This is a genomic window from Amycolatopsis sp. PS_44_ISF1 (assembly GCF_032335455.1).
Classification (GTDB): Bacteria; Actinomycetota; Actinomycetes; order Mycobacteriales; family Pseudonocardiaceae; genus Amycolatopsis.
This window is the reverse complement of the sequence record NZ_JANUXO010000002.1, coordinates 1,832,140-2,062,825: the sequence shown is the minus strand read 5'-3', so window position 1 is coordinate 2,062,825 and position 230,686 is coordinate 1,832,140. Positions and strand designations below refer to the sequence as shown.

Sequence of the window (230,686 nt, the reverse complement as noted above, 5' to 3'; positions counted from 1 at the left end):
GTTCGCCGGCGAGGAGACCCACGGCACGGTGCCCGGGGCGGTGGCCGACGCCTGCCGTGAGCACGGCGTGCTGCTGGCCCGCGTTCCCGCGCACACCGATTTCCGGGCCATCACCGATGCGGTCTACCTGCGCCAGTGGGATGCGGTCGGCCGCGGCGGGCGGGCGCTGCCCGAGAGCACGCACCGGGAGCTGGACCGGCTGCTGGCCGGGCGCGCGCCGCTGGCGGAGCTGCTGGAGCACGCGCTGGCCTCGCTCGGCGTGGCGGGCCAGGTGGTCACCGCGACCGGCCGGGTGCTGGCCGGGGCCGCGGAGCTGGAGAATCCCCGCGAGCTGCCGGTCGAGGGCGGCTCGTCGCGGTACGACGCGTGGCGCCTGCGCACCCCGGCCGAGGCGCCGGTGCCGCCGCGGGCACTGCACGAGGTCGCGGCGGTCCTGGGCCGGTACCGGCTCCGCGAGCCGGGCCACCGGGCGGCCGGGGACCGTCTGGTGTCCGATGTGGACGCGCGGCGGACCGGTTCGGAGGCGTGGCGGGTCTGGGGGCGGCCGGGTCCGTATCGGGTGGTGTCCCTGGTGGCCGAGGGGGCGGCGGACGCGCTGGAGGAGGGATTGGCCTGGCTGGGCGGGAATCCGCCGGTGGTCGGGACGCTGCCCGGGGGCGAGGCGGTGGGGGTGGTGTCCGGTGTGGACTGTCCGGACGAGCTGGTGCGGGTGTGGCCCCGGCTGCACGCGTGCGCCCCGGAAGTGCCGCTCGCCGGGGGCTTGAGCGCGCCGGCGGCGGAGATCGCCGACCTGCCCGGCGCCTTGGACCAGGCCCGGCACGCGGCGGCGGTGGCGGCCCAGGGCACTTCCCGGATCGTCGCGGCCGAGGAGGTGACCGGGCTGGCCGGGCTGCTGGCGGGGCTGCCCGGTCCGGTCCGCGTGCTCTACCGCGAGCAGGTGCTGGGGCCGCTGCTGCGCCACGACGCGTCCTCCCCGGCGCTCCTGCTGGACACCCTGGAGAACTTCCTGGCGGCCAACGGTTCCTGGACCCGCACGGCCGAGCTGATGCACGTCCACGTGAACACCGTGCACTACCGGATCGAGCGGGTGCAGCAGCTCACCGGCCGTGACCTGTCGCGTCTCGACCACCGCCTCGACCTGCGGGCCGCCCTGCTGTGCCGGTGACCGATCCCGTTTACTATGCGGGTAAGCGCCCGCTTAGGCCGTGGCCGGCAGAGGAACAGGAGACCAGTGTGGTGAACTCGTTCGAAGAGCGCGTGGCGATCGTCACCGGGGCCAGCCGGGGGATCGGGCTCGGGATCGCCAAGGAGCTCGTCGCCCGCGGGGCGAAGGTGTGCATCACCGCGCGCAAGCCGGAGCCGCTGGCCGAGGCCGTGGCGGAGCTCGGGGGCGGGGACTTCGCGATCGGCGTGCCCGGCAAGGCCGACGACGTCGAGCACCAGGCCGACGCGGTGGCCCGGACCGTCGAGCGGTTCGGCCGGGCCGACCTGCTGGTCAACAACACCGGGATCAACCCCGTGCTCGGCTCCACCCTGGACATCGACCCGGCGGCCGCGGCCAAGATCCTCGGGGTCAACGTGCTCGCGCCGCTGTCCTGGATCAAGCACGCCCGCGACGCGTGGATGGGCGAGCACGGCGGCGCGGTGGTCAACATCGCGTCCATCGCCGGTATCCGGGCCTCACCCGGCATCGGCCTGTACGGCGTCAGCAAGGCCGCGCTGATCCGGCTCACCCAGGAGCTCGGGGTGGAGCTGGGGCCGAAGATCCGGGTCAACGCCGTGGCGCCCGCGGTGGTCAAGACCAAATTCGCGACGGCGCTCTACGAGGATCGCGAGGAGGAAGTCGCCGCGGCCTACCCGATGAAACGGCTCGGCGTGCCGGCCGACATCGCCGGCGCGGTGGCGTTCCTGCTGTCGGAGGAGGCGGGCTGGATCACCGGCCAGACCATCGTGCTCGACGGTGGCGTGACCCTGGCCGGTGGCCTGTGAACGCCGGGTTCGTGAGCGCCGGGGTCGTGGTCACCGGCGGTGGCGGCGGGATCGGGGCGGCGCTGGCCCGCCGGTTCGCCGCCGAGGGCGCCCGGGTGGTGGTCGCGGACCTCGACGGGGCCGCCGCCGCCGAGGTGGCCGCCGAGGTCGGCGGGACCGCGTTCGCCGGTGACGTCGCGAGCGAGGACGGCGTCGCCGCACTGGTCACCGCCGCGCGCGAGGCGCTGGGCGAGATCGACGTCTTCTGCGCCAACGCCGGCATCGCCCCGTTCGGCGGCGAGCAGTCCAGTGAAGCGGATTGGGCGCGCACCTGGGACGTCAACGTCATGTCCCACGTCCGCGCGTCCCGGCTGCTGCTGCCGGACTGGCTGGAGCGCGGCCGCGGCCACTTCATCGCCACCGTGTCCGCCGCGGGCCTGCTGACCAGCCTCGGCTCCGCGCCGTACTCGGTGACCAAGCACGGCGCATTGGCCTACGCCGAATGGCTTTCCGCGACCTACCGCCACCGCGGGCTGACCGTGCAGGCGATCTGCCCGCAGGGGGTGCGCACGGCGATGCTGGAGAGCACCGGCGAGCGCGGCAAGTTGCTGATGGAGGCCTCGGCGATCGAGCCGGCCCAGGTGGCCGACGCGCTGTTCGCCGCCATCGAGCAGCGGCGGTTCCTGGTGCTGCCGCACGAGGAGGTCGCGCAGTACTACGCCGCGCGCGCCACCCAGACCGACCGCTGGCTCGGCGGGATGAACAAGCTGCAGCGCAAGATGGAGGAGCTGCCCGAACAGCCCTGATCCCGGCGGCCGGCGGACGCCGTTAGCGGCGTTCGCCGGCCGGTGGGCGGGAATTCCCGCCTCGGCTTCGGCCGGGCAGCGCAGGCGGGTTGATCCTCGGCTGTCCGGAACACGACAGGAAACCGGGCCGATCTTGACACCGCCCGCGCCGCCCGAGGACCGTTTCGTTCGCACTTCGGCGAAACAACTCGTGCTCCGGAGCGAAGGACAAGACACCATGGTCATGCGTCGATTACTGATGAGATTGTCCGGCGCGGGCCTGCTGGCCGCCGCGCTCGCGATTCCCGTTTCCGCCCCGGCCGGGGCCGCCACGCTGGTCTCCGACCCGGCTTCGCTGGTCAACCCGTTCATCGGGACTTCCAACCAGGCCGACGACTTCCCGGGTGCGGACGTGCCCTTCGGCATGGTCCAGTGGAGCCCGGACACCCCCAGCCGGCCCAGCGGCGGCGGGTACGAATACAACGATTCTTCGATCACCGGATTCAGTTTGACGCATTTGTCCGGTCCGGGCTGTGGCGCGGACGGTGACGTCCCCATTCTGCCCACCGTCGGCGCGGTGAACACCGGCGCCAGTGATTCGTTTTCCCACGCCCACGAGTCCGCGAACGCCGGGTATTACTCGGTCGGTCTCGACAATGGCGTGAAAACCGAGCTGACCGCCGCCCTGCGCTCCGGGATGGCCAGGTTCACCTTCCCGTCGAGCACCCAGTCCAACCTCGTGTTCAAGCTCAACGGCAGCCAGAACGGCACCTCCGCCCAGACCTGGAACGTGGTCAGCCCGACCGAGGTCTCCGGCTCGGTGACCTCCGGGCACTTCTGCGGCGCCGGGTTCACCTACACGCTCTACTTCGACCTGGTCTTCGACCGCCCGTTCGCGACCAGCGGCACCGCCGCGGCGGCCGCGGTGACCCCGAAGGCCGCGCCGGGCAAGCTGCACGGCCGGAGCACCCCGGCCGCGCCCGCCGCCAAGGCCGCCCCCGCCGCCGGTCCCACCGGCTCCTACGTGCGGTTCGACACCACCTCCAACCCGACCGTGCAGGCGAAGGTCGGCGTCTCCTACGTCTCGGTGGCCAACGCGGTGGCGAACCGGGCGGCGGACCTCCCGTCGTTCGACTTCGCCGGCACGCGCAACGCCGCGCACGCCTCGTGGAACTCGATGCTCGGCCGCATCCAGGTGGGCGGGGGCACGGCGGCGCAGCAGCACGTCTTCTACACCGCGCTGTACCACTCCCTGTTGCACCCCAACGTGTTCTCCGACTCCAACGGCCAGTACATCGGGTTCGACAACCAGGTGCACACCGTCGCGAGTGGACACTCCGCGCAGTACGCGAACTTCTCCGGCTGGGACATCTACCGCACCCAGGCCCAGCTTTCGGCCCTGGTCGCGCCCGCCCAGACCAGCGACATCGCCCAGTCGATGCTCGCCGACTACACCCAGGGCGGCGCGCTGCCCAAGTGGGCGCAGAACAACGGTGAGACCTACGTGATGGTCGGGGACCCGGCCGCGCCGATCCTGGCGAACTACTACGCGTTCGGTGCCCGCGGGTTCGACACCTCCGCGGCGCTGGCCGCGATGGAGCACGAGGCCAGCGAGCCGAACAACGACCGGCCGTGGCTCGCCGACCTCAACGCCCCGGGCTACATCCCCGGCAACGTCGACAGCGCCTACGAATGCTGCAACGCCTACGGCCCGGTCTCCACGCAGCTGGAGTACGACTCCGCGGACTTCGCGGTGTCGGCCTTCGCCGGCGCGCTGGGGGACAAGGCGAACCAGGCGTTCTACGCCGGCCGCGCGCAGAACTGGAAGAACACCTTCAACCCGGCCAGCGGTTTCATGCAGCCGAAGGATTCGAACGGCGCCTGGAGCGGCGGGTTCGACCCGAAGAGCCAGTCGGGCTTCGTGGAGGGCACGTCCTGGCAGTACACCGGCATGGTGCCGTTCGACGTGGCCGGGCTGGCGAAGGCCCGGGGCGGCAACGCCTCGCTGGTGAGCTACCTCGACAGCGTGCTGTCCGGCTTCCACTACGGCGACGGCAGCAAGTCCGACCTCGGCAACGAGCCGAGCCTGGAGCTGCCGTGGGAGTACGACTACGTCGGGCAGCCGTACAAGACGCAGAAGGTCGTGCGGCAGGCCCAGGACCAGATCTGGACCGACGCCCCCGGCGGGCTGGCCGGCAACGACGACCTCGGCGCGATGAGCGCGTGGTACGTCTTCTCCGCGCTCGGCTTCTACCCGATGGTCCCGGGCACGGCCGACCTCGCGCTCGGCAGCCCGCTGTTCACCCAAGCCGTGGTCTCGCTGCCCAGCGGCAAGACGCTGACGGTCAACGCCCCGGCCGCCGCGGACAACGCGCCGTACGTGCAGAGCGCCACCTGGAACGGCGGCGCCTGGAACAACGCCTACGCCCCGACCTCGGCGATCACCGCCGGAGGCACGCTCGCCTTCACCCTCGGCACCACGGCCAACACCGGCTGGGCGGCCTCGAACCCGCCGCCGTCCTACGAGGGCGGGAGCCTGCCGCACCTGGGCCCGCTCACCTCGGGCATCGCCGGCAAGTGCGCCGACGTCAGCAACAGCGGCACGGCCAGCCCGACGCGGGTCCAGATCTACACCTGCAACCCGACCGGCGCCCAGCAGTGGTACGCCGCCCCGAACGGCTCGCTGCAGGCCCAGGGCGGCTGTCTCGACGTGAGCAACAGCGGCACCGCCGAGGACACCCCGGTCCAGCGGTGGCACTGCAACGGCAGCGCCGCGCAGGTCTGGCAGCCCGGCGCCAACGGCTCCCTGGTGAACCCGAACTCCGGCCGCTGCCTCGACGATCCGCAGTCCAGCACGGCCGACGGGACCCAGTTGCAGATCCACACCTGCAACGGCACCGCGGCCCAGCGCTGGACGCACGGCTGAACCGGCCGCACGGCTGAACCGGGCCGTGCGTCCGGGCCGGAAGTCCCCACCACCCCCGGGTCGCCCCGGGGGTGGTGGGGACTTCTGCGTCACCCGTTCCGGTGTTCGCCCGGGCCGGCGCGGTGGTCGTCGGCGTGGTGGCCGGCCCGTCGAGCGTCCGCCGACCGCGCAGGCCCGAAGAACGAATTTCCCGACAAAAACTCCTTAAACCGACAAAAAGGTCAGACGAGTCCGGCAGGGTCGGTGCGGTACCGGCAAGATCACACTGCGAGGTCGCCGCCGGACGGTGTGACCGCGGCAGACGGTGGGTAATCACCGTCGAATCGATTCAACCCCCGGCTGGTCCGGCCGGCGGGGCAGGGGAAAGGCAGAACTCGATGTCCGAGGTGGGAGACCCCGCAGGCCGGCTGAAGGTGGAAGACGTCCACGTCACCGATCCGTCGGTGATCAGGAGAGCGGTCGGCGCGGCCGCGGTCGGCAACATCACCGAGTGGTACGACTTCGGGGTCTACGGGTACCTGGCGACGACCATCCAGAAGGTCTTCTTCACCGACCTCCCGCCCGCGACCGGGCAGATCGCCACCTTCGGGGTGTTCGCGGTCTCGTTCCTGATCCGGCCGTTCGGCGGGCTGATCTTCGGGCCGCTGGGGGACCGGATCGGCCGCAAGAAGGTGCTCTCGCTCACGGTCATCCTGATGGCGCTGGGCACGCTGCTGCTCGGCGTGATCCCGAGCTACGGCGCGATCGGCATCGCCGCCCCCATGCTGGTGCTGCTGGCCCGGCTGCTGCAGGGCATCTCCACCGGCGGCGAGTACGGCAACGCGATGACGTTCATCGCCGAGTACGCCCCGGACCGCCGTCGCGGCTTCTTCGGGAGCTGGCTGGAGTTCGGCACGCTCACCGGGTACGCCTTCGGCGCGACGATCGCGACCGTGCTGAGTGCGGTGCTCACCGACCAGCAGCTGCTCTCCTGGGGCTGGCGGATCCCGTTCCTGATCGCGCTGCCGCTCGGCGCGGTCGGGCTGTACCTGCGGCAGCGGCTCGAGGAGTCGCCGGCCTACGCCCAGCTCCAGGGCTCGGCCGAGGAGAAGCCGGTGCAGTCGCTCGGCAGCGAGCTGCGCTCGGTGTTCACCAAGTACTGGCCCGCGATGGCGATGTGCGCCGGACTGGTGCTCACCTGGAACGTGACGAACTACATGCTGACCAGCTACATGCCGACGTACCTGACCGAGGCGCTGCCCGCGCACGGGGCCGGCGTCGGCACCACGGCTTCGGAGATCCTGCAGATCCTCGTGCTGGTCGTGCTGATGGTCGTGATCACCTTCGTCGGACGGCTCTCGGACAAGGTGGGGCGCCGTCCGGTGATCATGGCCGGCTGCGCGGGCCTGGTGGTGCTCTCCCTGCCCGCGGTGCTGCTGGTGCGCGCGGGCGGCGACCTCACCACGTTCTTCGGCCTGCTGCTGATGGGGCTGGTGCTGGTGCTGTTCTCCGCGGTCCTGCCCTCCACCCTGCCCGCGCTGTTCCCCACGCACGTCCGGGCGGGCGGGCTGTCCATCGCGTTCAACATCTCGGTCTCGGTGTTCGGCGGCACCACGGCGACGGTGATGAGCGCGCTGGTCTCCGGCACCGGCGACCTGAACTGGCCGGCCTACTACCTGATCGCCGCCGGGGTGATCGGCGCCGTCTGCACGTTCTTCATGCGGGAGACCGCCCGCCGCTCGCTTTCGGGCTCGGGCCCGACGGTGGAGACCGAAGCGGAAGCCCGCGAGCTGGTCGCGGCGAGCGCGAACGGCACCTGGCCGGAAAAGGACTGATCCCATGGGCCACCACGGCGGCGGGTTCGGCGGCGGTCACCACCACAGCGGCGGGGTCGGCGGCCACCACCACACCCCGGCCGACGGCGGCGGCTACCTCCCGGCGGGCCGCCGCCGCGGGGGCGGTCCGCCCGCCTCGCGCGCCGCGATCGTGGCGATGCTGACCGGGCTCGCCGTCATGGTCGTCCTGCTCGTGCTCACCCACTGACCTGCACGCTCGGCCCGGCCACCACCTCCGGTACAGGAGGTGTGGCGCAGACGCTGCACGGTCGCTCATTGCGCGAAAGCCTCGCCGCCGTGGCTTCCGAGGTAATCGTCGGCAGCATCGAAAATCCGGATGGCGCCCTCCTCTTCCGGCAGTCCGTGCAGCAGACCGTTCACGGTGCGGGCGGCGGGCGACCACTTCGCGGGTCTGCTGCGGCCGATGCGGCAACGCTGCGCTCCGGGCGGAGCTGCCGACCCGGGCCACCCGGCCGCCGAAGTGTCCATTGTGGATCGCGTCGGCGGTCACCGGAACTGCCGTCACTCCCGTCCCGGAAGAACGGTTTCCGCGCTCGTCGGCGACGGATCCGGCCCGGCGAGAAAACGCTATCCCGACGCCTGGGTCATGCGCTCGATGTTCAGCAGCCCCGCACTCAGCACCCCGGCCGCCGCGGCCGTGTCGCCCCGGGTGGCCAGTACCTCGGCCAGGTCGAGCAGGGCCCCGGCCAGCTCGTGACCGGGGCCGGTCCGCTCCAGGATCGTCACGGCGGTGCGCAGCGACCGCTCGGCGGCCGGGTCCGGCCCGGCCGGCCGGGGCAGCAGCCCGAGCTGGCGGTGCGCCCGGGCGGCGGTGCGGGTGCCCGGCTCCGCCGCGGCCAGGATGTTCTCCAGCAGGGCGCGGGCCCCGGTCACGTTGCCCAGCTCGCGGTGCACGCCGGCCAGCTCGGTGCCGACGTCGGCGGCGGACTGGTGCCGCCCGTCGGCGGTGAGCATCGCGCGCGACTGCCCGAGGTCGGCGACGGCGCCCGAGAGGTCGCCGTCGCTGTGGCGGGCGCGGGCCCGGGCCTGGTGGCACAGCGCCAGCTCGGCCCGCAGGCCCAGCTGGCGGTGCGCGGCGCGGGCCTGCGCCACGGCCGCGCGCGCGTCGTCCGCCCGTCCGGCCGCCACCAGCGTGCGGGCGAGCCGCAGGTGCAGGTCGCGGCTCAGCCCCGGGCTCGGCAAAGCCAGCGCGAGCGCCTCCGCGGCGGCCGGCGAGCCGTCCTCCCCGACCTGGACGTCGCACGCGGCCAGGTGCGCGTCGACGAACAGCAGCGCGGCCGGGTCGGGGTGGCCGGAGTCGTGCAGCTCCTCGCGGATCGTGCGCAGCAGGTGCCGGGCGTAGCGGACCTCGCCCGACTGCCGCAGCCGCACGGCCCGGCCCGCGTTCGCCTCGACCCGCAGGTGGGGCGGCTCGTCGGCGAGCAGGGCGGTGGCCTCTTCGTACCACGCGGCCGCCTCGTCCCGCTCGGGGGCCGCGGCAGCGAGGTCGGTGAGCGCCCGGGCCCGCAGCGGACCGGTCGCGAGCGCGGAGATCCGCGGCCGGTCACCCGCCACCACGGCCTCCAGCAGGGCCAGCTCCCGGGCGGCGACCGGGTCCTCGGTCCGGCCGGTGGCCAGCTCGCCGGTGTCCAGCCCGAGCCGGCGCGCGAAGTGCCGCATCGCCTCGGCCGAGGGCGAGCGGCGGTCGCTCTCGACCGCCGAAACGTACCCGGGGGTGTAGCTGGGCTCCGCGAGCTCACGCTGGGTCAGGCCGAGCCCGGTGCGCAGCCGGTGGATCCGGCGCCCCACCGTCTCCGCGTCCCGCTGTGCCATCAACCGCCCCGTCCCGGTTAGCCTGGTGGTTTCCGACCGCGGCCAGGATAACGGTGGTGACCATGGAGGGCGTGGGGCAGCGGCTCCAGCGGCTGCGGGTCGGGCTCGGCCTGACCCAGCAGCAGCTCGCCGCGCCCCAGTACACCCGCGGCTTCCTCGCGACGGTCGAGGCGGGCGGGCGGGAGCCGTCGGCCGAGGCGCTGGGCTACTTCGCCACCCGGCTCGGGGTCGATCCCGACGACCTGCGCCACGGCCGGCCCGCAGGCGCGGCCGAGGAGCTGACGGCCGAACTGGAGCGGGGCCGCCGGTCGCTCTCGCGGGGCGAGGTCGAGGCGGCGGCCGAGGTGTTCGCCACGGTCGAGCGCGCGGGGCGGCGCTACCGGCTGCCGGTCGTCGAGTGCCGGGCCCGGATCTGCCTCGGCGAGGTCGAGCTGCACCTGGGCCGGATGCGCGCGGCCCTGATCGAGTTCGACCGCGCGGAAGGACTGGCCACCGGCGCGCCCGCGGCGGTGCGAGCGGCGATCGTCCGCCGCCGCGCCCAGTGCCTGCTCAACGTCGAGTCCGCGGCCACCGCGATCACCCTGCTCGAAGAGGGCTTGGCCGAGGTCCGCGCCGAAACGCCGCCCGACCCCGACGCCGAGCTGTGGCTGCTGGCCGGCCTGATCACGCCGTACCACGAGCTGGGCGCGCTCGGCCGGATGCACGAGACCATCGAGGAGGGCCTCGTGGTGGCGGGCCGGGCCCGCTCGCGCGAGTGGATCGCGACCTTCTACGACCTCGCCGGGCAGCGGGTGCTGGAGGCCAAGGGGTTCGCCGAGGTCGACCGCTGGTGGACGATCGCGCGGCGCACCTTCGCCGAGCTCGGCCTCGACAGCGAATCGGGCAGCGTGCACTGGTCCCGCGGGTACGCGCTGAGCCAGGCCGAGCGACTGGAAGAGGCCAGCTCCGAACTGGGGGCGGCGCTGGAGACGTTCGACGCGGTGGGCCGGCTCCACGACGCGGCGGGCGTCGCGCTCGAACTGGCCGACGTCTGCCGCCGGCTGGGCCAGGCCGGCCGGGCCACGGAGCTGGCCACGCGCGCGAGCGAGGCGTACACCGGCTTCGACCTGCCCGCCGGGATGGCCGAGGCCGACCGGATCCTGGGGCTGCTGGCCGGGGCGGACGGCGACCTGGCCGAGGCTTCGCGCCGGCTGGAGCGCGCGCTCGACCGCTACGCCCGGGCCGGGATCGTCTACGACCTCGGCCGGACCTGCCGCTTGTACGGCGATCTCCTGCTGCGCAACGGAAAGATCGCTGAGGCGCTGGACGTGCTGCGCCGCGGCGCCCGCAGCGTCGCATCACAGACCCGCGCCTGAGGGAACCCTCCGAAGGTCTGTTGACGGCTTCCCGCGACATGACCTTTACTGCGTATGCATCAAGCTGGTTAACAGAAGTCAACTCGAATGATGCGTTACTCCCCGAACACCCCGTTTCCGCGACTGACCAGGTCGGCGGAAAAAGCGTTGTGCCCGTACAACCCCATCGGGAGATACCACCATGAATAAGAGACTCCGTGCACTCGGGCTCGGAATCGCACCATTACCGATGCTGGCCGCCGCGTTCACCGGCACGGCCCACGCCGCGGACGCGCAGGTCGCGCTGCCCGGCAACGTCAGCCCCGCGCTGGCGCACAGCCAGCGCGTCGGCGACCTGCCCGCCGGCCAGCAGGTCGGGGTCGCGGTGGCCCTGAAGCTGCACGACTCGGCGGGACTGGACAAGTTCCTGGCCGACGTCGCCAACCCGGCGTCGCCGGTGTACGGCCACTACCTGACTCCGCAGCAGTTCGGCGCGGCCTACGGCCCGAGCAAGGCCGACCAGGACCGGATCACCACGTACCTGCAGGCCAAGGGGCTGCGGGTGACCGGGGTGTCCGGCCAGGTGGTCGACGCGACCGGCACCGAGGCCCAGGTGGCCGGGGCCTTCTCGACCTCGATGGGGGTCTACGACGACCCGGCGCAGCACCGCCACTTCTTCGCGAACGACACCTCGCCCAAGCTGCCCGCCTCGGTCGCCGGGGTGGTCCAGGGTGTTTCCGGGCTGGACAACTACGCCGTGCGGCAGCACAGCGAGATTTCCGCGCCGAAGGCGAATCCGAACATTTCGGGCCTCGTTCCGAACGCGCTGCGCTCGATCTACAACACCAACCCGATCGGCGCCGACGGAACCGGCCAGACGGTCGCGCTGTACGAATTCGACGGATACAAGAAGTCCGATATCGCCGCTTATGACCAGAATTTCAACCTGGGTTCTTCGGCTCCGGTGACCGTGCCGGTCAACGGCCAGAACTACGACTCGAACCCGGGCGGCGGCGAGGCCGAGGTCGACCTCGACATCGAGCTGGTGCAGGCGATGGCGCCGAAGGCGTCCACCCTGGTCTACGAGGCCGCCAATGACGACAACGGCGAGCTGAACATGGTCAACCAGATCGTGCAGGAGAACAAGGCGCCGGTCGTCTCGATCTCCTGGGGCATCTGCGAAAAGGACATCTCCAGCTCGCAGATGACCAACGTCGACAACGGCTACAAGCAGGGCGCGGCGCAGGGCCAGAGCTTCTTCGTGGCCACCGGCGACGACGGTTCGCGCGGCTGCACCCGCAGCCAGTCGGGCTCGAGCGTCGTCTCCGCGGGCTGGCCCGGCACTTCGCCGAACGTCACCGGCGTCGGCGGCACCACGCTCACCGTGGGCAGCAACAACACCTACGGCTCCGAGACCGGCTGGAGCGGCTCCGGTGGCGGCACTTCGATCCAGTTCCCGGCCCCGAGCTGGCAGACCGGCGTCGGCGGCAAGCGCACCGAGCCGGACGTCGCCCTCGACGCCGACCCGAACACCGGCTACGCCGTCTACACCAACGGTGGCTGGGCGCAGTACGGCGGCACCAGCTGCGCCGCGCCGATGTGGGCCGGCTGGGCCGCGCTGTACAACCAGAAGGCCAAGGCCAAGCTGGGCAACCCCGACGCCGCGATCTACGGCATCGGCAAGGGCAGCAGCTACGCCTCGGCGTTCCACGACATCACCTCGGGCAGCAACCGCGACTTCTCCGCGAAGACCGGCTACGACCAGGTGACCGGCTGGGGCTCCTACAACGGCAGCGGCCTGTTCAACGCGCTGAACGGCACCACCCCGCCCACCGGCAACACCGTGACGGTGACCAACCCGGGTGACCAGACCAGCCAGCCGGGTGACTCGGTCAACCTGCCGATCAAGGCCACCGACTCGTCCGCCTCGGCGAAGCTCAGCTACGCCGCTTCGGGCCTGCCCGCCGGGCTTTCCATCAACGCCTCCACCGGCGTGATCAGCGGCAAGCCGACCACGCAGGCGGTCTCGAACGTGACCGTGACGGTCACCGACGACACCAAGGCCTCCGGCAACACCGCGTTCAAGTGGACGGTCGGCACCCCGCCGACCGGCACGGTCACGGTGACCAACCCGGGCGCCCAGTGGGGCTTCCGCAACTTCCAGCTGTTCCAGCCGATCCAGCTCAGCGCCACCACCAGTGACAACGGCCCGGTCACCTTCTCGGCCACCGGCCTCCCGCCGGGCCTGTCGATCAGCGCCTCGGGCAGCATCACCGGCACCCCGACCACGGCGGGCACCTACTCGGTGACCGCCACGGCGACGGAGGCCAACGGAGCCCACGGGTCCACGACCTTCGGGTTCCAGATCTACGGCTGATCTCCAGCACCACCGAACTCCAGCACTACGGCCGGGATGTTTCGGCCGGGGGGTGCCGCACGGGAGCAGATCCCGTGCGGCACCCCCGTTTCCGGCTTCGGACCGCGCTCCCGGAGACGGCCGCTTCAGCTCCCGGGGCGCCGCTTTTCCGGTGACCCGGCCAAAAAGCGCCGCCCACGCGGTGAGCAGCCGCGCGACCTGCGCGCGCAGGGCCTCAGACCGCGCCGGCCACGGGGGATCGGGCGGGTGGATTTCGGGCTTTTCCCGGGCCCGGTCCGGAGTCTCCGTCACCCCGCGCACGCTACCGGCGGCCACCGACAAAACCACCGCCGTGCCCACGCCCGCACCGGATTGCGGCGGGTACGGCTCAGTGCCGTTCCAGGTGCTCCAGGACCAGCGGCAGGATCGTCTCCGCCGATTCCTGCGGCAGCCAGTGACTCGCGCCCTTGATTACCGCGAACCGGTATTCCCCGTCCACGAAGCTCGAAGTCAGCTCCGCGGCGGCCCGGCCGAACCGCGGGTCCTCGCTGCCCCACAGGAACAGGGTCGGCACGGCGATGCGGCCGACCGGGAGGTCGAACTCGGAGTCCGGGCCGCGGTACCAGTTCAGCGTCGCGGTGAGGGCGCCCGGTTCGCTCAGGCGCGCCAGGTTCCGCTCGATCTGTGCGGCGGGCAGGCTTCGGCCGTAGAGGGCCCGCAGCCGGGCGCAGCCGTCGGCGAGCAGGTAGGACTCGGCGCGGCCGTCGGCGCGGCGGAAGAACCTGATGTAGGACAAGGCTTGCTGCTGCTGCTCGTCGGTCTCCGCAGCCTTCCGGAGCGCGGCCGGGTGCGGGGAGGTCAGCGCGGTCAGCGAACGCAGGCGGTCGGGGTGCGCGGTGGCCAGCGCCCAGCCGACCACGGCGCCCCAGTCGTGGGCGATCAGGTGGAACCGGTCGGAGCCGAGTGCGGCGGCGAAGGCGATCACATCGGTCACCAGGTGCCGGACCGAGTACAGCTCGACGTCCGGCGGCCGCGCGGCCGGGGCGTACCCCCGCTGGTCCACCGCGACGGCCCGGTAGCCCGCCTCGCCGAGCGCGGTCAGCACTTCGGTCCACGAATCGGCGAATTCCGCCCAGCCGTGCAGGAGCAGGACCAGCTCGCCGGTCTCCGGGCCGGCCGCGAGCGCGCTGTGCCGGTGAGTGCCGACGGTGAGCTGGAGCCCGGTGACCATGATCGCCAGGCTACGAACCCGGGGGGCCTTGCCACCACAGGAAAAAGTGCACTCTTCCCGCCTGTTCAGCCCGGGGCGCGGCGAACTGTCCACAATGGCCGCCGGGGGACACCGGACCGGCGGCCCCCGGCGGAGCTCAGGCGGGCAGGCCGACCAGCCCGGCCAGCCGCGCGCGGTGCCGTCCGGGGGTGCCGAACGCCAGCTCGTCGCTCTTGGCGCGCTTGAGGTAGAGGTGCGCCGGGTGCTCCCAGGTCATGCCGATCCCGCCGTGCAGCTGGATCGCCTCCTCCACCGCGTGCACCGCGATCGGCGCGGCACTGGCCTGCGCCACGGCGACCGCGATCGGCTCGTCGAACCCCCCGGCCAGCGCTTCGGCGGCGTAGCGGGCCGTCGCGCGGGCGTTGACCAGCTCCGTGTACAGGTCGGCCAGCCGGTGCTTGAGCGACTGGAACCCGCCGACCGGGCGGCCGAACTGGTACCGGCCCTTCAGATAGCTCACCGTGGTCGACAGCGCCCATTCGGTCAGCCCGGTCTGCTCCGAGGCCAGCAGCCCCGCGGCCGTGGTCAGCGCGTGGTCCAGGGCCGCGACCGCCTGGTCGCCGGAGGCGAACCGGCGGGCCGGCGCGCGCTCCAGCCCGAGGTCGGACACCCGCCGGGTCAGGTCCAGGGAAACCAGCTCGGTGACCGTGGCCGCCGAAGCCTCCACCGCGTACAGCCCGGGCCCGTCCGGACCGGTGGCGGGCACCACGAGCAGTCCGGCCACGGAAGCGTCGGCCACGGTGCCCACGCGCCCGCTCAGCGTGCCGTCGGCGTGCACCGTGACCGTGGCCGGGAACCCGGCCCCGGGCGCGGTGGTCAGCGGCACGGCCAGCGCTCCGGTCAGCTCGCCGCCGGCCAGCCGGGGGAGCAGTTCGGCGACCACCGGATCGGCCGCATCGGCGCCCAGCAGCGCCGTCGTGGCCAGCACCGCGCTGCCCAGGAACGGCACCGGCGCGACGCAGCGCCCCAGCTCCTCCAGCACCACGGCGGTCTCCCGGGCCGTGGCGCCGTACCCGCCCAGCTCCTCGGGCACCATCAGCCCGGCGGTGCCGAGGTCGGCCGCGAGGGTCTTCCACAGCCCCAGGTCGTACGGCTCGGCCGTCTCCGCCCGCGCCAGCAGTGCCGCGGGCCCGGCCCGGTCGGCGAGCAGGTCGCGCACGGACGAGCGCAGGTCCTCCTCGACTTCGGAGTACAGCAGGTCCGGCGAAGGAAGGGCCGGCGCTGGGTCCGATGCATGGCGCGGAAGCGCTCGCGCTGGGTCTGATGATTCGCTTGCAAGCGCTCGCGCTGTGTTTGATGATTCACTCGTAAGCGCTCGCGCTGTATCTGATGATTCACTCGCAAGCTCGCTCATCGGGGCAGGTCCTTCCAGGCGACGTCCTTGTCGACCCGCGGCTCGGACGGCAGCCCCAGCACGCGCTCGGCGATGATGTTGCGCAGCACCTCCGAAGTGCCGCCCTCGATGGAATTGCCCTTCGCACGCAGGTAGCGGTACCCGGGCTCACGGCTGGTGAAGTCGACCAGGTCCGAACGCCGGAAGGTCCAGTCGTCGTAGCGCAGGCCCTCTTCGGCGAGCAGTTCGAGCTCCAGCCCGGTGAGCCGCTGGTTCAGCTCGGAGAACGCCACCTTCATGGCCGAGCCCTCCGGCCCGGGCGCGCCCACGGCGAGCTGCTGGCGCAGGCGCGTGCCGGCCAGCCGCAGCGCCTCGGCCTCGACCCAGTGCCGCACCAGCCGGTCCTGCAGCTCCGGGGTGCGCAGCTCGGGCCGCTCCCGCCAGGTCCTGGCCACCAGCCCGATCAGGCCGCCCTCCCGGGGCACGGCAGTGCCGCCGATGGCCACGCGCTCGTTCATCAGCGTGGTCTGCGCGACCCTCCAGCCCTCGCCGACGCCGCCGATCCGCAGCCGGTCCGGGATCCGGACCTCGGTCAGGAAGACCTCGTTGAACTCGGCCTCGCCGGTGATCTGGCGCAGCGGCCGCACCTGCACCCCGGGCGCGGTCATGTCGCACAGGAAGTAGGTCATGCCCTGGTGCTTGGGCACGTCCGGGTCGGTGCGGGTGACCAGGATGGCCCACTGCGCGTGGTGCGCGCCCGAGGTCCACACCTTCTGCCCGGTGACGATCCAGTCGTCCCCGTCGCGCACCGCGCGGGTGGCCAGCGCGGCCAGGTCGGAGCCCGCGCCCGGCTCGCTGAACAGCTGGCACCACACCTCCTCGCCGGTCCACAGTGGACGGAGGTAGCGCTGCTTCTGCTCCGGCGTGCCGAAGGCCAGGATGGTCGGCGCGGCCATGCCGAGGCCGATCACGTTGCGGCGCGGGTCGTTGTCCGGGGCCCCGGCCCCGGCGAACGCGGCGTCGACCCCGGGCTGCAGCGCGCGGGGCGCGCCCTGCCCGCCCAGCCCCTCGGGGAAGTGCACCCAGGCCAGCCCCGCGTCGAACCGGGCGCGCAGGAAGTCCCGCCGGTCGGTGGCCGCCGGGTCGTGCGCGGCCAGGAACCGGCCGACCTGCCCGAGCAGGTCCTCGGCGGTGACGGTCATCGGCCCGCCTCCGCGCGGTACTTCTTCAGCTCACGGCGGGCCAGCGAGCGCTTGTGCACCTCGTCCGGGCCGTCGGCCAGGCGCAGCGTGCGCACGCCCGCCCACAGCTCGGCCAGCGGGAAGTCCTGGCTGACGCCCCCGGCGCCGTGGGCCTGGATGGCCTTGTCCAGGATCCACTCGACCTGGATCGGGGTGGAGATCTTGATCGACTGGATCTCGGTGTGCGCGCCCTGGTTGCCGGCGGTGTCCATCAGCCACGCGGTCTTGAGCACCAGCAGCCGCTGCTGCTCGATGCGCACGCGCGACTCGGCGATCCAGTCCTGCACCACGCCCTGCTCGGCGATGGGCCGGCCGAACGCCTCACGCGAAAGGGTGCGGCGGCACATCAGCTCCAGCGCGCGCTCGGCCATGCCGATGGCGCGCATGCAGTGGTGGATGCGGCCGGGCCCGAGGCGGGCCTGCGCGATGGCGAACCCGGCCCCCTCCCCGGAGATCAGGTTCTCGGCCGGCACGCGCACGTCGTCGAACCGCACCTCGGCGTGCCCGCCGTGGTCGCCGTCGGTGTAGCCGAACACCCGCATCCCGCGCTCGACGGTGAGCCCGGGGGTGCCGCGCGGGACCAGGATCATGCTCTGCTGCTGGTGCGGGGCGGCCGCGGGGTCGGTCTTGCCCATCACGATGAAGATCTTGCAGTTCGGGTTCATCGCCCCGGAGATGTACCACTTGCGGCCGGTGATCACGTATTCGTCGCCGTCGCGCCGGATGCTGGTGGCGATGTTGCGCGCGTCGGAGGAGGCCACCTCGGGCTCGGTCATCGCGAACGCGGAGCGGATCTCACCGTCCAGCAACGGCCGCAGCCACTGCTTCTTCTGCTGCTCGCTGCCGAACATGTGCAGCACTTCCATGTTGCCGGTGTCCGGCGCCGCGCAGTTGACCGCGGTCGGCGCGAGCCGCGGGCTGCGGCCGGTGATCTCGGCCAGCGGCGCGTACTGCAGGTTGGTCAGCCCCGCGCCCTGATCGCCGGGCAGGAAGAAGTTCCACAGCCCGCGCTTGCGGGCCTCGGCCTTCAGCTCCTCGACGACCGGCGCGGTCGTCCACGGGTCGTCGCTCGCGGCGAGCTGCTCTTCGAACACGGCTTCGGCGGGGTAGATGTGCGAATCCATGAACTCCAGGAGCTTCCCCCGCAGCTCCTCGGTGGTGGCGTCGTAGGCGAACTCCATTACTTCTCCTCCATGAGCAGTTCGTTGCCGTGCGCGATGAGGGGGAGGACGCCGGAGCCGATGTCCTCGAAGCCCGCCCCGACCGTCTGGCCCTTGCTGTAGCGGAAGTAGATGCCTTCCAGGATCACCGCGAGCTTGAAGAACGCGAAGCCGACGTACCAGTTCAGCGCGGAGACGTCACGTCCCGAGCGTTCGGCGTACCGGGCCACGACCTCGCCGGGGCCCGGGTAGCCGGGCGCCGAGCTGGCGTTCGACACCATCTGCAGCGAAACCTTGTCCCGCTCGGCGTAGGCGACCAGCAGCGCGAGGTCGGTGAGGGGGTCGCCGAGGGTGGACATCTCCCAGTCCAGCACCGCGGTGATCCGGTCTTCGCCGTCCACGAGCACGTTGTCCAGCCGGTAGTCGCCGTGCACGATCGACGGCGGGCCGGAGACCGGAAGCCGCGCCGCCAGCCGCTCGTGCAGGGCTTCGGCGCCGGGCAGGTCGCGGCTGCGGGAGCCGTCGAGCTGCTTCTTCCAGCGCCGCAACTGCCGCTCCAGGAACCCGTCCGGGCGGCCGAAATCGCCGAGACCGGCCGCGACCGGGTCGACGGCGTGCAGGTCGACCAGGGTGTCCACCAGCGCGTCGGCGATCACGCGGGTGCGGGCCGGGCCGAGCGCGGCCAGCTCGCCGGCACTGCGGTAGGGCGTGCCCGGCACGAACTCCATCACGTAGAACGGCGCGCCGAGCACCTCGGGGTCCTGGCCCAGCACGATGGTGCCCGGCACCGGGACCGCGGTGGCGCGCAGGCCCGAGAGCACCCGGAACTCGCGGGCCATGTCGTGCGCGGTCGGCAGCACGTGGCCCAGCGGCGGGCGGCGCACCACCCACCGGCGGGAGCCGTCGCCCACCAGGTAGGTGAGGTTCGACCGGCCGCCCGGCACGACCTCGGCCGTCAGCTCGCCGGAGAGGAGGCCGGGCCGCTGCCGGTCCAGGTAGGCGCGCAGCCGGCCCAGGTCGAGGCCGGGCGGGTCGGTCGGGGTCATCGAGCCTCCTGGTGGGGCGGACCTGGGCGCCGCGCGGGCCCGGGGTCTTGCTCGCGGGGGTGCCGGCCGGGGCGTGGTCACCCCCGCGCCGGCCCGCACCGGGTGGCTCAGGCGATCAGCCGGACCACCATCTCGGCCACGCAGGCGGGCTTGTCCTCGCCGTCGATCTCCACGGTCCAGCGCACCACGGCCTGCACCCCGCCGGGCACCTCGGCGACCTCGGCCAGGTCCGCCCGGCCGCGCACCCGCGAGCCGACCTTCACCGGCAGCGGGAAGCGCACCTTGTTGAGCCCGTAGTTGATGCCCATCTTCAGCCCGTCGACCCGGTAGATCTCCGGGCCGAACATCGGGATGAGCGACAGCGTGAGGAACCCGTGCGCGATGGTGGCGCCGAACGGGCCCCGCGCCGCCTTCTCCGCGTCGAGGTGGATCCACTGGTGGTCGCCGGTGGCGTCGGCGAACTGCTGCACCCGGTCCTGGCCGATGGTGTGCCATTCGCTCACGCCGAGGTGCTCGCCGACCGCGCCGGCGAATTCGGGGATGCCGGGGAACACGCGCATCGTCATCAGTCCTTCGGTCCGCCGGCGACGTAGATGACCTGGCCGGAGATGAACCCGGCCCCGTCGCTGACGAGGAACGAGGCCAGGTTCGCGATGTCCTCGGGCGTGCCCACGCGCTGCACCGGGATCTGCGCGGCGGCCGCGGCCTTGAACTCCTCGAAGCCCATGCCGATCCGCTCGGCGGTCGCGGCGGTCATGTCGGTGGCGATGAAGCCCGGCGCGATCGCGTTCGCGGTGACCCCGAACTTGCCCAGCTCGATGGCCAGGGTCTTGGTGAAGCCCTGCATACCGGCCTTGGCGGCGGAGTAGTTGACCTGCCCGCGGTTGCCCAGCGCGGAGGTGCTGGACAGGTTGACGATCCGGCCCCACTTCTGCTCGGTCTGGTACTTCTGCACCGCGCGCGACATCAGGAACGAGCCCTTGAGGTGCACGCCGAGCACCGAGTCCCAGTCCTGCTCGGTCATCTTGAACAGCAGGTTGTCGCGGGTGATGCCGGCGTTGTTGACCAGCACCGTCGGCGCGCCCAGCTCCTCGGCGACCCGGGTGACGGCCGTGTCCACCTGCCCGGCGTCGCTCACGTCGAGCGGCACCCCGACGGCCTTCCCGCCGTCGGCGGCGATCGCCTCCGCGCCCTGCTTCACCCCCGCCTCGTCCAGGTCCAGCAGCCCGACGGCGAACCCGTCGGAGGCGAGCCGGCGCGCGACCGCGGCGCCGATGCCGCGGCCCGCCCCGGTCACGATGGCCACGCGGGAGGGGGAATCGGTCACGGGAGAACTCCTCGTCGTCGAGAAAGAACGGTTCGGCTGCCGGGCTCGGCCGCCCGCCGGGCGGACGGGGCCGGTGACCGCGGAGGCCTTCGGCCGGATCGTAGCCAACGGGCGTCACCGCCGCCCGGGGCCGCGGCGGTGAGCGTACGCTTATTATGTGAATCGCGCGAGGGGCTCGGCGGGCCGGCCGGAGGTCCTCCGGGGCGGTGTCGCGCCGGGTCGGCGACGCCGTGGGGGCAGGGCGCGAAACCGGCGAAACCACCGCGGCAGCGCCCACCACCCCGCACCCGCGGTTGTTACGAATCCCTGACCGCCCAGCGGTGACCCACCGTCCGTCCCCGGAGGCCGCTTAAGCTCCGGCGCAGTGGTGGTTCGAGGAGGTCGCGCTGATTACGTTCACGCTGATCGGGTTGGTGGGCGGCCTGATCACCGGCATCTCCCCGTGCGTGCTGCCGGTGCTGCCGGTCCTGTTCATGACCGGCGGCGCGGGCGTGGAGCCCGGCCGGCGGCGGCCGTTCCTGATCGTCGCCGGGCTGGCGCTGAGCTTCGCGCTCGTCACGCTGCTCGGCACACTGGTGCTCGCCGCGCTGGGGCTGCCCGGCGACGTGCTGCGGTGGGCCGGGCTCGCGGTGCTGGTGGTGCTCGGCGTCGCGATGATGTTCCCCCGGGTGCAGGACCGGCTGGAGCGGCCGTTCGCGCGGCTGGGCCGGAAGTCGGTGCCGGGCCGGCGGGGCGCGTTCGTGCTCGGGATCGCCCTGGGCACGGTGTACGTGCCCTGCGCCGGTCCCGTGCTGGCCGCGATCACCGTGGCCGGGGCGACGCGCAAGATCGGCGCCGACACCGTCGCGCTCACCGTCGCCTTCGCCGTGGGCACGGCGATTCCGCTGCTGTTGTTCGCGCTGGCCGGGCACCGGGTGGCCGAACGGGTCAAAGCGTTCCGCGACCGCCAGCGCCAGGTCCGGTTCTTCGCGGGCCTGGTGGTGATCGGGCTGGCCGTGGCGCTCACCTTCAACGTCACCGACGTGCTGCAACGCGCCGTGCCCGACTACACCGCGAGCCTCGGCCAGGCGCTCGGCGCCGACCGGATCGGGGGCGGCCGGCTCCAGCAGTGCCCACCCTCGGACTACCTGCAGGAGTGCGGGCCGGCCCCGCAGCCGGCCGGGATCAGCCGATGGCTCAACACCGAGGACGGGAAACCCCCGGCGCGGCAAGGGAAAGTCGTGCTCTACGACTTCTGGGCCTACTCCTGCATCAACTGCCAGCGCGCCATCCCGCACGTCGAGGCGTGGTACCGGCGCTACCACGACGCGGGCCTCGAGATCGTCGGCGTGCACACCCCGGAGTACGCGTTCGAACGCGTCCCGGCCAACGTCGCCGACGGCGTCCGGCGTCAGCACATCACTTATCCCGTGGCGATCGACGACGACTACGCCACCTGGAACGCCTTCGGCAACCAGTCCTGGCCCGCGGAGTACCTGTCCGACGCCACCGGCCAGGTCCGGCACGTCTCCGTCGGCGAGGGCGACTACGACGGCACCGAATCGCTCATCCGCGACCTGCTCGCCGCGGCCGATCCGTCGCAGACCCTCCCGCCGCGCACGGACACTCCGGACCGCACCCCGGCGAACCCGTCGCAGACCCAGGAGATCTACCTGGGCTCCAGCCGCGGCGGCAGCGAAGACGTGAAGCGCCAAGGGCAGTGGTCCTCCACCGAGGAGTACCTCGCCGCCGGCCGGGGCGCGTCGCTCACCCTGGACTACGACGCGGCCACCGTGTACCTCGACGTCGGCGGCACGGGCACCGTCACCGCCACCACGGGCGGGGTCACCCGCAGCATCCCGGTGTCCGGCCCCCCGGACATCCACCCGGTGGTCCAGACACCCACCCCGGCGCGGGGCACCGTGACGCTGACGCTGAGCCCCGGGCTGCAGGCCTACTCGTTCACCTTCGGCTGACCGGCCGACTTCCCGCTGGCCCCACCGGTTACTGGCTGGCCTCACCGGTTCCGACCTCACCGGTCGTGGCTGGCTCCACGGGTTCCCGTCTGACCTCACCGGTTCCTGGCTGGACCCACGGGCACCCGTCCCTGCTGCCCCGACCCGGTCCTGGCTGGCCCCACGGGCGCCCGCCTGACCCCACCGGTCGTCGCGGGCCCGGCCTCTGGCTACCGGCGGCCGGGGTCAGCCGGCCTGCTCCTGCTCGCGCCGCGTGAGCACGAGCGGCCCGTCCTCGGTGATCGCGACGGTGTGCTCGGAGTGGGCGGTGCGGGAGCCGTCGGCCGAGCGGATGGTCCAGCCGTCCTCGTCGAAGACGATCCGGTCGGTGGTCCGGGCGAACCACGGCTCCAGCGCCAGGGTCAGCCCGGGCCGCAGCTTCAGCCCGCGCCCGGGGCGGCCCTGGTTGGAGATGTGCAGGTCCTCGTGCATGGTGCGGCCGATGCCGTGGCCGCCGAACTCGGTGTTGACCGGGTAGCCGTAGGCCTGGGCCACCGCGCCGATGGCGGCCGAGATGTCGCCGATGCGGTTGCCCGGGCGGGCCGCCTCGATCGCCGCCTCCAGCGCCTCCTCGGTGGCGGTGATGATCCGCCGGTCCTCCTCGGCCTCGGTGCCGACGATCACCGTGCGCGCCGAGTCGGCCGCCCAGCCGTCGATCATCACGGCGAGGTCCGCACTCAGCACGTCGCCGTCGCGCAGCGTGTAGTCGTGGGGCAGCCCGTGCAGCACGGCGTCGTTGACCGAAAGGCAGATGACGTTGCGGAACGGGCCCTCGCCGAAGGACGGCGAGTAGTCCCAGTAGCACGACTCCGCCCCGCGCCGCTTGATCATGGCGCGGGCGTGGTGCTCCAGGTCCATCAGGTTCACGCCCACCGCGGCGATCCGGCCGATCTCGGAGAGCACTTCGGCGACGAACCGCCCGGTCACGTGCATGCGCTCGATCTCCGCGGGCGTCTTCAGCTCGATCACGAAATACCTCACGTACAAGGGATGGTCGGTATAGTTATACCAGGACGGTAGCAGTGTCCGGTATAACTATACCGATCCGGGTCAGAGCCAGCCGTTGGTCTCCGCGACCCGGGCCGCCTCCGCGCGGGTGCGGGTCTGGGTCTTGCCGATGGCCGAGGACAGGTGGTTGCGGACGGTGCCCTCGGACAGGCCCACGATCCGGGCGATGTCCGCGGCGGTGCCGCCCTCGGCCGCGGCCCGCAGCACGTCGGCCTCCCGGTCGGTGAGCGGGCTGGCGCCCTCGGCCAGTGACGCGGCGGCCAGCGCCGGGTCGACGAAGCGCAGCCCGGCGTGCACCCGGCGGATCGCGTTGACCAGCTGCTCCGGGGGCGAGTCCTTGACCACGTAGCCGGCCGCGCCCGCGGACATCGCCCGGGAGAGGTAGCCGGGGCGGCTGAAGGTGGTGCAGATGATCGCCCGGCAGTTCGGCGCCGCGTGGCGGAGCTCGGCGGTGACCGCGAGCCCGTCGCGCCCGGGCATCTGCACGTCGAGCAGCGCGATGTCGGGGGCGGTCCGCTGCACCGCGGCCAGCACCCCGGTGCCGTCGCCGACCTGGGCGACTACTTCGATGTCGGACTCGAGCCGCAGCATCGCGGCCAGCGCGCCGCGCACGAGCGCCTGGTCGTCGGCCAGCAGTACGCGGATCACGCCAGACCTGCCTCGGTGGAAGGAACCCCGGTGGTGACCGGCGCCGCCGCCGGGCCCCGGGCCAGCACCCGGAAGCCGCCGCCGGGGGCCCGGCCGTGCTCCAGGGTGCCCGATACCGCGGCCAGCCGCTCGGCCAGCCCGGTCAGGCCGTGCCCGGGCGTCGCCCCGCCCGGGGCGGTGCCGTCGTCGGTGACCTCCACCCAGTCCGGGCCGAGCCGGACCCGGCAGCTCCCGGCGTCGGAGTGGCGCAGCACGTTGGTCACCGCTTCCCGCACCACGTAACCGAAGACGCCCTGCAACTCGGGCCGGACGTCGTCGGTCGCACTGGGCAGCCCGGCTCGCACGCCCGCGGCCCGCAGGGCCAGCCGCGCCCCGGCCAGCTCACCGGCCAGCGACACCGTGCGGTAGTTGGAGACGGTGGCGCGGACGTCGGAAAGCGCCTGCCGGCACAGGGTCTCCAGCTCCCGGACCTCGTCGACGGCGGGGGCGGTGTCCCCGGCCGACTCCAGGATGCGCCGGGTCAGACCCAGCTTCACCGTCATCGTCGAGAGGCTGTGCCCGAGGATGTCGTGCAGGTCCCGGGCCACCCGCTCCCGCTCGTGCGTCACGGCCATCCGCTTGACCTGCTCGCGCGCGGCCCGCAGGTGGCCGATGGTGAAGTTCAGCGCGAACACGGTGCCGAGCGCGGCGGTCACGCCGACCAGGGTCACCACCTGCCCCCAGTCCACCCCCGCCCGGGTCGACTGCATCCAGGCGATCTGGCCGGCCGCGGTGGCCAGTCCGAGCAGCACCGAGGCGCGCAACGGCAGCAGCATCAGCCCGATCGCGATGGCGTAGGTCAGGTCGGTCAGGTAGGCCGGGTTGCCCAGGATCAGCGCCGGCGCGGCCCCGCAGGCGAACATCGCGGCCACGATGGCGATCCGCGTCCGCGGCGGTGCGGGCGGGCCGTACCAGGGGGCCAGCAGGCAGCCGAGGCAGTACGCGGCCAGCAGCGCGATCGCGATCCCGCCGCCGGCGCCGTGCGGGCCGTGCGCGATCTCGGTCATCCGCTTGATCAGCACCAGCGAGGAGAGGGCGGTCATGCCGACGACGATCAGCCGGCTCCGGTACGCCGGACGGCGGCCCGGCCGGTCCCTCCTCCAGAAGCTCCAGTCCGGCCACTGCCGGGCGGAGAACTCGCCGGGATCGCGTCTGCCCACATCGGACATGGTACGGCCCGGCGGGCCAGGGGAAGGGCCAGGCCGGTTCCCCGGGCTGCGGTCCTGGGCGCCGGGCCCCCTCGCGCCGAAGCGGCACCGCGAACGGGGCGGACCCGCACGGCCGGTGCGGATTACCAGCGCCTCCGGTGATCGCGGGGTTCGGGCCCGCTGGTGCGGCTGTGGATTGGGGGGTGGGGTCCGCTGGTGCCGCCGCAGACTGTGGGATGGGGTCCGCCAGTGCCGTCGGTGATCGCGGGGTTCGGGTCCGCTGGTGCCGCTGCGGATTGCTGGGTGGTCCGCCAGTGCTGCCGGTGATCGCAGGGGTCGGGGCCGCCAGTGCCGTGGTGGATTGCGGGGTGAGGGCCTGCTGGTGCCGCCGGTGATCGCAGTGTTCGGGGCCGCCTGTACCGCTGTGGATTGCGGGGTAAGGGCCTGCTGGTGCCGCCGGTGATCGCAGTGTTCGGGGCCGTCTATACCGCCGTGGATTGCGGGGTGGGGGTCTGCCAGTGCCGCTGGTGATCTGGGGTGGGGGCCCGCCAGTGCCGCCGCGGCTCGCCGGGTGAGGGCTCGCCGGTGCCGCCGGTGATCGGGGGGTGGGGTCCGCTGGCGCCGACGGTGGTCAGGGCCCTCCGGGCCGCGCCAGCGGGTCATGGCCGGTCCGGTCCCCGCGCTCGCCGGGGGCAGACCTTGCGTTCCGGAGGTCCACGCCCGGCCGGGTGGCGCCGTAGCCCCCGCCGGTCCGGGTCCGGCCGTTACCGCCGGATCCCGACCCGATCGGCCGGCTCGCCCGGCGGCCGGCCCGCGCCCCGGGCCGAGCCCGCTCCCCTGTGGACGGACGCCGGGCGCGGTCCCGCCGGGCGGGCCCCGGCCCGGGGGCGGGCCGGGGCCCGGCGCGGCAGCTCGGGGGCGGGCAGGCGCAGCAGCCCGCCGAGCTTGCCCGGTCCCAGGGTGCGCAGCGCCGCCGCGGCCTCGGGCTCGTGGCGGGCGGCGTTGGCGAGGATGCCGAACAGCAGGGTGGTGACGACCAGGGAGGTGCCGCCGTAGGAGACCAGCGGCAGGGTGACGCCGGTGACCGGCAGCAGGCCCACCACGTAGCCGATGTTGATCGCCGCCTGGGTGGTCAGCAGGACGGTGAGGGTGCCGGCCACGATCCGGATCCACGGGTCGCGGTTGCGCAGCGCGATCCGCAGCCCGACCACCGCGACCGCGGCGAACAGGGCCAGCACGACGGCGCAGCCGACGAAGCCCAGCTCCTCGCCGATCAGCGCGAAGATGAAGTCGTTCTGCACGTTCGGCAGGTAGTTCCACTTGGACTGGCCCTGGCCGAGGCCGATGCCGAACAGCCCGCCGTCGGCGAGCGCGTACTGCGCCTGGCGCGCCTGGTAGGCCGCGCCGCTGTAGTCCTGGTCCGGGGAGAGGAACGACAGCACCCGCGCCAGCCGGTACTGCGCCACCAGCGCGAGGACCAGGATGCCGGCCAGCCCGCCGGCCAGCAGGACCGCGAACAGCCGTTTCGGCGCACCGGCGAACCACAGCAGCGCGAGCACCACCACGGCCAGGGTGATCGTGCCGCTCAGGTTGGGCTGCGCCATCACCAGCGCCACGGTCAGCAGCGCCGCGGGCACGAGCGGCACCAGCAGGTGCCGCCACTGGTGCAGCACCCCGGCCTTGGTGACCAGGATGTGCGCGCCCCACAGGGTGAGCGCGACCTTCGCGATCTCCACCGGCTGCAGGGAGAACGGCCCGAGGACGAACCAGCGCTGGGCGCCGTCCGCGCTGGCGCCCAGCGGCGTGAGCACCAGCAGCAGGCCCGCGAGCCCGGCCACCATCGCGCTCGAAGCGGCCCGCCGCAGCCTTCGCAGGGGCAGGCGCAGGCCGATCCAGAAGGTCACCGCGCCGAAGCCGACGAACATCAGCTGCTTCAGGAACTGCCCGTAGACCCCGCCGCCGGTCGCCGGGTCACCGGAGGACACCGACGAGGCCGAAAGCACCATGATCACGCCGATCAGCACCAGGATCCCGCCCAGCGCGACGATCAGGTGGAAGGAGGCCAGCGGCCGCGAAAGCCAGGAGGTGAGTGCCGCGGCGAGGGCGCGGGGCCCGGTTTCGGTGCCTTTTTCCCGGCCCTCCGCCGGTGTGCCGGGAGCCGCAGAACGGCGGTGCTCGCGGCGAATAACGGCCGGGCGTGGAATGGGCACGAGATGAGGTTAGCCGAATGTTCCTGTGGGAACGCTGAGTGAAGTCCGGGTGTGCCTCCACCGCCCGGTGAAACGGGCAAAGTCGCGTAACGGCAGTGGTGTGCGTCGCATCACGCAACCGGAACCAGTGCGGCGCGTCTCCCGAACGTTCTCATCCCTGTAGCCCTTTTTCGCCGGTCCCAAGGACTATCGGCGTTCCGCTCAGGGGAGCTCGGGTCAAGGGAAGGTAATCCGTGTCGGTCGAAGAGCGCGAAATAATGCTGGACACCGCATCCGCGGATTTTGTGGCGGGAATCGGTTCCGCGGTTTATTCCGGCGGGGCGGCGGCGCCGGCCCGGACCTTGATGAGCGTGCTGGGCGAATCCGTTTCGCGGTATCCCGAAGCACCCGCGCTGGACGATGGTGAACAACTGTTGTCCTATACGGAACTCGACCGTGAAGTCCGCCGGCGGGCGGCGGTGCTGCGGGAGGCCGGGGTGCGGGCGGGGGACCGCGTCGGGGTTCGCGTCCCGTCCGGCACCGCCGAGCTGTACGTCGCCATCCTCGCGGTGCTGGCCGCCGGAGCGGCGTACGTGCCGGTCGACGCCGACGACCCCGACGAGCGGGCCGAGCTGGTGTGGCGCGAGGCGCGGGTGTACGCGGTGATCGGCGCGGGCGAGGAGCTCGTGGTGCGCCCCGGGAAGCAGCCCGGCGGCAGCGGGGCCGAACCGGCTCCGGAGGACGATGCGTGGATCATCTTCACCTCCGGGTCCACCGGGCGCCCGAAGGGGGTCGCGGTGACCCACCGGGCGGCGGCCGCGTTCGTCGACGCCGAGGCCCGGCTGTTCCTGCCGTCCGCGCCGATCGGCCCCGGCGACCGGGTGCTCGCCGGGCTGTCGGTCGCCTTCGACGCCTCGTGCGAGGAGATGTGGCTGGCCTGGCGCAGCGGCGCCTGCCTGGTCCCGGCGCCGCGCGCGCTGGTGCGCACCGGCACCGACCTCGGCCCGTGGCTGCGGCGGCGCGGGATCACCGTGGTCTCGACCGTGCCGACGCTGGCCGCGATGTGGCCGGTGGACGACCTGGCCGCGGTCCGGCTGGTCGTCCTCGGCGGCGAGGCCTGCCCGCCCGAGGTGGTGCGCCGGTTCGACGACGGTGTGCGCGAGGTGTGGAACACCTACGGGCCCACCGAGGCCACCGTCGTCTCCTGCGCCGCCCGGCTGCGCGCGGGCGAACCGGTCGGTATCGGGCTGCCGCTGGAGGGCTGGCGGCTGGCCGTGGTCGACGCGGCCGGGCGGCCCGTGCGCTGGGGCGAGACCGGCGAGCTGGTGATCGGCGGCGCCGGGCTCGGCCGCTACCTCGACGCGGTCAAGGACGCCGAGAAGTTCGTGCCGCTGCCCGCGCTCGGCTGGGACCGCGGCTACCGCAGCGGCGACCTGGTCCGGGCGCAGCCCGACGGGCTGGTGTTCCTCGGCCGCGCCGACGACCAGGTCAAGCTCGGCGGACGCCGGATCGAGCTGGGCGAGGTCGAGGCGGCGCTGCAGGAGCTGCCCTCGATCGCCGCGGCGGCCGCGGCCGTGCGGCGCACGGCCGGGGGGATCGACGTGCTGGTCGGTTACGTCGTGCCGGCCGGCGCGGGCTTCGACCCGGCCGGGGCCACCCGCCTGCTGCGGGACCGGTTGCCGGCCGCGCTGGTGCCGCGGCTGGCCGTGCTGGCGGACCTGCCCACCCGGTCCTCGGGCAAGGTGGACCGGGACGCGCTGCCGTGGCCGCTGCCCCGGTCGCGGGATGCGGCCGTCCGCACCGGCCTCGACCCCGGGACGGACCGGCTGGTCACCGTCTGGGGTGAGCTGCTGGGCGTGGAGGCCGGTCCGGACGACGACTTCTTCGACCTCGGCGGGACCAGCCTCGCCGCCGCCCGGCTGGTTTCCGTGCTGCGCGAGCACCACCCCGGGGTCTCGGTGGCCGATCTCTACCGCCACCCGACCCCGGCCCGGCTGGCCTCGGTGCTCGGACCAGTAGCGCGGCCTCGGCCGCAGCGGGTGTTCGACCGGACGCCGCGGTACTCCGGCTGGGTGCAGGGCGCGATCCAGCTCGTCCTGCTGGGCGTCACCGGGGTGCGGTGGCTGCTGATGATCGCCCTGATCGGCAACCTGCTGCCGCTGCTGGTCCAGGAGTCGTGGCTGCCGGAGATGTCGTGGTGGGTGCTGGCGCCGTCGTGGCTGGTGCTGTTCAGCCCGGCCGGGCGGATGCTGGTCTCGGCGTTCGGCGCCCGCGCGCTGCGGGGCCGGATCCGGCCGGGGGAGTACCGCCGCGGCGGGCGGACCCACCTGCGGCTCTGGGCGGCCGAACGGTTCGCCGCCTCCTTCGGCCCGAGCACGATCACCGGCACCCCGCTGGCCGCCCGGTACGCGCGGCTGCTCGGCTGCACCGTGGGCTCGGGCACCGATCTGCACGCGCCGCCGCCGGTGACCGGGCTGGCCAGCTTCGGCGACGGCTGCGCGGTCGAGCCGGAAGCCGACCTGGCCGGCTGGTGGCTCGACGGCGATGTGCTGCACGTCGGGGAGGTCCGCGTCGGGGAGCGGGCCCGTGTCGGCGCCCGTTCCACGCTGCTGCCCGGTGCCGTGGTCGGCGCGGACGCCGTGCTGCTGCCCGGAAGCTGCCTCGGCGGCGTCGTGGCCGACGGCGCCACCTGGGGCGGCTCGCCCGCCGCCCCGCACCAGCGCGCGGCCGACGACCGGTGGCCGGCTTCCCGGCCCGCGCGTTCACTCGGGTGGGCCGCGCTGTACCTGGCCGGCGGCGCGCTGCGGGGATTGCTGCTCGGCGCCGCCGCCGTGCCGCCCGCGGTGCTCGCGGTGCTGGTCCTGCCGTCGGGCGCGACGCTGGGCACCGCCGTGGCCGCCCTGCTGGCGTGGGTGCCGCTGATGGTGCTCGCCGGGCTGCTCGGTTACGCGCTGCTCGTCCTGGCGCTGACCCGGCTGGCCGGCGCCGCGGTCGAGCCGGGGACGCACCCGGTGCACAGCCGGGCCGGCTGGGCCGCCTGGCTCGTGCACGATCTGATGGACCTGGCCCGCAAGAGCCTCTTTCCCTTCTACGCCAGCCTGTTCACCCCGGTCTGGCTTCGCTGGCTCGGTGCGCGCGTCGGCCGTTCGGTCGAGGCGTCGACGGTGCTGGCGCTGCCGGGGATGCTGCGGGTGGAGGACTCGGCCTTCCTCGCCGATGACGTGCTGGCCGCGCCGTACGAGCTGCGCGGCGGCTGGGTGCGGATCGGACCGGCCGAGGTGGGCGCCCGCGCGTTCGTCGGGAACTCGGGCATCGTGGGACCCGGCCGCAGGGTCGGCCGGGGCGCGCTGATCGGCGTGCTGTCGGACACCCCGGAGACGGTCCCGGACGGCAGCTCGTGGCTGGGCCGGCCGCCGATGCGGCTGCGGCGCGAGGCCGAGACTCCGGACCCGGCGCGGACCTTCGCCCCGCGCAAGGCCCTGCGCGTGGCCCGGGCCCTGGTCGAACTCGGCCGGATCACCCCGCTGGTCGTGGCCGGGCTGCTGGGCACCGCGACCTTCGCCGCGTTCGCCGCCCTCTACCGGAGCTTCGGCTTCTGGCCCGCCGCCGGGGCGGGCGGGTTCGTGCTGGTCCTCGCGGGCGGGCTGGCCGGACTGGTCACCACCGCGGCGAAGTGGTTGCTGATCGGGCGCTTCCGCGCCGGGCGGCATCCGCTGTGGAGCTCGTTCGTGTGGCGCAACGAGCTGTTCGACACGTTCGTGGAGATGCTCGCGGTGCCCTGGCTGACCCAGCCGTTCTCCGGCACGCCGGTGCTGAACTGGTGGCTGCGCAGCCTCGGCGCCCGGATCGGCCGCGGCGTCTGGTGTGAGAGCCACTGGCTCCCGGAACCGGACCTGGTCACGATCGGGGCCGGGACCAGCGTGAACCGCGGCTGCGTGCTCCAGACCCACCTGTTCCACGACCGCGTCATGCGGCTGGAGCCGGTGACCCTGGACGCCGATGCCACCCTCGGCCCGCGCACGATCGTCCTGCCGGGCAGCCGCGTCGGCCCCGCGGCGACGATCGGCGCGGGATCGCTGGTGATGGCCGCGGAGTCCGTCCCCGGGCACAGCCGGTGGCAGGGGGCGCCGATCGCCGCGCAGGTGACCTGACGTCCCCCGAAGGCCCCGGCCGTGAGCGGTGGGACCCGCCGATCGGCAGGTCCCACCGCAGTTCGGCGCACGCCGGCCTCACGTCGTACCGGCGCGGCTTGGTGGTACGGCTTGGCGGTGCGGCTTGGCGGTGTGACCGCGGGTCAGCCCGAGGTCTCCTCGGCGGCCTCGGCACCTCCCTCGGCCGGCCCCCGGCGGTCGGGCAGCGCCTCCTGGGCCGCGTCCTTGGCCTCGCTGATGTCGTGGCCGATCTGGTCCAGCTCGGTCTCCGCTTCGCGGATCCGCCGGTCCTGGTCCCCGGACATGGGCACGCCCCCTTGACGTCGGTGCTCGTTTCCCCGCCGGGGTAACCGGGTGGGGGCCGGGGCAAACCGCCGGTCCGCCGGCTCGTCCGGTTAAGCTGGCGCCATGGGCGACGGGGCAGAGGCGGCGACGGCGGAGCGCTGGGCCGAAGTGGTCAGTTACGTGCGGCTGCGGTACGAAATCCTGGAGGAGGTCGGCGGCTGGGTGCGCTTCCGGCTCGACACCACCGGCGGGCGGGACCAGCAGGTCACCGTGCACCTGGTGCCGGAGCACGACGGGGCGGCGTGGGCCGAGATCTCCTCGCCCGTCGGCTGGGCCGACCGGGTCGACCTGCGCCGGCTGCTGGAGCTGGTGGGCTCCTCGCCGGTCGGCGGGGCCGCGGTGGTGGACGGGATCGCCCTGGTCCGGCACACGGTGCCGCTCGGCTCGCTCGACCTGCGGCTGGAGTTCGAACGGCCGCTGCTGTCGGTGGTGCGCCACGCGGACGAGCTGGAGCGTCAGCTCGCCCGGACCGACGAGTTCTGAGCCCTCCGCACGGGCGCGACGAGGGCGGCCAGCGCGACGAGCTCGGTCAGCGCCATCGCGCGTTCGACCAGTCCGAGCGGGATGAGCTGCCACCACCGCTCGTCCGCGACGGCGGCGACGGCGACCGCGCCGAGGATGACCGCGAACCACCCGAGCGAAAGCCCGGCGAGCAGCCGGGCGGCGAGCCGCCGGCGCGGGGAGCGGGGGAACGTCACCCGCGCCGCGGACAACACGGCCAGCGGCAGGCAGGCGAACGCGACGACACTGGCCGCGCGATGCAGCGCCCCACCCCCGCCCGAACCGGTCGCCGAGGCCCAGTCGGTTTTGGGGAACGCGACGACGACCAGCAGCCCCACCGTCCACAGTGCACCGAGGACCGCGGCCGCCACGGGCAGCCGCCGCTGCCGCCGCAACCCGGACAGCCCGGCCGCCGAACCGGCCGCCACCAGCACGACGGCGAGGTCGAAGACCTGCTTGCCGGGACCGAGCCCGTATTCGCTGATCGTGCGGGTGGTGACGCTGATCCGATTCGTCGGCGGCACCAGCCCGAGCAGCAGCACCAGGAGGGCCCCCACGGCGAGCGCGACGATCCCGGCCACCGCGAGCCCGGTGGCCCGGCGGTCCTGGTTGCGATTTCGGTCGGGGACGGCCACAAGCCGAGGTTAACCGAACCGGGTTCGTCCCCGGGCAAACCGGGGACGGAGAACGGCCGCGGTGGAGCGTCTCGGCTGACGGCCCGTCCGGCCGGTCTCCCATCGGCACTCAAGCCGCCCGGCCGCTTCCCGCCACCCGGCCGAGCACCGCGCGCAGCGCGTGGTGATCCACAGTGGACGGTTCGGCGGACAGCCAGCCGCCGATCTCCCGCAGGAACTGTTCCGGCGTCATCGGCGGGCCGGGCTCGCCGTCCGGGTCGGCGGTGGTGACCTCGCCTTCGCGGCTGGGGTAGACGATCATGGCGCCGCGGAGGGCGACGCCGGGCAGCAGTTCGCGGTAGGCGTCCAGGCTCTCGGGCAGGTGGCTGCCCCCGCCGCGGAACGCGCGGCCGTTGCGCAAAAGACGGCCGTCTTCGGCGGTCTCATAGTGGCCGGGCAGCCAGAGCTTCGATTCGATGAGCACCAGGCGCTTGCCGCACAGCACGGCGTGGTCGACGTCGGCGAACACCGAGCCCGGCCAGGACAGGCCGTGGAAGATGCGGGCGCCGGGCAGCCGGGTGAGGTAGCGCTCGAGCAGGTCGGCGGTGAGCCGTTCCGCCAGCTCGTCCGCCTCCACGCCCGGACGGCCGAACACCGGGGTGCCGCCGAACTCCTCGGCGAACTCGGCTCGGGCCCGGCGCGCCGCGAGGTAGCCCCGGGCGAGCCGCTGCACGAGCAGCGCGGTGCCCGCGGTGAGCAGCAGCCAGACGATCAGCACCGGCGGCGTGAAGCCCACCCCGGTCAGCAGCGGCAGCAGCACGAGCACCAGGCCGGCCGTCGCCGCGATCACGGGGGCGTGCCCCGGCTCGCGGCTCCGGCCGTGCCGCACGCGCCCGTCCGCCCCCGCGAACGCCCACCAGTCGAGGTCCTCGGGCGCCAGGTCCAGCGGTTCCGGCACGAACCCGGGCTCCTCGCTGAACCGCCGCCGCCTCGGCCGCGCCACCGGGCGGGTGGGCACGGCGGGGATGCCCGCGTCGTACCCGGCCCGGCGCCCGGGGTCACTCAGCGTGTCGTAGGCCTCGCGGAGCAGCTGGAAGGTGCCGTCGGTGCCCCCGGCGTCGGGGTGCAGCGTCTTGGCGAGCCGGCGGTAGGCCGCCTTGACCGCCGCGGGCGAGGCCGTCTTCCCCACGCCGAGAACCGCGTAGTAGTCGACTTCGGGCACGTCGCGTTCCACCTCCGGATGGCTGGCGCGGCCACACTATGGGGTCGCCGATCGGCGCCGCCCACCGCCTCCGCGGCGCGGCGGGGTGAATCGGTCCAGGTCCGGCACCGGGCCGTCCCGGCCCGGAGTACGCGCCGGTACGCCGAGTACGCGGTGACCACAATGGACAGTGGTGGATGAGCCCGTTCCGGGGCCCGTCGCGCGGCTACCCGATCACTGTCGGTGGTCTTCATCGCTCGATCGGGTCTGGTTCGTCCACCGGGGCCGGGGGAGCTGCTGCCCGGTCGGGACGGCAGGCTTCTCACCCGGCGTCGCGGGCGGTAGATTGATGTGGAGATAACCTCCATTTGCCCCACGAGGTAACGCATGACCGCCGACAAGCCGCTGCGGGCCGATGCCCGGCGCAACCGCGAGGTCCTGATCGCCAAGGCGCGAGAGGTGTTCGACGCCGGGGAGTTCTTCGAGCTGCGCTTCGACGACTTCGCCCGCCTGGCCGGGGTGGGCACCGGCACGCTGTACCGCCATTTCCCCACCCGGGAGGCGCTGGCCGAGGCGGTCTACCACGGGGAAGTCGCCGCGCTGGTCGACCGCGCCCGGCGGCTGCGGGCCACCCGGCCCCCGGCCGAGGCTCTGGCGACCTTCCTGCGTGGCGTGGTGGACCACATCGACGCCCACGAGGGCCTGGCCCGGACGCTGGCCACGCTCATGGCCGGCCGGTCGAGCGGAGTGGCCGAGGGCAGCCAGGCCCTGGAGCAGGCGGTCACCGAACTGGTGGCCGCCGCCGTGCGGGAGGGTGCCGTGCCCGTCGGTACCGGTGCCGACGTGGATGCCGCCGCCGGCGCCGTGATGATGGCCCTGCACGGCATCGGTGCGGCCCACGACCGCCCGGGCTGGCGGATCGAGGCCGACCAGCTCATCACCCTCGTACTGGACGGATTGCGCCGCCCACGCTGACCGCGTGCTGTGCGAGACCCCCACCGCCGGCGCCGGACCCGGCCGGCCGCCGCCGGGGTTCCGGCCGAACCCCCCGGGGGTCCGCCGCCTCACGACCGCGGCCCGCCGCTACGCCCCACCCGCCCGTGCCCCCATGCCCCCGCGCCCGCGTTTCCACAACTTTACGAACGGATCCCTTCCCGCCCCGGAAAACTTATGTTAAGAACCTTTACTAATTATCGGATGGAGGTACGACGTGAGCTCACCCACCCGTTCGGGGGGTCCCGGGGCGGCGGACCTTTCGCCCGGCCTCGAACGCAAGATCGGGCCGCTGCAGGCGACGGCGATCAACATGACGCAGATGTGCGGGATCGGACCGTTCGTCACCATCCCCGCGATGGTCGCGACGATGGGCGGCCCGCAGGCGATGTTCGGCTGGATCATCGGCGCCGTCATCGCGCTGGCCGACGGGCTGGTGTGGGCCGAGCTCGGTGCCGCGCTGCCCGGCGCGGGTGGCACCTACGTCTACCTGCGCGAGGCGTTCCAGTACCGCACCGGGCGGATGATGCCGTTCCTGTTCGCCTGGAGCGCGGTGCTGTTCATCCCGCTGATCATGTCCACCGGCATCATCGGGCTGGTCCAGTACCTCGGCTACCTGGTCCCCGGGGTGACCGGCGCCGGCGGCACCACCCCGCTCGGCAAGGTCATCGGCATCGCGATCGTACTGGTCATCGTGCTCGCGCTGTTCCGGCGCATCGGGCAGATCGGCAAGCTCACCACCGGGCTGTTCGTGATCATGCTGTTCGCCGTGCTGACCGTGATCATCGCGGCGTTCTCGCACTTCAGCGGGGCGCAGGCGTTCGACTTCACCCCCGGTGCGTTCGGCTCCGGCGGCGCGTTCTGGGGCGGGCTCGGCGCCGGGCTGGTCATCGCGATCTACGACTACCTCGGGTACAACACCTCGGCCTACCTCGGCGGCGAGGTGCGCGACCCGGGCCGCACGCTGCCCCGCTCGATCATCTTCTCCATCCTCGGCATCATGTCGCTGTACTTCCTGCTGCAGGTGGGTGTGCTCGGCTCGATCCCGCTGGACGAGCTGAAGAACGCCACCTCGGTCGCCTCCAGCGTGCTGGAGCAGGCGTGGGGCACGGCCGCCGCGAAGGTGATCACCGTGTTCATCGTCATCGCGGCCGTCGGCTCGGTGTTCGCCGGCCTGCTCGGCGGCTCGCGCGTGCCGTTCGAAGCCGCCCGGGACAAGGTCTTCCTGCCGGTCTTCGCCCACCTGCACCCGCGGCTGAACCTGCCCACCGCGGGGGTGCTCACCATGGGCGTGATCACCGCGATCGGCTCGCTGTTCACGCTGACCGACGTCATCAACGCCGCCGTGACGGTGCTGGTGCTGATCCAGTCGCTCGCGCAGGTCGCGGCCATCTGGGTGCTGCGCCGCCGGCGGCCGGGGCTGAAGCGGCCGTACCGCCAGTGGCTCTACCCGGTCCCGACGGTCATCGCGCTCGTCGGCTGGGTGTACATCTTCATCTCGGCCACCTGGCTGTCGATCATCCTCTGCGTGGTTTGGATCGCGCTCGGCCTCGTCGCTTTCGGGATCTACGCCGCGGCCGAGAAGACCTGGCCGTTCGGGCCGAAGGACATCCGCGAAGCGCCCGCTTCGGCGGACCCCGTCACCACCGAAGGGGCTTGAGTCATGAGGAAATCGCCCATGGCCAGGATCGCCGGGGCCGCCGCGCTGATCCTGGTGCCCGGGGTGCTGAGCGTGGCCCCGCCGGCCACCGCGCAGGTGCCGGACCCGCTGGCCACCGCGCAGGTGCCGGCCCCGCCGGCCGTGGCCCGGCCGCACGGGTCGTCCACCCTCGGGCTGGCCGGCTGGCAGGTGCTCACCACCGCGAAGGTCAAGGACGGCGGGGCCGAGGTGTCCGCCCCCGGTTACCCGACCGCGGGCTGGCTGCCGGTGAAGCCGGACGACGCCGGCGCGCCCGGCACCGAGATCAACGCGCTGGTGCAGAACGGCCGGTGCCCGGACGTCTTCTACTCCGACAACCTGCGCAAGTGCTTCGGCTACGTCGGCAAGGTCGGCCCCGTGGTGACGAAGCCGTTCTCCGACCCGTGGTGGTTCCGCACGGACTTCGACCCGTCGTTCACCGCGGGCAAGACCGCGAAGCTGACCATCCCGGGCGTCGTCGGCGAGGGCGACGTCTGGGTCGACGGCACCCTGGTCGCGGGCCGGGACGTGGTCAGCGGCGCGTTCGCCGGCCACACCTTCGACGTGACCAAGGTGCTGAAGCCGGGCCGGAACAGCCTGGCGATCAAGGTCTACCCCAACGACCCGCTCACCATGTACACCCTCGACCAGGTCGACTGGGGCCAGATCCCGCCGGACAACAACACCGGCCTCCAGTACCCGCCGACGCTCCAGCTGTCCGACGCGCTCACCGGCGGCAACGCCCACGTGGTGCAGGACAACGCGGCCGATTTGTCGACGTCCTCGCTCACCGTGAAGGTGGACGTCACGAACAACGCGGCCACCGCGCAGACCGGTGACGTCACGGCCACGGTGACCCCGCCCGCGGGCGGCGGCGCGCCGATCGTGGTGCGGCAGCGGGTCACGGTCGCCGCACACGCCGAGCAGACCGTGTCCTTCACCCCGGACCGGTTCGGCCGGCTGACCATCCGGCGGCCGCAGGTGTGGTGGCCCTACTCGATGGGCGCACAGCCGCTGTACACGCTCGGCACGGCGGTCTCCCAGGGCGGTGCGCTGTCCACGTCCTCCTCGGAGACCTTCGGCATCCGCACGGTCACCTCGAAGCTGGCCGGCAAATCGGCCGGGCTGCCCGACGGCGCGCGCAAGTTCTCCGTCAACGGCAAGGACTTCGTCTTCCGCGGCGGCGGCTTCGCGCCGGACCTGTTCCTGCGCTACGACCGGGCCGACACCGCGCACCAGCTCGCGCTGGTCAAGAACCTGGGCCTGTCCGGCGTCCGGCTCGAGGGCCACGACATGCCGCAGGACTTCTACGACCAGGCCGATCGTGCCGGGCTGCTGGTGATCGGCGGCTTCCTGTGCTGTGACGCCTGGCAGCCCGAGGACGCCTCGAAGCTGACCGAGCGCGATTACACGATCATGCACGACTCGGCCTATTCGATCGGGCAGCGCGAGCGCAGCCACCCCAGCGTGGTCAACTACGGCTGGAGCGACAACGAGCCGGTCCCGCGCCAGGAGAGCGAGACCCTCGAAGCGTTCGCGGAAGCCGACTTCCGGGTCCCGGTGATCGCCTCGGCCGAGTACAAGAGCACGCCGGCACTGGGCAGCTCGGGGGAGAAGGAGGGACCGTACGACTGGGTCCCGCCGGCCTACTGGTACGACACCTCGCACTTCGACCCCGGCGACCCCAGCCGGACCAACGCGGGCGGCTCCTGGGGCTTCGCCAGTGAGCAGAGCGCCGGGCACACCGTGCCCACGCTGGACTCGATCAAGCGGTTCCTCTCGCCGGCCGAGCAGGCCAAGCTGTGGCAGGACCCGGCCTACAACCAGTACCACGCCAACTTCGAGCCCGGCCACGGCGGCTACGCGTTCGGCACGCTGTACACGCTCGACGATGCGATCAGCCACCGCTACGGCCGGTGGGACTCGCTGAAGTCCTATGTGGAGTCCGCGCAGATCGCGAACTACGAGAACACCCGCTCGCAGTTCGAGTCCTTCCTGGCCCACTCCACCGACCCGCGGAACCCGGCCACCGGCGTGGTCTACTGGCAGCTGAACAAGGGCTGGCCGACGCTGCTCTGGTCGCTGTACAACGACGACGGCGATCAGCCGGGCGCGTTCTACGGCGCGAAGAAGGCCAACAAGCCGCTGCACGCGCTGTACGGCTACGACACCGGCCAGGTGACCGTGGACAACCTCGGCGCCACCACGCAGTCCGGGCTTTCGGTGCGGGCCAAGGTCTACGACACCGCGGGCCGGGTGCTCGACGACCAGAGCGCGAGGAACCTCTCGCTCGGCAGCCAGGGTGTGAAGACCGGCGTGCTGAAGCCGAAGGTGCCGGCCGAGACCAAGGCTCCGGCCAAGGCGCAGGTGTACTTCGTGGAACTGCAGGTCACCCGCGGCGACCAGGTGCTCGACCGCAACGTCTACTGGATGTCCACGCAGAAGGACGTGGTCAACTGGGGCAAGACCCTGGGGCAGCCGCAGGCGGCGCTGAGCCAGTACAGCGACCTCACGGCGCTGCGGGACCTGCCGAAGTCGCAGGTCGGCGTGACGGCTTCGACGAAGGCCGTGCGCGGCCCGGACGGGGACGACACCGCCACCACGGTGACGGTGACCAACACGTCCCGGACCCCGGCCGTCGGGTTCTTCCTGCGGGCCGACGTCCGCCGGGGCACGCCCGACGGGCACGTGGCCGCCGGGGACAGCCAGCTGGCCGCGGCGACCTGGGACGACAACGACATCACGCTGTGGCCCGGGCAGTCGCAGACGCTGACCGTCGGCTACCGGGCGGCGGACCTGCACGGCGCCGCCGCGGTGATCAGCGTCGACGGGTTCAACACCGGCGAAGTGGTGGTGCCGGCCGGCCGGCGCCACGGTGGCCACGGGGCGGTCGCGCCGCAGGTGGAGGGGACCCGCGAGTGAGCTCCGGAGAACTGGTGCTCGGCATCGATTTCGGCGGCACGAAGGTGGCGCTGGGCCTCGCCGACCGGGAGGGCACCCTGCGGGCCACGCGGCGGCTGGACACCGACGCGGCGGCGGGGGCCGAGCAGGTGGTGACGCGCGCGCTGGCCGGGGCCCGGTCCCTGATCGCCGAAGAGGGCGCGGCCGTCGGCTCGGTGGGCGTGGTCAGCCCCGGGATCGTGCTGCCGGACCGCATCCTGCTGGCCCCGAACGTGCCGGGCTGGGAGCGGCTGCACCTGGCGGAGCTGGTGGCCGCCGAGTTCCCGGACCGGCCGATCGCGGTCGGCACGGACGCGAAGGCGGCGGCGCTGGCGGAGTGGAGGTGGGGCGCGCTCGCCGGGGCCGACCCGGCGGTGTTCCTCTCGTTGGGCACCGGCATCGCGGCCGCGGTGCTGGTCGGCGGCCGGCTGCTCAGCGGCGCCAACGGAGCCGCGGGCGAGATCGGGTACAACCTGCTCGCCCCGCAGGCCACCGACGGGTTCGCCAGTGGCGCGGCGCCGCTGGAGGAAGCCGTCGGCGGACGCGGGCTGGGCCGCCGGGCGAGCGCGCTGCTCGGCCGCCCGGTCACCGCCGGCGAGCTGTTCGCGCTGGCCCGGGAGCACACCCAGGCCAAGGAGCTGGTCACCGCGGCGCTCGACGAGCTGTCCCTGCACGTGGCCAATCTGGCCATCGCGTTCGACCCGCGGCGGATCGCGGTGGGCGGCGGGCTGGTCCGCTCGGCCGACGTGCTGCTGCCCGCCCTGCGCGACCGCCTGTCCGCCGCCGTGCCGTTCCCGCCGGAACTGGTCCCGGCGCGGTTCGACCAGGACGCCTCCCTGCTCGGCGCAGTCGCGCTCGCGCTGGGGGAGGACCGGAGACCCCGGGCGGTGGGCCGGTGACCCCGAACCCCGGCGCACCACCCGGGCCCCATCCCAGGCTCCCTCCGCCCGGGTTCCCGCCGTTCGTCGGACCCGTTCGCGGTTAGGCTGGCGGTGGTGTGCTCGTTCGGGGAGGAGCCCGGGTGCGGATTCTGGTTTTCCTGTCGACCGTCGTGCTGGCCTGGTTCCTCACCGGGGCGGTGGCCTCGGCCGGTCCGGTGCTCGAGGGCGACACCGACGACCCGGTCTCGCCCGCGCCCGCGGTCAGCCGCCCGGACAGCCCGCACTGCTCGGTCACGCTGGCCGAGCGGTTCCCGTCCAACGCCGCCGACGGGAGCCCGCAGACGTTCTCCGGCACGCTCACGCCGCCGGAGAGCTGCCCCGGGCCGTGGGCGAAGGTGGTGCTGGACGAGACCGTGACCGTCAGCGGGCGCCAGTACGACCGGATCGGTGACCTGCTGATCGGCGGCACCGAGGTCTGGTGGGGCACCACCGCGGAGCCCAGCGGCGAGGGCCGCCGCGCGATCACCTACCACTTCGACAAGGACCTGACCCCCTACACCGCGCTGCTGCGCACCCCGCAGCCGTTCACCGGCGGCATCGGCAACTACACCTCCGACGTCTACACCGGCGTGTACGCGCAGACCGTCACCCTCACCTACTACCGAGCCGACCACGCGCACCCGGCGCCCGCGACGGCCGACCGCGTCGTCGGGTTCCGGCACGCCGACGCGGCGCCCGGGGCCGCCACCGTCCACTTCACCGCGAAAGACCTGCCGCGCAACATCATCCGCGCACGGCTCGAGGTGACGCTGGAGGGCGGCGCCTGCGACGAGCAGTGGTTCGACGACGTGCCCGACGAGGTCGCGGCCCGGTACCCGGCCGCGAACCTGTGCGGGCACGGGCCGTTCCGCGAAGCGGCCGTAGCGCTCGACGGCGCCCCGGCCGGCGGGGTGCCGACGTTCCCGCACATCTACTCCGGCGGCATCGTGCCGACCCTGTGGCGGCCGGTGGTCGCGATCGACACCTTCAGCCTGCACGCCGAAACGCTGGACCTCACCCCGTTCGCCGGCCGGCTCGTCGACGGCGGCCCCCACGACCTGGCCTTCACTGTGCCGGACATCGGCGGTTCCTGGAGCGTGGTGGCGACGCTGCTGCTCGACACCGACCACCATGCCGCGCGGACTTCCGGTGCGCTGACGCAGGACGACGCCGCCCCGGTGGCGGCGAAGCGGACGAAGGTGAAGGACATCGCGGGCGGGGTGAACGCCACCGTGACCGCGCACCGCGACGACGTGACCGCGGGCTACGTCGACACCTCCGCGGGCCGCGTGCGCACCCGCGTCGAACGCACGCGGGACTACCGCAACAGCGACGACGTAACGGTCGCGGGCCTGACCCAGCACGTGGTGCAGTCCGACGCCGGGTGGCAGAGTTCGGTGTCCACAGTGGATGGAAAGGCGCGCTCGGCCGTGCGGCACGACTGGTCGTACCCGCTGGCGGTGGACGCCTCGGCCGCGAACTACGTCGACGACCAGAACTTCCGGCTCACCGGCGCGGTGGACATGACCATGCGGCTGTCCGACCTGAGCGGTGACGGCCGGTCCTGGTGGCCGGTCTCGGCTTCGCGCGAGTGGCTGGGCACATCCGGCGTGCTGGCGCGCGAGAACGGCGTCACCTCGGAGTCCGACGGCAGCTCGCGCACCACGTACGCGGGCACCGACGACCGAGGCCGGCCGTACTGGCACGCCATCACCACGGATCACGGTCTGGTCACGGCGGAGTCAGGGGGCTCCCGGCGCAGGTGACGGCGGTCTCCGCCGCCCTCCCCCGTCCGATACCGTGCGGTAGTCTCGCCGCCATGGGGAGTCTCCGTTCGCGCGTCCTCGCCTGGGCCGGCCGCCGATACCTCGCCCGGCAGCAGAAGCGGGGCTTCGACCTCGAAAAGATGACCTTCCTGCCGGACGCCGCGCTGATGCCGCTGCGCCGTGACGGCCTCGACCCGGTCGCCGAGCTGGCCGCCGCGCGGGCCGAGGCGCCGATCCGCAAGCTGGACCTGCCGTTCGGCATGAACGCCTGGCTCGTCACCGGGTACGAGGAGGCCAAGGCCATCCTGGGCAAGGTGTCGGAGTTCAGCAACGACTTCACCAACCTGGTCGGCAACGCCGGCGTCACCGAGGACCAGAACCCGGGCGGCCTCGGGTTCGCCGATCCGCCGGTGCACACGCGGCTGCGCAAGCTGCTGACCCCGGAGTTCACCATGCGCCGGCTCGGCCGGCTGACCCCGCGGATCGACGAGATCGTGCACGGGCAGCTCGACGCGATGGCCGCCGCCGAGGGCCCGGTCGACCTGTGGGAGCAGTTCGCGCTGCCGATCCCGTCGCTGGTGATCTGCGAGCTGCTCGGCGTGTCCTATGAGGACCGGGAGGACGTCCAGCGGCTGAGCACCGCGCGGTTCGACCTGTTCGGCGGGGCGGGCGCTTCGCTGGGCGCGATGTCGGAGTCGCTGGAGTACCTGCTGGAGATCGTCCGCAAGCAGCGCCGGGAACCGGGCGACGGCCTGCTCGGCATGCTGATCAAGGAGCACGGCGACGAGATCAGCGACCAGGAGCTGGCCGGACTCGCCGACGGCGTCCTGACCGGCGGCCTGGAGACCACGGCGAGCATGCTGGCCCTCGGCGCCCTGGTCGTCCTGCGCGACCCGGCGGCCTTCGAAGCCGCCAACGGCGACGACGACGCGGTGCACCGTTTCGTCGAGGAGCTGCTGCGCTACCTGACCGTGGTGCAGATGGCGTTCCCGCGCTTCGCCAAGCAGGACCTGGACGTCCACGGCGTCCACATCAGCGAGGGCGACATCGTGCTGGTCTCGCTGTCCGGCAGCAACCGCGACGAGATCCTGGGCGCGGACCTGGAAAGCTTCGACCCGACCCGCGAGCCGACCTCCCACCTGGCTTTCGGCTACGGCGCCCACCGCTGCATCGGCGCGGAACTGGCCCGGATGGAACTGCGCACGGCCTACCCGGCCCTGGTCCGCCGATTCCCGGACCTGCGCCTGGCGGTGGCACCGGAGGAGCTGAAGTTCCGCAAGGTGTCGATCGTCTACGGAATGGATTCGCTGCCAGTCCTGGTGAAGTGACCCCGGCTGCGGGGCCATGCTCAGATCCGGGAACCATTCCGATCCCGGCAGCAGTTCGCTGACCGGCCACTCCGGCGGCAGGAGACAGGCGGCTCCGGCCCGGCCATCCGTCCCCAGCCGGAACCAGCCCAGCGACCGCCCGGCCCGGTACCAGTCCGCCCGTCAACCCGTCCGCCCATCGGCTGGCTTGTCCTTCAGCCAGCCTGCTCATCAGCCAGCCTGCTCATCGTCTCGTCCGCCCATCGGCTGGCTTGCCCGTCAGCCAGCCAGTTCATCAACCAGCCAGCCCATCGACCGGCCAGCCCATCGACCGGCTTGCTCATCAACCGTCCAGCTCGTCGACCGGCTTACTCGTTCACCGGCCCCATCGACCGGCCTGCCCATCGACCGGACTGCCCATCGACGAGCCCGCCAGGGGCCGACCGCCAAGGGCGCCGCTCGCCGAGTCGGTTCGGCTCGGCGGGCCGGTTCAGCTCGCCGAGACGGTTCGGTTCGGCTCCGCGGGCCGGTTCCCCCGGGCGTGGCCGGAACCAGCCGGCGCCCCGGTTCCAGCACCCCACCCCACCCGACCTCACTGCGGCAGGCTCACCGGACGCCCCGGGGGCGGAACTGGATGCTGATCCGCGGCCCCACCCCCTTGGCCGTCTTCGGGATCGCGTGTTCCCACGTGCGCTGGCAGGAACCGCCCATGACGATCAGGTCGCCGTGGCCCAGGGGGTAGCGGTGGGATTCGCCGCCGCCGCGGGGGCGCAGGGCCAGTACCCGGGGTGAGCCGACCGAGAGGATCGCGACCATGGTGTCCTCGCGGCGGCCCCGGCCCTGGTTGTCGCCGTGCCAGGCGACGCTGTCCCGGCCGTCTCGGTAGTAGCACAGGCCCGCGGTGCGGAACGGCTCGCGCAGTTCGGCGCCGTAGTGCGCGCTCAGCGCCTCCCGGGCCGAGGTCAGCGCCGGGTCCGGCAGCACCCGTCCCTCACCGTAGAAGCACTGCAGCCGCGGAACGGCGACCACGCGGTCGTACATCGGCCGGCGCTCCGCCTGCCACGGGACCTGCGCGGCCAGCCGGGCGAACAGCTCGCCGGAACCGGACAGCCAGCCGGGCAGCACGTCGATCCACGCGCCGTGCCCCAGCTCCGTGCGCCGGGCGGCTTCGAGCGGGCTCAGCTCGGCCGGCCCGGAGTCGCCGAACAGCGAGCCCTGCAGTGCCAGGGTCATGACCCCGACTATAGCAAATATTCGAACACCTGTTCGCATCCGCTTCGATCACGGCCTGGCGACGGGTTCGCCCGCCCCATCGGCCACCAGGGGCCGGCGGTGGTCACCCGGCCGCGGGCGGTTTCGGGTGCGCGGCCACGATCAGCCGATGCGTGCGCGCACCCGGGGCGGACTCGTCGTGGTAGCGCGAAACGAGGCCGGCCACGAGCGCGGTCAGCTCCTCGGTGAACGCCGCGGGCCGAGCCGAACGCGAGCTCGGTGTCCAGGTCAGGGTGGGCGGCGGTGGCCCGGCCGGCGCGGTGCGGCGGGCCGGCCCCGCGACCTCGCCGGTCGTCCGGCCGGCGACGGCGAGCTGGTAGGCGGTCGAGAGCCGGTCCGGTTCCAGCTCGCTGTGCCCGGGGCTTCGCCGAGGGCGACGGGGGAGACCGGGTAAGACGCGGCGGTGGCGGTGAAAAGCCGTTTCGTCAGCCCGCCCCACTGCCGTGAGCCCGCGGGCTCGACCAGTCCGTGGAATTCCTCCTGCCGGGTGAGCCCGAGGCGCGCGGCGGCCGGGCCTTCGATCACCTCGACGTCGCGCACGACCCGAGCCCATCAGCGGCGAACGCAGTGGTCAAGGCTTCCCGGGTGCGAGCGGCCCGCGCATCAGCGTGAACCGGGGCCGGATCCCGCCCACTCCTCGGGCGCGTCCCATGAGGACAGTTGCCGCCCGCTGGTGAACCGCCGTGGCGCGCCGGTCAGCGGATCGGTGAATTCGAGAGTTTTCGCCAGTAGCTGCAACGGTTTCGAGAAGTCGTCGAGCGGGGTTTCGGTGAGCACGGGGTAGAAGCCGTCGCCCAGGATCGGGATGCCGAGCCGGCTCAGGTGCACGCGCAGCTGGTGCGTGCGGCCGGTGGCCGGCACCAGCCGGTAGCGGCCCAGGCCGTCGCGATGGTCCAGAAGCTCGACGTAGGTCTCGGCGTTCACCTCGCCCGGTACCTCCTGCGCGGCCAGCACCCCGCGCTCCTTGACGATCCGGCTCCGGACCGTGCGCGGCAGCCGCAGCTCCGGGTCGTACGGCGCGATCGCCTCGTACTCCTTGTGCACGCGGCGGTCGCGGAACATCGTCTGGTACGCCCCGCGCGCGGCCGGGGTGATCACGAACATCACCAGACCGGCCGTGACCCGGTCGAGGCGGTGCGCCGGGGACAGCGCCGGCAGGCCGAGGTCGCGGCGCAGCCGGACCAGTGCCGTCTCCAGGATGTGCCGGCCGCGCGGGATGGTCGCGAGGAAGTGCGGTTTGTCGACCACGAGCAGGTGCTCGTCGCGGTGCACGACGGTGACGTCGAAGGGCACCGGAACCTCTTCGGGCAGGTCGCGGTGGAACCAGACGAACGTGCCGGGCGCGAACGCCGTGCCGACGCCGAGTGGGCCGTCGGGGCCGAAGATCCGCTCCTCGCGCAGCATCTGCTCGATCCGCTCGGGGGTGACGCGGGGCAGCCGTTCGACGAGGTGCTCCAGCAGGGTGCCCCACGGGCCTTCGTCGGGCAGCCGCAGCCGGGCCGGGTCGAGCCCGTGGCGCGGCGGCAGCGGGGCCGGGAGCTTGCGTCTCATCGGACGCCGAGTCTAGCCCTCGGGGTGCTGCCGGTAGGTGGCGATGTAGCGGGCCTTGGCCTCGGCGTCGGCGGCGTCGAAGCGCTGCTTGCGGATGCGCTTGCCGGTGCCGGGCGGGAAACCGTTGCGCGATAGCCGGTGCTCGATGCTCTCCTCCATGTACGCGCAGGAGTAGAAGTACGCCACCAGCGCGGCCATCAGCACGATCGCCAGGCGCAGGGGGAGCGGACCCGGTAGCAGCAGCCAGACCAGGCAGAGCGGCGCGATGCCGACCGAGCTGCGCAGCACGTGCCGCGCCTTCCAGTGCTTCGACGTGGTGTCGTGCAGCACCCAGTCGTGGTAGCGCTCCGGCAGGCGGCCACCCACGGCGTACCAGCACCAGCGGAGCACTCCGGGGCGGGTCATCTCGGCCTCCTTCTCGGCTGGGTCCAACGTACACTAATGATTAGTGTACTAATAATCAGCCCGGCCAGGCCACTTCGCTAGGGTGGCGCGGAGCGAGGAGGAGGAAGAGTGGCCGAGATCGACCTGGGCGAAGACCCGCTGAAGCTCGACCGGCAGGTGTGCTTCGCGCTGTCCGTGGCTTCGCGCAGCGTGATCGCGATCTACCGCCCGCTGTTGGAGCCACACGGGCTGACGCACCCGCAGTACCTGGTGATGCTCGCGCTGTGGGAGAAGTCCCCGAGGTCGGTCAAGGACCTCGGCGCGGCCCTGCGCCACGAACCGGCGACGCTGTCCCCGTTGCTCAAACGGCTGGAGGCGGTGGGGTACGTGACCCGCGATCGCAGCCGGTCCGACGAGCGGCAGCTGATCGTGGACCTGACGGGGAAGGGGCGGGCGCTGCGGGCGGAGGCGGAGAAGATCCCGTACCGCGTGGTCGAGACGCTCGGGCTGGAGCTGTCCGAGCTGGAGGCCCTGCACACCGCGCTGGGGCGGGTGATCGCGGCGACCGCCGGGGAACCTAGTCCAGGAACTCCAGTTGCACGGTCTTGCGCGGCATCAGCGCCAGGGCGAGCAGGCTGAGCCCGGCCACGCCGACGAGGGCGAGGAAGACGTGGTGCGTGGCGTCCGCGAGAGCGCCGCGCACGAACGCCGCGGCGGCCGAGTGGTCGGTGTGGCCGCCGAGGACCAGGCTGGTGGCGTCCACGCTGTCCGGCAGCTTCCCGGCCACGTTCGCGGGCGGGTGGGCGAACCGGTCGGCGAGGGTGGCGTTGGCGATCGCGCCGAACAGCGCCGCGCCGATCGCGCTGCCGAGGGAGCGGCTGAACATGTTCGTCGCCGTCACCACGCCGCGGCGCTCCCATCCGACGGTGGACTGCACGGCCACCACGGTCGGGCTCGCGGCCAGGCCCAGCCCGACGCCGAGCACGAACGAGGCGCCGGCCGCCGCCCAGATCGACGAGTCCGGGCCGAGCGTGGTGGTCAGCAGGCCGCCGGCGACGATGAACGCGGCGCCGATCAGCGCCGTGTCGCGGAAGCCGATGCGCAGGTAGATCCGGCCGGACAGCGAAGCGGCCAGCGGCCAGCCGACGGTCAGCGCGGCGAGGGCGAACCCGGCGGTGAGCGCGCCGGTGCCGAGCACGCCCTGGGCGTAGGTCGGCAGGTAGGAGCTCAGCCCCATCATCACCGCGCCGACCACCAGCGCGACCAGGTTGCCGCCGACCAGCGTGCGCCGGGTGAACACCCACAGCGGCAGCACCGGCTCCTTCGCGCGCCGCTCCGCCAGCACGAACGCGATCAGCGCCAGCGCGGCGGCACCGAAGACGAGCAGGCTCGGCGCCGAGGCCCAGCCCCACGCGACCCCGCCCTCCAGCAGGGCCAGGATCAACGCCGTGCAGCCGAAGGTGAGCAGCCCGGCGCCGGCGTAGTCGATGCGGTGGCGGCTGCGCTCCACCCGTTCGGTGAACTTGCGGTGCAGCATCCACGCGGCGATCGCGCCCAGCGGCAGGTTGACGAAGAAGATCCAGCGCCAGCTCAGGTATTCGGAGAACACCCCGCCGAGCGTCGGCCCGACCACCGACGCGATGGCCCACACCCCGGCCAGGTAGCCCTGGACCCGGGCGCGCTCCTCGACCGTGTAGAGGTCGCCGACCATGGTCATGCTGATCGGCTGCACCGCCCCGGCGCCGATGCCCTGCACGGCGCGCGCGGCGATCAGCACCGGCATGCTCCAGGCCGCGCCGCACAGCACCGAGCCGACGAGGAAGGCCGCGATGCCGAAGAACATCACCGGCCGGCGGCCGAGCACGTCCGCGAACTTGCCGTAGAGCGGCACGGTGACGGCCTGGGTCAGCAGGTACACCGAGAACAGCCAGGGGAACTGGGAGAACCCGCCGAGGTCGCGCACGACCGAGGGCACGGCGGTGGCGATGATCGTGCTGTCCAGCGCCACCAGCCCGGTGCTCAGCATGACCGCCGCGAGCACGGGGCCGCGCTCGGAGCGGAAGCCGACGCCGGTCCTGGTGGCGGTTCGGCCGGTCGGCGCGGTGCTCATCGGGGGGTGCTCCTCGGGGTGCCCATGGCTGGGATCAACTGTTTCGCCTCGGTCAGCATTCCACGGACGAGTGATCCGGTCCCGGGCGGCACCGGACCGCCATGATGGGGGCATGGATACGTGGGTGCGGCCGATCAGCCGCGGGTGGGTGGTGCGCGGCGAAGTGCCGGGACCCGATGTCGACGAGTTCGCGGAGCCGGACGCCGTGGTCGCGGCGCTGGCTTCCCCGGGGGCGGCGGGCGACACGCTGCTGGCGGTGCAGCATCCGGCGCGCACGCCGGCCGCGCTCGCGAGCGGGCTGGACCTGAACGCGGCGCTGCCCTCGGCGCGCGCCGCGCTGGCCCGCATCCGGGCGCGGCACTACCGCTCGCTGAGCGGCTTCGTCGCGGCGTACCGCATCTCCGGACCGGACGGGGTGGCGGCCGGGCTGCTGTGCCTGGTCGACCTGGGCGGGCTCGGTTCCGGCCGTACCCACGTCCGGCACACCGAGGAGGTGTACCCGCAGGTGGTCGCCGAGCGCGCCGCCGTGCTGTCCGGCCTCGGCTGTGCCACGAGCGCGGCGCTGCTGGTCCCGTCTTCGGGGGGCGAGCGGCTGACCGAGGCGGTGACCGCGGCGGGCGCGAGGCTCGGCGCGCCGGATGTGTCCACTGTGGATCCCGGAGGCCGTCGGCACGAGCTGTGGGTGGTGCCCTCGGGGACCGTGCAGACCCGGCTGCTCGCCGCGGTGTCCCGCGCGGACCTGCTGGTCGCCGACGGCAACCACCGGGTCGCGGCCGCCGCGGCCACCGGCCAGGGCGCGCTGCTCGCGCTGGTCACGGCGGGCCCGCGGCTGGAGATCGGCGCGATCCACCGCGTGCTCGACGGGTTCTCCGCGGCCCGGCTGACGGCCGCCTGGCGCGCCGCGGGCCTGGAGGTCCGGCCGACCGCGGACCGGACCCCGCCGTCCCGTCCCGGCACGGCGGTGGTGCTGGCCGGCGCCGAGGCCCTGCGCGTCACGCTGCCGGTCTTCGACCCGCTGGTGATCGACCACGAGGTGGTCGAGCGGGTGCTGTTCGCGCAGGCGCTGGGCGTGGACCCGGACGGCCCCGCGGTCCGGCCGCTGCCGGCGGGGCGCCCGGTGCCGCCGGGCCCGGGCGCGGTGGTGCAGCTCGCCCCGGTGCCGTTCGAGATCGTGCTGAAGGTCCATGACGCGGGCCGGCGGATGCCGCGCAAGGCCACCTACTTCACGCCGAAGCCGCGGGGCGGGCTGGTGCTGGCGCAGATCTGAGCCGGTCGGGCCGAATCCCCTTGACAGCGGTCCGGCCCGGGTTAGAGTTAACGACGTTAGGAATTCTAACAACGTTAGGAGATGGCCGTGGGGCGCCGCGAGGAGGTGCGCCGCCGGACGTTCGACGAGATCCTGTCGGCCGCGGTCCGGGTGGCGGAGGACGAAGGGTGGCCGTCGGTGACGATCCGCCGGATCGCCGGTGAGATCGGCTACAGCGCGCCCGTGATCTACCAGCACTTCGAGAACAAGGACGCGGTGCTGCACGCCGTGCTGGAGCGCGGCAACGCGGCGCTGCTGGCGCGGATGCGGGACGCGGTGGCCGCCGGCCCGGCGTCCGGCGGGGTGTGCCGGGCGGCGATCGCCTACCTGGAGTTCGCCCGGTCCGAGCCCGGCCTCTACCCGGTGCTGGCCGGTTCGCCCGGCGCGGCGGTCGACGCCGTCGCCCGCCACCGCGCCGCCGCCGAGGTGATCGAGTACACCGGGCAGGTCATCCGGGCGTGGGCCGAGACCGAGTCGGTGCGGCTGCCCAGCGTCGAGGACGCGTGCGACCTCCTGTGGGCCACCACCCACGGCCTGGCCGGCGTCGGCTCGCTCGCGGACTTCGGCTTCGACCGCGCGCTGCGGCTGGCCGATCAGGCGGTGGCCGCCCTGCTCGCCCACTGGTCCGGCTCCGGGGAACACCGATCGGAAGGGGAAGAACGATGATCTACCACCACAACCGGATGGTCTTCAAGACGACCACGACCGAGGCGCAGCGGGCCGAAGCGCTGGCGAGCCTGCGCAACCAGGGCGAGAAGATCGACGCGGTGATCCGGTACGTCGTCGGCCGGGACATCGGCGGCGAGTTCGGCTACAGCGCCGTGTTCGTGCTCGAAGACCTGAAGGGGTACTGGGAGTACCTGATGGCCCCGGCTCACGCGCACACCGACGAAATCGGCCTGCCGCTGCTGGAGCGGTTCGTCTCCTACGACACCACCGACAGCGACGACCCGAAGATCGCCGGGAAGATCGCCGAACTGCACGCGCGCCGCTACGCCGGGAACCCGGCCCTCGCCGCGCTCGTGGCCGGGCTGCCCTCGTACTCCGGCAGCAGCGCGCCGGCCCCCGCCTGACCCTCAGGGGATGATGCCGCGCGATTCGAGGGCGTCGCCCAGGCGTTCGCGCAATTCCTGGGCGGTGGCCCGCGGATTGATCCCGGCGGGTGGGGAAAGGACCTTGGAGATCACCGTCGACAGGTTCTGGTACGCCGGGGTGAGCGGGCGGACGGCGGCTTCGCCCAGTGCCGTGCGGATGTCGTCCTTCATCGGGAACCGCTGCGCCATCGTGGGGTTCGCGGACGCGTCGGCGGGCCGGGCCGGGTCGAGCGGGGTGGTGTCCTGGTAGAGCGAGGCCAGGCTGGGCGGTTCGCCGTCGAGAAGGGCCTGGTACTTCTGGCTTTCGGCGTTCCGGAGGCAGAGCGCGGCCTCGAACGCCTCGCGCTTGTGCGGTGAGTAGGCGCTGATGGCGAGGTTGTAGCCGCCGATGGTCGTGCGCGGCGGGGTTCCGGGCCCGGCCGCCGGGTAGGGCGCCCACTTGAGGTGGGCGAGCTCCTGCGGCTTCTCCTGCGCGTAGGCGGCGTAGACGAACGGCCAGTTGAGCTGGAACGCCGCTTGCCCGCGCTGGAACGCCAGGCGCACTTCGTCCTCTTTCTGGCTGGTCAGCGAGGGGTCGGTGATTCCGGTACCGGCCAGGGTCTTCAGCAGCCCCAACGCCTTCACTGCGCCCTCGTCCATCACCACGGTCTTGCCGTCGGCGGAGAGGATGTGGCCGCCCTCGGACGCGACGAGGGTGTTGTAGAAGACGACGAGCCCTTCGTACTGGGCGCCGGTGAAGACCACTTCGTAGGGCTTTCCGGCCGCTTTGAGCCGCTGGGACTGGGCCATCATCTCGTCGAAGGTCCGCGGCGGGGCGGGGGTGAGGCGGTCGTCGTACCAGAGGAGCTGGATGTTGGTGTTCTTGGTGGCGCCGTAGAGCTTCCCGTTCCACCGGGCGGTCGCGAGCGGGCCGGGCAGCACGCCGTCGGTGGCGGCGGCCCGGTCCGCCCCGGTCCACGGCTCGATCCACCCGGCCTCGGCGAATTCGGGGACCCAGGTGACGTCCAGCCCGAGCACGTCCATCGAGTCGTCCCCCGCGGCCAGCCGCCGCACCAGCTGCTCCCGCTGCCCGTCCGCCGCCCGCGGCAGCTTGTCGTAGACGATCCGGTACCGCCCGCCCGCCTCGCGCGTGCACCGGTCGATGAGGGCGGGCAGGTGGTCTTCGGGGGAGAGGTAGAGGCTGATCGTGGTGCCACCAGCGGCCGAGCACCCGGCCACCAGCGCCCCCGCCACGACCGCCGCCCCGGCGAGGGCCTGGCCGCGCCTGATCCCCTGCCGCATGAGGCCTCCTCGCACCGATCACCCGTCGTAGCCGAGAAGCCTCACATCGTGGCCGGGACGACCCGTTCGAGTCAAGCTCCGGGCGGTAAAAGCTGCAGGTCAACGCCCCCGCGGCCTAGGATCGGCCCGTGGACCTGCCTGTGATGCCGCCCGTGCGGCCGATGTTGGCCAAGGCCGTGCACGAGGTGCCGCGGACCGGGGGACTGTGGTTCGAGCCCAAGTGGGACGGGTTCCGCTGCGTGGTGTTCCGCGACGGCGACGAGGTGGAGCTGGGCTCGCGCAACGACCGGCCGCTGACGCGGTACTTCCCCGAGCTGGTGCAGCTGCTCAAGGACGCCCTGCCGCCGCGGTGCGTGGTGGACGGGGAGATCGTGCTGGTGACGCCGCGGGGGCTGGACTTCGGGGCGCTTCAGCTGCGGCTGCACCCCGCGGCGTCACGGGTGGCGAAGCTGGCCGAACAGACGCCGGCCAGCTTCATCGCGTTCGACCTCCTCGCGCTCGGGGACCGCGACCTGACCGAGGAGCCGTTCAGCGAGCGGCGGCGGTGGCTCGAAGAGGCGCTGGGCGGCGATCCGACCGGCGCGTTGCAGCGCGTCCACCTCACCCCGCTGTCCACCGACCCGGACACCGCGCAGGACTGGTTCACCCGGTTCGAGGGCGCGGGCTTCGACGGGGTGATGGCCAAGCCCGCCGACCAGCCCTACCGGCAGGACAGGCGCGTGATGTGGAAGGTCAAGCACGAGCGCACGGCCGACTGCGTCGTCGCCGGGTTCCGGTGGCACAAGGACGGGGCCGGGGTCGGCTCGCTGCTGCTCGGGCTGTTCGACGAGCACGGCGAGCTCCACCACGTCGGGGTGGCCAGCAGTTTCACCGCGCAGCGGCGGCGGGAGCTGGTGGAGGAACTCGCGCCCCTGACCGAAAACGCCCTCGACGGGCATCCCTGGCGGTCCTGGGCCGAGCGCCGGGCCCCGGCCGGGGAGACCGGGCGGCGGCCGGGCGCGAACAGCCGCTGGGCGCCGGACAAGGACCTGAGCTGGGAGCCGCTGCGGCCGGAGTGGGTGGCCGAGGTCCGCTACGAGCACCTGGAGGGCGGGCGGTTGCGCCACGGCGGGCGGCTGGTGCGGTTCCGGCCCGACCGCGAGCCCGCGTCCTGCACCTACGCCCAGCTCGAACCGGCCCCGCCGGCCGAGCTGACCGCGCTGTTCCGGGAAGCGGGATGATCCTCGAGGCCGACGGGATCGAGCTGACCGGGCCCGCCCGGACGAGGTCTGCTTCCCCGAGCGCGGCGAGACGAAGCTCGGCCTGATCCGCTACGGCCCGGCCGTCGCCGGCCCGCTGCCGCTGGAGCGCCACCCGGACGGCGCGGGCGGCAGATCGTGGTTCCAGAAGCGGGGGCCCGGGCACGCACCGGACTGGCTCACCACCCCTAACGGCGCCAGCGAAGCGCTGGTGGCCGCCGACCTCGCGCACGTGCTGTGGGCGGTGAACCAGGGCTGCCTCGGCTTCCACGTCCGGCCCCACCGCGCGTTTCCGTCGACTTCAACCAGAACGCCCCGAGCAAGACGGTGTTCGGCGCCGTGGGTCGACCCCAGCCGGGCCAAGAAGGACTGAGGGGAGCTTTCGTGACCTGGGGGTCCGGAACCGCGGATCCCTCACCTCGGGAGGTCCGGCGGTCAGGGCAACGGCAGGTCGAACGCCAGCTGCTCGGTCCCGTCCACCGCGGCGGGGGCGCCGGACCGGGTGGCGGCGCAGGCCGGGCAGGGGTCGGCTTCGCCGGGGCCGACCGGGGTCCAGGTGCGGGATTCGCGTTCGCCGCAGGCCGAGGTCCGGTAGCGCAGGTCGCCGGAGCGGGTCATCAGGTGGGCCACCGGGGCGTCCTCGGGCAGCGCGCCGACCAGGTACCAGCGCGTCGCGCCGAGGAGCGTGGACGCCTTCGCCATGCAACTCCTCCTCCGGAGGGAGGCAGCTTTCCCTGCACCACGGCCAGTGTCCGCCGGCGGCGGCCGGAATCCGCGCGTTCGCGCGGGTTCGGCGTGGCGCGGTCAGTCCTCCGGCTCGTCGAGGTAGCGCAGGATCCGCAGCATGCCGCGCTCGTCGGGAGCGGAGTCGCCGGCCACGCAGGCTTCGAGACGCCGGATGAGGTCACCGGCGTCGAAACCCGCGCCGATCAGCACGAGTTCGGTGCGGCGCGGCGCCCCGGAGGGCCAGGCCGACCGGCCGAACTCGACGAACCCGCCGACCGTGTGCAGCCCGAACCGCGACCGGGCTCCGTTCGGGCCCAGGTCGAGGTGGCCCTTCACGCGGTACAGCCCGGCCGGGCGCTGCTCCAGGAAGTCCAGGAACCGGCGCGGCGAAAGCTGCCGCTCCGCGGTGAACGTGACGCTCTCGTATGCCGCGTGCAGGTGCTGGGCGTGGTCTCCGGGCTCACGCAGGTCTTCGAACGAGAGCTGGCCGTAGCGCGCACGCGGGGGCGGGTCGAAGAACAGCTCCGGGTCGACGCGGCCGTGCTCGGTGACCAGCAGCGGGATGCCCGGTGCCAGCTCCTCCACGGTGGCGCGCACCTTGACCAGCTCGTCCGCCGGCACGCGGTCGGCCTTGTTGAGCACCACCAGGTCGGCCACCCGCAGGTGCTCGGCCAGCCCGGGGTGGCGCTCGCGGGTGGCCGCGAACTCGGCGGCGTCGACCACCTCGGCCAGGCCGCCGTAGCGGATGCCGGGGTTCTCGCTGGCGATCATCAGCCGCACCAGGTCCCGCGGCTCGGCGATGCCGCTGGCCTCGACCACGATCACGTCGATGCCCGCCTCGGCTTCGGCCAGCTTGCCCAGCATGGCGTCGAGGCCGCCGGCGTCCACGGCGCAGCAGAGGCAGCCGTTGCCGAGCGAGACCATGGTGTCGACCTGTCCGGAGACGGCGAGCGCGTCGATGTTGACCCGGCCGAAGTCGTTGACCACCACGCCGACCCGCGCGCCCTGGCGGTTGGCCAGCAGGTGGTTGAGCATCGTGGTCTTGCCCGAGCCCAGGAAGCCCGCGACCAGCACCACCGGGATCCGCTCGGCCACCCGCACCCCTCTCGTCCGTCGTCCGCGACCCTACCTGCCGGGCCTTCGCCGATCGGGCCAGGGCCCGGCGCGTGAAGGCGTGCTGATCTGGCCGCTCTGATCGGAAACCGGTGAAGCTCAAGGGTTTCCGCTCAGCACGGGTTTTCGGGAACGGTGGCGGTGGCGGCCCCGGCGGCCGGCCGAGCGGGAACGCCCGTTCGGCGGATCGGGTGACACCGGGGGCGCCGACCGCCCGCCGGGGGCGGAGAATGGGGTGATGACCGCAGTCCTCGTCGCCTTCGCGGGCAAGAGCGGCGGCACCCGGGAGATCGCCGAGGTGATCGCCGGTGAACTGCGCGCGCAGGGGCTGCGGGTGGACGTGCGGGACGCGGCCGACGTCGCCGGAGTCGCGGAGTACGCGGCGGTGGTCGTGGGCAGTGCGCTGTACTACTCGCGGTGGCGGCCCGACGCGGTGCGGCTGCTGGAGCGGCACGTCGCGGCGCTGCGGGAGCGGCCGGTCTGGCTGTTCCACAGCGGGCCGTGCGGACCGGGCGCGGCGCTGGTCCAGGTCAGCCTGCCGGCCAAGGTCGCGCTGCTGGCCGCGCGGATCGACGCGGAGCGGACCGCGACCTTCGGCGGCCGGCTGGATCCCGGCCGCGCGCCGGGCCTGATCGCGCGGCTGATGGCGTCCGGTCACCGCGCCGGGGACTTCCGCGACTGGGACCGGATCCGGGCCTGGGCCCGCGACATCGGCCGCCGCGTCCGCACCCGCGTCCCGTTGTGACCGATCTGTCGTTTTTCGCTGGGTGTGGCGGATTTCCGGTTCCGGGTGTGGGTGTTGCCGCCTCGTCGCGGCCGGTGTAGACCAAGCGGAGGCCTATTCCGAAAAAGAACGACGGGGGCTCGCGTGGCGGACGGTGTGACGGCGGACGGCGTGGTGGCGGAACCGGGGAAGCGGAAGCTGACCCCGGACCAGCGGAACTCCTTCATCGCCGCATCGCTCGGCTGGAGCATGGACGCGTTCGACTACTTCCTGGTCGTGTTCGTGATCGCCGACATCGCCAAGGACAAGTCCTTCGGCGCGACCGCGACCCAGCTGGCGTTCATCACCACGGCGACGCTGGTGATGCGGCCGGTGGGCGCGCTGGTCTTCGGGCTGTGGGCGGACCGGGTCGGGCGGCGGGTCCCGCTGATGGTCGACGTGCTGCTGTATTCGGTGGCCGGTGTGCTGTGCGCGGTGGCGCCGAACTTCACCGTGCTGCTCATCCTGCGGTTCGTCTACGGCATCGGCATGGGCGGTGAGTGGGGCCTCGGCGCGGCGCTGGCCATGGAGAAGATCCCGGTGGAGCGGCGCGGGTTCTTCTCCGGGCTGCTGCAGGCCGGGTACTCGGCCGGCTACCTGGTCGCGGCGCTGGCGTACCTGCTGTTCCACTCCGCGCTGGGGCTGGACTGGCGGTGGATCTTCGCCCTGAGCATCTTCCCGGCGCTGATCAGCCTGCTGATCCGCTCGCGGGTCCGGGAATCGGAGGTCTGGGAGGCCGCGCAGGAGAAGATGCGCGTCACCCGGACCTCGGTCAAGGACGTGCTGTTCGACCGCAAGGTGATCCGCCGGTTCGGTTACCTGATCCTGCTGATGACCGCGTTCAACTGGCTCAGCCACGGCACCCAGGACGTCTACCCGAGCTTCCTCAAGGCCACCGAGCACGGCGGGGCCGCGCTGAGCGCGGTGACCAGCACGTGGATCGCGGTGATCTACAACATCGGCGCGATCATCGGCGGACTGGTGTTCGGCTCGCTCTCGGAACGCTTCGGGCGCCGCGTCACGATCGTCGGCGCGGCCGTGCTGGGGCTGCCGATCATCCCGATCTTCGCCTTCGACCACGGCGCGGGCCTGCTCGCGCTGGGCTCGTTCCTGATGCAGATCATGGTGCAGGGGGCGTGGGGCGTGATCCCGGCGCACCTGACCGAGATGTCGCCCGACGCCATCCGCGGGTTCTACCCCGGGGTGACCTACCAGCTCGGCAATCTGCTGGCCGCGCTCAACCTGCCCATCCAGCAGAGCATCGCCGAATCGCAGGGCTACAGCGCCGCTCTGCTGTGGACGGTCATCCCGGCCCTGGTCCTGGTCGCGGTCTTGACCGCCTTCGGCAAGGAGGCCAAGTCGATCCGCTTCGGCGGGGAGGCGGCGACCACGGCGCCGGTGAGCGGCTAGAGCTCGAGGCGGACCGGATCCCCGGCACCGGCGCGAGGGCGCTGGTGCCGGGGATCTCTGCTGGGGACTTCAGGGCCGAGCTGTGGGGTTGCGCGTCGACAGGTAGGCGATATATCGTCGAAGTATCGACGATAGAGCAACGAAGTTCGGGAGGACATCATGAGCAGCACAGCAGGCAGCGACCACCTCTTCGGCGGGTTCGGTCCGGAGGACCGCCACGGCCCGGACGACCGGGGTCACCGGCACCACGGCGGTCACGGGCACCACGGCGAGCGGCCGGACTCCGGGCACCGGCGCGGATTCGGCCACCCGCACGGATTCGGGTTCACCGCGGGCCCTCCGGGCGGATCGTGCGGCCCCCGGCCCGGCCACGGTGGTCACGGCTTCCCCTCCGGCGGCCACCACGGGCCCCCGCCCGGTCACCACGGCGGCGAGTTCCCGTTCGGGCCCGGGGGCCGGTTCCCGGGGCGGGGCTTCCCGTTCGAAGACGGGGAAGACGAGGAGCCCGAAGGCTTCCGGCCCGGGTACGACGCGGCTCGTGGCCCGGGTGGGTTCCCGCCGCCTCCGGGCGCGCCGGGGTTCCCGGGATTCCCGGGCGGTCCCGGTGGCCCGGGCGGGTTCGGCGGCCCCGGAGGTCCGCCCTGGATGGTCGGCGGTGGCGGTCCCCCCTGGGCGCGCGGCGGCCGTGGCCCCGCCCGTCCGGTGCGGCCGGCGGTGCTCGCGCTGCTGGCCGAGGAACCCCGGCACGGGTACCAGATCATGCAGGAGATCCGCCGCCGCACCCACGAGGAGTGGCGGCCCAGCCCCGGTTCGATCTACCCGATCCTGCAGCAACTGGAGGACGAGGGCCTGGTCCGCACCGACGAGTCGGGTGGCCGGCGCGTCGCGCGGCTGACCGAGGCCGGGCGGGAGCACGTGGCCGGGCGGGAGGAGGAGTTCGCGGGGCTGTGGGAGTCGCACGCGGCCGGGGAGGATCCCGGCGCCGACCGGGTGCACACCCTCTACAAGCAGCTCGGCGACCTCTCGGGTGCGGCCGGGCAGGTCGCCCACGCCGGGACGGACACCCAGTTCGCCGAGGTCGGCAAGATCCTCGCCGAAGCCCGCCGCCGGATCTACGGCGTGCTGGCCGAGGACACCGAAGACTGACCGGACCGGGGCGGCAGGTCCACAGTGGACCTGCCGCCCCGGCGGCCTGCGCCGGTACCGCGCCCGCGGCGAACCCTTCGGCCGGGGGACAGCGCCGGGCCGAGGGTGGAAGTGCTGCGCAGGCCGCCGTCGAGGACCGCGGCGAAGTGGGCCGGCGCCGAAGCTCCATACCGGCGGTGCCGCCCCGTCGATGACCGTTCGGTGGACGCGGCCCGGGGGACCGGCCGACGATGGAAGCCGGCCGCGAACATCGACGAAGGAGCAGGCAGATGCGACTGATCGCGCTGGAGGAAGCCTTTTCCATCCCCGAGCTCACCGCCCGGCACCCGGGCCTGACCGACCTCGGCCCCATCCCGATCAGCCGCGAGTTCGGCCGGCACGTCGCCGAGCGGCTGCCGGACTTCACCGGGCTGCGGCTGCCCGAAATGGACCGTCACGGCGTGGACGTGCAGGTCCTTTCGCTCACCGCGCCGGGCCTCCAGGCCGGCCTCGGGGCCGGGGAGGCGCTCGCCGCGGCGAGGCTCGCCAACGACTACCTGGCCGGCGTGATCGCCGGGCACCCGGACCGGTTCGCCGGTTTCGCGGCCCTGCCGATGCAGGACCCGGAAGCCGCGACGGCCGAGCTGCGCCGCGCCGTGGAGGAACTCGGCCTCCGCGGGGCGCTGGTCAACGACCACACCGACGGCCGCTACCTCGACCACCCGGCCTACGAGCGGTTCTGGACCACGCTGGAGGAGCTGGACGTGCCGCTCTACCTGCACCCGGGCGCCCCGGCGGCCGAGCCGTGGAAGCTGGTGGACGGCGCCGCCGAGCTAATCGGGCCGACCTTCACCTGGGGCGCGGAGACCGGCGGGCACGCCCTGCGCCTGCTCTACTCCGGCGTCTTCGACCGGCACCCCCGCGCGCACCTGATCCTCGGGCACATGGGCGAGTACCTGCCGTTCATGCTTTCCCGCCTCGACTCGCGCTACGCGACCCTCGACCCCGGCCGCACCCTGGACCGCGCCCCGTCGGAGTACGTCGGCTCGAACATCCTGATCACCATCAGCGGCGTCGCGTCCCCGGCCGCGCTGGCCGGCGCGGTGCTGGCCATCGGCGCCGACGCGATCATGTTCGCCGTCGATTACCCGTACGAGCCCACGGGACCGGCCACCGCCGCGTTCGCCGCCGCGCCGCTGAGCGCCGCCGACCGGCACAAGATCGCGCACGGGAACGCCGAGCGGCTGCTCAAACTCCGGCCCTGACCACCCCGGGGCCGATGCGGGCCCCGCACCGGCTTCGGGCCGGCGGAGCGGACGACGGCGCGAACCGGACCCGCGGCGGCCGGGGGTCACCGGCCGCCGCGAGACCGGGTCAGCTCTTCAGGCCGTGCTCGATCGCCTCGATGATCCGCGGCCGCAGTTCGGCCGCGGAGATGATCGCGTCCACCGAGCCGACCTCGACCGCGCGTTGGATGTTGTGCACCCGGTCGAAATCCGAAGCCACCTGGCCCAGCTTCTCGGCGCGGACGCCGGACTGGACCTCGGCCAGCTCGGCGGTAAGCGCCGCCCGCTCCGCGCCGCTGACCTCGGCCAGCCGGGCCTGCAGCGAGGCCACTCGCGGGTCGTTCGCCGTGCGGGTGTTGACCTCGCCCGCGAACACCACCGCGGCGGCGGGCGCGCCGCCGAGCACGGAGGCGAACGAGCCCTCCAGAGCCAGCACGGTCATCCTCGGGTTCAGCGCCTTGGAGAACACCACGAACGCGCCGCCGTGGTAGCGGGAGATCACGGTGAACACGATCGGGCCGTCGAAGTTGACGATGGCCCGGCCGATCTCGGCGCCGTACTCCAGCTGCAGCTTGCCCATCGACTCCGGGGAGCCGTCGAAGCCGGACAGGTTGGCCAGCACCACCAGCGGCCGGTTGCCGCTGGCCGAGTTGATCGCGCGCGCCGCCTTCTTCGACGAACGCGGGAACAGCGTGCCGGCGGTGAACGCGTCCGGGCCGTCGGTGGGCGGGAAGCCGCGGCGGGGCACCGAGCGCGACTCGATGCCGAGCAGGCACACCGGCCGGCCGCCGATGTGCACGTCTTGCACCGCGGCGGTGTCCGCGTCGGCCATGCCGGCCCACCGCTCCAGCACCGGGTGGTCCTGGTCGGACAGGGCGCGCATCACCGTGCGGATGTCGAACGGCTTCTTGCGGTCCGGGTTGTGCTCGGCCGAGAAGATCTGGCCCACCGTGGTGAAGTCGCTGCCGACGATCGCGTGCGGGTAGTCCGAGACGTCGCGCCCGGCCGGGTCGGTGGTCACGGCCTGGCGCGGCGAGGACTCGCCCGGCACCACGTAGGTGTGGTCGTAGTGCGCCATCAGCACGTCACGCGCCCCGGCCAGGTTCGGCGCCCAGTACTGCGCCTGCCCGTTCGGGCCCATCACCCGGTCGTAGCCGCCGATGCCGAAGTTGTCCTCGGCCGAGACGCCGCCGGAGAAGTCCAGCGCGTCCTTGCCGGTGAGCACCATCGCCGAGTCCGGCGTCATCACCAGGATCCCCTTGGTGTGCATGAGCATCGTGGCTTCGGCGTTCCAGTACGGCTGCGCGCCCACGTTGATCCCGGCGACCACGATGTTGATCTCGCCGCCGCCCTGGGTGAACTCGACGATCCGCTTGAGCGCGGCCGCGACCCAGTCCATGTTCTCGGTGCCGGAGCCCATCGAGATCCGCGCGCCGGAGGAGATCGAGAACCACTCCAGCGGCACCTGCCGGCGCTCGGCCAGGTCCAGCGCGGCGATCACCCGGGCGCACTCGGGCTCGGACAGCGCGCCCAGCGCCTTCGTCGGGTCGCCCAGCAGCACCACCCGCTCGACGCCCTCGGGCACCAGCTTGGACGGCGTGCGCACGACCCCGGCGACGATCGCGGCCTGGTTCCCGCCGCGCGGCCGGTCCACCGGCACCAGCGCGCCGTGGTCGTCGAGGTCGTACTCCACGAAGCTGCCCGCACCGGCCAGCATTCCGGTCAGCTCGTACGGGTACACGGTGTCTCGCCGCGCCGCGCGCAGCACCTTCTGCCGGTAGCCGTCCAGCGGCTGCACCGGCTCGTTCGACGGGGCGCCGACCGCCAGCCGGGCGCCGGAGCCGACGTCGTTGCGGATGGTCACGGCCAGCTCGGTCAGCTCGCCGGTCTCCCGGTCGCGCCGCCGGGCCAGGAAGAGGATCTCCTCCAGGCCCGCGCCCGCCGTGCTCGGCAGCACGCGCTGGGCGAGCAGGTTCAGCTCGTCCATGGTCAGCCCGCTCGGCGGCCAGACGTACAGCACGACGCGGTTGGTGTCGAAGCGCTTCTTGGCCGGCCGCTGCGCCTGGACGTTGCGGATGGCGTCGAGGCAGCCGGCGAGGGTGTCCTCGGCGGCGGGCAGCGAGACGAGCCGCCCGTCGGCCTCGCGCAGCGGGGTGAGATCGCGGACCTGGGCCATCGCGACCAGCCGCTCGTCGGCCGGGTTGGCCTTGGCGACGCACTTGAACAGGTACACCTCCTCGTCCGAGGAGGGCAGCCGGGTCAGGTCGAACTCCTGGAGCCGCTGCAACTGCATGCGTTCGGCCACCCGCGGGTGCAGCCCGCGGATCAGCCGGTCCTCGGCGAAGCCGGCCCCTTGGCGGCGGAAGGTGAAGTGGTGGTGGAACACCGCCCCGTCCCCCCCGGCGACCGTGGTGGTGATCCGGTCGACGCGCTCGGGCAGCGGGTGCGCGGTGATCGCCTCGCCCAGGCGCGCGGCCATCTCGTCCGCGTCCGGCTGACCGGCCCAGTGCAGGTAGAGGTCGGCGACCACGTGCGCGCGGGTGGCGGCGTCCCCGGCCAGCTCGCCCACGGCGCGCACGGCCTCGGGGAGCTGGGCGAAGTCGACGGCGGTGGTGACCACCCGCGCCGGCTCCGCGTGCTCGGCGGTGACGAAGGTGCAGCCCGAGACGGTGCGCGTGCGGATCCCGGACAGGCTCTTGTTGCCGTAGTAGCGGCGGGTCAGCACCTCCAGCAGCGGTGCCGGATCGGTGCCCGCCCGCCCGATGCGCTGGCCCATCAGCCGCACCAGCGGCTCGGAGCCGGCCACCATGGCGGCGATGCGCTCGCCGCGGTCCGGCGCGTCCGGGTGCCGGTCGAGGTGGTGCAGGCTCTGACGCACCCCGGCGTAGACCTCCGCGCGGGCCCGGCGCAGCAGCGGCTGCGCGAACCAGCGGAACACCACGCCGCGGGCCAGGTCGCTGACCACCGGGTAGCGCACCTGCGTGGCGGCCACGAGGTGTTCCAGCGCCAGGCCGGTCTCCTCGCGCAGCTCCTCGGTGGGCGGCGCCTCGGTCAGCCACTGGCGCAGCAGCGCCGAGACGACCTCCACGTCGGAGGAGGCCCGCTGCTGGGCCAGGAAGATGCGGAAGACCGCTTCCTCCAGCTCCGGTGTGCGTTCGAGGTCGGTCACGCCGTAGTGGCCCAGCACCCGCCGCAGCCGGTCCTGGAAGGTCTCCGGCAGCCCGGCGCGCTCCACGTCGAGGCTGCGCAGGTAGGTGTGGAAGTACTCGCGGGCGCTGTGCACCGGCCGTTCGGCGCTGATGTCCTCGCCGGCCGGCTTGTTGCGGGTCAGCTCGGACAGGTCGGCGAACGCGTCCAGCAGCCCGACTTCGGCGGTCAGCGGACGGGCGGCCTCGTCCAGCTCCGCGCGCGCGGCGAGGTAGCCGGTCAGCACGCGGCGCTGGTCGTACGGGTCCACGTCGAATCCGAGCAGCAGGCTGCGCAGGTCCTCCTGCCCCCGCTCGGCGCGGTCCGCCGCCGTGGCGCCGGCGGGCTCGGCGGGCAGCTCGATCTCGACGGCCGCCTCGGCGGTGTCCGCGGCCACGTCCTCGTCGCTTTCGGCCAGCGGCTCCAGGCGCAGCAGCGCCGCGCCCGTCTCCACCTGGCTGCCGATCGACACCGGCAGCTCGCGCACGCGGGCCCGGAACGGCGCGCGCAGCACCGTCTCCATCTTCATGCTCTCCAGCACGAGGATCGGCGCGCCGCCGTCCACCTCGTCGCCGACTGAGACCGGCGTCGCGACCACCAGGGCGGGGGCGGGGGAGCGGACGACGCCGCCCTCGTCGCGGCTGACCCGGTGCGTCACGCCGTCGACCTCGACCAGGTGGACCGGGCCGTGAGTGCCGGTGACCAGGCGGAACCGCCGGCCGTTGACCGTGATCTGGCCGCTGTGGGCGTCGAAGCGGTCGATCTCGACGTCGGCCGGGTGCACCTCGCCGCCGCCGCTGAGGCCGACGCGGAAGCGCTTCGGCCCGACCCGGGCCACGGAGACCCGGTAGGCGGCGCCGCGGAGCTTGAGGTCCAGCGGGCGGCCGCTCTCGTGCTGCACCTGCGGACGCCCGCCGTGCGCGGTGACCAGCAGGCGCGTGCGCGCGATCTCTTCCTCGTCCTCGTAGGCCTCGATGGCCGCCGCGGCGAGCGCGATCGCGGAGTGGCGGGTGGTGACGAGCCGGCCCTCGCCGCGGACGCGGTCGATCCAGCCGGTGTCGGCGCTGGCGTCGATCACCTCGGGCTGGTCGAGCAGGTCGAGCACGAAGCTCTTGTTGGTGGCGCCGCCCTCGATGATCACGGTGGTCTCGCCGAGCGCGCGGCGCAGCCGGGCCAGCGCCTGGGCGCGGTCGCGGCCGTAGGCGATGATCTTGGCGATCATCGAGTCGAAGTCGGCCGGGATCGTGTCGCCCTCGCTCACCCCGGTGTCGACGCGGATGCCCGGGCCCGCGGGCAGCAGCAGCCGCGCGATGTGGCCGGGGGACGGGGCGAAGTCGCGGTCCGGGTCCTCGGCGTTCAGCCGCGCCTCGACCGCGTGCCCGGACTCGGCCGGCTGCGGGCCCTCCAGCTTCCCGCCGCCGGCCACGTGCAGTTGCAGCCGCACCAGGTCGGTGCCGGTGGTGATCTCGGTGATCGGGTGCTCGACCTGCAGCCGGGTGTTCACCTCGAGGAAGGCGAACAGCTTCTCCCCGGGGTGGTAGAGGAATTCGACGGTGCAGGCGCCGCGGTAGTCCACGGCGACGGCGAGCCGCTCGGCCGAAGCCTTCAGCTCGGCGGTCTGCCCGGGCGAGAGCACCGGCGAGGAGGACTCCTCGATGATCTTCTGGTTGCGCCGCTGCACCGAGCAGTCGCGCACGCCGAGGGCCCACGCGGTCTCCCCGTCGGAGATCACCTGGACCTCGACGTGCCGCGCCCCGGTGACCAGGCGCTCCAGGAAGACGACGCCGCTGCCGAACGCGCGCAGGGCCTCCTGGCTGGTGCGCTCGTAGGCCTCGGTGAGGTCTTCGGCCGAGGCGACCATGCGGATGCCGCGCCCGCCGCCGCCCGCGGTGGCCTTGAGCATCAGCGGGTAGCCGATCTCGTCGCCGGCGCGCAGGGCGGCGTCCAGGCTGGCGACCTCGCCACGGCTCCACGGCGCGACCGGGACCCCGACCTCCTCGGCGATCAGCTTCGCGCCGATCTTGTCCCCGAGCTTGCGCATCGCTTCGGCGCTGGGCCCGACGAAGGTGACGCCCACCTTCTCGCACAGTTCGGCGAACGCCGGGTCCTCGGCCACGAAGCCCCAGCCGACCCACGCGGCGTCGGCCCCGGTCTCGACCAGTGCCTTCTCCAGCCCGGCGAGGTCGAGGTAGGGCCGGGCCGAGGCCGGTCCCAGCGGGTAGGCCAGATCGGCCTCACGGACGAACGTCGAGGACCGGTCCGCATCGGTGTAGAGCGCGACCGTCTCGATCTTCGCCCCGGTTTCCGCGGAAAGGTCCCGCACGGCGTGGATCAGCCGCATCGCGGCCTCCCCGCGGTTCACGATGGCGACACGACTGAACACCGGCTGAGCCTCCCATGTACCCACGTGCAGCAGGCGACGTCCGGCCCCCGGATCGTCGCCTGCCCTTGCTTACACCCTGCTCCCCTACCGGCTGGTACACCAATGTCGTGCATGGCGCATGCCGGAGCACCTGGATTGTGGGAACCAGCCAAAAAGCGGCCTGGACCACACCGGTCCGGCCGCTCCCGGCGCGAGGTTCGCCACAAAGCACACCGGACAAGCTAGCGCGCTCCGGCCGGTGCGACGACGGGGGTAAGGGGCGGACAGGGGGTCTTCGCCGCCACGCTGCGTCGTGGCCACCCGCCGTTCACCGCGGGTGGCCGGTCGATCCCGGTCCGCTTCCGGGTTTCGGCGCGGCGGATTTCGGCGCGGCGGCGACCCCCTCGCCCGGGACGCGGACCGGACGGCGCCTTCGAGCCCCGGGCCGGGTTCCCCCGTCCGGCCCGGTCCCGGACGGCACTGCGGTTTTCGCGCCGCACCAGCGTTCGGACCGCGGTTTCCCACGGTCTCGGGCCGTTCGGGAAGGGAGCCTTGACACGCCCTTCCGGCTGCCCCTACCTTCACCGGTAATCGATTTCTCGACGAGGGCGGCCCGGGCCCGGCCAGGGTTTCGGGCGGCCGAGGGGCGAGGGCGGGAATGGGCGACGAGGGCGTCGCGCTGGTCGAGCTGGCCGGCGTCAGCAAGGCCTACGGCGGGGTGCGGGCAGTCCGCTCGGTGGATTTCACCGTGCGGGCGGGGGAGGTGCACGCGCTGCTCGGGGAGAACGGGGCGGGCAAGTCCACCCTGATGAAGGTGCTCTCCGGTGAAGTGGCCGCCGACGGGGGGACGATCCGGATCGCGGGGGAGGCGGTCCGGATCGCCCGTCCCTCCGACGCGCGGCGGGCCGGCGTCGCGATGATCCACCAGGAGCTGGACCTGGTGCCCGCGCTCTCGGTGGCGGAGAACGTGTTCCTCGGCCGCGAGCCGCACACCCGGGGACTGCTGGACCGCCGCCGGATGGTGGCCGAAACCCGCGAACTGCTGGCGCGCACCGGGGTCGGGCTCGACCCGAGCGCACCGGTGGAGCGGCTGCGCACCGGCGAACGGCAGCTGGTCACCATCGCCAAGGCGCTCTCGCTCGACGCGCGGATCCTGATCATGGACGAGCCGACCTCGGCGTTGTCCCCGCACGAGGTGACCCGGCTGTTCACGGTGATCGGCCAGCTCCGCCGGGACGGGGTGGCCCTGGTCTACATCTCGCACCGGATGGAGGAGATCGGCCGCGTCGCCGACCGGGCGACGGTGCTGCGCAACGGGCAGGTGGTCGCCGAGTTCGACGCGCGCGAGCTGACCGCGGCGCAGGCCGCCGAGGCGATGGTCGGCCGCCCGGTGCACCTGATGTTCCGCGCCGGGGCCCGCGCCGAGGTGGCCGGGCCGGTGCTGGAGGTGGCCGACCTCGTGGTCCGGCCCCGGGCCGGGCGCCGCGAGCCGGCCGGGATCAGCCTGCGGGTCGGGGCGGGTGAGATCGTCGGCGTCGCCGGCCTGCTCGGCTCCGGCCGCACGGAGTTGCTGGAGACGCTCTACGGCGCCGGTCGCCACCGTGCACACAGTGTCCACAGCGGCACGATCAGGTTGCGGGGCAAGGACTTCCACCCACGTTCCCCGCGCGAAGCGCTGCGGGCCGGCGTCGCGTTCGTGCCGGAGGACCGGCGCGTCTGCGGGCTGGCGCTGGAGCACTCCGTGCTGGCCAACACCGTCTTGTCCATTGTGGACTCGCTGGCGCGGTTCGGCCTGGTGCGCGCCGGCCGCGAGCGTCGCCGGGCCCGGGAGACGGCCGAGCGGCTCGGGGTGAAGCTGACTTCGCTGGCCGATCCGGTCGGGGCGCTTTCCGGCGGCAACCAGCAAAAAGTGGTGCTCGGCCGGGCGTTGCTCACCGAGCCGGTCCTGCTGCTGCTCGACGAGCCGACGCGCGGGGTCGACATCGGCGCGAAGGCCGAGATCTACCGGATCCTCGGCGAGATCGCGCGGGCCGGCGTCGGCGTGCTGCTGGCCTCGTCGGAGCCCGCGGAGCTGGTCGGGGTGTGCGATCGCGTGGTGGTGCTCCGCGGCGGTCGCAGCGTCGACGAGCTGGACACCGCGCTGGCCGGCGAAGCGGAGCTGCTGGCGGCGTCGATGGGAGGTGCCCGGTGAAGGCCGTGGCCGTGCTGTTCCGGTTCCAGAGCCTGTTCGGGCTGGTCGTCGTGTTCGCCGCCGCCGTCGCGTTCTCCCCGTCCGACCACGGGAGCCTGGTCTTCCTGGGCGCGGGCAACCTGTTCAGCGTGGTGCGCGCGATCTCCGAGATCGGCGTGCTCGCGGTCGGCATGACGCTGGTGATCCTGGTCGGCGGGATCGACCTGTCGGTCGGCTCGGTGGTCGGGCTGGCCAGCGTCGGCATCGCGGAACTGCTCACCGCCCGGGACTGGGGGCTGGGGCCGGCGGTGCTGCTGATCCTGGCGCTGGGCCTGGTCTTCGGTCTGCTGCAGGGGATCGCGAGCGCGCGGTTCCGGATCCCGGCGTTCATCGTCACGCTGGCCGGCATGCAGATCGCACGCGGGCTGGCCCGGATGTGGTCCGGCGGCGAGGGCGTGACCATCACCTACGGGGACGGCCCGCACCAGGCGCCGCTGACCTTCTCGCTGCTGGGCGAGCGGACGTTCGGCGGCGTGGTGCCGATCCCGGCGCTGATCTTCGCGGGGGTGGCCGTGCTGGCCGTGGTGGGGCTGCGGGTCAGCGCGTTCTCCCGGCACGTCTACGCGATCGGCGGCAACGAGCGGGCCGCGCTCCTGTCCGGCGTGCCGGTGACCCGGGTGAAGGTGCTGGTGTTCGGCCTCTGCGGGCTGCTCGCGGCGCTGGCCGGGATCGTCCACGCGGGACAGCTGAACTTCGGCGGCCCCAACGACGGGATCGGCTACGAGCTGAACGCCATCGCCGCCGTGGTGATCGGCGGGACCAGCCTGTCGGGCGGGCGCGGCTCGGTCCTCGGCACCGTGGCGGGCACCCTGCTGGTCGGGGTGCTGAACAACATCCTGCAGCTCAACGACGTCGACTCGAACGTGCAGCTGATCGTGGTCGGGGTGGTGATCGTGTTCGCGGCCGGGCTGCAGCGGCTGCGCCCGGCCTCGCTCGGCGCGGCCGGGGCGCGGGCCGCACCCGCGCCGGCCGAGAACCAGGCAAGGAAGGGGAACTGATGTCCGAGAACACCCGCCGGACGGCGGTGCTGGTGGCGGCGGGGCTGGCGCTGGCGGCCTGCGGCACCACCCACGAGAACGCGCCCGGCGCGGCTTCCGGCGCCGCGCCCGCGGCCCGGGCCTGCCAGGGTCCGGGCGGCAAGTACACCATCGGCATGAGCCAGGCGAACCTGGCCGAGCCGTACCGCGTGCGGATGGACGACGACGTCCGCAAGGCCGCGGCGGGGGTGCCGCAGTTCACCGTCCGCTACGCCGATGCCGCGCAGGACAACTCGAAGCAGGTGGAGCAGGTCACCACGTTCCTCACGCAGAACATCGACCTGCTGATCATCAGCCCGAACGAGGCCACCCCGCTGACCGGGGTGGTCAAGCAGGCCTACGACCGGGGCATCCCGGTGCTGGTGCTGGACCGCAAGGTCGACGGGGACGCGTACACCTCGTTCATCGGCGCCGACAACGTGGACATCGGGCGCCAGGCGGGCCGGTTCTTCGCCGGGAAGCTGCTGCCGCGGGGCGGGAAGGTGGTGGAGCTGAAGGGACTGGCCGGCTCGACGCCCGCCAAGGAGCGCAGCGACGGTTTCGACCAGGGCATCGCGGGCACGAACGTGACCGTGATCGCCACCGCGGACGGGGACTGGCTGCGGGACAAGGGCCAGCAGCAGGCCGAAGCCCTGCTCAAGGCGCACCCGGACGCGCAGGCGATCTTCTCCGAGAACGACCCGATGGCCGAGGGCGCCCGCCTGGCCGCGCAGAACGCCGGCCGGCCGGACCTGCCGATCGTCGGCATCGACGGGCTGCCCGTGCCCGACGGCGGCATCAAGGCGGTGGAGGCCGGCCGCCAGTCGGCCACGTTCGTCTACCCGACCGGCGGGGCGCAGGCCGTGGCCGCGGCGAAGACGCTGCTGGTGGACTGCCGGCCGGTGGGCAAGACGCAGACCCTCGGCACCCGGCTGGTGACCGAGGACAACGCGGCCGCGGTGTACGAGGAGCTCAACCGCGGGTGACCGAGCCGCCCGCCCGCGGGTGGGCCACGACAACGGTGCGGCGTCGGCCGCGGCTGAGCGAAGGGGCAAGCATGGCTCGAATCGGCGTCCTGGCCATCTCCGACGGGCGCGACCACGTGCACCGCCGCAACACCGGGTTCATCCAGTCCAAACGGGACAGTTTCGTCGCGGCGCTGGCGGCGGCGGGGCACGAGGTGGTGACCGGGGACCCGGTGGCCTCGAACACCGTGGCCACGGCGGCGGCGCGGGAGGTCGCAGCCGCGGGCGTGGACGTCACGGTGTTCTACTACCCGGTGTGGAGCTTCCCGCACTTCACGATGCTCGCGGCGGACGCGACCACGAGCCCGCTGCTGCTGGTCGCCAGCACCGACCCGGCCGAGCCGGGACTGGTCGGGATGCTGGCCGCGGGCGGGGCGCTGGACCAGGTGGGCCGGGCGCACACGCGGCTGTGGGGCGCGCCGGACGACGCGTCGCTGATCGCGGAGATCGGCGTGCGGGCGCGGGCCGCGGCGGCGGTGGCGTCGCTGCGGGGTTCGACGTTCGGGCGGTTCGGCGGGCGGCCGATGGGGATGAACACGGCCGTCGCCAACACCGACCAGTGGATGCGGCAGTTCGGCGTGGACGTCGAGGAGATCGACCAGTACGAGCTGGTGCTGCGCGCGCAACGGGCCGATGCCGCCGATGCCGCCGAGGCGGCCGGCGCGCGCGAGTGGCTGGAGCGGCTGGCCACCGTGCACTACGACGGCGACAAGCTCACGCCCGAGCTGCTGGAGCGGCAGATCCGTTCCTACCTGGCGGTGCGCGACATCGTGGCGGAGCGCGGCATCGACTTCTCCGGGATCAAGGGCCAGCCCGAGCTGACGGAGAACTTCGCAACCATGGACGTCACCGAAGCGTTCCTGAACGACCCGTACGACTGGAACGGCCCCAAGCCCGTGCACGTGACCGCCACCGAGGCGGACATGGACGGGGCGCTGACCATGCAGCTCATGCACCGGATCACCGGCACGCCGGTGCTGTTCGCGGACGTGCGCCACCACCACGCCGACCGCGACATCTGGGACCTGTGCAACTCCGGCCAGCACGCGACCTGGTTCGCCGCGCGCAGCCCGGACCCGGCGGTGAACCTGGCGAAGGTGCACCTGTACCCGGAGGTGTTCTTCTTCCCGGCGGGCGGCGCCTCGGTGCAGCACATCGCCGCCCCGGGCGCGATGACCCTGGCCCGCCTGACCCGGCTTTCGGGCGAGTACCGCCTGCAGCTCTTCGCCGGCGCCTTCGAGTCCTACGACGCCGCGACGAACGCAGCCCTGGCCGCCTCCTCGACCCCGGAGTGGCCCCACGCTTTCGCCCGCCTGGACGTACCCGCCGCGACCTTCCTGTCGGGTTTCGGCGCCAACCACGTGCACGCGGTCCCCGGCGACATCCGCCCCGAACTCCGGGCGGCCGCGGAACTGGCGGGGATACGGGTGCAGGAGTGGAGCCGGGGAAGCGAGTGACGGCCGGGGCCGCTGGGGTTCGTGTGGTGGTTGAGGACTTCCGATGGCGACGGTGCCGACGGTGCCGATGGTGACCATGGTGTCGATGGGATGCGGCCGGGGGCGAGCCGAACCTCGGGACACCTGACTTTCGGCCAGGTCAGACCCCTGTGGCCTGGCCTCCGGGAGGAGTGAACCCAGGGGGTCCGAACCCCGGGGCCGCCGGGTCTGGAGCTGGCCGGGACCTGGGTGCCCCTGGGCCCGGGATGCGGTCGGACCTGGGTGTCGAAGCCCCCGTGGTCGTAGTGGCTGCCGGTCGGATGGGCGGAAACGGCCCGGCAGTCGGCGCGAAGTAGCGGCACGGCAGCCGCGCGAGTGATCAGGGCCGCATAACCCCACTCAAGCTGGTCACGAGCGGCGGCGCGCGCGGGAAAGCAGGGTATTTCCGGGCACACATCCTGTGGTTCCGGTCGCGATCGCTTTGCCTGGCCGCGAGCGGGGCGCACCATGGCTGAAGTGGGCGTGGCCCGGAGCGGCCGCCGCCAGCACTCCCTTTCGAGTGACAACTCATGCCGATGAGTGAGTATTTGAGACCTAGGTCTCCACCAAAGGGGTGAAAGATCGACTGTAGGGCAGCTCGCGGTTTTACGTCGCGTTACTCATAGAGGAACATTCACGTTAGACCCCGAGCACGAATCACGGAGGTACCGCCATGGGCACCGAGAGCCCCGCCGTCCGCGCGACGGTCGTCTTCGGACTGCGCACGTTCGGGGCCGTCCCGCTGCCGGTCCGCGCCGACCTGGAATACGACCCTTCGGACCCGTACGCCATCGCTGTGGGCTACCACGCCGGTCCGGGCGTCGTGCGCTGGCTGTTCGGCCGGGACCTGCTCGCGGACGGCCTGCTCGCCCCCGCCGGCGACGGCGACGTCCGCGTCCGCCCGGCCGCCGACGACTCGCGCGTGATCGTCGAGCTCAACGCGCCCGACGGCTCCGCCGTGCTGGAGGCCCCGGCCAGTGAACTTGCCGACTTCCTCGACCGCACCTACGACGAGGTCCCGGCCGGCGAAGAGGCCCACTGGTTCGACTTCGACCACGAGCTGAGCAAGCTCGCCATGCACGACTGAGCTGCCCGGACGAGCCGTGCCGGCCGGCGAAGGTGGCCGGTGGGTGAAGAAAAGGCGACGGATCGGTTCCGGGTGAAGCCGGGTGGGAGAACGCCACGCCGGTCGTGGTTGACGATTCCCGAACAGTGACCGGGTGTGGTCTCCGGAATTCGGTGCGAGACCCCGATTTCGCCACCCATCCGTCGTGAAAGGGTTTCTCGCTCCTTCGGGTGGCGGTGCGGGACCCGGCCGCGAAAACCGTTGCCGTCGAACGGAAGTCCCCGGGACCGGACCCGGACGCCGGAGACGATCACCGCGCACCGTCCGAAGCGGGTTTTCGCCCCGGCGGGTGGCGCGGGTTGACCTGTGATCTCAGCGGCGTACCGTCAGTGTCAGTTGGCTGTTGTTCAAACTATGTGCTCCGGTCAGCGCCCCGGCAGATACCTGCAGAAGGAGCGCTCCATGACTGCCCGTTTCTCCGTTTTCTCCGCACCCACCGAGCTGACGGTGACCATCACCGCCCGCCGGGATGTGCTGGTTCTCACCCCGGTCGGCGAAATCGACGCCGCCAGCGCCCCCGTCCTCGACGAGGCGCTGCTCACCGTGCTGTCCCGGGGCCTGCGGGTGGTGGTCGACCTTTCCCGGGTCGAATTCCTCGGGTGCGCCGGGATCCGGGTGCTGTGCGAGGCCGCCGGGCGCGCGCCTTCGCTCACGGTGGTGTCCGGGGCCGGGCACGGGGTGCGGCGGTGCCTGGAGGTCACGGACGCCGGGCTGCACCTGACCATCCTGGAAACGCTGGCCGAGGCCGTGCCGCCGGTGCTGGACGGGGAATCGGCCACCTGATCGGGTCGCGGCGTTTCACCGCCGGGGGGCTCGGGTAGGCCGGAGGCATGACCGCTCAAACCCAGAACGTCCCGGAAATCGAGCTGAACAACGGTGTCGCCATCCCGCAGTTCGGGTTCGGGGTCTTCCAGATCCCGCCGGAGGACACCGCCGAGGCGGTGCGCACGGCGCTCGAAGCGGGCTACCGGCACCTCGACACCGCGCAGCTCTACGACAACGAGCAGGGCGTCGGCCAGGGCATCCGGCAGTCCGGTCTCCCGCGCGAGGAAATCTTCGTCACCACCAAGCTCGCCAACGACGCGCAGGGTCACGACAACGCGATCACCGCGCTGGAGGGGAGCCTCCAGCGGCTCGGGCTCGAGCAGGTGGACCTCTACCTGATCCACTGGCCCCTGCCGCACCAGGACAAGTACGTGCGCACCTGGCAGGGCTTCGAGGAACTGCTGCACGCGGGCAAGACCCGCGCGATCGGCGTGTCGAACTTCCAGATCGCGCACCTCGAACGGCTCGCCGAGGAGTCCGGCACCGTGCCCGCGGTGAACCAGATCGAGCTGCACCCCGCGCTGCAACAGGCGGAGCTGCGGGAATACCACCGCGCGCACGGCATCGTCACCGAAGCGTGGAGCCCGCTGGCCCAGGGCGAGGTGCTGGAGGAGCAGGTGCTGACCGAACTGGCCGGCAAGTTCGGCAAGACCGCCGCCCAGGTGGTGCTGCGCTGGCACCTGCAGATCGGGAACGTCGTGTTCCCCAAGTCCAAGACGCCCGACCGCATCCGCGAGAACATCGACGTGTTCGACTTCGAGCTGTCCGATGAGGACATCGACGCGATCGGCCGGCTCGACGCCGGTCACCGCACCGGTTTCGACCCGGACACCTTCCGCGGCTAGCCCCGGGGCACCGTCGCGACCGGAAGAGAAGAAGAGCCGGACCCCTCGGTAAGGGGTCCGGCTCTTCTTCTCTCACCCAGCCGGGGTTACGGCTCAGCCGGGGTCCACCGCGGAGCGGACCCGGTCCACGAAACCGGGGCCGGACATCAGCACCTGGCTGCCGGGCGGGCGGTCCGAGGTGGCCGGGTGGGGTGAGGTCGGTGCGTCGCGGCGGTCCCGCACCACCTGTTCGCCCAGTTCTCGCAGCTCGTCGGCGCTGTGGTCCGCGCGCAGCCGGTCGACGACGCCGCGCTCGTCCTCCTTGGTGTGCCGCCGGATCGCGCGGACCAGCGCGCCGAGCAGCGATTCGAACTGCGGCTCCTGCGGTCCGGCCGCTTCCAGCCGGTGCATGAGGTCCTCGGCCTCGGCGAGCTGCCTGCTGCCCGCCGCGCCGGGCAGGTGGCGCTGCTCGGCGACGGTGTGCCGGGTGAGCGTGGCCAGCAGGTGGTCGGCCAGGTCCTTGCGGTGCTCCGGGCTGCCTTGTCCGAGGCCCAGTTCGGTGCAGAGCCGGTCCAGGATCCGGTGGTCTTCGACGAGGAGGTCGGTCAGGTCGGTGCTGCTCATGCGATCGGGGTACCCGGTCACGGAGAGGTGAATCCTCGGGTGCGGCTCACCTGGTGGTGGGTACCCCTGGGGAGGGATGCAGAGCGAGCAGAGGAGTCAATCGCATGAAGGGTCCGGCCACCGCTGTCGAACGCGAACGCAAGTACGAGCTCAGCGAGACGACCGGCATCCCGAGGCTGGTCGGGGCCGGACCGGTCCGGGGCCAGGCGGCGCCGGTCGAGCACGTGCTGGACGCCACCTACTTCGACACCCCCGGCTACGCCCTCGCCCGGGCCGGGCTCACCCTGCGGCGCCGCACCGGCGGCGAGGACGCGGGCTGGCACCTCAAGCTCCCGATCGACGCGGACACGCGTGAGGAGTTGCACATCCCCCTTGCCGCTGAAGAGTTGAAGGTGCCGAAAGCGCTGTCGCGGCTCGTACGCGCGTACACATTGGGCGCCAAGATTGGGCCGGTCGCGCACCTGAGAACCGACCGGTTCGCCCATCAGCTCACCGACGGCGACGGGCACGCCGTGGCCACGCTCACCGACGACCACGTGACCGGTGAAGCCGCCGGTGACACCGCACGGCTGGAACGGTGGCGTGAAGTGGAAATCGAGCTGGCCCCCGAAGTCGCGCCCGGGGTGCTCGACGAGCTGGAACGGGCGCTGACCGGCGCCGGCGCCCAGGTTTCGCCGTGGCCGTCGAAGCTGCGCCGGCTGATCGGGGATCGGGTGCCCACCGGCCGGAAGCCGCCGAAACGTCCCGATGCGGGCACTGTGGTCGTCGGCTATCTGCGCGAGCAGGCCGACCGGTTGCGTCAGGCGGATGTGGGCGTGCGCCGCGATTTCGACGACTCCGTGCACCAGCTTCGCGTGTGCGTGCGGAAGCTGCGGAGCGCGCTGCGCAGCTTCGAGTCCATTGTGGATGGTGATGGCACCGCTGGCCTGGTGGCCGAGCTGAAGTGGCTGGGGCAGCGCCTGGGCCCGGCTCGCGATCTCGAAGTGGCCGAGGCGCTGGTGGCGGCCGGGGTGGACCGGTTGCCGCCGGAGCTGGTGGTGGGCCCGGTGCGGCAACAGGCAACGCGATACTTCGCGCGGGAGAAGGCCGTGGCCCGGGAACGAGTCCTGGACACGCTCGACGGCGGGCGTTACCTGCGGCTGCTGCGTTCGCTCGAGGCGGTACTGACCGAGCCGCCGCTGACCGCCGCGGCGCGAAAGCCCGCGCGCAAGCGTTTGCGAAAGCCGGTGCGCCGGGCCGTGCGGAAGATGGAGCGGGCCGAGAAGGCGGCCCGCGGGCTTTCCGGCTCGGACCGGGAGAGGGCGCTGCACGAGGTGCGGAAGCGGGCCAAGCGGGTCCGGTACGCACTCGACGTGCTCCGCCCGGTGGCCGAGGTCGGGCCCTGGCGCAAGCGGGTGAAGGCCGTGCTGGCCGAGCTGGGACAGCACCAGGACGTGGTGGTCAGCCGGGAAGTGCTGTACCGGCTGGGCATCACCGGGTCCGGCGACGGCGGGAACACCTTCACCTTCGGGCTGCTGTACGGCCAGGGCAGCGGCGAGACCGCGGAACGCCGCGGAGGCTTCACGCGGGCTTGGACAGGGCTGCGCGGGAAGGAACGGCCCGGCTGGCTCTCCTGATCGTGCCCACCGGCCCGAGGCTTCGCGGGCCCGGCCGGTCGCCGGGGAAGGCCACCGCATCCGCATCCCCGGCGCCCGGCCGGTTATCCGGCTCCGGGACGCTACTTGCCCAGAGCTTCCTTCAACTCCTGCTTCGACATCTTCGAGCGGCCGTCGATGTTGCGCTGCCGGGCCTCGTTGTAGAGCTGGTCCCTGGTCGGGCCGCCCGGCCCCAGGCGGTTTCCGGCGCGCCGGCCGCCGCGGTGCTGGGGGCTGACGTCGTCGGTGGAGGTGCGGCTGGCTTCGCGGGATTCGCCGGACTGGGCCCGGTTCTTGTTCACCGTGCGGGCGGCGATCTCCTCGGCTCGATCGGTGCTCGACCCACGCTCGAGCTGGGACTCCTTGATGTGCTCGTACTGGCGCTCGCGTTTGGCGCTCCACTTCGGCTGCGGCATGAGCGGCTCCTTTCACCGAAACCCCTGGGTACCCGTTCGGTTTCGGAGGTCAAACGCGCTGGTCACGGTGGTGGTGAGCGGGCCGGATCGCCCAGCCGGCCGGGGCGGGCCGGCGGGAGGTGGCGCGGTGTCCCGCCCGGGCGACGACCGGCTGTCCCGCGGAGTGAACGCGGCTGACCCGGACCGGTGCCTTCCGGTACTCTGGACCACCAGGTCGAGAGGCGCTGCAACGGACCACCGGGTCCGCCACGCTCGGCCGGCTCGGTTCGGGAAGGGCGCCTCCGTGATCGAAACGGAGGTGTTCGATATGCCGCAGAGCCTGCGGGACCTGCTCGACGAGCGGATCGTCGTCCTCGACGGCGCTTGGGGCACGATGCTGCAGGGAGCCGGGCTCACCCCGGCCGATTACCGCGACGAATGGCTCGAAGGCCACGAGAAGGACGTCACCGGCGACCCGGACCTGCTCAACCTCACCCGGCCCGACGTGATCCTCGACGTGCACCGCCAGTACCTGGCCGCGGGCGCGGACGTGACCACCACCAACACCTTCACCGCCACCGGCATCGGCCAGGCCGACTACGGTCTGCAGGACCACGTGCGCGAGATGAACCTGCGGGCCGCGGCCCTGGCCCGTCAGGCGGCCGACGAGTTCGGCGGACGCTTCGTGGCCGGCTCCATCGGGCCGCTGAACGTCACGCTCTCGCTCTCGCCGCGGGTGGAGGACCCGGCCTACCGCGCGGTCACCTACGAGCAGGTCAAGGCCTCCTACGCCGAGCAGATCCAGGCGCTCGCCGACGGCGGGGTCGACCTGCTGCTGATCGAGACCATCTTCGACACCCTCAACGCCAAAGCCGCGATCACCGCCGCCCGCGAGGTGGCGCCGCACCTGCCGCTGTGGATCTCCGTGACGATCGTCGACCTGAGCGGCCGCACGCTCTCGGGCCAGACCGTGGAAGCGTTCTGGAGCTCCATCGCCCACGCCCAGCCGCTGGTGGTCGGCGTGAACTGTTCGCTGGGCGCGCAGGAGATGCGCCCGCACGTCGAAGAGCTGGCCAAGATCGCTGGCACCTACACCGCCTGCCACCCGAACGCGGGACTGCCCAACGCGTTCGGCGGCTACGACCAGACGCCCGAGGAGACCGGCGGCATGCTCGGCGAGTTCGCCGGCGCCGGCCTGGTCAACATCGTCGGCGGCTGCTGCGGCACCTCGCCCGGGCACATCGCGAAGATCGCCGAGGCGGTCAAGGGCCTGGCCCCGCGCGAGGTCCCCGACACCGGGCACCAGACCCGCTTCAGCGGCCTCGAGCCGTTCCAGATCGGCGCCGACACCGGGTTCGTGATGATCGGCGAGCGCACCAACGTGACCGGCTCGGCGAAGTTCCGCCGGCTGATCGAGGGGGGCGACCACCAGGCCGCCGTCGACGTCGCGCTGGAGCAGGTGCGCGGCGGGGCGAACCTGCTGGACGTGAACATGGACGCCGACCTGCTCGAGTCCGAGGAGGCGATGACCACCTTCCTCAACCTGATCGCCACCGAGCCCGAGGTCGCGCGCATCCCGGTGATGGTCGACAGCTCCCGCTGGAGCGTGCTCGAAGCCGGGCTGCGCTGCGTGCAGGGCAAGGGCGTGGTCAACTCGATCAGCCTCAAGGAGGGCGAGGGCCCGTTCCTCGAGCAGGCCCGCCGCATCCGCGACTACGGCGCGGGCGTGGTGGTGATGGCGTTCGACGAACAGGGCCAGGCCGACACCGCCGACCGCAAGGTGAGCATCTGCGGCCGCGCCTACGACCTGCTCACCCAGCAGGCCGGCTTCGACGGCGAAGACATCATCTTCGACCCCAACGTGCTGGCCGTGGCCACCGGCATCAGCGAGCACAACGGGTACGCGAAAGCGTTCATCGAGGCGCTGCCGCGGATCAAGGAGCGCTGTCCGGGCGCGCACACTTCGGGCGGCATCTCGAACCTGTCGTTCTCCTTCCGCGGCAACAACGTGGTGCGCGAGGCGATGCACTCGGCGTTCCTGCTGTACGCGGTGCGCGCGGGCCTCGACATGGGCATCGTCAACGCCGGCCAGCTCGCGGTCTACGAAGACATCCCGAAGGACCTGCTGGAGCTGGTCGAAGACGTGCTCTTCGACCGCCGCGAGGACGCGACCGACCGGCTGGTCGAATTCGCCGAGACGGTCAAGGGCAGCGGCACCAAGCGCGTGGTCGACCTGTCCTGGCGCGAGGCGCCGGTGCAGGAGCGGCTCTCGCACGCGCTCGTGCACGGCATCGTCGACTTCATCGAGGACGACACCGAGGAGGCGCGGCAGTCCTTCGAACGGCCCCTGCAGGTGATCGAGGGCCCGCTGATGGACGGCATGAAGGTGGTCGGCGACCTGTTCGGCGCCGGGAAGATGTTCCTGCCGCAGGTGGTCAAGAGCGCGCGCGTGATGAAGCGCTCGGTGGCCTACCTGGAGCCGTACATGGAGGCGGAGAAGGAGAAGATGCGGCTCGAAGGGCGCATCGACACCTCCCGCGGCCAGGGCAAGGTGGTGCTGGCCACGGTCAAGGGCGACGTGCACGACATCGGCAAGAACATCGTCGGCGTGGTGCTGGGCTGCAACAACTACGAGGTGCTCGACCTCGGCGTGATGGTGCCCGCGGCGAAGATCCTGGACACCGCGGTGGCCGAGAACGCCGACGCGGTCGGGCTGTCCGGGCTGATCACCCCGTCGCTGGACGAGATGGTCTCGGTCGCGACCGAGATGCAGCGCCGCGGCCTGAAGCTGCCGTTGCTGATCGGCGGTGCGACCACGTCCAAGCAGCACACGGCGGTGAAGATCGCCCCGGCCTACGACCACACCACGGTGCACGTGCTCGACGCCTCGCGGGTGGTCGGCGTGGTCTCCGACCTGCTCGACACCGACCGCGCCGACGTGCTCGACGCGGCGAACCGCACCGAGCAGCAACGGCTGCGCGAGCAGCACGAGAACCGGCACAGCACCCCGTTGCTGACGCTCGAGCAGGCCCGGGCCAACCGGGAGGAAGTCGCGTTCGACGAGGTGCCGGTGCCCGGCTTCACCGGCGTGCGGGTGGCCGAGCCCTCGATCGCCGAGCTGCGCGAGATGATCGACTGGCAGTTCCTGTTCCTGGCCTGGGAGCTCAAGGGCAAGTACCCGGCGATCCTCGACCAGCCCGTGGCGCGCGAGCTGTTCGACGACGCGAACACGATGCTGGACGAGATCATCGCGGACGGCTCGTTCACCGCGCGCGGCTCGTACGGCTTCTGGCCCGCGCACTCCGAGGGCGACGACATCGTGCTCGAAGGCGAGTACGCGGAGTTCGGCTTCCCCATGCTGCGTCAGCAGACGCAGAAGCCCGAAGGCCGCGCGAACCGCTGCCTGGCCGACTACATCGCGCCCGAGGGCGACCACCTCGGCGGCTTCGCGGTCGCCATCCACGGCGCCGACGAACTGGCCGCGCGGTACGAGGCCGAGCACGACGACTACCGCGCGATCATGGTCAAGGCGCTGGCCGACCGGCTGGCCGAGGCGTTCGCCGAGCACATCCACCTGGAGGCCCGGCGGCGCTGGTTCGAGCCGGACGCCCAGCCCGACCTGGCCGACCTGCACGCCGAGCGCTTCCGCGGCATCCGCCCGGCGCTCGGCTACCCGGCCAGCCCGGACCACAGCGAGAAGCGGGACCTGTTCACGCTGCTGGGCGCCGAGGAACTCGGCATCCGGCTCACCGAGTCGTACGCGATGATGCCGGCCGCGGCGGTGAGCGGGCTGATCTTCGCCCACCCCGCCTCGCGGTACTTCACCGTCGGACGGCTCGGCCGTGACCAGGTCGAGGACTACACCCGGCGGCGCGGGCTGGAGCTGGAGGAGATCGAGCGCTGGCTGCGGCCGAACCTGGCCTACTGACCCCGGTACGGCTGTTGCGGCGCGGCCTGCTGCTGCGGCACCTGCGGCTGCGAGTGGGCCTGCGGCGGCTGCGGGTGGCCCTGCTGCTGGGCCACGACCTGGTCGGCCTGCTCGCGGGTGATGCGGTTCTGCGCGCCGCAGTGCGTGCACTGGGTGAGGTACTTGACGCTGATCGGGAACAGCGGGAGGAAGAACAGCGTGAACTTCGTGACCCGCTTCAGCACGGCGTGCGCGGCCGGCCGGCCGCAGCGGCCGCAGAGGAAGGTGGCCAGCACGAGCTGGAACAGCTTCGTGCGGTAACCCCAGACGATCATTTTGCGCTCCTGTGATCGGACGATCGGGCGACAGCGTCACACAGACGCCGGGCGGCCGGGCGTGGTTCCGCTAAATCCGGGGCCGTGTGCGCCGTGGTCCGGGCCGGCCGGCGATCCGGGCTTGGGCCGGCCGCGGTGGTGCAGGCTAGGGTGTGCGGAGGTTGAGACCACAGCCTCGAGCCCCGGCCAGTACCGCGCTGGGGCTCATCTCGTTCCGCCTCGTCGCCGCGCCGCGCGCGGTGGCCGGACCGGGACACGGCCGGGGAAGGGCTGATGGTGCTGTCGAACGTGGTTCAGTCGGACACAGCTGTTCAGTCGGACAGCGCAGTTCAGTCGGACAGCGCAGTTCAGTCGGACACAGCCGTCCAGTTGGACACAGCGGAGCGAAACCCCACCCCGGTGGGCCCCGGTGGCCGGCTGGGCAGCCCGGGCTTCCGGCTGCGGCTGCTGCTGATCGAGGACGACGACGGCGACGCGCTGCTGGTCGAGGAGATGCTCGCCGACGCGATGGTCCCGGCCACGCTGTCCCGCGCGCGCACCCTGGCCGAGGCGCTGGCCGGCCCGGTCGACGCCGACTGCGTGCTGCTCGACCTCCAGTTGCCGGACGCGATGGGGCTGACCGGGCTGAACCAGCTGCGCCGCCACACCCCCGGTACCGCCGTGGTGGTGCTGACCGGGCAGAACGACGCGACGACCGGGGTCGCCGCGGTCGCCGCCGGGGCCCAGGACTACCTGGGCAAGGACCAGGTCGACGGGCTGCTGCTGGGCAAGGCGCTGCGTTACGCCTGGGAGCGCAAGCGCGCCGAGCAGGTGGAACAGCAGCTGTTGCAGCAACAGCTGCTGGCCAGCGAGAACTCGCGCCTGGAGCGCGGGCTGCTGCCGACCCCGCTGCTCGCCGACCCGCACCTGCGGCTGGCCACGAAGTACCGGCCCGGCCGCAACGGCTCGCTGCTCGGCGGCGACTTCTACGACGCCATCGAGCTGTCCGACGGCACGGTGAAGCTGGTCATCGGCGACGTCTGCGGCCACGGCCCGGACGAGGCCGCGCTGGGCGTGGCGCTGCGCATCGCCTGGCGCGCGCTGGTGCTGGCCGGGCTGCCGACGGCCGAGGTGCTGGCCACGGTGGAGCGGGTGCTGGTCCACGAGCGGATCCGGCCGCTGTTCGCCACGCTGTGCATGGTCGAGGTCGCGCCCGGCCGGGACTCGCTGCGGATGAGCCTGGCCGGGCACCCGCCGCCGCTGCTCGCGACCGCGGACGGCAGCGGGCACCTGCTGCCGGCGGACAAGCTGGGCGTGCCGCTCGGCGTGGTCCCGGACGCGCGGTGGGCCCCGCGCGACGTGGCGCTGGAGCCGGGCTGGTCGTTGCTGCTCTACACCGACGGGGTGTTCGAGGGCCGGGTCGGCGCCGGCTCCGAGCGCCTCGGCCACGAGCAGATGTCGGGGCTGGTCCTGGGGCTGCTGCGCGAGGCCGGCCCGGACGCCGACCACGGTGAGGTGCTGGACCGGCTGGTCTACCGCGTCGAGAAGCTGAACGCGGGCGCCCTCGACGACGACGTCGCCCTGGCCATGCTCAGCCACCGGTCCGCGACGCCGGCATGAGCGAAGCCAACGGGAGCGCCACCGCCGGCCGTCCGCGGATCGCGGAATCGCGCTGGCCCATCCGCCGCTGGGTCACGCTGCTGGCCGTGCTCGAAGCCACGCTGCTGCTCGCGGCCCTGGCCGGCGGCGGGATCGCGCTGGCCAACCTCACCGGCGCGCGCAGCCGGCTGCTGGACCAGACCGGGCCGCAACTGCTGCAGGCCAACGCCTTGGCCCAGTCGCTGCTCGACCAGGAGACCGGTCTGCGCGGGTATCTGCTGACCGGGCGGCGCGACTTCCTCCAGCCCTACCTCGACGGCCGCCGGGCCGAGGCCGCCTCGGTGGCCGAGCTGCGACGGCTCGGCGCCACGCCGGGCACGGAGACCGGCGACGACCTCGAAGGCACGATGCGGACGGTGACGGCCTGGCAGGAGGTGGCCGCCGCGGCGGCCCAGGACGGGGCCGCGCCGCCGACCCCGGCGGTGATCGAGAACGGCAAGACGCGGTTCGACGAGGTGCGCGCGAGCCTTTCGACGCTGAACGCGCACCTCTCGGCCGCCCGCGACGCCGGCCGGGACGCGCTCGACCGGGCGTCCCGGGTGCTCACCGCGCTGCTGATCGTGGTCGCGGCGCTCGTGCTGATCCTGTTCGGGCTGCTCTACCTGTGGCTGCGCCGCGCCATCACGCGGCCGATCGTGCGGCTGGCCCGGGAGGTGCGCCTGGTGTCGAGCGAGGACCTCGGCCACCCGGTGCGCGGCACCGGTCCGCGGGAGCTGGTGGAGCTGGGCGCGGACGTCGACGCGATGCGGCAGCGGATCGTCGACGAGGTCAGCGCGGCCGAGCAGGCGCACGCCCTGCTCGACGTCCGGACCCAGGCGCTGGAGCGGTCCAATTCCGATCTGGAGCAGTTCGCGTACGTCGCGTCGCACGATCTGCAGGAGCCGCTGCGCAAGGTGGCGAGCTTCTGCCAGCTGCTGGAACGGCGGTACAAGGGACAGCTCGACGAGCGCGGCGACCAGTACATCGCCTTCGCCGTGGACGGCGCGAAGCGGATGCAGAGCCTGATCAACGACCTGCTCTCGTTCTCGCGGGTCGGCCGGCGCACCGCCGAGCGCGAGGTGGTCGACTCCGGGCACCTGCTCGACCAGGCGCTCGCCAACCTCGAGCCGGTGATCGAGGAGACCGGCGCCCGGGTCGAGCGGGGTGAGCTGCCCGAGGTGCGCGGCGAGGCGTCCCTGCTCACCGCGGTGCTGCAGAACCTGGTGAACAACGCGCTGAAGTTCCACACCGAGCAAGCCCCGGTGGTCCGGGTCGAGGCCGAGCGGAACGGCGACCAGTGGCTGTTCTCCGTGACCGACAACGGGATCGGCATCGAAGAGCAGTACGCCGACCGCATCTTCGTGATCTTCCAGCGGCTGCACAGCAAGGCCGCCTACGGCGGGACCGGCATCGGGCTGGCCATGTCCCGCCGGATCGTCGAGCACCACGGCGGGCGGATCTGGCTGGACACCGGGTACACCGGGGGCAGCCGCTTCCGCTTCACCCTGCCCGTGGTCGACGCCGCAGCGTCCACAGTATCCACAGTGGACTCCGAAACCGCTCTTGCCACCGATCGCCGGAACGAGGAAGCATGACCGAAAGCCTTGCCCCCATCGACATCCTGCTCGTCGAGGACGACCCCGGCGACGTGCTGATGACGCAGGAGGCGTTCGAGCACCACAAGATCCGCAACTCGCTCTACGTGGTGGCCGACGGCGTCGAGGCGTTGCAGTTCCTGCGCCGCGAAGGGCCGTACGAGGACGCGCCGCGGCCCGGGCTGATCCTGCTGGACCTCAACCTGCCCCGCAAGGACGGTCGCGAAGTGCTGGCCGAGGTGAAGGCCACGCCCGAGCTGCGGAGCATCCCGGTGGTGGTGCTGACCACTTCGGAGGCCGAGGAGGACATCCTGCGCAGCTACGACCTGCACGCCAACGCCTACGTGACCAAGCCGGTGGACTTCGACCGGTTCGTCGAGGTCGTCCGCCAGATCGACGACTTCTTCGTCACCGTGGTGAAACTGCCCCGCTGAGCCGGTGGCGAGCGTGCCCGGGTTGCTGCACGATAGGGGCTTGTGACGTCTTCTTCGCGGGATGTTCCCGGCGCGCGGCTGGACAGTGGTGACCTGCAGGTCACCGTGCGCTGGCGCGGCGACGCGGTGGTGGTGGCCGTGGCCGGGGAGATCGACTTGGTCACCGCGCCGGAGTTCGACGAGGTGGTGGCCGGGGTGGTCGACCAGGGCCCGGCCGTGCTGGTGGTCGACCTGACCGGGGTGTCCTTCCTGAGCTCGGCCGGCCTGCAGGTGCTGGCCGGGGCGCACCGGCGGCTGGGGGAGCGGGGCCTGCGGGCGGTCACCCCGTCGAACGTGACCGCGCGGCCGTTCACCAGCACCGGGCTGGACACCTGGATCGGCCTGTTCCCCTCCGTCGACGCCGCGCTGGCGGCGACGCCCGGGGCGGGGGAGTGAGCGTGGCGGTCACCGACGAAGGCGCGTTCGCCCCTCTGCGCTGCGAAGGCGTCCCGGCCGAGCCCCGCGCCCTGCGCACCCTCCGGCACCGGCTCGCGGCGTGGGCACTGGCCGCCGGCATCGAGCCGGAGCTGGCCCAGGACATCGCGCTGGCCGGGTACGAGGCCCTGGCCAACGTCGCCGACCACGCGTACCGGAACGACCACGGCGGGCTGGTGGATCTCCGGGCCTCCCGTCAGCACGACCGGGTCGAGGTGGTGATCACCGACCACGGCCGCTGGCGCCCGCCGGTGACCGACTCGGCGCCGGTTTCGTTGCGCGGCCGGGGATTGATGCTGCTGCGGGCGAGCGCGGACGCGGCGGAGATCACCCCCGGCGCGGAAGGGACCGTGGTGACACTGGGCTGGAACCTGCCGGGGCCTTCGTCACGGTGACGGATTCGCCTCCGCCCGCCGGCGGAGCAGGAAGCGCTGCACCTTGCCGCTCGGGTTGCGGGGTAGGGCCGTGACGAACTCCAGCCGCCGGGGGTACTTGTACGGCGCGGCAAGGGATTTGGCGAAGTCCTGGAGCTCCGCGGCCTTGTCCGCGGACGCCGGGACCCCGTCGGCCAGCACCACGTAGGCCGCCACCACCGAGCCGCGGGCCTCGTCCGGGGCGGCGACCACCGCGCACTCCAGGACGTCCGGGTGGCGTAGCAGCACCTCTTCGACCTCCGGGCCGGCGATGTTGTACCCCGAGGACACGATCATGTCGTCGCTGCGGGCGCGGTAGTGGAAGTAGCCCTCGCTGTCGCGGACGTAGGTGTCGCCGGTGAGGTTCCAGCCGTCGTGCACGAACGCGGTCTGGCGGTCGTCGGCGAGGTAGCGGCAGCCGGTGGGGCCCTGCACCGCGAGGCGGCCCGCGGTGCCGTCCGGGACCGGGCGGCCGTCCTCGTCGAGGATGCGGGCGCGGTAACCCGGCACGACCCGGCCGGTGGAGCCCGGGCGCGCGTCGCCGTCCGCGGCGGAGATGAACACGTGCAGCATCTCGGTGCTGCCGATGCCGTCGATGAGCCGGCGCCCGGTCGCGTCGTGGAAGTCGACGGCCACCGCGGCGGGCAGCGCCTCGCCCGCCGACACCGCGCGCCGCAGTCCGCGCAGCAGCGGCCGCCGGTCGGAGGCGAGGATCGCGCGGTACGCGGTGGGCGCGGTGAACAGCACCGTGACCCCGTGCGCGGCGGCCAGCTCGGCCAGCTCCAGCGGCGTGGCCCGCTCGATCAGCAGCGTGGCCGCGCCCGCGTGCAGCGGGAACACCAGCAGGCCGCCGAGCCCGAAGGTGAACGCCAGCGGCGGCGTGCCGGTGAACAGGTCCTCCGGCTCCGGTTTGAGCACGTGGCGCGAGAAGGTGTCGGCGATGGCGAGCAGGTCGCGGTGGAAGTGCTGGGTCGCCTTCGGCCGGCCCGTGGTGCCCGAGGTGAAGGCCAGGATGGCCACGTCGTCCGCGGCCGTGGCCACGTCGTCGAAGACCGGTGGCTGCCCGGCGCAGCGGACGGCGAGGTCTTCGGGCGAGTCGCCGCCGTAGGCGAGCACGGGCAGCTCGAACGCCCCCAGTTCGCCGGTGTAGCGGTGGTCGGCCAGCGCGAGCGCCGGGGAGGCGGCGTCGATGATCTTGGCCAGCTCGTGCGCGCGCAGCATCGGCATGGTCGTCACGGCCACCGCACCGGCTTTGAGCACCCCCAGCCAGCACGCGGCCAGCCACGGCGTGTTCGGCCCGCGCAGCAGCACGCGGTTGCCGGGCACCACTCCCAGCCCGGCCAGCGTGCCGGCCACCTGGTTCGCGCGGGCCAGCAGTTCGCCGTAGCTCCAGGTGAGGTCCGCGGACACCAGGGCCCGGCGCTCGGCCCCCCACCGCCCGACGGCGCCGTCGAGCAGCCGGGTCGCCGCGTTGAGCCGGTCCGGGTAGACCAGCTCGGGCCGGTCGAAGACCAGCTCCGGCCACTGCCCGGCGGGCGGCAGGCGGTCCCGGCAGAAGGTGTCCACGTGGGCACTGGGCGAGAGCGGCACAGGTGACCTCGCTTCCGGTGACGGCCGTCACCAGAACGCCACTGTAATGCTTTTTACGATCGCAAGGAAGACGCGACAGCGACTCCGGCCGTCCGCCCGGGACCGGGCTCGTGTCGGCCGGGAATCCCGGCCGACACGAGCCCGGTTTTCGTTGCGGGATAACGAATCGGTGCCCGACGGGGCGGTGGCTCAGGAGCGCGCGTCGAGGTACTGCGGGTCCGGCGGCGGGATCGGGGTGTCCGGCTGGCCGTCGAGCAGGGTGGACATCGCGTGGAAGTACGGCGGGGCGGCGACGGTGCCACCGAACGCGCCGTGCCCGCAGTTGCCCAGGTGCACCGGGTTGCCCGGGCAGATCTCCTCGGGGTGCGGGCCGTCGGCGAACACCATCGACGAGACCGCGTAGTCGTTCACCCCGCCGACGAACGCGACGGACTCGCTCTCCTGGGTGGTCCCGGTCTTGCCGATGTCGGGGCGGGTCCACCCGGCGTTGCGCGCCGCCGAGGCCGAGGTGCCGATGGTGGTGTCCTGGCTCAGCCCGCTCATCAGCGTGTCGGCCACGCCCTTCGGGATCACCTGTTCGCAGGCCGGCTGCTTGAGCGCCACCGGCTTCCCGTTCCGGTCGGTGACCGACAGGATCGGGTCCGGGGCGCACCAGGTGCCGCCGCTCATCAGCGTGGCCGAGACGTTCGCCATCTCCAGCGGGCTGACCGGGCTGTTGCCCAGGGTGAACGAGAGCAGGTTCTGGAAGTACTGCGACTGCGGCTGGTCGTACTGCGGGTTCTTCGACAGTGCGTTGCCCGGGTCGGTGATCGGCGGGTTGCCCGCGTCGTTGGTGGCCATCGTGGCGCGCAGCCCCAGCTTCCGGGCCATGTCCAGCACCGCGGGCATGCCGACCTGGGTCTCCAGGTTGACGAAGGCGACGTTCGGCGAGGTGGCCAGCCCGTTCGCGACCGTGATCGGGTCCGGGTAGCTGGTGCCGTCGTTGCTCACCGGGTAGCAGTGGGTGAACTGGTTCGAGTTCGGCGGGGTGAAGCAGTTGCTCATCGGGTTCGGCACCGGGGTGTTCAGCCCGGCCTTGCCCGCCACCATCGCCGCGGCCGTGGTGAAGATCTTGAACGAGGACCCGGCGCCGAACTTGTTGCTCGCGTCGGCCACGATGTTCGTGGACGTCTCGCCCTGCGCCGGGTCGGTGCCGTAGTTGCGGTTCGCCACCATCGCGAGCACCTGGTGCCCGGTGGTGCCCGGCTGGACCACGGCGAAGGTGTTGGCGACCCCGTCCTGGGTGGTCGGCACGTTCGCGTCGACCGCGTCCTTGGTCACCTGGCTCACGTGCGGGTCGAGCGTGGTCTTCACGACGTAGCCGCCGGTGTCGACCTGGTCGGGGGTCAGCCCGGACTTCTCCAGGTAGCTCACCGCGTAGGCGCAGAAGAACCCGGCGTCCGGCCCGGCGCCCATGCAGGTGCTCGCCGGGGTCTGCGGGTGGGTGCCGCTCACCCCGAGCGGGGTCGCCTTGGCCGCGGCGGCGTAGCCGGCGGGCAGGGAGCGGGCCGAGACCATGGCGTCGATGACCACGTTGCGGCGTTTGAGCGCCTGGTCCGGGTGCGTGTACGGGTTGTAGACACTGGGGTTGTTCACCATGCCGGCCAGCAGCGCGGCCTGCGGTACGGTCAGTTTGTCCGCGGTGGTCCCGAAGTACGCTTGCGCGGCGGCGCCGATGCCGTAGACGGTGCCGCTGTACTCGACCACGTTCAGGTAGTCGGCGAGCACGTCGTCCTTCGACACGGTCTGGCTCACCTGCACGGCCATCTTGGCCTCGCGCAGCTTGCGCGCCAGCGAATCCTCGCGGTCCTGCGCCTGCGCGTTCCGGTTCCCCCGGTCCACCACGTTGATCAGGTAGTTCTTCACGTACTGCTGGGTGATCGTCGAGGCGCCCTGGATGTTGCCGCCCGAGCTGTTGTTGACCGCCGCGCGCAGCATGCCCTGCGGGTCGACGCCGCCCTCGGTGTAGAAGCGGCGGTCTTCGATGTCGACGATCGCGGCCTTCATCGTGGCGGCGATCTGGGCCGAGGTGACCGGAACGCGGTATTGCGAGTACAAAGTCGCGATCGTCCCGCCGTTGCGGTCGGTCACGGTGGTCACCAGGGGCGGATCCGCGTGGGCCAGATCGGCGGAGATCTCGTCGACCGAGTCACTGACCTGATTGGACAGGACCCCGGCGCCGATCGCCACCGGGGCCATGGTGCCGGCGACCAGGATCCCGGCCAGCACGCACAGTCCGACGAACGGGGCCATCCCCTTGCTGCGAGCCACGGACGCCACGTTAGGACCACCGGGGTGAGACGGGGGTGGGGTGAGACGTTTCTTTCATCGGGTCAACCTTCCCAGCGGAGCAGAGGCTGCGCCGAGCGCGATCGCCGACGCACCCGGTAGGACGCCGAAGCCCGGCCCGAGGTTGGCCGGCGGCCGATCCGCGGCCCGCCCGGGGGTGCCCACCGGCCCGCCTGGGCCGGGCCCCTCGCGCCGCGGATTCACCGGATCGTGGAGGCCGGAACGGACCGGCCGGCGATCACCGCGTTCCAGGAGCGCCGGGGCTCGCGCGCGGGGCCGCCACCGGGCGGGGACCGTCTCAGCGCCGGGGGGCCGGGTGCGGCTTGATCCAGCGGGTGGCCCACTGGGCGACCGCGACCAGCAGCAGGGCCCAGTAGCCGTACTTCGGCTCGATCGCGCCCACGGCGAAGGCGATGGCGAACGCCGCGCTGGTCAGTGCGGCGTTGAGCACCGCGTCGTCCCGCAGGGGCCCGGTCTCGCCGCGGATCTCGGCGCTGCGGTCGATGATCAGCACCATCGCGAGGTAGCACAGGCTGTTCGCCAGGATGGTGCCGATGTAGAACAGCACGACGAAGCGATGGGGCGCGAAGCCGCCGACGATCTCGGTGGGGAAGGGCAGCAGGACGATGGTGAAGATCCAGCCGAAGTTCAGGTACACCAGCGCGTCGGTGTAGCTCTCGACGTGCTCGAAGACCTGGTGGTGGGCCTGCCACAGGCGCGCGATGACCACGAAGCTCAGCACGAAGGTGTAGACCTTCACCTGGTTCTGGGTGAAGACCTCGGACGCCGGCACGCCCTCTCTGGCCAGCTCCGGCACCATCTCCGAGAGCGGCAGCACCAGCAGGGTCAGGGCGATGGCGGTCACGGCGTCGGTGAAGAACACCAGCCGCTCCGGTGACTTCGGCTTCGGCACGGCGCGATCCAACCACCCCGCGCCCCGGCCCCGATCCCGGGGTCGGTCGAGGAGGCCGGTTCGGCCCACCGGCGCCCGGTCGGGCCGTGGTGGGTGCGAACCGGAGGTGAGCGGGGCTCAGGGGTGCGGGGCCACCGGCCACATCTCGTCGTTCAGCAGGCGCTTGAGGATCTTCCCCGTGGCGTTGCGCGGCAGCTCCTTGACGAAGTACACGTCCCGGGGCACCGCGAAGCGCGCGAGCTTCTGGTGGATGTAGTGCCGCACGTCCTCCGCGTGCATCCGCGCACCCCGGCGAAGCACCACGTACGCGGCCAGCCGCTGCCCGTACTCGTCGTCGGGCACGCCCACCACGGCGGCGTCCGACACCCCCGGAAGGGCGACGAGCGCTTCTTCGACCGGGCGCGGGAACACGTTCTCCCCGCCCGAGACGATCATCTCGTCGGCGCGGCCGGTGATGAACAGGCGGCCGCCGGCGTCCTGGTAGCCCACGTCGCCGGTGGCCATCAGATCGCGGGCGCGCGGCACGCTGGCGCCGTTGGTGTAGCCGTCGAACAGCATGTCGTTGCCGACGAAGATCTGGCCCTCGTCGCCGGGCGGGACGAGCCTGCGGTCCTCGTCCAGCACGGCGATGCGGGTGCCCGGCGGGCAGCGGCCGGCGGTGGTCGGGGCGGCGCGCAGGTCGGCCGGGTCGGCGATGCTCGCCCAGGAGACCTCGGTGGAGCCGTAGAAGTTGTAGAGGATGTCGCCGAAGGTGTCCATGAACGTGGTCACGAACGCGCCCGGCAGGGCCGAGCCGCTGCTGGCCACGATCCGCAGCGAAGACAGGTCGTACCGGCTGCGCACGCGTTCGGGCAGGTCCTGGATGCGCTGGAGCATGATCGGCACGGCGAACAGCGCATCGCACCGGTGCTCGGCGATCATCTGCAGCGTGCGCTCGGCGTCGAACCGGCGGATCAGCGAGAGCTCCGCGCGCAGGGCCATGCCGACCTGCATCGCGGCCAGCCCCCAGCTGTGGAACAGCGGGGCCGCCACGGCGATCTTGTCCCGGGCGCGCAGCGGGATCCGGGACAGGATGGTGGCCGCGGTGCCCAGCCCCTTGGGCGTCGGGCGGCGCGCGCCCTTCGGCGCCCCGGTGGTGCCCGAGGTGAGCACGACGATCCGCCCGGGCCGCTCGCACGGCTTCGGCCGGTCCGAAGACGCTTCGCCGATCAGCTCCTCGACCGTGCGGTAGCCCTGGTCCGCGTCGTCCCAGGTGCTGATCCGCGGGAAGTCGCCGCGCACGTCGGCGATGGTGCGCGCGAACTCGTCGTCGGCCAGCACCGCGGCGGGACGGTGGCCGGCCAGCACGTCCTCGACGGCGCCGGGGGACAGTCCGGTGTTGAGCAGCAGGACGTCCGCGCCGAGCTTGCTGCAGCCGACGAAGGCCTCGACCATCGCCGCGTGGTTGCGGCACATCAGCGCCACCCGCCGGCCGGGCTCGACCCCGAGCTGGGCCAGCGCGTTGGCCAGCCGGTTGCTGCGCTCGTCGATCTCGCCGAAGGTGCGGGTGGTGCGCTCGTCGCGCACCGCGGCGTCGCCGGCCCCGCGCGCGGTGGCGGCCAGGTAGCCGCCGGCCACCGTCGCGCCCCACTGCGAGAACGAGCTGAGCTGCTTGACCATCCGGTCCGGCCGCCCGGCGGTGAGCACCCCGGCGCGCACCAGCACGTTCGCCGTGCGCAGCGCGGTGGTGCGGTCCGGCGGCGGCGGGTCGGCGGCTTCGCCGGAGAGCTGCTGGTCGATCCGCCGGGTCAGGTCGTTGAGCAGGGCTTTGACCGCGGAGCGGGAGAAGAGCTCCCGCCGTTCCGGTGGCAGCGAGGGCAGCATCAGGCGCAGCACGATCTCGGTGCGCCCGCCCTCGATCGGGCGCAGCTCGAAGGAGACCCAGGTGCGCTCGTCGGGCAGCCCGCACCAGACCACGTGCTCGTTCGGCCGGTACACCGCCGGGTGGATGGTGCCTTCGACGAGCGTCTCGCGGTCGGGCGCCAGCCGGATCAGGCAGCGCGGGCCCCGGCCGCGCGCGGCGGCCTCGGTCACCTCGCACCAGCTGATCGCCGGGACGAACCTCGGGTACAGCTCGGGCGAGCCGACGATCTGCCACACCTGGCCGGGCGGGTGCCCGGCCACCGCGCTCGCCTCGACTACATCGTCTCGCATGCGATCCGCCTCTAGTCGCCGCGCGCGTGGCTCCCCGGTTACCCACCGGACACGCGTTCAGGTCCGGGCGACGCTACCAGCAACCCGGCCGGCCCCGGTACTCCGGACGACGGCGGACTCCGGCTGGTGGGGATTTTCCGTCCACGCGTGAGCATTCCCTCCCGCCGGGTGTGCGTGCGCGCCCCGGGCCCCGGGCCGCGGGCGCCGGGGGGACCCATAATGTCCGGGTGGAGCAACTGGTCGAGGAGTACGGCCCCCGCTGGGCGCCCGGTCCCTACGAGCGCGGAACCGACGGCCCGCGGGTGATCGTGGTCGGGGTGGACACCTCGCCGACCGGCCTGCGCGCGGCGTCCTACGGGGCCGGGCTGGCGCGCCGGCAGAAGGCGCGGCTGGTGCTCGTGTACGTGGCGGCGCCGTCGATGTGGGTCGGGCTGGCCGCGGCCGCCGCGACCGACCTGCAGCAGCAGACCTTCGAAGAGGAGATCGAACAGCTGCGCTCGGAACTGCGCTACCGGGCCGACGAGCTGGGCGTGCCGATCACCTTCATGGTGCGCCGGGGCGAGGCCTTCCCCGAACTGCAGGCGGCGGCGACCGGGCTGAGCGCGGACATGGTCGTGGTGGGTGCTTCCGAGCAGGCCGGCCACCGGCTGGTCGGCTCGGTGGCCGCCCGGCTGGTCCGCGCCGCGACCTGGCCGGTGGTCGTCGTCCCCTGACCGCGGACCCCCCGGCCCTGGCGTTGACAGCCGTCCCACCAGCGGTGAGAGTGCTGAACCGGGGAAGATCCTGCAACCGGTTCGGAGGCGTCGGGTGGGCTCACAGGACGAGTTGGCGGCCGCGGCGGGGAAGCTGGGCGCGCTGGCCCGTGAGCACGCCGCGGAGACCGAGCGGCGGCGGGCGCTGGCCCCGGCCGTGCTCGCCGGGGCCCGCGCCTCGGGTCTGTTCCGCGCCGGCCTGCCCGCGGCGCTCGGGGGCACCGAGCCGTCCGCGGCGGCGATCCTGCGGGCGGCGGAGAAGGTGGCCGAGGGCGACGCCTCGGCCGGCTGGTGCGTGTCGATCGCCGCCACCAGCAGCCTGCTCGGCGCGTACCTGCCCGAGGCGGGCGGGCGCGAGGTGTTCGGCGACCCCGGTTCGGCCGCCGGTGGCGTCTGGGCCCCGCGCGGGAAGGCGGTGCCGGTCGAGGGCGGGGTCACGGTTTCCGGGCGCTGGTCGTTCTGCAGCGGGGTGCCGCACGCGGAGTGGGTCTTCCTGGGCTGCCTGCGCCGGGACCCGGACGGGCCGGTCGTCGCCGCGATCCCGACCGCCGAGCTGACCGTGCACGACACCTGGCACACCTCCGGGCTGCGCGGCACCGGCAGCCACGACACCAGCGCCGACGGGGTTTTCGTGCCCGCGCACCGGTTGATGTCCGTTGTGGACGGACCGCCGGCCGATTCCGGGGCGCTACACCGGTTTCCGCTGTTCGGCTTCTTCGCCGCCTCGATCGCCGCGGCCGCGCTCGGCAACGCCCGCGGCGCGATCACCGACCTCGCCGAGCTGGCCGGGGTGAAGAACCCGAGCGGCTCCCGTCGCACGCTGGCCGGGCGCTCGGCCACGCAGATCGCCGTCGCCGAGGCCGAGGCTTCGCTGCGCGCGGCCCGGGAGTTCTTCTACCGCGCCATCGACGACGCCTGGCAAGCGGCCGAGGCGTCCATTGTGACCGGTGAGGAGCTGCGGCTCGCGTTGCGGCTGGCCAGCACGCACGCCGTGCGCACCTCGGCCGACGTCGCGCGGGTGATGCACGACCTCGGCGGCGGCACGGCGATCTACGAGAGCTCGCCGTTGCAGCGCCGGTTCCGCGACGCGCACACGGCCACCGCGCACTTCCAGGTCAACCCCGCCACCTACGAGCTGGCCGGCCGCCTGCTGCTCGGGGTCCCGGTGGACACGTCGCAGCTGTGAACGGGACCGCACCGCCCGTTCGGACTGCCGCCAGGCAAGGAAGTCGGTTCCGCGCCTGAGAGCCTGCTTCGGGTGACGGCCCGACACGGCCCGAAGGGCGGCTCGATCGGAAACGCCGCCGGATCGCGGGACGCTTCACGGTCGACGCCATCGTCCCCGGCCGCGATCGAGCCTTCACCGGACGGCGACCTCCAACCCGGCCAGCCGGGCGGGGTCGGTGAAGATCTCGATCCCGGTGATCCGGCCCCCGTCGATCGCGAAGGTCATCGCGCCCGCCAGCCGCCCGAGCGGGGCGACCACGAGCCCCGGCCGGCCGTCGACCGTGGCCGCGCGGGCGAACTCGGCCCGTTCGGAGAATCGCCGCGCGCCGTTGGCCACCGATTCGGCGCCGCGGACCACGGCGCCGTCCGCGTGGAGCACGACGTCGGGGTCGAGCACGGCGATCAAGCCCGCGAAGTCGCCTTCGCGCGCGGCGGCGAGGAAGGCGTCGACCACCTGGTGACGGCGGATGAGTCCGGCGTCCGGCTTCGCCGCACCACCGCGGACACGGCGTCGCGCGCGGCTCGCGAGCTGGCGGGTGGCGGCCGGGGCCCGGTCCACGATCGGCGCGATCTCCTCGAACGGCAGCGCGAAGACGTCGTGCAGCACGAAGGCCAGCCGCTCGGCCGGTGAGAGGGTGTCGAGCACGACCAGCAACGCCAGCCCCACCGAATCGGCCAGCACGGCCTCGTCTTCGGGGCTGGGACCGGGAACGGGACCGCCCGCCGGGTCCGGCCAGGCCCCGCCCGCCGGCTCCTCGCGCCTCGACGCGCGCGAGCGCAGCACGTCCAGGCACACCCGGCTGACCACGGTGGTCAGCCAGCCGCCCAGGTTGTCCACGTCCGCGCCGGCGCGGCTGAACCGCAGCCAGGTCTCCTGGACGGCGTCGTCCGCCTCGGCCAGCGAGCCCAGCATCCGGTAGGCCACCGCCCGGAGGTGGGCGCGATGGGTTTCGAACCGCCGCGCCTCGTCCCGCAGGTCCACTGTGCTCCTCCGCTTCCCCGACGCTTCCCGAGTCGTCCCCACTCTGACGTTCGCGGGCCCGCGAACGTGACGCCCGCGCGCCCGTGGGACGGTGGGGGCCCCGCTGCCCGAAAGGCCCCCGTGCTGAATCCCGAGTCCGTCGTCGCGCGCCTGCGCGCGGCCGGCTGCGTCTTCGCCGAGGACGAGGCCCGGCTGCTCGGCGAAGCCGCGGTCACGGCCGGTGAGCTGGAGGCCATGGTCGAGCGGCGGGTGGCCGGCCTGCCGCTGGAGCACGTGCTCGGCTGGGCCGAGTTCGCCGGACGCCGGTTCGCGGTCGAGCCGGGGGTGTTCGTCCCGCGCCACCGCACCGAGCTGCTCGCCCGGCTGGCCACCGGCTTGGCCCGCCCCGGCGCCGTGGTCGTCGACCTGTGCTGCGGGTCCGGGGCGCTCGGCGCCGTCGTCGCCGCGGCCGTGCCGGTCGAGCTGCACGCCACCGACATCGAGCCCGCGGCGGTCCGCTGCGCCCGCCGGAACGTCCCCGGCCGGGTCTACGAGGGCGACCTCTACGCCCCGCTGCCGGACGCCCTGCGCGGGCGCGTCGACGTGCTGATCTCCAACGTCCCGTATGTACCGAGCGGTGAGGTCGCCCTGCTCCCGCCCGAGGCGCGCGAGCACGAGCCGCTGGTCGCGCTCGACGGCGGCGCCGACGGGCTCGACGTGCTGCGCCGCGTGGTCGCCGCGGCGCCCGGCTGGCTCGCCCCCGGCGGCCACGTGCTGTTCGAGACGAGCGAACGGCAGGCGGACCGCGCGGTGGCCGAGGCCGAACGCGCCGGGCTGCGCGCGCGGGTCGAGGGATCTGAGGGGTCCGAGGGGCTGGGCGCGACCGTGATCGTCGGCCGGCACCGCTGATCGGCGGCAAGTCGTTGCTGCACCAGGAGCAATCCCGGCTCCGGCGGTTCGGTGGACGACCGGGCGGGTATGTCGGCGTGGCTCGCGAGAGAAGGGACCTCGATGAAGGTTTACGCCGACCGCCCGGCCCGCCGCGCCGCCCAGCTCGTCGCCGACCTCTTCGCCCTCGGCCTCACCGCGTCCGCGATCTGGCTCGCCGTGCGGGTGCACACCGAGGTGATGCGGATGCGCGCCCCCGGCGACGGGCTGGTCGACGCGGGCTCCGGACTGCGTGGCACGTTCGACTCGGCCGCCGGGAAGGCCGGTGACCTCCCGCTGGTCGGCGGGGCGCTGGCCGGGGCGCTGCACACCGGCTCCGCCGCCGGCGCCGAGCTCGTCGACGCCGGGCAGTGGCAGATCAGCGCCGTGACCGACCTCGCGTGGTGGATGGCGGCGCTGGTGGTGGCGCTGCCCGTGGTGTTCCTGCTGGTCTCGTGGCTGCCGCTGCGCTGGCGGTTCGCGCGGGGCGCGACCGCGGCCGCCCGCCTGCGCCGCGAGGGCGAGGCCGGGCTGGACCTGCTCGCGTTGCGCGCCCTGGTCACCCGGCCGCTGCCGCGGGTGGCGAAGGCGGGGGAGCTGACCACCGGCTGGCGCGAGCACGATCCGGAGGTGATCCACCGGCTCGCGGGCTGGGAGCTGCGCCGGCACGGGCTGCGCTGAGAAGTCGATCACGACACGGATTCGTCCCGGCCTCGCACTGCACTCCCCGCGCCGCGCCCTCTAGGGTCGGGTCATGTTGGTCGGCCTGCTCACCCGCGAGTACCCACCGGACGTCTATGGGGGAGCGGGGGTGCACGTCGAGTTCCTCGCCCGCGAGCTGCGGTCGCTGGTCGAGCTCGACGTCCACTGCTGGGGCCCCGACCGCCCCGACGGCGCCCACGGGCACCGCGACGCGCACGGCTACGGCCAGCCCGCGTTCGCGACCCTCGACATCGCCGTCTCGATGGCCGACGCGCTGGAGGGCCACGACCTCGCGCACAGCCACACCTGGTACGCCAACCTCGGCGGCCACCTGGCGAAGCTCACCCACGGCATCCCGCACGTGATCACCGCGCACTCGCTGGAGCCGTTGCGGCCGTGGAAGGCCGAGCAGCTCGGCGGCGGCTACCGCGTCTCCTCCTGGATCGAACGCGACGCCTACGAGGCCGCCGACGCGATCATCGCGGTCAGCGGCGGGATGCGCGAGGACGTGCTGCGGGCGTACCCGGCGGTGGACCCGGGGCGGGTCCACGTGGTGCACAACGGCATCGACACCACGCTTTACCAGCCCGACCCGGACCAGGACGTGCTGCGCAAGCACGGCCTCGACCCGGACCGGCCCTACGCGCTGTTCGTCGGCCGGATCACCCGGCAGAAGGGCGTGCCGCACCTGGTCCGCGCCGGGTTCGAGCTGGACCCGGAGGTGCAGCTGGTGCTGTGCGCCGGCGGTGCCGACACCCCCGAACTGGACGCCGAGTTCCGCGGGCTGGTCGCCGAGCTGCAGGCCGAGCGGACCGGCGTGCACTGGATCCCGGAGATGCTGCCGCGCCCGGAGGTGGTCCAGCTGCTCACGCACGCGACGGTGTTCGTCTGCCCCTCGGTCTACGAACCGCTCGGCATCGTGAACCTCGAGGCCATGGCCTGTGGCACGGCCGTGGTGGCGAGCGACGTCGGGGGCATCCCCGAGGTGGTCCAGGACGGCGGCACCGGGCTGCTCGTGCACTACGACGAGGCCGAGCCCGCGGTCTTCGAGGCCGAGCTGGCCCGCCGCGTGAACGAGCTGGTCGCCGATCCGGACCGAGCCGCCGGGATGGGCGCGGCCGGGCGGGCGAGAACCGTGGAAGAGTTCGGCTGGGCCGCGATCGCCGCTCGGACGGTCGCGATCTACGAGGCGTGCGGGAGGGTTTCGTGATCGACGGATCCGATGTGCTGGGCATCGTCCTGGCGGGTGGCGAGGGCAAGCGGCTGATGCCGCTCACCGCCGACCGGGCCAAGCCCGCGGTGCCCTTCGGCGGGGTGCACCGGCTGATCGACTTCGTGCTCTCCAGCCTGGTGCACGGCGGCATCCGGCGGATCTGCGTGCTCACCCAGTACAAGTCGCACTCGCTCGACCGCCACATCAGCACCACCTGGCGGCTCTCGTCGCTGACCGGGGAGTACGTGACGCCGGTGCCCGCGCAGCAGCGGCTGGGCCCGCGCTGGTTCCAGGGCAGCGCCGACGCCATCCACCAGAGCCTGAACCTGGTCTACGACGAGCAGCCGGCCTACATCGCGGTGTTCGGCGCCGACAACATCTACCGGATGGACCCGCGGCAGATGATGGACGCGCACACCGCTTCGGGCGCGGGCGTCACCGTGGCCGGCATCCGGGTGCCGCGGGCCGAGGCCAGTGCGTTCGGCGTGATCCACACCGAGGACGGCACGCACATCGACGCGTTCCTGGAGAAGCCGGCGGACCCGCCGGGGCTGCCCGGCTCGCCCGACGAGTCCTACGTGTCGATGGGCAACTACGTGTTCACCACGCAGGTGCTGATCGACGCGCTGAAGGAGGACTCGAACAACGCCGGCTCGCAGCACGACATGGGCCGCGACATCATCCCGGCGCTGGTGGAAAAGGGCGAAGCGGCGGTCTACGACTTCAACGGCAACCAGGTGCCCGGCGAGACCGAGCGCGACCACGGCTACTGGCGCGACGTCGGCACCATCGACAGCTACTACGACGCCCACACCGATCTGATCTCCACGTACCCGATCTTCAACCTGTACAACCGGAAGTGGCCCATCCTGGCCCACCCGGGCCAGCGCGCGGCGGCGAAGTTCGTCGAAGGCGGCACGGCCAACCAGTCGATCATCAGCAACGGCTGCATCATCTCCGGCGCCCAGGTCGTCGACTCGGTGCTGTCCCCGGACGCCCTGGTGGAGAACGGCGCGGTGGTCCAGGGCTCGGTGCTGCTCGACGGCGCCCGCGTGGGCCGCGGCGCCGTGGTCCGCCGCGCCATCCTGGACAAGAACGTCGTGGTCCCGCCGGGCGCGCACATCGGCGTGGACCTGACCCGCGACCGCGAGCACTACCACGTCAGCCCGGGCGGGATCGTGGTGCTGGGCAAGGGAGAACGCGCGCTGTAGCACGGCTGCCGTCCTCCGTCGGGGCAGTGGGTCGCCAACTCGACGGCCCGGCCGTGAAGACGGCGGTGGGGCCGTGTCCCGTCCACTTCGGACGGGACACGGCCCCTAGGGCCGGCTTCGAGGGTCAGGACTTGCGGTGGCGCTTGGAGCTGTCGTCCTGGATGTCGAACTGCTCCTTGCGCACCTCGCCGGAGACGGTCTGGTCCTCGGTGACCGTCTCGGTGTTCAGCCGCACCCGCTCGACCGGGACGGTCTCCTTGTTCACCACGGCCCGTTCGGCGTGCAGGGTGATGTCCTGCTCCTGCTCGCCGAGCTTGCCGTCGGTGCGGGCGCGGCCGTCGGTGATCGGCTCGCGCTCGATCCGCACCTCCTCGTGGCTCACCGGAACCGTGACCTGCTGCTCCTCGGTGACCACGTACTTGCGCAGGCGCACGTGGCCCGCTTCGACCTGCTCGGTGCCGACCTTGAGCCGCTCCTCGGAGCGGATCATGCCCTCGTCACCGGTGCCCCGGGCGGCCTGCTCCCGCTCGCCGGCGCGGCCCGCCCGGTCACGGTCGCCGGTCATCCCGCGGGTCTCGGCCGTGCGCTCGCCCCGGCCCGGCGTCGGGCCGGAGGTGCCCCGGCCGCCGCTGGTGTCGGGAGCGGTGCGCGGCATCGGCAGTCCGTAGTGCCGGTACAGCTCGGCGCTCTCGCTGGAGGAGAGGTGACCGTCGGCGTCGATGCGCGGCGCGTCGGACACGAGGTCCTTCGCGACGTTCACGTGGACACCCTTGTCGTCCATGCTCGCGCCCGAAAGGGGGACGAAGCTCTCCTTGGTGCCGAACAGCCCGGTCTTGACCGTGATCCACTCGGGCTCACGCGTCGAGTCGGCGAGGTAGACGTTGCCCACCTTGCCGATCTTGTGACCCTCGGGGTCGACAACTTCGCTGTCCATCAGCTGCTGGGGTTGCAGGGTGCCGGCCATGGCTCTGACGTCCTTTCTCCATCGGTGGTGCGGATGCCCCTGGGGAGCAGGACCACAGTCGGACGCTCGGTTGATCACGGCAACTTTCCGGTGTACGCGAGGGTGACACTCGAAAGTGGAGGTTTGAGTCCGTCCATTCGGGTAACGCGCGCGCTCTGTGCCCCGCAGGGGCGGCCGAGGCCGAAATCGAGACTCACCCCCTTGGGTAGGCCTTGCGGGGAGCGGAGCCCGATGCCCGGGCTGGGCCGCCCGCGGCGGGAGGTTTGTGCAGGTCAGCGTGGTGGCGCCATTCCAGTGCGACCGAAAAGGGCGTGATGTCCGGTGCCAGTGGACGGAGCGGGGGAGCCCGGGCGCCACGGCCGAGCGGGCCTGGCCGGTGGCCGATGCGATCCGATACCAGGATACCTCGGGTGCTTTCGGATCCGGGCCGCTGCCGGACGAGCGGTCGGTCCGGGGCCGCGCGACCCGGGTCGTCCGGCGAACTCCGGTTCGCCCCCCGAATACTCCGATGGGCTGGCCCGGTACGGCTATTGCGTCCATTGAGGACACTTGCGGAAGGTCCACACGTGACGGAGCGCGGAACCGCCCGCCACCGCGTTCCGCCCGGCCGGTCCGCGGACCCCCCTGACGTAGGATGTCCGGGGCGTTGGCGGCGAACCGGGAACCAGCGGGGAGGGAAGTCTTGGCGCGGGCTCGAAACGGGGAAGAGATCACCCGGCGGAGCATCGAACGGGACCTGCCGCCGGATCCGCTGAGGCCCACCGGGCCGAGCCTGGTGGACGACCTCGGGGTGAGCCGCGATTCGGTGTGCGAGGCAGTCAAGCCGCCGCCGGGCTTCGTCGAGGTCCGCCAGGGGTACGGCCCGGCCGGTGACCCGCGATCCGGTGGTCCGCCCTCCTGCGAAGCGCCGATCCGAAGCGGGCGGGTCCGCGGTGCCAGGGCCACGGGCGGTCCCGGCCGGGTTCGCAATGCGCTGAAGCGGCGCGAGCCGATCGGCCGGGCCGGGGCGGTCAGGGCCCCGGCCGCCGCGAAGCACCACCAGGCGCTCGTCCATGCACCGGCTGACGACGCTCCACGAGCCGGGCATCGGCACTTCGGCGGGGTCGGTCACCAGGTCGGCGGCGGACCGTACGGCGGCTTCGGCGAGGCTCGTCCCGCCGCCGCGGAACCGGTGCCCGCGTGACCCCGGAGATCACCCTGCTGCCGCCTTCGGCCGCGGCGGACGAGGAGCTGGTCGGTGCCGTCACCGCACTGGTGAACCAGGTCTACGCGACGGCCGAGGCGGGTCTGTGGGCCGGTCCGGCCGACCGGACCTCGGCCGCGGAGATCGCCGGGCTGGTGCGGGCCGGGGAGATCGCCGTGACCCGCCTCGGCGGCCGGCTCGCCGGCAGCGTGCGGGTGCGCCGCCTGGCCGACGGTGCGGGGGAGTTCGGCCTGCTGGCCGCCGCCCCCGACGTGCGTGGCGCGGGAATCGGACGGGCGCTGGTGCGGTTCGCCGAAGGGCGGTGCCGGTCCGGCGGATGTGCCGAGATGCAGCTCGAACTGCTGGTGCCGCGCGGCTGGAAGCACCCGTCGAAGGAGTTCCTGGCCGGCTGGTACGGCCGCCTCGGCTATCGCGTGGTGCGGACCGCGAGCATCGGCCAGGCGTACCCGCACCTGGCTCCGCTGCTGGCCACGCCGTGCGATTTCCTGGTCTACCGCAAGGATCTCACCGCCGGATGAGCGGCGGCCCCCGCCGCTGCGGGATCGGGCGACGAGACCACCACCGCCGTCGGCTGACGCCGCTGCTTCGAGGGCACGTGCTCGCCGCCCGACCGTCCCTGCCCGCGAATGGGGCCCGGTCCTGTCGCCGTTGAAGGCGGCGGCCGCTCGGCCGAACGTGCGGTTCCGCCGGTCCGCTCCCGCCGGTGTCTGGTGCGAATTTTGACCAGGTGGTAGAAATCTGTCGCCGCCCCCTCGGCGGCCCATCGAGCAAGGGAGCGGGAATGGGCGAGGTCTCCGTGCAGCTGTATTCGGTCCGCGACGAGTTCGCGGCCGATCCGGCCGGCACCCTGCAGCGGCTGGCCGCCATCGGATTCACCCGGGTCGAGCCGTACGGCGTGGTCCAGAACGTCGAGGCGCTCACCGCCGGGCTGCCGGCCTGCGGGCTCACCGCGCCGACCGCGCACGCGCAGCTGATCGGGGTCGACCAGGCGGCCGTGTTCGGCGCGGCGAAGCAGCTCGGCATCGGCGTGGTGATCGATCCGCTGGTCAAGCCGGAGCAGTGGTCGGACCCGGCCGACATCGCCGCCACCGCCGCCGCGCTGAACGCGGCCGCGAAGCTCGCCGCGGAGCACGGGGTCACCGTCGGCTACCACAACCACTGGTGGGAGCTGGAGTCCCGGATCGGCGGGCGCAGCGCGTTCGAGGTGTTCGCCGAGCAGCTCGATCCGCAGGTCGTGCTCGAAGTCGACACCTACTGGGCCACCGCGGGCGGGGAGAACGCGGCGGAACTGCTGGGCCGGCTCGGCGATCGGGTGCGGGCCATCCACGTCAAGGACGGCGCGCTGGCCACCGACGCCTCCGGCCAGGTCCCGGCCGGCCAGGGCCGCGTGCCGCTCCCGGACGTGCTCGCCGCGGCGCCGGACGCCTTGCGCGTGGTGGAATTCGACCGCTACGACGGCGACATCTTCGAGGCCATCGCCGCCAGCTTCGCCTACCTCGCCGACACCGCGAAGTGAGCACCGGGCCGGTCGGTGTCGGCGTGATCGGCGCCGGCGTCATCAGTGACACCTACCTGGAGAACCTCACTGCGTTCCCCGACCTGCGGGTGCTCGCCGTGGCCGACCTCGACCTCGCGCGGGCGGCGGAGCAGGCGGAGAAACACGGTGTGCCGCAAGGGGGAACGGTCGGGGAGCTGCTCGCCGACCCGGAGATCGAGCTGGTGGTCAACCTGACCGTCCCGGCCGCGCACGTCGAGGTCGGCCTGGCTGCGCTCGGCTCGGGCAAGAGCGTGTGGGCGGAGAAGCCGCTCGCCCTCGACCGGGAGAGCGCGCGCAAGCTGCTCGATCGCGCGCGGGAGAAGGGATTGCGGGTCGCGAGCGCGCCGGACACCGTGCTCGGCGCCGGTCTGCAGACGGCCCGGCGCGCGGTCGACGCCGGGCGGATCGGCGAGCCGCGCACGGCGCTGGCGCTGTTCCAGACCCCCGGGCCGGAGAGCTGGCACCCGGCGCCGGAGTTCCTGTTCCGGGCCGGCGGCGGGCCGCTGCTGGACATGGGCCCGTACTACCTGACCACGCTGATCCAGTTGCTCGGCCCGATCGCCCGGGTGACCGGCGCCGGGGGGCGGGGGCGCGCGACCCGCGTGATCGGCTCCGGCCCCCGCGCGGGCACCGAGTTCCCGGTGAGCGTGCCGACCACGGTCACCGCACTGGTCGAGTTCACCCGCGGCGGCAGCGCGCAGGTAGTGCTGAGCTTCGACTCGGCCCTGACCCGCACCGGTTTCGTCGAAGTCTCGGGCTCGCTGGGCACGGCCGTGCTGCCGGACCCGAACCGGTTCGACGGGGGCACCCGGCTGCACGCGTTCGGCGCGCCGGAGCCGGAGGAGCTGGCCGCGTCCGGACCGGCGGCGGCCCGGGGCACCGGCGCGCTGGAGCTGGCGCGCGCGATCCGGGCCGGCGTGCCCGAGCGGGCTTCCGGCGAACTGGCCTACCACGTGCTGGACGCGATGCTGGCCGTCGACGAGTCGATCACCTGGGGCCGGACGGTGGAGGTGGAGAGCACGGTGGAGGTCCCGCCCGCGCTGCCCGAAGCCTGGGACCCGTATACGGCCACGCTCTGAACCGGGGTGCCCGGCGCGGCTCACGGGCCGCGCCGGGGCGCTCAGCCCAGCGGAACGGTGAGCAGGGTTTGCAGGTAGAAGCGCAGGGAGCCGACGAGGTCGACGCGGGCGGGGTCGGTGAGCCACTGCACCTGGAGCCCGTCCATCAGCGCGATGAACGTCAGCGCCGCGTACTCCGGGTCGGTGCCCTCACGCAGTTCGCCGCTCGCCGACAGCACCCGGAACGACTCGACCACGCTTTCGCGGGCCTGCTCGTAGTGGCGCTCGAAGTAGTCGTGGGCCGGGTGGCCGGGCGCGACCGCCTCGGCCGCCAGGCGCGAGTACAGCTCGACGATGCCGGGATGGCGCACGTTGTGCCCGGCCAGCGCGACGAAGTGGCGGAGCACTTCGAGACCCGGCGGCCCGGTGAGCTGCTCACGCTCGGAGTCCTCGGCGTCGCGGCGCACCAGCACGGCGGCGAGCAGCGCCTCCTTGGTGGGGAAGTGGTACAGCAGCCCGGCGTGGCTGATGCCGGCCCGCTTGGCGATCTCGCGCAGCGACGAACCGTGGTAGCCGGCCTCACCGTATACGGTGGCCGCCGCCGAAATGATGTCCTCACGGCGGATGCGCCCCTTGAGGTAGCCCCCGGTCACGGGGCGGCGGTCGGTTCGGCAGCGTGCACCCGGCCATCATGCCGCACTGGGAAAACGAACATCAATAGTGATTGTTCGAACAATCCAGTTGTCGGAAACCTCGGGTTCCGTGGCATCATCGAAGGACCCCACCCCGGAGGAACCACCCATCATGGACACTCGCCCCCCACCTGCCGTCCGGCCGCGCGCCGCCCGCGTCGCGACCTGGGCCTTCTTCGCCCTCAACGGGTTCGCGGTCGGGATGTGGGTGGTGCACATCCCGGTGGTGGAGCGGTCCACCGGCATCTCGCACAGCACCCTGGGCGCGCTGCTGCTGGTGCTGGGCGCGGCGGCGTTCGCCGGGATGCAGGTGACCGGCCGGCTCGTGGACCGGTTCGGCCACCGGCGGGTGCTGCCGGCGGCCGGGGTGCTGCTCGGGCTCGCGGTGACCGGGCCCGGGCTGGCGGGCACCTGGTGGTCGCTCGGGCTGACGCTGGTGGTGTTCGGCTTCGGCAACGGCTCGATCGACGTCGCGATGAACTCCCACGCGGTGGTCGTCGAGCGCGCGTACCCGCGGCCGATCATGGCCTCGTTCCACGCCATGTGGTCGATCGGCGGGGCGATCGCGGCGTTCGCGGGCGCGGCGGTGCTGCGCGCGGGCATCCCGACCGCGGCCGCGCTGGGCGGCACCGGGGCGTTCTGCGTGGTCTCCTCCCTGGTGGCCGGGCGGTTCCTGATGGACCCGGCCCCGGAGCCGGATTCCGGCGCCCCGGCGGACCCGGCCGGGCGGACCCGCCCGCCGATGCGCCTGGTCTGGCTGCTCGGCGGGCTGGCCTTCGCGCTGATGCTGGCCGAGGGGGTCGCGAACGACTGGGCGGCGCTGCACCTGCAGGACGTGCTGGGCACCTCCGCGGCCACCGCCGCGCTGGGCTACGGCTCGTTCGCCGTCGCGATGACGGTGGGCCGCTTCGCGACCGACCGGGTGGCCGCGCTGGCCGGCCCGGCCGCGGTCGTCCGGTACGGCTCGGCCCTGGCGGCGCTGGGCCTCGCCACGGCTTCGCTCTCGCCGTGGGTGCCGCTCGCCCTGGTGGGCTGGGCGCTGTTCGGACTGGGCCTCTCCGGTGGCGTGCCCCAGCTGTTCACCGCGGCGGGCAACCTGGACCCCCGCGCGTCCGGTGCCCTGATGGCCAAGGTGGTCGGCCTGGGGTACGTCGGCCTGCTGGCCGGGCCCGCGCTGATCGGCGGGCTGACCCGGTGGATGCCGCTGAACGTCGCTTTCGCGGTGCCGTTCGTGCTCTGCGGGCTGGCGGTGGTGTTCGCCCCGGTGCTCTCCCCGCGGCGCGAGCCGGTCGAGGCGGCCTGAACCGGCCGCTCAGTCCCGATCCGCTCGGTGGTGATCTTCCCGAGGATCACCCCACTGGGCCGTCACCCACCAGCGCGGCCCTGGCTGCCCGCACACCATTCCTCCCCGGGGCTTTTCCCGGCGTGCCGCCCTTTTCCCGGTCCCAAGCCGGGATGACCGCCGTCGCCGGACGGCTGAGCCTTCCCTCCCGTGTGGACAGTGGCCGGAGAAACGAAGGAGGGGACCGGGGTTCGCGGGCGGACCGGGCCGGTGAGTCCGGGCGGAGGAAATCCCCGCGGCCGGGAAGAGCCGGCAGTAGAGTGCGGGCATGAGCGCGTTCGGGGTCTGTCTGTGGGTGTTCGCGGGAACCTGCGCCGGCTGCTGGCTGCTCTCGGTGATCACGCGGGAGTACTCGTGGGTGGACCGGATCTGGTCGCTGGTGCCGGTGGCCTACGTCGCGATCTTCGCCGGCGCCGCCGGGTTCGCCGACGCGCGGCTGAACGTGATGCTTGCGCTCGTGGCGCTGTGGGGCGCGCGGCTGACGTTCAACTTCGCCCGCAAGGGCGGCTACGCCCGCGGCGGCGAGGACTACCGCTGGGCGGTACTGCGGGCGAAGATGCGGCCCGGGCTGTTCCAGTTGTTCAACCTGTTCTTCATCACGATCTACCAGAACGTGATCCTGCTGCTGATCGCCCTGCCCGCCTGGACCGCGCTGGAGCACCGCACCCCGCTCGGCGCCGGGGACGTCGCCGCCGCGGTGCTCGGGCTGGCTTTCCTGGCCGGGGAGACCGTGGCGGACCAGCAGCAGTGGAACTTCCACCGGTGGAAGGCGCGCGAGCAGCAGGCCGGCCGCACCCCCGAGCCGCGCTTCCTGCAGCGCGGACTGTTCCGCTTCTCCCGGCACCCGAACTTCTTCTTCGAACAGGCGCAGTGGTGGATGGTGTTCCTGCTGGGCGCCTTCGCCGCGGCCGCGGTCACCTGGACCATCGCCGGCGCGGTGCTGCTGACGCTGCTGTTCATCGGCTCGACGGTGTTCACCGAAAGCATCACGCGTGGTCGTTACCCGGAATACGCGCAGTACCAGCGGCGGACCTCGCCGATCGTGCCCTGGTGGCCGCGGCGGGCCGCCGGGCGGGCCTGAGCCGGACGGCCCGCGGCCCGGGCCCGCGCGGTACTCGCGCCGGGCCCGGGCCGGGGACCGGAAGCCTCAGGCGTGACGCGGCTTGAGCTCCGCCATCTCGCCGAACTCCTCGCCCGGCACCTGGACGTTGATGATCCGCGGCGTGGCCGAGATGTGGTCCGGCAGCGTGGCCATCGCGGTCTTGAAGTGCTCCGAGTTCACGTGCGCCACGGCGGCGTCCTGGTCGCGGAAGGCCTCCAGCACGACCCATTCGTTCGGGTCGTCGGCGCTGCGCGACCAGTCGAAGAACAGGTTGCCCGGCTCCCCGCGGGTCCCGGCCGTGAAGTCCGCGACGATCGAGAGCCAGTCATCGCTCTCGTCCGGCAGCACGGGGAACTTGACGACGATGAAGATCACGGTTGCGAGTCCTTTCGCGGGGCGGGGTTCGGCCACCCCCATCCTCCACCGGAGGCCGGGGCCCCGCGATCGGGCCCGCTCAGCGGTCGTAGTAGGACGACGGCGGATCGTTCCACTGCCGGGTCGGCGCGTCGGCGGCCGGGCGCTCGCGGCGCTTGCGCTGGTGCAGCGTGCGGGCGCTGGCGGCCATGCTGCTCACCACCATGGCGATGACCAGCCCGATCACCAGGTTGATCACGGCGGTGGCGATCTTGGCGCTGGGCTCGACCGTGAGGGTCAGCGGCAGCACGACGGCGATCGCCGTCACCAGCACCATGATCCAGCCGAAGAACTGCGCCGGTGCGGGGGTCGCGACGCTGAGCAGGTGCATCAGCCCGGTGGCCAGCAGCGCGACCACGGCGGCGACGATCGCGTACGTGGTGGTGCTCGCGTTGCCCCAGATGCCCGCCCCCTTCGGCGCGAGCACCGGCACCCCGAAGATGCCGCGGGCGATCAGCAGGCCGACGATCGCGACCAGCGCGGCCACCACCGCCGTCGCGACACCACCGGCCCACAAGCGGGCGGCGTCCACCCCGGGGCGGACTTCGCGGTCGTAACCGCCGTTCTGCGGGTACTGGGCCATCAGAAGTCCCTCCGTCGCGCGAGTCTCACCCGCCGATTGTCCCGCTATCCGGCCTCGGGCGCTCGTTCCGCGGCCACCGGGGCCGCCAGCCGTCGCAGCCGCAGTCCCAGCACGATCAGCATGACCCCGTACAGCAGCGCGTAAACCCCGATCAGCACGGCAATTCCGAACGCGCCGGCGATCGGGTGCACCAGCACCAGCACCCCGGCCACCACGCTCAGCACCCCGGCGACGATCAGGAACGCCTCACCGGTGATCTGCCGGCGCAGCCGCACCGCCGCGACGATCTCCGCGACGCCGGTGACCACCGCCCACGCCCCCACCAGCGTGGTCAGCACGACCACGGTCGCGCCCGGCCACACCAGCGCGAGCACCCCGGCCAGCACCCCGAGCACCCCGAGCAGCGCGTACGCGGCTCGCTGCGCGCCGTCGCCCGGCCGGAACGCCTGCACGATCGCGCTGACGCCGTCGAACAGCGCGTACACGCCGAAGACGATGGCCAGCGCCAGCACGGTGACCCCGGGCCAGACCAGGGTGAGGATGCCGAAGAGCACCGCGAAGACCCCGCGGGCGACGACCAACGGCCAGACCCGGCGGGGGTCGGCGACGACTGAGGCGGCGACGAACGAGGACATGCGTGGCTCCCGGGAAGACGACTAAGACCTGCGGAAACGCTAGCAGCGCCGGGTGGGCGAAGCACGGCTCCGGCGTTCACCCGATCGGTCTCCGCCGGATCCGCGCGATGGGGGAGGGAACCGCGGCCGGCGCCGGGAACCTGGGCGCGGCCGGCCCGGTCTCCGGAAGACCCTCCGGCCGGAAGACCGGTGGACCGGCGAAAAAAAGCCGGGCCGCCGGTCCACAAGGGACCGACGGCCCGGCCGTCCGGAACGGGGCTCAGCCGATCTGGTAGCTGTACGGCAGGGTCGCGAGGACCTCGCCGGTGCCTTCCTGCGGCAGGCCGGTCGCGCCGGTCGGCAGGCTGGGCACGGTCACCAGGTTCAGGTGACCGGTCACCGTCGCGCCGGGCCGGGCGGAGGGCTTGATGGTCACCGAGACGGTGGCCGTCTGGCCCGGCTTCACGATCTGCGGGGTGCCGCCGGTGCCGTTCGGGTCCACCGACTGGTCGTAGGGGTCACCGGTGGACGAGGTCACGGCCGCGTCGAAGCCCGCGGTCTGGATCGAGGCGGTGTAGGAGGAGTGCCCGGCCGGGGCGCCCGACGGGCCGAACGGCCCGATCTCCTGCACGTCGGCGAACCAGATGCCCTTCGTGACGTAGCCCTGCTTTTCACCGATCGTCGCGACGGAGACCGTGCTGCCCGACTGGGCCGCCTTCAGGTCGCCGAGCACGTCGATACCGGCCGCCGAGCCTTGGATCTCCACCTGGGCCGGGACGGTCGAGGAGGTGGCTACGGTGAACTTGCTGGTGTCCGGCGGGATCGAGTACACCGGGGCGTTGACGTTCAGCTCCGGCAGGTCCACCTCGGTCGAGCCGCCGACCGGCTGCGGCTGCAGCGTCCGGCGGCCGTTGGTGCGGGCGTCCACGCCGATGGCGATCGGCTCGATCCCGTTGTTGCGCACCGTCACCGGAACGGTCACGGCCTGGCCGGCGGCCAGCTTCTTCGCCGCCGAGTTCGGCAGCGCCGGGGCGCTGACCGACACCTGGTCGAAGCCGACCGTGCCGGTGAACGGCTGCTCGATCTGCTTGCCGGTCACCGGGTTCTGCACCACGACCACGAAGTGCCAGCGGCCCGGCAGCGGGTTCGCGTCGGTGAGCTGGAGGCCGGTGCCCTGCGCCACGGTGGTCGGCGAGTTCAGCGAAGCGTTGCTGTTCACGTCGGCCAGTTCGCCGTTCGGGTCGACCAGCACGCCGTCGACCAGCGTGCCCGCGTCCTGCAGCTTGACCGCGACGTCCAGGTCCTTCTTGCCCTTCGGCACGTCGAACTCGTAGCTGAAGGTCTGCGCCGGCGACTGGGCCCGCGCGTTGCCGCCGGTGATCGTGCCGCCGAAGGTGCCCGGGCCGTTCTTGGTCGGGATCAGCGAGCGCAGCACCGCGGACAGCGTGGTCTGGTGCCCGTCGGAGCTGCCGAAGGTCACCGAGTAGTCCGCGTCGCCGCCGGTGGCCGGGGTGGTCAGCGAGACCTTGACCGGCTTGGTCTGGCCCGGGTTCAGGCTCAGGATCTGCGGCGAGGCCTGGCCGTAGGGCACGGCCCGCTGCGTGTCGGTGCGCAACTGGACGTCACCGGTGTAGCCGGCGGCGCCGGAGACGGAGTAGAGCACCGCGGTCCAGGTGCCGGCGGCCGGGTGGGTGACGTCCACGTTGGCGTAGTTCGCCGTGGCCGCGCCGCCCTGCGGGCGGCTGTTGGCCACGTAGGTGCCGTCCGGCGCGATCAGGGTCAGCCGCACCACCGGGGTGACCGACTGGCCGTTGACCTTCTTCGGGCTGCCCTGCCAGGCCATCCGCGCCAGCAGCCGCTGCGCGCCCGAGGCCACGGGGAACGTGACCTTCTTGTACGCCCAGTTCGCGCCGTTGAAGTACGGGAAGGTCGGCAGCGTGGCCGAGTCGAACGCGGTGGTCTGCGTCTGCGAGGACTGCGGCACGAAGGTGCGGGTGCCGGTGCTCACCGTCAGCGGCTTGCTGCCGACGTTGCTCACCTTCACCGTGGCGTTCTGCGTGCTGCCCGGGGCGCCGTCCAGGGTGAGCTGGTCGGTCGAGAGCGCGATGTTCGAAGCCACGCCGGCCGGGGCGCCGGTGGTGCCGGGCGAGGTCAGGGCCGCCTCGACGGCCGCGCGGGCGTCGAGCAGGCCGGAGCCCTGCTCGTCGGCGGGCAGGCCGAGGTCGCGGGTCGTGCCGGTGATGAACTGCTTGACCTGCGCGGGCGACGGGGAGGCGCCGTGGTGCGTGCCGCGGTAGCCCTGGATGACCAGCGCGGCCACGCCGGCGGTCAGCGGGGCGGCTTCACTGGTGCCGCCGAAGGACTCGAGGTCGGTCGGCTGCGGCACGGTCTTGAAGTTCCGGCATTCGGAGTAGGCCGGCGCGCAGTCGGCCCAGTTGCCCTCACCGGGCGCGACCAGGTCGATCGTGCGGCCGTTCTGCGTGATGCCCGAGGAGGACAGCGCGGAGATGTTGTCGCTGATCCACTTGCCGTTCGAGAACGGGAAGGCGCCGTAGGTGGTCTGCGCGTACAGCCGGTTGTCGGTGGTCGCGCCGGCCGAGATCACCAGCGGGTCGGTGGCCGGGCTGCCGATGGTCGAGGTGATGCCCGCGTCGCCGCTGGAGGCGGTGACGGTGACGCCCGCGGCGACGGCCTGGTCGTTGAACACCTGGAACAGGTTGCGGGAGCTGGCGTCCGGGTACTGGTTGAGGCCCAGCGACTCGTTGATCACGTCGACGTGGTCGACGGTCACCGCGTAGTCGATCGCCTGCAGCACCGCGGAGTTCGTGGCGGTGGAGCCGAACACGTTGAGCCCGACCAGGCTCGCGCCGGGCGAGACGCCCTTGACCACGATGTTGCAGCCCGCGGGCAGCGGGTGGTTCTCGTTCACGAACTTCGACAGGTCGTGCACGACCACGCCCTGCGCGGCGATCGACGAGGCGTCGCCGAAGGCCTCCGCGCCGGACTCGGTGGTGTTCGGGCCGTCCCCGGAGAAGTCCTGGAAGTCGGAGAACACGTGGGAACCGTCGGGGCGGATGAAGTCCGCGTAGTTCGGGTCCATGTTGTCGGCGAGGAACGCGACCTTGACCCCCGAGCCGTCCGCCAGCTGCGAAGCGCTCTTGGAGCCGTCGGTGCTGTAGGCGTGGATCGAGGTCAGCGCTTCGGGCTCCAGCAGCGGCTTGGCCGGGTCGGACGGGCAGATCGTGCCGGGCGCCGGGGTGCCCGGCTGGCCCTGGGACTGGGGGGCCTTGGGCTCGGCGCCGGGCGCGGGGACGGCGTCGGGCAGCGTCACCTTGCTGTCCGGCAGCACCTGGGCCACGGCCGGGTCCTGGGCCAGCTGGGCGGCCTGGGCCGCGGTGACCGTGGCGGAGAACGCGTTGCCGAGCGCGAAGTGCTTCACCTTGCTGGGGGCCGCGCCGCCGAGCTTGGCGAGCACGGACTCCTGCTGCTGGGTGGCCTCGGTGCGCCGGGTGCCGGCCGTCGCCTTGGTGGGCGGTGCGTCGGGGAGCTGGTTGTTGAGGACCACGATCACCGACTGCGGTGCGGCATCGGCCGCGGTGGCACCGGGCGCGGCGGCGGCGGCCTGACCGGTGGCCAGCTGCAAGCTGGCCAGGGCCAAACCGCCCGTCGCGGCTATGACGAGGGCGCGAACGGATCGCGAGGAACGCCGCATGTGCAGCTCCCACTTCCTTCTCGGAGGGTTTGAAAGTTTCTGTCCCCGACGAAATCGGGCGCGGTTGTACGCGTCTGATTTCCCTGTGGGAGAACTATTTCCAAAGCCTCGTCGATCCACAAGAGACATTAGTGGTAAAGAATTCCGACAAAAACGACCGAATTCGGCTTCGACCGGCCGGGGGAGTCCTGTTTGGTTTTTATGGGCGTTTTTCCGAAAATGCAGTCAGGTCACGGGAAGGTGACTGCGGGAGTGGCGGGCGATGAAAAGCGTGCCCGCGAGCGCCACCACGGCGAGACCGGCGAGCAGAACCGGGTAACCCGCGACGCCGCTGAGGCCGGCGAGCAGTGAGGGTAAAAGGAAACCGATATAGGCCAGCGCGTAGTAAATTCCGGTCAGCTCGGCGATCTCGTCCGGTTTCGCCAGGCGCTGCAGTTCGAGCAGCCCGGACACCACGGCCAGCCCGTACGCCGCGCCCAGCACCAGCGCGGTCGCCAAGGCCAGCCAGGGCGATCCGGCGGCGGCGGCGACCGCGCTCAGCGCGAGCCCGGCGCACAGCACGGTCATGCCGGTGAGCACCGCGCGGGCGCTGGTGGCGCGGTCCACCCGTTTCGCGATCGGCTGGATCCCGACCCCCGCGCCGACCGCGCACACGGTCAGCAGCGTGGAGTAGGCGAGCGACCAGGAGCCGAGCTTCCCGCCGACCAGCTGCGGCATGATCGCGTAGGCCACGCCGCAGGAGCCGAAGATCCACGGCGCCATCGGGAGGATCACCCGGCGGAAGCGGGGGTGGCGGGTGGTGGTGAGCCGGGTCCGCGGGGGACGGGCCGGCGCCGGGTGACCGGGGTGGTGCGGTGCCGCGCTGCTGGGTGCTGCACCGTCCGGTGCGGTGCTGTCCAATGCCGTGCTGTCCGGTGCGGTGCTGCCTGGTGCCACGCCGATTGGTGCTGTGCTGCCCGGTGCCGCGCCTTCCGGCGTGGTGCGGGCCGAGGCGGCGTGGGCGGCCCTCGTCCGGCCCGGCCCGTCGCGGACCAGCGTCTCCCGGCCGCGCCGGGCGAAAGCCAGCGCCACCACGGTGAGTCCGATGTGGACGGTGAAGGGCAGGACCATCGGCCACGGTGCCCACTGCGCGAGCACCCCGGCCACCCCGGGCCCGAGGCCGAGGCCGAGGGTGAGGCACAGCGCGGCGCGGCGGGTGCCGAGGTCGGGGGCGCCGCCCGGGGCGGCGTCGGACAGTTCCCGGACCCAGGTCGAGCCGACGGCCATCGCGATCGCCACGGCGACCCCGGTGGTGAACCGCCCGGCGGCGATCCACCCGGCGCCGAGCGGGCCGAGCGCGATCAGCGCGCTGGCGGCCAGCGACAGCACCGTGCCGGCCAGCACCACCGGCCGGCGCCCGCACCGGCCGGACAGCCGGCCCGACAGCAGCAGCCCGGGGACCAGGCCGATCACGTACGCGCCGAGCAGCGCGTCGACCGTGAAGGTGGAGTAGCCCGCGTCCTCGTACATCACCAGGAGCGGGGTGAACTGGTTGCCGCCCCAGCCGCAGGCGAACACCGCGGCGGCGGCCGGGAACCAGGCCGGGGCGGTGGTGGGGGTGAGGGCGGGCGCGGTCACCGGCGGTGGACCCGGTCGAGGTGGGCGCGCAACGCCGGGGCGAACGCGCCGAAGTCGCCGGATTCGATGATCGCCACCAGCGCGGCGTGCTCCTCGGCGATCTCGGGCAGCCGGGCGGGGATCGGGCTGAGCGCGTGCAGGTTCATCCGGCGCTGGCGGTCGGCCAGCGTGGCGTAGAAGTCGAGCAGCACCGCGTTGCCCCCGGTGGCGACGATGGTGCGGTGGAACCGTCCGTCGGACTCGACGAACGCCGCCAGGTCGCCGGCCTCGGCGTGCGCGCGCTGCGCTTCGAGCACGGCGCGCAGCCGCTCCAGCGCCCCGGGCACCAGGTCGGGCCGGCGCCCCAGCCGCTGGACCGCGGCGGCTTCCACGGCCTCCCGCGCGTCGAGCACGTCCTCGGCCTCGCCCGGCAGCACCGGCACCACGACGGCGCCGCGCTTCGGGATCAGGTTCAGCAGGCCCTCGACTTGAAGGCGCAGGAACGCTTCCCGCACCGGCGTGCGGCTGACCCCGAGCCGTCCGGCGATCTCGCCCTCGCTGAACAGGTGCCCGCCCGGCAGTTCGCCGGTGAGCACCAGTTCCTTGGTCAACCGGTAGGCGCGGTCGGCGGCACCGAGCTGGATGGGGGTCACGGTCTTGGACGCTAGCATGCGTCTTTACTTGTATCTAAGCAGGTGTGACCGGCTACTCGTCCGCATTCGGGGCGGGGTCAGCCGAGTTCCGCGACGAGGGCGCCGAGCTGCCGGAAGGCTTGGTCCACCTGAGCCGCCAGCCCGCCGGCCGGATCGGCCATCCAGTGCCGGGTCGCCTGGGAAAGAGTCGTCCACGCGGTCTGCGCGGCGAGGAGGGCCAGATCGCGGTCGACGCCGCGTTCGCCCAGTGCCTCCGCGAGCAGTTCGACCAGGCGCGCGCCCTTCGCCGCCTGCCGCTCCTGCAACGCCGGAGTGGTGGCGAAGACCCGGGCCAGCGGCTCGGTGACCGGGCGGTTCTGCTCCACGATGGGCACGGCCGCGTGGCAGGCCCGGACCAGCACCGGCAGGGGCGGCTCGCCCTCGGGGGCGCCGGCGACGGCCGCGGTCATCGCCTCGGCCAGGGTCGTCTCCCCTTCGAACAGCACCTCCCGCTTGTCCGGGAAGTGCCGGAAGAAGGTGCGCTCGGTGAGCCCGGCCCGTTCGGCGATCTCGGCCGTGGTCACCGCGTCGAAACCGTGCTCCAGGAACAGCTCCGTCGCGGCCCGGTGCAGACGTCGACGGGCTTCTTCCCCGCTTCTCGGCATGGTGCGAGCCTAGCAGCCGATGTGACAGCGACTGACAAAACGGGCGGAGGTCGTGACCGGAAGATGTGCAATGTGACATGCTACTGCGGTGAAGACGGGAGAGCGGCCGGACGTGCTGATCATCGGGGCCGGGGTGGTCGGCGCGGCGTGCGCGTACTTCTGCGCGCGGGCGGGCCTGCGGGTCATGGTGCTGGAGCGCGGGGGCGTCGCCGGGGGGACGACCAGTGGTGGCGAGGGCAACATCCTCGTGTCCGACAAGGAGCCGGGCCCCGAGCTGGACCTGGCGCTGTTGTCGGTGCGGCTCTGGGGTGAGCTGGGGGAGCGCTTCGGGCCCGGCGCGTTCGAGCTGGAGCGCAAGGGCGGGGTCGTCGTCGCGCAGTCGGCCGAGGCGGCCGAGGGGCTGGCGAAGCTGACCGCGCGGCAGCGGGCCCGGGGCGTCGAGGCGGTCGACGTGTCCGCGGCGGAGCTGGCCGAACTGGAGCCGAACCTGACCCGCGACGTCCGCACCGGCGCGTACTACCCGCAGGACTCGCAGGTCCAGCCGATGCTGGCGGCCGCGGGGCTGCTGCGCGCGGCCCGGGAACTCGGTGCCACCGTGCACCTCGGTACCGAGGTGCTGGCGTTCCGGGAGCACGGCGTGGCCACCAGCCGCGGCGAGGTCGCCGCGCCCTGGGTCGTCAACGCGGCCGGTACCTGGGGCGGCGCGGTCGCGGCGCTGGCCGGCGCCCCGGTGCCGATCCGGCCGCGGCGCGGGTTCGTGCTGGTCACCGAGCCGTTGCCGAGGGTGATCCGGCACAAGGTCTACACCGCCGACTACGTGGCGAACGTGGCCAGCGGTGACGCCGGGCTGGAGACCTCCGTGGTGGTCGAGGGCACGCAGGCGGGCCCGGTGCTGATCGGCGCCAGTCGCGAGCGCGTCGGCTTCGACCGGCAGTTCTCCCTTCCGGTGGTGCGGAAACTGGCCGCGCGGGCCCTCGGGGTGTTCCCGTTCCTGGCCGAGGTCAGCCTGCTGCGCAGCTATCTGGGCTTCCGGCCGTACTGCCCGGACCACCTGCCGGTGCTCGGCGCCGATCCGCGCCGCCCGGGACTGGTGCACGCCTGCGGGCACGAGGGCGCGGGCATCGGCCTCGCCGCGGCGACGGGACACCTGATCGCACAGCAGCTGACCGGCGTGGCGCCGGACCTGGACCTGACGCCGTTCCGCGCGGACCGGTTCGCCGATCTCCGCACCGGGGACCCGGCATGAGCTTCTCCTTCGACGGCCGGGAGATCCCGGCCGAGCCGGGCCAGAGCATCGGCGCGGCCCTGATCGCCGCCGGCCACCGCTCCTGGCGCACCACCCGCCACGGCGGCGCCCCGCGCGGACTGTTCTGCGGCATCGGCGTGTGCTTCGACTGCCTGCTGACGGTGAACGGCCGGCCGAACGTCCGCGCCTGCCTCGAGCAGTCGCGCCCGGGCGATGACGTGCGAACCCAGGAAGGAGCGGGCCGTGACGACTTCGCCCGGTGACTACGACCTGGCCGTGCTGGGCGCGGGACCGGCCGGGCTGGCCGCCGCCGGCAGCGCCGCCCAGTCCGGGGCCCGGGTCGCGCTGCTCGACGCCGGTGACCGGGTCGGCGGCCAGTACTGGCGCCACCGCGAGGACGACGACGGGTCCGGCCACCACGGCTGGACGATGCTGCTGCGATGGCGGAACATCCTGCCCCGGCTGGACTTCCTCGCCCGGCACGCGGTCTGGCACGTCGAGCGGATCGGCCCTGGATTCACCGTCCACACCGGACGCGGACCGGTCCGGGCGCGTGCCCTGGTCATCGCGACCGGGGCCTACGACCGGCAGGTGCCGTTCCCCGGCTGGACGCTGCCGGGGGTCTTCACCGCCGGCGGGGTGCAGTCGCTGCTCAAGGGGCAGGGGGTGCGGGCCGGCCGCCGGATCGTGGTGGCCGGGAGCGGGCCGTTCCTGCTGCCGGTCGCGACCGGGCTGGCGCGGGCCGGGGCCGAGGTGGCGGGGGTGTTCGAGGCCGGTTCGCCGGCCGGGTTCGCCCGGTCGCCGCGGGCGGTGCTCGGGCGCCCGGGCAAGCTGGTGGAGGGGGCCGGGTACCTGAAGACCCTGGCCCGTCACCGGATCCCGTACCGGACGCGGACGGCGGTCGTGGCCGCGCACGGCGAGGGTGGCGTCGATTCGGTCACCGTCGCTTCGCTGGACCGGCAGTGGCGGATCGTGGCGGGCACCGAGCGCGGGATCGCGTGCGACACCGTCGCCGTGGGGTACGGGTTCACACCGCAGCTCGAGATCCCGCTCCAGCTGGGCTGTGCGACCCGGCTCGGTCTCGACGGCAGCCTGATCGCGGTGGCCGACGGGCAGCAGCGCGCCACCGTGCCCGGCGTCTACCTGGCCGGTGAGGTGTGCGGGATCGGCGGGGCCGAACTGTCCCTGGTGGAGGGTGAGCTGGCCGGCCGGCACGCCGCCTTCGCCACGATCGGCGCGCTGCCGGACCGGAAGGTGGTGGCCCGGCTGCTGCGCCGCCGGAGGTCCGCTCGGGCCTTCGCTGCCGCGATGCACGCCGTGTACCCGATCCGGCCCGGGTGGCAGGACTGGCTCGAACCGTCGACGCTGGTCTGCCGGTGCGAGGAGGTGAGTGCCGGGACCGTGCGCGCGGCCGTCACCGATCTCGGCGCGACCGACGCCCGCACCGTGAAACTGCTGGCGCGCACCGGAATGGGGTGGTGCCAGGGCCGGGTCTGCGGGTACGCCACGGCCTGCCTCGCCGCGGCCGGTCCGGGGGGCGAGCCCGCCGCGGCCGACCTGGCCGGGCTGGCCGCCCGGCCGATCGCGCAACCGGTGCGGCTCGGGGACCTCGCCCAAGCCCCTCCGGAACCCTGACGGCTTGGCCGTCCAGACCGCGCTCGAAGCTTGTACAATGTCACATATCACATGGCACACGTCTTGATCAGGTCCAAGCTCACCAACCTGGAGGTCGCATGACTGCGCGCGAAAAGCCGTGGCACGGGGTGCTGGTCGCAACGGCCCTTCCCCTGCGGGGCCCGGAAGCCGACTTCGACACCTTCGCCGAGCACATCGCCTGGCTGGCGGCGAGCGGCTGTGACGGGGTGACGCCCAACGGTTCGCTGGGGGAGTACCAGACGCTCAGCGCCGAGGAGCGCGCCCGCGTGGTGCGGACCGCGGTCGAGGCGGCGCCCGAGGGGTTCACCGTGATGCCCGGCGTCGCCGCGTACGGCGCGGACGAGGCGCGGCGCTGGGCCGAGCAGGCGGCCGAGGCCGGCTGCCCCGCGGTGATGCTGCTGCCGCCCAACTCCTACCGCGCCGACGCGCGCGCGGTGCTCGCGCACTACCGCGAGGTGGCCAAGGCCGGGCTGCCGATCGTGGCCTACAACAACCCGTTCGACACCAAGGTGGACCTGGTCCCCGAACTGCTGGCCGAGCTGTACGCCGAGGGGCTGATCTCGGCGGTCAAGGAGTTCTCCGGCGACGTGCGCCGGCCGTACCGGATCGCCGAGCTGGCCCCGGGCCTCGAAGTGCTCTGCGGCGCCGACGACGTGGTGCTGGAGCTGGCCGTGGCCGGGGCGCCGGGCTGGGTCGCGGGCTACCCCAACGCGTTCCCGAAGGCCACCACCGAGCTGTGGGCCGCCGCCTCGGCCGGCGACCTGGAGAAGGCGGTGCCGCTGTACCGGCTGCTGCACCCGTTGCTGCGCTGGGATTCGCGGACCGAGTTCGTCCAGGCGATCAAGCTGAGCATGGACCTCGCCGGGCGGTACGGCGGTCCGTGCCGCCAGCCCCGGACACCGCTGGCGCCCGAGCACGAGAAGGCCGTCCGCGAAGCCACCGAGCGGGCCCTCGAGCAGGGTCTTTCCTAGGCGTGCGCGCGAAAAGGCTGTTCCACGCCGTCGATTCCCACACCGAGGGCATGCCGACCCGGGTGATCACCGGCGGGGTCGGCGTGGTGCCCGGAGCCACGATGGCCGAGCGGCGCCGGTACTTCGTCGAGCACCTCGACCACCTCCGGCGGCTGCTGATGTACGAGCCGCGCGGCCACTCGGCCATGAGCGGCGCCGTCCTGCAGCCGCCGACCCGGCCGGACGCCGACTGGGGCGTCCTGTTCATCGAGGTCTCCGGGTGCCTGCCGATGTGCGGGCACGGCACCATCGGCGTGGCCACGGTGCTGGTCGAGACCGGCATGGTGGAGGTGCGCGAACCGGTCACCACGATCCGCCTCGACACCCCGGCCGGGCTGGTGGTGGCCGAGGTCGCGGTGACCGAAGGGGCCGCGCGGTCGGTGACGATCCGGAACGTGCCGTCGTTCTCGGCCGGGCTGGACCGCGAGGTGCAGGTGCCGGGGCTCGGCCGCGTCCGGTACGACCTGGCCTTCGGCGGCAACTTCTACGCGATCGTGCGGCTGGAGGAGCTGGGCCTGGAGCTGGACCTCACCCGCAAGCAGCGGCTGCTCGAGGCCGGACTGTCCATCATGGACGCCGTCACCGAGCAGGACCGCCCGGTGCACCCGGTGGACGCGGAGATCTCCGGCTGTCACCACGTCTACCTCGCCGCTCCCGGCTCGACCGCCCGGCACTCGCGGCACGCGATGGCCATCCACCCCGGCTGGTTCGACCGCTCGCCCTGTGGCACCGGCACCAGCGCGCGGATGGCGCAGCTGCACGCGCGCGGGGAACTGCCGCTGGACACCGAGTTCCGCAACGAGTCGTTCATCGGCACGCACTTCCTCGGCCGGCTGGTCGAGGAGACCTCCGTCGGCGGAATCCCGGCGGTGGTCCCGGAGATCACCGGCCGGGCCTGGCTGACCGGCACGGCGCAGTACTGGCTCGACCCGGCCGACCCGTTCCCCGCGGGTTTCCTGCTGTGAGGCAGTACGGCGTTGCACCCGGCGACCCGGCGCTCGGACTGCCGCGGATCCAGGGCGGCTACCCGCTGCTCGACGGACCGAAGCTCCGCTCGCTCGCGCTGCTGCCTGGGCACGCGACGGTGGTGGCGGCCGGCTCGCCCGCACGGGAGTTCCGCGAGGTCGACGACGTCACCCTGCGGCGGTGCGCCGGGGTGGTGGAAGCGTGGGCTGTGGCCCTGCGCGAGTCCGGTGACGTGGTACCGGCCGTGCGGTCGGGCGCGGTGCGGCCGGACGCGCTGGTCGGCCTGGCGGACCGGGTGCGGGGCCGGGCCGAGGTTCCCACGAGGCGGCCCCGGCTGTGCAAGAGCGGGGGAATGGCGTGGGAGGATCTGGTGGTCGCCGCCGAGCGGCGCGAGACCGCCAGGGGGGACCGAGGATGACCACGGACGGCCACCGGGGACCGGCGCTGACCGCGTTCGGCGTCCAGCGGAACCTGCGCGAGCAGATCACGCAGACCCTGCGCGCGGCGGTGATCTCCGGGGAGCTCAAGCCCGGTGAGGTGCACTCCGCGCCGAGCCTGGCCGCGCAGTTCGGGGTCTCGGCCACCCCGGTCCGCGAGGCCATGCTGGACCTGGTGAAGGAGGGCTTGATCGACACGGTGCGCAACAAGGGGTTCCGGGTCACCGAACCGTCCGAAAAGGACCTGGACGACCTGTCCGAGCTCCGCGCGCTGATCGAGGTCCCCACGGTCCGCCGCCTGGCCGGCACCGGCGTCGACCCGGCGGTGATCGCCGAACTGCGCCCACTGGCCCTGGGCATCGAGCGCGCGGCCGCGGAGCACGACCTCATCGCGCACGTCGCCACGGACATGCAGTTCCACCTCCGGCTGCTGGAGCAGGCGGGCAACCCGCAGCTGGTGGAGACCGTCCGCGCTCTGCGCTCCCGGTCCCGCATCTACGGACTGGCCCGCCTCGCCGCGCGCGACGAGCTGATCCCCTCCTCGGCCGAGCACGCCGAACTGCTGGACCTGATCGAGGCCCGCGACGCGGACGGCGCGGAGGCCCTGATGGACCGGCACATCCGGCACGTGCGCGGGATCTGGGCGCACTGACCGGTTCCCGGCGAAGCCGGTCGCGGTGGACGGCGGCTGGACACGATTCGAGGAAGAGGACGGCGATGACCGATCGCGAGACCGTGACCGCGGCACAGTTGTTCGACGAGATCGGGGCCGGTTACGAGGCGGCGTTCGGCCGCCCGCCGGTGGTCGACGCGGCGGTGCGCGAGCTGCTGGCGGCGCTGCCGGAGCACGCCCGGGTGCTCGACATCGGCAGTGGCACCGGCCGCCCGGCCGCGGCCGGCCTCACCGCCGCGGGCCACCGCGTGACCGGGCTGGACGTGTCGGCCGAGATGGTCCGGATCGCCCGCGAACAGGTGCCCGGCGCCCAGTTCCACCAGGTCGACGTGCGCTCGTTCACGTCGCCGGAAGCCTCGTGGGACGCGGTGTGCGCGTTCTTCCCGTTCCTGCAGATGCCGCGTCGGGACACCGAAAGCGTGCTGGCCGCGATCGCCCGCTGGCTGGTCCCGGGCGGCCGGTTCTCGCTGATCACGGTGCCGCACGACCTCGAGGACGCGCTGGTCGAGTTCCTCGGCCGCTCGCTCCGTCTCACCAGCTTCGCTCCGGACGACCTGATCGCCCGGGTCCGCGACGCCGGGTTCGAGGTGCTGGCGACCCGGTCCGAAGTGTTCGCGCCGGACCAGCCGGGGGCGGAGCCGGAGGAGCATCTGCTGATCAGCGCGCGAAAGCCCGTTGCGGACCTTCGCCGAGGCTGAGCCCCCGGGGGCTTACGGCGCCGCGGGGGGTCGCTCGGGCCGAGGGGCGAAAGTGCCGGGAAACCCAGCCGGTGCTGGCGAATCCGGCGCCGAGCCGGAGAGGCGCTCGCCGGTCATCGCGTGGCAAGCTGAGCCGCGCACGCCGAAGGCCTCCGCGCCACTCGGGTGTGGTGCGGAGGCCTTCGGCGGAAGTCGGAGTGGCTCTACTGCTGGCCGCCGCCGTTGAAGCGCTCCTTGAGCTTGTCGGCGCCCTGGTTGATCTGGTCGCCGTGCTTGCCCCCGGTCTTCTCGTCGGCGAACTGCGCGGCCTTGTCGACGCCCTGGTCGACCTTGTCGGGGTTCTTGCCCGCCAGGTCCTGGATCTTTTCCTTGGCCTTGTCGAACATGCCGTCCATGTCCGCTCCTCTCGTCGTGCCGCGATCCTGCGTGGACACCAGCCGAGTACCCAGCCGAACCGGAAACACCCCAGATATCCCCGGATCGGGTGATATTTGCGGCGGGCTCCCCTGGTGGATCGCGGTTTTCGGAATCGGCGCCGGGGCCCGCGACCTCCCGGGCGGGACCGGTATCGTCGGGCGCCGGAGCCGAGGAGGGCAACGTGGCGGGACCGTTGAGCGGGCTGAAGGTGGTCGAGCTGGCCGGGATCGGACCCGGTCCGCACGCGGGCATGGTGCTGGCCGATCTGGGTGCGGACGTGGTGCGGGTCGAGCGGCCGTCCGGATCGCTGGACCTCACGGCGGGGCGGCCGGACCCGTTGCTGCGCGGGCGGCGGTCGGTGGCCGCGGACCTGAAGACCGACGAAGGCCGCGAGCGGGTGCTGAGCCTGGCGGCGAAGGCCGACGTGCTGGTGGAAGGGCTGCGCCCGGGGGTGACCGAGCGCCTCGGCGTCGGGCCCGCCGACTGCCACGCCCGCAACCCGCGGCTGGTCTACGGCCGGATGACCGGCTGGGGCCAGGACGGCCCGCTCGCCACCCGCGCCGGGCACGACATCAACTACATCGGCCTGACCGGCGCGCTGCACGCGATCGGGCGCGCGGGCGAGCGCCCGGTGCCGCCGCTCAACCTGGTCGGCGACTTCGGCGGCGGCTCGATGTTCCTGCTCGTCGGCGTGCTTTCCGCGCTGTGGGAGCGCGAGCGCACGGGGCAGGGCCAGATCGTCGACGCCGCCATGGTCGACGGCGTCGGGGTGCTCACGCAGATGGTGTGGGCGCTGCGCGGGCTCGGCTCGTGGTCCGACGAGCGTGGCACCAACCTGCTCGACGGCGGCGCGCCGTTCTACGACACCTACGTGTGCGCGGACGGCCGGTACGTCGCGGTCGGCTCGCTGGAGCCGCAGTTCTACGCCGCGCTGCTGACCGGCCTGGAGCTGGATCCGGCTTCGCTGCCACCGCAGCTGGACCGCGCCGGCTGGCCGGTCCTGCGCGCCACCTTCACCCGGGCGTTCCTCTCGCGCACCCGGGACGAGTGGACCGGGGTGTTCGGCGAGGTCGACTCCTGCGTCACTCCGGTGCTGGCCCCGGACGAGGTCGCCGCGCACCCGCACATCGCCGCCCGCAGCGGCCTGATCGAGCTCGACGGCGTCCTCCAGCCCGCCCCGGCGCCGCGGTTTTCCCGCACGGCCACGGATCGGCCGTCCCCGCCGCCGAAGCCGGGCGCCGACACCGAAGCGGTCCTGGCCGACTGGGGCGTCTGAGCCGGGCCCGCGGTGGGGCTAGCGTAGGGCGCATGGACCTCCCCGACGGCCTCCGCGCACTGCTGGAGCAGCCCAGCCCGTGCTTCCTCGCCACCACCATGCCCGACGGCTCGCCCCAGCTCACCCAGACCTGGGTCGACACCGACGGGACCCACGTGCTGGTCAACACCGTCCGCGGCTACCAGAAGGTGCGCAACCTCGAGCGCGACCCGCGAGTGGCGCTGAACATCACCGACCCGGCCAACCCGTTCCGCTACTGGACCGTCCGCGGCCGCGTCCTGGACATCACCGCCGACGGCGCGGCCGAGCACATCGAGAAGCTCGCCCAGCGCTACACCGGCCAGCCCTACGCCTGGTACGGCGGCCGCGACCAGGTCCGGCTGCTGCTGCGGATCGAGGCGGAGAAGATCACCTCGATGGGCTGAGCAGGCCGGCGGGCCCCGCGCCCCGGCCCGCTCAGCCGTAGAGCCGCACCGGCAGCGAGCGGTGCCCGTTGGCGATGAACGAGGCCACCGGCCGCAGCTGTTCCGGCGGCACCGCCAAGGCCAGCCGCGGGAAGCGGGAGAACAGGGCGGGCAAGGCGATCTCCGCCTCCAGCCGCGCCAGCGGGGCGCCCAGGCAGTAGTGGACGCCGTGGCCGAAGGTCAGGGCGGTCTTGTCCGCGCGGGTGATGTCGAACCGGCCGGCGTCCGGGCCGTGCCGGCGCTCGTCGCGGCCGGCCGGGCCGAAGGAGGGCAGGATCGCGTCGCCCTCGCGGATGGTCGTGCCGGCCAGCTCCAGGTCGGCGACCGCGAACCGCAGCGGGAGGTGGGAGACCGGGGACTGCCAGCGCAGCGTCTCGTCCACCACGTCGCTCCACGGCCGCTCGCCGTCGAGCACCATCCGCAGCTGCTCGGGGTGGCCGAGCAGCGCGGCCACGGAGTGGTCGAGCAGGTTGACGGTGGTCTCGTGCCCGGCCGTGATCAGCATGATCACGGTGTCGGCCAGCTCGGCTTCGGTCAGCCGGGCGCCGTCCTCGGTGCGCGCGCCGATCAGCGTGGTGGCCAGGTCGTCGCCCGGGCGGGCGCGCCAGCCGTCGATCAACGACGCCAGCAGCGCGTACATGCTCTCGACGTTCGCGGTGGCTTCCGCCGCCGTCGCCGTGGTGTCGAACATGCCCCGCACGGCCGCGCGCAACCCGGGCCGCGCGGCGTCCGGCACCCCGACGAGCTGGCAGATCACCTCGATCGGCAGCGGGTAGCAGTACGCCTCGCGCAGGTCGGCCGAGGACGGGCCGGCCGCCAGCCCGTCCAGCAGCCCGGTGGTGATGCCGGTGATCCACGGGCGCAGCCGCTGGATCCGAGCCGGGGTGAACCCCCCGGCCACCAGCGAGCGCAGCCGCCGGTGCTCGGCACCGTAGGCGGTGAACATGTTCCGCACCGAGACCCAGATGCTCAGCGGCCAGTCTTCGGCGACCTCGCCCGCGCGGTAGGCCGGCCAGTGCTGCCGCGCGTCCTTCGACACGCGCGGGTCGCCGAGCAGCTGCTTGAGCGCCTGCGGGTCGGTGACCGCCCAGGCGAGCACCCCGCCGGGCAGCTCGACCCGGACGACCGGTCCGCGTTCGCGCAGGCGGGCCCCTTCGCCGTGGACGTCGCGCGCGGTCGCGTCGAGGACGAAGGGCGCCGCGGTGTGGTGCATCGGTGGCTCTCCTGACCGGCCACCGGTGCATCCACAATGGACTGAAGAGGGGGAGGAAGTGGTGCGACAGCCGGTGAAACCCGATCGGCACTGTATCCCGCGTCCTCGGCCGCCGGCCCCGGTGGCAGGGGGTGAAGATCGATCCGGGGGAGAGGGGTTGACGCCCGGTTCAGCCGTCCGCGCGGCGCCGGTGCAGGGAGAACCGCTCGAACACCGAAAGCTCGCCGCGGGGCTTCGTCACGTTGTAGTAGGTGACGTGCATGGTCGTGGTGTCCCCGCGGTGGCGGCCCGGGTCGACGGTGAAGGAGGCGAAGCCGTACGGGTTCTCCAGGTCCCGCACGCCGCTCCACACCGCCTGCTCGCGGACGTAGGTCGGCACCCGCTTCCCGGTGCCCGGATCGGCCTTGGCGGAGACGGCGGTGAGGACCTTTCCCGTGCCGTCCTTGAAGAAGCTGCCGTTGGTGGTGCCCGAGACACCGCCACCGCCGAGGATCATGTGCACGGTGCCGTGCGTCGCGTCGATGTGGTCGGTGGCGGACGAGACCGGGTTCGGCGTGAGCGTCTCGCTGCCGGAAACCACGCCGTGCACGGCCAGGGAGCGCTCGTAGTCGTGCTCGTGCCCGCACAGCACCAGGTCCACGCCGTAGGCGTCGAACAGCGGCCCGTACTTCTCGCGCAGGCCGAGGTCGGCGCCGTTGGCGTCGGAGCTGCTCACCATCACCTGGTGCATCGCGACCACGATCCAGTCGATGTCGCGCGACGCGCGGGCCGCCGCCAGCTCCTGGCGCAGCCAGGCCAGCTGACGGCCGCCGGAGTAGCCGTGGATGTAGACGTCACCGCCGTCCTGCAGGCAGTTGTCGTCGTTCTGCAGCACGATCACCCGCACCGCGCCGACGGTGAACCCGTACCAGAGCCCGGACAGCTCGGCGTCGGTCTCGGTGCCCGGCAGCCGGAAGTAGGTCTGGTAGGCGCCGAGGCCGAGAACGCCGTTGCGCTTTTCGATCTCGTGGTTGCCCGCGGCGGGCATCCACGGGCGGAAGCGGGCCGAGCGGGTGTTGTTGGTGAAGAAGTTGTTCCAGGTGCGCACGCGGTCGAGATCGAGGTTGGCGTAGCAGAGGTCGCCGTTGAGCAGGTGGAACAGCGGCGCCACGGTCTCGATGCCGGTGACGATGTCCTTCGTCGCCGGGGTCGAGTTCGCGTCCAGGCCGACGTGGCCCTTGGCGTCCCAGGTGACCTGCGGCGCGGACTGGTCGCCGAAACTGGTGAAGGTGAAGGCCGAGCGGCCGGACGGCGCGGTGCGGAAGGTACCCGCGTCCGGGGTCGCGCCGTCGTGCTGGGCGGCGTAGACGTACCCGGTGCCGGGGCACAGCCGGTCCAGCTCGGCGTGGTGCACCCACACCGTGCGCCCGGAGGTGCCGTCGACGTAGGTGCGGGTGTCCGCCGGGGCGACGGCGCCGAAGCCGCCTTCGAGCGTGCCGTAGAGCACCCGCGGCCGGCGGACCGAGCCGTCGGTGATCCACGAGACCACCATCTGCCGCGCCGGGTCCCGGCCGAAGGTCAGGTGCAGGCCCTGCACCGGCGTAACCCCGCCGCCGGCCGGCGCCGCGATGACCGCACCCGGCGATGCGGCGGCGGTACCGGTGCCGATGCCCAGCAGCGGAGCGGCCGCGCCGGCACCCAGCAACCCGAGCGCGCCACGGCGGTTGACGGTGTGCTCGCGGCTGTGTTCGCTGGTCTCGGACACGGCGGCCTCCTCGGCTTCGGCTTCCGCGCGAACGTAAGCGCAGTGCCCAACGCACCGGTGAACGAGGACTTTCGCGCGCGTGAAGTGATCGGTCCTCCCGCGAGACCCCGCTTCGCGGGCGCCGCCCTCCCGTCTTCCGGCCGGAACTCGGGATCGATTCAGTCGATCTCTGCTAGCCTCGCCGTGATTCGCGGCTCACCGTGGTGCCGCCTGTTGCCGCAGTGCCCACGGTCGTGTCGAAGGCGCTCCGGCGCCGACTTCCGAGGAGCGAAATGACTGCCATCGTCCGGGTCAAGGGCCGTGAGGTGCTCGACAGCCGCGGGAACCCGACCGTCGAGGTGGACGTGGTGCTGGCCGACGGGTCCGCCGGCCGGGCGGCGGTGCCTTCCGGCGCCTCCACCGGTACCCGGGAGGCCGTCGAACTGCGCGACGGCGACCAGCGGCGGTTCCACGGCAAGGGCGTGCGCAAGGCCGTCGACGCGGTGAACACCGAGATCGCCGAGGCCGTGGTCGGGCTGGAGGCCGAGGCGCAGGCCGACGTCGACCGGGCCCTGATCGCGCTCGACGGCACGCCGAACAAGGCCCGCCTCGGCGCGAACGCCACCCTCGGCGTCTCGCTCGCCGTGGTGAAGGCCGCCGCGGCCGCCAGCGCCCTGCCGCTGTACCGCTACGTCGGCGGGGTGTTCGCGCACCTGCTGCCGATGCCGATGATGAACATCAACTGCGGGCGTGAAGACCTGACCAGCCGCTGACTGACGGTGTACAGGCTTTGACCTGCAGTTTCGATCTAGTCGCGTCCGGTCAGGTCCGGTTCGATCCGGACGTACCACGGCCTGTGGACGGCCTGAGATCGGTCGGGGCAGCGATATTAGCGCCAGCGCGCGGAATATGACTATTTCTATCGAAATTTCTCGAGTTAGTCGTATGGGACAGAGCGAATTGGAGATCTTTGCCGTTGCTTATTGGCCTATCCAGTGCTGGCGATCCTGGTTCTTCTCATGCCCGCGTGCTTGATCGTTTCCTCGTCAAGCGCGGTTTCCGGCACGTTCCTGGTGAACAGCTTCAGCAACCCGGCCGGGCCCGGTCAGTGCCGGCCCGCGGGCCTTCGCCTCCAGCATCATCGCCGCCGCGGCGGCCTGCTCCGCCGACCGCTTCCGCGGCGGCTTGGACTCGCTCCTGCGTGGACTCCCAAGCTCCGGAACGGTCCCTGCGCATAATCCGGCCCGCGGGGGCTCCCGAGAGGGACTAGTAGCGCATACTGACGGCATGTCAACGATCTGCCCAGTTCCAGATCGCAACGCTTTCAGCTGTGGCGGAAGGGTCTGGGTGCGGCGGCCGAGGGGCATGCAACGTGAGGATGCTTTTGGCTGATGGTCCATTCGGGTGTCTATTTGATTGTTCGTCTGAGGGCTGGTCGTCGGCTGTGGTGCCATGCTTGGGAGGTGTTAAGGTCGCGCATGGGACTGGTGTTCATCTCTTTCGGTCCAGGAATCGCCAGGGGGTGTGGTGGGGGCGGAAGTGTGGGCATCTCTTCGCGTCTGGGCGCTGTATGCCATGCAGGGCTGGTTGCTGTCTCTACGGCCGAAGTCCGTGGGAATTGATCGGCCCAGGGTGTGTCTGAGTTGTGCTTGGGCTGGGTCAGCCGGGAGGGGTATCGGTGGCAGGGGGATTCGCGGTCGATCTCGGCGCGTTGGAAAAGGCGGCGGAGGGGGTCAACAACACCCTGGACGAGCTGGCAGCCAAGAAGGTCAAGGACATCAACACGAACGAGGGTGCCCTCGGGCACAATGACCTCGCCGGCACCGTCGCCGACTTCTGCGACCGGTGGGAGATCGGCGTCGAGCACCTGGCAAAGGACGGACAGGAGGTCGCGGCGAGGCTCACGCAGAGCGTCGCCGAGTACGTGAAGATGGACAAGTCGCTGAAGGGGCATCTCGACGGTGTCCTCCGGCGGTCTAGCGGCGATGATCCAGGGGCTCACTGATGGCCGAGGAGCTGGGAGATACGTCCGACCCCCAGGAACTGGTTCCCGGTGATCCTGGCTCGGTTACCAGCACGCTCAACGCGATGCGTGCGTATGGCGACGCGTTGCACGAGGCCGGCGAGGGCCTCCAGAAGATCGACACCACCCAGGGGTGGACAGGCCCGGCGGGTGATGCTTTCCGTAAGGTGTTCGAAGGCCAGCCCGGCAAATGGCTGGAGGCGGGCGACTGTTTCCACAACGCTGCCACCGCGCTGGAAACGTACACCTCCACGTTGACCTGGGCGCAGGGGCAGGCGGCCGAGGCGATCCGGCTGTGGAACGACGGTGAGACCGTGACCCGCCAGGCCAAAGCCAAGCACCAACAGGACGAGCAGAAGGCCGGCAGCAGCCTCCCGTTCGACGATTCCGTGGGCGAGGGTAAGCGGGGTGCCGCGCGCGACATCCTCACCAGTGCGCGCGGCCAGCTCAAGAGCGCGGGCGATGGCGCCAACAAGGCAGTCGGCGCCGCGCGGGACAAGGCCCCGCAGAAGCCCGGGTTTTGGTCGAGGCTACGGGACGACGTCACCGATATTGCCTCGGACGTCGGCGCCGTCTTGGAGAACGTCGCCGGCACAGTGGTCAATACTGCGGCGTCGATCGGTACCGCGATGATCAACCACCCTGGGGACGTCGCCACAGCGGCCCTGGGCGCGTTGACGATAGTGGCCGGAGCGGGTGGAGAGGGTCTTGGTGGCCTGCTGGACGCGACGGTCGTGCTGGCACCCGCAGGCGTAGCGGTCAATGTGGGCTCAGCCGCGCTCATCGGGCTGGGTGCTACCACCGTCGCGGCCGCCGGCGGGGACCTCATGCTGCACGCCGTGAGTGACGACAGTGTGTCGCCGATGCGGACTGACCACACCGGGTCGTCCGGAGGCGACGGCCTTGAACCACGGGACGTCAGTCGGCCGGACAACGTTCCCGAGGTGAAGGTCGACAGCAAGCAGTTCGGCACCAAAGTTGGCAAGCATGCCCAGGACTATGGTCTGAACCCGGCCGATGCCGAGTCCCGGGCGTGGGTCCGGCAACACGTCGATGACATCTCCCGCACGCCCAATGAAGTCCGCCAGGGCCCCTGGAACCCACAGGGCGGTGGGGGTGGTGACTATTATTTCCTTCGGAAGGGCGAAGACGTGGTGGTCACGAAGAGCGATGGAGAGTTCGTCACCATTCTTAAGGGTGGCCAGGGTAACGGCTGGTTCAACGGCGCCACTCCGGTGAAATGAGGACACGATGACCATCGATTTCCGCGCCTACCTCGGCGACACGCTGGCCGGCGTGCGCCGGATCCATCACGCACTGAGCGAGACCGTGGAACGATCGGTCGGCGCGGTGGAGTTCCGGTTCGAGTCCGGACGGGTGCTGTTCATGGACTCCGGCCCGGACGGCGAGTCCATCCGGATGTCAGCCGAGGCGTGGGTGGATCCGTTCGAGGGCGCCATGACCCCGGAGAACGTCGAGTTCGTCAAGGAGTCCGGCAAGCTCACCGCGTTCGACACGTCCCATCAGGAGCCGTTCGTGTCGCTGATCGGCACGAAAGTGGTCGACCTCGCCCCGATGATGGCCCTGTCGAATAAGGTCATCGGCTGCGTCGTCAACATCGACGGAGTCTTCGTTGCCGTCTACACCAGCTTCGACGATTGCTACGTCGCCCGGCTCCCGTAGCCCGGTAGACAGTACGGTACGGACGGGCAGCGACGACAACTGCGGCGACCTAGCAAGTTCTAGTACTCCGGCCGCACTTCGTTATTAGTAGGTGTAGCCTGCCGGTCTTGTGATCGTGGACGGCCGGCTTGGATGACCTGTTTGTGTTGTTAGCTGGCCGGTTCTTACGGGCTGAACCGCGTCGGCGTGCGCGGGTTTATATACGAGGGCTGTTGGCGCCGGTGGCGCTCAACAACGGGTGGACGCTGGCCGAGGTGGCCGGTGACGCGACGCCGGATGGGATGCAGCGGCTGTTGAACGCGGCCAGCGGGGACGCCGACGGTGTCCGCGATGATGTCCGGGCGTACGCGGCGCGGCACCTGGGCGAGCGGCGGGCTGATGTGCTGATGTATAGCGCGGACCCGTTCACCAGGACGGTTGCCACGGCATAGCGGGCCAGTGCCTCGCACAGCACACCGAAGGCGTCGACGTCCCACGCGGCCAGATCTTACGGGTGATCATGCTCGGCCCGAGTCGATCCCAGATCGTCCGGCCCGTCCCCGACACCCACTCCGGCGGCACGATCTCCACGGCCGGGCACCGGCTCGGCATCGCTGATCCTGTCCTTCCGGTCACCATGCAAGATCTGCAGCGACGTCGGCTTGCCTGCGGGACCACGCATGCCCATGCTCCATCACCGGACCGAGGGTTGAAAACCTGAAGGTTGGAATTCAACTTAAGTCGAGTTGAGTATGCGTTGCACGCCAATGCATTTGCATCAGAACGATGGGCATACCCGGGCGTTCCCGCGCGCATTCGCTCGGCTACTCTCGTCCGCGGTGCCAGTCGTCATGTGATCTCGTCGCTTCCCGATCGCTCGGGGTCCGCGATCAGGAGGCTGTCGGCCTCCCCGATAGAAAGGGAGCACACGAATGATTGATCACCATGAGGATGAAGGTGAGTCCGGCGGTCCGCCCCCGGAGCGCCGCCCGAGCCGAGAAAAACCCTGCCCGGGCGACACCATCATCCGAGTGATCCAGCTCCTGACGGCGCTGGCTGCTACGACCCAGGAAGTTTGCCGCCTGCTGGGCCGCTAGGCAGGGGGCGGTGTCCGTCTCAGACGGATGCCGCCCCATCTTGACTGCTTTGCCGCTTTACCGTTTTAGCAGCAAGGCGGCTACTTGATACTAACGCGGCCCTATAGCTGTCACTAGCGCTGCCCACGCCTGGGACAGCGCCGCAGGTAGAGCGACTGATGCTGCCCGACGGTGGGCTCACGCTCTAGCCTCAGCTAGAGCCACTGGACGCCTTGGTCTTGCTCTTGGCCTTGGGCGCGGTGGTGGCCTTCTTGTGGGCCGTGCCACGTCGCTTGGCTGCAGCGGCGGTCTGTCGCTCACGGGGAGGCATTCAGTGCACCTGAGGCGCGGACTAAGTAGTAGATGATCCGCCGGTCGAACAGGTCCATCACCGGTGAGGGGTAGACCTTGCGGGCGCAGACGTGGAACTCGGTGATGCCGGGGACCCACTTCTGGTTCGGTGCTGTTGCGGTGACCTTCTATTTCAGCGCGTTGTCGGGACTATGCCCTGGTAGAAGACGTGACGATGCCGACGGTGGGTCACGCAGCTCAGGCGCAGCTCCCGAATGAGCGTGCGCGCGGTCCTCCTCATTACCAGCCGGCCGGCTTTGCGGAGCTCATGATGTACGTTTTGATGCCTTAGCGTTGGTTCCCCGCGCAGGGGACGGTGATCGCGACCTTCTGCTCGGCTCGGGGATCGGGCCGCACCAGGCGGGCCTGGTGGTAGAGGAACGTCGCCCGGGCCAGTCCAGCAGCGGCGAGCAGATGCTGAAGGGGGTTCTGAGTCTTGAAAGAGTGACAGCACGGACCTTCGCCGCGGTCATCGCTCCCTCAAGACACGTCCTTCTCTCAGGTAGGCGACCTCTGTTTGGAGTCGGGCGTTCTCCCGCCGCAACCGGTTCGGCTCGCTGTCCTGTTCAGGCTCGTTCTTGAGGCGCCTGGTAACCGGCTTGAACACGTTCTCCGGTTGCGGCCCGCTGCTCCCCATCCACTCGTTGATCCTCTGCGTATGCCCAGTGGCGCAACCTGGCCAAAGTGCTGCTGAACTGCAGAAACTAGTGCGCCACCAGGGTTCGAACCCTGGACCCGAGGATTAAAAGCCCGCGGGTTTGATTGCGGTGATCTTGAAACGGCCTGCGTTTGCGGGGCTTCTACCTGCGGTTTCGCTGATTCCAAGATCATGTTTGCTGTTGTGAACGGCCAGTCTGGGCTCCGTTATGTCTCCGTTCTTCCTGCTGTGCTCAAGCGGTCCTGCGACACGGGTTGACCAGGTTGTTTACCTCGTTCGCGTGCGGGTTCGACAGCTGACATGACGGTCGGGCTGAACGGATGAAGACATGCATGTGAAGGTTGGTGGGTGGGTGAGTGCGAATGTTGTGCCGCTGGGCGTGCGCATTCTGTGGTCGGTTCTGGATCATGTAGTTGCGAATGGTGATGCGGCGGAGACGAGCTATCTCGAAGCCAAGAGCACCGCGCACATCGCGGTGAAGCAGGGGCTGGTGCAGGTGGTTGAGTTTCTCCTGGCCTGCGCGAACCGGCTGCCCGAGGATGCGGCGCGGCACTTCGAGGGGTACGCCGTGCTGGTGATCGGCGTGTAGCAGGGCAGGGCGGGTGGTGCCGAGCCGCGCGAGTTCGCGGATCGGCTTCGTCCGTATCTGGGTGCGACGTTGCCCGGTTCGAGTTCGGCCGGCTCGGCGTGGACGGCGAACGGGAGGTGCTGGCCGTCGTCAGGCTTCCCCGAAGGACGGGTAACCGATCTAGCTCTGTTACGAGGCGTACGGCGTGCGGGGGGAGGACCAGTTGGCCGATGGTGCGACCTACGTTCGCGGTCACAGCAACACCAGGTCCGCGAACGTTGGCGAGATTCTGGCGCTGGTGGAGCGGGCCCGTGGTGCCCCGCGGTTCCCGATCACCCTCGGCATCGGCCTTCTCGCCTGTATCCGTCGGGTGGACCGGGTCGCCGAGATCCTTGACCGGCGATCTGGCCACGAGGAGCAGCGGTACCTCGAGCCGCCGCTGAAGGAGAAGGCGTCGTCGCTGCCTAACTATGTCCCGCTCGTACTGTTTGGCGACAGGGTAATGCCGACGGCGGAGGATCGGGCCGCGCGGGCGGCGGTCCTCGGGGCCACCCTCGCTCGCGCGAGGAAGTCCTGCAGCGCGAGATCACCGAAACGGTGTTCGGTGGACCACCCTCGCTCGCGCGGGGAAGACCGGAGCATCAGCTCTTCACCGCCGACTTCGAGCGGACCACCTCCTTGAGTTGTTCGTGCCCACTATCCTTCGGCAAGTCCCCGGTTCGAGATCTCGGCAGGATGGCATCCACGTCCGGTCACGGCGCTGTCACATGACGATCGCCAGGACGGTCGATGCTGGCAGTGTTGGTGTCCGGAGCGACGCGCCCCACTTGCTCGAAGACGTCGCATCAACATGGACCGGGCAGCTAGCGCGCGTTGGCGGCCATGTCGGTGTAGGACTCGGCGACCGCATCGTCCTCGGTGACGCCGAGTTCGTCCAAGACCGCGCGGACCGATACCAGTGCGGCCTTCAGGCCGTCCGGCTCTGCCATGGCCTCCAGCTCGATGAGCGTCTGACCGTCCAGCTCCGGAATCGTCACGACGGTGGCGAGCGAGCCGCGGCCGTCAGCGGTGAACCGTAGTTGTCACAGTACTTCTCCAGCGAGATCAGCTCGACCAGGCCCCGGCCGACGAAGACTGTGCCCATCACGTCCGGGTCGGCCACCGTGGTCTCGTGCTCCGGCTTAGACCGCGACTCCTCGTCCGCCGGCGGTACCTTGTATGCGAGCACGACGCGCCGGTCGTCGCCAGGCCGGTCGTGGTAGTTGTCCGCGTAGACGCTGTGCACCGCCTCGGCCCGTTCGGCGAGCTTGACCAGCACGGGCTCGGGCTCGCGAACGACGGCGGTCAACTCGGCCTCGACGGACACGGCGGGCTCCTCTCAGACGATGCGTCGCGCGGTGCGCTGCTATTCCTCTGTGAACCTACGGAACCCGCGGTGCAGTGCGCCATGCGGCGGCCCGGTGAGCTTGTACAACGGCGAAGTGTGCCTCTCGCCGCAGGCGGACAGGAACAGGGTGGCGTCGAGCCCGATCAGCCGCCAGGTGGGCAGGATCTTGTAGACGTGGGTCTCGATGTCGGCGCCCTCGGGTCGCGAGGTCGCGCAGCCGCTCGATCGACAGGCGGATGCCGACGGCGAAGCTGCCGTAGGTCTCGCCGATTTTCGTCGGCCCGTCGGTGGGCGGCCCGCAGGCACTAGCAGCGGCCCACAGTTGCGCAAGGTAGCTACTCAGCCGGATTCACGATCTACACTACGTGGTGATGGATACACGAGGCGTTGAAGGCGCCTATCAGGGCGCGCTCCGGGCGTTTCAGAACCCAATGCTGGCCTTGCTCCACCAGACGCACGCGCCGTTCGTGGTGACGGTGCTGGCGATGGTGTTCACTGCGGAGCGGCCGATGGTGGCGCTGGCGGACTCGCATGCGGAGATCAACGACGCCCTCGACCAGCTGCGGGCCACGGGCTACGGCGACGAGGACAACCAGCCGCTGCCCGCTGGGAACGCGCGGGACCTGTGCCGGCAGTGGGTGCAGGCGGGGTGGCTGGTGCGTCAGGTGTCCGACGATGACGTCGAGGTGTACCGGCTGTCCGCGTACGGTGTCGGTGCGCTCGAGGTGGCCGGACGGGTCGGCGGAGCGCGGACCAGGGTGTCGGAGTCCCGGGTCAGGACGCTGCTGGAGGCGATCGAGCGGCTCGCGCAGGACGCCGATCCGGACGTCACGGTCCGGATAGCGCGCCTCCACGAGGAGATCCGGCAGCGTCAGAAGGAGCTCACCCGGCTCGAAGCAGGTGGTGCCGTCGAGACCGTCGAAGACGAACAACTGCTCGAGGCGGCGGAGAACGTGCTGCACCTGGCGCGGGAGCTGCCTGCGGACTTCGCCCGTGTGGCGGAGTCGATCAAAGCCATTCAGCGCGACGTCGTCGCCGAGTTGCGGCACGATGTGCGGCCGACTGGTGAGGTGCTCCGCGAGTATCTGGCCCGCGGCCAGCGAATCCTGGACGCGACGCCGGAAGGCCGCGCGTTCGCGGGGGCGTTGCGTCTGATCGGTGACCCGGTGCAGATCGATGACCTGTGGAGCCGGCTGCGCACGGTGCTGCGGCACCGGTTCGCCGATCTGCTGCCGGACCTGCAGCGGCGGGAACTCACCGAGATCTCGCGCCGGATCGAACAGGGTGTCAAGGAGGTGCTGACCGCGCAGCGGCAGGCATCCCATGTGATCACCACTCAGGTCCGCAACCACGATCCGATGCGCGACCGCGAGGTGGACGAACTGCTTAGAGACGTCATGTCCGGTTTCCACAAGTGGGTTCCCGGCTCACGCCGAGGCGAGGCCATTGAACCGCTCCGTCGCCTGCCGGTGGCCGACGTCGGACACCTGCGGCAACGGATGAGTGACCTGCGGCCACCACAGCCGCCCGCGCCTCTGCGGGAATGGGATGAAGCTGAGGACGTGCCGTCGGGGGACACCCGGGCATGGGGTGGCCCCCGGTACGCCGAGCTGCGCGCGCACTTGGCGGCGTTCGCAGGTGATGCGGAGAGTGTGGATGTCGCGGCGGCGTTCCGCGCGGCGGTCGAGGACATTCAGCGGCCGGTCGACCTGCTCGGCTTGCTGGAGATCGCCCACGACGCGGGAATCACCGAGACGGCCGAGGTCGCGGTGGTCGACACAGTCCGCCCCGACCAGACCCGGCGCCGGTTCGCACTCGGCGGCGTAGTGGCGGCGAATCCGGCGATCGCAGACAGGAACACCGAGGATGAGTGACCCGGACGACGGCTGGCCGGCAGGCGCGGAGACTGGGTTTATCGACCCGGTCTCGATGGAGGACGATCCAACCGAGTTGTTCGCCGGCGACGCTGGCACCCTGGACGCGGACGTGCGGCGGGTCCTGGTCCAGCTATTGCGGCGGAAGTTCCTGTTGGCCGAGAAGAATCGGGCGCAGTGGCGCACGCTGCTGGAGAATCAGCAGATCCTTGAGTCGCGGCTGCACGATCTGTTTGTGCGGCTCGTGGTCGACCACGACCGGGGCGTCGCCTACAAGCAGCAGGTGCGCTCGGCGGAGCTGGACGTGCCGATCCTGCTCAAGGACGACTCCTACAGCCGGGCTGAGACCTTGGTGCTGGTGCACCTGCGGACCGTGTTCCAGCGGGAACGCGGCACGGGCGAGACGTCTGCGCGGGTGGATGTCGAGGAGCTGGAGCAGACCGTGCTGACCTACTTCGATCCCCACGATCACAACATGGCCCGCGGCCAGCAGGAGGTCCGCAAAGCGGTGGAGCGGCTGGTCACCGAAGGTCTGCTCACGGAGGAGTCCGCAGGCCGGTATCGGATCACCCCCATGGTGGAGGTCGTGCTGAGCACCGCGAAGCTCTCCGAGTTGGAGCAGTGGCTGCGCGGACGGAACGAGGCCACGGCGTGAGCATGATCGACACACTGTTCGGGTTGATCCCGGCGGCGTCGCGGGGCGAGCAGTGGGTGGCGCGAGACGTGCAACTGGTCAACTGGGGTGGCTACGACGGGTACCACCACCTGCGACTTGCATCCGGCGCGACCCTGCTCAGCGGAGGTTCCGGGTCGGGCAAGTCGACGCTGATGGATTCCTATATCGCGTTGCTCATGCCGCACACGACGCCCTTCAACGGGGCGTCCAACGGCGGCGTGGTTGGCAGACCCCGAGGCAAGGACCAGCGCAACATCCTGTCCTATGCGCGCGGCAAGCTCGACGAGTCCCGGACCGACGGCGAGACGACGTTGCGGGTGCTGCGCGGGGACGGCCTCGACACCTGGTCCGCCATCTCGATGACGTGGACCAACCACACCGGTGCCGCGTTCACCGCGCTCCGGGCCTGGTACGTGCCATCGTCCGCCCGCAGCCTCGACGATATTGTCGCGGTGCGTGCCGTCTGTGATCACGGATATCAACTGCGGGATCTGGAAGGCCCGGCACGCGCGAAGCTCGCCCGTGCCGAAGTCACGGCGACTGGCTTGAACTGCTTCGAGAAGGAACGGGAGTTCACCGCGCGGCTGCACACCACGCTCGGCATCGGCGCCGCCGGCGACGGGCACAAGGCGGTCGCGCTGCTGGGCCGGATCCAGGCCGGCCAGCAGATCACCACCGTCGATTCCCTGTACAAGACGATGGTCCTCGAAGAGCCGTCCACACTGGCCACCGCGGACGCGGTGGTGCAGCAGTTCGACGAGCTGTCCGGAACACGGGCCAGGATGATCGTCGCCCGCCAGCAGGTGAAGGCGTTGACTCCGATCCGCGAACACCGGCACACCATCGACGACGCGGTGGACCGATTGCGCCTGATCGACGAGGTCGGATCGTTCACCGGCACGTCAACTCCTGCCGCATTGTGGCGTCATGAACGTCGCCTTGACCTGCTGCGCGCCGCCGAAACTGACCTGTCTCAGCGGCACCGCCGAGCCAAAGAAGAACTGTCGGAGACCATCGCGCTGGTCAAGGCGGCCGAATCGCAGCGCGAAGGGGTGGCCGCCACGCTGCACGCCTCCGGTGGTGACCGCCTGGCCACCGCACTCCGGGAAATCCGCAGCGTAGAGCTGCGACTGGACGGCGTCGAGCGCTCACGGGAACGACTGGACCGGGCGCTGGCCACCATCGACGCCACCGTGTCGACCGGGAAGGATTTCGCCGTACTCGTCGAGGCGGCGCATCAGTTCGTTGCCGACACCGACGCCAGGCAAACCGCTCAGAACCAGTTCGCCGAGGCAAGGTCGGAGAAAAAGGAAGCGGAACGCGAGCTGAACGAGTGGCGCGCCGAGCACAAAGCGGTCAAGACTCGCAGGGGCAACATCCCAACCGAGCTGCACACGGCGCGCGCGGTTTTGGCCGAGGCCGCCGGGCTCACCTCGGACGACCTGCCGTTCGTCGGCGAGCTGATCGAGGTGCGGACGGAGTTCGAACCGTGGCGCGACGCATTCAACCTGGCGCTCGGCGGATTCGCCACACGGATGCTGATCGACATCGGCGGACTCAACTCGTTCCGCGAGGCCATCAACGCCATCCCGACCGCCCGACGGATTCAGTTCGAGGGAGTGCGTACCGGCCTGCGCGACGAGGTCGGGCTGGACGGCAGGACGCTCCCGGGCCGGCTCGACTACCGGCCATCGCCGTTCACCGCCTGGCTCAAGAGCGAACTCGCCCGCCGGTTCGACTTCGTCTGCGTCGAGACACCCACGCTCCTGGCGCAGCACTCCAAGGCACTCACGATCACCGGCCAGACAGCGGAAGGCGGCCGGGGCGCACACGGCGGACACGGCCGGCCCAACCTGCTCGGTTTCACCAACAGCAGGCTGCTTGCCGACCTTCAGAACCGAATCGACTCTGCGCGTCAACGCCTCGACAAAGCTGTCACCTCGGCGTCGCGGGCGGTGAAAAATCTCGACTTGTTCGAAGCCAGACGCGCGGCCTACCAAATCCTGACCGAGTTGTCCTGGGACCAGGTGGACGTCGAGTCGGTCGAGTCGGAGCGGGACCGTTTGACCCACGTCGTTGAGGAGGTCCGTCTCGACAATCCGAAGATCGATCAGCTGCAGCGCCAGGTGGACGATCTCAAGGAGCGGGTCAGGGAACTGACCGAGCGCGTCGGCCGACAGAAGGACACCGTGAAAATACTCGGCGAGTCCTGGGAGTCGACTGCCGATGAAGTGGACCGCGCCCAACTAGCGCTCGACACGGCCGCAGAGACAGGCAGCGATCCCAGCCAGGACCACCAAGCGTACCTGGAGGGTCTATTCGACAGCGACCCGGACGGCGCCGACCCGGCGGGGGCCCTCGCGGAGTTCGACGCAGCGGTGAACCGGGCCACCGAACGGCTCAGCACCGACCGGAAGTCCGCGGCGGAGACCATCGGCCGATCGAAGAAAGCGTTGATCGACACGTTCTCGACGTTCCTCGAGCGCTGGCCGAACCCGAATCTCGGCATCGACGCGGAGGCCTCCTACCGCGACTTCGACCGTCTGCTCACCGACCTGGAGACCAGCGGCCTGCACGAGCTGGAAACCGAGTGGCGGGACAGCCTGCTCAAACTGTCCGGCAACGACCTGACCGGCCTGGACAGCGAACTCGCTGCGGCTGTCCGCGAGATCCGCGACCGGATCGACCCGGTCAACCGCATCCTCGCCGCATTGCCGTTCGCCGACGACAACCACCGGCTGCGCATCGACCCGCAGGAAAGCCACTCCACGGTGCGTGCCCGATTCCGCAAGGAGCTGCGCGAGGTACGTGCTTTTATTGACCAGGCGGCAACGGACGAAGACCGGGAACGTGCCTATCACCGGATGGCCAAGGTCATCGACCGCATCCGACGCACCGCGCCGGACTTCGCCGACCTCGTCGACGTGCGCAACCACGTCCGGATCAGTGCTGAGAAACGCGATCTCGACGGTGTGCACGTCGCCGTGTACGACCACATCGGCGAGAAGTCCGGCGGCGAGTCGCAAGAGCTGGTCGCGTTTATCGTCGGCGCCGCGCTCCGGTACCAGCTGGGCGACGCCGGCGCCGCTCGCCCCCGCTACGCCCCCGTGTTCCTCGACGAAGCACTGATCAAGGCGGACGCACACTTCACCGGCCGGGCCATCGGCGCGTGGCGCGGCCTCGGTTTCCAGCTCATCATCGGCGCACCCAACGACAAACACAGCGCGATCGAACCTCACGTCGACGCGGAATACCTGATCCTCAAGAACTCCCAGGGCCGATCCTGGGCGAAGCCCCTGGTCGGTGTTCCGGAGGCATGAGCGCACTCCTCACCCCGCAGGACGCCGTCGCGGCTCTGCGCCGCAAAATCGATCAGAAGTGGGCGGAAGCCGTGTGTGCGGACTTCGGTGTCGGCGACCACGTCGTGTTCTCCGTTCCACTCCGCCCCGGCGTGTCGACCGGCAAGGCCGTCGAGCAACTCGGGCACGCCGCCTGGCACGAGTGGCACATGCAATGGCGCGAGTTTTCCGACCATCTCCCCGCCGGTGTGGAACTCGCTCGCAAAGCCGTGACCATCCGAGGAGTCGCCGGCGATTTCCCCGCCACGCTCGTCGCGGACCTGGACGGCGCCGTCTCGCTGATAGCCGACACCCGTCACTCCACAGAGCCTCTGATGATGGACTTAGGCCGCATCTGTGCGCTCGCGTCGGCGCTGCGATCCGCCGACGCGATCCTCACCCCGGGAACTCTCCGGGCAGTCTCCCGTCTTCTGGCCATCGACGTGCAGGTGCTGGTCAGCGCCGTGACCTGGCTACGCCAGCACCCCGATGCCAGCATGTGGACCCTGCGGCAACTTGCGGTCCCCGGCATGCACACCAAATGGCTTAATATCCATGGTGCACTGCTGCGCGACGTCACCGGACGCGACGTTCGGGACGAAGTCCGGCCACGACTGACCGTCATACACCTTACCTATGTCGACCCTGACCACGCTGCGTCGGGCCGCCGCCGACACGACGCCTGGACCACCGGTGACGTGCACGACATTGCCTACCAGCCACGCGTCGTCCTCGTTGTGGAGAACCGCGACTCCCGCCTGTGGTTCCCGCCGATAAAGAACACGATCGTGGTCGAGGGCGGCGGCAAGGCAGCAGCCGCTCTGCTTGCGAACGTGCCCTGGGTCCGTGCTGCCGACCACGTCGTCTACTGGGGCGACATCGACGCGGACGGGTACGCGATCCTCGACCAGTTCCGCGCGGCGCTGGCTCAGTCCGCCCCGGACGGAGCATCGGCGAAGCCCGTCACCTCCATCCTCATGGAGGCCACCGACCTGCACCACTACGCCCAAAACGGTGTCAACCACGACAAGGCCGGCCGCGCCATCAAGCCGTCATCGGCGCCCCTGCCCCACCTGACCGAAGACGAGACCACCGCGTACAACATCATTGCAACCGCGGGCCTCACCCCATTCCGCAGGATCGAGCAGGAAACCATCCCTCTCAATCACGCCGCATCCCGACTGCTGCGCATCTTGAAGTCCCAGGCCTGAGTCTTGCCGACCGGGCTGATGCACGCAGGTGCGCTCGGTGAAGGTCTCCTTCAGACCACTGGAAACAGCGTGGCCATGGCCCGTGCAGCACCAACGTACCGCGAGCGTCGGCGTCAGTTCCCTAACGCGTCTTCCGCGCGAAAGCATTGTGATGATGTCCTCTCGCCTGCGCCAGGCCGGATTCGTCCAGTCAACATCCGGCATCCGCGGGCATTGAGCAGCGGCCGGAGACGAGTCACTGCAACCGAGCGAGTGGGGGCGACTCAACTTGATCGAGTTGGGTCTTGGGCGAGTCGTCGGGTTCGTCGTCGTGAGGGAGTCCGTATTGGGAGGTGAGTTCGGCGACGTGCTGGATCAGTGGAAGGGCGAGCGCGTCACGGTAGTCCTCGGCGAATCGCTGTTGGTGCAGGAACATGGCCCAGTCTTCAGCTTCGACAGCGTCCGAAAACCCGATCATGGTAATTTCCAAGAGCTCGGGGTTCCAGGCGTTCTTGTCCGGACGAATTTCTTCATTACCTTTCGCGTTGATGCGATGGGTGAGTTTCGTTGCTTCCACGGAGAGCGTGTGGGTGCCACTCTTGTCGCTCGTGCTGTAGAAGACGTGGCTGTTCTTGTCGATATTTGTGAGCTTCCACAGGCCCTTGCTGATGCCGCCGGATTCGTCGTTCTTCGGGGCCCACCATTGAGGGGTCTCGTCGCGGTCGTTGGTGGCGATGCGTGCGATGTAGAGGTTGGAGCCAAAGAGTCGGATGCGCTGGGCCGGGCCGTTGCCGAGCTTGATGCGGTCGGCGATGAGGCCGCTGTTGGTCAGCCACGGCCACCGGTTGCGGGTGTTCTGGGCGTGAGTGACGACTAGGGTGGGGGTGCCGCGCATGGTGTAGATCGTGTTCTGGACGAAGGCGGCGACGGCCTTGGTCTGCTGATCGGCGGTGGAGAGGTCTTGGGGGCGTACCTGGCCGGTGAGGGCGATGAGCAGCTGCGGGTAAGGCACCCACTCGGTCATCTCAGGTGTCCGGCCGAGGATGCACTTCCGCCCGGGCCGGATCAGGACAGCGACAGGGGTGAATTGTGGCCGATTCGTCTCGCCGGTGGCTTGTCGTTTGACAATCCAGAACGCCAGCTGGTTGAGGCCCTCGGGGATCTTGGCGCCGACGGTGTGTTCGGGTACGAGACGCATGCCGAGCTGGCGCAGCCCATCGGCCCACGCCGCCGCGACACGGAACTCCGAATCGTCATCAGGGTCGTTCGGGTTGCCGGGGGTGAAGAATTGGCTGACCATGCCGGCGTCGGCGCAGCCGAGCCGGACGGCGAATTTCGGGTCGGTGGTTCGCGGCTTGAACTTGTCGCGCCCATCGAGCTCGACGAAAGTGATGACGGTTGCCTCACCGAGTTCGGCGGCGAGGTCGCGGAGGTAAGCAGAGACGGCGGAGCGGCGGTGGCCGATCGCGTCGATGTGTTCTTGGCCTTTCCGGGGTGCCTGTGCGCTGTTGCCTAACGGCGCTCCCAACGCCCCGAGTTCGCGGGCGTGGATGCGCACGCGGAGGTCGGGGGCGTTCCAGCTCCACACGTCCGGACCGACTGCTTCGCGGTAGTCGGCGAGTCCGAGGCTGGCTTCTGCGGCGCGGATGAGCTGGTTCCGCATGTGGCTAGACTGGTACAGCAGGACGGCGGTCAGGTCCCGGCTATCGAGGGCGAGCGCCGCGTACTCGCGGCGGCGGACGGAGTTGTCGAGGTCGATGAGCCGGTTCGTGGCGACGGCTTGTTCGATCTCTTCGTCCGTCGCGTCCTTCTTCGGAACCGACACTTTCGGCGTAAGAAGCTTCGTTGGGTTCTGTTTGACTTTGCTGCGGGCCAGCACCGGTGCCGGGATCAGCTGGGGCTCGAGCGCGGCGGCGGCCCATTCGGTTAGGCGGCGCCGTTCGGCGGGCATGAGCCCGGCGCCGACACCATGCCAGCCCATCATCGTGTGGTAGCTGGCGGCCCCTTGGATGCCGTCTCGTTCGTCGATCCAGGTATCGGGTTCCTTGGCGAAGACGTCCGCGGCGGGGAGATTGTCGATGGCGCCGACGCGAGCGAGCATGCCCTCCGGCCCACCTTGAACCCATTCGATCTGGCGGGTGCGGGGATTCCAGGCGAACTGGGCAACAGCGAACCGGCCGGGCTGCTGACCGTCTTCGATGAATGGTTCCTTTGTGAGCAGGTAGGCAGACACCCGTTGCGTCCCGGACATCGACACCTGACCGGCGACCCATCGGCGGATCCGGGTGCTCAGGTAGATCCGGGGGATCGGCGAGAACGGCACAGTGCGCAGCGAAATGCTGATCACGGCGGAGTACCGCCAGTCTCGATGACTGCCGTAGCGGTTGCGGGCGTCCTTGTCGGTGACCTTGGTGGTGTGTTTCAACGGCGGCCAGGACATCAGTTCGGCGCCGTTCGCGCGGGCGTCGACGGCGACGCGGTGGAACCGAACATGTTCGCCGCAGAATTCGTAAGCTGGCTGGGCGGTGATGCGGTCGGCCAAGATCTCCGGCAGGACCCGGTAGAGCCGCGAGGCCGGAACACAGGTTCCGCCCGGCGAGAGCTCGTGCTCGAGCAGGTCCACCGTGTCCGATTGCCAGCACAGGGAATCCACATCGAGAACGCGCGCGGTCTCGCGGAACCGTTGGAAGCCTTCGGCGGTGGGCTGCAGGCTGCGCAGCCAGGCATGCACCATCCGGCCGAGGATGCGAGACGGGTAGTTGGTCCGACTGTAGAGCCAGGGCTGGGTAGCGTCGAAGGAGGCGTTGGCGTCGACGGTGACCAGATCCGGCGCGACGGTGCGGATCAACGAGTTCAGCGCCCTGATCGGCACCTCTTCGATCTTGGCCTGCGCTGCGTCGGACTTGCCGAACTTGTACAAGTCGAGGACGGCTTCGCGCCATGCCGCGGGGAAGGCCAGGGTGTGCAGGTCCAGCTCGTACGGCCCGTTGTCGGGGTTGGGGATGAGCGCGGCGGGTTGAATTTCGTTAAAGACCATGGGGTTCCCTGTCGTGGTCGTAGGTCAGTCGAGGTCGCCGAGCGCCCGGTAGAGCGGCTCGTACAGCGCGTGCACGAGTGACCGATCGAGCGGGGTAGTGGCCGGGTCGGCGGTGAAGTACGGGTCGAGGACGGCGCGCATGCTGGCCAGCAGGCTGGTGTCGGGTGTGTCGACGGCGTGGAAGCCGGCCTGGCGGGGCGCGAAGGCCGCGTCAACGCAGACCACGCGCGCGGGGACACCGCCGCGGACCAGCCGGCCGATCACCTGCCACATGACGACCAGCTGGTCCCAGGTGAAGCTGATCTTCTCGGTCGGGGTCAGGCTGCTCCATGCCACTTGGCGGGTGAGGAATCGGTTCCACTCCTTGCGTGCTCGCCGGCGGAACGCCAACGCAGCTTGGTCGGGGGTGCCAGCGGCGCGGGCGTCGGTGTGGAAGGTGCGGGCGGGGTTACGGATCTGGCGGACGGCCCAGTCGTTGATCGCGTGTATGGCCAGTGCGATGTCGTCCGGTCGAGGGTGCGGCCGGGCGAGGAAATAGACGCTGCCGATGGCGGCCTTGCCGCCGGGCAGGACGATGTTGTGGCCGCGTTCGACCGCCAGCAGTGGAGCTACGAGGATTTCGCTGCCGAGATCGGGGAACTTGGTCAGCTCGCCGCGGCGCAGCACCATCCAGCTGTTGTCGAGATCGGCGTCGTCGGAGACGAGCTGGGTGACCCGGCCGCTCCATTCCGGGATGCTGTCGAGATGCCGCGCGGCGTGCTTGGCCTCGGCGTAGCTGCCGACGAGCAGCAGGATCCGGCGCCGGTCCAGGTCGTCGATGTCGGCCAGTTCCGCGTCGAGCATGCTCGGGGCGTCGCCGAGGCTGCGGTCCGGGATCGCCAGTTGATTGAGCATCTGCTCCAGGACCTTTTCGCGATCGTCCGGGCCGCTTCCGGACAGCCTCAGCGGCCTGGGCGGCGTGGTGCCGGGCCAGTACAGGAACTGGGTCCGCATCGTGGTGTTCAGGATCGCTTCGACCTCGTCATCCTGCGGCCGCAGGACGGCGTCAACCGGGGCGTGGACGTGGTAGCGGGTGGACGTGCCGGCCCAGCTGGTCGCCGACATGAGCAGCACGTTGGGGCCAGGCCGATCGTCGACGACGGGCAGGTCGGGGAGACCGAGCAGCAGCTCGCGGCCGACGCCGCTGCAGCGGAAGAACCGCAGTTCGCCGCTCTGGTCGCCATCGGCGGTGCGTTCACCGAGCTGGAACTGGAAACCGAGCACGTTGCCCATCGGCGATTCCGGCATGACCGGCTCGTAGTCCTTGGGCGGACGGCGCGAGAGCACGTTGGACGTAGCTTCCAGGTTGAGCGCGGCCTCCACCCGGGGCCACAGGATGGTCATCCGGTCCAGCCGATGGTGCAGGGCTGCCAGGATGAGGGTGAGTTCGAAGCGTTTGGCGTGGGTTTCCAGGTCGTCGGCGATGGCAGGGTCGTGCTCGACGAGGTCCAGCAGGACCTCCCGCAGCCGCTGGCGGATCAAGGAGTCGCGTTGAGCGTGCAGAAGCTGCAAGGCCAGGTGCACCAGCGTGTTCGCCGCAGGCGTGACCCGATCAGCCGGATCCCCGGTTGTCAGTTCCTCCAGCGGGTCGTCGCGGAACTGGTCGAGGACGGCCTCGACATGATCCATCCGTGCCTGCCGCTGGTCGCGGTCCGGTGCCACAGGGCCTGCCGAGGCGGCATCGTCGTTGTGCCCGGTGAGGTCGGGGAACCAGGATCGGATCAGCCACTGGTGCAGCGTCATCGCGTTGAAGTAGTCCGCGGTGATCCAGCTGCGCAGCGGTGGGGTGCCGATGAGTAGGGCGTAGAGCCGGTCGGTGGCCGCCGAGACGGTGTCGATGGCGCCGGTCCAGTCGTCCACGTCCTGGGCTGAGAGCTGCAGTCGTCCGCGGCGAGCCAGCTCGGCTACCTTGTGGCCGGCGACCTCGTCCAGCCACGAGTTCGGCGACCGGCCCGCCAGCGTGGTGGCCGGGGCGAACGCGCGGTCGAGCTGCATCTGCACGCGGTCCGCTTCGTCCACGATGACGAGGTCGCTCAGCCGGCACGCTGCCTCCAGGTGGCGGAGACGCTCGGCTTGCAGGGTTGGTGGCAGGCCGCTGTGGACGAGGCTGGCCGGGGTGGCGACCCAGATCTGGGCGTCGACCAGGCGCCGGGCGCCGTGGTGGCGGGGACATACCGTCCACAGGGGGCAGCCGTGCCGCTTCCGGCGTCCGGTTCCCGTCGAACGGGCAGTGTCGTTGCTGCCGGCGGTGGCGAGGAGGTCGTCCGTGTCGGGATCGGGGCGCTGGACGGGGTAGAGCGCGGTACAGGGTGCTTCGGCGATCCGCAGGGGCTGGTGTGCTTCCACCCCGCGCAGTGCGTCCAGTGGGCAGGCGCTGCTGAGGTAGTCGAAGCTGGGGTGGTCGTGGCCGAGCATGGTGTCGGCGCCGGCTGAGGCCATGCGGCGGTGCAACCGTTCGAGGTTGCGCTCGCGCGTGGAGTGGCCCAGGACCGGGGCGGCGTCGACTCCGAGGCGGGTGAACTGGTCGACGATCGCGAGGGTTTCGGCGACGTCCCCGACGACGATTGTGATGCGCCGTCCGGTCTCGGTGGCGGCCCAGAAGGCGAGTATGTCGCGCAGCGTCGATTTGCCGGCGCCCACCATGCCGACCAGATTCATTAGCCGATCGACCCGCAGGCGCCCGTCCTTGGGCTCGACGAACTTGCCGCGGGCGTCGTCGCGGATCAGCAGCTGCACGCGTCGCAGGCGGCGTTCCCACTCGTTGAGTTTGCCGGGCAGGTTCTGCTCAATCGCGTCCATCTTGGCCGCAGTGGTTTCCAGCTGTACCCAGGTTACCTCCACTGGCGCTCCGCCGCAGGGTGGCAGCCCGTCGAGGTCGTGCCCGATCGGTGCCGGGATGTCCGCGAGCAGCTCTGCCGGGAAGGTGACCGAGTAGCGCCGGTCGCGCACATAGAATTCGTACTCACCGGGCTGCGCGAGCGGGAGCGGCTGGCGGGCGAAGGCCGGCGGGGTGGTCAGCAGCGCCTCGTACACCTCGAACCGGCCAGCCGCGCGGCTGGGCTCGCGTGGCTCCGGTGTGCTGTCGATGCCGTCGAGGCGGTAGCCGCGGAGTTCCTCGGGGACGCGCAGGTATGCCTCGACCGCGCGGATCCATTCCCGTCGGCGGCGCATGTCCCACAGGTAGTGCCTGCCGTGCATCACCCGAAGGAGCGTATCGGCGGTCTGGGCGCCGAACACGTCGCTGTAGGGGTAGCCGCCGAACAGGGTCCAGGCATCCTGCGCGGTGTGTCCCGGTGTCGCCGAGCAGAGCAGGTGGAGGCCCAGCTCCACGTCGAGCATCTGGCCCGGCCGGAAATCCGGGAGGGTCTCCGGCCAGGCCGGGGTGAGCTGGCCCAGCAGACGGGCGTGCCATCCACTCCGTTCACGCATTGGCTGCCCCCTCAATCGTCGTGGTGCCCTCGCTGCGGCGGACGCGGCGAAGTTCTCGATCCACCCGGGCCAGGAGCTCGCGGTCGGAGATCAGGTCGACTTTGCCGGTCAGCTGGTCGGGACGGTGGTGGGCGAACACCCGGCCGTAGTCCTCGCGCTCATCGAATCGGTACTGCGGCGCGACCAGGAACCCCTCGTCGTAGGGCGGGTTGCGCCGCAGCGGCGCAGCGCCGCGGCCGAGCAGCGCGGGGTTGGCCCGGTCCTTCACGTCGATCGCCCACACGCGCCCACGTGGCAGGATGATGCGCAGGTCGTAGGCGTCGAAGTTGGGCCACATCTGCGGGCGGAGCCCGCGCCGGACAAGCTCGGATTCGAGATCGGTCTCCGCCAGGCCGGGGCCGGTGATGAACATCCGCATCGGCCGGTTGAGCTGGTACAGGCCACCGCCCCGGCGCGCCTCGACCCGCTTGCCGACCCGGGGATGCTGGTCGCGCCGGCACCGGTCCAGTTCGCAGACGTAGCGGTCCCGGCCGATCGGCGCCAGCAGACACCCGCACCGCGCGCACACCGCGTACGCGCCGTCGCGCAGGTACGACGCGGGCGCGGGCTCATAGCAGCTCTTGATCACATCGTGCAGCAGCTCCAGGTCCAGGTCGTCGTCGGCGATCGCGGCGCGTTCGGCACCGGTCAGCACCGGCTGACGGATCAGCAGCCGGCGGAACGCGGTGTAGGACTCGGGGGCGTTCGCGGCCCGGCACTCGGCAATCGCCGTCAGCATCAGCTGGTTCTCGACCTGTTCGGCGGCGACGTCGCGCGCCGCGACCCGCCACTCCCAGCACTGCTGGGTCGGGGTGTGCGTCTGGTCGTCGACCAGCACGGCCCCGCCGCCGTCGAAAACCTCCGGCAACGTCCATGGCCACGGGTCCTCGCCGATCGGGTGCTGTGCCGCCCACCTCACCATCTCCGGCACACTCGCCGGCGGTGCCTGTCCCTTCCGCAGGCACAGCAACACGAGCTGGTTGTAGGTGTTCTGCACCGTGGCGTCGTAGACGGGCTCCTGCGGACCCTGTTGCTGCGAGAGCCGCACGATGGCGCTGGCCACCATCTTCACCAGGGGCTCGCCCTCGAAAACGGATTCAGCTCTCGGCTGCTGTTGCTGACGCGGCACCACTGGGGTGGTCCTTCCCGTTCTCGTCCGGGCCGGGGTAGCTCGGACACCACAGTGATACCGGACACCACCGACAGTTTCGGCCCACTCGTGCCTCGAACGAGTGGTCCGCACGCCACGCGGTGGCCCATTCGCGCAGCACCGCGCGGGCCGTCTCGACCCGCTCGTCGTCGGCGGGGTCGATCAGCACGATCTCCGCGCCAGTCGGGCGCAAGATCTCCAGTTCAACGCGACCCGCGCCGCCGGGACCGAGCCCGCCAGCAGCCAGCACCGCGACGCCGAGTGCGAGCTGGGGGAATTTCCGCAACGGGTCACCGAACGACTCCGGCGCCTTCTGGGTTGTCTTGAGCTCGCGCCAGACCCACTGCCCGGCCTCCCGGTACACCAGATCGGGTCGTGCCAGCACGATCGCACGCGCCGTCGTGTCGGCAAAGGTCAACCGCGGCTCGACCTGGATTGAATCGATCTCCGAAGCCTCGTGAAATGGGCACACCTCGACGTGATGAGCCAGCATGCGGATACCTGCGTCCGCCAGGACGCCGGCCGCGACGTGCCACTTTCCAGCGGACCAACTCGAGCCGAGCGCCGGCAAAGCATCCCGGCCGCACTGGGTCGGCTTACCGTCGTGCGCTGCCTCCAGCCATGCATGTACCGCCTGCCCCAGCTCCGCCTCGGCGCTGTACTCGTACGCGCGCGGTAGGTGAACCGAACGCAGGTACGCCTGCGCCGGACACTTACGGTAGTATCTAAGCCCACTGATCGATACCGTCCGTAACGGACCATGCGACGCGTCAAGACCTAGCAGTCCAGGAGTCCGGCCCGGTCCATCGCACACCGTGACTCGCTTGCAGCTGGCGCACCCCGAGCCCGGTACCGCGTCACCGCCCGCTACGATCGTACTTACCTGGCGTCGGCCGTGCTCGGCGAAATACTCCTCGACCTCCTCGGCCGTGCCCTCGAAGCACGGCTTCACCGAGCCGTTCACCAACCCGACGTCCATAACCCGCACGCACTGCGCGCCTGCGCGGCCACTCGGGCGAAACGGTTGTGACCATGGATCCGGCCAGGCCGCCGGTGCGCCGAAGGCGGCGACGTAGGCCGCGAGCGCGATCTCGGTCGGGTCCCGCTCTCGTGACCCCACGTCACCCAGCCGCAGGAAACGGAACTCCCGTAGTCGGCCGTCCACCGACTCATACCGGCGTCCCCAGGCGTACAGCTCCCACACGACCGTCTTGGTGATCCGCTGCGCCACCCACAACTCGCGCACCGGCCTCATGGCGACGTCAGCATGAGGTCGGTGCGACGCGAGATACATGCGTGTTGCATGCTCGGTAAACCGGCTTACTCCCGCGTGCGTCGGTTTGCCCAGGTGCTGGACCTCCGAGAGGGCCTCATCTGCCGACGAGCCGTCGAACTCGACCTTGTCCAGGACGGCCATCACCGGGCGAAGAACGAAATTGTCCAAGCGCTCATAGGGGAAGCGGCTTACCGAGGGTGACCTCGGCCGAGACTTCCAGCCCAACGACGACGGACACGTCCAATCGTCCGCACGGCCCGCGCCGGCCCCTACACGAATAAGATCGAGCACCGGCAGCGCATTGTCCTGCTGCTGGGCTCCCTCGGCACTCACTCAGGACCCCGGAACGGCGGACGAAGAGGATGGGTCGCGATCGACAATCCACACGACGTCACATCGTATTCACGCAATCGCTACTCGTAAGCCACAACGCGACGGATCACTCAATTGGCCCAGACCGGAACGTCGTCGGTGACGGCACCGCCTATCGCAAGACGGTTCGGTGGCAAAGGGGCTCGCTCGGGACCGCGCACGATCAGGTGCGGGCCCTGGCAGGTCATCGACGTAGTTCAGGCGATCGATCTCGCGGTCAGCGGCACATATGGACACCCCGCCTCCTTTACCACCTGGTTCACCCGGCCCGTCCAGCCGTCCCGGCCGCTGGTTACGGCCGACGTAGTTCTACCAGGCGCAAATTAGCGGCCCTGCGTCTTCATCCCACGGCCGGTCCCGCGCTCGGGCAGCTCGCGCCACGCTTTCTCCACCAGGTCGTCCGGCTCATCATCCTTCTTGCCGGACGGTGGGGACCGGCCCGACGACTGGCCGCTGTCTTCGTCCTGGCCCTGGTCGCCTGTCAAGGACGTCACGTACGCCGAGAGCCTGCCCGACGCCTCGCCACCAGCTGGCCGACGCTGCCGACGTCCTGGACAATCTGCGCGAGCGCGCCCACAGCCTGACCCAACTGCTGGTTTGAACTGTCCTGCGTGGCCTGGGCAAGGGCCAGGCCAGCTTCCTCAGCCGCCTGCCCCGCCTGCTGAAGGCGCTCGCCAGCCGCCGCGGCCTTCTCCACAGCCAGGTTGACCGCTGCCACTGTTTCCTGGACCGACACCGCCGAGTAGCCCCTCGCCTTGTGTCTGCCGATGATCGAGAACGTACCTCGACAGACCTACAACAGCAGCTGACCCTCAGGTCAGGGGGCACGACATCGGCGCTGCAGGTTCGGGCAACAACCACCAGTTTCGCCACGAATACGCGGACTACTCCGACCGCGCCGGAGAACGGTGACGCCTACGCATCGTCGTCTGGTCGAGAACCCCGACACCTTCATCGACGCAGGCCCCGATGTTCGGTGGCTCGGATGCGGATGCTGGCGACTGTGGCTCGCCCCAAGCGCACCTATCGTCGAAATACAGCTGTGGATTGACGATCCCTGGTCACTCGTCACCTGGCGCTAACGCAGTTCGCGGTGCTCCCCGGCGGTTAGCGCCGGGCCAGAGCACGCTGCCGAGGCGTGCACCGAGGGCGATACCGATGCCGGTAGCGAAGCCTGTGACGAGACCGTTCGACGGGACTTGGGTCTGCCGCGTCGATCGGGATGGCGTGCGATGCTGCGTGCGGTGCCCCGAGTTTCCGGTGGCCTTGTGCCGAACCGGGACGTCGCCTTCGACCAGTCGAGGGAGTCGGCGTACGTGGTCGGCGACTGCGGCGAGGCCGGTGGCGACTGGTTGTCCTTGCCAGACCAGGACGTCGAGAGTCAAGGCGTCCGCGTCGCCGAGGACCGCGAAAGCGTGATCGCCGGAGCAGACGGTGAAACTGGCGCAGCCGTCGGCTTGCATCCGTCTTGCGTGTGCGAGCAGGGCGAGTTCGGCGGCGTCGGGCGCGGGCGTGACGCGCAGGGGTGCGACGCCGAGCGCCGCCAGTGTGGAGGCGGTGACGTCGTCGGTGTCCTCGAGGGAGGCGTAGGCGGCGACGGCGTGGTGCCGGGGACCGGCTGCCTCGAGCAGCGCGGTCATCCGGGTGCGCAGGGTTCGTCGTTTGGGCCGAAACCCCACCACGTTCTCCAGGTCGATCAGCACGACCCGATCTGTCGGCAACATGTTCAGGTCATTTCCGCTTGGGTTTGCGCTTCTTCTTGCCCTGCTCAGGTTTCGCGGCCAACGGTGGCGTCTTGTGGTCGCCGATGAGATCCCGTCTGCCATTCAGGTACGAGCTGGGCTTGCCCTCCCAGCAGTTCGACAGCTCGTAGGCCAGCCTGGTGCCGTGCTCGCACGCGACGCGGTCCTCCGGTGCGGCGGCGTTCTCGGCGGCTTCGGGCAGCAGCGTGTTCAGTTCGAGTGCGAGCGTGAGGATCGCTCTGCGGACCTGGCTTGCCGCGGACAGGTCCGCCACCATGTCTGGGTCGTCGATCTGGTCGCTGTCGTCCGTCGGCCGGTGGCTCTCGGGGATCAGGCCGCTGACGTTCTCGACCACGAAGTCGGTGTAGGGCATCGACGGTGCCCGCCGCATCAGCACGGCGACGGCCTCGAACACCGGCGTCGCGTTGCGCGCGAGCTCGGCGTATTCGTCGTTGTCGTCGCGTAGCATGCGGCCGGCGGCCTCGGCGGTGCCGAACCCGTGCCACGCTGCCAGAAGCGAGGCCCGCGTGTCCGCCGGGTCGGTTATCCGCAGCCGTGCGACGCATACCGCGATCAGTTCCAGCGCGCTGCGCTGGGGTCGCGCACCAGCTTCGAGTCCGGTCACCCGATGACCGTAGCCAGCCACCCCGTGGACACGAATGGGTGATCGGCCATGTCCGGAGCATTCCGCGCCGCAGCACGGTTTCGATGCCCGGGCTCGGCCGGGCGTTGGTGCGCAGCACGGTGTGCGCGAGTCTGTCCGGACACCCGCAAGAGCGGTGGGCAGTTGCAGGTCCAGCAGCACATCGCCGGACGCGACGTCCGCGAGCTCGCCGCGCCGCTACGCGCCGGCGGACCGGGTTCAGCCGGAGAATCCGGTCCGGCATGGCCGGCTGACGACATGGCCTGTCCCGGTGCTGACAGGTGCCAGGGTCCGGGGTGTCACGTCGACGTCAGCTTGACCTCGTCGATGCGGAGTATTTGGCGAGGCCGCCGATGATGAGGCGGTTGTCAGGCCCGTCGGGTCCGGGCAGGTCGGGATGCCAGCGGTTGACCGGGACAATGGAGGGGTCGAGCAGCTCGAAGCCGGTCAGCCACTGGGTGAGGGTGTCCGGGTCGCGGGGGACCAGCGGGCTCGCGCTGGTGGTGTAGGTGGTGATGCAGTCGCGGATCCGCGCGCGCAGTTCCGCGGTGGCGTGCCGCTCGGACAGGTGCGACAGGGCGAGGTAGCTGCCGTTGGGCAGGGCGTCGCGGTAGGTGGCGATCGTGTCGGCGGGGTGGTGCTCGTCGGTGATGAAGTGCCAGACGGCGATCATGAGCACCCCGATCGGCTGGTCGAAGTCCAGCAGGTCGCGGACGTCGGTGTGGCCGAGGATCGTGGCCGGGTCGCGGATGTCGGCGTTGATGACGGTGGTGCGGGGATCGTCATCGATGAGGAGGTGGCTTTGGGCGACGGCGACGGGGTCGTTGTCGATGTAGACGACGCGGACGTCGTCGGCGAGGGAGGCGGCGACTTCGTGGACGTTGCCGACGGTGGGGATGCCGGAGCCGATGTCGATGAACTGGCGGATGCCGTGGTCGATGAGGTAGGTCACGACCCGGCGTAGGAAGTTGCGGTTGTCCAGTGCCATGGTCTGGGCGGGGATGAGCCGGGCGGCGCGTTCGGCGAAGTCCCGGTCGATGGCGGTGTTGGTGGAGCCGCCCAGGTACCAGTCGTAGGCGCGGGCGACACTGGGTTTCTCGATGTCGACGATCGGGGTGGCTGGTCGGTGCGGGTCTTCGGATGACGTGCCCACGGTGTGATCCCCTTCGCGCCGGTTCCGTATCGACGCTAGCAACGGCAGCTTGCACAGTGCATCTGCCAGCCGGGCGGAACCGTGTGCTTCGCAGCGAGACGGCACCACTTCACTCGTAAGAGCGTCGTCGTGGAGTGAGGATGCACCACGCGTCCCTGCGTCGTGGCGCATTCGGGTGACAATTTCTGGTTCGTGTGATCCGTCACGGGATTCCGGGGTCGTCGGTCGACAAGTAAGTAACAACGGCGTCCTCGGCGCCGGTGGGTGATGACCCGTGTCCCCGGACCCATGGAGGGTAGTTCTCCCAATGTCCCCGATTGTTTCGTTGTTCCTGCTCGGCCTCGTCGCGGTGCCCTGGCTGCCGCGGCGCTGGGCGGGACCGCCGGCCCAGCTCGCCGGCGGGCTGGTCCTCGCTACCCGAGGCTGGCTGCGGTGCCGTTCGGCGGCGATGGTGCTGCGGGAATGTGCGCCGCTGCTACGTGACGCGCAGGCGGTGCGCTTGGAGATCGCGCCGTCCGGTGCGGTGCTCGTGACCACTCAGGCCGCGGTTGCGGCCGGTGCGGGCCATTGCGGCCGGCGAGGACGGGCGTGAGCGAGTCGCCGCCGTCCTCGTTGACCGAGCACGAGATCGTCGAACTGTCCGACCTGATGAACGAGTACGAACCCCGCTTGAACGACCGGCTGCGACGCAGGTTTCCCGGCATCGACCACGAGAACGCTATCGGGCAGGCGCTACTGGAAATGACCGAGTCCTGGCGGCAGATCACTGGCGACAAACGCGCGTGGCTCAACCGTGTGGCCAGCCGACGCTGCATCGACGCCTGGCGTGCTTCGCAGCGCCAGGGCGCGAGCCTCGACGAGCCGCGGATGGCCACGCTGCAGCTGGCCTGGGTCGGCCCCGATGAGTATGCGGTGCTCCTGGTCTACCGGGCGATCGCCACGCTGCCTCAGCACCTGCGTTTCGCCCTGGCGAAGAAAATGTTCGGCGACGAAGTCGACGAGATCGCCCGCCTGATGAACCGCTCACCGCGCACCGTCGAGGACTACATCCTGCGCGCCCGCACCTATGTCCGCGCGCTCGTGCTCGATGCCTCCAGTCTTGACAGCGAAGGGACCTTGCCATGACCGACCCCGCCCCCCGCCCGATGCCGTCTCCCGCGGCCCGCCCGCGCGACGCGGTGGTGGAATACCTGGACCAGGTGTTCGACCGCATCCGTGCCGCCGCGCCGCGCACCGGCCCTGCTGCTGCACCCGTTGCCGACGAGGCTCCGGCCAGCAGGGTGGACCGGCTGCTGCTCGCCGATACCGCGGCTGGCCTGGCCACGCTGCTGAACCCGGTCACCCCCGGGCTGCGGCTCACCGCGGATGACGCCGTCGAGTTCGGCCGCCGCTGGCTCAAAGCGATGGCGGACAAGGCCTACCTGACCACGCACCCGCGTTTCGCCGACCAGGACTTCGGGCGCTGGACCGCGATCCTGCTGCACCACCTCGGCGCGAGCCTCGACCGCGCCGAGGAACTCCTGGACCCAGACCGGCCGATGCCGAGCCCGCGTGAGGTGGGCCGCGAGCTGTCCTATGCCCACAAGCTGTCCGCCGACGCACTCGGCGCGTGCGTGTGCCTGCTGTCGGACCTGTCCACCGAGTTCACCCCGCACGCCCCGCGTCGGGTCCGGGCCCGCGTGGTCGGTGACTTCGCCGGCGGATTCGCCACCGGGCTGCGCGACCGGGTCCGCGACGACCAGACCCTGCTGGGCTTGTCACTGGTGCGCGCTCACAACGACAACCCGGCCGGAGCAGCCCACCAGCCACGTCCGCGCACCCCCGAGCCGGCCGCCGCGGTCCTGACCCTCGACCGGCACGGCCGGATCGTGGAAGCCAACGACGCCGCCCAAGCCCTGCTCGGACGGACCTTCGCCGAGCTCCGCGACCAGAATGTTGCGGCACTGGCCGGCTGCGAGAGCGACGCCGACGTCCTACGCGGCGCCGTGGAACAGGTCGCGGGCGCGCCGCAGCACACGGTCACCCGCATCGAGCTCCAGCTGCCCGCCGACCACTACACCCCCGCGCGGTGGATCGCGGCAACCTTCGGCCACGCCCACGACACCCAGCGCGGCGTCAGCGTCCTGCTCTCCGACGTCACCCTGCTGCGCGGCCTGGCCCACAGCGCCGACCGCAACTGCGACACCGGCCTGCTCAGCGCATCAGTGTTCACCGACGAGGCCGAAGCGCGGCTACAGCACCCACCGGCCGGCGGCATGGCGCTGCTGACCGTGCGGATAGGTGCCCGGCGCGATCTGGACCACGTACTCACCCAGGACATGCACGACCGGCTGCTCACCCGGATCCACACCCAGATCCTCGCCATCACCGACCCCGACTGCCCCCAGCTGCTGGCCGGTCACAGCCACGGCGACGGCGACGTGCTCGTGCTGCTCTCGGGGCTGCCGGGCTGGGAGGTCGTGACACGGCTGGTCACACAGCTCGCGGACTGGATGAGCAATCCCGTCCGCGTCGGCGGGCACCGGCTGCGCCTGCATCCTCGCATCGGCATCGCCGAGGTCCAGCCCGGTGACACCCTCAAGACCGTGCTGCACCGCACCCGCCGCGCACGGCGCGACCCCGGCCGCTGCGCCGACCCTGTGATTCACGCCGAGCCGGCCGAGGACGCTGACCACCACCACACCCTCACCGCGCTGGCCGAGCTGGACGACGCGATCCACAACACCCGCCTGAGCGTGCGCTACCAGCCGGTGTGCACACCGGAGGGCATGCTGAGCGGGATCCGGCCGGTGGCGTCCTGGACCGGGCCGGACGGGCGGCTCGGCCGGCTGGCCGACGTCGCGGAGCTGGCCGAGCAGACCGGTCTGCTGGCGGCGGCGTTGCCGCTGATGCTGGATCTGGCATGCCGGGACATCTACACCTGGACCGGTGTCGGGCACACCCCGCAGATCCTGCTCGACCTACCCGGCCGGGCCGTGCATGACGACACCCTGCTCGACGCCCTGACCGCAAAAGCCGCCACCGCCGCACTGCAACCCGGGCAGCTGCAGCTGGTCATCCCAGCCACGGCGCTGACCGCAGCCCCACCCGTGCTCACCCGGCTGGCCGAGCTGTCCCACTCCGGGTGCTCGCTCGCGCTGTCCGGCGCCTACGGCGACGCCTGGCCCGCCGCCGCCCTCACCGACCTGCCCTGGGACACCATCGGCCTCGACCCCGCCACCGTCGGACACCTCACCCGGCGCGGCGACACCACACTGCTCACCAGCACACTGGCCACCATCCACGCCCTCCACGCCCGCCCACTGGCCGAAAACCAGCCCGCACCCCTGCCCGGGTTCGCGCTGTATCAGCCCGGGGCCTCGCTCAGCGCCGCCGACGTCCACACCGAACTCGGCACCCACACGGCCCGGCCGTGACCCCCCGGTGCCGCGCCGTAGATCGCCGCCGGACCGCACACCGCCGGTGTCTCGCATCCCAGCGTGACGGTGCACGGTGGTGCTGTGGCCGCCGCACCACGACGCGGGCACCGGCAGCGCCGACGATCCGGGCTACCGAGGCGTCCACCGACGCGGCGGTGGCGACGATCTGCCCGCCGGGCAAGCCCGGCGACTGCTCGCGCAGAATCAGCCACGTATGCCTAAGGAGGTGAAGTCGCCGGCCCGCGGGCAGGTCATATGACGGCGCACGGCTCCGGAGAACGGCAGGTCGAAACAACTGCACCAGATCCGGCACCGGGTTCCCTGTCGCCGGATCTATCAGACCAGGAGACAGGGGCAGGACGAACTCGAGCTACCGCCGCGGGTCGATCGCGACGCACTTGCTTCAGTTTGCCGAGCAGGGTGTCCAGCCGGTCGGGTGGGGCAGATACGTCAGCATGGTGGGGCTTGAGATTGAGCGCTGTCCGGTCCTTTTGATCGTCATCTGGACACCACCCCCTGTCGGCTGCTGTCGACGATCGTGGCTGGTGCATAGCATCGGCTTGTGTTCTGCGCTCCAGTATTCGGTCATCAGCATCCCTCGACCGCGACAGCACACCGGCGCGCACAGGCTGTGTGCCGAGCGAACGGGATTCGTCCGGCGAAGTCGTACTGCCAACGTGGGCAGGCCCGGCGATGGCGGGTAAGCGCCAGGTCGCCGGGCCCGTCCGGTTAGCTGTCGACCTCGACGACCGACGCGTCGCTGGCGGCACGCTGCACTGCTTCGCATCCGGCCTTGGCCGCGGACTTGGTCTCGTACGCTTCACCGACCGCGACGACTTCGCCGTTGCCGGCCTTCAGCCGGAACCGGAACTTGCCGCCTTTGTCCTGGTACACCTCGAACTTGCCGGCCACTGCGGGTGCTCCTTTCTTTGTGCTGCACGCGAATATCCGACGCCCAACCTAAACCTGCGGCGGCCACCGCGCCCGCTGATCACCCCCCAGGCCGCGTTGTCCCGTCAGCGTTCTGGCCCCCGTCGGGGCCTGTTCGTGCCGGTGATTGCGTGTGCTTCACCTCAGGTGTTGCGCGAGTTCGTCCGGGCCGTGGACGACCTGCGGGGGTTGGTCGGTCTCGACGGGCCAGAGGTCGATGTGGTGGTGTTCGACTGTGGCGTCCGGTGGTGTCGTCAGGGTGGAGGCGCCGGCTCGGTTCCTGACGGAGACGCGGAGGCGGAGGTGTCCTGCCGGGACGGTCAGTGTCTGGGGGTCGCCGCTGTAGATCGAGGTGACGATCAGTTCGCCGGCGGGGCTCTGGAGGGTGCGTTCCACGCTCATGTCCCAGCGGACCGTGTCCACGGCGGGGGGCTGGTGGTGGAGCCGGAGGGTGACCTCGACGGGGCCGAATTGGGTGCCGCAGAGTACGGCCATCCAGTTTCTCCGGTGAGCAGCCCGTCCGGGCTGGGTGGCCAGGGATTGTCGGTGCCGGTTGTGGCGCGGAGGTGGTACTGGCCGTCCTGGGCGTGGACGGTCAATACCACCTCGTCGTGATCGAGATCGTGATCGCTCACGAAGCTCCTAGGCGCTGCGTTGTCACCAGGCCGTGGAACCGTCGGCGAGCACGGCCTGGACGAAGAACAGGTCGGTGTCGAGCACCCGATAGTAGTCGTCGTAGGCCGAGGTCAGGCCGCCTTGGCTGTTGTTGGCGCTGAGCGGGACCACACGGGTGTAGCGGTCGTTGGCGGCGGCGCCGTTGCCTCCCTGGTAGGACGACGCCAGCGGGTACTCGTCGCAGGACTGGCCGGTGGGCGGTGTGGCGCTGCCGCAGCTGATCGCGCGGTTGTTGTCGATGGCGGCCTGGTCGGCGAGCCTGGTCAGCGGGCTGCCGAATGGTCGAGTCCGGTATCTGGTTCATGCCAAAGGCGGCTACCCAATCGATCAGCAGCGCGTGAGGATGGCAGCTGTGGGCGGAGGGAATGACTTGAGCACCGAGGGCGCGACTCTTGGCGCTAATCGCGCCAAATCGCGGTTCGGCGTCGCGTACGTGCGGGCTGTGTGCAGCCAAGCCGGCGTCGGGTTCGACGAGACCAGCCCGGACGAAGATGTCCTGGCAGTCGACGGGAGTGTCGAGTTCGAGTTCGCGCCAGCACGGGTGCAGGTCAAGTGCACCGGGCAGTTCCGGATCAAGGGTGGCACGACCGCGACCTGGCCTGTCGACGGTACGTGGCGTCGGCGGTGGAAACGCTCCGGCGTGCCGGTCTACTTCGTCCTGGTCATCGTCGACCCGGACGAGCCGGCGTCTTGGCTGCATCATCAGGACACCGCCACCTTGCACAGAGCTGCTGCTTTCTGGGTACGGGTCGACGCAATTGAGGAGGAGCAGAACATCGTCGTCCCGAAGACCCAGCGGTTCACGGCTGACACGCTTAGGGTGTGGGCAGCGGACGTGGAGGCCAGCTTTGATGGTTCGAGAGGAGGCGGGGCAGATGTCTGACAGCGCCGTTCTCCCCGCGCCCGCAGACATCGTCTGGTACCTGAAGAGCAGCGGCTGGCTGGCGAATCAGCCCGGCCCCGGGGGAACGCTATGGGTGAAGGGGCGTTCACGCATCGGGGTGCCGAACGAGCCGGACGACTTGCTGATCCGGTCAGTCTTGCGTCGACTGGCCGAGGCCGAAAACCGTGGTTTCAAGCAGATCGCAGACGCTGTGCGTTACGTCCGCTTCGATGTCACGCATCTGCGCGCGGTGAACGATAGCCACATTGTCGACAAAATTCCGCTCGTTGCGGCGACAAAGCTGATCGGCTCGGCGCGGATGATGCTGCGCGCGACTGCGACGACAGCGCGCTGGGAGCGAGCCCAGATCGGCGGCAGCTATTCGAAAATCGGTGACGAGGTGATCCAGCAGGCGTTCATGGGGCACACCGAGCGGGGATCGTTCGTCATCCCGGTGCTGATACCGATTCCCGAGCCGGAACCACCGGATCCTGACCGGCCGATGCTGTTCGACAGCCAGGACGGCCCTGCCCGGTACGAGGCCGCGGCTGAGCCCTTCGCTCGTCGTGTGGTGCGGACCTTCGCCCAGTCGATGCAGGCAGTGCACGACCTCGTGGTGGCGCCCGAGCGCTCCCCGTCCACCGAGGGCCTGCACGAGTTGGTGTACCGGGGAGTCAGCCGCGAGTTCTGCAGCGGATTGGCCAACGTCTTGGACGAGAAGTCCATTGGAGAGTTCGAGACGACGGTGGACTGGGCGCCGCTGGCCCCGGCCCCGAACACGATGCCTCGTCAGGTGTCGATCGGTGCGGAAGCCGGGGACCTGGTGCGGCGGGTTGCCGAACGGCTGCGTCAGCAGCGTGCATCGTCGGTCGAGGTGTTCTCCGGGACCATCGTCGAGTTCCGGCATGAAAACCAGGACGATCCGTTCGGCGAGGTGGCAGTGTCAACGATCCGCAGGGGACGGCAGGCCGAGATCAGGGTACGGCTGCCGGTCGAGACCTATCGCGAGGCCTGGGAATGGCATAACGCAGGCCGGGCCGTGCTCGTCGAGGGCATCATCCGCCGGCCGTCGGGCCGTCCGGGTATCGTCGACAACCCGGCGCGGTTCCAGCCACTCGACGCTCTGACCCCGACGTCGATCCCGGAATAGGGTTCCCAGCCCTGATCGAGTGTACGAGAACGGTCTCTCAGACGCGCAATTCCACCAGGAGACGAGCTTGTTGCGGGTAGCCAGGGTGGCCCGTCTCCGCTCGTCCCAGCGCGGCATCGCGTCCGTCATCCGACTGAAGACCTTCGACGCCGCCTACCTGGTCGGAGATCGCGTGGCCGTGCCCCCCCTGCGTCCTAGCCGCGGACACGACGAGAACGGCGGCATCGCCGAGGTCCAGGTCCACTCGGGCGTCCTGTTCGCGCTTCGTTTCGGGAACGAACGGTGCGGCGCGTTGGTTGCCACCGGTATGCGCGTTCTGCGAACCTACGCCCGGATCTACGTGGCCGACCTCGACGAGGTGTTGCCGGTGCTCTCCCAGGGCACCGGTGCCCCGGTCAGTACTCGCTTCGCGCTTCCCGGGGGACTAGAACTGGCCACGGTCGGCCGGCTGCTGGTGCTGGCCGGTACGCAGGCGGCACTGGGTCCGTACCGCGCGACCCAAGCCACGCTGATCGTCGACGACCTTGACCAGTGCCAGGCGTGGCTGGCCGCGGCCGGCGCCGAACTCGTACGCGGCCCGCGAGAGGTGCCCACCGGCCGCAACCTCACCGCCCGGCTCGCCGACGGTGTGCAGGTGGAGTACGTCGAGTGGAGCCGCGACCAGTGGGAGCGAGACGCGGCCGCGTCCTAGCGACCGTGGCCGGGCCTGGTTGCGGGCGGCGTCGCACCAGGCTGACCCGGGCGTGGCGGCCTCGGTCAGGGTGGCGCTGGGCCGGGCGGGGTGGCGGCCCACCACGGTGGGGCAGGAGTGTCGGGGCGTAGCCGGTAGAAGGGGCGTTCTCCGCGCCAGCAGGCGGCGAGTTCGGTGGTGAGGGTGATCCAGGCGGAGAGGCTGCGCCGGTCGTCCCAGACGGTGGCGGCGGCGGCCGCGGCCTGCGCGGCCGGTCCGGCAGTGCCGGCGAAGGCGAGGACGGCTGTCACCGCCGCGTCGGCGTCGCCTGGCCCGGGACGGGCTGCCGGCGCCGGAAGAATGTCCAGTCGCAGGTTCTGGCCGGCCGCGGCGGTGGTGTGGGTCAGATGCCGGGCGAGCAAGTGCTCGACCGCTTCGGCGTTGCGGCTCCGGCGGCTCCACCGGTCCTGGGTCTCGTCGGCGGCTGCGGCGATGGCCCCGCACGCGTGGGCCAGCCCGGTGCCCTCCCACAGGGCCAGGACGACCGGTGTGGTCGCTGCGGGGTCGAGGGCGGGCAGTGACGCGGCGAGTCGGGTCAGCGCGGCCGGTACGTCGTTGTCCGGGCCGGGGTCCAGGTCGGGCACTCGATAATTGTTCACGGTGCGCAACTCGCTCCGCACCCGTAGCCACCGGATCGGGAATATTCGACTACGGGCGCGGGGCGCCGGGGCGATGGGGTAAAGGTCAGTCCGGCAAGGAACGGTGGTTACTGGACGGCCCTGGCGCGGTCGTCGGCCGACGGTAGCTGCCGTACGTCGATGAGTGGCCAACTGCCTATCGGGTGCCCGAGGACGGCACAGCCCGGGACGGGAAGTTCGACAACGGCAATCGACCATGCCGGATGAGCTACTGCGTGCCGGACGCCACTTCGCCGCCGTGACCGGCGGCGGCAACCTCCACGACTTTAGCCGCTCCCGTCTTTTCCCGTCACTGGAGTCGGCGCCACCGGATCCGACCTGAGGAACTTCTTCAGCCACGACGACCGCCTCACCCTCGACACCGTTTCGAACACCCGAAGGAAGGCACCCCCGGGGCAGCCGCCGACCTCATCGCCCGCATGATGCCGCGGTCCAGCGGTGAGCTCCTGCCTTGCGTTTGACTCAGCGTCGGGAGTCCCGGGTGTTATCGAAATACCGGCCCACCCGCGGTGGCCCACCAGCACACCGGCCGGCGCTGACCTCCTCGTCAACCCTCGGCATCGTCAGCGTCCGCCCCGCCGGTGCCAGCGGTTTAGATCTCCTCGGCCTGGGCACCGTTCTGGGTGCCTCCCGTTCGGCGTTCTTAGTAGGCCGACACCAGCGCGTGGACCGCTCCGCGCCCCTCGAACTCGATGGTCTCCCCACCGGCCAGGGCGATGGTGACCTGCTGCCAGCTACGCCCCGGTACTGCGGTGATGTCGGTGACGCGGTCCAACGAGACCTGCCCGAGGTGCTCACCGACCCGGTTGAGCATCGGATCCGCAGACCACACATGCAGGTCATCCGCAGTGACACCGAAGATCATCGACGCGGCCAGCGGGGATCGATGGACATTCCGACTCCCTGAGACCGCTCCCAGTCCGGTCGTTTCCGTGTCGACATGCCGGACGGGGGTCTGGCGGGATGGTGCTAGGAATGACGGCATCCGACGTCATGAGGGCACGCACGAGAGGGACCAAACCAGCCCGGGGCTGTTGCCGGCGCGGGTTCCCGCGGGCACACGCATCATCGTCTGCATCACCACCGCGATCAGGGCCCGGCTCCGGTCTCCCGACGCTTGATCACGCCTCTGATGAGCAGAAGCGCTCGACTGTCCGTGCCTTGTCGTCGCGGCTGACCGGACCGGCGGCACGACCGGGGCATGACGCTCGTTCCGCGTCCGGTCCTCGACGACCCGGCGGAGGCGTGAACGACACCTCCGCGGGCACCACCTCGTCCGCGACCCCGAAATCCGCCTGGTCACGGCCGGGTCCGTGCCCGCCGGTGCCTCCGTTCCCGTTGCCTGCACGCGCTACAACCACTGGCGTCCACACCATCCCGGTCACCATCGGCTCCACCGCCCGCTCGGGCAGGCCCTTGCTGGCGCCGTCGAGACGGCGGCCGGTACCGACCTGCCGGCAGCGCTCGTTCTCCCACAGCTCGGCGAGCCGGGCAATACAGGGCACGGCGACCTCGCGGAGTGCGGGACACAGAGTGACCAGCAGCCGGGAACCATCAATGTGTGGCCTTGCCAGCGCCTCAGCATGGGCCGGGGCGCCGCGGATAGCGGTGTGCCCGAGCAGGATTTACGCGGGCAACTGCAAGTCCTGTTCCAAGGTCGCGATCAGTAGCCGCCGCGGTGCAGCGCTGCTCAGTGGTGGCGTAGCCAAACGGCGACGGAGATGAGCAAGGTGGAGCAGCCCGCGAACGGACGGCCGCAGGACCTGCGCTGCCCGAGGTACAGCGGTGGTCTAAGGACGCGGCCCGCTGTGGAGCGGTTTCGACGTCCTGGCCACATCGACCCTGCCCACCCTGCCCGCGGAACTGGGTGTAGCTGGACCCGGCCGTCCGGACCGCCGTGCAAATCCTCACCGGAATGGCGGCATCTGCGGCGTGCACCGCGCCGTACAACCTCGTCGGCCAGCCCACGACCTCGCTGCCGTTGCACCAGAACGACGACGGGCTGCCGATCGGCGTGCAGTTCGCCGACGCCGCCCACCGTGGGAACGTGCTCCTGCGCCTGACCGCCCAGCTCGAAAGGGCCGCCCCCTGGTCCGACCGGCACCCGCTCACCGCACCGGGAGCAGCATGACGTTCTTCGGCCGTCCGCTGACCCCGTCCGGCGCCGCCACCGGGGACAGCGGCCGCCTGTTCCAGATGATCACCGGCCATAGGGCGACCCAGGTCATCCGAACGGCAGCCGTGGCAAATCTGGCTGGCTACCTGCGCAAAACGGTCAGGCCTCCGTGTCCGACATCGCCCGCGCGGAGTCGCTCGGCCCGTCCGCGACCGTGTGCTCCCCGTGCGCCTGCGCCGCCCTGGGCCTGACCGCGTCGGCCGGCGGTGAGCAGGACGCCACGACCCCGCTGCTGGACCTGCTCCGCATCAGAGAGCCCGGCTCACCGCGCGACCTGGCCGGTAGGCGGTATGGCCTGCCACTGGCCGCTGTGGGAATCGCTGGCCGACGCGGTCCGCGCCGAAAACGGCCAGGCGCCCGCGGTGCTGGGACCGGGAACTGATCGCGTACTTCGGCAATCACACCGACCAGGACGGGCAGTTCACCGCGGCCATGTCCGCGATGATCGAGGGGGTGGCCGAGTACCTGGCCGACGCGATCACCTTGCGAGCATCGAGACCGTCGTCAACATCGGCGGGGACGCGGGAGTGTTCGCGCGGACACCGCTGGAAAGCAACCCGGCACTGCGCGGGGTGTGCTTGGACCTCCCGCGCGTCGCCGATGGCGCTACAGGCCGCGGCGGCAGCTTCGGGGCTGGGGGTTGTGCAGTTGCAGGGTGCGGTCCTTCGCGGCTGCGGTGCGGGTGGGTTGCTGGGCGAGCAGGTACTCGACCGCCTCGGCGTTCCGCCGCCGGCGCGTCCAGCAGCCAGGGGTAACCAGAGGTCTTCGCGCAGCGGCGGTGATGCCGCATGCGCGGGCCAGCCCCACTCCCTGCCACAGGGTCAGCACGATTCGTACCGTTGCGGCGGGGTCGAGGGCGGGTAGTGTCTCGGTCAGCAGGGTCAAGGCGGCCGGTGTGTCGTCGTCCGGGGCGGAAGAGAGCACCGGATAATTGTTCACGGTGTGCAACGTAACCCCGCACCAGAAGCCACCGGATCGCGAATATTCCGGGTTCACAAGGCAAGGACACCAGGCACGGTCAGGAGGCCGGTGTAGGACGGGGCACCTGTCCTTGACGTGCTGCTATGCGGGGAAGTTACTGCCTGCCGCTGGGCGGAGGTGGCCCGCGGTCTTACGCCGGGGGAGTTCTCTGGGAGAAGCTGCCTCTGGAACGGTCGCGATGTCCAGTTCCGCAGCCTGCACTTTGCCAGCGGAAAAGGCGCGGCTGGAGTGGCAGGTGGCCGGAGGTCGCGGTTGTGTCCCAGGCGGACCCGTTGGCTGGCAACGGGTCCGCCACCGTGTTCGTCACACGGAACGGGTCAGGGGGTCGCGGTGTAGCGTTGCTTGGCGGTGTCGCTGCAGGCGGTGAGGTTCGACCGCCCTCCCTGATCATTATCGATTTGCGTCAGGCACTGGGGATGATTACCGGGGCTGACCAGGTTGAACTGGTCGCCGCCGCGATACACCACGGCGAAGCGGGCCTCGTCACGGTCACAACTTTGTACAACCATCGCATCTTCGTTGCGGTCGTTGTCCCGCCCCAGCTGCATACAGGTGCCCGGCTTTCGGGTGCTTTCTACCTTCCAGGTTCCGGGTGTGGATGTTGCCAGTCGCCAATGTTCGGCCTGGACGTTCGTCGTTATCCTGGGCGGCGGATTATAGTATGCGCCGATACCCAATCCTGTTCCTTCTGCTACTGAGTCGAGCGTAAACCCGAACCCGTTGCCCCATTCTTCGAGGTAGGGGGGCCGGTCGTGGTCACCGCTGACGTCGGTGCCGCGCACCCAGTAGTGCCCATCGCACAGGGCGTCGGGCTCGATCGGGCACCGGCCGTTTTTTTTCGCGGGCTTCGCGAGGACCAGGTACGAATAGCCGCCTTCGCCGGTGTCGTGGTACTGGGCGTTGGATCCGGCCTTCAAACAGGTTCCGGGAGCGACGTCGACGAGCTTCTTCGACTTCAGATCGGGTATCTTCTTGCCTTTTTTGTCCTGCGTTGTGGGATAAAGTTGCACATCACCGCTGGTGACGCGGTAACGGCAGGCAGCGGGCCCGGACGGCGCGTTCTTGTTGAGCTCGTAGACCATCGCCAGCGAACTCTGGGCCCTGGGCAGCTTGAAGGTGTCGAACGTCGCCGAGGTGTAGCAGCCGCTCTCCGGTGCTTTGTACCAGCTGATTGCGGAACTCACCGAGTCGCCGGCGTAGATCCGGCCGCCTTTCGGCACCCACGTCACCCGCCACGGTGAGCGCTGATAACTGAACAGGTCGAAGTAGGTCCCCCACGCGTAGTAGCGGACCGTGTCCGGGGTCGGGTTGGTCACGCTGGTGGATTGCCCTTCCGTCACCGTCGTCTCCCGGGCATAGGTGGTGCCGACGGTGACGGCGACCTTGGCCGACACCTTGGCGAACAGGCCACCTGCCGAGCTTTCCGTGGACGTCTCCACGCTGAGGCTGTGCTCCCAGCGCTGGGATTTCGCGGTTTCGGTCGTAATCGTCCTGGTGGCGTGGGGATCGACCGGTGTCGGTTTCTCCGCCGGGTGGAACTCCGCGACTTCCCGGAGGTGGTAGCGGCTGCTGTCGTCGTAGTCGGGCTTGGTGTCGTCGAAAACCTTCAGTTTCGAGTGCTGCCGGTAGTCTTCGCACTGTTCTGTCGTGTCGTAAAGGTCGTTTTCGTAGATCATGGAGTGGACTCCATGATCGCGGATGGTGTGATCGGTGAAACCGTCGAACACCAGGTTGCCGCCTGGGTCCGGAATGTCGGTCGGCACCGTGTCCGCCGGTGGTGGATCATCCGCGGCGGCCATGCCGGGCAGTGCCGCCAGGCCGGCCGCAAGCACGACAGCGGTCAGCACCGGCGCCGACCATAACGGAACGCGCATCATTGTCCCTCGCTTTCCTCATCGATCGCCGGCGCGTGTCGGGAGCGCCGGGCAGCGATCGAGAAATGAATGAACTATCACCAAGTTGGATGGGGCCACAATGACCTAGGTGCCACCATCACCCGACAGTGAACTATCGAGATTATTCACGCCGCTGAGTATCACCGAAAGTGGGTGACGGGCCAATCCCGCTGCCGGGTTGGGGGAGTGTGGCCCCTCGTCTGCTCGCGTACCGTCTGCACGATCCCCGCAATCCGAAGGGCTCCCCATGAAACCAACAAAGCCCGCCATGAACAGGATGACTGCGCTGGCCGTCGCCGTTCTGCTCATCACCCTGACACAACCGGCCGGCCCCGGTGGCCACCCCGCGACGGCCGCCACGATCGCGGCGAACGGCACCGAGGTCGCCTCCGCGGAGATCTTCACCGACAACTCCGTCGTCGTCGCGGGGACCCGGGGGACGGCCATCGTGGTCGGGAAGTACGACAGCCACGGCCGCCTGGTCGCCGGCCATGACGGCCGCGGCGGCTACGGCACCGGCGGCTTCGCCACCATCGACAGCCCCGGCGCCGGCACGGCGGCGGCGATCGCCGTGGAAAACACCGGCAACGGGACCTCCGGAGCGGCCGCGGTGGCGGGCACCGTCGACGGCGACGTCCTCCTGGCTCGCCTGACCAAGGAGGGACAGCCTGATCCCGCGTTCAATTCGACCGGCTATGTGCGGGCGGATCTGGGCGGTGACGACACGGCGGCCGGCGTCGCGATCACCCCCGCCGGAGCGCTTCTCCTACTGGCCACCAGCGGCGACGACATTGTGCTCACCAAGTACACCCGGCGCGGACGTCTGGACACCGCCTTCGGCAACCACGGCAAAGCCGTGCTCAACACCGGCGGCAAGGACACAGCCGCCGCGTTCGCGCAACGGCCGGATGGCAAACTGGTCGTCGTCGGTACCTCGACCGACCGGACGGCGGTACCCGCGCTCGTCCTGGCGCTGTTCACCCCGTCCGGGCAGCTGGACAAGCATTTCGCCGGCGGAACCGGCTATCTCCGCGAATCCGGCCCCCAAGCCCCCCGCTCCGGACCGGTCGTCGTGCTCGACGACGCACAGGACGCCATCGTCGCGGGCACCAGGAACGGCGATTTCGTCGCCACCCGCTATCACCCCGACGGTACCCGCGACACCAGATTCGGAACCACAGGGGAGGCCACCACCCACCTCGACGCCCCGGCCACCGCTACCGCGGTCAACGTCCACGGCGACAGCATCTACATCGCCGGGACCACCACCGGGTCCACCACCCGGGCCGCGGTGACCCGCCTGACCAGCCGGGGACGCCCAAGCCCCCACTTCGGCGACAACGGAACGACCACACTCGGCTACCACGGCACTATCGCCGCTGTCCTGCCCACCACTGCCGGAATGCCCATCCTCTCCGGCAGCAAAGACGGCGCTCCCGCCCTGCTTCGACTCACCACCACCGGAACACTGGACGCCCGCTACCCCCGGTAGGAAGAGCGTGCACAGCCGGGGATTGGACAACATGTTCCAGTACCTCGTGCTTCTTCACGGCATCGGTGCGCGACCCGAAGACAAGAATGCTGCATGCACTGCTGCGGCCTGCTGAACCGCCCGGTTGTACCAGGCCCACGGGCCTGCCCATCGGCTCTGAAACTCCGCAATCCGGTACTGGATTTCTAGAATCGCGCGAAGCTGTGGTCGTCCCCCGCGATACCGGCCCGGCCCGCACCCGTCGGCGGGTGCGGGTTTCCGCGTCAACATCTCGTCATCATCAACCTCGCGTCACCGGCGGCTGGCCGACAATCGCCGACAGCGGCCTGAACAGCATTTGCGGCGTCACATCGCGGGAGCTGTATTAGCCCCGGACGGCGAGGATGCTGGCCAGGTCGCAGCAGAGCTTGGAGAAGGCCAGCCGATCCTCGGCACGTGCGTACCTCGGTCCTCAAACTGGTGAGCTCGCGTATTCAACTGTCACCAGTTATTCGTGTTGAGTGCTGAGAGTATTCACCGTAAGCTTGTGCAACGCTGAGCTTGCCGAACGGATGGGTCTGGCGTGCGATGCTCTGCTCACAGGTGGACACCCGCGTGTAGACCCGTTCCGGCACGAGCCGTCCCTTCCGGCCGCAGGAAACGGGCCCGCATTGCATTCCGGCGGCACCCGGAGGGAGGCGTATCCGGGCGTCACGGCTGTCCGTGAGGGTCCCGGGGGATGTTCACCGGTTCGGATCGCGCTACATGGGTCACATCACCTGGCCGCCGGGCAGCAGGGGTCCGCGGCCGTGGAGGCGGAAGTACTTTGCCAGGCGTCGGCTGCGGGTATTGCTCGCCTCCGGGGACGTAGCATGGCCCTCCTCGTCACTGTGGCCGAGCGCGCAGACCAGCAGCTCCGAGGCCAGGCCCTCACCCTGCAACGATGGCGTCACTCCGATCATCATGAAATAGCAGTGCGCCGGCGTCGGGGGGAATGCGATTACGCCGGTCCGGACAGACCAGCTCCCCGAGGGCGGCCGGACTGCGCGACCTCTCCGGTACCGGGCACGAGCACGGTACCCGCCGGATCGGTTTCCGCATCTATCACGGGCACAGGCACTGGTGGGCCGGTTCCCCCGATTGGGCCGGTGTCAGTGGAGTTGTTTGTCCAGCCACTGCGGGTCGCCGAGGACGTCGATGGTGGTGTCGCCGTTGCGGACCGTCGGTGTTCCCTTGTACCAGTCCAGGGTCTTCACCCGGTCGAACTGGGCGGTGGTCAGGTTCCGGTACGCGCCGGTGGTGACGTCACGGGCGAACCGATCGCCACGGATGCCCAGCCGCCGGCCGAGATCGATGAGCTGGTCGTCGGTCCACCCGGATTTTCCCTCCACGGGCTGCGAGCCGAAGAGGCTGGTGCGGTAGTCGGCGAACATCCCGGCTTCGGCGGCCGCGATCGCGGCGTTGGCGGCGCGGGTGGAGTACCCGGCCGGCGCGGAGTTGGCGTCGAGCATGTTCACGATGTGGTAGCGGACTTGCAGTGCGCCTACGGTGATCGCGGTGTCGATCTGCGCGCCGTACTGCTTCTCGAACCGGCCGCACACCGGGCAGAGGAAGTCTTCGTAGACGTCGAGCTTGGTGGTGGCCTCGTCCGGGCCCGCGACGATGGTGCCGTCCGCGGAGACCGTGGCGGAGTAGTGCCCGCCGGCCCGCTGCACCGCGATCGCGTCCACCTGGTGCTGGTCGGCCCGGCTGTTCTTCAGGGTGAGGACCACGATGGCGGCGGCGGCCACCAGCACCACGCCGATACCGATCACCAGGGTGCGGCGACGCCGGCCGGGGTTGGCCGCGGCGATCGGACGCGCGCCCCCGACGACCTCGTCTGCGCTGTATGTCCGATGGTTGTTCCGAATATTGTTCTGTTTTGTGTCCATGGGGGTCAGCTTTCTGGGAAAGAATCGGATACACCCGTGAAACGGTGGGCACGGATGTTGTCGAGCGTGGGTTCCGGTGATGGGGAAAAGGTGGGGGTGAGGTGGCGGAGCCGGATCCGGATGGAGCCGGTGTAAGCCGTGGTGCGCGTGGTCCCCGGGGGCACGGTACCCGGCCCCGGATCGGGCCCGGGTGCCGCCTCTCGGTCCGGGTTCACGGCCGCTGCCGGGGCACTGCGATTCGAATATTCTGCTGTCCGGCAAAGCATCCTGCTTGCATTTGCTGTCAGTCTGCCAACGTTGACGAGGTGTGGTCGAAGGCTTGAGTGCTGCTGGTTTTGTTCCCCGTGGCGCGAAGGACGATGGCCGCCGCGTATCTGGCCGGCCAGATACGGCTGGAGGTGGCATCGGCGCAGGTGGCAGACTGGAATGCATGAAAAAACGGACGGGTAATTGATCTTGGAGCCCGGTTGTCGGTTATCACTCGTTTGAGTGGTTAGGTTTTCCGGTCGTGGATCTGGCTGGACTTCGGCGGGACGGTTCCGGTACATCTGTGGCGCGCTCAGTCAGAGTGCGGGGAAGGTACGGTTCTTCCCGTGTCCGATTTGTTCGCATCATTGTTCTTGGTTGGTTCAAGAAACAGCACAGCCGTGGACGAACGGGGCTGGTCTGTGTGGTGCGGGCGATCGGATATTTCGTTGCTAGATCAGGTGAAAGGTAAGTCAATGAAGGCTATTTCTGTGCAGGCTCTGGACGCGGTGGCCGGCGAGGTGCTGCCCGAGCGCACCGTGCTCGGCACGCTGCCGCTCAGCGTCGGCAGCGACGCCTCCTCGGCGGCGGCAGCGGCGTCGGGCGGCAACAGCCTGATCGCCCCGAACCACGGTTCCACCGTGCTTTCGGCCTGCTCGACCGACCACAAGGTCCCCAACGGTGGCCTGCTGGAGCTCGTGGGTCTGCACACCGACAACGCCAGCGACATCCAGACCTGCACCCCGTCTGCGGTCACCAGCTTCTGATAGCGCTGCGCTCAACGCCCAGCATGGGATGAACAAGCCGCGGAGGGGCGAGACTCGCCCCTCCGCGGTTCCCTGCCCCGTCCCGCACCCCCAAGCCTGATCCGTTCCGCCGGCTGAAGACCCTGCGCCCCCGCGGGCCGCGGGCCGGAGAAGCCGCCCCATGAAACGAGAGTAGTGATGACCGCGTCCGCAGCCCCCTTCGACGACGCCTTCCTGGACGCGCTCAGCGGCGAGGTACTGCCGGTCAGGGAAGTGCTGTCGGCCTTGACTTCGGTGATCCCGGGCCTCGGGGAGCCGGTCCCGGCGGCCGGTCACCCGGCCGGCGGGGGTTCCTCCTCGTCCGCGGTCGCCCAGGCTTTCTCGGCGCAGCCCGATCCGGGCCGGCTGGCCGTCTCCGACGGGCACGGCTCGACCGTGTACTACGCGTGCGCCACCACGCACAGCTCCGGCACCGGCGGGGTGATCGGGCTCATCGGCCTCGGGCAGCCCGCCTACACGACCACCACGTGCACGCCCGCCGCCATCACCACTCGCTACTGATCAGCCTCCGCGGACGGGGCCGTGAGCTTCGCCTGCCCGAGGTTTTTGGAGGACATCGATGTGCCCCTCGCCGTCGCTCGCCGCAGCCGAGCCGACCGCCGCTCTCCGCTCGGGCGAGGTGGGGGCGCTCGGTGAGCACGGACCGGTCGGAATCCTGACCGGCACCGAACTGGTCGGGCAGTTCCAGGGCACCGGGTACCGGGAGCCACCGCAGCTGGTCGCCCGGTCCGACGGCCAGATCGTCCGCCTGCCGCAACTGCTGTACCTGGTCGTGGTCGTGCTGGCCGAGGCGTACGAGAAGGCCCAGCCGGAGAACTCGGCCGGGGGCGGGACCGAGCGGGTGCTGGCCGAGGTCGCCCAGCGCGTCGGCGAGGCCAGCGGGCTGCTGCTGGGCCGGGACCACATCGTGTTCCTGCTCGATCGCAAGCTCGCGCCGCTGGGGATCACCACCTTCTCCGACGGGACCTCGATCGAGCTGGAGCGCCCCACCCCCGCGCTGGGCCTGCGGGTGCGCATGACCCTGCTCTCGGCCCGGGGCACGTGGGTGATCGGCGGGCTGTTCGGCTGGCTGTTCCAGCCGCTGGTGCAGGTGCTGATGGTGCTCGCGATCGTGGCCGCGGAAGCGTGGGCCCTGGCCACCCAGGACCTGTCCGGGGCGATGCGGGACACGATCGCGCAACCGGCCGGAATCCTGGTCATCGTCGTGCTGGCCATCGTCTCCACCGCGATCCACGAGTTCGGGCACGCGGCGGCCTGCCGCTACAGCGGCGCCGCCCCCGGTGTGATGGGGTGCGGCCTGTACCTCGTCTGGCCCGCGTTCTTCACCGACGTCACCAACTCCTACCGGCTCTCGCGCGCCGGGCGGATCCGCACCGACCTGGGCGGCGTGTACTTCAACGGGCTGTGCCTGCTCGTGCTGACCGGGCTGTACGCCTCGACCGGTTACGCCCCCCTGCTCGTGGCCGTGCTGACGGTCAACCTGGAGATCATCCAGCAGCTGCTGCCGACCCTGCGGTTCGACGGCTACTACATCGTGTCCGACCTCGTCGGAATCCCCGATCTCTTCAAGTTCATCCGGCCGATCATCAGCCGCACCGTGCTCCGCCGCCCCGCCGACGAGCAGCTCTCCGCGCTCAAGCGCTGGCCCCAGGTCCTGGTGACCGCGTGGGTTCTGCTGATCGTACCGGCCCTCGCACTGCAACTGGGCTACATCTTCTGGCAGCTACCGGATCTCGTCCGCGCCGACTGGGTCACCATCATCGCCCTGGTCGGTACCGCCGACGGTGGCTCACCGGTGCTGAACGCCATCTCGACGACCGTGCGGATCCTGTTGCTGCTGCTGCCGCTGATCGGCATCGCGCTGGTCCTGTTCCAGCTCGCCCGGGGAATCGTCGTCCGGGCCGGCCGGCTGCTGCGGGACTGGAGCACCACCCACCCGCAACCGGCCGGCCTGGTCGTGATCTGGTCCGGGGCCGTGGCCGTCGTGGCGGCCCTGTCGTTCTGGATCCTGCTGCCGGGCGACTCCACCCCGCCCAGCCACCCGGCCTCGGGCTTGACCGCTCCTACGCAAACCCTTCCCTCGCGCCCGAGTCCGGTCCCCACCACCGAAACCTCCTCCCCGGTCCACCCGCCCGAACCGGCGGACGCGCAGCCACCCGCTTCGACCAAGCCGCCGGGCTCGGCCGAGCGACACGCTGCGCACGAACCGGCGCACTCCACCGCTCATCGCCCGGCCGCCCCGGCCGACGAGCGCACCACCCCGCCCCCGGCCGCCAGCCCCTCGACCGGCCCGCCGGCCCAGCAGCCCCAGACGCCACCGGCCACCCGGACCTCCCCCGACTGCGGACCGCTCGGCCTGTTCGTGCTCCTGTCCCTCTGCCACACCTGACTCCCACCCCGCCCTCTTCCCCAGGAGTTCTCGCGCATGATCGCCACCAGCACCGCACCACCGGCCACCTGGCGCACGACGGCGGCCCTGGGCTTGGCGGTGGCGGGCCTCGCCATCGCCACGTACATGACGGTCAACCACTACACCGCCAACGCCACGCTGGCCTGCTCGGTCAACCGCGTCGTCGACTGCGCGGCGGTGACCTCCAGCCCGGAATCGGTGGTCGCCGGAATCCCGGTGGCGGTCCTCGGACTGCCCTTCTTCGCCTCGATGGCCGCCCTCACCACACCGCGGGCGTGGCGATCACGGTGGCCGCTGGTGGGCCGGCTGCGGACGGGCGCGCTCATCGCCGGCCTGCTCACGGTGGCGTACCTGGTCACGGTGGAACTGGGCGTGATCGGCAAGATCTGCGAATGGTGCACCGCGGTGCACGTCATCACCGTCGCCCTGGCCGCGCTCGTCCTCCCGCTGGACCTCAGGACCCGGAGGATTGCCGCCTTCCCCGCAGACGATGCCCGCAGAGGCCGAGCGATCTACTCGGCCGACTGGCCCGGCGATTCCAGCCGCGACCACACCGGCGACGTTCGACATTGAACCGGGAGAACCACACAGCCTGACGCACGGCGAGCGGGCTGGGAGCGGGTCCCGGGGAAGGCGTCTGGCGTCCCGGGTTTCGTGCGAAGTGAACGGGTACGCTCATGTCGGCTATGACCGTCTCGGAAACGACTACCCCCGCCGAGACCCTCTGCGCTGGCCCCAGTTCGTTAACCGGCGGGTCACGGAGCCGGTTTACGACGGTGGCCGGGTCGATGGGTTCCTCACCGTTGCTTATCGGGTGATCTCAGCGCGGGCCGGCGGAACCGGCGTTCAACCGAGAAACTTGTTTCGGCGCTGGTCCGGCCGGGACTAGCAGTGGATGCTGGTGTTAAGCCGGGTTTCCCGGTGTTATTAGGTCAAATTTTCCAGGATCGGGTTCGGTCGGTGCGTCGTTTGTGCTGAATCGCTCCTTTAAGGTCGAGGTTGTCAGTGCTGCTCACCGTGGATTGCCGCAGGATGCCCGTGCTGGATGGGGAGACCATTCTCGGCTGGGTCGCGCAGTATTCGGGAGGTGTGAGCGGCGCACCCAGTTGTCGTCCTCGCCGGTCGCCGTGGGCTGCGACCCGATCCGGTGGCGTGGCATGCGGGTCGGGTCGTGACCAGGACAAAATTGTCCGGTGACATTCCCCATCGGTTCCGATGATCTACCTGCTGCGCTGACCCGGGTGAGCGAGATGCTGTCGGGACTGGATTCCGCGCAGACGGTGCGGGTGGTGCTGACTGTGTGGGATGGCGTCGGCCTGGCCCGCGCGTGCGGGCTGATGGCCGCGGCGAGTGACACGGCTCGCGCGCCGCGCGGCTGGCGCAGGCGCCAAGCCAACGCCCAGACGTGCGAATATTTGATTGCCCGGCAGCTGAACTGCACCGCGGCCGCGGCCGGGCGAGGACTGCGCCTGAGCGTTCTGGTCCCAGCAGGCGAGGTGCCCGGGCCCAGACAGGCCGAGACCGCGGCCGCGGCGGTCATCGGGTTCGCGGAGGCGGCCGGGCCGGCGGTGCTGGCCGCGGCCGCGGACGCGCGTGTCTGGGACGACCGGCGCGGCCTGTCGGCATGTAGCACCCTGGCCGCCGAACTCGCTGCCTGCTGGCGCGGCGAGCGCCCGTCCTACCAGCTGATCATCGAGGAGCCGGCTCCGCCGTGGTGGCCCGACCGCGTATCAGGCATCAGCCGGTACTGATCGGCCCGGCACTCAAGCGGCCACGCATTGGACGGTTGACCCGCCGTCCATGACTGTCCGTCGTTCGCATCAGGCGCGTAATATTTGCATTCGATGCGAATGGTGCAGTGTTCGCCCTGCTCAATCAAGAATTGTCGAGTGGCCCGGTGACCTCGGTGCGGTCCGGGGGTCGACACTATCCGCAGCTCAAGTCCGGATTGTTTTCCCGTCGGATCACGGGTGTCACGGTGTCGATGATGCGCATCCGATGCGATTTTTGGCGGTTCCCGAGTACGGTGGAAAGAGGCCGCTAGGCTGAGTCGCTGCCGGTTGGGTGTATAGTGTCCCGGCCGAGTTGCATGTTTAGCCCGACGAGTTCTCCGATGGTGGTGTTCATTGCGCCGGTGCGGTCATTGAAGTCGAATAGCTCGCTGGTCTTTAACGGTCCTGGCGTGGCGGTGTCGTTCAGCGGGTGGTGCATCCGCATGATCGGGTCGGTCATCGGCGACCAGGTACTGTCGAGGTGGTAGCTGGAGACGATCACGTCCGGGACGAGGTCGGTGGCCGGGGCGGTAAACTCGACGTCGCTGACGAAGATTTCAAGGATGCTCTGGTGACGGTCGACGTCGAGGTACTGCCCTGTATCGGGGTCACGGAACAGCGTTCTGGTCAGGACCGGTCCGGGCCAGGTCCCTCAGATCTTTGATCGAGGCCCGCTGTGCGGTTTCGTCGGCGGCGCGGCCGCGCTTCTTCCGCGACCAGCGACCAGTTGGATGTCTGTATTCCGGATATCCGAAGTGTGATGCGCACGGTGTCTCCGGCCTCGAGGCCCGCTGCTGAAGAACTGTGTGCGGTCGGGGTGGCATCACCGGGAGGTGCGCCGGCCGCGGGAGCCGGGATCCTTGAGCCGGGTCGTGGCTAGGCAGGGCAGCTGCGGGGTTGGCGCGGGGCCTCGAATGGGTGGTGGTGGGAGTGGGGCAGGGGGTTCAGACTGAGGGGGACCTGTGACAGCCAGTGATCATGCTGATGGTTCGTGTGTCACACATGGTGCCTCGTGCCACGGGCCCGTCGCTCCCGGCGTCCGCCGGGTAGTTTCGAGCGAAGGGAAAGTGCGATGTCCCGTCCTGTGCTTGACGTGAAGTGCTGCGAGCCCGGCAGCGGGGAAGGTGGTGCGGCCCGCAGACGGCCGGTGGTGCGGTGCTTGGGTGGTGTGATGGCTGTCGTGTCGTCGGTGGGATTGATCAGTGTCGTGGTGGCACCGGCCGCCCACGCTGCCTACGACCACACGTTTACCGCGACTGGCGCTGGGTCCGTGTCGATCCCGGCGAGTATCACCACGGTCACGTTGACCGCTTGGGGCGCCGGTGCTTCGGGCGGCTCCCGAGGCGGCAACGAAAGTTTCGAGCCCGCTGGCGGTGGTGCGGGCGGTGCGGTTTCCTGCACGGTGCAACTGGCCGCCCACACTGCGGCGCTCAGCATCCCGTTCTTCATCGGTGCAGGAGGCCGCAATCCACAGGGCGCGACCGGCGGTGATGGCGGCACCGGCGACTCGACCATCGACAGCGGCGCGGGCGGCACAAGTGGTAGTCCCTACCAAAAGGGTATCGGAGAGGGTGGCGGCGGGGGTGGCGGTGGCGCGGCGACCACCGTCGGCGGGACGCTGCTGTTCATGATCACCGCTCCTAGCGGTGGTGCCGGTGCCGGCGGCGCCCGGCAAGTCGGCCTGCCCTTGACCGGCGGTGGCGGCGGCCGGGGCGGTGGTTCCGGCGGTGGTATCGGTGCTCCCGACACCCTGGGCGACGGCGGCGGGGGAAACGGGGGCATGACCGGTACCTGTGTGGCGGTCTCCGGCGGTGGCGCGAGTGTCAGCACTTCGGGCGCGCCCGGGGGCAACGGCAGGGCCGGTGACGATACGAGTGGTGGCCGTGGCGGTGCGGCGGCTGTAGTGGATGGTCAGAGCGCCGGAGCCGGCGGCGCTGCTGGCCTGAAAGGCGCGGTGCGTGTTCGGTACTGACCGGACCTCGGTGTTGTGGCGGTGGCCGGTGGGAAAGCTTCCCCTGGCCGCCGTCGAGTTCATCGCCGGCCGGGCAAGCTGCTCGCGGGAACGGGCGGTCCGGGCCGTCAACCGGCCGTATCTGCGTCCTGTGAACCGACACCTAGGCAACACAGGGCGGTTGTGACAAGAGATCCAGCCGTCCGAGTTCGCGGGCACCGGGACGAACCCGGCGGGCACGCCGAGGCCAACGAGATTAGGCGTCGTCGTCTTCGAACCTGAGCAGGCTGTGGCAGCTGAAAGTAAGCATGATCAGCGACTGCCGCACGGTCGCCCGTCGCAACTGGCCTCGGCGACGACCTCCTCCACGATCGCGTTTGAAGTCCGGCGGTGGCCGGCCCCCGTCGTGGACGGCCTGGTACACGATCGGCCGCAGCGCTGGACCGAACAACCCATTACGCGGTCGCGGTCCTGCCCGGTGGGCGGGGATGCTGAGACGTCTGGCGAAGGGCTGACGGCTCAGCTGCGGCTGCTGAGGTGGGAGCTGGTTCGGTGTGGGACGAGCGGAACTCTGCATCGTCATATGTTTCGAGCCTGCATTGACAGAAAGTCAGATCGCCGATGAAGGAAATGGTGCAGGTGGCCGGGTAAGTCAACGTGATGGAACCCGGGCAGCCGATCCCGGTGGACTGACTCGTCCACGAGGTGGCTGGCACCGCATCGCCGATGCTGGCCGGTGCGCCCTGCCCGGTGGCGTAGGTGGAGGTCACTGTCGGAGTGCCTGCGTGCCACCACCCCCCAGTGCCAGTTCGTAGAGCGCGATGTCGCCCCATTGGCGATTGGCATCCGTGACGACCAGCCGGACTTTTGTGGAGGTGACGGTCACGGGCAGCGTGACGGTCCGGAATTCGACGAGTGTCGTATTTGAGGACCAGGTGACGTGGGCGCCGGCCACGACGGTATTCCAGCTCGTGCCGTCCCAGGTCTGGATGTCCATGCCGGTGATGCCCTGTCCGGCGCCGAACGCGGTGGCGAGTGAGAGCGAGTCGAAGGACTGGGGCGCACCGAGGTCGACGGTGAGATTCCCGGGCAGGCTCACTGTGCTGGGACTGGCCCAGGAGGTTGCCGGGTTCTGGTCGGTGATCGCTGCGAGGGTACCGGCGCCGGTGCTGAAGGAGGAACTGGCTGCCGGGGTGGCCGTGAGGGGTTCCAGTGCGCCCAGCGCGGGGGCGGTGGACGGTAACGGGTCGGCCAGGATGTCCCTTCCGCCATTGCCCGCGATGGCCAGTCCTGCGTTGCGTGCGGGCGAGGAGGTGCCGAGGCGGTAGCTGCTGACCGGGCTGCCCGTGCCGATGAACTGCGGGTCGGCCGTCAGTTTGCTGGCGTCGGGAGGAGTGGGCCCGGCCTGGTAGAGGTTGCGTTGGTAGGTGATGTTGGCAGTGTCGTAACCGTAACCGCCCGGGTTGACGAAGATGTTGTTGCGGAACGAAATTCCAGTCGGGTTGTGGTAGTTCTGGACGATCTTGTACAGCGGTCGGGCCGGGGTTGTGGCTACGTCTATCGTGTTGTTGTAGATGTCGATGTGCCGGGTGTTGGTTGAGAACGTGAAGATCTCGTTGCCGTCGTTCTTGCTGATGTTGTACCGGATGACTGCCTCGGCGCCCGCGTTCGCGCCTGATACCGAAAGGAAGAAGCCGCCGCCGTTGTCGTGGCTGTAGTTGTGCTGCACGAGTGAACCGTAGGTCGACTCGTCGGAGTCGAAGGCTGTGCCGTCGGCGCCGCGGCCGTGGAACATCGTCTCGGACACTTCGTTGTCCTGCACGACCGTGTTGTCCGCGTCCGACCACCAGATGCCGACGTTGCCGTGGGCCAGTGCGGTCCGCGCGACCCGGTTGTGTTCGATGAGCGTGCCGGTGACCTGGTTTGTCGCGATCCCGCCGTTGTCGATGTCGTGGACATAGTTGCCGCGGATCAGCATCCCGGTGCTCGGTGTGAACGCGCCGTAGCCGTTGCCCGGGAGGCCGAGTTCGGACCACAGCGAGGTCCAGCCGTCGCGTTGCATCCACGTGCTCCACGTGGTGATGCCGTAGGAGTGCACGGTGGCGATCTCGTTGTTCTCGATCGTCAGCCCGGTGTAGTAGGTCGGGGTGGTGTTGCCGGTGATCTTGACGACGATGCCGCCGTGTCCGATGTGCACGTGGGTGGTGCTGGTCGCGGGCCCATCGATATCGTGCACGGACAGGTTGCGCAACGCGATCCCGGGTAGTGCGCCCGCGTCCTGTGCGGCCACGACGATGCCGTCGCGGTATGTGGTCGATCCGTTCGTGTTGCTGATGTCGAGGCCGTCGATGGTGACGTCGTGCTGGTTGGTCAGCTGCACCGCGGCGCCGGTGAGTCCGGCTGCGGCGATCTTCGGTTTGGCTCCGGCCCCGTAACTGGCGATGGTGACCGGTGCGGCGGCCGATCCGGAACCTGATGGTGTGAGCTGACCGGTCCAGGTGGCGCCCGCTTTGAATCGTACGGTGTCACCTGGCTGCAGTGTTTGGGAGTTGACCTTGCCCAGTGACCGCCAGGCCGTGGCGGTCGACGTACCCGGGGCGGTGTCGCTGCCCGCGGGGTCGACGTAGTAGGTGTTGCCCGCGGCGTGCGCGGCCGGCAGCGCCGTCAGGCTCAGTCCCGCGACCAGGACTGCGGTTGTCGACCAGGTTGCTGTTCTCAGGGGGAGCATTGTCGTTCCTCTTCGTCAGGACGGATATGGACGGGTCAGGGCAGTGCCGTTGATGCGGGCCGGCGTGAGGTCGACCACGGTTCCGGTGCGCCGGGCTCGTTCGGCTGCCCAGACGACGCGGTGCGAGGCGAGTGTCACCTCGGGCCCGGAATCGATGCCGGAGCGGACTCCGGTGGCCACAGCGGTCAGGAAGTGGCGCATGAGCTCGGTGTCGGCGCCGCCGTGGCCGTCGGCCGCGGACGCGGAGCCGTCCACGGATGTGTGGATGACTTCGGTGGCGTTGCCGAGGAAGTCGTGCACGGTGATGCTCCGACCGTCACCCTCGATGCTGCCCTTGGTGCCGAAAAGCCTGGTTTTGCGGAAGTCCAGTTCGGTGAAGGCGACCATGGTGAAGGAGGCGGTCACCCCGCCGTCGTACTCGAGGATGACGACCTGGTGGTCGACCACGTCGTTGTAGCCGGCGTAGACACACCGGCCGTAAGGGCCCTCGGTCAGGGCCTGGGTGAGGCCGTGCTCGGAGACGTCGTCGGTGAGCACACCCAGCGGCCATTTCTGGTAGACGGGATCGTGGAGGAACCTCTGGTAGATCCGCACGGCGGAGTAGGCGCAGGTGCGTTCCACCGGGCAGCTGACACACCGGTCGGTGGCACCGGCCGGCTTGTTCTCCGGTCTGAAATGGTAGAGCCCTCCGAACGAGGAGACCCGTCGTGCGGGCTTGCCGATGATGTGGCCCAGCCAGTCGATGTCGTGGCTGGACTTGGCCAGCAGCATGGACGACGAGTCCGCTTCCACCGCCCAGTTCCCGCGCACGTAGGAATGCGCATGGTGCCACCAGCCCACCGGCTCCAGGTGCTCCACGGACACGATGTCGCCGATGCGGCCGGAGGTGATGATCTCGCGCAGTGTCTGCGAGTACGGGGTGTATCGCAGGACGTGGCACACGGTCAGTTGCACGTTGTTGCGCACGGCGGCCTCGGCGATGCGCTCGGCTTCCTGCTCGTTGGGCGCCATCGGCTTTTCCAGCAACAGCGCGTACCCCAGGTCGGCCAGGGCACACGCGGGCTCGGTGTGCTCGCGGTCGGGGGTGGCGATGATGGCGGCATCGGCAAGCCGCGGAAGCGCGGTCAGCTCGCGCCAGTCGGCGAACACCCGGGTGGCGGGCAGGCCGAACTCGTCGGCCATGGCGGCACGCTTGTGAGGATTCGGCTCAGCCACCGCAACGACGCGGCCGCTGCCCAGCGAGTGGGCGAGGCGCGCGTATCCGGCACCGCGCGCACCCGCGCCGAGGATGGCAAGGGACACTGTCACGGGGGCTCCTACTTCACGGCACCCTGGAGGATGCCTTTGACGAAATGACGCTGGAAGAACAGGTAGAGCAGCACGACCGGGGTGATCACGATCAGCGTCCCGGCACACAGCAGGGGGATGTTCTTGCCGAATTGCTGGACGAACTTGCCCAGACCCGCGGGCGCAGTGCGCATGGTGGGATCTTGGATCAGGATCAGCGCGAGGAGGAACTGGTTCCAGGCCCACATGAAGTACAGCAACGCCAGTGTGGTCAGGGCCGGGCGTGCGGTCGGCAGCAGCACGGACGTCAGAACCCGCCAATGGGATGCGCCGTCCACTGTGGCTGCTTCGGTCAGCTCTTTGGGCAGTGATTCGAAATGTGAACGCATCCAGAACACCCCGAACGGCATGAACACGCCGATCAACGGCAGGATGACCGCCCAATAGGTGTTGAGCAGGCCGAGGGAGCGCATGTCGTAATAGAGCGGGATGACGATGGCCTCCAGCGGCAGTGCGAGGCCGATCATCAGCAGACCGAACAGCGGTGTCCGCAGCCGGGATCCCATCATGGACATTCCGTAGCCGGCCAGGGTGGCCAAGACGACGGCCACGGGCACGACACCGAGAGCGATGATCGCGCTGGACTCGAGCAGCGCGCCGAAACCGGCGCTGGTCCACGCGGTGGCGAAGTTGCCCCACTGGGGGTGTTCCGGCCACTCGAAACCCGGGTCCAGATTGGTCTGGGGTTGCAGCGCGGCGAGGAAGATCGCCACGAACGGCACCAGCACCGACAACGCTGCCACGACAAGCGCGGCCCGGGTGAGTGTTCTGGTCACTGGTGCACTCTCTTCTGTGCCGGCGCCCCGAGGGGGTGCGAAAGGGGAACTGGGTGGAGGCCGGGATAAAGGTTTGTGCCGGTCACCCGTCGAAGGCCGTGCCGGCACCTCCGACCCCGGCCTGCCCGCAGCCGTGCAGCGGTGCCCGAGGAACGCGCCCTCGAGCGCCGATAGGTGAGCGCTCTGCTCCCGATTCCCTCGTTTTTGCCTGGCTCCTGCCTGGTGCGAGCAGGAAGACGGCACTGGTGCCGCGAAGTGGCGGGCTGTTGTTCCCCGTCCAGATGGCCGGGGCTGCGGCCGGGAGTGCGGGGAGCGGGGTGAATCGAGAGCGCGGCAGGGCCACCGCGTTCACGCTGGATCACACCGATGCCGGGTCCGCCCGCCGGGCAACCCGGGCGGGCCGGTATGCCGAGTGACAGGACATACCGGCCTAGATCGGGCGTCCGCGCGTCCGGCTGGTCGACGCACCGCTGGGCAATAGCCGCTGAACTGCGCCGACAGCGATCACGGACCGGCGCCACTCCGTGGCTCTCCCCGATGCGGCCCCTGACCCTCGCGAAACGCACGGGACCGCCGACGATCTGGGCGGGCGTGTCCACCGGCGGCGGTCCGCCACGCGGATGCTCGCGTACGTGACGGAAGTCCGTATCCCGACCGGCGTCCGCAGTCACCGCGTCCCGGCCGACGACCGGTTCGGCATGCTGCGGGACGCACACCGGCCCGGCACCAGAGTGACCTCCCTTCGCCTGACATCGTCGGGTGCGCTGGGAGGTGTCACCACCCGCCCGGACTCCGCGTGGACCGTGGCGTCGGTCAAAGGGCTCCTCGCCGCACTCCGGGCACGGCAAGGCGTCCACGACACCGCCACCGCCACCGCCACCGCTGCCGCCGGCGGCCGGCGGCACGCCGGTCACCGGGCCGGTCTCGACGGCCCGGCCCGCACCTGCGGCGAGCGCCATCCCCGCATCGGCTGTGTCCTGGCCTGCGCGGTCGTCCGGGGGAGCGGCCGATCCCGGCAGCACCACACGTCCCGCGGTTCCGCCGTACCTCGCGGCGCCGTTCATCCTGCCGATCACCAGGTCGCGGGGTGAGTTCCGCTTTGAGGCCGGCGACTGAGGTGTCATGGGCGCTCCCGGGCGATCCGGTTGACCAGGTACATCACGGCGCAGGTCAGCGCGCTGAGCACGGTGGCCAGCGCACACGCGGTGCCGACCCGGCCGGCGGTGAACACGAGCTCGTAGACCTGGACCCCGGGAACCATGGTCTTGTAGCCGGGGCCCCCGCCGGTCATGACGTACACGACGTCGAAACCTGCCAGCGCGGCGATGATCGTGATGGTTGCCGCGACGGCGATCTCCTGCCGGAGACCGGGCACCGTGATGTGCCAGAACTCGCGTACCGGTCCGACACCGTCCAGCTTCGCCGCTTCGTAGAGAGCCGGATCGATCTTGCCGATGCCGGCCAGCAGCAGCAGAAAGCACAGCCCCGTGCACACCCACGTCCCGATGAACCCCACGGCGGGGAACGCCCAGTCGAAGTCGCCGAGCCATGGCCGGGTGATCTCACCGAGGCCGACGGCGGTCAATGCCTCGTTGAGCGGTCCGCGTTCGCTGTAGACCCATCGCCACACCACTCCGACCGCGACGAGCGGCAGGATCTGGGGCAGGAACAGGACCGTGCGGATCACCGGCATCGCCTTCCACGGCGTCGCGGCGACCAGCGCGGCCAGCACGAGACCGAGCGCGATGGGGATGACCGAGTAGAAGATGATGAATCCGAACGCGTTCAGTACCGCGCCCCGCAGGGCCGGTTCGGTCAGTACGTCGGCGTAGTTGCCGATACCGACCCAGCGGGCCACCCCGATCCCGTTCCAGTCCCAGAGGGAGGTCCAGATGCTCTGTACCCAGGGCGCGATCACCACTGTCAGGTAGACGGCGAATGCGGGCAGCACGTACAGCAGCGGGATCAGGGAGACCCGCCGGCGCCGCCGCGCGGTGGTGACCGCGCGCGCGGTCACCACCCGGGCGGGCTGCACTGCCGTGTCAGCCATGGGTCTTGGCCCAGTTGTCCTGCACTGCGCCGATGAATCCGTCGACGGTGACCTTGTTCCCGATGAGCTGCTGTGTCGTCGCGATCAGGGTGTCGTTCATGGTGGGCGTCGCGTTGTTGTTGAACCCCACCAGCCCGTTGTCCGCGTTGACCTTGCCCCAGGCGGCGACGACATCGGACATCAGGGTGCCCGGTGCGGGCTTGGCCGCGGTCAGGTCGGCCGGCATGAACCCGGCCTTGAACTCGGCGGCCGAGGCCTGGCCGGAGTGCAGGAAGTCCAGGAACAGCGCAGCGGCGTCGGGGTTCTTGCTCTTCGCGGAGATGCCGTAGGCGACCGACGTGCCGATGGCGGTGCCGTGCGGTGCGGGGAAGAGCATGAACCCCGCGTCGGCCCGGAGTCCGTCGCTGATCTTGGACGCGTCCCAGTTGCCGTCGACCAGGAACACGCCGTCACCCTTGGTGAACTGGCTGACCGCGGTCTGGGCGTCCACGCCGTTGGCGTCGGCCGACACGTATCCCTTCTGCGTCCACTCGACCAGCTTGGCCGCGGCCGCCCGGTTGCCCGCGGTATCGAAGGAACGCCCCGGCTGCCCGAAGATCCACTTGGCCGCCTGTTGCGGGCCGTCCTGAGACTGGCCCATGAGCTGGACGATGAACGACGCGCCGCCGTCGGCGTTGCCCAGCTGCAGCGGCCGCTCGCCCTTGGCCTTGGCTCTGGCCAGCAGTTCCTCGAACTGGCTCACCGAGGTCGGCGGAGTGGTCATGCCGAGTTCGGCGGCCTTGGTCTTGTTGTAGTAAACCCCGACCTCGGAGAAGCCCGCGGGTGCGGCGTACAGCTTGCCGGTGCCCAGCGTCGTTCCGTTCTCGGCCACTCGCCACTGGTCGAGCTGGGCGCTCGGATACACCGAGGACCACTTGTATGCCGCGTCGTAGGCCGACAGATCGCGGACCAGGCCGTCCTTGACCGTGGTGCCGACCGAGTTGAGCAGGACGATGTCCGGTGCCTGATCCGAGGCCAGCGACAGGTTGAGGCTCTTGTTGTAGTCGTCGAAGTTGGTGTCCTGGTAGTGGATCGTGACGTTCGGGTACTTGGCCTGGAAGGCGGTGATGATTTCCTTCACGGCGGCACCGGACTCCGGTGTGGACACCAGGGACAGACTGACCTTGCTCGCCGGGGCTGCCGTGTTCACCGGGCCTTGCGCCTGCGGCGCCGTCGGGGCCGCGGGACCAGGAGCGCAGGCGGCCGCGCCGACCGCGAGGACCACCGCGCTCGCGGCAAGAAACTTGATCTTCATGAGGACCTTCTCTTCGAGGTGCGAACCGGGCGCGACACCTGGAGGTTCACGACGTGGGACACGTCCAACCGGGTGAAAGCAAAAGAAATTTGTTTTGCTATGATGTGCGTCGCATAAGCGGACGTCAAGGGGCTGCGGTGGATGTGTTCGATCAACTACGCGGTGGTGACCAGAGTGCACTGCGCGGTCTCAATATCCAGCGGGTTCTCCGGCTGAGCTTCGACCGGCCGGTCCTCACCACCACGTCGGTGGCCCAGTACACGGGCCTGTCGCGGCCGACCGCACAGACCATCCTGAGCACACTGGTCGAGGCTGATCTGCTCCGCCTGGACGGGCACGACGCCCGGCGCGGGGGCCGCCCGGCCCAGCAGTACCGCTTCGCCGGCGACAGCCGGTATGTGGCGGGAGTGGACATCGGCGCGTACTCGATCTCGGTGCGCGTGGCCTCGCTGGACAACGTCACCGTGGCTGCCGTGCGCCGGGCGGTGTCCCCGGACCTCGGGGCCGAAGCCCGCATCGCCTGCGTGGCGGCGATGATCGCCGACGCCGCGCCCGCCGGCCTCGTCGCAGTCGCGCTCGGCAGCCCGGGAATCATCGATGCACACGGTGTGGTGCGCCAGTGTGTCGCAATCACCGGCTGGGCCGGGGTCGACCTCGCCGCCGAGTTCGGGCGCAGGCTCGGTTGCCCGATCACCGCGACCAAGGACACCAATCTTGCCGTGCTGGCCGAGCACCGGCTCGGTGCAGCCCAAGATGTCCAAATTGCACTGTATGTGCATCTCGGGCACCGGCTCGGTGTCGCTGCTCTCATTGCGGGGCTGCCCTTCACGGGCTGGTCCGGCGCGGCGGGCGAGATCGGCAGGCACCCTGGTCTCGGCTGGGAGCAGGCCCCCGGAGAGCTGTTCCGGATGGCCGGGGTCCCGGCCGGCTCGGCGGAATCGGCGAACGAATGGGTGTTCACCCGCGCCGCCGAGGGCGATGCCCACGCGCTCACCGCGGTCGACCTGTTCGCCAGAACCCTCGCCGACGGCATCGGTGCGATGGTCCTCGCACTGGATCCCCAGCGTGTCGTCATCGGCGGCGGCGCCGCCCGGGCAGGCTCGGTCGTCCTGGAACCCATCCAGCGGCATCTGGCCAAAACCTGCTACGTGCTGCCCGAGGTGGTCTTGTCCGCCCTGAACGACGACAGCGTCGTCCTTGGAGCAGTCGAGGTGGCGATGGCCCATGCTCGTGATCTGGTACTGGCCAGCGCCGTTGAACTCGTGAATCCCGTGTGAGTGGCATTGCACATGGCCGAATTCGACGAGCGGGGCACATGCCGGCAGGTTCTGCAGCCTGCGCGGCTGCTCGCCGGCCATCTGGCCGCGGTCTCCGTCACGGACTCTGCACTCATCGCCAGCGCCGGCGACGCCCGCACGTGTTTCAGAGAAGAGAGATGCTTGCATTTTGATCACCTTTCCGGCGCCGGGCGTAATGGTGCTTGGCGGAGCTCACGGCCCCTGCAAGCCGCGTTCCGCAGCTGGCACGGGCCTGGCATAGACCAAATATTAGTTTCCGGCGGGCACCGGTCATCCGCACTGCCACGTCGGGTGACCTCGCGAAAGAGGTGGTCGTTGTGCTGACAACTCTTGGTCTCGCCCGTCAGCAGGTGAGACGCGATGAGATATGAACAGCTGCTGGTGCGTTGTCCCTGGATCACCGGTGTGGCCCTCAACCCGGGTGCACGCCACGCTTCGGCGGAGGAAGAGACTGCTGAAGCATACGTCAGGAAAAACCATCGCCGACGTGTCTCACGAACTGGCCTCTTAGCTCCCCGCACACTCGGCAAGGCGCCGGCAACGACGAATCGACGCAGGCACCTGTCACGCCAACCACGCGGACGCTCGGGCCCGATGATCGCGTCAGCTCTGCAGCGCAAATTCACGCGTTTCGACATCGGAGTGTGACGTAGTGCCCAGTCAAAGGTATCGGACACTGGCCGCGGAACTCGCCACCGGGATTCACCGGGGCGACCACCCGCCCGGTACGCGACTGCCCACACTCCGGATGCTGGCCATCAGCCATGGCGTCGCCCGCGCCACCGCTCGAGCCGCCGTCAAGATCCTCGAAGACGACGGACTGGTCACCGTCCGGCACGGGCATGGCATCACCGTCCGCTTTCGGGAATGCCTCCCGGCACCTCCGCCCGCCCCAGTTCGGCGCGTCAGTACCTCGAACGATGGCACTGTCACCGTTCTCGCCGGCTGGGCTCGGCCGGACCGAGACATCACAACCCGGCTAGGGATGCAGGACGGGACACTTGTCGCGCATCGCATCCACCACCATCGCCGTCGCGGTATCCTCGTCAGGATCGACGAGCACTGGATTCCCGGGCGCATGATCGATCACGTTCGGCTGACGACCGGACACGACTTGACCGATGCGGCGGACACCTCCACCCCGGAAGTGCTCGCCGTCCTGCACCGCTCGGGCGTGGCTGCCACCGTGGCGACGCTGCAAGTCGAATCCCGCCGCGCCTCAGCGCACGAGTCGGAGCTGATGGGACTTGCTACCGGGACGCCAATCGCCAGCGCATATATGACAACTCACGACACCTCGGGTACGCCGATCAACGTCTGCATGACCGTGTCGGTCGAGCCGATCAAGGCAGTAACCATCGCCGCGATCGACGGTGCCGAACCGGACTGGTGACGAGGCCACGGTGGTACTCGCAACCACAATTTCCTGTCCGCGGGTATCGCGCCGAGGTCCGGCGGATGGTGCCGACGGTTGCCCGCCCGGGAGCACCCGCCGACGGTCGGACAGTCCTCGACGTCGGCGCACAACCCGCTCGAAATGCTGCGAAAGCAAAAGGTCCCGCTGCTGCCCGTGGTGGTTGTCCAGCGCTGGTCTCCGTTGTCGTGCCGGACTCATACGATCAATCGCGTGTCGGGAATGATGAAAATGCGGGGTCGTCGACGGCTCTGCCGGTCGCGGTGCCGGCGATTGTGTAGGTGGCGCCGGAAGTGGTCGGGGTCGGAGGCCGAGGTCACTGGCCGAGGATGGAAACCGCGGGTCGCGCTCGCGTGGAGAAAAGCCGCGGCGCGCACTCGTTGCCGGTGTTTTGTTCGCGGGGGATCGCGCTGCGGTGGCGGAAGCCGGCGGATCACCGGATCAACCGCCGCCGAAGTAGCGGGACCGTCGACTGCGCGACCATGCCGGGGGAGATGCTGAACACTGGCCGGGGCTGGTCATTATCGCAGGGGGCGCAGCCTTCGATAGGCTCGTCGCCGTCGTCGACGAGTAGGTACAGCGCGGCGGACGTCAGTAGTTCGGATTTCTCGCTTTTGCGCATCAGCTCAATCGGGCCGGAGTGATTGGCCAGACAAAACTCTCTGATCCCGGGCTTTGACAGGCGTTGCCGAATGATGACCGGACGGTATCGTTATGCCACTGGCCGGCGAGCATGCAGGCGTCGAGTGGTATTGACGGTTTCGTGGGTCGTAACGGTGGTTCTCATTGCCAGTGATATGACCTCGGGTGGTAGTGTATGCAAGACTTTCACAAATATCTGTTAATTTCAGTCAGCAGATTACCGGTTCCGTCTTGTTTTTGTGCGCGGTCGCGAAATTTTAAGATCCGTTCAGTGTACATGTCCTGGTGAAGTAACCGGCTGAGCGAGTGCTCCAACCTTTCTGCGGTGAGGTGCCGCGCTGGAATAACCGCGGGAGTGAGGCCCAGCGTGTGAAGCCTTCCAGCCCAATAAGGCTGATCCAGCATGACGGGAACGGGCAGGGTGGGTATTCCGGCGCTCAGGGAGGCATGTACCGTTCCGACTCCGGCATGGTGAACCGCGGCTCTCATGCGCGGGAAGAGCCAGTCATGAGGGCACTCGCCGATGGTGAGGATGTCGTCTGTCTCTGCGTGCAGTCCGCCCCATCCCGCTTGGATGACTGCTCGGACACCAAGAATCCGGACAGTTTCTTCGATGATCTGGTTCAGCTTTGCCGTATCGGTGCGGTACATGCTGCCGAAGCCGAAGTACACGGGCGCCGGCCCGCGCTCGAGGAAGTCGAGCAGGCGTCGCCCGGGTTGCCAGCCATCCGGGCGGCACGGCGTCCAGTGGCCGGTCGTGGTGTGCGGGAAACCCGCGGGAATCAATGCTTCGCTCATCCCATAGCAGATCTGCTGGTCGCGCAGTGTGCGCAGGAGTGTTTCCGTGCGCCGGAGGGGCAGGCCGAGGCTGTGGCGCAGATATCTGACGGCGGGTGCGAACATGTGGCTGAGGGCCAGTTTGGCGGCCTTGTCGGCCAGGGCGTAGCCGTTGGCGGCGTGCCCTGCGGCCAGCCGGGGCAGAATCATCCCGAGTGCGATGGTGTACACGCCGACGGAAGGCACGTTCAGCCCTTCACCGATGACCGCGCACAAGGGATGCATCAGGGGGTTGGCGAGGATGAGGTCGGCCTCTGCGCTCGTCCGCAGGAGGACGGGCGCGGCGGTGGTGGGGATGTGTTGCCACAACCGGGGGTGGGCTCGTTTTCTTGCCAGGAGGACGTCCTCTTGTTTCTCCGTCGGCAGGGCGTGAACGTGCGCTGCGTGCATGGTGAAGCGGTTGGTGTAGCGGGAGGAAACGACAACGGTGACCTGATGGCCGGCTGCGGTGAGCGCTGCGGCGACGCCGGTGTAGGGGGCAATATCGCCGGTGGACCCCCAGGTAGTGAGGAGCACGCGAAGGGACCGCTTGTCCGGGGGAGCCGAAGGCATGATGCGGGCTCTTTCCTGTCTATGGTGAATCGGGGCGGGAGCGGCGTAGCGAGCAGGCGCCGGTGCACGTCACCGTTCGTCTGCGGCTGGTCACGAAGACGTCGTCGGTGAGACAAGGACCCCCGGGCCGGCGGGGGATTGCCCTTCGAGGAACCGCTCGACCAGGCCGGCGAACTCCGCTTCGCGTTCGAGGTACAGAAGATGATCGGTGTCTTGCAGGACAATGAGTGTGGCGTTGTCGATGGTGTCGGCGACCGCCCGGTTGTCCTCAAGCGTGGTGGTGCTGTCGTATTCCCCGACGCCGACCAGGGCGGGGACATGTGCGACGCGCCCATGGACGAGAGGGTCCTCCAGTTGCAGACGTCCGCGGTTGGCGACGAAGCGCACGAGGGGGTCCTCGCCGGTCTTGACGAGCCGTTCGGTCAGCAGGCGTGCAGCCGCGCGGATCCGGATATTGCGGTGATAGGCCCGAGGATTTGTCAAAGCCCCCGCGAGCTGGTGCGCAGCGTCGCGGAGTGAGGCGGGAGTGGGCGGGCCGAGTTGCGGGTCTTCTGGAGACGTATGATGGTCTGCTGCCGCGTTGTGTGGGTGGTGCACGGCGGCTTCTCGGCGCAGGCCCTCGCGGAGCACCTCCAGGATGTGCGGACCGGTGGTGAGAGTCGTTCCGAAGAGAAGCAGGCGGCTGACACGGTCGGAGTGCTGCTGCGCGAGGCGGTAGGCAATGGGGTAGCCGGAGGAGACACCCAGGACCGCGAAGCGGTCGATACCGAGCTGGTCGAGGACACGCAGGGCGGCGTCGGTCAGATCGTCCCAGGAAAGCGTGCCTGTCCCAGCGTCCGCTGTGCCGGCCTGGGGCAGCTCGGGGATGAGGAGTCGGTATCGGCCGCCAAGGCGGGTCTCGAGCGGTTTCCAGGTCTCCCGTGCCTGGAAGCCGCCGCCGATGATGAGCAATGAGCTGCGTGGTGCTCCGGATCGGGGGGACAGGTCGCGGCAGGAGAAGCCGTGGGAACCCCACGTGACGATGTGGTCGACGACGGTCGGGCTCTGCGCAGCGGTCACGGGGTCGCCGCCAGACGACGGTCGATCACGGCGACCAGATCCGCGATTGTCGACACACCGGATAGGTCGGTCTCGGCGATGGTGAGATGGTGCTCTTCCTCGAGGACCATGGCGAGTACGGCGATGGCCATGGAGTCGACGCCAGCCTCCTGGAGGGTCGCCTCGGGTGTGATGGCGTCCGCCGCAAGACCGGCGTGACGTGTCAGGATGTCGGTGACGCGGGCGAATGTGTCCGGCACGGTCGGTTCCTCCGAGTAATGGGGGTTGATCGACTACATGTGTGGGCTGAGGCCTGATGGCCAGACGGCGGTCGTGGCGGCCCAGGACAGGCCGCTGCCGAAGGCCACCAGCACCGCCCGGTGGCCCGCATTCAGCGTGCCGTCTGCGACGGCGTGGGTGAGCAGGAGAGGAAGTGAAGCGGCGGCGGTGTTGCCGACGGTGGCGATGTTGGACGGCATCTTCGCGGTGGGAAAGTCGAGGGCGGCGGCGACGGCGTGCGAGATCGCCGCATTGGCCTGGTGGGTCAGCAGCACATCGACGTCGCGTAAGTCCCAGCCTGCCGACGCGATCGCCTCGCGCACCGACTCGGACATGCGGCGTACCGCGTTACGCAACACGTGACTGCCCTTCATGCGCAGAAACAATTCACCGCCGCCGTCGACCGGGACACGTTGCCTGCTGCCCCCCGCAGGGATGGCGAGAATGTCGGACAAGGTGCCATCGCTGCCCCAAACCGCCGGGCCGAACGTGGATTTCTCCGTCGGCTCGGCGGCCCGTAGGACGGCAGCTCCGGCCCCATCACCGAAAAGAGGGGCGGTCTGCGGGTCAGCCTGGTTGACGAACGCCGACATGATTTCCGCGGCGACGATCAGCACACTGCGTACAGTGCGGGCGCTGAGCAGGCCGCGGGCGATCTCGCAGGCGTAGAGAAACCCGGAGCAGCCGGCACTCACGTCGAAGGCGGGAATACCGGTCATTCCCAACTCGGTGGCCACCTCCGGAGCGCCTGCGGGGCACAGACGCTCCGGAGTGGAGGTGGCCAGGATCAAGGCCTCGGCGCTGTCGAGGCCGGAGGAGGCCAGGGCGCGTCTGCCCGCTTGGACGGCCAGGTGCACGGTCGCGGTGCCAGGGGTCACGCGGTGACGCTGGGCAATGCCCATGCGCCGCCGGATGAACGCAGCGGTCTGCGGGGACACGAACCCGGAATTGTCCACGACAATCGGCGGCAGCCAGCTGCCCAGACCGCACAGGACCACAGGTGTACTCTCCATCGGCCGAGCTCCTCTCCTCAAGCGGCCGGCGCTTCGATCAACCCGTATTGGCGATGGCGTCGCCTGCGGCGAAGTCGACCAGGCAGGACAGTTGCGCAAGAGACTGCCCGGTGAAGTGGCGCATCACCAGGTCGCTGGTGTCTTCCCGTCTTTCCAGGAAGATCCAGTGATCCGCATCGCCAACCACCGCGAACCGGCAGTCGCTGATGTTCGCGGCGAAACGCCGGTGCTGCGCAGGCGAGCCGAGAGTGTCGTGAACACCGCAAAAGACGAGGGTGGGCACGTCGTCCAATCCGCCTGCGGGGTCGAGTTCCCGGGTGACCGAATAACGTCGCGCGGGCAACGCCGTGACGGTCGTTGACATGGCTCGCACCAGCAGCCGCCGCACCAGCCGGTGCACGACCTCGCCGTTGCGGACGGCCTGTGACTGCACGGGCTCCAGGAACGCGTCCGCCAGGCTTTCCGCAAGCGCTTGTGGCTCCCCTCCTGCCGTCCGCGCGGCGCCAAGCTCCAGATGGGAGATCAGCCGGGAAGCGATTCCCAGCGGAACACCACCGAGCGCCAGCCGGGCCACCCGCGCCGGGCTTCGCTGCGCGAAGCGGTAGGCAATCAGCGAGCCCAGCGAATAGCCGAAAAAGTTGACCCGCGTCACGCCGAGGTCGTCCAACAGGGCCGTCACCACCTGGCACAGGTGATCAATTGAGGGTCCGGCACCGGTCGGCGACACGACGACAAAACCCGGCACATCGACAGACATCAGATCCGCGAGAGGGAGGACGTGTTCTCGTCGCACCGACCAGCCGGGTCTGCCTTGGAGCACACCGCCGATGACCAGTACCGGGTCGATCGAGGGACTGCGGCTGCGCTCCACATGACAGGCCAGGGACACTCCGTTGAGGAGTACCTCATGGCTGGTTATGGTCGGCTCCTTCGACGCGCCACATTCCGGCACCAGCGGGCCTCAGCTCTGAATGCGCGGAGCGTTGTCGTGGGGAGTGTTCGCCGGTGGCTTGGGCGCGGTCGTGACCATGTGAGCCGTCTCGGCCAGCGTCAATCCGCCGTGCGCGCGAGCGTCGTCCATGTGGACGCCGTAGTGCTCTGCGAGGGTCACGAACAGCTCGACCTGGGCGATCGAGTCGAGATCCAAGCTGGCGAACGTCCTGTCCGGATTCAGGGTTTTCCGTTCGACGCCGAAAGTGTCCGCCAGGTAAGAGGTGATGAAGTCCAAGTGCCGGCGATCTTCTTCTGTCATGAGGGCTCCTTCTGCGGCTGTGTGAATCCGATTTGCGCAGCGATACGCGACGATGCCGGCGGCAGGCTCGGCCAGGTCATGGCAGCCGCCCCCCACACTGCGCCCCCTCCAAAAGCGGTCAGCACCGTGGCAACTCCCGGTTCGACGAACCCGCCCTGGACGGCTTCGGCCAGGACGAGGGGAATGGAGGCGGAGGAGGTATTCCCGGTGTAGCGGATATTGCCCAGCCGACTGTCCGGGGCAATGCCGACCAGGTCGGCCACCTTGTCCAGAATGCGCTGGTTGGCCTGATGCCCGATGAACGCCTTGACGTGCGTGCTCTGCCAGCCGACCGTGCGCAAGACCGAGCGTGATACCTCGGTCATCCGCGTCACCGCCTGAGTGAACGTCTGAGGTCCTTGCAACTGCAACGAGTGCTCCCACAGCGGCTCTGCCTGCGCCCGGTCCGGACGGCGAGCGCCCCCGGCGGGCACGGTCGCCAGATCCTTCTGCTCTCCGTCACTGCCCAGTTCCACAGCGAGCACGGCGCCGGCCTCGTCGGCTGTGCCGCGCCGAAGCACAACGGCGGCTGCGCCGTCGGCGAACAGCACAGCAGTGCCGCGGTCGGAGACATCCACCATGGTCGACATCGTTTCCGCGGCAATCAGCAGGACTCGATCGGCCCGCTCCGCCCGAATCCACGCTTCACCCGCGGCGAGGCCGTAGAGAAAGCCCGCGCATGCTGCGACGATGTCAAAGGCCGGTACCGTTCCCAGGCCCAACTGCGCGGCCACCCACGGCGCCGTCGCGGGGAGCCGGTGGTCGGGGGTGATCGTGGCGACCATGACGAGATCCACGTGAGTCACACCGGCCTGGTCCAGCGCTTGCCGCCCCGCCCGCACAGCAAGGTCACCGGTGCTTTCACCGTCGGCCACCCAGCCCCGGGAGACGATGCCCGTACGTGACCTGATCCAGGTGTCCGTGGTCTCCAGGGACGCAATCGGATCGTCGGTGTTGCGGATGACACGCGCGGGCTTGCAGGCCCCGACGCCCGCGATCACCGAAGCTCGATCCGCTGTCATGAGATCTCCTCACCGAGCTGACCGGGAGCATGACTCCTCTGCTACGCGGCAGCCTCATCTTCGTCCCGGGCCGAATCACGGAATGCGGGATCAGCGGCGACACTGGTGTCGTTCGGGGAAGCCGGCCCCCGCCGCTACCGGGCCGGCATCCTGCTATGCATCGAAGACGCATCGGACGCGCGCCGCGTTACAGCGAAAGTCGCGAACGCAGAAACCGGTGCCTTTGCTCCACCTGTGCGACTGCGGCGGATGGTACGCTCCGCCGAGCATCCCTGTCTGTATCGATGGTGCAACGATGTCGATCAATCCAGCATGAACCGGTGACTACTTGTGGCCGATCTGGAACTGGCGAGCGAGAAATCCGATTGATGACGAGAAATCTCGTGGCTCAAGGTGGTGTCCGCCGTCGCCAGCCGGATGCGCTTAAAGCAGCCCGCATTTACCACGAAACAACAATGGGCAGCCGTACATTGTCAGAGCTACGTGGGCAGGTCTGACCGATGAGCTGCGGGACCGATTGGAGCCATTGACTCCGGTGCCGTCGTGGCGGTTGCGCTAGCCAGGTCGAAGGCGTGCGGATGATCGAGCTGCCCAGGGGCATCCTCTCAGCCGTGCGCATCAGCATAAGCTGGAACAGGCTGTCGGGAGCCCTGTTCGGCGCTTCCGAAGCCATACGGCGGCGGCTGGCCGAGTGGCTGGAGGCCGGGGTCTGGCAGCAGATGTACAAGACATTGCTCGCCGACCTGCGCGCCGCGGGGCTGCTCGACCTGCTGGTCATGCCGGTCGGCTCCATCTGTTTGCGTGCACTCACGGGGGTAACGCGCCGGGCCGAGCATGGTCGACCGACGTACACCCGGCTCCCAGCACGACCTGATCACCGACGCACACGGTACCCAGCTCGCCGTCGACCTGACCGGCGGCCGCCACCGGCGACGCCACCTAGTTGGTTCTGCTGCCCGCGGCCGTCCTACCCATCCGGGGCATGGCCGGCAATGCCCCGGATGGGTAGAACGGCTCTGCGCCGACCACGACACGTACCGTTGCCGGGTCTGCGCCCGCGCCATCGCCCCCCTGATCGGCCGCCGCGGTGTCGGACGCGGTTCCGGCTGGAGGCACGATCCACGGGCCCGCGAAGTGTGCCTTCGCGTGGCCCACCGGTGTCCGCCGGCTCTGTGTCCACACCCAACGCCGAGCCGGCATCCATCACACCACCCTCCACCTGGTATGTGCAATCATCCGCCTAGGCAAACGCATTCTGGACTGATCACCTGGCCCGGCATGTGACCGGAGGGTGCAGGGGAACATCTGCGTGTGGTTCGTGTCCTCGCCGGGTTGAAGCGTGTCCTCCGTTCCGGCTCGTCGGGTGAAAGCTCATCGTGAAGCCCGCGAGGGTTGGCAGCAGCGGACCCGGGACGGCGAAGAGCCAGACCAGGCGTTTCTGCAGTGCAGGTGCGCGTCGCCGGTGGCGTCGCCGTGGTGGCCGACCTGGCTCCTCCGGACCTGGGTGGTGTGGTGGTCTGTGCGGTCGACTGGAGCGGGCCTGTTGTGCTGCAGTTCGAGCACCCCGGTCCGAAAGTCAGCAATGTGTAGACCCCCGCCTGAGATGCAGATGATCCCGTCGTGTCACGGCATGTACTCGTTCCTCGCGCGCCCATCACGGCTTGGATCTGTTTGAGGTGGTCCGGCCCGGTGGGGTCGGCGCGGCGGCGTCGCAGGTTTCCGGCAGCTGCCAGAATGTAAAGCGTGTCCGGTCCGGCATGGGCCGAGCCTGTCCCGGCATGTTGGCCGAGCGGCCGCTGGAGTACTCATCGCCGGTTGACGTACGTGGTCGGTGCCTTGCTTATCGAGATGCCGACGAGATGACGGTGTAACGTCCCGGTTGAGAGGCGGTGATCGAGTAGTTTGATACATTGCCGCAGGTGTAGATGCCACTGCCCGGCCTGTAGGCGGCTTTCTGTGAGAATGATCGGAATTGGATCATCTGCGAATCAGCTTGTACGCCGCTGTATGAAACTGCCACGGATGGTGTGTCTCCGCAATTATTGACTCCGGAAAATTTTTCGATGAAAGCGTTGGCTGCGTTGCTGAAGCCGACGACATCGGCCGGCACTCGCCAGGCGCCGATCGTGCGGGTAACCTCAGTTGTACTGTCGGTGATTGTGCCGGTGTAGCGAAAACCTTGGCTGTCCCGCGACCGTATGGTCCGGAAAATATAGGTCCGTCCTGTGGCGTAGATGAGGTCGTTGGCTCCGCAGGTGACTCCGCTGCCACCGTCGGCGCCTGCCCGGCAGTGTGCGTCCAAAGGCGTGGCACCATTGCCGAAGTACGAAAATCTCACTCCGGCCTTTCCGTTGGGATGGGGCTGCAGGCCTGAGTAAAACCCGTTGTGGTCGTTGCCGTAGAAATATTGGCTGTAATATATGTTGTCGACGTTCGAATTGGTGTCCACCTTGATTGCGTATTCGAACGTAGTAAAATTACCGGGAGCCGAGTAGGTGAAATTGATGAAGTGCTGCGGGCTGCTTGCCGGTATGAACGATGGTTCGTTGGCTGCTGGAGCCGTGAATGACGCCGCAGGGTTACTTTCAGCCGCAGTTGCGTCTTCGCTGGGGACATCGGCCTCGGGGTTCTCGATCGGCCCTGTTCCCGTCCGGGTTGATTCCGGAGGTGTCGAGGACGGGTGTGACGTCGGCGGTGGAAGAGGCGCCGAAGGCTGGCTCGACGACGTGCTCGACGCCGGTACGCCGGTCTCTACCGCTAGACCCGATGTCGACGGGCACTTGAGGCCGGATGTGTCCGGGCAGGCCGGGTGGGGGTCGGCCGGTACCAGCAAAAACAGAAACATGAGTGCTGCAGCTGTGACGAAAGTGACAATCAGGGCCTGTGTGCGATGTCGCGCCTGCACAGCTTTCCTCGTTTCGATAACAGCGTGAGGTTTGTGGTTATGCATGAGTTGTTTACGCACGGATTCAGTGGGGATTCTGGACCGAGGAAGCGTTAATGGCTGGCCCACGCTGCGATAGCAGCGAAGCGGGAGCCGGACGCGGTGGTGATTGCGTCCTTCGCCGCAGAAAGGATACTACGCTGTCAGTTGCGATGCAACAATTTGCGTGTACATGCCAGTGTCCGAGCATCTTCTTCCACAGAGAGGCGCGGTTGCCGATCCGCACGGCAGTGCGTCCCGGTACCAGCGCTGAGCGGCACTGCCGTGAACAGGATCTAGGTGGCTTTTGTGTCACCTGGGTGCTCAGACTGTGCTTCGGGCGGGTAACCAGTGGATTCGCGCAACCGGCAACGCAGCGTCCGTAGCAGCGGACTTGGCCTGTCAAACACGCCAAGCCGGCCTTGAAGTGCCCGCTGGTGGCCGACTCCGGAACCGGGGATCTGCCAGGCTGCGGTGCTGGCAGCGAGTTTGGTAGGAACCTGGCCCTCAGCGATAGAGGCTGCAGAGTTCGCCCGATTCCGCCGAGCAGGCGATGACGCCGTCCGCGACACCGTCACCACAGCCTGCGGCTCCAGACCGCGGGCGCGTGCACTGCCGCCGGTTGCGGTGAGGTGCGGCAGTGCATGATAGGACCGCAGGCGCTGTTCGACCCCCGCTGTGCGCGGAGACCGCGTACAGGCGGCACGGAGAGTCGGCGCGCGTCTTGTCCAGGGACGTAGCGACAGGTAGGCAAATCTCGCTTCATCATTCGCTATTTCGTGTGTGACTACGTTTGCGGTCATGGCGGCGTCGTGGTCCGTGTCGGATCTGCAGTTCGTTCGAGATATCCCGGGGCCCGGCCCGTGCGCGCCATCGGCTGTGACACTGGCGCTGGTTCCGCCCTCTGGTCGTTGTCCTGTACTGGTGTTGCCGCTGCTTGCGGTTGTGCTGCCACCTGCCTGAGTCGTGGCGGTCATGCGGTGCACGCCTAACGGCAGTCGGTTGACGGTGACCAGGTTGGTGATTGTCGGGACGTTGGCGAGGTGCCTGAGTCGGTGGTGAAGTGGTGTCCTTCGTCGAGGACGGGGTGGGTGCGGCGATGGCACAGGGAGCCGACGTCGTGTCTGGCCGATGATCTTTGATCCGGTAGCTCAGGCGGGGAGGCAGGCGTCGGGGGCAGGGTTTCGGCAATGCACCGGTTCCCCGGCGGGTGATGCCCGCCGGGGAACAAATTGCCGAGATTACCGCAGGGTTCCTGTGCCTTGTCCTGACGCAACGGATCAGGGCAAGCGCCAAAGCTGGCTGGCGCCGGGATCGTGACACGTCTGGATCACCAGTCTGGTGCCGTTGGCTGTGCTGCCTGCGGGGTTGTCGAGACACTTGCCGGACTGGAGATTGGACAGGGATTCGCCACCATTGGTGCTCCAGCGCCATCGCTGGGAGGCAGTGCCGTTACACGTCCAGAGTTGGAGCAGGGTGCCGCCGGCGGTACCGACGGCGGCGACGTCCAGGCACTTGCCCAGTGCGCGGATGCTGCCATCATCATGGAGGGTCCATTGCTGGGCGGCCGTGTGGTTGCAATCGTAGAGAGCGATCGCGGTGCCGTTCACCGAGTTGCCTGCTGTGACGTCCATGCACTTGCCGGTGAGCAGGGAGTTCACCGAGCCGGACGGGCCTGTGGACGCGGTACCGGCTGGTACGGTGAACCACTGGGCGCGGGTGGTGGCACAGGTGGCAGTGCGCAGAGCGGAGCCCGGTGCCGAGGTGCCGGTGGAGACGTTCAGGCAGAGTCCGGACTGCGGGTTGACGAGTTCGCCGTCCTGCTGATTCCACTGTTGGGCCCCGGTGCCGTTGCACGTATACAACTGAACCTGGGCGCCCGGGGTGCGCGAGCCCGCGTCGACGTCGAGACATTTGCCCAGGGCTCGCAGGGTTCCGTCGGAGGCGATGGTCCATTGCTGGTTCGCAGCGCCATCGCAGGTCGCAATCTCCACGGGTGCACGGTCTGCGGCTGAGCCGCCCCGGACTGCGACGCACGTGCTGCCCTCCTGCGAGACGACGCCACCGGTGGGGCCGCTCGGGCCGGCCGGCCAGGTGATCTGCGAAGAGTGGTAGTAGCGGATGCCCAGAACGTCCCAGCGCGGACCCTGGGCGGCCAGGCGATTCGCAAAGCCGGTGAAATCATGGGTACTTCGAGGAGACCAGCCCAGCTCGGCGTAGGCGGGCAGGCGGGGAAAGGTGAGGTAGTCGATGTCCTGAGGCGTGGTTACCGTCTCGGTCCACAACGGCGCCTCAACGCCGCGGATTGCGGAGGCGGGAGCGCCGGTCAGGAAGGTGCCCGGATCCCAGTCGTAGGCGGCCTGCACGTCGATGATGGCCGCCCAGGTCAGGCCGATGATCGTGGACGCGTCGTACTTCTGGTCGAGGTAGGCGCGGCTGGCCGGCGCCAGGATCACGCCGGTGCCGTTGGCTGCTGCGGTAGCCAGTGCCTGGTTGGTATTGGAACGGTCCCAGTCCACGGCGATGGTGGATGGTTGCAGGGTGGAGCCCACGACCTGGTTCCAGCCGATCGCGATCTTGCCGTGCTGGACGACGTCCTGCTGAGCCCAGGTCATGAACTCGGCGTAGTCGGCCGCGTTCGTGCTCTGCGATTCGTCCCCGCCGATGTTGATGTACGGGCCGGGGGTCAGCGCGGCGACCTGGCCGATGACGTCGTCGATGAACGCTTCGGCGGCCGGTTTCGCGGTCATGCACAGGGAAGTGAGGCCGACGGCGATGCCGGTGTAGACAGGTGCTGCCCGGCCACTGCAGGTGAGCGATGGGTATGAGGACAGGGCGGCTCCGGTATGACCCGGCATGTCGATCTCGGGCACGATCGTGATATATCGTGCGGCCGCGTAGGTGACGATCGATTGGTAGTCGGCTTGGGTGTAATAACCGCCCGGGCCACCACCGACGCCGGTGGTGGCGCCGATCTCGGTCAGGCCCGGCCAGCCGTTGATCGCCAGCCGCCATCCCTGGTCGTCGGTCAGGTGTAGGTGCAGATAATTGATCTTGTAGAGTGCCAGCTCGTCGATGTAGCGCTTTACGGTGCTCACCGTGGAGAAGTGACGGCCCACATCGAGCATTGCTCCCCGGTAGCCGAATCGTGGGTGGTCCACGATATGGACGCCGGGCAGCGTCCAAGATACGGCTTGAAGGCTTCCGGATTCGATCTGCGGGGGCAGTAGCTGGCGCAGAGTCTGTACCCCGGCGAACAAGCCCGCCGGCTGCTGAGCACGGATGACGACACCGGATGCCGTCGTGTCGAGCTGGTAGCCCTCCGCGCCGACGGAGTCGTCCGCGCCCGACAGCAGTAGCGCGATCCCGCCCGCGGGCGTTGCGGAGATGGCGGTGACGGGCAGTGTGTAACCGGTGGACGGGCGGAGAATCCCCGCCAGGTAATTGCCGATCCGGTTCGCGGCGTCGGAGGTCGCATCGGTGTAGACGACGGTGGCGTTCGTGACCGGATAGGATCCGCCCTGGGCGGGCTGAAGCAGCGCCGGCTGGGGAACGATGGCAGTCATCGATTCGGGGACGGCCACAGCGGGGGCTGCCTGGGCATCGGATGCCGTCGCAACTCCGTATATGGCGAAGGTCGCGGCGGCGACCACCGCGACCGCGCGGCCCAGAAGCCCCGGACGGCCCGGCGGTCTCGCACCGGCAAACCCTCGTCGCATGCGCTGCACTTCTGCTCTGTATCGGCGCACAGTCACCTCGAACCTCCAACGAACGTGCTCTGCCTTTGCGCAGGCACTCAGAACCCGGGTTTGCCGTCGAATGTCACGTTCGACGGACTCCGCCGAGAACCTCGGTCAGTGAGCCATATGCGCGTAGATGATCTTGGGGAGCTTCTCCCCTCCTGTCGATATCGCCTCAGTCGCTGTCGGCCGCTCAAGGGAGTTCGACAACTCTCCCCGGGAAGCTACCGCCATGCGAGCGATTGGTCTAGACATCGGACGGGAATCTCTCTCTCGGAGTCGATGGCTCACGGAGCAGCGTGCGCCATCCCGTCGCGCACCGGTACCGGTCAGGTGTCTGCGGTTCGCAACGGGCTCGTCGTGTTGCGGCGCGTGAGTCCTTCAGCGGGGTGCACTACGGCCGAGATCTGCCGGCCTTCGGACGGCGTGGATCGGTCGGGTGGGTCAACTGGAGACAACCTGATCCCGCCCGAGCGCAGGCCTGTCTCACAGAATCCCGGTCCGAGCCGGGCAAGTGCCCGTCGTTGCTGCAAGAGGGCGTCGTGACGGTTGACGACGTCGCGACCGCAAAGGCTCACCGGTCGGAGGCGGGCAGCTCTGCGGGAGCTCTGGCTAGTGCTGTACCTGCCTGGTCGGCGGCCGCAGCGGTCGCCGACCAGGCAGATGCATGATCCGTGGATGCCCTCGGAACGTCCATGACGAGTATTTGTCGTGAGTCGCGCCCGGCCGTGTCACCGATCGCGCGGCCGGTCACCCGAAGGTGGGCAGACCTCCCACCTTGGTGCTCCAGATGCACTACGAGAGTCCGCGGTTGAGTAGGCAGCGGAAGTCGCTGGCTCCGCGTCGAATGTCGCCGGCGAATTAGTCCAAACCCGTCGTCTCGGTATAAGCACACCCGCGGTACCTCCGGGGTGCCAGATGACTGCGGGTGTCGGATTCGTCCGAGTTGCAGGTCGGCTGCGGGGGCTGCTCTGACGTGGGTGGCCATGACCGTTCAGCCGGCCTCTCCGACCGTGTGCGCTCGCGGCGCGCACCATCCCTCCGAAGTGTCGGCGATCTCGACGTCGGAGCAGCTATGATGTATTCATCTGATGTCTGATGAGGGAGGCGGCGTGCAGGTCACCGACGCGGCGATCGAGAAGATCAAGTCGATGATCGTCAGCGGAGAGCTGCGTCCGGGGATGCGGCTCCCCAAGGAGGCGGAACTGGCGGAGCGGCTGGGGCTGTCGCGGAGTTCTCTGCGTGAGGCGGTGAGGGCGCTTTCGCTCATTCGCGTGCTGGATGTCCGCCAAGGTGACGGCACGTACGTGACCAGTCTGGAGCCGCGTCTTCTGCTCGACGCTCTGGGTTTTGTCGTTGACTTCCACCAGGACGACTCCGTGCTGGAATTTTTCGAGGTGCGACGCATTCTCGAACCTGCGGCCGCGGCTATGGCGGCCCGGCAGATGTCGGAGGCCGGGCTGATGGCATTGCGGGAGATCCTTGATCGGCTCGGAGAGAACCCGACTTTGGATGAATTGATCGACAACGACCTCGAGTTTCACCGCGCCATCGCCATAGGCTCCGGTAATACGGTGCTGTGCTCCCTGCTGGACGGGATATCTGGCCCCACAACCCGGGCGAGGATCTGGCGTGGACTGACGGAGGAAGGTTCTGTGCAGCGCACGTGCGTGCAGCACCGGGCCATCTTGGATGCCCTCACCGCGCGCCGGCCGGAGGAGGTCCAGGCATGGATGACCGTGCATATCGCCGAGGTCGAACAGTGGCTGCGGAAGACGTTCGCGCCGAGGAACGCGGGGCCTTCGGTGTAAGGAAGTTCCACGTTGTGGGCGGGTTCTGGAGTGTCGCCGGGTAGACCGCAGTGTATGAAGTCCCTCCGCACGGGCAATGCTGTCGTCCCTGGTCAGACGGAGCGCTTCCGGGGTGGCCGCAGGCCGTAGATGCGGATTGCGTTGTGGAGGAAGATCGTTTCCTGATCGGCCGGGCTTACGCTGCCGGTCAGCCGCTCGGTGAGGTGGACGATATCCCCGTAGTCCGCTTTCAGGGTGCAGACCGGCCAGTCGGAGCCGAACAGCACCCGGCGGGGGCCGAAGGCGTCGAGGACTGTGTCGGCGTAGGGCACGAGGTCTTCGGCCCGCCAGCTGTGGGCGGTCTCGGTGACCAGGCCGGAGAGCTTGCAGACGGTGTTGGGCAGGGCGGCCAGGCGGCGCAGGCGGGTCGCCCACAGATCGTGTGCGCCGGTGGCGATGGGAGGTTTGCCGCAGTGGTCGAGAACGAAGGTCAATGAGGTGAGTCGGGAGGCTGCAAGCGTGGCGGCGGGCAGCTGGTGCGGTGTGATGACGAGGTCGAAGGTGAGGCCCGCCTCGGCGACCGCGAGCAGGCCGCGGTGTACGTCGGGGCGCAGGAGCCATGCCGGTTCGGGTTCGTCCTGGATTTGGTGACGGATTCCCACCAGACGGTCTCCACCCGGTGATGCACGCAGTTCGGCGATGCGTTCGGCGACGTCGGGTGCGGTGAGGTCGGTCCAGCCGACGACTCCGGCGATCAGGTCGCTGCGGTGGGCGAGGGCCAGCAGTTCGGGAGTCTCGCCGGCGACGCAGACGGTCTGGACGACGACGGTGCCGACAACCCCGGCCGCACTCGCTTCGGGCGTGAGGTCGGCGAGCGAGAAGGAGCGGGCGAGGGGTGCGAGGGCCGCGCCGGTGATCCAGGGTTGCGGCCGGACGGCGAGATCCCAGAGGTGGTGGTGCGCGTCGATGATCCGGTGTGGGGTCACAGGTTCCACACCACCGGAAGGCCCGCTGAGGTGCCCTCCGGGGAGTAGTCGTGAACGACGTCGAGGAGCTTCTCCATCCGGGTTTGCCAGGCGATGTTGACCGGCAGGTGTTCCAGCTCGGCGAGGAGCCGGGCGTAGTCCTCGCATTCCAGAAGATGAAACAGGTGCTCGCCGCTGCGCCAGATGGTCCAGGAGGTGACGCCGGCGGACCGGATGGCGGCGGCGAGTTCGGCGGGCACCTCGCGGTGCGCGGTTTCGTATGCGGTGATGTGTTCGGCGCGGACGCGGGTGTGCAGGGCGATTCTCACGAGTTCTCCACGATGATGACGTGCAGGGTACGGGGGCCGTGTACGCCCTCGACCCGGTCGAGTTCGATGTCGCTGGTGGCGGAGGGGCCGGAGATGAACGTCAGCGGCCGTGCGGGGTCGAGGCGGTCGAGGGTGTCGGGGACGTCCCCCGCGATCTGGTCGGCGTCGATGATGCACAGGTGGTAGTCGGGGACGAGGGTGAGGGCGCGCCGTCCTTGTCCGGGACCGGTGTCGAGGACGATGGTGCCGGTGACGGCGATGCCTGCAGCGGCCAGGGTGAGCGTGCCGTCCACGGCGTTGAGGGCCGGGATGTCGAGTGGTTCCGTATGCCACTGCCAGTCGCCCGGTGGCAGCAGTTCGATGGGAAACCCTTCAGGGAGGGCAAGGTACCCGGCGCCGCGGGCGGTGAGGGCGGCGGCGATGGCGGCGGGCAGGTGCGCCCGGTCGGTGCGGGTGACGGCGGCTTGGTAGTCGGTGACTCGTTCGGCGAAGAGGGTTGTGATGTCATCACCCGGTTGGGCATGGCGGCGCCGGTAGGAGCGGGGTATGGGGAGATCCTCGGGTCGTTCACCGTCGGGGATGCCGGCAAGGGCCGCGTGGATGCGGCCGATGATTGCTTCGCGACTGCTCATCGGTTGCCCTCCCGGTTCTTGCGCCACCAGGTACGGAAGGATTCGGTGGGCGGCGCGGGGGTGTCGCGGGTGTCGGACCAGCCGTGCAACGGACCGGGCAGCCGGCCGATCCACCCGTCCCTGGCGAGGACCCGGCCGCTGAGCGCGGCGGCCTTCTGGGCGACGGAATGCAGTCGTGGAGCGTCGAGGACGGTCGCGGCGGCCTTCATGGCCAGCGTCTCTGGACTGAGGGAGCCGCGCTTGGCGTCGACGGCGTGGGCTCGTAGGTGCGTCAGCACCTCCGGGATGTTGATTTTCACTGGGCAGGCGTCGTAGCAGGCTCCGCACAGGGTGGAGGCGAAGGGCAGGGTGGAGGCGTGTTCCACGCCGATGAGCTGGGGGGTGAGGACGGCGCCGATCGGCCCGGGGTAGACCGAGCCGTAGGCGTGGCCGCCGGTGCGTTCGAAGACAGGGCAGACGTTGAGGCAGGCCGAGCAGCGGATGCAGCCGAGTACCTGCCGGCCGACCTCGTCGGCGAGGGTGTCGGTGCGGCCGTTGTCGAGCAGCACCAGGTGAAACTGCCGGGGGCCGTCGCCCTCGGTGGTGCCGGTCCAGGTGGAGGTGTAGGGGTTCATTCGCTCACCGGTGGAGGAGCGTGGTAGCAGCTGAAGGAAGACCTCCAGGTCCGCCCAGGTGGGGATCACCTTCTCGAGACCCATGACGGTGATGAGCGTGTCGGGCAGGGTCAGGCACATCCGGCCGTTTCCCTCCGACTCCACCACCACGACTGTGCCGGTGTCGGCGATGGCGAAGTTGGCGCCGGAGACCGCGACTTTGGCGGTGAGGAACTTTGTCCGCAGATGCAGGCGGGCAGCTTCGGCGAGCTCCCGCGGGTCGTCACCGAGGTTGGCGGGAGCGGGCTGTCCCCAGCGGGCCATCTCGGCGGTGAACAGGTCACGGATTTCGGTGCGGTTCTTGTGGATTGCGGGGACGAGGATGTGGGACGGACGGTCGTCACCGAGCTGGACGATGAGTTCGGCGAGGTCGGTTTCGTACGCGGTGATACCGGCCTCGGCGAGGTGTTCGTTGAGGGCGATCTCCTGGGTCGTCATCGACTTGATCTTCACCACCTCCCGTTCGCCGGTGGCCTGGACGAGCGCGGTGACGATGCGGTTGGCCTCGGCGGCGTCGGAGGCCCAGTGCACGGTGCCACCCGCGGCGGTGACGGATTCCTCTAGCCGTTCCAGGTAGTGGTCGAGATGACGCAGGGTCTGCTGCTTGATCGCGGCGCCGGCCGCACGCAGATCTTCCCAGTCGTCCAGTTCGGCGGCGGCGGCGATCCGCTTGTCGCGGATGGTGGTGGTGGCGCGCTTGAGGTTGGCGCGAAGCTGGGTGTCTTTCAACGCGCTGCGGGCGGCGGCGGGGAAGGACGGGGAGCCCAGCCAGACGACGCCGCGGTCATGGTGGGTGCTCGTCATACCGTTCCTTCGGTGGCGGCCAGGATCTCGGCCAGGTGCATGGTGCGCACGCGGGTGCCCCGGCGGGACAGGCCGCCGCCGATGTGCATCAGGCAGGAGTTGTCGGCGGCGCACAGGACGTCGGCGGCGGTCGAGAGCACCTCGTCGGTCTTGTCGGCGAGCATTGCACTGGACGTCTCGGCGTTTTTGATGGCGAAGGTACCGCCGAATCCGCAGCAGGAGTCGGCGGACGGGAGGTCGACCAGGTCGATTCCCCTGACCGCCCGCAGGAGCTGCAGCGGCCGGTCGCCGAGCCGCAGTCCGCGCAGGGAGTGACAGGTGGGGTGGTAGACGACCTTGTGGGGAAAGGATGCTCCTACGTCGGTGACGCCGAGGACGTCGGTCAGGAACTCGGTGAATTCGTGCACCCGGGGCACCAGCTCGGCGACCTGCTGCCGGAGCCAGGGCTGGCCGTGGCCGTTCGCGAGCACCGGGTGGCTCTCGCGGACCATGCCGGCGCAGGAGGCGGACGGGGTGACGACGGCGTCGTAGGAGGCGAACGCGCGTACGAAGCGGGTCACCAGGGGGACGGCTTCGCCGCGGTAGCCGGTGTTGAAGTGCATCTGCCCGCAGCAGGTTTGCTCGCGGGGGAAGTCGACCGTGTGGCCCAGGCGTTCCAGGACGGTCACCACGGCCCGCCCGGTGCCGGGAAACAGGGTGTCGTTGAGGCAGGTGATGAACAGGGCGATCCGCATCAGCCCGCCTCCTGCAGGGTGGGCACGTCGGCGGGGAGCAGTCCGCGGTCCTTCAGTTCTGCCCACAGCAGGTCCGGGATCTGCTGGTGGAGAAGGGCCGCGGCGTCGTTGACCTCGGCTGCGTTGCGGACGCCGACCAGGACGGCGGCGACGGCCGGGTGCCCGAACGGGAACCGCAGCGCGGCGGCGCGCAGCGGCACTCCGTACTTCTCGCAGGCGGCCTTGAGTTCGAGGGCCCGCGAGAGCATCCCGGCGGAGGCGGGGGCGTAGTCGAAGGTGGCACCGGGGCGTGGGTCGGCGAGCAGGCCGGAGTTGAACACGCCACCGACGACGACGCTGACGCCACGCCGCTGAGCCAGCGGAAAGAGGTCGGTGAGTCCTTGCTGGTCAAGCAGGGTGTAGCGGCCGGCCAGCAGTATCGTGTCGATGTCGGTGTCACGGACGAAGCGGCCAAGCAGCCCGGTCCGGTTCATTCCCACGCCGATCGCGCCGAGCACGCCTTGCGCGCGCAGACGTTCCAGCTCCGGGTATGCCTGCTCCAGGGCCTGTTCGGCGTGATCGTCGGGGTCGTGCAGATAGACGATGTCGATGCGGTCGAGACCGAGCCGGGTCAGGCTGTCCTGGATCGACCGTCTCACGCCTTCGGCGCTGAAGTCCCAGCGTCGGCGATGGGTCGCGGGGACGGCGAAGCCGTTAACCAGGTCGTCCCCAGCACCGGGGGCTGGCTCGAGCAGCCGGCCGACCTTGGTGGACAGCACGTACTCGTGCCGGGGCATGGCGCGCAACAGGTGACCGAGGCGCCGTTCGGAGAGGCCGAGACCGTAGTGCGGGGCGGTGTCGAAGTACCGGATCCCGCATTCCCAGGCCGCTGCCACCGCCTGTTCCGCCTGCGTGTCGCTGACCGTGGTGAACAGGTTGCCGATGCCGGCTGCGCCGAAGGCAAGTTCGCTGACGTGCACGGGGCTGCGCCCGAGCCGATTGCGGCGCAGGATCATGGATTCGGCTCCGGTCGCAGGCGGAGCCCGGCGATGCCGCCGTCCACTGCGAGGGCGGTGCCGGTGACGCTGCCGGCGGCCGGGGAGGCGAGGTAGGCGATGGCCGCCGCCACCTCCTCGGCGCTGACCAGCCGCCCGGTCGGCTGGCGCCCCTCGAGCGCGGCCCGTTCGGCGGCCGGGTCGGCGGCGGCGGTCAGCAGCCGTCCGACCCACGGGGTGTCGACGGTGCCGGGGTTGACGCAGTTGACCCGGATTCCTTCGCGGACGTGGTCGGCGGCCAGCGCCAAAGTGAGCGAGAGGACGGCGCCCTTGCTGGCCGAGTAGAGAGCACGGTGGGGGAGCCCCGCGGTGGCCGCGATGGAGCAGGTGTTGACCACGGAGGCGGATGTGGAGCGCCGTAGGTAGGGCAGGGCGGCGCGGGTGGTGCGGACGACGCCGAGCACGTTGACGTCCAGGACGCGGTGCCACTGCGCGTCGGGGTTGTCCTCGACGGTGCCCGCGGCGCCGATGCCCGCGTTGTTGACCAGGATGTCGACTCCGCCCAGCACGTCGGCCGCGCTGTCGACGGCCGAACGCACCGAGCGGTCGTCGGTGACGTCGGCGACGAAACCGCGAAGCGGGCCGCGGGCGCCGCCTGGGTCGATGTCGAGCACGGCGACGTCCGCTCCGCGCGCGTGGAGCAGGTGCGCGGTGGCCAGACCTATGCCGGAGGCGCCACCGGTGACCAGGGCGGTGAGTCCTTCGAGGTCGGTCGTCACAGGCATTCCTCTCGCTTCGGTTCGGCCAGGTCGGCGGCCCAGAACGCTCCGCCGGGATAGGTGAAGGTGTCGATGGCGGCTTGATGCATGGTGGCGGAGAAGCCGGGCTCGCCGGGAGCCCGATAGTGACCGTCGCTGATCACCACCGGGTTACGGAAGTGTTGGTGAAGATGGTCGACGAATTCGATCGTCCGGTCCTCGGTCGTCCCGGAGAGGGCGACATAGTCGAACATCGACAGGTGCTGGACAAGCTCGCACAAACCCACACCGCCCGCGTGCGGGCAGACCGGGACGCCGAACTTGGCGGCGAGGAGCAGAATCGCCAGGTTTTCGTTCACACCGCCGACCCGGGCGGAATCCAGCTGGAGGATGTCGATGGCATCGGCTTGGAGCAGTTGCTTGAAAATGATGCGGTTCTGCACGTGCTCGCCGGTGGCGACCTTCACCGGCTGGACGCCGCGGCGAATGGCGGCGTGCCCGAGAACGTCGTCGGGGCTGGTGGGCTCTTCGATCCAGTACGGTTCGAATTCGGCCAGCGCGCCCGTCCATTCGATCGCCTCGGCAACATTCCAGCGCTGGTTGGCGTCGATCGCCAGCCGGATGTCCGGGCCGATGGCCTCGCGGGCGGTGCGGCAGCGCCGGATGTCGTCGGCCCGGTCGGCGCCGACCTTCAGCTTGATCTGGGTGAATCCGTCGGCCACCGCCTGCTTCGCGAGCCGGGTGAGCTTCTGGTCTGAGTAGCCGAGCCACCCGGGCGTGGTGGTGTAGGCGGGATAGCCGCGGCGTCGCAGATCGGCGGCTCGCTCGTCGGCGCCCTGCCGGCCCTTGGTCAGGAGCTCCAGTGCTTCCTCGGGGGTCAGCGCGTCGGCTATGTAGCGGAAGTCGACCTGGGCGACCAGCCACGCGGGATCGGCGTCGGCGAGCAGCAGCCACAGCGGCTTGCCCTGGCGCTTGGCAGCCAGGTCCCACACGGCGTTCATGACGGCGCCGATCGCCATGTGCATGACACCCTTCTCGGGCCCGAGCCAGCGAAGCTGACTGTCGCCGATCAGGTCGCGGTAGAGGGAACCCGGGTCGGCGCACAACTCGGCCACCGGTCTGCCGATGATGTGCTCGCGTAGCGAAGCGATAGCGGCGACCTGGACGTCATTGCCGCGGCCGATGGTGAAGGTGAAGCCGTGGCCGTCCTGTCCGCCCGCGGAGGTACGCAGGACGAGGTACGCCGCAGAGTAGTCGGGGGCGATGTTCATCGCGTCGGATCCGTCGAGCTCCCGCGAGGTCGGGAAGCGGATGTCGTAGGTGTCTACGGCGATGATCCGCGCTGCGGTTGTGGGCAACTCGGTGCCTTTCACGCGTGGACAAAGGTCTGGCGCTGGGTGCCGAGGCCGTCGATGGACAGCTCGACCACATCCCCGCCGCGCAGGTAGGGGGAACCGGGCAGGCCCAGGGCCACCCCGGCCGGAGTGCCGGTGTTGACGACATCGCCGGGGTACAGAACCAGGTACTGGCTGAGGTACCAGATGAGATAGGCCACCCGGAAGATCATGTTGCCGGTATCGCCGTGTTGACGGGTGACGCCGTTGACCGCCAGCTCGAGCTTCAGCGCCTGCACGTCACCGAGCTCGTCCGCAGTGACCAGCCAAGGCCCGAGAGGGTTGAATCCCTCGCACGACTTGCCGAGATCCCATTGGGTCGAATACTCGAGCTGGAACTCCCGCTCGGACACATCGTTGCTGATCGCGTAGCCGGCGATGCATGCGGCCGCCTCGGACGGATCGTCCAGGTATCGGGCCTCGCGACCGATGACGACCGCAAGCTCGACCTCCCAGTCGGTTTTGGTCGAGCCGCGAGGGATCGGCACCGGGTCGCAGGGGCCCACGACCGTGGAGGGGTCTTTCATGAAGACCACCGGACGCCGGGGAACAGCCGCGCCGCTTTCCTCGGCGTGATCGCGATAGTTGAGGCCAATGCAGACCACCTTCCCGGGGCGGGCGATCGGCGCGCCGATCCGCACGCCGGCCGTATCGAGGACCGGCAACGTCCCCCCGGCCCAGGCCACTCGGGCACGGTCGACACCGCCGGAGGAGAGGAAGTCCCCGTCGATGTCCGCTGTCAGGCTTGAGAGGGCGTACGCCGTACCGTCCGTGTCGAGGATTGCGGGAGTCTCCGACCCCAGCGGCCCGAGCCGCACCAGCCTCATGAGCTGTCTCCTGTTCTCGATCCGAGGTCGAGGCTCTCCACCGACCAATACATCGGATCAATCCGATCGCCCTACCTTAGAAGCTGCAGCCTGACTGCACAAGAAGCCCTCCGATGTTTGCCGCCGCCCAGCTGATCGAAAAATATAAAAGCGCAGATAGGACACACCGTGAGACGTTGACGAAACGATCGTGAAACCTCAATGTCACAGTTGGGCCTCATCGCAGACGACCTCTTGTCAGCGGCGAAGTCGGCCTCGTAGGGTCCCGGGTACCTCAAGTCATCCGATGACTAAGGTGGGCGCGGTTCGTTGCAACGATCATGGACTGCGAGCGCCGGACGTCGGCCTCTCCCCAGGTGAGTGCTGGGGAGAGGCAGGTTCCCCCGTGTGCTGTCCTTCCGTCAGGCTCTCTGCTCGGCTTCTCCGAGTGGTGCCCCACCGGTTATAAGGACGCCTGCGGGGTTACCGGGAACTCAGTCAAGGAGATCGGCACCATGAAGTATCGCTCCTCCAGAATCGCGGCCGCCGCCGCCGTGGTTGCGTTGGCGGGATGTTCCGCGGCCTGCGACCGCGGTGGTGACTCGTCTGCCGCCGGCAAACCTGCCATCGGCATCGATCTGCCTCGCGCCGACTCCGACTTCTGGAACTCTTACGCACAGTATGTCAAGCAGGACGCGTCTGCCCAGGGACTCAACATCCTGCCGGTAAGCAACTCCCAGAACGATGTCACCAAGCTCGTCGCCAACGCGCAGGTGTTCCAGAACACCGGTGCCAAGGCCGTCGTGATGGCCCCGCAGGACACCGGCGCGATCGCCTCCGTGCTGGGCCAGCTTTCCACCAAGAAGATCCCGGTGGTGAGCGTGGACACCCGCCCGGACAAGGGCAACGTGTACATGGTGGTACGCGCTGACAACAAGGCATACGGCACCAAGGCGTGCGAATTCCTCGGCCAGCAGCTCGGTGGCAAGGGGAAGGTCGCCGAGCTGCAGGGGGCGCTGAGCTCCATCAACGGCCGTGACCGCTCCGAGGCCTTCGCCGCGTGCATGAAACAGAAGTTCCCCGGTATCCAGGTGATCGAGCTGGCCACCGAGTGGAAAGGTGACGTCGCCTCCGCGAAGCTGCAGTCGACCCTGGCCGCCAGCCCGGACCTCGGCGGAATTTACATGCAGGCCGGCGGTGTCTTCCTGCAGCCGACCCTTGCCCTGCTTCAGCAGCGCGGATTGCTCAAGCCCGCAGGCCAGCCCGGCCACGTAGCCATCGTCTCCAACGACGGTATCCCTCAGGAGTTCGACGCGATCCGCAAGGGCGACATCGACGCCACGATCTCCCAGCCCGCCGACCTGTACGCCAAGTATGCGCTGTTCTACGCGCAGGCCGGCGCCGAGGGAAAGACTTTCCAGCCCGGCCCGACCGACCACCAGTCGACCATTATCCGGCTGCCCAACGGCCTGGAGGACCAATTACCCGCCCCGCTGGTGACCAAAGACAATGTCGATGACAAGTCGCTCTGGGGTAACAACGTCAGCAAGTAACCAACCCTCTGAGGTCTCCTGATGCGCCTCCGGCAGGTTCCTTGCTGCCGGGGCCATCGCCCATGAGTCCTGCGGTCGGAAAGGATACTCCGCAATGACACACTCCAGCCCTGTCCTGGGCCCGGTCGCCGAGGCCGACGGGATCGGCAAGCGCTTCGGCGCCACCGTGGCGCTCAGCGACGCCCGCATCTCTATCGCGCCGGGCGAATCACACGCCCTGGTGGGTCGTAACGGGGCGGGTAAATCCACGCTTGTCTCCATTCTGACCGGCCTGCAGCGTCCCGACACCGGCAGCCTGCGCTTCCACGGTGCGCCGGCGCCGGCGCTCGGTGACACCGACGCCTGGCGGTCCCGCGTCGCCTGTGTCTACCAGCGCTCCACCATCATCCCGGCGCTGACCGTCGCCGAGAACCTCTTCCTCGATCGGCAGAGCGGCGGAGCTCTGCGTCCGATCAGCTGGAAGCGGCTGCGCCGCCGCGCCGCCGAATTGCTCGGTGAGTACGGCGTCGACGTCGATCCGGGCATCCGCGCCCAGGACCTGACCGTCGAGCAACGGCAATTCGTCGAGATAGCCCGGGCATTGTCCTTCGGCGCCCGCTTCATCATCCTGGACGAACCCACCGCCAAACTCGACGCTCGCGGCATCGAGCGGCTGTTCGGCAAGCTGCGTTCGTTGCAGCGGCAGGGTGTCGCCTTTCTCTTCATCTCCCATCACCTGCAAGAGGTGTACGACCTCTGTGCCACCGTCACCGTCTACCGCGATGCCCGGCACATCATCACCGCGCCGGTCGGCGAACTGGACCGGCAGGCACTGGTGGAAGCGATGACCGGGGAAAGCGCTGGCAGCACCGGCACCAGCGGGCCGGCGACAGGCCGCAAGACTTCCGGCGGACCCCCGCTGCTGCGCGTCTCGGGCCTGAACCTGGCCGGCGCATACCACGAGGTGTCCCTGGCCGCGCTGGCCGGGGAGGTCGTCGGGCTGGCCGGCGCGGCCGCCAGCGGAAACGTCCGGCTCGGCGAGACCATCGCCGGGCTGCACCGTCCGCAGAGCGGCACCATCACCGTCGCGGGCCGCCCAGCACAGACCGGGCAGGTCCCTGCGGCCCTCGCGGCCGGGGTCGGGTTCGTTCCCGAGGACCGGCACGTCCAAGGCCTCATCCCGCACCGCAGCGTGGCCGAGAACGCCACGTTGACCGTCACCGACCAGCTCGGTCCCCTCGGCACCGTGCTGCCCTCGCGCACCCGGGTCTTCGCCCAGCGGATGATCGACGGCCTCGACATCAAAACACCCAGTCCCGCCACGAAAGTGTCCGCCCTCTCCGGCGGCAACCAGCAGAAGGTCGTCATCGCCCGGGCATTGGCCACCGAGCCACACGTCCTGGTGGCCGTCCGGCCTACCAACGGCGTCGACGTCAAGTCCAAGGAAGCTCTGCTCGGCACCGTCCGTGAGTTCGCCGACACCGGAAAGAGTGCTGTGATCGTGTCCGACGAACTCGACGACCTCCGTGTGTGCGACCGCGTGGTGGCCATGTTCAACGGCCGTGTGATCGCCGAATTCGCCCAGGGCTGGAGCGACGAACAACTGGTGGCGGCCATGGAGGGTATGCCCGGCACGACAGACACGAAGGAACGCAATGTCTCCCACCCCTGAGGTTCGCGTGCAACCGGTCACGCCCACATCCGGCCCATCCGGTCTCCGCCGCCTCGAGTTCGCTCGGTTGCGCGATCTGTCCCTGATACCCGTCCTGCTTGTTCTGGGTGTTATCGGTTTCGTCGTCTCACCCGCGTTCCTCACCGCCGACAACTTGCTGGGTGTCGGTCAGCAGGCCACTGAGCTGAGTCTGCTCGTCCTGGCCGAGGCGCTGATCCTGATCGCCGGCCGGATGGACCTGTCCCTGGAGTCGACCATCGGCGTCGCCCCGGTCATCGCCGTGTGGCTGGTGCTTCCCGATCACGGAGGCAGGTTCAACGGTCTCGGATTGTTCCCCTCCTGGACGGTCATCCCGCTCTGCTTGGCAGTCGGCGCGCTCATCGGAGCCATCAACGGATTCCTGATTCTCAAGCTGCGGTTGAACGGCTTCATCGTCACACTCGGCGCGCTCACCCTGCTGCGCGGGCTTCAAGTCGCGATTTCCCAGGGCCAGTCGATTGTCGACCTGCCGCCCTCCCTCACCTATCTCGGCAGCACCAGCTGGCTGGGTGTACCTGCCGCGATCTGGATCTGCTCGCTGCTGTTCCTGATCGGCGGCAGCGCTCTGGCCTGGCTGCGGCACGGACGGGCTCTCTACGCCATCGGCGGCAACGCCGAGGCCGCCCGGGCCGCCGGTATCCGGGTGGACCGGATTACCTGGATCGTGCTGATCGTCGGCAGCCTCCTCGCCGCGGCCGCCGGAATTCTCTACACCGGCCACTACGGCTCTATTTCCGCCGACCAGGGCAACGGCTGGATCTTTCAGGTGTTCGCCGCCACCGTCATTGGAGGGGTCAGCCTCAACGGCGGCCGCGGCACCCTGTTCGGTGCGCTCACCGGCGTGCTAACCCTGCAGTTGGTGGTCAACGTCATGACCTTCGCGGGCGTGCCGCCGCTGTGGAACCAGTTCCTCAACGGCGCCATCATCATCATTGCTCTGATCATTTCCCGCTTCGCCTCCGGCGAGAAGCAGGAGTAGCGGCCCCGGAAACCTCGCGTCCGAGACCTTTGGGCTGTCTTATTCCGCCCGGCAACTATCTCGGGTTACCGGCGCGGCATCTGCGTCCTGAGGGAACGGGCACGTTGACTCGTAGCGGCGGTGAGCAGCGCTCGATGCACGTCGGGCCAAGCAGTAGGGCACAGGGCTGTAGCGCCGGCCGCGGCACAGCGCGCAGCTTTCGGCGTTGCTGCTCTCCTCCGGTGGAGTGGTGGCGCACGTCACCGGGACTCCGGATCGCGCCGGCAGGCTGAAGCGGCACGCGCGCTCGATCGCACTCGCGCCCAGTCCGGTTCGCCCTCAGAATGTCAACTCCCTAACCGGCTCGCCAAGCGATCATCACTACCGGGCCCGACTCGGCTGCTGCGGTGCTCGTGGTGAGCTGGGCCACCGTGCTGATCGCCGTGGCGCTGGCGCTAGTGTGATCTGACCACGTCGCAGGGCGAGCCCGCCCTGCGACGTGGTCAGATCGCGGAGTGGGTTTACCGCGCGTCGGTGTGTCTTCGCCGGAAGTACCAGACTGTGCCGATCTTTCCGCATCCCATGGCAACACCGGATACGGCCAGCCGGGGAGGGGATTGAGACGGCCGGCCGTATTCCGGCTCCGGCGTTGTGACCGTCCACCGTTTGCAGGCTGACGCTCGAGGCGATCGGATCCGCGGCCTCGATCAGCGTGTCGGACAATCGGAGATGGGCCGCGCTCGTTGCGGATTCGCCATGCAGTGACCTGGTCTATGAGCTTAGCTGCTCGCGGCTGTCGAGTGGAACACCCCGCTCGCGGAAACTGCGGGCGATGAAGCGGAGCGTGTGGCGGAAGGAGGCGACGACGGTGAGGTAATTGGTCGGCGTCCGGAGGCCCGATGACGATGGGGGTGTGAGACGCGTCTTCTCAAAACGGTCGGACGCGGTTGACGGATCAACTAAGGGTGATCGTTTACGATCCTGCCTCGGTGGCGTTGCGTTTTCGGGGAGAGTCTTTCCGGTCGCTCGATCCTCGGCAAAAGAATGATAGTGGCCGGGCGGTCTTCCAGGCCGCCCGGCCACTATCGTCACTGCACGGAGTGGGGACGCAGTTTCCGTTACGTGCCCCTCATTCCGATGAGCTGTCGAGTCAGCCAGCCAAGACAGGTACCCGGCCGGGGCTGCTGTCGCGGTGCTGCGCGGCGACTTGCTGCGGGGTCGCCGCCTGGTCGTAGATGGCCATGTCTGAAATGTCGCCGTTCAGTGTACTGCCGTTCTTCTGCCCTAAGGCCTGCATCGGCAGCGGGATCGATGCATTCACCACGCCCTGTTGTACGCCATCGGCGTACAACGTGGTGCGACCGGGGGTCGCGACCAGCGTGATGTGGACCCAGGTGTTCAGTGGAACCGTGTAGTTGAACGAATAGTCCGCCACGCCGAATCGGGTGATGCCGAACCGGGCCTGGGTTTTCCACTGCTGCAGCTTGATCGCCCCGGTCGGGGCGGAAAGCAGTGTCGCGTCCCGGTTATCCGCGGTGCGCCGGACCCAAGTAGAGAACGTCCATGGTTCGGCAATGTCCACGCCGCCGAATCCCACCCCGTCGCCGCTGCCGGCAAAGCGCAGCGCCGATCCTCGTACCGGGTCGCTGACAAACTTGGGGACGGTCACGATGTAGGTCGAGCCAGGTAGTTTTCCGGCGGTGTCGAGAACGGGTCGCACATTGGGCGCAGGTGCGGCATCGGTCCAGCCTACCGGGTAGGGTCCGGGCTTCATCGGGTAGAAGTGGATGGGCGTGCCGTCGTTCTTGCGAGGCGGCGTGGCGAAGCCGGTATACCCAGGTGGCGTGCCGATCCGGGCGAGCCGGGTGGCGAACGCTGCTGTGCTGTCGGTGGGAACGGTCGCGTTCCACAGCCGATCACCGGTCATGGCACGGGGGACCGCCGCCAGGTCTTCGAGAAATTTATCCTGTGCCCACATGTTGTAGTCGTTCCAGACGTGGATACCGCCGCCCAGAAGTTTACCGTCGGGGGCGGGTTGCCACTGCCGGTAAATCCAGTCCTGGTCGGGATAGGCTTTGTGATAATTGTTGGGCGTCAAGTACAGCTTCCTGTTGGGGCCGGATTGGATGCGGTCGTAAGCGGCCAGCGCCGGTCCGCTGCCGTCGCCTTCCCAGTCCATGACGATCACGTCGGTGTTGACCGTCTGTTTCGGTCGAGACATGTGCTCGAATCCGTTGTAGATAACGGTTCTTTTGCCCGCTTGTGTTAGATGGGCGTCAACGGCGTTGATGTAGTCCGACAGTACGTCGCCAAGAGTCGAGAATCGGTCGGGATTCGCGGCAATGTATTTCTTCAGGGCCGGGCACGCAGCGAGCCCTGGCGGCACCTCGTCCCCGCCAATCTGCACGTATGGGCTGGAGAACCAGGGCAGGAACTCGTTGAGGACCTGCTTGGTCACTGTGAGCGCCCGCGGATTGGTGAGGTTTATGGTGAACCCGGGCTTCACCCACCCGTAGGTGTACTGCTGGCCGCAGGTGTTATCCGCGGTGGCGCCGGAGCCGTCGGCGTTGGGGCCGTCGCCGAAACCGATCTTGAAGTAGTCCGAGGTTGTCTGGGCGTGGCCGGGAAACTCGAAAGCGGGTATGACCTGGACATTGTTTTCGGCGCCCAGTTCGATGAAGTGCTGAATCTGCTCCTTTGTGTAGCTAGATGCAGGATCGGCGAGGCCGGGGAAGGCGGGGCTGTTGAGCCGGAAGCCCTCGGCGTCGGCGATATGCATCATCAGCACGTTCTGCTTGGTCCAGCCCAGTTGCCGGATGACATTGTCGATGTCGCCGGGTTCCCAGAATTTTCGGCCGAGGTCAAGGGTGAACATGCGGATCGGCTTGGCCGGCGCGTCGGTGGTGACACCGCGCGGCAACGTCGCGTGGGCCGGGTCCTGCCGCAGGATCTGCAGCATGGTCCTGCTGCCGTAGAACACTCCCGCACTGGTGTTGGCGGTGATCGTGATCTGGTTACCGACCTCGAGCCGGTAACCTTCGGCGCCCGCTCCGGCAGTGGCCGCCAGGCCCACCACGATATCGCCGGCGCGAGCGGCGCCCTCGGTGATGGGGTAGACACGTCCGGTCACCGTCGTGAGGTCCGCAGCGACAGTGGTCGCGACCTGACGCAGCGTTCGCTGTGACAGCCCCTGGCTCGTCGGTCCGACCGTCGTTTCCTCCGCCGTCACCGAGTCCACGACGATTCGTGATCCCGCAGTCAAAACGGCGGCGCCCTGCCCGCCCGTCCACGACGTCAGGCGCGGCACGACCGGTGGGGCCGCGTTCATCTCCGCCCCCGCTGCCGGGTCCACGACGACGCCTCCCAACAGCAAGATTGCAACTACTGTGAGCATCCGTCTGCGCATGTTCACGCTCCTGTCTTCCGCCGGTCACCGGCGATTGGGGCAACCGTCGTTTCGCGACCGAAGGTTGTCAAGGCAGGTGAAGTGACAGTGGACCTGCTCGATTGGCCGCGCTTTGATCGGCTGAGCGGCCCCCCGTGGCGTGCCGACCAGGCAGTGCTCCGGACAAGACGACTGCTCGATATCGCCGACTGATCCCTCCGGGCCCAGTCGTCAACCCACCCATGTGGGTGAATCCTCGGTGGGCTTAAACATCCGATGTCCGTTCCGCTTGACCTGCATTTATCGAGCCACGTATCGTCTCGCCCCATCAAACATCCAAGGTTTCAAGGTGATGATCAAGGACGATGCGCCGTGGACAGACGACACCTTCTTGCGCTCACGGTCGCTGCAATCGCTGCAGCGGCTTCGTTCACCGCCCCGCCCGCATCTGCGGCGGCGGCCGTGACCTCGACCTTCTACGCTGCCCCGGCCGGCTCCGGCAGCGACTGCACCCCGGCCGCGCCGTGCTCCCTGACCGGTGCACAAGCAGCCACCCGTAACTGGGTCGCAAGCCACCCAGGTGCGGACGTGACAGTCCTCCTGGCCGATGGCACCTTTCGGCCGAGTCGCACCTGGACGTTTACCGCTGCGGACTCCGGAAGTCCTGGCCACCCCGTCGTGTGGACGGCGGCGCCGGGCGCGCACCCGGTGATTGACGGCGCGTCACAGATCACCGGCTGGACCGAGGCGGACGCTGGGGGTGTGTGGTCGGCGCCTGTTCCGGCAGGCAGCGCCACCCGTCAGCTGTGGGTGGACGGACGGAAAGCACCGGTCGCTCAGGCGACCCCGGGTGACCTCGGTTTCACCGGCGCCTGGACCGGTTCCTCCCAAGGCTACGCACTGGCCAGCGACGCCACCGCTGCAGCGTGGTTCGCCACGCTGTCCCCCGCGCAGGTCGCCGGCGTCGAGTTCGACTACCCGGCCGGCAACGGTCCGTGGACCGAATCGCACTGCCGGGTTGCCGGCTATGACGCCTCGACAAAGCTGTTGACCATGACCCAGCCATGCTGGAACAACGTAACCGCGCGTGCTCGGTTTCGCCAGGGAAGTGGCGCCTTGCCGTCCATGCCGATCAACACCAAACCGGCTTCGGTACGCAACGCGCGGGACCTGCTCGGCCCCGGCCAGTGGTTCCTGGACGGGGCGGGAAACACCCTCTATTACCGGCCCCTGCCGGGACAGCAGATGTCGACAGCAGAGGTGGACCTGCCGCGTCTGGAGTCACTTCTGCGCGGCTCGGGTACCTTGGCTGCGCCGTTGCACGACCTGACCTTCAGTGGGCTGCAATTCTCCCACGCCACCTGGAACGCGCCCTCCGGGCCGGCCGGATTTTCCGACGTGCAAAGCAATTTGACCATGACGACGAGCAACAATCAGGGCTTGTGCACGTTCTCTACCCCCGCCGGTTCCTGCCCCTGGGGGGCGCTCACCCAGCCCCTCGCCAACGTCGCCTTCTCAGCCACCCGTGCTATCACACTGAGCGGTAACCGGTTCACCCACCTCGGCGGGGCCGGGCTGAGCCTGATGTACGGCGCGGTGAATACCCTCGTCCAGGGAAACGAGTTCACCGACATCTCATCCACTGCCATGCTGCTGGGCTGCACCCACGACCCGTTGCCCACCGACCCCGCTCAGGCACCTGGTATCAAGCAGTACTGCACACCTGATCCGGCCGCAGTGTCGGCAGACACCGTAGGCGCCAATGAGATTCTCACCGGCACTACCGTCACCGACAACGTCGTGCACGCTGTGGGCACCGACTACTCCTCGGCCTGCGGGATTACCCTCCTGTTCTCCCGTGGCACCACCATCACGCACAATGACCTTTACGACCTGCCCTACACCGGCATCACGGCCGGTGTCATCCAGGGTCACGTCGATCAAGCCGCCACACCCCAGAACTCGACGAATATCAACGCCGGAAACACAATCTCGCAGAACCTCATCCATGATTACCTGACCGTGCGGCACGACGGCGGAGCGATCTACGTCGAAGGGCACCAAGCGACCTACGTCTACCAGGCTGACGGTGTGACAATCGACCCGGCGCGCACCATGGCCAACGGTCTGCAGGCAACCGGCAACGTCGCCTACAACAGCCACGTCACCAACTTCACCTATTATGACGACGCCGGAGCCGAGTGGATCACTTGGCAAGGCAACGTCGCGTTCAGTGCCGGCGAATCCGCCCAGGGTGGCTGCAGCCCCACCGGTCACCTTCGGACCATTGGCAACTACTTCTCCGCACGCTGGGAGTATTATCCGTGCAACCCGCCGGTCGACTCCAGCGCCAATAACAATACGACGATTTCGGCCACCCCGGGTCCCGACACGGTACCTGCCGGGGTGCTGAGCGCAGCCGGGGTCCGCCCGGAATACCGCTACCTGACAGCGGCAGCCGGCTCGCGGATCGCGTACAGTTCGCCCGCGGTCACAGCAACGACCGTCCTGGTGGGCGGCAACGGTTTCTCGGCCGGCACCCCCGTATACGTCAAGGGCGTGAGGGCGACTGGCGTGCAGTACATGTCCGGCGGGTTCCTCACCGTCCCGGTCGCCGCTGGGACAACTGCGACGGATCTGACCATCGGCGTACCCGCCACGATGATCAACCCGGGTGATGGCGTAACCGGGGTCAGCGCAACGACCCCGGTCACCGGAAGCGGCGCTCCGGGCACCGTCGTGACCGTCACCAGTTCTGCCTCCTCTCAACCAGTATGCGTGGCGACGGTGAATGCTGCCGCCTTCTGGACCTGTCCGAAAGCGGTACTTCCCACAGGCGGTCAGACGCTGACCACCGAGCAGAACGGAATCATCAGCTCTCGCCCTGCCCTTATCCAGGTCGGCACCCAGCCACCCGCCGCCTCCCGCATTGACGACACCGACCATGCGATCGGCTACCGCGGGTTCACCTATCAACGCGGCCGCGGGCTAGGCGACCTTGGCGACGACCTGCACTTCGCCACTACCGACGGCTCCACCGCGACCTTCCGGTTCCTCGGCACCGGCGTACGCGTTCGCGGCGAACTGTACAGCGACCAAGGAGATCTCGGGATCAGCATCGATGGCGGACCACAGCAGCGGGTGGACACCCGGTCGACCGACGGCCAGCGGCACAGCAACACTGCACTATTTGGGGTTACCGGCCTCACCCTCGGCGCGCATGACATCACCGTCACAAAGCTGACGGGTACCTACGCGACGCTCGACGGATTCGACATCCTCAACAACGCGACCCGGCTGGACAACAGTGATCCGGCGATCTTATACCGCGGTTTTATCCGCCAGGGCGGCCGCGGTCTCGGGGATTACCAGGATGACTTACATTTCGCCACCGCAGACGGGTCCACATCGGCGCTCAGCTTCACCGGCACCGGCGTGCAGGTGTTCGGGGAGCAGTACATCGATCAGGGCGACCTGGGCATCAGCATCGACGGTGGAGCACGTCAGGTTGTGCATACCGTGCCTGCCGATGGTCGGCGTCACGCAGCGGCGACGGTTTTCGCCGTCACCGGACTCGTCGCGGGCGACCACACCATTACGGTGACCAAGCTGTCCGGTGGCTACGCCACCCTCGACGGGTTCGCCGTTCTGACCGGCTGACTCTGCCCCGACGCTGCCGCAGCCGAACTGCCCGTGCGCCCGGGGTGATCCGCTCGCCTGAATCGGATACAACGAATGTGTTTCTGCGAGGTGATCGATTCTGCACGGATACCAAGGATCGGCGGGACCGCCCGCGTGTACATGTCGCTCAGCGGCAGCCCGCTGGTGGTCCTCCGGCCGCACGAACCAGTGCGTGACTCCGGCGGTCGTCGCGACGCCGCTGGTGCCGCAGTAGCCTTTGGCCGCCAGTTCGGCGAAGCCGCCGGCCTGGCCGCCGCGGTAGGGCGGTCTCGTCGCGACGGCCGCCGCCGGATAGCGAGCACGTCGGCGTTGACCAGGTTTCGCCCAGTTCGGTGACGCCGAGTTGAGCGAGCAGGCGGTGACGCAGGTCGTCGAACGCAGGGATGCGGCGGCTGCGTCCGCCGTCGAAGTCGACGCGGTGTTCGGCGGCGCGCCGGCGGGATCGCATAGCGACCGCGCGGTCGGCCAGGAGGATTGCCTCGTCGACGTCGCGGGTGATCAGCAGGACAGTCGGGTGGTGCGCGTCGACGAGTTGCCGGAGCAGAGCGTGCATCATGGTTCGGGCGAGCGCATCGAGGGCAGAGAACGGCTCGTCGGGCAGCAGGAGCCGAGTGTCGCGCACCAGGGGCGGCAACCTGGTGACCTCGTGGATTCAACTGCCGCCAGTTCTGCTGCTTTGCAACCGTGTGTGGTTGCCCGGGGCGTAGCGGCTCCAGGTGGTCCCTGCCGTTATAGCGGTGTGAGCGGCGTGGTCGTGGGTGTAGCCGAGCATGGTGGCCACGACTGGTGCTGGTGCTTGGCGAACGAGCTGGCGCAGCGAGGCGGTGCGACCGGTGAGCGCTGGGATGCCGTGCTGGCGCAGCCTGATCTCGAGCGTGCTGACAACCATCGGCTGTTCGGCGCGGCGGCCGGGGAAGAGCCAGCGGGCGTCGCGGTTGGTGGCGGTGCTGAGGTTGAGCCGCTGCTCCAGGTGCTGACGCAGGAGGCTCGCGAACGGCTCGGGAATCGGGATGGGCGGGTCGCCGAGGCGGATGCTGAGCTCGCCGTCGGCGTCGAGCACGTCGTCGAGGGTGAGTTTCAGGATGCGGGTGAAGGGCTGGGCGTAAAGCAGCATGAGCAGCGCGGCGACGCGGGTGAGCAGCGGGATTGTGTCATCGGTGAGCAGCGTGCGGATCATGGCAAGGCGTTGGCGCTGGGGCAGTGGCGCCGGGCTGGCCGTGCTGCGGTGCGGGATCGTCACCTTGACCAGCAGTTTGTTGCTCATGGCCCAGCGCAGGAATGCCTGGGTGAGCCGGCGGGCGATGTAGCCCTGGGCGTACCAAGCGTCGACGTCGGCTTGGCGGCAGGTGGCCAGACGCCGGTCGCGCTGATGCAGCCAAGCCAGGAAACCGGCTGCCAGTCGGACCTCTGCGCGGGCTTGCTGAGTCTGTTGCTCAGTGACCGGACCGCGGTCGGCGAACGCGCGTAGCCGCCGCTGGACGTGCCAGGAGGCGAAGCGTTCCACGAGCATGCGGTGCTCGGGCTCTTCGAGCTCCTTCAAGCGCTCGGCCAGCCACCGTCCGAAGAGGACCAAATGACGATCGATCCGTGGCAGAACCCCGTGCTTCATCAGCAAATTCCGCAGATAGGCGACCGATCGCCACGGTGTCATGCCGTCCAGCGTTTCGTGCGTGAGCGGTGTTTCCGGTCTCGCCAGTGTCCGCAGCATCTGCGCGACGTGCGGGCGGGTCAGCCAGCTCACGCCGGCGCGCGGGTTGCGCATGGCCGCCATGCCGTCCCGGAACGGCAGCAACTCCGGGCGGATCTGTCCGGATCCGTCGTCGAGCACCGCGTCCAGGTCTTCGGCCAGTGCGCACGGACCGCAGAGCCCTCGCCGGTATCGGCGTCCTTCGGTGCCGCAGTTGTCGCAGCTCAGTGGGCTGGTGGGGGTCACGACTCGGGGCGCAGGCGTGCTCGCTTAGGCCGGGCGGCGTTGAGATTGACCACCCCGTCGTCGGTGGCGGTCTTGCGGACGGCCGTGGTCTCGGCCTTGGTCGCGATCAGGTCGGCCGGTGTGCAGGCGAAGATGTCGCAAAGCGCGGCCAGCACCGGCAGCGAGAGGCGTTCGGGGGTTCCGGTGGCGAGCCGGTGGACTTGGGAGACCGACAGGGTGATGCCGCGGTCGACGAGCGGTTCGACGAGGTCGCTGATGGTGAACATGCCGTGCGCGGCCATGACCTCGCGTAGCCGCCACTTGTAGCTGACCTGGCGTTTCATCGGTTCCTCCGGGTGGGGTCGAGGGTGAGGGCGGCGTTGAGGGTCTGGTCGATGGCGCGGCGCACTGTGCGGATGCGGAAGTCCGAGGAGACGCAGGTGTAGATCGAGGTCGTGCTCGAATGCTCGTGGCCGACCTGCTGCTGGACGAAGAACGGGTCGTAGCCAGCCTCGATGAGATGGGTGACGTAGGAACGTCGTAGCCCGTGGAAATCGAGACCGGGATCGAGCCCCAGAGCGTCGCGGTAAGTCGCGAACCGGGAGTTGATCTGCTGCAGCCCGATGCGAGGCCCACGCTCGGATGGCCAGAGTGCTCGACTCCCCGGAATCGCAAGCCGGGGCCGGAATTCGGTGATCCACTCGTCGAGAATGTCGGCGGTCCAGGTCCAGACGGTCGCGACGCTGCGCCGTTTCGGCGGCGACCCCTTCTTCGCCTTCCCGTGCCGGACGTCCACCAGACCGCAATCGCCGAACTCCGGCCCATGCGGGTTCGGGCCGATATCGGCGAGGTCGAGCATCCGGGTTTCGTTGCTCCGCAGCCCGTAGCCGTAGGCGGTCTTGAACAGCGTCGCGTCGCGGAACGCCGGCAGCCAGCCCTTGCGGCCGCGGTCACGAGCGACCGTGACCTGCTCGTCGGCGTAGTCGAAGAAATCCTGCAGCTCGTCGATCGTGAACGCACGCTTCTCCGGTTGCGCTTCCGCGTCCTGCACGTGGACGGCCGCGTTCCACTCGTGCACGACCTGCACCGGATAGGTGCCGAACCGCTGCTCACACACCTCCGGCCAGCCGTAGGCCGGGTCGGTCACGTAGTGCCCGAACGACCGCAACGCGTCTTGATAAGACCGCAGCGTCGACTGCGCGCACCGCCGAACCGCCCGCAGGTCACCGAACCACTCGTCCGCCAGCTGGGGCGTCCACTGCCACGGCCACGCCTGGGCGTGCTCGACGAACGCACGCAGGCGTCTCTGCCGCTTGTCGATCGTGGAGAACGCCAGATTCCGAGCGAGCTGCTGGTTCCTCCAGCCGTCCAGCATCGCCTCGAACACCTGCTCCTCCGGGCGGAAAAGCGCGACCCCGTCGGTGAGCTGGAGCCGCGCGGCACCTGGTAACCGATCCTGTCGACCCGCCATCTATCACTCTCCGTCGTTCGCATTAGATGCGAAATATTCGCATCCGGTGCGAACGACGAGGTGTTCACCCTGCTCAATCAGGGGTTGTCCAATAGCCCGGCGGCCTCGACGCCGTCCGGGCCGGTAGGTTCGGCGTCGACACGATCCGCAGCTCAAGTCCGGGTTTCTCACCCACCGGATCACGGGTCTCACAGTGTCGCTAATGCGCATCCGATGCGATATGCGGCGGTTCCCGAATACCCAAGAAAGGGGCCACTGCGGGGACCGTCGGGATACGCGCGGGATGTCGGCGTGGGTGCACGGCGGATCGTGATCCGGGCGTCAAGATTGCCTGGTGATGTGGAACTGGTTTGACCTGGTCAAGATCGGCGTTACCGCCGTTGTCGCGTTTCTGCTCGGGCGTGTGTCCAGACGGTTGGATCGGCGTCAGGATCGCAAGGATGCCGAAGCGAAGCGTGCGCCTGACTTCGAGTTGAAGCCAGTGGGGGGCGTCAGGTTTCGCCTGGTCAACACCGGTGACGCCGATGCCACCGGTGTGACGCTGAACCTGGCCGGCCACCCTGAGGACCTGGCCAGGGATGTGCCCCGCCGAATCGATCTCGCCGAAGGCGAGGGCCACAGCCTGCAGCTCAGATCCTCGTTCTCGACCCGGCTCCCGGATCAGCTCTGGGTGGTGGGCCGCCGGGATACGAGCGGAAGGGGCAATGAGGTGGTGAACGCGCTGGTCAGGTGTTCTTGCGCCAGGGTGCTTCGGGGTCGACGAGGGTGTCGTATAGATCTGTGACGGCCGACCCCGCGGTCGCGCGATTCTCTAGCGGGGGTCGCGCGTTTTAGCTGATCAAGGAGCAGAACTGATCAGCGAGGGTGGTCAGCAGGATGAGCAGTGGCACGATGATCACCGTGCAACCGCCCCTGCTGGCCGGTCGTCGCTCTGCTTTTCGGGTTCGAACTCGTACGCAAATTCACTCATTCAGCCCTTAAAATGCACGTGCATCAGCGCATGCACCACAGCTCTGACGTGGGAAACCAAACGTGAATCACGCTGTTGGGGTGATCGGTCGCACGTACGTGCCGGTGCCGCTTTCCGCCTCGTGGGTACCGGCTGACGCACAGTTCTCCGGACCGTGTGCGCGGGCCCTAGAATCGGCCATGACGCCTGCGACGTGGGCGGCGGTGGACGTCCCCGGGGTGAGCGCCCCGGGGACGTCGTCGTCCCGGTCGCCGACGTCACCTGTGAACGGCCTGCCCGGCCGGAGGATTGCCGTGGAAAGCGTGACCGGCCGGGCAGGCCCCCGACATCGGTCGAGAGGAACGAGAGTGACCCTCCGACCCGGAAAACACGGGGTGCCAGCACGCAACGGCGACCCGCACCTGTCAGACGACCGGCGGCGATTTCGCCCCCGTCACAATCCGCAGCAGGGTAGGGCAGGGCGGGATGAGCGGTTCGGCGAGCGGTGCGGGCTGCTCGGCTTCGCTAGTCAGATGCTGACCAGCGGCACTGCCTGCCTGCGTGTCGTGGCCGTCGCCGACGCGCTCACGACGTTGGCCACCGGCACGATTCTCGTGGCCGGGATCGCCCGGATCGACGTCGGCCCGGTGCACATCACCGTCCGCGACACCGGGCCCGGTCACGAACCGGGCACCGGCCAGCAGGGCGGTCACCGACCGGGCGCCCCCGGCTGGTCGATGGCCCGTCCACCGGGGCTCCGGCGGACGGGCCATCGAGCATGTCCGGGGTCAGCGCCGCAGGCGGCTTCCCGGACGGAGCCGGGCGAGTTCGGGCAGCGCGATCAGCTCCAGCTGGCCGGGCGGAGGCGTGCGCCGGGCCGCACCCTCCAGGCAGCGGCCGCAGGTGATCTCCTCGTCGGTGGCCTGCAGCCGGTCCCGGAAGTCCCAGCCACCGATCGCGGCTCCGCAGGCGGGCAGCCACTGGTCGTTGACCTCGTGGACAGTGCCTGAGGGGGCGCGGCCGCGGGCGCCCGGGTGCGCCGCGGCCCAGACCGCCGGCTCCGCAACGCCGGTGGGGCGGGTGTGGCGGGTGCGGCGCCGGAACACGCCCAGCCCGCCCTCGGTCCGTGCGATCGGGGACAGCTCGGGGAACAAGCTCGGCTCCGGGCCAGCGTCCATGACTTCCACGGTGACAGCACGCCCGGTCAGATCCCAGCGCCATACGGTGAGTGGTTCTCGACTACCCGTTGGGGCCGAAATAGCGCCTGCGGGCCTTGTAATAGGCACGGTCGGCCTCGATGGAGAAATCGACCGCCTTGGCCAGCTCGCTCCGGGCCTCGCCCACAGGTATCTCCA

General features: G+C 70.4%; 190 protein-coding genes and 2 pseudogenes (2 of these 192 running past the window's edge). 96 read left to right on the top strand and 96 right to left on the bottom strand.

Annotation, left to right across the window (positions count from 1 at the left end; genetic code table 11):
- The 6 genes from NYF13_RS23485 to NYF13_RS23460 form a co-directional block, all read left to right on the top strand.
- Nucleotides 1-1,165 carry the 3' portion of a helix-turn-helix domain-containing protein gene (locus tag NYF13_RS23485; RefSeq protein ID WP_315659690.1) on the top strand. It extends 239 nt beyond the left edge of the window, so 1,165 of the gene's 1,404 nt are visible here — the last part of the coding sequence; its start codon lies beyond the left edge, outside the window; the stop codon is at nucleotides 1,163-1,165.
- A gap of 71 nt (nucleotides 1,166-1,236) precedes the next feature.
- Entirely contained in the window at nucleotides 1,237-1,989 is a 753-nt protein-coding gene (locus NYF13_RS23480) for an SDR family oxidoreductase (RefSeq protein ID WP_315659689.1), read from the top strand.
- 11 nt (nucleotides 1,990-2,000) lie between these two features.
- A complete protein-coding gene (locus NYF13_RS23475) occupies nucleotides 2,001-2,774 on the top strand; it encodes an SDR family oxidoreductase (RefSeq protein ID WP_315659687.1) in 774 nt (257 codons plus the stop codon).
- Nucleotides 2,775-2,997: 223 nt separating this feature from the next.
- Nucleotides 2,998-5,679, top strand: coding sequence for a lectin (locus NYF13_RS23470; protein WP_315659686.1), 2,682 nt, complete (start codon nucleotides 2,998-3,000; stop codon nucleotides 5,677-5,679).
- A 377-nt stretch (nucleotides 5,680-6,056) separates the two neighbouring features.
- Nucleotides 6,057-7,493: an MFS transporter gene (locus tag NYF13_RS23465; RefSeq protein ID WP_315659685.1), complete on the top strand. Its 1,437-nt coding sequence runs from the start codon at nucleotides 6,057-6,059 to the stop codon at nucleotides 7,491-7,493.
- A 4-nt stretch (nucleotides 7,494-7,497) separates the two neighbouring features.
- Nucleotides 7,498-7,701 (top strand): hypothetical protein, encoded by a 204-nt coding sequence (locus tag NYF13_RS23460; protein WP_315659683.1) that lies wholly within the window; start codon nucleotides 7,498-7,500, stop codon nucleotides 7,699-7,701.
- Nucleotides 7,702-8,081: 380 nt separating this feature from the next.
- On the opposite strand, the gene NYF13_RS23455 is transcribed toward NYF13_RS23460, so the two are convergent.
- Nucleotides 8,082-9,326, bottom strand: coding sequence for a helix-turn-helix transcriptional regulator (locus tag NYF13_RS23455; RefSeq protein WP_315659682.1), 1,245 nt, complete (start codon nucleotides 9,324-9,326; stop codon nucleotides 8,082-8,084).
- A 56-nt stretch (nucleotides 9,327-9,382) separates the two neighbouring features.
- On the opposite strand from NYF13_RS23455, the gene NYF13_RS23450 reads away from it, so the two are divergent.
- The gene (locus NYF13_RS23450) at nucleotides 9,383-10,681 is read left to right on the top strand and encodes an XRE family transcriptional regulator (RefSeq protein WP_396287629.1); all 1,299 of its coding nucleotides are present in this window, start codon (nucleotides 9,383-9,385) and stop codon (nucleotides 10,679-10,681) included.
- A 181-nt stretch (nucleotides 10,682-10,862) separates the two neighbouring features.
- Nucleotides 10,863-13,037, top strand: coding sequence for a protease pro-enzyme activation domain-containing protein (locus NYF13_RS23445; RefSeq protein ID WP_315659681.1), 2,175 nt, complete (start codon nucleotides 10,863-10,865; stop codon nucleotides 13,035-13,037).
- Between the two features lie 367 nt (nucleotides 13,038-13,404).
- On the opposite strand, the gene NYF13_RS23440 is transcribed toward NYF13_RS23445, so the two are convergent.
- The 7 genes from NYF13_RS23440 to fabG form a co-directional block, all read right to left on the bottom strand.
- Nucleotides 13,405-14,247 carry an alpha/beta hydrolase gene (locus tag NYF13_RS23440; RefSeq protein WP_315659680.1) on the bottom strand — a complete coding sequence of 281 codons (843 nt, stop codon included), beginning with the start codon at nucleotides 14,245-14,247 and terminating at the stop codon, nucleotides 13,405-13,407.
- Nucleotides 14,248-14,383: 136 nt separating this feature from the next.
- Complete coding sequence (locus NYF13_RS23435) at nucleotides 14,384-15,484, bottom strand: acyl-CoA dehydrogenase family protein (protein ID WP_315660400.1); 1,101 nt, start codon at nucleotides 15,482-15,484, stop codon at nucleotides 14,384-14,386.
- A 152-nt stretch (nucleotides 15,485-15,636) separates the two neighbouring features.
- A complete protein-coding gene (locus tag NYF13_RS23430; protein WP_315659679.1) occupies nucleotides 15,637-16,821 on the bottom strand; it encodes an acyl-CoA dehydrogenase family protein in 1,185 nt (394 codons plus the stop codon).
- The gene (locus NYF13_RS23425; protein ID WP_315659678.1) at nucleotides 16,818-18,041 is read right to left on the bottom strand and encodes an acyl-CoA dehydrogenase family protein; all 1,224 of its coding nucleotides are present in this window, start codon (nucleotides 18,039-18,041) and stop codon (nucleotides 16,818-16,820) included. The genes NYF13_RS23430 and NYF13_RS23425 overlap by 4 nt, the downstream gene beginning before the upstream one ends.
- Nucleotides 18,041-19,066: a phosphotransferase family protein gene (locus NYF13_RS23420; RefSeq protein ID WP_315659676.1), complete on the bottom strand. Its 1,026-nt coding sequence runs from the start codon at nucleotides 19,064-19,066 to the stop codon at nucleotides 18,041-18,043. The genes NYF13_RS23425 and NYF13_RS23420 overlap by 1 nt, the downstream gene beginning before the upstream one ends.
- A gap of 107 nt (nucleotides 19,067-19,173) precedes the next feature.
- Nucleotides 19,174-19,626 (bottom strand): MaoC family dehydratase, encoded by a 453-nt coding sequence (locus NYF13_RS23415; protein ID WP_315660399.1) that lies wholly within the window; start codon nucleotides 19,624-19,626, stop codon nucleotides 19,174-19,176.
- 5 nt (nucleotides 19,627-19,631) lie between these two features.
- On the bottom strand, nucleotides 19,632-20,393 hold the full coding sequence (gene fabG / locus NYF13_RS23410) for a 3-oxoacyl-ACP reductase FabG (protein WP_315659675.1): 762 nt from the start codon (nucleotides 20,391-20,393) through the stop codon (nucleotides 19,632-19,634).
- 413 nt (nucleotides 20,394-20,806) lie between these two features.
- Between fabG and NYF13_RS23405 the strand changes: the two genes are divergently transcribed.
- Nucleotides 20,807-22,348, top strand: coding sequence for a cytochrome c biogenesis protein CcdA (locus NYF13_RS23405; RefSeq protein ID WP_315659674.1), 1,542 nt, complete (start codon nucleotides 20,807-20,809; stop codon nucleotides 22,346-22,348).
- A 225-nt stretch (nucleotides 22,349-22,573) separates the two neighbouring features.
- On the opposite strand, the gene map is transcribed toward NYF13_RS23405, so the two are convergent.
- The 4 genes from map to ftsW all read right to left on the bottom strand — a co-directional run bounded on the left by map (nucleotide 22,574) and on the right by ftsW (nucleotide 27,440).
- Nucleotides 22,574-23,356, bottom strand: coding sequence for a type I methionyl aminopeptidase (gene map, locus NYF13_RS23400; RefSeq protein WP_315660398.1), 783 nt, complete (start codon nucleotides 23,354-23,356; stop codon nucleotides 22,574-22,576).
- 81 nt (nucleotides 23,357-23,437) lie between these two features.
- Nucleotides 23,438-24,043, bottom strand: a complete 606-nt coding sequence (locus tag NYF13_RS23395; RefSeq protein ID WP_315659673.1) for a response regulator transcription factor — start codon at nucleotides 24,041-24,043, stop codon at nucleotides 23,438-23,440.
- The gene (locus NYF13_RS23390; RefSeq protein ID WP_315659672.1) at nucleotides 24,040-25,242 is read right to left on the bottom strand and encodes a histidine kinase; all 1,203 of its coding nucleotides are present in this window, start codon (nucleotides 25,240-25,242) and stop codon (nucleotides 24,040-24,042) included. Before NYF13_RS23390 ends, NYF13_RS23395 begins: the two co-directional genes overlap by 4 nt.
- Nucleotides 25,243-25,994: 752 nt before the next feature.
- The gene (ftsW, locus tag NYF13_RS23385) at nucleotides 25,995-27,440 is read right to left on the bottom strand and encodes a putative lipid II flippase FtsW (protein WP_315659671.1); all 1,446 of its coding nucleotides are present in this window, start codon (nucleotides 27,438-27,440) and stop codon (nucleotides 25,995-25,997) included.
- A 344-nt stretch (nucleotides 27,441-27,784) separates the two neighbouring features.
- On the opposite strand from ftsW, the gene NYF13_RS23380 reads away from it, so the two are divergent.
- The gene (locus NYF13_RS23380) at nucleotides 27,785-31,570 is read left to right on the top strand and encodes a Pls/PosA family non-ribosomal peptide synthetase (RefSeq protein ID WP_315659670.1); all 3,786 of its coding nucleotides are present in this window, start codon (nucleotides 27,785-27,787) and stop codon (nucleotides 31,568-31,570) included.
- Nucleotides 31,571-31,713: 143 nt separating this feature from the next.
- Here the strand turns inward: NYF13_RS23380 and NYF13_RS23375 are convergent, their stop codons facing one another.
- The gene (locus tag NYF13_RS23375) at nucleotides 31,714-31,875 is read right to left on the bottom strand and encodes a hypothetical protein (RefSeq protein WP_315659669.1); all 162 of its coding nucleotides are present in this window, start codon (nucleotides 31,873-31,875) and stop codon (nucleotides 31,714-31,716) included.
- Nucleotides 31,876-31,978: 103 nt separating this feature from the next.
- Between NYF13_RS23375 and NYF13_RS23370 the strand changes: the two genes are divergently transcribed.
- Nucleotides 31,979-32,398: a hypothetical protein gene (locus tag NYF13_RS23370; protein ID WP_315659667.1), complete on the top strand. Its 420-nt coding sequence runs from the start codon at nucleotides 31,979-31,981 to the stop codon at nucleotides 32,396-32,398.
- Here NYF13_RS23370 and NYF13_RS23365 read toward each other — a convergent pair.
- Complete coding sequence (locus NYF13_RS23365; RefSeq protein WP_315659666.1) at nucleotides 32,371-33,051, bottom strand: DUF998 domain-containing protein; 681 nt, start codon at nucleotides 33,049-33,051, stop codon at nucleotides 32,371-32,373. The two genes, NYF13_RS23370 and NYF13_RS23365, sit on opposite strands and share 28 nt — an antisense overlap.
- A 109-nt stretch (nucleotides 33,052-33,160) precedes the next feature.
- A complete protein-coding gene (locus tag NYF13_RS23360) occupies nucleotides 33,161-34,252 on the bottom strand; it encodes a DnaJ domain-containing protein (RefSeq protein WP_315659665.1) in 1,092 nt (363 codons plus the stop codon).
- 366 nt (nucleotides 34,253-34,618) lie between these two features.
- On the opposite strand from NYF13_RS23360, the gene NYF13_RS23355 reads away from it, so the two are divergent.
- The 6 genes from NYF13_RS23355 to NYF13_RS23330 all read left to right on the top strand — a co-directional run bounded on the left by NYF13_RS23355 (nucleotide 34,619) and on the right by NYF13_RS23330 (nucleotide 43,856).
- The gene (locus NYF13_RS23355; RefSeq protein WP_315659664.1) at nucleotides 34,619-35,206 is read left to right on the top strand and encodes a TetR/AcrR family transcriptional regulator; all 588 of its coding nucleotides are present in this window, start codon (nucleotides 34,619-34,621) and stop codon (nucleotides 35,204-35,206) included.
- Nucleotides 35,207-35,441: 235 nt separating this feature from the next.
- A complete protein-coding gene (locus NYF13_RS23350; protein ID WP_315659663.1) occupies nucleotides 35,442-36,884 on the top strand; it encodes an APC family permease in 1,443 nt (480 codons plus the stop codon).
- Between the two features lie 18 nt (nucleotides 36,885-36,902).
- Nucleotides 36,903-39,824 carry a glycosyl hydrolase 2 galactose-binding domain-containing protein gene (locus tag NYF13_RS23345; protein ID WP_315659662.1) on the top strand — a complete coding sequence of 974 codons (2,922 nt, stop codon included), beginning with the start codon at nucleotides 36,903-36,905 and terminating at the stop codon, nucleotides 39,822-39,824.
- Nucleotides 39,821-40,741, top strand: coding sequence for an ROK family protein (locus NYF13_RS23340; protein ID WP_315659661.1), 921 nt, complete (start codon nucleotides 39,821-39,823; stop codon nucleotides 40,739-40,741). The genes NYF13_RS23345 and NYF13_RS23340 overlap by 4 nt, the downstream gene beginning before the upstream one ends.
- Nucleotides 40,742-40,863: 122 nt before the next feature.
- Complete coding sequence (locus tag NYF13_RS23335; RefSeq protein ID WP_315659660.1) at nucleotides 40,864-42,528, top strand: peptide-N4-asparagine amidase; 1,665 nt, start codon at nucleotides 40,864-40,866, stop codon at nucleotides 42,526-42,528.
- A gap of 53 nt (nucleotides 42,529-42,581) precedes the next feature.
- Entirely contained in the window at nucleotides 42,582-43,856 is a 1,275-nt protein-coding gene (locus NYF13_RS23330) for a cytochrome P450 (protein ID WP_315659659.1), read from the top strand.
- 194 nt (nucleotides 43,857-44,050) lie between these two features.
- Here the strand turns inward: NYF13_RS23330 and NYF13_RS23325 are convergent, their stop codons facing one another.
- The 4 genes from NYF13_RS23325 to NYF13_RS23310 all read right to left on the bottom strand — a co-directional run bounded on the left by NYF13_RS23325 (nucleotide 44,051) and on the right by NYF13_RS23310 (nucleotide 47,063).
- Nucleotides 44,051-44,179 carry a hypothetical protein gene (locus NYF13_RS23325; RefSeq protein ID WP_315659658.1) on the bottom strand — a complete coding sequence of 43 codons (129 nt, stop codon included), beginning with the start codon at nucleotides 44,177-44,179 and terminating at the stop codon, nucleotides 44,051-44,053.
- 262 nt (nucleotides 44,180-44,441) lie between these two features.
- A complete protein-coding gene (locus NYF13_RS23320; RefSeq protein WP_315659656.1) occupies nucleotides 44,442-45,068 on the bottom strand; it encodes an alpha-ketoglutarate-dependent dioxygenase AlkB in 627 nt (208 codons plus the stop codon).
- Nucleotides 45,069-45,710: 642 nt separating this feature from the next.
- Nucleotides 45,711-46,658, bottom strand: a complete 948-nt coding sequence (locus NYF13_RS23315; RefSeq protein WP_315659654.1) for an RluA family pseudouridine synthase — start codon at nucleotides 46,656-46,658, stop codon at nucleotides 45,711-45,713.
- A 12-nt stretch (nucleotides 46,659-46,670) separates the two neighbouring features.
- The gene (locus NYF13_RS23310; protein ID WP_315659653.1) at nucleotides 46,671-47,063 is read right to left on the bottom strand and encodes a DUF5313 domain-containing protein; all 393 of its coding nucleotides are present in this window, start codon (nucleotides 47,061-47,063) and stop codon (nucleotides 46,671-46,673) included.
- Nucleotides 47,064-47,171: 108 nt separating this feature from the next.
- Here NYF13_RS23310 and NYF13_RS23305 point away from each other — a divergent pair, with 108 nt between their 5' ends.
- The gene (locus tag NYF13_RS23305; protein ID WP_315659652.1) at nucleotides 47,172-47,681 is read left to right on the top strand and encodes a MarR family winged helix-turn-helix transcriptional regulator; all 510 of its coding nucleotides are present in this window, start codon (nucleotides 47,172-47,174) and stop codon (nucleotides 47,679-47,681) included.
- Here the strand turns inward: NYF13_RS23305 and NYF13_RS23300 are convergent.
- Nucleotides 47,620-49,152 carry an MDR family MFS transporter gene (locus tag NYF13_RS23300; protein ID WP_315659650.1) on the bottom strand — a complete coding sequence of 511 codons (1,533 nt, stop codon included), beginning with the start codon at nucleotides 49,150-49,152 and terminating at the stop codon, nucleotides 47,620-47,622. The two genes, NYF13_RS23305 and NYF13_RS23300, sit on opposite strands and share 62 nt — an antisense overlap.
- Nucleotides 49,153-49,264: 112 nt before the next feature.
- Here NYF13_RS23300 and NYF13_RS23295 point away from each other — a divergent pair, with 112 nt between their 5' ends.
- The 3 genes from NYF13_RS23295 (at nucleotide 49,265) to NYF13_RS23285 (ending at nucleotide 51,531) form a co-directional block, all read left to right on the top strand.
- Complete coding sequence (locus tag NYF13_RS23295; RefSeq protein ID WP_315659648.1) at nucleotides 49,265-50,419, top strand: DUF1015 family protein; 1,155 nt, start codon at nucleotides 49,265-49,267, stop codon at nucleotides 50,417-50,419.
- An 81-nt stretch (nucleotides 50,420-50,500) separates the two neighbouring features.
- Nucleotides 50,501-51,124, top strand: coding sequence for a TetR/AcrR family transcriptional regulator (locus NYF13_RS23290; RefSeq protein WP_315659646.1), 624 nt, complete (start codon nucleotides 50,501-50,503; stop codon nucleotides 51,122-51,124).
- A complete protein-coding gene (locus NYF13_RS23285; RefSeq protein ID WP_315659645.1) occupies nucleotides 51,121-51,531 on the top strand; it encodes a Dabb family protein in 411 nt (136 codons plus the stop codon). Before NYF13_RS23290 ends, NYF13_RS23285 begins: the two co-directional genes overlap by 4 nt.
- A 3-nt stretch (nucleotides 51,532-51,534) precedes the next feature.
- Here NYF13_RS23285 and NYF13_RS23280 read toward each other — a convergent pair whose 3' ends face one another.
- Nucleotides 51,535-52,833: an ABC transporter substrate-binding protein gene (locus tag NYF13_RS23280; RefSeq protein WP_315659644.1), complete on the bottom strand. Its 1,299-nt coding sequence runs from the start codon at nucleotides 52,831-52,833 to the stop codon at nucleotides 51,535-51,537.
- 128 nt (nucleotides 52,834-52,961) lie between these two features.
- On the opposite strand from NYF13_RS23280, the gene NYF13_RS23275 reads away from it, so the two are divergent.
- Both NYF13_RS23275 and NYF13_RS23270 read left to right on the top strand, forming a co-directional pair.
- The gene (locus NYF13_RS23275; protein ID WP_315659643.1) at nucleotides 52,962-54,053 is read left to right on the top strand and encodes an ATP-dependent DNA ligase; all 1,092 of its coding nucleotides are present in this window, start codon (nucleotides 52,962-52,964) and stop codon (nucleotides 54,051-54,053) included.
- A pseudogene (locus tag NYF13_RS23270) lies at nucleotides 54,050-54,360 on the top strand (ATP-dependent DNA ligase); the annotation flags it as partial. The gene NYF13_RS23275 and the pseudogene NYF13_RS23270, both read left to right, overlap by 4 nt.
- Nucleotides 54,361-54,506: 146 nt before the next feature.
- On the opposite strand, the gene NYF13_RS23265 reads toward NYF13_RS23270, so the two are convergent.
- Together NYF13_RS23265 and NYF13_RS23260 are read right to left on the bottom strand one after the other, a co-directional pair.
- Nucleotides 54,507-54,773: a hypothetical protein gene (locus NYF13_RS23265; RefSeq protein WP_315659642.1), complete on the bottom strand. Its 267-nt coding sequence runs from the start codon at nucleotides 54,771-54,773 to the stop codon at nucleotides 54,507-54,509.
- A 102-nt stretch (nucleotides 54,774-54,875) separates the two neighbouring features.
- Nucleotides 54,876-55,832 carry a CobW family GTP-binding protein gene (locus NYF13_RS23260; protein ID WP_396287704.1) on the bottom strand — a complete coding sequence of 319 codons (957 nt, stop codon included), beginning with the start codon at nucleotides 55,830-55,832 and terminating at the stop codon, nucleotides 54,876-54,878.
- A gap of 316 nt (nucleotides 55,833-56,148) precedes the next feature.
- Here NYF13_RS23260 and NYF13_RS23255 point away from each other — a divergent pair, with 316 nt between their 5' ends.
- The 4 genes from NYF13_RS23255 to NYF13_RS23240 all read left to right on the top strand — a co-directional run bounded on the left by NYF13_RS23255 (nucleotide 56,149) and on the right by NYF13_RS23240 (nucleotide 60,473).
- Nucleotides 56,149-56,655 carry a flavodoxin domain-containing protein gene (locus tag NYF13_RS23255; RefSeq protein WP_315659639.1) on the top strand — a complete coding sequence of 169 codons (507 nt, stop codon included), beginning with the start codon at nucleotides 56,149-56,151 and terminating at the stop codon, nucleotides 56,653-56,655.
- 228 nt (nucleotides 56,656-56,883) lie between these two features.
- Nucleotides 56,884-58,083, top strand: a complete 1,200-nt coding sequence (locus tag NYF13_RS23250; RefSeq protein WP_396287703.1) for an MFS transporter — start codon at nucleotides 56,884-56,886, stop codon at nucleotides 58,081-58,083.
- A gap of 159 nt (nucleotides 58,084-58,242) precedes the next feature.
- Nucleotides 58,243-59,229, top strand: coding sequence for a PadR family transcriptional regulator (locus NYF13_RS23245; protein ID WP_315659638.1), 987 nt, complete (start codon nucleotides 58,243-58,245; stop codon nucleotides 59,227-59,229).
- 269 nt (nucleotides 59,230-59,498) lie between these two features.
- Nucleotides 59,499-60,473: an amidohydrolase family protein gene (locus NYF13_RS23240; RefSeq protein ID WP_315659636.1), complete on the top strand. Its 975-nt coding sequence runs from the start codon at nucleotides 59,499-59,501 to the stop codon at nucleotides 60,471-60,473.
- 109 nt (nucleotides 60,474-60,582) lie between these two features.
- On the opposite strand, the gene NYF13_RS23235 is transcribed toward NYF13_RS23240, so the two are convergent.
- Nucleotides 60,583-66,063, bottom strand: a complete 5,481-nt coding sequence (locus NYF13_RS23235; RefSeq protein WP_315659634.1) for a biotin carboxylase N-terminal domain-containing protein — start codon at nucleotides 66,061-66,063, stop codon at nucleotides 60,583-60,585.
- A gap of 637 nt (nucleotides 66,064-66,700) precedes the next feature.
- Between NYF13_RS23235 and NYF13_RS23230 the strand changes: the two genes are divergently transcribed.
- The 7 genes from NYF13_RS23230 to NYF13_RS23200 all read left to right on the top strand — a co-directional run bounded on the left by NYF13_RS23230 (nucleotide 66,701) and on the right by NYF13_RS23200 (nucleotide 74,584).
- On the top strand, nucleotides 66,701-68,233 hold the full coding sequence (locus NYF13_RS23230; RefSeq protein WP_315659633.1) for a sugar ABC transporter ATP-binding protein: 1,533 nt from the start codon (nucleotides 66,701-66,703) through the stop codon (nucleotides 68,231-68,233).
- Complete coding sequence (locus tag NYF13_RS23225; RefSeq protein WP_315659631.1) at nucleotides 68,230-69,270, top strand: ABC transporter permease; 1,041 nt, start codon at nucleotides 68,230-68,232, stop codon at nucleotides 69,268-69,270. Before NYF13_RS23230 ends, NYF13_RS23225 begins: the two co-directional genes overlap by 4 nt.
- Complete coding sequence (locus NYF13_RS23220) at nucleotides 69,270-70,274, top strand: substrate-binding domain-containing protein (protein WP_315659629.1); 1,005 nt, start codon at nucleotides 69,270-69,272, stop codon at nucleotides 70,272-70,274. Before NYF13_RS23225 ends, NYF13_RS23220 begins: the two co-directional genes overlap by 1 nt.
- Before the next feature lie 71 nt (nucleotides 70,275-70,345).
- Nucleotides 70,346-71,770, top strand: coding sequence for an L-fucose/L-arabinose isomerase family protein (locus NYF13_RS23215; RefSeq protein WP_315659628.1), 1,425 nt, complete (start codon nucleotides 70,346-70,348; stop codon nucleotides 71,768-71,770).
- 691 nt (nucleotides 71,771-72,461) lie between these two features.
- Complete coding sequence (locus NYF13_RS23210; RefSeq protein WP_315659626.1) at nucleotides 72,462-72,875, top strand: SsgA family sporulation/cell division regulator; 414 nt, start codon at nucleotides 72,462-72,464, stop codon at nucleotides 72,873-72,875.
- A gap of 441 nt (nucleotides 72,876-73,316) precedes the next feature.
- Nucleotides 73,317-73,697: an STAS domain-containing protein gene (locus NYF13_RS23205; RefSeq protein ID WP_315659624.1), complete on the top strand. Its 381-nt coding sequence runs from the start codon at nucleotides 73,317-73,319 to the stop codon at nucleotides 73,695-73,697.
- A 47-nt stretch (nucleotides 73,698-73,744) separates the two neighbouring features.
- The gene (locus NYF13_RS23200; protein ID WP_315659623.1) at nucleotides 73,745-74,584 is read left to right on the top strand and encodes an aldo/keto reductase; all 840 of its coding nucleotides are present in this window, start codon (nucleotides 73,745-73,747) and stop codon (nucleotides 74,582-74,584) included.
- Between the two features lie 93 nt (nucleotides 74,585-74,677).
- On the opposite strand, the gene NYF13_RS23195 is transcribed toward NYF13_RS23200, so the two are convergent.
- A complete protein-coding gene (locus NYF13_RS23195) occupies nucleotides 74,678-75,187 on the bottom strand; it encodes a hemerythrin domain-containing protein (RefSeq protein ID WP_315659621.1) in 510 nt (169 codons plus the stop codon).
- Between the two features lie 104 nt (nucleotides 75,188-75,291).
- Between NYF13_RS23195 and NYF13_RS23190 the strand changes: the two genes are divergently transcribed.
- Nucleotides 75,292-76,803: a CYTH and CHAD domain-containing protein gene (locus NYF13_RS23190; protein ID WP_315659619.1), complete on the top strand. Its 1,512-nt coding sequence runs from the start codon at nucleotides 75,292-75,294 to the stop codon at nucleotides 76,801-76,803.
- A gap of 101 nt (nucleotides 76,804-76,904) precedes the next feature.
- Here the strand turns inward: NYF13_RS23190 and NYF13_RS23185 are convergent, their stop codons facing one another.
- Entirely contained in the window at nucleotides 76,905-77,237 is a 333-nt protein-coding gene (locus tag NYF13_RS23185) for a plasmid stabilization protein (protein WP_315659617.1), read from the bottom strand.
- Nucleotides 77,238-77,544: 307 nt separating this feature from the next.
- On the opposite strand from NYF13_RS23185, the gene metH reads away from it, so the two are divergent.
- Nucleotides 77,545-81,144 (top strand): methionine synthase, encoded by a 3,600-nt coding sequence (gene metH / locus NYF13_RS23180; protein ID WP_315660396.1) that lies wholly within the window; start codon nucleotides 77,545-77,547, stop codon nucleotides 81,142-81,144.
- Here the strand turns inward: metH and NYF13_RS23175 are convergent.
- Complete coding sequence (locus tag NYF13_RS23175; RefSeq protein ID WP_315659614.1) at nucleotides 81,138-81,458, bottom strand: zinc-ribbon domain-containing protein; 321 nt, start codon at nucleotides 81,456-81,458, stop codon at nucleotides 81,138-81,140. The genes metH and NYF13_RS23175 overlap by 7 nt on opposite strands.
- Nucleotides 81,459-81,857: 399 nt before the next feature.
- On the opposite strand from NYF13_RS23175, the gene NYF13_RS23170 reads away from it, so the two are divergent.
- Genes NYF13_RS23170 through NYF13_RS23150 form a run of 5 tightly spaced genes read left to right on the top strand, consistent with a single transcriptional unit; the run spans nucleotide 81,858 to nucleotide 85,973 of the window.
- Nucleotides 81,858-83,057 (top strand): SpoIIE family protein phosphatase, encoded by a 1,200-nt coding sequence (locus tag NYF13_RS23170; protein WP_315660395.1) that lies wholly within the window; start codon nucleotides 81,858-81,860, stop codon nucleotides 83,055-83,057.
- On the top strand, nucleotides 83,054-84,670 hold the full coding sequence (locus NYF13_RS23165; RefSeq protein WP_315659611.1) for an ATP-binding protein: 1,617 nt from the start codon (nucleotides 83,054-83,056) through the stop codon (nucleotides 84,668-84,670). Before NYF13_RS23170 ends, NYF13_RS23165 begins: the two co-directional genes overlap by 4 nt.
- A complete protein-coding gene (locus tag NYF13_RS23160) occupies nucleotides 84,667-85,104 on the top strand; it encodes a response regulator (protein WP_315659609.1) in 438 nt (145 codons plus the stop codon). Before NYF13_RS23165 ends, NYF13_RS23160 begins: the two co-directional genes overlap by 4 nt.
- Before the next feature lie 42 nt (nucleotides 85,105-85,146).
- A complete protein-coding gene (locus tag NYF13_RS23155) occupies nucleotides 85,147-85,539 on the top strand; it encodes an STAS domain-containing protein (protein ID WP_315659608.1) in 393 nt (130 codons plus the stop codon).
- A 2-nt stretch (nucleotides 85,540-85,541) separates the two neighbouring features.
- Entirely contained in the window at nucleotides 85,542-85,973 is a 432-nt protein-coding gene (locus NYF13_RS23150) for an ATP-binding protein (RefSeq protein WP_315659606.1), read from the top strand.
- On the opposite strand, the gene NYF13_RS23145 is transcribed toward NYF13_RS23150, so the two are convergent.
- The 4 genes from NYF13_RS23145 to NYF13_RS23130 all read right to left on the bottom strand — a co-directional run bounded on the left by NYF13_RS23145 (nucleotide 85,965) and on the right by NYF13_RS23130 (nucleotide 93,015).
- Entirely contained in the window at nucleotides 85,965-87,581 is a 1,617-nt protein-coding gene (locus NYF13_RS23145; protein ID WP_315659604.1) for an AMP-binding protein, read from the bottom strand. The two genes, NYF13_RS23150 and NYF13_RS23145, sit on opposite strands and share 9 nt — an antisense overlap.
- 189 nt (nucleotides 87,582-87,770) lie before the next feature.
- On the bottom strand, nucleotides 87,771-89,873 hold the full coding sequence (locus NYF13_RS23140; RefSeq protein ID WP_315660394.1) for a transglycosylase domain-containing protein: 2,103 nt from the start codon (nucleotides 89,871-89,873) through the stop codon (nucleotides 87,771-87,773).
- A 334-nt stretch (nucleotides 89,874-90,207) separates the two neighbouring features.
- Nucleotides 90,208-90,822 carry a TMEM175 family protein gene (locus NYF13_RS23135; RefSeq protein WP_315659602.1) on the bottom strand — a complete coding sequence of 205 codons (615 nt, stop codon included), beginning with the start codon at nucleotides 90,820-90,822 and terminating at the stop codon, nucleotides 90,208-90,210.
- 117 nt (nucleotides 90,823-90,939) lie between these two features.
- Nucleotides 90,940-93,015: an AMP-binding protein gene (locus NYF13_RS23130; RefSeq protein WP_315659601.1), complete on the bottom strand. Its 2,076-nt coding sequence runs from the start codon at nucleotides 93,013-93,015 to the stop codon at nucleotides 90,940-90,942.
- Between the two features lie 227 nt (nucleotides 93,016-93,242).
- On the opposite strand from NYF13_RS23130, the gene NYF13_RS23125 reads away from it, so the two are divergent.
- Together NYF13_RS23125 and NYF13_RS23120 are read left to right on the top strand one after the other, a co-directional pair.
- A complete protein-coding gene (locus NYF13_RS23125; protein ID WP_315659600.1) occupies nucleotides 93,243-93,728 on the top strand; it encodes a universal stress protein in 486 nt (161 codons plus the stop codon).
- A gap of 94 nt (nucleotides 93,729-93,822) precedes the next feature.
- On the top strand, nucleotides 93,823-94,953 hold the full coding sequence (locus NYF13_RS23120; protein WP_315659599.1) for an acyl-CoA dehydrogenase family protein: 1,131 nt from the start codon (nucleotides 93,823-93,825) through the stop codon (nucleotides 94,951-94,953).
- A 174-nt stretch (nucleotides 94,954-95,127) separates the two neighbouring features.
- Here NYF13_RS23120 and NYF13_RS23115 read toward each other — a convergent pair whose 3' ends face one another.
- The gene (locus NYF13_RS23115) at nucleotides 95,128-95,970 is read right to left on the bottom strand and encodes a sigma-70 family RNA polymerase sigma factor (protein WP_315660393.1); all 843 of its coding nucleotides are present in this window, start codon (nucleotides 95,968-95,970) and stop codon (nucleotides 95,128-95,130) included.
- 129 nt (nucleotides 95,971-96,099) lie between these two features.
- Between NYF13_RS23115 and NYF13_RS23110 the strand changes: the two genes are divergently transcribed.
- The 4 genes from NYF13_RS23110 (at nucleotide 96,100) to glgC (ending at nucleotide 100,008) form a co-directional block, all read left to right on the top strand.
- Nucleotides 96,100-96,864 carry a putative protein N(5)-glutamine methyltransferase gene (locus tag NYF13_RS23110; RefSeq protein WP_315660392.1) on the top strand — a complete coding sequence of 255 codons (765 nt, stop codon included), beginning with the start codon at nucleotides 96,100-96,102 and terminating at the stop codon, nucleotides 96,862-96,864.
- A gap of 102 nt (nucleotides 96,865-96,966) precedes the next feature.
- On the top strand, nucleotides 96,967-97,563 hold the full coding sequence (locus NYF13_RS23105) for a hypothetical protein (protein ID WP_315659598.1): 597 nt from the start codon (nucleotides 96,967-96,969) through the stop codon (nucleotides 97,561-97,563).
- Between the two features lie 73 nt (nucleotides 97,564-97,636).
- Nucleotides 97,637-98,794 (top strand): glycogen synthase, encoded by a 1,158-nt coding sequence (gene glgA / locus NYF13_RS23100; RefSeq protein WP_315659597.1) that lies wholly within the window; start codon nucleotides 97,637-97,639, stop codon nucleotides 98,792-98,794.
- Complete coding sequence (gene glgC / locus NYF13_RS23095; protein ID WP_315659595.1) at nucleotides 98,791-100,008, top strand: glucose-1-phosphate adenylyltransferase; 1,218 nt, start codon at nucleotides 98,791-98,793, stop codon at nucleotides 100,006-100,008. The genes glgA and glgC overlap by 4 nt, the downstream gene beginning before the upstream one ends.
- A 124-nt stretch (nucleotides 100,009-100,132) precedes the next feature.
- Here the strand turns inward: glgC and NYF13_RS23090 are convergent, their stop codons facing one another.
- On the bottom strand, nucleotides 100,133-100,972 hold the full coding sequence (locus NYF13_RS23090) for a PRC and DUF2382 domain-containing protein (RefSeq protein ID WP_315659594.1): 840 nt from the start codon (nucleotides 100,970-100,972) through the stop codon (nucleotides 100,133-100,135).
- A gap of 682 nt (nucleotides 100,973-101,654) precedes the next feature.
- Here NYF13_RS23090 and NYF13_RS23085 point away from each other — a divergent pair.
- The 4 genes from NYF13_RS23085 (at nucleotide 101,655) to NYF13_RS23070 (ending at nucleotide 104,792) form a co-directional block, all read left to right on the top strand.
- Nucleotides 101,655-102,155 carry a hypothetical protein gene (locus tag NYF13_RS23085; protein WP_315659592.1) on the top strand — a complete coding sequence of 167 codons (501 nt, stop codon included), beginning with the start codon at nucleotides 101,655-101,657 and terminating at the stop codon, nucleotides 102,153-102,155.
- The gene (locus tag NYF13_RS23080; protein ID WP_315659590.1) at nucleotides 102,152-102,694 is read left to right on the top strand and encodes a GNAT family N-acetyltransferase; all 543 of its coding nucleotides are present in this window, start codon (nucleotides 102,152-102,154) and stop codon (nucleotides 102,692-102,694) included. The genes NYF13_RS23085 and NYF13_RS23080 overlap by 4 nt, the downstream gene beginning before the upstream one ends.
- Before the next feature lie 263 nt (nucleotides 102,695-102,957).
- Nucleotides 102,958-103,692 (top strand): TIM barrel protein, encoded by a 735-nt coding sequence (locus tag NYF13_RS23075; protein WP_315659589.1) that lies wholly within the window; start codon nucleotides 102,958-102,960, stop codon nucleotides 103,690-103,692.
- Nucleotides 103,689-104,792, top strand: a complete 1,104-nt coding sequence (locus tag NYF13_RS23070) for a Gfo/Idh/MocA family oxidoreductase (protein ID WP_315659587.1) — start codon at nucleotides 103,689-103,691, stop codon at nucleotides 104,790-104,792. The genes NYF13_RS23075 and NYF13_RS23070 overlap by 4 nt, the downstream gene beginning before the upstream one ends.
- 41 nt (nucleotides 104,793-104,833) lie before the next feature.
- Here the strand turns inward: NYF13_RS23070 and NYF13_RS23065 are convergent, their stop codons facing one another.
- Nucleotides 104,834-105,424: a TetR/AcrR family transcriptional regulator gene (locus NYF13_RS23065; protein WP_315659584.1), complete on the bottom strand. Its 591-nt coding sequence runs from the start codon at nucleotides 105,422-105,424 to the stop codon at nucleotides 104,834-104,836.
- Between the two features lie 151 nt (nucleotides 105,425-105,575).
- Between NYF13_RS23065 and NYF13_RS23060 the strand changes: the two genes are divergently transcribed.
- Together NYF13_RS23060 and NYF13_RS23055 are read left to right on the top strand one after the other, a co-directional pair.
- Complete coding sequence (locus NYF13_RS23060; protein ID WP_315659582.1) at nucleotides 105,576-106,766, top strand: MFS transporter; 1,191 nt, start codon at nucleotides 105,576-105,578, stop codon at nucleotides 106,764-106,766.
- A 307-nt stretch (nucleotides 106,767-107,073) separates the two neighbouring features.
- Nucleotides 107,074-107,886, top strand: a complete 813-nt coding sequence (locus tag NYF13_RS23055) for a DUF1295 domain-containing protein (protein WP_315659580.1) — start codon at nucleotides 107,074-107,076, stop codon at nucleotides 107,884-107,886.
- Between the two features lie 66 nt (nucleotides 107,887-107,952).
- Here the strand turns inward: NYF13_RS23055 and NYF13_RS23050 are convergent, their stop codons facing one another.
- From NYF13_RS23050 to NYF13_RS23020, 7 genes are all read right to left on the bottom strand, one after another.
- Nucleotides 107,953-108,282 carry a putative quinol monooxygenase gene (locus NYF13_RS23050; RefSeq protein WP_315659578.1) on the bottom strand — a complete coding sequence of 110 codons (330 nt, stop codon included), beginning with the start codon at nucleotides 108,280-108,282 and terminating at the stop codon, nucleotides 107,953-107,955.
- A 79-nt stretch (nucleotides 108,283-108,361) separates the two neighbouring features.
- The gene (locus tag NYF13_RS23045; protein WP_315659576.1) at nucleotides 108,362-108,904 is read right to left on the bottom strand and encodes a DUF6069 family protein; all 543 of its coding nucleotides are present in this window, start codon (nucleotides 108,902-108,904) and stop codon (nucleotides 108,362-108,364) included.
- A 44-nt stretch (nucleotides 108,905-108,948) separates the two neighbouring features.
- Nucleotides 108,949-109,539: an HdeD family acid-resistance protein gene (locus tag NYF13_RS23040; protein WP_315659574.1), complete on the bottom strand. Its 591-nt coding sequence runs from the start codon at nucleotides 109,537-109,539 to the stop codon at nucleotides 108,949-108,951.
- Nucleotides 109,540-109,798: 259 nt separating this feature from the next.
- On the bottom strand, nucleotides 109,799-113,161 hold the full coding sequence (locus tag NYF13_RS23035) for a S8 family serine peptidase (RefSeq protein ID WP_315659572.1): 3,363 nt from the start codon (nucleotides 113,159-113,161) through the stop codon (nucleotides 109,799-109,801).
- Between the two features lie 294 nt (nucleotides 113,162-113,455).
- Complete coding sequence (locus NYF13_RS23030) at nucleotides 113,456-114,847, bottom strand: MFS transporter (RefSeq protein ID WP_315659570.1); 1,392 nt, start codon at nucleotides 114,845-114,847, stop codon at nucleotides 113,456-113,458.
- A complete protein-coding gene (locus NYF13_RS23025) occupies nucleotides 114,844-115,479 on the bottom strand; it encodes a GntR family transcriptional regulator (protein ID WP_315659568.1) in 636 nt (211 codons plus the stop codon). The genes NYF13_RS23030 and NYF13_RS23025 overlap by 4 nt, the downstream gene beginning before the upstream one ends.
- A 77-nt stretch (nucleotides 115,480-115,556) precedes the next feature.
- Nucleotides 115,557-116,123 carry a TetR family transcriptional regulator gene (locus NYF13_RS23020; protein WP_315659566.1) on the bottom strand — a complete coding sequence of 189 codons (567 nt, stop codon included), beginning with the start codon at nucleotides 116,121-116,123 and terminating at the stop codon, nucleotides 115,557-115,559.
- Nucleotides 116,124-116,211: 88 nt separating this feature from the next.
- Between NYF13_RS23020 and NYF13_RS23015 the strand changes: the two genes are divergently transcribed.
- The 8 genes from NYF13_RS23015 (at nucleotide 116,212) to NYF13_RS22980 (ending at nucleotide 122,809) form a co-directional block, all read left to right on the top strand.
- Complete coding sequence (locus tag NYF13_RS23015) at nucleotides 116,212-117,369, top strand: FAD-dependent oxidoreductase (RefSeq protein WP_315659564.1); 1,158 nt, start codon at nucleotides 116,212-116,214, stop codon at nucleotides 117,367-117,369.
- Nucleotides 117,366-117,632: a (2Fe-2S)-binding protein gene (locus NYF13_RS23010; protein WP_315659562.1), complete on the top strand. Its 267-nt coding sequence runs from the start codon at nucleotides 117,366-117,368 to the stop codon at nucleotides 117,630-117,632. Before NYF13_RS23015 ends, NYF13_RS23010 begins: the two co-directional genes overlap by 4 nt.
- Nucleotides 117,613-119,004 carry an NAD(P)/FAD-dependent oxidoreductase gene (locus NYF13_RS23005; RefSeq protein WP_315659560.1) on the top strand — a complete coding sequence of 464 codons (1,392 nt, stop codon included), beginning with the start codon at nucleotides 117,613-117,615 and terminating at the stop codon, nucleotides 119,002-119,004. The genes NYF13_RS23010 and NYF13_RS23005 overlap by 20 nt, the downstream gene beginning before the upstream one ends.
- Before the next feature lie 98 nt (nucleotides 119,005-119,102).
- Nucleotides 119,103-119,996, top strand: coding sequence for a dihydrodipicolinate synthase family protein (locus NYF13_RS23000; protein WP_315659558.1), 894 nt, complete (start codon nucleotides 119,103-119,105; stop codon nucleotides 119,994-119,996).
- 2 nt (nucleotides 119,997-119,998) lie between these two features.
- A complete protein-coding gene (locus NYF13_RS22995; RefSeq protein ID WP_315659557.1) occupies nucleotides 119,999-121,000 on the top strand; it encodes a proline racemase family protein in 1,002 nt (333 codons plus the stop codon).
- Nucleotides 120,997-121,419 (top strand): hypothetical protein, encoded by a 423-nt coding sequence (locus NYF13_RS22990; protein WP_315659555.1) that lies wholly within the window; start codon nucleotides 120,997-120,999, stop codon nucleotides 121,417-121,419. The genes NYF13_RS22995 and NYF13_RS22990 overlap by 4 nt, the downstream gene beginning before the upstream one ends.
- Nucleotides 121,416-122,090, top strand: coding sequence for a GntR family transcriptional regulator (locus tag NYF13_RS22985; protein WP_315659553.1), 675 nt, complete (start codon nucleotides 121,416-121,418; stop codon nucleotides 122,088-122,090). Before NYF13_RS22990 ends, NYF13_RS22985 begins: the two co-directional genes overlap by 4 nt.
- Before the next feature lie 65 nt (nucleotides 122,091-122,155).
- The gene (locus NYF13_RS22980) at nucleotides 122,156-122,809 is read left to right on the top strand and encodes a methyltransferase domain-containing protein (protein ID WP_315659551.1); all 654 of its coding nucleotides are present in this window, start codon (nucleotides 122,156-122,158) and stop codon (nucleotides 122,807-122,809) included.
- Between the two features lie 203 nt (nucleotides 122,810-123,012).
- Here NYF13_RS22980 and NYF13_RS22975 read toward each other — a convergent pair whose 3' ends face one another.
- The gene (locus tag NYF13_RS22975) at nucleotides 123,013-123,204 is read right to left on the bottom strand and encodes an antitoxin (RefSeq protein ID WP_315659549.1); all 192 of its coding nucleotides are present in this window, start codon (nucleotides 123,202-123,204) and stop codon (nucleotides 123,013-123,015) included.
- A 203-nt stretch (nucleotides 123,205-123,407) separates the two neighbouring features.
- Here NYF13_RS22975 and NYF13_RS22970 point away from each other — a divergent pair, with 203 nt between their 5' ends.
- Nucleotides 123,408-124,502, top strand: a complete 1,095-nt coding sequence (locus NYF13_RS22970) for a CaiB/BaiF CoA-transferase family protein (protein ID WP_315659547.1) — start codon at nucleotides 123,408-123,410, stop codon at nucleotides 124,500-124,502.
- Between the two features lie 32 nt (nucleotides 124,503-124,534).
- A complete protein-coding gene (locus tag NYF13_RS22965) occupies nucleotides 124,535-124,927 on the top strand; it encodes a PPOX class F420-dependent oxidoreductase (RefSeq protein ID WP_315659545.1) in 393 nt (130 codons plus the stop codon).
- Between the two features lie 31 nt (nucleotides 124,928-124,958).
- On the opposite strand, the gene NYF13_RS22960 is transcribed toward NYF13_RS22965, so the two are convergent.
- Together NYF13_RS22960 and NYF13_RS22955 are read right to left on the bottom strand one after the other, a co-directional pair.
- A complete protein-coding gene (locus NYF13_RS22960) occupies nucleotides 124,959-126,179 on the bottom strand; it encodes a cytochrome P450 (RefSeq protein ID WP_315659543.1) in 1,221 nt (406 codons plus the stop codon).
- A 169-nt stretch (nucleotides 126,180-126,348) separates the two neighbouring features.
- The gene (locus tag NYF13_RS22955) at nucleotides 126,349-127,923 is read right to left on the bottom strand and encodes a metallophosphoesterase family protein (RefSeq protein ID WP_315659541.1); all 1,575 of its coding nucleotides are present in this window, start codon (nucleotides 127,921-127,923) and stop codon (nucleotides 126,349-126,351) included.
- 272 nt (nucleotides 127,924-128,195) lie between these two features.
- On the opposite strand from NYF13_RS22955, the pseudogene eno reads away from it, so the two are divergent.
- The 6 genes and pseudogenes from eno to NYF13_RS22925 all read left to right on the top strand — a co-directional run.
- Nucleotides 128,196-128,642, top strand: a pseudogene (eno, locus tag NYF13_RS22950) (phosphopyruvate hydratase); the annotation flags it as partial.
- A gap of 938 nt (nucleotides 128,643-129,580) precedes the next feature.
- Complete coding sequence (locus NYF13_RS22945; protein ID WP_315659539.1) at nucleotides 129,581-129,907, top strand: hypothetical protein; 327 nt, start codon at nucleotides 129,581-129,583, stop codon at nucleotides 129,905-129,907.
- Nucleotides 129,907-131,169, top strand: coding sequence for a putative T7SS-secreted protein (locus NYF13_RS22940; RefSeq protein ID WP_315659538.1), 1,263 nt, complete (start codon nucleotides 129,907-129,909; stop codon nucleotides 131,167-131,169). Before NYF13_RS22945 ends, NYF13_RS22940 begins: the two co-directional genes overlap by 1 nt.
- A 7-nt stretch (nucleotides 131,170-131,176) precedes the next feature.
- On the top strand, nucleotides 131,177-131,608 hold the full coding sequence (locus NYF13_RS22935; protein WP_315659537.1) for a hypothetical protein: 432 nt from the start codon (nucleotides 131,177-131,179) through the stop codon (nucleotides 131,606-131,608).
- 212 nt (nucleotides 131,609-131,820) lie between these two features.
- The gene (locus NYF13_RS36785; protein ID WP_396287628.1) at nucleotides 131,821-132,039 is read left to right on the top strand and encodes a hypothetical protein; all 219 of its coding nucleotides are present in this window, start codon (nucleotides 131,821-131,823) and stop codon (nucleotides 132,037-132,039) included.
- 1,961 nt (nucleotides 132,040-134,000) lie between these two features.
- The gene (locus NYF13_RS22925; protein WP_315659535.1) at nucleotides 134,001-134,261 is read left to right on the top strand and encodes a hypothetical protein; all 261 of its coding nucleotides are present in this window, start codon (nucleotides 134,001-134,003) and stop codon (nucleotides 134,259-134,261) included.
- A gap of 842 nt (nucleotides 134,262-135,103) precedes the next feature.
- Here NYF13_RS22925 and NYF13_RS22920 read toward each other — a convergent pair.
- The gene (locus tag NYF13_RS22920) at nucleotides 135,104-135,277 is read right to left on the bottom strand and encodes a hypothetical protein (RefSeq protein ID WP_315659533.1); all 174 of its coding nucleotides are present in this window, start codon (nucleotides 135,275-135,277) and stop codon (nucleotides 135,104-135,106) included.
- The gene (locus tag NYF13_RS22915) at nucleotides 135,274-135,606 is read right to left on the bottom strand and encodes a hypothetical protein (protein WP_315659531.1); all 333 of its coding nucleotides are present in this window, start codon (nucleotides 135,604-135,606) and stop codon (nucleotides 135,274-135,276) included. Before NYF13_RS22915 ends, NYF13_RS22920 begins: the two co-directional genes overlap by 4 nt.
- 392 nt (nucleotides 135,607-135,998) lie before the next feature.
- On the opposite strand from NYF13_RS22915, the gene NYF13_RS22910 reads away from it, so the two are divergent.
- Genes NYF13_RS22910 through NYF13_RS22895 form a run of 4 tightly spaced genes read left to right on the top strand, consistent with a single transcriptional unit; the run spans nucleotide 135,999 to nucleotide 142,726 of the window.
- Nucleotides 135,999-137,501 (top strand): DUF3375 domain-containing protein, encoded by a 1,503-nt coding sequence (locus NYF13_RS22910; protein WP_315659529.1) that lies wholly within the window; start codon nucleotides 135,999-136,001, stop codon nucleotides 137,499-137,501.
- Nucleotides 137,494-138,156, top strand: coding sequence for a DUF4194 domain-containing protein (locus NYF13_RS22905; protein ID WP_315659527.1), 663 nt, complete (start codon nucleotides 137,494-137,496; stop codon nucleotides 138,154-138,156). The genes NYF13_RS22910 and NYF13_RS22905 overlap by 8 nt, the downstream gene beginning before the upstream one ends.
- Nucleotides 138,153-141,497 (top strand): SbcC/MukB-like Walker B domain-containing protein, encoded by a 3,345-nt coding sequence (locus tag NYF13_RS22900; RefSeq protein ID WP_315659525.1) that lies wholly within the window; start codon nucleotides 138,153-138,155, stop codon nucleotides 141,495-141,497. Before NYF13_RS22905 ends, NYF13_RS22900 begins: the two co-directional genes overlap by 4 nt.
- Nucleotides 141,494-142,726: a Wadjet anti-phage system protein JetD domain-containing protein gene (locus NYF13_RS22895; RefSeq protein ID WP_315659523.1), complete on the top strand. Its 1,233-nt coding sequence runs from the start codon at nucleotides 141,494-141,496 to the stop codon at nucleotides 142,724-142,726. Before NYF13_RS22900 ends, NYF13_RS22895 begins: the two co-directional genes overlap by 4 nt.
- A 235-nt stretch (nucleotides 142,727-142,961) precedes the next feature.
- Here NYF13_RS22895 and NYF13_RS22890 read toward each other — a convergent pair whose 3' ends face one another.
- The 9 genes from NYF13_RS22890 to NYF13_RS22850 all read right to left on the bottom strand — a co-directional run bounded on the left by NYF13_RS22890 (nucleotide 142,962) and on the right by NYF13_RS22850 (nucleotide 155,585).
- A complete protein-coding gene (locus tag NYF13_RS22890; protein WP_315659522.1) occupies nucleotides 142,962-145,742 on the bottom strand; it encodes a pPIWI_RE module domain-containing protein in 2,781 nt (926 codons plus the stop codon).
- Nucleotides 145,743-145,766: 24 nt separating this feature from the next.
- A complete protein-coding gene (locus tag NYF13_RS22885; protein WP_315659521.1) occupies nucleotides 145,767-149,210 on the bottom strand; it encodes a hypothetical protein in 3,444 nt (1,147 codons plus the stop codon).
- Nucleotides 149,203-150,315, bottom strand: coding sequence for a hypothetical protein (locus NYF13_RS22880; protein ID WP_315660391.1), 1,113 nt, complete (start codon nucleotides 150,313-150,315; stop codon nucleotides 149,203-149,205). The genes NYF13_RS22885 and NYF13_RS22880 overlap by 8 nt, the downstream gene beginning before the upstream one ends.
- Before the next feature lie 31 nt (nucleotides 150,316-150,346).
- Nucleotides 150,347-151,843, bottom strand: a complete 1,497-nt coding sequence (locus NYF13_RS22875) for a PD-(D/E)XK nuclease family protein (protein WP_315659519.1) — start codon at nucleotides 151,841-151,843, stop codon at nucleotides 150,347-150,349.
- Nucleotides 151,844-152,370: 527 nt separating this feature from the next.
- Nucleotides 152,371-152,541: a hypothetical protein gene (locus tag NYF13_RS22870; protein ID WP_315659517.1), complete on the bottom strand. Its 171-nt coding sequence runs from the start codon at nucleotides 152,539-152,541 to the stop codon at nucleotides 152,371-152,373.
- The gene (locus tag NYF13_RS22865) at nucleotides 152,538-152,783 is read right to left on the bottom strand and encodes a hypothetical protein (protein ID WP_315659514.1); all 246 of its coding nucleotides are present in this window, start codon (nucleotides 152,781-152,783) and stop codon (nucleotides 152,538-152,540) included. Before NYF13_RS22865 ends, NYF13_RS22870 begins: the two co-directional genes overlap by 4 nt.
- Before the next feature lie 325 nt (nucleotides 152,784-153,108).
- Nucleotides 153,109-153,750: a hypothetical protein gene (locus NYF13_RS22860; protein WP_315659512.1), complete on the bottom strand. Its 642-nt coding sequence runs from the start codon at nucleotides 153,748-153,750 to the stop codon at nucleotides 153,109-153,111.
- 28 nt (nucleotides 153,751-153,778) lie between these two features.
- On the bottom strand, nucleotides 153,779-154,414 hold the full coding sequence (locus NYF13_RS22855; protein WP_315659510.1) for a hypothetical protein: 636 nt from the start codon (nucleotides 154,412-154,414) through the stop codon (nucleotides 153,779-153,781).
- A gap of 328 nt (nucleotides 154,415-154,742) precedes the next feature.
- Nucleotides 154,743-155,585: an SAM-dependent methyltransferase gene (locus tag NYF13_RS22850; RefSeq protein WP_315659508.1), complete on the bottom strand. Its 843-nt coding sequence runs from the start codon at nucleotides 155,583-155,585 to the stop codon at nucleotides 154,743-154,745.
- Nucleotides 155,586-155,892: 307 nt separating this feature from the next.
- On the opposite strand from NYF13_RS22850, the gene NYF13_RS22845 reads away from it, so the two are divergent.
- From NYF13_RS22845 to NYF13_RS22835, 3 genes are read left to right on the top strand one after another with little or no spacing between them, the layout of a single operon-like run.
- Nucleotides 155,893-156,177: a hypothetical protein gene (locus NYF13_RS22845; RefSeq protein WP_315659506.1), complete on the top strand. Its 285-nt coding sequence runs from the start codon at nucleotides 155,893-155,895 to the stop codon at nucleotides 156,175-156,177.
- A complete protein-coding gene (locus tag NYF13_RS22840; protein WP_315659503.1) occupies nucleotides 156,174-156,710 on the top strand; it encodes a sigma-70 family RNA polymerase sigma factor in 537 nt (178 codons plus the stop codon). Before NYF13_RS22845 ends, NYF13_RS22840 begins: the two co-directional genes overlap by 4 nt.
- Nucleotides 156,707-159,001, top strand: coding sequence for an EAL domain-containing protein (locus NYF13_RS22835; RefSeq protein ID WP_315659501.1), 2,295 nt, complete (start codon nucleotides 156,707-156,709; stop codon nucleotides 158,999-159,001). The genes NYF13_RS22840 and NYF13_RS22835 overlap by 4 nt, the downstream gene beginning before the upstream one ends.
- Before the next feature lie 732 nt (nucleotides 159,002-159,733).
- On the opposite strand, the gene NYF13_RS22830 is transcribed toward NYF13_RS22835, so the two are convergent.
- From NYF13_RS22830 to NYF13_RS22820, 3 genes are all read right to left on the bottom strand, one after another.
- Complete coding sequence (locus NYF13_RS22830; RefSeq protein ID WP_315659499.1) at nucleotides 159,734-159,916, bottom strand: DUF1508 domain-containing protein; 183 nt, start codon at nucleotides 159,914-159,916, stop codon at nucleotides 159,734-159,736.
- A gap of 156 nt (nucleotides 159,917-160,072) precedes the next feature.
- A complete protein-coding gene (locus NYF13_RS22825; protein ID WP_315659498.1) occupies nucleotides 160,073-160,429 on the bottom strand; it encodes a hypothetical protein in 357 nt (118 codons plus the stop codon).
- 162 nt (nucleotides 160,430-160,591) lie between these two features.
- Nucleotides 160,592-160,777 carry a hypothetical protein gene (locus NYF13_RS22820; RefSeq protein WP_396287702.1) on the bottom strand — a complete coding sequence of 62 codons (186 nt, stop codon included), beginning with the start codon at nucleotides 160,775-160,777 and terminating at the stop codon, nucleotides 160,592-160,594.
- Between the two features lie 25 nt (nucleotides 160,778-160,802).
- On the opposite strand from NYF13_RS22820, the gene NYF13_RS22815 reads away from it, so the two are divergent.
- The 3 genes from NYF13_RS22815 to NYF13_RS22805 all read left to right on the top strand — a co-directional run bounded on the left by NYF13_RS22815 (nucleotide 160,803) and on the right by NYF13_RS22805 (nucleotide 163,333).
- On the top strand, nucleotides 160,803-161,492 hold the full coding sequence (locus NYF13_RS22815) for a DUF4365 domain-containing protein (RefSeq protein WP_315659496.1): 690 nt from the start codon (nucleotides 160,803-160,805) through the stop codon (nucleotides 161,490-161,492).
- Nucleotides 161,485-162,642 carry a hypothetical protein gene (locus NYF13_RS22810; RefSeq protein ID WP_315659495.1) on the top strand — a complete coding sequence of 386 codons (1,158 nt, stop codon included), beginning with the start codon at nucleotides 161,485-161,487 and terminating at the stop codon, nucleotides 162,640-162,642. Before NYF13_RS22815 ends, NYF13_RS22810 begins: the two co-directional genes overlap by 8 nt.
- 85 nt (nucleotides 162,643-162,727) lie before the next feature.
- Nucleotides 162,728-163,333 (top strand): hypothetical protein, encoded by a 606-nt coding sequence (locus tag NYF13_RS22805; protein WP_315659493.1) that lies wholly within the window; start codon nucleotides 162,728-162,730, stop codon nucleotides 163,331-163,333.
- Nucleotides 163,334-163,398: 65 nt separating this feature from the next.
- On the opposite strand, the gene NYF13_RS22800 is transcribed toward NYF13_RS22805, so the two are convergent.
- Together NYF13_RS22800 and NYF13_RS22795 are read right to left on the bottom strand one after the other, a co-directional pair.
- Nucleotides 163,399-163,956 carry a hypothetical protein gene (locus NYF13_RS22800; RefSeq protein ID WP_315659491.1) on the bottom strand — a complete coding sequence of 186 codons (558 nt, stop codon included), beginning with the start codon at nucleotides 163,954-163,956 and terminating at the stop codon, nucleotides 163,399-163,401.
- Between the two features lie 697 nt (nucleotides 163,957-164,653).
- Nucleotides 164,654-164,824, bottom strand: coding sequence for a hypothetical protein (locus NYF13_RS22795; RefSeq protein ID WP_315659489.1), 171 nt, complete (start codon nucleotides 164,822-164,824; stop codon nucleotides 164,654-164,656).
- Nucleotides 164,825-165,925: 1,101 nt separating this feature from the next.
- Between NYF13_RS22795 and NYF13_RS22790 the strand changes: the two genes are divergently transcribed.
- Nucleotides 165,926-166,141, top strand: coding sequence for an amidase family protein (locus NYF13_RS22790; protein WP_315659486.1), 216 nt, complete (start codon nucleotides 165,926-165,928; stop codon nucleotides 166,139-166,141).
- A gap of 651 nt (nucleotides 166,142-166,792) precedes the next feature.
- On the opposite strand, the gene NYF13_RS22785 is transcribed toward NYF13_RS22790, so the two are convergent.
- Nucleotides 166,793-167,125, bottom strand: coding sequence for a hypothetical protein (locus tag NYF13_RS22785; protein WP_315659484.1), 333 nt, complete (start codon nucleotides 167,123-167,125; stop codon nucleotides 166,793-166,795).
- A 359-nt stretch (nucleotides 167,126-167,484) separates the two neighbouring features.
- Nucleotides 167,485-169,014, bottom strand: coding sequence for a hypothetical protein (locus tag NYF13_RS22780; RefSeq protein WP_315659483.1), 1,530 nt, complete (start codon nucleotides 169,012-169,014; stop codon nucleotides 167,485-167,487).
- A 316-nt stretch (nucleotides 169,015-169,330) separates the two neighbouring features.
- Here NYF13_RS22780 and NYF13_RS22775 point away from each other — a divergent pair, with 316 nt between their 5' ends.
- Nucleotides 169,331-170,554 (top strand): hypothetical protein, encoded by a 1,224-nt coding sequence (locus NYF13_RS22775; RefSeq protein ID WP_315659481.1) that lies wholly within the window; start codon nucleotides 169,331-169,333, stop codon nucleotides 170,552-170,554.
- Nucleotides 170,555-171,303: 749 nt separating this feature from the next.
- Here the strand turns inward: NYF13_RS22775 and NYF13_RS22770 are convergent.
- Nucleotides 171,304-171,486 carry a hypothetical protein gene (locus tag NYF13_RS22770; protein WP_315659479.1) on the bottom strand — a complete coding sequence of 61 codons (183 nt, stop codon included), beginning with the start codon at nucleotides 171,484-171,486 and terminating at the stop codon, nucleotides 171,304-171,306.
- 198 nt (nucleotides 171,487-171,684) lie between these two features.
- Nucleotides 171,685-172,464, bottom strand: a complete 780-nt coding sequence (locus tag NYF13_RS22765) for a thioredoxin domain-containing protein (protein ID WP_315659478.1) — start codon at nucleotides 172,462-172,464, stop codon at nucleotides 171,685-171,687.
- 722 nt (nucleotides 172,465-173,186) lie between these two features.
- On the opposite strand from NYF13_RS22765, the gene NYF13_RS22760 reads away from it, so the two are divergent.
- From NYF13_RS22760 to NYF13_RS22740, 5 genes are all read left to right on the top strand, one after another.
- Nucleotides 173,187-173,477 (top strand): hypothetical protein, encoded by a 291-nt coding sequence (locus NYF13_RS22760; RefSeq protein ID WP_315656809.1) that lies wholly within the window; start codon nucleotides 173,187-173,189, stop codon nucleotides 173,475-173,477.
- Between the two features lie 177 nt (nucleotides 173,478-173,654).
- On the top strand, nucleotides 173,655-174,017 hold the full coding sequence (locus NYF13_RS22755; protein ID WP_315656808.1) for a hypothetical protein: 363 nt from the start codon (nucleotides 173,655-173,657) through the stop codon (nucleotides 174,015-174,017).
- A 58-nt stretch (nucleotides 174,018-174,075) separates the two neighbouring features.
- Nucleotides 174,076-175,905, top strand: a complete 1,830-nt coding sequence (locus NYF13_RS22750) for a hypothetical protein (protein ID WP_315656806.1) — start codon at nucleotides 174,076-174,078, stop codon at nucleotides 175,903-175,905.
- A gap of 36 nt (nucleotides 175,906-175,941) precedes the next feature.
- Entirely contained in the window at nucleotides 175,942-176,499 is a 558-nt protein-coding gene (locus tag NYF13_RS22745; RefSeq protein ID WP_315659476.1) for a vitamin K epoxide reductase family protein, read from the top strand.
- 668 nt (nucleotides 176,500-177,167) lie between these two features.
- Entirely contained in the window at nucleotides 177,168-177,677 is a 510-nt protein-coding gene (locus tag NYF13_RS22740; protein ID WP_315659473.1) for a hypothetical protein, read from the top strand.
- Nucleotides 177,678-177,966: 289 nt separating this feature from the next.
- On the opposite strand, the gene NYF13_RS22735 is transcribed toward NYF13_RS22740, so the two are convergent.
- Nucleotides 177,967-178,200, bottom strand: a complete 234-nt coding sequence (locus NYF13_RS22735; RefSeq protein WP_315659471.1) for a hypothetical protein — start codon at nucleotides 178,198-178,200, stop codon at nucleotides 177,967-177,969.
- A 669-nt stretch (nucleotides 178,201-178,869) separates the two neighbouring features.
- Here NYF13_RS22735 and NYF13_RS22730 point away from each other — a divergent pair.
- Nucleotides 178,870-179,670 (top strand): hypothetical protein, encoded by an 801-nt coding sequence (locus NYF13_RS22730; protein ID WP_315659469.1) that lies wholly within the window; start codon nucleotides 178,870-178,872, stop codon nucleotides 179,668-179,670.
- Nucleotides 179,671-180,415: 745 nt separating this feature from the next.
- On the opposite strand, the gene NYF13_RS22725 is transcribed toward NYF13_RS22730, so the two are convergent.
- The 5 genes from NYF13_RS22725 to NYF13_RS22705 form a co-directional block, all read right to left on the bottom strand.
- Nucleotides 180,416-182,377: a discoidin domain-containing protein gene (locus NYF13_RS22725; RefSeq protein ID WP_315659467.1), complete on the bottom strand. Its 1,962-nt coding sequence runs from the start codon at nucleotides 182,375-182,377 to the stop codon at nucleotides 180,416-180,418.
- A 15-nt stretch (nucleotides 182,378-182,392) separates the two neighbouring features.
- On the bottom strand, nucleotides 182,393-183,685 hold the full coding sequence (locus NYF13_RS22720; protein ID WP_315659465.1) for a Gfo/Idh/MocA family oxidoreductase: 1,293 nt from the start codon (nucleotides 183,683-183,685) through the stop codon (nucleotides 182,393-182,395).
- An 8-nt stretch (nucleotides 183,686-183,693) separates the two neighbouring features.
- The gene (locus tag NYF13_RS22715; RefSeq protein ID WP_315659463.1) at nucleotides 183,694-184,500 is read right to left on the bottom strand and encodes a carbohydrate ABC transporter permease; all 807 of its coding nucleotides are present in this window, start codon (nucleotides 184,498-184,500) and stop codon (nucleotides 183,694-183,696) included.
- A 1,120-nt stretch (nucleotides 184,501-185,620) separates the two neighbouring features.
- Nucleotides 185,621-186,550 carry a sugar ABC transporter permease gene (locus tag NYF13_RS22710; protein ID WP_315659461.1) on the bottom strand — a complete coding sequence of 310 codons (930 nt, stop codon included), beginning with the start codon at nucleotides 186,548-186,550 and terminating at the stop codon, nucleotides 185,621-185,623.
- Entirely contained in the window at nucleotides 186,543-187,844 is a 1,302-nt protein-coding gene (locus tag NYF13_RS22705) for an extracellular solute-binding protein (protein WP_315659459.1), read from the bottom strand. The genes NYF13_RS22710 and NYF13_RS22705 overlap by 8 nt, the downstream gene beginning before the upstream one ends.
- A 137-nt stretch (nucleotides 187,845-187,981) precedes the next feature.
- On the opposite strand from NYF13_RS22705, the gene NYF13_RS22700 reads away from it, so the two are divergent.
- Entirely contained in the window at nucleotides 187,982-189,121 is a 1,140-nt protein-coding gene (locus NYF13_RS22700; protein WP_315659457.1) for an ROK family protein, read from the top strand.
- A gap of 673 nt (nucleotides 189,122-189,794) precedes the next feature.
- Nucleotides 189,795-190,535, top strand: a complete 741-nt coding sequence (locus tag NYF13_RS22695; RefSeq protein ID WP_315659455.1) for a GntR family transcriptional regulator — start codon at nucleotides 189,795-189,797, stop codon at nucleotides 190,533-190,535.
- A gap of 849 nt (nucleotides 190,536-191,384) precedes the next feature.
- On the opposite strand, the gene NYF13_RS22690 is transcribed toward NYF13_RS22695, so the two are convergent.
- The 7 genes from NYF13_RS22690 to NYF13_RS22660 all read right to left on the bottom strand — a co-directional run bounded on the left by NYF13_RS22690 (nucleotide 191,385) and on the right by NYF13_RS22660 (nucleotide 197,230).
- Complete coding sequence (locus NYF13_RS22690; RefSeq protein ID WP_315659453.1) at nucleotides 191,385-192,551, bottom strand: glycosyltransferase; 1,167 nt, start codon at nucleotides 192,549-192,551, stop codon at nucleotides 191,385-191,387.
- A 126-nt stretch (nucleotides 192,552-192,677) separates the two neighbouring features.
- On the bottom strand, nucleotides 192,678-193,646 hold the full coding sequence (locus NYF13_RS22685; RefSeq protein WP_315659451.1) for an alpha/beta hydrolase: 969 nt from the start codon (nucleotides 193,644-193,646) through the stop codon (nucleotides 192,678-192,680).
- Nucleotides 193,643-193,885 carry an acyl carrier protein gene (locus NYF13_RS22680; RefSeq protein WP_315659450.1) on the bottom strand — a complete coding sequence of 81 codons (243 nt, stop codon included), beginning with the start codon at nucleotides 193,883-193,885 and terminating at the stop codon, nucleotides 193,643-193,645. Before NYF13_RS22680 ends, NYF13_RS22685 begins: the two co-directional genes overlap by 4 nt.
- A gap of 33 nt (nucleotides 193,886-193,918) precedes the next feature.
- On the bottom strand, nucleotides 193,919-194,917 hold the full coding sequence (locus NYF13_RS22675; protein ID WP_315659449.1) for a beta-ketoacyl-ACP synthase 3: 999 nt from the start codon (nucleotides 194,915-194,917) through the stop codon (nucleotides 193,919-193,921).
- A 37-nt stretch (nucleotides 194,918-194,954) separates the two neighbouring features.
- Nucleotides 194,955-195,806, bottom strand: a complete 852-nt coding sequence (locus NYF13_RS22670; protein ID WP_315659448.1) for an alpha/beta fold hydrolase — start codon at nucleotides 195,804-195,806, stop codon at nucleotides 194,955-194,957.
- A gap of 72 nt (nucleotides 195,807-195,878) precedes the next feature.
- Nucleotides 195,879-196,169, bottom strand: a complete 291-nt coding sequence (locus tag NYF13_RS22665; RefSeq protein ID WP_315659447.1) for an acyl carrier protein — start codon at nucleotides 196,167-196,169, stop codon at nucleotides 195,879-195,881.
- Nucleotides 196,166-197,230, bottom strand: coding sequence for a beta-ketoacyl-ACP synthase 3 (locus NYF13_RS22660; RefSeq protein WP_315659446.1), 1,065 nt, complete (start codon nucleotides 197,228-197,230; stop codon nucleotides 196,166-196,168). Before NYF13_RS22660 ends, NYF13_RS22665 begins: the two co-directional genes overlap by 4 nt.
- 1,443 nt (nucleotides 197,231-198,673) lie before the next feature.
- Between NYF13_RS22660 and NYF13_RS22655 the strand changes: the two genes are divergently transcribed.
- Entirely contained in the window at nucleotides 198,674-198,820 is a 147-nt protein-coding gene (locus tag NYF13_RS22655; protein WP_315659445.1) for a hypothetical protein, read from the top strand.
- 250 nt (nucleotides 198,821-199,070) lie between these two features.
- On the opposite strand, the gene NYF13_RS22650 is transcribed toward NYF13_RS22655, so the two are convergent.
- Nucleotides 199,071-200,195, bottom strand: coding sequence for a DUF3472 domain-containing protein (locus tag NYF13_RS22650; RefSeq protein WP_315659444.1), 1,125 nt, complete (start codon nucleotides 200,193-200,195; stop codon nucleotides 199,071-199,073).
- Between the two features lie 1,238 nt (nucleotides 200,196-201,433).
- A complete protein-coding gene (locus tag NYF13_RS22645; protein ID WP_315660390.1) occupies nucleotides 201,434-203,872 on the bottom strand; it encodes a family 20 glycosylhydrolase in 2,439 nt (812 codons plus the stop codon).
- Nucleotides 203,873-205,005: 1,133 nt separating this feature from the next.
- Here NYF13_RS22645 and NYF13_RS22640 point away from each other — a divergent pair.
- Complete coding sequence (locus tag NYF13_RS22640) at nucleotides 205,006-205,704, top strand: FadR/GntR family transcriptional regulator (protein WP_315659443.1); 699 nt, start codon at nucleotides 205,006-205,008, stop codon at nucleotides 205,702-205,704.
- Between the two features lie 92 nt (nucleotides 205,705-205,796).
- On the opposite strand, the gene NYF13_RS22635 is transcribed toward NYF13_RS22640, so the two are convergent.
- Genes NYF13_RS22635 through NYF13_RS22595 form a run of 9 tightly spaced genes read right to left on the bottom strand, consistent with a single transcriptional unit; the run spans nucleotide 205,797 to nucleotide 213,753 of the window.
- Nucleotides 205,797-206,669 (bottom strand): amidohydrolase family protein, encoded by an 873-nt coding sequence (locus tag NYF13_RS22635; RefSeq protein WP_315659441.1) that lies wholly within the window; start codon nucleotides 206,667-206,669, stop codon nucleotides 205,797-205,799.
- Complete coding sequence (locus NYF13_RS22630; protein WP_315659440.1) at nucleotides 206,666-206,977, bottom strand: L-rhamnose mutarotase; 312 nt, start codon at nucleotides 206,975-206,977, stop codon at nucleotides 206,666-206,668. The genes NYF13_RS22635 and NYF13_RS22630 overlap by 4 nt, the downstream gene beginning before the upstream one ends.
- Nucleotides 206,974-207,609, bottom strand: coding sequence for an LUD domain-containing protein (locus NYF13_RS22625; RefSeq protein WP_315659439.1), 636 nt, complete (start codon nucleotides 207,607-207,609; stop codon nucleotides 206,974-206,976). Before NYF13_RS22625 ends, NYF13_RS22630 begins: the two co-directional genes overlap by 4 nt.
- The gene (locus NYF13_RS22620) at nucleotides 207,606-209,066 is read right to left on the bottom strand and encodes a LutB/LldF family L-lactate oxidation iron-sulfur protein (protein WP_315659438.1); all 1,461 of its coding nucleotides are present in this window, start codon (nucleotides 209,064-209,066) and stop codon (nucleotides 207,606-207,608) included. Before NYF13_RS22620 ends, NYF13_RS22625 begins: the two co-directional genes overlap by 4 nt.
- Complete coding sequence (locus NYF13_RS22615) at nucleotides 209,063-209,800, bottom strand: (Fe-S)-binding protein (protein WP_315659436.1); 738 nt, start codon at nucleotides 209,798-209,800, stop codon at nucleotides 209,063-209,065. Before NYF13_RS22615 ends, NYF13_RS22620 begins: the two co-directional genes overlap by 4 nt.
- Nucleotides 209,800-210,795 carry an aldo/keto reductase gene (locus tag NYF13_RS22610; RefSeq protein WP_315659435.1) on the bottom strand — a complete coding sequence of 332 codons (996 nt, stop codon included), beginning with the start codon at nucleotides 210,793-210,795 and terminating at the stop codon, nucleotides 209,800-209,802. The genes NYF13_RS22615 and NYF13_RS22610 overlap by 1 nt, the downstream gene beginning before the upstream one ends.
- On the bottom strand, nucleotides 210,792-211,553 hold the full coding sequence (locus NYF13_RS22605; protein ID WP_315659434.1) for an SDR family oxidoreductase: 762 nt from the start codon (nucleotides 211,551-211,553) through the stop codon (nucleotides 210,792-210,794). The genes NYF13_RS22610 and NYF13_RS22605 overlap by 4 nt, the downstream gene beginning before the upstream one ends.
- Nucleotides 211,550-212,905 carry an L-fuconate dehydratase gene (locus tag NYF13_RS22600; RefSeq protein WP_315659432.1) on the bottom strand — a complete coding sequence of 452 codons (1,356 nt, stop codon included), beginning with the start codon at nucleotides 212,903-212,905 and terminating at the stop codon, nucleotides 211,550-211,552. Before NYF13_RS22600 ends, NYF13_RS22605 begins: the two co-directional genes overlap by 4 nt.
- Entirely contained in the window at nucleotides 212,902-213,753 is an 852-nt protein-coding gene (locus tag NYF13_RS22595; RefSeq protein ID WP_315659430.1) for a fumarylacetoacetate hydrolase family protein, read from the bottom strand. Before NYF13_RS22595 ends, NYF13_RS22600 begins: the two co-directional genes overlap by 4 nt.
- A 494-nt stretch (nucleotides 213,754-214,247) precedes the next feature.
- Here NYF13_RS22595 and NYF13_RS22590 point away from each other — a divergent pair, with 494 nt between their 5' ends.
- From NYF13_RS22590 to NYF13_RS22580, 3 genes are all read left to right on the top strand, one after another.
- Entirely contained in the window at nucleotides 214,248-215,285 is a 1,038-nt protein-coding gene (locus NYF13_RS22590; protein ID WP_315659428.1) for a sugar ABC transporter substrate-binding protein, read from the top strand.
- 94 nt (nucleotides 215,286-215,379) lie between these two features.
- A complete protein-coding gene (locus NYF13_RS22585; protein WP_315659427.1) occupies nucleotides 215,380-216,936 on the top strand; it encodes a sugar ABC transporter ATP-binding protein in 1,557 nt (518 codons plus the stop codon).
- A gap of 67 nt (nucleotides 216,937-217,003) precedes the next feature.
- Nucleotides 217,004-217,954 carry an ABC transporter permease gene (locus NYF13_RS22580; RefSeq protein ID WP_315659425.1) on the top strand — a complete coding sequence of 317 codons (951 nt, stop codon included), beginning with the start codon at nucleotides 217,004-217,006 and terminating at the stop codon, nucleotides 217,952-217,954.
- Between the two features lie 1,129 nt (nucleotides 217,955-219,083).
- Here NYF13_RS22580 and NYF13_RS22575 read toward each other — a convergent pair.
- Complete coding sequence (locus NYF13_RS22575) at nucleotides 219,084-221,339, bottom strand: family 20 glycosylhydrolase (RefSeq protein WP_315659424.1); 2,256 nt, start codon at nucleotides 221,337-221,339, stop codon at nucleotides 219,084-219,086.
- A gap of 351 nt (nucleotides 221,340-221,690) precedes the next feature.
- Between NYF13_RS22575 and NYF13_RS22570 the strand changes: the two genes are divergently transcribed.
- Nucleotides 221,691-224,978 carry a hypothetical protein gene (locus NYF13_RS22570; RefSeq protein WP_315659422.1) on the top strand — a complete coding sequence of 1,096 codons (3,288 nt, stop codon included), beginning with the start codon at nucleotides 221,691-221,693 and terminating at the stop codon, nucleotides 224,976-224,978.
- A 148-nt stretch (nucleotides 224,979-225,126) separates the two neighbouring features.
- Here the strand turns inward: NYF13_RS22570 and NYF13_RS22565 are convergent, their stop codons facing one another.
- Genes NYF13_RS22565 through NYF13_RS22550 form a run of 4 tightly spaced genes read right to left on the bottom strand, consistent with a single transcriptional unit; the run spans nucleotide 225,127 to nucleotide 228,382 of the window.
- Nucleotides 225,127-225,621, bottom strand: coding sequence for a hypothetical protein (locus NYF13_RS22565; protein WP_315659421.1), 495 nt, complete (start codon nucleotides 225,619-225,621; stop codon nucleotides 225,127-225,129).
- A gap of 30 nt (nucleotides 225,622-225,651) precedes the next feature.
- Nucleotides 225,652-226,932, bottom strand: a complete 1,281-nt coding sequence (locus NYF13_RS22560; protein ID WP_315659420.1) for a hypothetical protein — start codon at nucleotides 226,930-226,932, stop codon at nucleotides 225,652-225,654.
- Complete coding sequence (locus NYF13_RS22555; protein ID WP_315659419.1) at nucleotides 226,929-227,255, bottom strand: helix-turn-helix transcriptional regulator; 327 nt, start codon at nucleotides 227,253-227,255, stop codon at nucleotides 226,929-226,931. The genes NYF13_RS22560 and NYF13_RS22555 overlap by 4 nt, the downstream gene beginning before the upstream one ends.
- Nucleotides 227,252-228,382 carry a site-specific integrase gene (locus NYF13_RS22550; RefSeq protein WP_315659418.1) on the bottom strand — a complete coding sequence of 377 codons (1,131 nt, stop codon included), beginning with the start codon at nucleotides 228,380-228,382 and terminating at the stop codon, nucleotides 227,252-227,254. Before NYF13_RS22550 ends, NYF13_RS22555 begins: the two co-directional genes overlap by 4 nt.
- Before the next feature lie 334 nt (nucleotides 228,383-228,716).
- Between NYF13_RS22550 and NYF13_RS22545 the strand changes: the two genes are divergently transcribed.
- Nucleotides 228,717-229,166, top strand: a complete 450-nt coding sequence (locus NYF13_RS22545) for a hypothetical protein (protein WP_315659416.1) — start codon at nucleotides 228,717-228,719, stop codon at nucleotides 229,164-229,166.
- A 590-nt stretch (nucleotides 229,167-229,756) separates the two neighbouring features.
- Here the strand turns inward: NYF13_RS22545 and NYF13_RS22540 are convergent.
- From NYF13_RS22540 to NYF13_RS22530, 3 genes are all read right to left on the bottom strand, one after another.
- Nucleotides 229,757-230,044 (bottom strand): hypothetical protein, encoded by a 288-nt coding sequence (locus NYF13_RS22540; protein WP_315659415.1) that lies wholly within the window; start codon nucleotides 230,042-230,044, stop codon nucleotides 229,757-229,759.
- Between the two features lie 75 nt (nucleotides 230,045-230,119).
- On the bottom strand, nucleotides 230,120-230,509 hold the full coding sequence (locus NYF13_RS22535) for a hypothetical protein (RefSeq protein ID WP_315659413.1): 390 nt from the start codon (nucleotides 230,507-230,509) through the stop codon (nucleotides 230,120-230,122).
- A gap of 61 nt (nucleotides 230,510-230,570) precedes the next feature.
- Nucleotides 230,571-230,686, bottom strand: partial view of a hypothetical protein gene (locus NYF13_RS22530; protein WP_315659411.1) — the 3' end only. Its footprint extends 307 nt past the window's final position; the window shows 116 of its 423 coding nt (coding positions 308-423); its start codon lies beyond the right edge, outside the window; it ends in the stop codon at nucleotides 230,571-230,573.

Excerpts from the sequence above, each read along its gene's own strand:
- metH (WP_315660396.1), top strand. The coding sequence starts at position 77,545 with ATGCCGCAGAGCCTGCGGGACCTGCTCGACGAGCGGATCGTCGTCCTC.
- NYF13_RS23010 (WP_315659562.1), top strand. The coding sequence starts at position 117,366 with ATGAGCTTCTCCTTCGACGGCCGGGAGATCCCGGCCGAGCCGGGCCAG.
- NYF13_RS22620 (WP_315659438.1), bottom strand. The coding sequence starts at position 209,066 with ATGACGAGCACCCACCATGACCGCGGCGTCGTCTGGCTGGGCTCCCCG.
- NYF13_RS22895 (WP_315659523.1), top strand. The coding sequence starts at position 141,494 with ATGAGCGCACTCCTCACCCCGCAGGACGCCGTCGCGGCTCTGCGCCGC.
- NYF13_RS23255 (WP_315659639.1), top strand. The coding sequence starts at position 56,149 with ATGACCGCAGTCCTCGTCGCCTTCGCGGGCAAGAGCGGCGGCACCCGG.
- NYF13_RS23165 (WP_315659611.1), top strand. The coding sequence starts at position 83,054 with ATGAGCGAAGCCAACGGGAGCGCCACCGCCGGCCGTCCGCGGATCGCG.
- NYF13_RS22890 (WP_315659522.1), bottom strand. The coding sequence starts at position 145,742 with ATGGTCTTTAACGAAATTCAACCCGCCGCGCTCATCCCCAACCCCGAC.
- NYF13_RS23220 (WP_315659629.1), top strand. The coding sequence starts at position 69,270 with ATGTCCGAGAACACCCGCCGGACGGCGGTGCTGGTGGCGGCGGGGCTG.
- NYF13_RS22925 (WP_315659535.1), top strand. The coding sequence starts at position 134,001 with ATGCATGTGAAGGTTGGTGGGTGGGTGAGTGCGAATGTTGTGCCGCTG.
- NYF13_RS23285 (WP_315659645.1), top strand. The coding sequence starts at position 51,121 with ATGATCTACCACCACAACCGGATGGTCTTCAAGACGACCACGACCGAG.
- NYF13_RS23040 (WP_315659574.1), bottom strand. The coding sequence starts at position 109,539 with ATGTCCTCGTTCGTCGCCGCCTCAGTCGTCGCCGACCCCCGCCGGGTC.
- NYF13_RS23130 (WP_315659601.1), bottom strand. The coding sequence starts at position 93,015 with ATGCGAGACGATGTAGTCGAGGCGAGCGCGGTGGCCGGGCACCCGCCC.
- NYF13_RS23330 (WP_315659659.1), top strand. The coding sequence starts at position 42,582 with ATGGGGAGTCTCCGTTCGCGCGTCCTCGCCTGGGCCGGCCGCCGATAC.
- NYF13_RS23415 (WP_315660399.1), bottom strand. The coding sequence starts at position 19,626 with ATGCGCGTGTTCCCCGGCATCCCCGAATTCGCCGGCGCGGTCGGCGAG.
- NYF13_RS22980 (WP_315659551.1), top strand. The coding sequence starts at position 122,156 with ATGACCGATCGCGAGACCGTGACCGCGGCACAGTTGTTCGACGAGATC.
- NYF13_RS23470 (WP_315659686.1), top strand. The coding sequence starts at position 2,998 with ATGCGTCGATTACTGATGAGATTGTCCGGCGCGGGCCTGCTGGCCGCC.
- NYF13_RS23345 (WP_315659662.1), top strand. The coding sequence starts at position 36,903 with ATGGCCAGGATCGCCGGGGCCGCCGCGCTGATCCTGGTGCCCGGGGTG.
- NYF13_RS23375 (WP_315659669.1), bottom strand. The coding sequence starts at position 31,875 with ATGTCCGGGGACCAGGACCGGCGGATCCGCGAAGCGGAGACCGAGCTG.
- NYF13_RS22935 (WP_315659537.1), top strand. The coding sequence starts at position 131,177 with ATGACCATCGATTTCCGCGCCTACCTCGGCGACACGCTGGCCGGCGTG.
- NYF13_RS22790 (WP_315659486.1), top strand. The coding sequence starts at position 165,926 with ATGGCGGCATCTGCGGCGTGCACCGCGCCGTACAACCTCGTCGGCCAG.
- glgA (WP_315659597.1), top strand. The coding sequence starts at position 97,637 with ATGTTGGTCGGCCTGCTCACCCGCGAGTACCCACCGGACGTCTATGGG.
- NYF13_RS23310 (WP_315659653.1), bottom strand. The coding sequence starts at position 47,063 with ATGACCCGCCCCGGAGTGCTCCGCTGGTGCTGGTACGCCGTGGGTGGC.
- NYF13_RS23295 (WP_315659648.1), top strand. The coding sequence starts at position 49,265 with ATGGATACGTGGGTGCGGCCGATCAGCCGCGGGTGGGTGGTGCGCGGC.
- NYF13_RS23420 (WP_315659676.1), bottom strand. The coding sequence starts at position 19,066 with ATGACCCCGACCGACCCGCCCGGCCTCGACCTGGGCCGGCTGCGCGCC.
- NYF13_RS22750 (WP_315656806.1), top strand. The coding sequence starts at position 174,076 with ATGTGCCCCTCGCCGTCGCTCGCCGCAGCCGAGCCGACCGCCGCTCTC.
- NYF13_RS22825 (WP_315659498.1), bottom strand. The coding sequence starts at position 160,429 with ATGGCCGTACTCTGCGGCACCCAATTCGGCCCCGTCGAGGTCACCCTC.
- NYF13_RS22940 (WP_315659538.1), top strand. The coding sequence starts at position 129,907 with ATGGCCGAGGAGCTGGGAGATACGTCCGACCCCCAGGAACTGGTTCCC.
- NYF13_RS23460 (WP_315659683.1), top strand. The coding sequence starts at position 7,498 with ATGGGCCACCACGGCGGCGGGTTCGGCGGCGGTCACCACCACAGCGGC.
- NYF13_RS23440 (WP_315659680.1), bottom strand. The coding sequence starts at position 14,247 with ATGGTCACCGGGCTCCAGCTCACCGTCGGCACTCACCGGCACAGCGCG.
- NYF13_RS23190 (WP_315659619.1), top strand. The coding sequence starts at position 75,292 with ATGAAGGGTCCGGCCACCGCTGTCGAACGCGAACGCAAGTACGAGCTC.
- NYF13_RS23265 (WP_315659642.1), bottom strand. The coding sequence starts at position 54,773 with ATGGCGAAGGCGTCCACGCTCCTCGGCGCGACGCGCTGGTACCTGGTC.
- NYF13_RS23240 (WP_315659636.1), top strand. The coding sequence starts at position 59,499 with ATGCGACTGATCGCGCTGGAGGAAGCCTTTTCCATCCCCGAGCTCACC.
- NYF13_RS23380 (WP_315659670.1), top strand. The coding sequence starts at position 27,785 with ATGAGCGTGCTGGGCGAATCCGTTTCGCGGTATCCCGAAGCACCCGCG.
- NYF13_RS23280 (WP_315659644.1), bottom strand. The coding sequence starts at position 52,833 with ATGCGGCAGGGGATCAGGCGCGGCCAGGCCCTCGCCGGGGCGGCGGTC.
- NYF13_RS22645 (WP_315660390.1), bottom strand. The coding sequence starts at position 203,872 with ATGCGACGAGGGTTTGCCGGTGCGAGACCGCCGGGCCGTCCGGGGCTT.
- NYF13_RS22555 (WP_315659419.1), bottom strand. The coding sequence starts at position 227,255 with ATGAAACGCCAGGTCAGCTACAAGTGGCGGCTACGCGAGGTCATGGCC.
- NYF13_RS22975 (WP_315659549.1), bottom strand. The coding sequence starts at position 123,204 with ATGGACGGCATGTTCGACAAGGCCAAGGAAAAGATCCAGGACCTGGCG.
- NYF13_RS22550 (WP_315659418.1), bottom strand. The coding sequence starts at position 228,382 with ATGGCGGGTCGACAGGATCGGTTACCAGGTGCCGCGCGGCTCCAGCTC.
- NYF13_RS23160 (WP_315659609.1), top strand. The coding sequence starts at position 84,667 with ATGACCGAAAGCCTTGCCCCCATCGACATCCTGCTCGTCGAGGACGAC.
- NYF13_RS23210 (WP_315659626.1), top strand. The coding sequence starts at position 72,462 with ATGGGCACCGAGAGCCCCGCCGTCCGCGCGACGGTCGTCTTCGGACTG.
- NYF13_RS22760 (WP_315656809.1), top strand. The coding sequence starts at position 173,187 with ATGAAGGCTATTTCTGTGCAGGCTCTGGACGCGGTGGCCGGCGAGGTG.
- NYF13_RS23465 (WP_315659685.1), top strand. The coding sequence starts at position 6,057 with ATGTCCGAGGTGGGAGACCCCGCAGGCCGGCTGAAGGTGGAAGACGTC.
- NYF13_RS23000 (WP_315659558.1), top strand. The coding sequence starts at position 119,103 with ATGACTGCGCGCGAAAAGCCGTGGCACGGGGTGCTGGTCGCAACGGCC.
- NYF13_RS23090 (WP_315659594.1), bottom strand. The coding sequence starts at position 100,972 with ATGGCCGGCACCCTGCAACCCCAGCAGCTGATGGACAGCGAAGTTGTC.
- NYF13_RS23140 (WP_315660394.1), bottom strand. The coding sequence starts at position 89,873 with ATGGCCCCGTTCGTCGGACTGTGCGTGCTGGCCGGGATCCTGGTCGCC.
- NYF13_RS22985 (WP_315659553.1), top strand. The coding sequence starts at position 121,416 with ATGACCACGGACGGCCACCGGGGACCGGCGCTGACCGCGTTCGGCGTC.
- NYF13_RS23355 (WP_315659664.1), top strand. The coding sequence starts at position 34,619 with ATGACCGCCGACAAGCCGCTGCGGGCCGATGCCCGGCGCAACCGCGAG.
- NYF13_RS22810 (WP_315659495.1), top strand. The coding sequence starts at position 161,485 with ATGTCTGACAGCGCCGTTCTCCCCGCGCCCGCAGACATCGTCTGGTAC.
- NYF13_RS23215 (WP_315659628.1), top strand. The coding sequence starts at position 70,346 with ATGGCTCGAATCGGCGTCCTGGCCATCTCCGACGGGCGCGACCACGTG.
- NYF13_RS22665 (WP_315659447.1), bottom strand. The coding sequence starts at position 196,169 with ATGACAGAAGAAGATCGCCGGCACTTGGACTTCATCACCTCTTACCTG.
- NYF13_RS23430 (WP_315659679.1), bottom strand. The coding sequence starts at position 16,821 with ATGACCGTCACCGCCGAGGACCTGCTCGGGCAGGTCGGCCGGTTCCTG.
- NYF13_RS22585 (WP_315659427.1), top strand. The coding sequence starts at position 215,380 with ATGACACACTCCAGCCCTGTCCTGGGCCCGGTCGCCGAGGCCGACGGG.
- NYF13_RS23075 (WP_315659589.1), top strand. The coding sequence starts at position 102,958 with ATGGGCGAGGTCTCCGTGCAGCTGTATTCGGTCCGCGACGAGTTCGCG.
- NYF13_RS23370 (WP_315659667.1), top strand. The coding sequence starts at position 31,979 with ATGGGCGACGGGGCAGAGGCGGCGACGGCGGAGCGCTGGGCCGAAGTG.
- NYF13_RS22595 (WP_315659430.1), bottom strand. The coding sequence starts at position 213,753 with ATGAGGCTGGTGCGGCTCGGGCCGCTGGGGTCGGAGACTCCCGCAATC.
- NYF13_RS22710 (WP_315659461.1), bottom strand. The coding sequence starts at position 186,550 with ATGGCTGACACGGCAGTGCAGCCCGCCCGGGTGGTGACCGCGCGCGCG.
- NYF13_RS23290 (WP_315659646.1), top strand. The coding sequence starts at position 50,501 with ATGGCCGTGGGGCGCCGCGAGGAGGTGCGCCGCCGGACGTTCGACGAG.
- NYF13_RS23260 (WP_396287704.1), bottom strand. The coding sequence starts at position 55,832 with ATGCTCAACCACCTGCTGGCCAACCGCCAGGGCGCGCGGGTCGGCGTG.
- NYF13_RS23105 (WP_315659598.1), top strand. The coding sequence starts at position 96,967 with ATGAAGGTTTACGCCGACCGCCCGGCCCGCCGCGCCGCCCAGCTCGTC.
- NYF13_RS22795 (WP_315659489.1), bottom strand. The coding sequence starts at position 164,824 with ATGCTCAACCGGGTCGGTGAGCACCTCGGGCAGGTCTCGTTGGACCGC.
- NYF13_RS22745 (WP_315659476.1), top strand. The coding sequence starts at position 175,942 with ATGATCGCCACCAGCACCGCACCACCGGCCACCTGGCGCACGACGGCG.
- NYF13_RS22705 (WP_315659459.1), bottom strand. The coding sequence starts at position 187,844 with ATGAAGATCAAGTTTCTTGCCGCGAGCGCGGTGGTCCTCGCGGTCGGC.
- NYF13_RS23205 (WP_315659624.1), top strand. The coding sequence starts at position 73,317 with ATGACTGCCCGTTTCTCCGTTTTCTCCGCACCCACCGAGCTGACGGTG.
- NYF13_RS23325 (WP_315659658.1), bottom strand. The coding sequence starts at position 44,179 with ATGAGCAAGCCGGTCGATGGGCTGGCCGGTCGATGGGCTGGCTGGTTG.
- NYF13_RS22660 (WP_315659446.1), bottom strand. The coding sequence starts at position 197,230 with ATGACAGCGGATCGAGCTTCGGTGATCGCGGGCGTCGGGGCCTGCAAG.
- NYF13_RS23055 (WP_315659580.1), top strand. The coding sequence starts at position 107,074 with ATGAGCGCGTTCGGGGTCTGTCTGTGGGTGTTCGCGGGAACCTGCGCC.
- NYF13_RS22725 (WP_315659467.1), bottom strand. The coding sequence starts at position 182,377 with ATGCTCCCCCTGAGAACAGCAACCTGGTCGACAACCGCAGTCCTGGTC.
- NYF13_RS22625 (WP_315659439.1), bottom strand. The coding sequence starts at position 207,609 with ATGAGCAGTCGCGAAGCAATCATCGGCCGCATCCACGCGGCCCTTGCC.
- NYF13_RS22835 (WP_315659501.1), top strand. The coding sequence starts at position 156,707 with ATGACCGACCCCGCCCCCCGCCCGATGCCGTCTCCCGCGGCCCGCCCG.
- NYF13_RS23250 (WP_396287703.1), top strand. The coding sequence starts at position 56,884 with ATGGACGCGTTCGACTACTTCCTGGTCGTGTTCGTGATCGCCGACATC.
- NYF13_RS23200 (WP_315659623.1), top strand. The coding sequence starts at position 73,745 with ATGACCGCTCAAACCCAGAACGTCCCGGAAATCGAGCTGAACAACGGT.
- NYF13_RS22535 (WP_315659413.1), bottom strand. The coding sequence starts at position 230,509 with ATGGACGCTGGCCCGGAGCCGAGCTTGTTCCCCGAGCTGTCCCCGATC.
- NYF13_RS22755 (WP_315656808.1), top strand. The coding sequence starts at position 173,655 with ATGACCGCGTCCGCAGCCCCCTTCGACGACGCCTTCCTGGACGCGCTC.
- NYF13_RS23185 (WP_315659617.1), bottom strand. The coding sequence starts at position 77,237 with ATGCCGCAGCCGAAGTGGAGCGCCAAACGCGAGCGCCAGTACGAGCAC.
- NYF13_RS22885 (WP_315659521.1), bottom strand. The coding sequence starts at position 149,210 with ATGCGTGAACGGAGTGGATGGCACGCCCGTCTGCTGGGCCAGCTCACC.
- NYF13_RS23230 (WP_315659633.1), top strand. The coding sequence starts at position 66,701 with ATGGGCGACGAGGGCGTCGCGCTGGTCGAGCTGGCCGGCGTCAGCAAG.
- NYF13_RS23175 (WP_315659614.1), bottom strand. The coding sequence starts at position 81,458 with ATGATCGTCTGGGGTTACCGCACGAAGCTGTTCCAGCTCGTGCTGGCC.
- NYF13_RS23320 (WP_315659656.1), bottom strand. The coding sequence starts at position 45,068 with ATGACCCTGGCACTGCAGGGCTCGCTGTTCGGCGACTCCGGGCCGGCC.
- NYF13_RS22575 (WP_315659424.1), bottom strand. The coding sequence starts at position 221,339 with ATGCGCAGACGGATGCTCACAGTAGTTGCAATCTTGCTGTTGGGAGGC.
- NYF13_RS22905 (WP_315659527.1), top strand. The coding sequence starts at position 137,494 with ATGAGTGACCCGGACGACGGCTGGCCGGCAGGCGCGGAGACTGGGTTT.
- NYF13_RS23045 (WP_315659576.1), bottom strand. The coding sequence starts at position 108,904 with ATGGCCCAGTACCCGCAGAACGGCGGTTACGACCGCGAAGTCCGCCCC.
- NYF13_RS22960 (WP_315659543.1), bottom strand. The coding sequence starts at position 126,179 with ATGCACCACACCGCGGCGCCCTTCGTCCTCGACGCGACCGCGCGCGAC.
- NYF13_RS23020 (WP_315659566.1), bottom strand. The coding sequence starts at position 116,123 with ATGCCGAGAAGCGGGGAAGAAGCCCGTCGACGTCTGCACCGGGCCGCG.
- NYF13_RS22845 (WP_315659506.1), top strand. The coding sequence starts at position 155,893 with ATGTCCCCGATTGTTTCGTTGTTCCTGCTCGGCCTCGTCGCGGTGCCC.
- NYF13_RS23315 (WP_315659654.1), bottom strand. The coding sequence starts at position 46,658 with ATGAGACGCAAGCTCCCGGCCCCGCTGCCGCCGCGCCACGGGCTCGAC.
- NYF13_RS22730 (WP_315659469.1), top strand. The coding sequence starts at position 178,870 with ATGGCTGTCGTGTCGTCGGTGGGATTGATCAGTGTCGTGGTGGCACCG.
- NYF13_RS23445 (WP_315659681.1), top strand. The coding sequence starts at position 10,863 with ATGAATAAGAGACTCCGTGCACTCGGGCTCGGAATCGCACCATTACCG.
- NYF13_RS23455 (WP_315659682.1), bottom strand. The coding sequence starts at position 9,326 with ATGGCACAGCGGGACGCGGAGACGGTGGGGCGCCGGATCCACCGGCTG.
- NYF13_RS22910 (WP_315659529.1), top strand. The coding sequence starts at position 135,999 with ATGGATACACGAGGCGTTGAAGGCGCCTATCAGGGCGCGCTCCGGGCG.
- NYF13_RS22965 (WP_315659545.1), top strand. The coding sequence starts at position 124,535 with ATGGACCTCCCCGACGGCCTCCGCGCACTGCTGGAGCAGCCCAGCCCG.
- NYF13_RS22610 (WP_315659435.1), bottom strand. The coding sequence starts at position 210,795 with ATGATCCTGCGCCGCAATCGGCTCGGGCGCAGCCCCGTGCACGTCAGC.
- NYF13_RS22615 (WP_315659436.1), bottom strand. The coding sequence starts at position 209,800 with ATGCGGATCGCCCTGTTCATCACCTGCCTCAACGACACCCTGTTTCCC.
- NYF13_RS22880 (WP_315660391.1), bottom strand. The coding sequence starts at position 150,315 with ATGGTGGCCAGCGCCATCGTGCGGCTCTCGCAGCAACAGGGTCCGCAG.
- NYF13_RS22590 (WP_315659428.1), top strand. The coding sequence starts at position 214,248 with ATGAAGTATCGCTCCTCCAGAATCGCGGCCGCCGCCGCCGTGGTTGCG.
- NYF13_RS23245 (WP_315659638.1), top strand. The coding sequence starts at position 58,243 with ATGAGCAGCACAGCAGGCAGCGACCACCTCTTCGGCGGGTTCGGTCCG.
- NYF13_RS23425 (WP_315659678.1), bottom strand. The coding sequence starts at position 18,041 with ATGGAGTTCGCCTACGACGCCACCACCGAGGAGCTGCGGGGGAAGCTC.
- NYF13_RS22775 (WP_315659481.1), top strand. The coding sequence starts at position 169,331 with ATGAACAGGATGACTGCGCTGGCCGTCGCCGTTCTGCTCATCACCCTG.
- NYF13_RS23060 (WP_315659582.1), top strand. The coding sequence starts at position 105,576 with ATGGACACTCGCCCCCCACCTGCCGTCCGGCCGCGCGCCGCCCGCGTC.
- NYF13_RS23300 (WP_315659650.1), bottom strand. The coding sequence starts at position 49,152 with ATGAGCACCGCGCCGACCGGCCGAACCGCCACCAGGACCGGCGTCGGC.
- NYF13_RS22675 (WP_315659449.1), bottom strand. The coding sequence starts at position 194,917 with ATGGAGAGTACACCTGTGGTCCTGTGCGGTCTGGGCAGCTGGCTGCCG.
- NYF13_RS22765 (WP_315659478.1), bottom strand. The coding sequence starts at position 172,464 with ATGGACACAAAACAGAACAATATTCGGAACAACCATCGGACATACAGC.
- NYF13_RS23195 (WP_315659621.1), bottom strand. The coding sequence starts at position 75,187 with ATGAGCAGCACCGACCTGACCGACCTCCTCGTCGAAGACCACCGGATC.